Genomic DNA, 228,079 nt, shown 5'->3' with positions numbered 1-228,079 from the left:
CCCGGAAGGCAGTCACAAACTGTCAGGCCTGCCGCAGTTGCTCAGCGCCCGTGACTACGACGATGTTTACGTCTACAACGGCGATTTCGCCTGGGACAACCAGTCGGGCTTTTTCAGCAACCAGGGCATGACCAACTTCATCGGGCGTAACGACTTCGTTAATCCGGTGTTCTCCGACCCGACCTGGGGTGTGTCCGACCAGGACATGTTCAACCGTGGCCTGGAAGAGTTGAAAGCGCGTGATGGCAAGGACAAGAAACCGTTCTATGCCTTGTTGCAAACCCTGTCCAACCACACGCCATATGCCTTGCCAACGCCGTTGCCGGTCGAGCGCGTCACTGATCGTGGCACCCTTAACGAGCACCTGACCGCCATGCGCTACTCCGACTGGGCGCTGGGACAGTTCTTCGAGAAGGCGCGCAAAGAACCGTACTTCAATGAGACGCTGTTCGTGATCGTCGGCGACCACGGTTTCGGCAACGAGCAGCAGATCACCGAAATGGACCTGGGGCGCTTCAACGTTCCGATGCTGATGATCGCGCCGGGTATTCAGGACAAATTCGGTAAGGTCGACCACACCGTGGGCACTCAGATCGATATCGTGCCGACCATCATGGGCCGTGTCGGTGGCGACGTGATCCATCAATGCTGGGGTCGTGACTTGCTGAACCTGCCGGAAGGCGACAAGGGTTTTGGCGTGATCAAACCTTCGGGCAGCGATCAAACCGTAGCGTTGCTCACAGCGGATCGTATACTGGTCCTGCCTAAAGACATGCCGCCGAAGTTGTATCAATACGAGCTGGGCGCCAATCCTAAAGGTGACGTGATTCCCGAGTCGGCCGATGAAGCAGCCCTCAAGCAGAAACTTGAAGCGTTCTTGCAGACCGCGACCAAGAGCCTGCTCGACAACACCGCCGGTGTGGTAGACGGCAAGCCGGATTAAATTTTCGGCAATAAAAAAGAGGCCCTTTTTCAAGGGCCTCTTTTTTTGCCTGTCAGATCGTTAGATCTTGCCGAGTAACAGCAGAATCAACAGCACTACCAACACCACGCCGATGATACCCGACGGGCCATAACCCCAACTTCTGGAGTGTGGGAAGACCGGCAAACCACCTACCAGTAGAAGAATCAGAATAACGATAAGAATTGTGCCCATGTCTATTTCCTTGTTGGAAGTGTTTCGAAGTGACCTAGCTTTAAACTGTCAGCTGGAAAGCATTTAATTCAAGCTGCTTATAACGTCCGACTGGCGCGCGGGTCAGAAAATTCCAAGTTTTTTTAATGTTTTTTGAAGATAGGCTTATTTCGTTTTTGCAACGTTAATTGATGCAGGCTTGCCGTGGTTTGCTCGGGCCATTCAGCAATCTGATGGAGCGTGGGTCGGGCAATGTCCTTCGCTACACTCAGCGCATCTTTCCCGGAACGACAAGGCTGTTTGCTATGCAAAATCGCATGATGATCACTGGCGCAGGCTCAGGCCTGGGTCGCGAAATCGCGCTGCGCTGGGCGCGTGAAGGCTGGCAGCTGGCCTTGTCGGATGTCAGCGAGCCTGGCCTGCAAGAGACCCTCAAACTGGTCCGGGAAGCCGGCGGTGACGGTTTTATCCAGCGTTGCGATGTGCGCGATTACAGCCAGCTGACGGCGTTCGCCCAAGCGTGCGAAGAGAAACTGGGCGGCATCGATGTCATCGTCAACAACGCGGGCGTTGCCTCGGGCGGTTTCTTCAGTGAGCTGTCACTTGAAGATTGGGATTGGCAGATCGCGATCAACCTGATGGGCGTGGTCAAGGGCTGCAAGGCTTTCCTGCCGCTGCTGGAAAAAAGCAAAGGCAAGATCATCAACATTGCTTCGATGGCCGCCCTGATGCAAGGTCCGGCCATGAGCAACTACAACGTGGCCAAAGCCGGCGTCGTGGCATTGTCCGAAAGCTTGCTGATCGAACTGGCACAGCAGGAAGTGGGCGTGCATGTGGTCTGTCCTTCGTTCTTCCAGACCAACCTGCTCGACTCCTTCCGTGGCCCGACCCCGGCCATGAAAGCCCAGGTCGGCAAATTGCTGGAAAGTTCGCCGATCACCGCGACCGACATTGCCGATTACATCTACGAGCACGTTGCCGCTGGCGAATTCATGATCCTGCCCCACGAACAGGGCCGCATGGCGTGGGCGCTCAAGCAGAAGAATCCGCAACTGCTCTACAACGAAATGACCGTCATGGCCGACAAAATGCGCGCCAAGGCCAAACAAAGCGCGGGCTGAACTTGCCCCTGCGCAATACCCTCGTTAGGGTGGCCGCAATCGGCCATCCTCGCGAGACGTTTGCATGCTCAATTACTTGTGGTTTTTCCTCGCGGCGCTGTTTGAAATCGCCGGTTGCTTCGCGTTCTGGATGTGGCTTCGTCAAGGCAAAAGTGCCTTGTGGGTCGTGCCGGCGCTGCTCAGCCTGACCTTGTTTGCGGTGTTGTTGACCCGGGTCGAAGCGACTTACGCTGGCCGCGCCTATGCCGCTTACGGGGGCATCTACATTGTCGCGTCGATCGGCTGGCTGGCGGTGGTCGAGCGGATTCGTCCCTTGGGCTCGGACTGGCTGGGTGTGGCGTTGTGCGTGATCGGCGCCAGCATCATTTTGTTCGGGCCGCGATTCTCTGCCTCCTGATGCTGCATTGAGCCGATTTGTCAGACCTTTCCGTCGGGGGGAATCGTCGTGTGCTGTAGGGCAGGACTGATTTGCCTTCACTGCATTGAAGACCTGCGGTGCGACGGGCATCTTCAAGGGCCGGTAACCCTGAAGGATGAATGCCATGCTTGTACTCAGCCGCGTTGTGGGCGAGATGATTTCCATCGGTGACAACATTTCCGTGCGCATTCTTGCCGTCAACGGAGGCAGCGTGCGTTTCGGCGTCGAAGCCCCCCAGAGCGTCAATGTGCATCGCGCCGAAGTCTATGAGCGCATCCAGATCAAACTGGCCAAAAACAAGGGGCGTTGAAGGGCTCAGTCGAACAGGTGCTTGGGCACATCATGCTTGAGCATCAACTGGCATTGCTCGCTCTCCGGATCGAAGACAATCAGTGCCTGACCCTTGGTCAGCGCCTGGCGAACGCGTAATACGCGGGTTTCCAGCGGCGTGTCATCGCCGTTGTCCGTACCGTCACGGGTCACGAAATCCTCGATCAGGCGGGTCAGGGTGTCGACTTCTAGTTGGTCGTAGGGAATCAGCATAGGCACCTCGGTTTGACAATGGCGCGATGCTACGGCGAATGATGGGTGGCGGCTAGCCTAAGCCCATTCATTGCCCGACCTGCCGCCTTCGCGAGCAAGCCCGCTCCCACAGTTGATCGCATTCCATTGTGGGAGCGGGCTTGCTCGCGAAGGCGATATTCCTCGCGCCCATAATCGCAAGTCGGACTCAACTCTCTGAGCGCTGCCCAACGAGGCTATCCACCGACGGCACCCGCGTGTCGCTTTCCATCTGCGCGTCGTGCTCGATCTGATGACTGAACCGGTCCAGCGATCCCTTCGCCGGCTGAGCATCACTGGCAAATACCGGCGGACTCAGAATATAGGCACCCAGCAACCGGCTGAGCGCAGCCAGGCTGTCGATGTGCGTACGTTCATAGCCGTGAGTGGCGTCACAGCCGAAGGCGAGCAGGGCGGTGCGAATGTCGTGGCCGGCCGTCACTGCCGAATGCGCGTCGCTGAAGTAATAACGGAACAGGTCGCGACGCACCGGCAGCTCGTTTTCACTGGCTAATCGAAGCAGGTGGCGCGACAGGTGATAGTCATAGGGGCCGCCGGAATCCTGCATGGCGACGCTCACCGCGTGCTCGCTGGAATGCTGGCCGGGGGCGACCGGCGCGATGTCGATGCCGACGAATTCGCTGACGTCCCAGGGCAATGCCGCCGCGGCGCCGCTGCCGGTTTCTTCGGTGATGGTGAACAGGGGATGGCAGTCGATCATCAACTCTGCGCCGCTGTCGACGATCGCTTTCATCGCCGCCAGCAGTGCCGCAACGCCGGCCTTGTCGTCCAGGTGGCGAGCACTGATGTGGCCGCTTTCGGTGAATTCGGGCAGCGGGTCGAAGGCGACAAAATCGCCCACGCTGATGCCCAGTGAGTCGCAATCGGCACGGGTCGCGCAATAAGCGTCCAGGCGCAATTCGATGTGATCCCAGCTGATCGGCATCTCATCCACCGCCGTGTTGAACGCGTGCCCGGAGGCCATCAACGGCAATACGCTGCCACGGATCACGCCGTTGTCAGTGAACAGACTGACGCGGCTGCCCTCGGCAAACCGGCTGGACCAGCAACCGACCGGCGCCAGGGTGAGTCGGCCATTGTCTTTCACGGCACGCACTGCCGCACCGATGGTGTCGAGGTGGGCGGAAACCGCGCGGTCAGGGCTGTTCTTCTTGCCCTTGAGCGTTGCGCGGATCGTACCGCGCCGGGTCATTTCGAACGGAATGCCCAGTTCTTCAAGGCGCTCGGCGACGTAACGCACAATGGTGTCAGTGAACCCGGTCGGGCTGGGAATGGCGAGCATTTCGAGCAAGACTTTTTGCAGATAGTTGAGATCCGGTTCGGGGATTTTGCTGGTCATGGAAACTCCTGATGAGTAACGAACATCGATGGTTTCGATGAAGGGGATGAATTCGTGTTTCCTGCCAAGGCCCCATCGCGAGCAAGCTCGCTCCCACAGGGAAACGCGGTCAACTGTGGGAGCGGGCTTGCTCGCGAAGGCGCCAGTCCAGGCACTGAATCATTAAGAAACCGCCGGCTGACTGTGCGGAAACAACAAATCCACGAACCGCTCAGCCGTCGGCTGCGGTTCATGATTGGCCAGTCCGGCGCGCTCGTTGGCTTCGATGAATACGTATTCCGGCTGATCCGCCGCAGGCACCAACAGGTCGAGCCCGACCATTGGAATGTCCAGCGCCCGCGCGGCACGCACGGCGGCATCGACCAGGGTCGGATGCAGGATCGCCGTGACGTCCTCAAGGACGCCACCGGTGTGAAGATTCGCCGTACGCCGTACGAAGAGATGCTCGCCGGCCGGCAGAATGCTGTTGTAGTCGTAACCCGCCGCCTGCAGGGTGCGCTGGGTCTCGTGGTCCAGAGGGATTTTGCTTTCACCGCTGGTAGCGGCCTGCCGACGACGACTCTGGGCCTCGATCAGCGCACCGATCGAATGCTGGCCATCGCCGACCACTTCGGCCGGTCGACGAATGGCCGCCGCGACCACTTCAAAACCAATCACCAGAATCCGCAGATCAAGGCCTTCGTGGAAGCTTTCCAATAACACACGGCTGTCGAACTGGCGGGCCGCTTCGACGGCTTGCTGAATGTCCTCGATGGTCTGCAGGTCCACGGCAACGCCTTGACCCTGTTCACCATCCAGAGGTTTGACCACCACCCGTTCGTGCTCATCGAGAAAGGCCAGGTTGTCATCGGCATTGCCCGCCAGTTGCTGGGACGGCAGGTTCAGCCCGGCGGCATTGAGCACTTTATGCGTCAGGCTTTTGTCCTGGCACAGGCTCATGCTGATGGCGCTGGTCAGGTCGCTCAACGATTCGCGACAACGCACGCGACGTCCGCCATGACTGAGGGTGAACATGCCGGCATTGGCATCATCGACCTGTACATCGATGCCACGGCGATGGGCTTCCTCGACGATGATTCGTGCATACGGATTGAATTCCGCTTCCGGACCCGGACCGAGGAACAACGGCTGGTTGATGCCATTCTTGCGCTTGATGGCAAAGGTCGGGAGGTTGCGGAAACCGAGCTTGGCATAAAGACTCTTGGCCTGACGATTGTCGTGCAGCACCGACAGGTCGAGGTAGCTCAGGCCGCGGCTCATGAAGTGTTCGATCAGGTGGCGCACCAGCACTTCACCGACGCCGGGCCGCGAGCAGTGCGGATCCACCGCCAGGCACCAGAGGCTGCTGCCGTTTTCCGGGTCGTTGAAGGCCTTGTGATGATTGAGGCCCATGACACTGCCAATGATTGCGCCGCTGTCCTCATCTTCAGCCAGCCAATACACCGGGCCACCTTGATGGCGCGGCGTCAGCAGATGGGCATCGATGGGCAACATGCCGCGTGCGTGGTACAGCTGATTGATCGCCTGCCAGTCTGTTTCGCTCTGGGCGCGGCGAATCCGGAAACCACGAAACACGCGCGTTGACTGACGGTAATCGCTGAACCACAGACGCAAGGTGTCGGACGGGTCGAGGAACAATTGAGCCGGCTCCAGCCCCAGCACTTGTTGAGGGGCGGCGACGTACAGCGCAATGTCTCGCTCGCCCGGCTGCTCATTGAGCAGCTCCTGGGCGAGGCTCGCCGGATCAGGAAAGGTGTGGCCGATCAGCAACCGGCCCCAACCGCAATGCACTGCAATGGGCGCGGTGCCCAGTTCACTGCCATCCTCGGCCAGGCGCGCCTGCAAGCGTTCATAAGTGGGCGACTGACCGCGCAACAAGCGTTGGCTATACGCCGTAGCGTTAGGTTTCATCGATCAGATTCCTTGTTCACTGAGCCACAGGTTGAGGGCCGCCAACTGCCACAGCTTGGAGCCGCGCAACGGGGTCAACTGGCCTTGCGGATCGGTCAGCAGGCGGTCAAGCATGGCCGGGTTGAACAGGCCGCGATCCTGACTCGGATCCAGCAGCAGTTCACGGACCCAGTCCAGCGTGTCGCCTTGCAAGTGCTTGAGGCCCGGCACCGGAAAGTAACCTTTCTTGCGATCAATCACTTCGCTCGGAATGACCAGTCGCGCCGCTTCCTTCAATACCTGTTTGCCACCGTCCGGCAGTTTGAATTTGCCCGGCACGCGGGCCGACAATTCCACCAGTCGATAGTCCAGAAACGGCGTGCGCGCTTCCAGGCCCCACGCCATGGTCATGTTGTCGACGCGTTTGACCGGGTCATCCACCAGCATGATCGTGCTGTCCAGGCGCAAGGCCTTGTCGACGGCGGCATCGGCACCGGGCTGTGCGAAATGTTCCTTCACGAAGTCGCCTGCGGCGTCATTTGCCGTCAGCCATTTCGGCTGCACCGTGGCGGCGTAGTCTTCATAGCTGCGGTCGAAAAACGCATCGCGGTAGGCGGCATACGGATCGGCGGCACCGTCGACTTGCGGATACCAGTGATAACCGGCAAACAGCTCATCCGCACCCTGGCCGCTCTGTACCACTTTGCAATGCTTGGCCACTTCCCGGGACAGCAGGTAGAAGGCGATGCAGTCATGGCTGACCATCGGCTCGCTCATGGCGCGGAACGCTGCGGGCAGTTGCTCGATGATCTCTTTTTCGTCGATGCGCAGTTGATGGTGTTGCGTGTTGTAGTGCTTGGCGATCAGGTCCGAATATTGGAATTCGTCGCCGCGCTCGCCGCCGGCATCCTGGAAACCGATGGAGAACGTCGACAGGTTTTCGACGCCGACTTCGCGCAACAGGCCGACCAGCATGCTCGAATCGACGCCGCCGGAAAGCAGGACGCCGACGTCGACCGCTGCCCGTTGACGGATCGCCACGGCATCACGGGTGCTGTCGAGGACACGGTCACGCCAGTCTTCGAGCGTCAGGTTCATCTCGTCGGCGTGCGGGCCGTAGGGCAGGGTCCACCAGGTTTTCTGTTCGGTACGACCGTCCGCCTCGATGCGCATCCAGGTCGCGGGCGGCAGTTTTTCAATGCCGGCCAGCAAGGTGCGCGGCGCCGGGACCACCGCATGAAAGTTCAGGTAGTGATTGAGCGCCACCGGATCAAGGACCGGATTGATATCGCCGCCCTTGAGCAGTGCCGGCAAAGCGGAAGCAAAACGCAGGCGCTGGCCGGTACGCGACAGGTACAGCGGCTTCACGCCGAGACGGTCGCGGGCGATGAACAGGCGTTGGGCGTCACGTTCCCAGATAGCGAACGCGAACATGCCGTTGAGTTTGGGCAGCAGCGCTTCACCCCAGGCGTGATAGCCCTTGAGCAGCACTTCGGTGTCGCCACCGGAATAGAAGGCATAGCCGAGGCTTTCGAGCTCGGTGCGCAGTTCCGGGAAGTTATAGATCGCGCCGTTGAAGGCCAGGGACAGGCCCAGTTGGTTGTCGATCATTGGCTGCGCCGAGCCGTCCGACAGGTCCATGATTTTCAGGCGACGATGGCCCAGGGCAATCGGCCCTTGGGCATGAAAACCCCATGCGTCAGGGCCACGTGGGGCCAGGTGATGGGTGATCCGTTCAACGGCCGCGAGGTCCGCAGGTTGATGATCGAAGCGTAACTCGCCAGCTAATCCGCACATAAATTCCTTACCGGTTATTCCGTTGGGGAGGGTCAATCGATAGTCGGCCAAAGTGCCGGGTACTCAGAAACTGACCCGGTGAAATCCTGTGAGTTTTAGATCGATAAGTAATAAGGGTTGGAGCTCAAGGGGCTGCTTTTAGCTCAAAATGCGCAGTCGCGTGCGGTACATAGTTAGGTTATGCATGGACAATGTTGCTGGTTAAGTGGCTGAAACACCTTGGTTTTTGCGTTATTCATTGGCCGATGAATTCGCTACGGTAGGGGCTCTTTTGTATGCAATAAGGAACATTGCGTATGCCCGTGAAGGACCCCATTGTTGCGGCGATCAAGCCGTTCACGACCACAGACCGGCTCGCCGCCTTGATGCTGATGACCGGCGATCTGGAAACCGCCGAGTCTCTGCAAAAGACCCTTCCTGTGTGGCTCGCTGATGCAACGCCGGAAAAAATCGTGGCGTTTGCAACCGCCCTGCATGAACTTCAAGCCTGTCAGCTCAAAGTCCAGCCGGCGCTTGATCGGCTCAAGCCACTGGACGAATTCTGTCGCGTTGAACTGACCGAAGCGCTGACGCGGCAATACGGCGTTGTATTCGATGTCGAGCATGATGGTGTCGAGCTGCCGGGTTTTGACTGTGGTTGCGCCGGATCCACCTCGCCCGATGATGCTGAAAAACTGAATGTGATCGCCAAGCGCAGCCTGTTGCAGGCGGCGATGCATAACTTCACCGAGGATGAAACCGAGGACGATGGCTTTCCTGCCGGCTCGATCGTGCGTGTGGCTTCTACCCCCAGGGGCGTGCCACGGCTGACGCCCGAGGCCTTTGCCAAGGTCTGCCGCGACCTTGATCTGGGGCAGCGATATCAGCGTCATTTCGATGCGACGTTCACGGCAGGCACGCTCGACGCTGATATCCGCCAGCTCAAATGGAGTGCCCTGAAAGTCGATGCGCACGCTGCGTACTTGAAAGGGCATATCGGCGAATCGGCTTTTCAGATGTTTGAAGGCCTGGCATTGACCGGTGGCACCGGCACGGCGCCGGGTATTACCCCGATTCTTTACGAGACCGTACCGGTTCAATTGCAAGGGCTGGAGATGTTCGGCATGTGCCTGTGGGGCGTGGTGATCTTTTCAAAGCGCTCGCTCAAGGACCATCCCGTGGACGCGTGCGTCGTGTATATGCCCAACGAGCCAACTCGGCCGATTTACGAATACACCACGTTCGCGCTGTTCCAGTGGTATTTGGGTCAGCAACTGAAGGTCAGTGCCTATGCCGATTTTTTTGCCGGCTACATTGATGAAAGCAACAGGACCGATTTTTTTACCTCCCTCGCCAACACCGAGCCTTGGGCGCTCGACACGCCAGCCATCCCTTCGACGCTGTTGAGTTTCCTCTGTCAAAGCCATGTCACGAAGATGAAAAGTGATGCCCTGGTATTGGCCGTACCGACTGCGCAGGTAGACGCCGAAGTCCGTCAGAAACGGCTGCTGGATTACGAAGAAGCAGGCTTGTTGATCGCCAACATCGCCGGACTGTTTGTCCCGGTGCTGGGGCAGTTGATGATGGGTGTCGCCGTCGGACAACTGCTGGGTGAGGTTTACGACGGCATTGAAGACTGGCGCCATGAGGACAAGGTTGGCGCGGTGGGGCATTTGCTCAATGTGGCCGAAAATATTGCGATGATGGCGGCGTTTGCGGCCGGCACCAAGGCCATCGGTTCGTTGATCAAGCGGACCGTTGCGGCGCATCCGGATTTTTTCAGTCGCTTTATCGCCGTCGAAAACACGGCAGGGAAACCGCGACTCTGGAAGCCGGACATGGAACCGTACCAGCAGGCAACGACTGTCGGGGTGAACGCCGACGCCGAAGGGTTCTATCGGGTCAACGCGCGGCGTTTTGTCAGGATTGATGGTTGCACTTATGAAGTTGCTTTCGATTCATCCGAGGGCAAGTGGCGCGTCAGGCATCCTGTGCGTAGCGATGCTTTTTCGCCCATCGTCGAGCACAACAGCGAGGGTGGCTGGCGTTTTGCGCATGAACAGCCGCAAACGTGGAGCAGCGGCGCCTATGCGCTGAAACGTATCGACCCGCGCCTGGCGGTACTCGACGAAGAGCGGCTGGAAACCATCCGCAAAATCACCGATAACCCGGTCACCCGGTTGAATCACCTGTGTGAAGAAAACCAAAGGCTGCCCGCCCGATTGAAAAATTGCATCGAACGGTTTCGGATCGAGCAGTATTTGAGTGATTTCATTGCCGACATGCAGGCCGCAGACGTGGCAAATGCCGGTCATGCTCAGGCACAACTGCACACCTTGCCGTCTCTGCCCGATTGGCCTGCGGAGCGCTACATCGAAGTGCTCGATGACAAGGGCAAGGTCACCGCGATGTACCCGCCTTCAACTCTTGTGGCTGATGAGGAGTTGAGTGTTGAAGTGACCCAGGCGCAGTTGAACAAGGGTGAACTGCTTGAGACGGTCGTTGCGGGTCTGTACCCGCGTGAAGTCGATGCGTTGCTGGGCGCAGGCGTCGTCAAGGGTAACGAAAGTAAAGCGTTGGCGAAAAAACTCGGGGCTGCGATCAAGTCCGATCGCCAGTCTGTGTTCAGGCACCTCTATCAACGCTACGAACAGAACGGCATCGGCGATGTGCAAAAGATACGCGGTGTATTCCCTGAACTTTCCGTTGGCCTGGCGCAGGAGTTGATCGAGGGGGCAACCAGCACCGAACGTTTGCACCTGCGAACCACTGGACGGGTACCAATGGGCCTGGCGCAAAAGGTTCGCCGAGCAGTGGCCGACGTGCGACTGGACCGTGCGTTGTCTGGGCTCTATTTGCCCGATATCGCAGAGATCGATTCCCAAAAGCTGGCGATTCAACTGCTGCCGCGATTGAGCGGCTGGAGCAACACGCTGCGCCTGGAACTGCGTCAAGGATCGTTGACCGGTTCGTTGTCGGCCAGTGCCGGTAAAGTGGACGCGACGCTCAAACGGATCATCGTTCGCAGTGCGACCGGTTATGAAGCGTTCACCGCAGAGGGTCAATCGCTGGGCGTTGCTGCCAGCGGATCAAGCGGTTTTTACCAGTCGATTCTGCGCGCCATACCTCAGGGCCAGCGTACTGCCATGGGCATCGTAAATCTTGAAGAGAGCGAAGGCGTGCGCCTGCGTCGTGATTTGCTGAGCAAGGGCCTTGATGATCGACCCGTCACCGAGCGTGTATTTACTGGTGCGGCCCTTGATGAGCCGATCTCGCCGGCGTCGTGCATGCCGGCCGATGCGCCGGTGCCGGGTTCGACCCACCCTCGAGCGCTGGTGCGCAAAGTCCAGAAACTGTATCCGCTATTTTCCGACAGTCAGGCTCATACGTTTCTGGACGGGTTGGGCAGCGATCATCTGACGCGGGCGAAAGAGGTCAAAACTCTACAGCAGGCATTGAAAACATTGCGGCGGTCGCTTGAAGTCTGGAGCGGCGATGAGAGTGAGATGAACTCGACAGCGGAAAAGGTTGAACGACGCCATAGCCGTCGACAGGTATCTGACATTATCGAACACTGTTGGCGACGCCTGAGTTTTCTGCGCAATGAAAAAGGTTTGTCGGTGCAAGGTTTCAAGCTCGACGGGATGCGCGTGGGCAAGCTGCCGATATTGCCACCACAGCTGAATTTCGATCACGTGGAATCGCTGTCACTCTAGAATATGGAGCTGGACAACGACGTCGCCTATTTCATCAAGGCATTCAGAAAGATCGAGTCGCTGGATCTCAAGGACAACAAGCTTACCCAGTTACCCGAAGTGCTTTCGGTAATGCCGAACCTCAAGCAACTGAGTTTGGCCAACAATGACCTGCAATTGACCGAGCAGACCCTGAAGAAGCTGTCCGGGATGCGTACGCTTGAAAACCTCAACCTGAGCGCTAACCGAAGGCTTGGTGCCACGCTCGACGTGAGCAAGCAGTTCGACTTGCGGTACCTGTCGTTGCGCGATACCCATGCCACTGAGCTGCCGAAAAACCTGTCGCGCCTACCCAATCTGGAGCGAGTGGATTTGCGCGATAACGAGATCAAAATGCTGCCGGACTGGTTGTTCAACACCCCCCGACAGTTCAGTGAGGCGCTCAACGTGCGACACAACCCGCTTTCCGGCGCCAGTCGTTCCCAGCTCCAGCGTTACCGTGACCGGATCGGAATCGGCATGGGTTATCTCGAAGACGATATTGAACGCTTGAATGAACAGCGAGCCCGGGAACTCTGGTTACCGCAAGAGTGGGCATCACCTGCGCGCACCTCAACCTGGACGGCGATCAAAGACGATCCCGCCGCGGATGGTCTGTTTCGATTGCTGGCCGAGCTGGGCGATACCGCCGATACCGAACATGTGCGCGAGGACATGACCCATCGAGTCTGGAGCGTGCTGGAGGCTGCCGAGGCGGACACGCCAATACGCGAGCAGGTGTTTGAGTTGGCGGCCAATCCAATCAACTGCACGGATTCAGCGGCGTTGAACTTCAGTCACCTGGAAGTCGCGGTGGAAGTGGACAGGGTGATTAAGTCGGCCACTGCCGCGCACTCGGCGGCGGCACAGTTGTTGAAGCTGGGACGCGGCCTGTTTCGACTCGATCAATTGGATCAGATTGCCCAGAAGCACATTGCGCAGGATCCCAAGGCAGACCCGCTTGAAGTCAGCCTTGCCTTTCGTACCGGGCTGGCACAGACCTTCGAGCTGCCGGGGCAACCGAAGCATATGCGCTATGCAACGTTGAGTGGTGTGTCGCAAGCCATGCTCGATAATGCGGAGCGAACCATCAAAAACGCTGAACTGTCGCCGGCCTTCATGCGGTTCCTGATACGCCAGCCGTTCTGGACCGATTACCTTGGTCGCCATTACCCGCGAAGCTTAGCGGCGCTCAACGTGACTTACCCGGCGAAGATGCAGGCGGTGTTCGAGAAGGCGGACACCCTCTCGACGGCCGACTATCTGCTCCAGGTGTCGGTGATCAAGGCTGAAAAGGAAGCCGCGCAGAACGCCGTGTTCGAGCAGTTGACCCAGGCCGCGTTGAGAATTGACGACCTGGGCATCTGTGCGCTGCCGGGCAGTTGAGGTTTATTGGCCCCGGATCAGTCGCCGCAGGGCAAAGCGGTTCGGATGACAGGCCTCGGCCACGGCTCTGGGCAGTGGCAATGGTTCGTCGTCAAGCCAGGCCGCCAGCAACTCCCCTGACAAGGGCGCGGTGATCAGCCCACGCGACCCGTGGCCGCTGTTGATGTATACGCCCTGCAGCCATGGGCACGGGATGTCCGGGGTTTGCCGGGCATCCTTGCCCAGGGAGGCGTAGGCGTCGGCGAAGGCCTCACGGTCTGCCAGAGGGCCGACAATCGGCAGGTAGTCGGGGCTGGTACAGCGAAACGCTGCGCGACCTTCCAGCGTCTCGGGTTGTAAGGTGTCGGCGCCAAGTCGAGCCACCAGATCCATCGAGATTTCTTCGAGCATGTGCAGATTGCCGGCATGCTCGGCGGCTGTTGGCGTCAGGTCGTCGTTGTTGAAATCAAAACTCGCGCCAAGTGTGTGCTCGCCCAAGCGAGCCGGCGCGACATAGCCTTCGGCGCACACGACGGTGCTCAGGCCTTGGCTTTCTGGTGTCTGGCGCAGTCGGGTGATTTGGCCGCGAATACGTTTGAGAGGTAAATCGCTACTGAAGTCGAAACGCTTGATGTCGGCCGCACCGGCCAGTACCACCGTTGGCGCGCTGGCCAGCAAACGCTCGCCGTCCCATGCTTGCCAATGTCCCTGCTCACGACGCAGTTGCAGCACATCGTGGTGCGTCAGGATCCGGATACCCGGATGCGCTGCTTGCCATGTGCAAAGTGCGGGCGGGTGCACCCAACCGCCTTCGGGATAGAACAGGCCGCCCCATTGCAGGTCGACACCCGCGCGAATCCGTGCGTGTTGCTGATCGAGCGTGTGCAATAAATCTTCGGGAAAGGCTTGCGCCAATTGCGCCTGGCGTTGCGCTTCCTTGGCGTTGAACGCCAGTTGCAATACGCCGCAATCGTCCCAGTCAACGCCGCGCTGCAGATGCTCGAGCAGACGTCGGGTGTAACCGAAACCACTGACAATCAACTGCGACAACGCCGTACCGTGGGCCGAAAGCTTGAGGTACAAAACGCCTTGGGGATTGCCCGAGGCTTCCTGTGCCAGTGCGTCATGTCGCTCCAGCAGACTCACTTGCCAACCCCGCGCAGCGAGGCTGGCGGCCGTCGCGCAACCGGCCAGGCCGGCGCCGATCACCAGCGCATGACGTTCACCGTACGCTGGCGTCGGGCGTGCGAACCAGGGCTTGGCGGCAACGGGCGCTGCAGTTTCTTCAGGCCAGCCGAGGAACACTCCGCGCAGGATTTCCCACTTATGGCCAATGCCCGGCGTGCGCTTCATCTTGAACCCTGCTGCATTCAGCAGGCGGCGTACCCAACCCGTACTGGTGAAGGTGCTGATGGTCGATCCTGGCGCGGCCAGACGCGCCAGTTCGGCAAACAGTTCGGCGGTCCACATGTCGGGGTTTTTCGCCGGGGCGAAACCGTCGAGAAACCAGGCATCGATCCGTGCATCCAGCTGCGGCAGCTGTTCCAGTGCATCGCCGATCAACAAGGTCAGGGTCACGCGGCCATTGTCCAGAACCAGTCGCTGGAAGCCTTGATGGATCGCCACGTAGTGCGCCAGCAATTGATCGGCAAACGGCTTGAGTTCCGGCCATAACGCCAGTGCCCGTTGCAGGTCCGGGGCGCTCAACGGGTATTTTTCGACGCTGACAAAATGCAGGCGCGCACCGGCCACTGCCTGCTGCTCGAACAACTGCCAGGCACACAGAAAGTTAAGCCCGGTGCCGAAGCCCGTTTCGCCAATGACCAGTCGACCGCCGGCTGGCAACGCCGCAAAGCGTTCACGCAATCCGTTCTGTTCAAGGAATACGTAACGGGTTTCTTCAAGGCCTGACTGGTTGGAAAAATACACATCGTCAAAGACTCGCGAACGCGGAAGTCCCTGGTCGTCCCAGTCAAGTTGGGCGTTAGGCAATACAGGTTTCATGGCAGGCTCTGCAACGGCAAGGTGGCCATTCTAGCCGATCGCCGCGGCGACGCTTGATCCATGGCAGCTGCGCACCTCATAACCTTGCCCAAGGGAATTTTCTCTACGGACTGACGGCCCAATCCGCTAGTCTTGCTCAATACGGGAAAGGGAGCTGTCCATGTTCGAATCTGCTGAAATCGGTCACGCCATCGACAAAGAAACCTATGACGCCGAAGTGCCGGCGCTGCGTGAGGCCTTGCTTGAAGCGCAGTTCGACCTCCAGCAGCAAAAACGCTTTGCGGTGATTATTTTGATCAACGGCATCGAAGGCGCCGGCAAGGGTGAAACGGTCAAGTTGCTCAACGAGTGGATGGACCCACGCTTGATCGAGGTCCGCACGTTCGATCAACAGACCGACGAAGAACTGGCGCGACCACCGGCCTGGCGCTATTGGCGGATGCTGCCGGCCAGCGGGCGCATGGGGGTGTTCTTTGGCAACTGGTACAGCCAGATGCTGCAAGGTCGGGTGCATGGCTTGTTCAAGGATGCGGTACTGGATCAGGCGATCAACCAGTCCGAACGCTTTGAAAAAATGTTGTGCGATGAAGGCACGCTGATCTTCAAGTTCTGGTTTCACCTCTCCAAGAAACAAATGAAGGCACGGCTCAAGGCGCTCGCCGACGATCCGCTGCACAGTTGGCGCATCAGCCCGCTGGACTGGCAGCAATCGGCAACTTACGACAAGTTCGTTAAATACGGCGAACGCGTGTTGCGCCGCACCAGCCGTGACTACGCGCCCTGGCATGTGATTGAAGGGATGGATGCGCATTATCGCAGCCTGACGGTGGGCAAGATCCTGCTCGAAGGTTTGCAAAATGCCCTGCAACGTACCCAGGTGCACGCGGACAAGGTCAACGCGGCGCCGCTGCCGATCCATGTCGACCAGTTGAACCTGCTCGATAGCCTGGACCTGACCCTCAATCTGGATAAGGACGATTACGAAGAGCAACTGATTACCGAACAGGCGCGATTCTCGGGCTTGATGCGCGACAAACGCATGCGCCGACACGCCTTGGTGGCAGTGTTCGAAGGCAATGATGCAGCGGGCAAGGGCGGAGCGATTCGTCGGGTCGCCGCCGCGCTCGACCCCCGTCAATACAACATCGTGCCGATTGCCGCACCCACCGAAGAGGAACGGGCGCAGCCCTATCTGTGGCGGTTCTGGCGGCACATTCCGGCCAAGGGCAAATTCACGGTGTTCGATCGATCGTGGTACGGCCGGGTCTTGGTCGAGCGCGTTGAAGGCTTCTGTCCACCCGCCGACTGGCTGCGGGCTTACAGCGAGATCAATGATTTCGAAGAGCAGATTTCCGATTCGGGCGTTATCGTGGTCAAGTTCTGGCTGGCCATCGACAAGGCGACGCAACTGGAGCGATTCCAAGCGCGCGAAAATATTCCCTTCAAGCGTTTCAAGATCACCGAAGACGACTGGCGCAACCGTGAACGATGGGACGCTTATCGTGAGGCGGTGGGCGACATGGTTGACCGCACCAGCACCGAAATTTCGCCGTGGACGCTGGTGGAGGCCAATGACAAGCGCTGGGCTCGGGTCAAAGTCCTGCGCACCATCAACCATGCGCTGGAAGAAGCGTTCAATAAATCAGACAAGCAGGCTAGGAAGGCGAAAAAACACAAGCAGTGAGGCGATGGTTACGCATACGCGGGGTGAATGATTGTCGCGGTCGGTTATGCGGTGGACTTATGCTCGGTCCACTCTCAACCGACAACAACAATGAGGTATGCCATGCGTGAAGTGGTGATCGTCGACAGCGTGCGGACCGGCCTGGCCAAATCCTTTCGCGGCAAGTTCAACCAGACCCGTCCGGACGACATGGCGGCGCATTGTGTCAACGCGCTGCTGGAGCGCTCGGGCATTGACCCTGCCAGCGTCGAGGATTGCATCGTCGGTGCGGGCTCCAACGAAGGCGCGCAGGGCTTCAACATCGGGCGCAATGTCGCGGTGTTGTCGCGGTTGGGCATCGGCACCGCCGGCATGACCCTCAACCGTTTCTGCTCCTCGGGCTTGCAAGCCATTGCCATTGCCGCCAACCAGATCGCTTCGGGTTGCAGCGACATCATTGTTGCCGGTGGTGTGGAGTCCATCAGCCTGACCATGAAAAGCGTTAACACCGACAACCTCATCAACCCGCTGCTGAAAGAGCAGGTGCCGGGCATTTATTTCCCGATGGGGCAGACTGCCGAAATCGTCGCGCGCCGCTACCACGTCAGCCGTGAAGAGCAGGATCTGTACGCCCTGCAAAGCCAGCAACGAACCGCGCAAGCGCAGGCCGCTGGATTGTTCGACGATGAAATCGTGCCAATGGCGGTGAAGTATCGGGTTGAAGACAAGGCCACCGGCCAGATTCAAATCCTCGACGGTATCGTCGATCACGACGACTGCAATCGCCCGGACACCACGCTGCAAAGCCTGGCCGGGTTGAAGCCGGTGTTTGCTGAAGACGGCTCGGTGACGGCGGGCAACTCTTCGCAATTGTCCGATGGCGCGTCGATGACGCTGGTGATGAGCCTGGATAAAGCGCTGGAACTGGGTCTGAAGCCTAAAGCGTTTTTCCGTGGCTTCGCGGTCGCTGGCTGCGAGCCGGACGAGATGGGCATCGGCCCGGTGTTCTCGGTGCCCAAACTTCTCAAGGCCAAGGGTTTGCAGGTGGCGGACATAGACCTCTGGGAGCTCAACGAAGCCTTCGCTTCACAGTGCCTGTACAGCCGCAATCGCCTGGAAATCGACAACGACAAGTACAACGTCAATGGCGGCTCGATTTCCATTGGCCACCCGTTTGGCATGACCGGATCGCGTCAGGTCGGGCATATCGTGCGTGAGTTGCAACGGCGCAATTTGCGCTACGGCGTGGTCACCATGTGCGTGGGTGGCGGGATGGGGGCGACCGGGTTGTTTGAGGCGGTGCGTTAAAAATTTCAAGATTTGTAGCGATTGTTAAATAGCTATCGCGGGCAGGCCGGCTCCCACAGTGGATTGAATTCCAATGTGGGAGCCGGCTTGCCCGCGATGCACTCGCCTCGGTCTACAGGCTCATACTCAAAAGCAGCTTGCGCTCGATGTAAGTCTGGATCTCCCGCATCGCCTTCTCCTGGTTTTCAAACGGCCCCTCGAGGGTGTTTTCCCGGGTAACGAAAAACAATTGCCCATTCACACGGCACAAACGCTCACTGCGAAAGTACGTGGCGGGAGCTGGGTCCTTGGCGCGCATGCCGTACATGGCTGTCTCCTGGTGGATGTTCTTGTTGGCGGACCCAATGAGCTTATGCATGAACCACTTGCGGCGCCTGTCCATCTGATCGACGGCACTTCGTCAGATTTTTGATGCGACCTGCACAGTTTCATTCGCGGCCTGCCAGTAACTGTGCCTGTGTCGCCCTCCGGTCTGAGCCTAGAATGGTCTCTCTTGCCATCTGGCTTTTTCGGGGTTCGCATGCACATTTCATCCGGTCGCTGGGTTTACGGTCTCTTCCTGGCCTTGCTGACCGCGTTGTTGTGGGGAATCCTGCCGATCAAACTCAAGCAAGTGCTGCTGGTGATGGACCCGGTGACCGTCACCTGGTTTCGCCTGATCGTGTCTGGCGGTTGCCTGTTCGTTTACCTGGCCGCGACCAGGCGTTTGCCCAGCCGTAAAGCCCTCGGCCCGCGCGGTGGCTGGCTGGTGGTGATGGCGGTGCTCGGTCTGGTCGGCAACTACGTGCTGTACCTGATGGGCTTGAACCTGCTCAGCCCTGGCACCGCGCAACTGGTGGTGCAGATGGGCCCGATCATGCTGCTGATCGCCAGTCTGTTTGTGTTCAAGGAGCGGTTCAGCGTGGGGCAGGGGATAGGCCTGCTGGTGCTGCTGATCGGCTTCGGTCTGTTTTTCAACCAGCGTCTGGTCGAGTTGTTGACGTCGCTGAGTGATTACACCGCGGGTGTGTTGCTGGTGTTGTTGGCCTCAACCGTCTGGACCTTTTACGCACTGGGGCAGAAGCAATTGCTGACGGTGTGGAATTCATTGCAGGTGATGATGGTGATCTACCTGTTCTGTGCTCTGTTGCTAACGCCATGGGTGCATCCGCTGGAAGCGCTGCAACTCAGTCCGCTGCAAGGCTGGCTGCTGCTGGCGTGCTGCATGAACACGCTGATTGCCTACGGCGCATTTGCCGAAGCGCTGGCGCATTGGGAAGCTTCACGGGTCAGTGCGACGTTGGCAATTACACCGTTGGTGACGTTCGCTGCTGTCGCCGTGGCGGCGTGGTTATGGCCGGAGTATGTGCACGCCGAGACGATCAATGGTCTGGGGTATGGAGGAGCGGTGCTGGTGGTGCTGGGATCGGCGCTGGTGGCATTGGGGCCTTCGTTGATGGCGGGGCTTCGGGCCCGACGCGTTCGGATGTCCGTAAGCTGAACCGTGTCATCGTTCATCGCGAGCAGGCTCGCTCCCACATTTAACCGAGTCCTATCAGAAGAACGCGGCCACCTGTGGGAGCGAGCTTGCTCGCGATGACGGACTAACAATCACTACAAGATTCAGCCCTTGGCCCCGGCCTCCAGCATATTCTCCGGCCGCACCCACGCATCAAACTGTTCGTCGGTCAGATAGCCCAACTGCAACGCCGCTTCCCGCAGAGTCAGCCCTTCGGCGTACGCCTTCTTGGCAATCTCCGCCGACTTGTCATAACCGATATGCGGGTTCAGCGCCGTCACCAGCATCAATCCGCGTTCCAGGTGCTCGGCCATTTTCGCCGCATCCGGCTCAAGGCCGGCGATGCAGTGCTGCTGGAAGTTGCTGCAGCCATCGCCCAGCAGGCGGATCGATTGCAGCAGGTTGTGGATGATTACCGGTTTGAACACGTTCAATTGCAAGTGGCCCTGACTCGCCGCAAAACCGATGGCGACGTCATTGCCCAAGACCTGACACGCAAGCATCGACAGCGCTTCACACTGCGTCGGGTTGACCTTGCCCGGCATGATCGAGCTGCCCGGTTCGTTGGCCGGCAGCTTCACTTCAGCGAACCCGGCGCGCGGCCCGGAACCCAGCAGACGCAGGTCGTTGGCGATTTTCATCAGGGTCACGGCAAGGGTTTTCAGCGCTCCGGACAAGGTAGTCAGCGGCTCATGTCCAGCCAGCGCGGCGAACTTGTTCGGTGCGGTGACGAACGGCAGGCCGGAGAGGGCGGCCAATTCGGCAGCGATCGCCTCGCCAAAACCATGCGGCGAGTTCAGCCCGGTGCCGACGGCGGTGCCGCCCTGTGCCAACTCGCATACCGCTGGCAGCGCGCTGCGGATCGCCCGTTCGGCGTAATCCAGTTGTGCGATGAATGCCGAGAGTTCCTGGCCGAAGGTGATCGGCGTGGCATCCATCATGTGGGTCCGGCCGGTCTTGACCAGTTTCATGTGCCGCGCCGACAGCTCAGCCAAGCCGCCAGACAGCTCGCTGATGGCCGGCAGCAAATGCTGCTGGACCGCCTGAACGGTGGCGATGTGCATGGCCGTCGGGAAGCAGTCGTTGGAGCTCTGGGAGCGATTGACGTGATCGTTGGGATGCACCGGCGACTTGCCGCCGCGCGGGTTGCCGGCCAATTCGTTGGCACGTCCGGCAATCACTTCGTTGACGTTCATGTTGCTCTGGGTGCCGCTGCCGGTCTGCCAGACCACCAGCGGGAACTGGTCGTCGTGGCTGCCGTCGAGCACTTCGTCGGCGGCCTGTTCGATCAGCCGGGCAATGTCGGCGGGCAGATCACCGTTGCGGTCATTGACTCGCGCCGCGGCTTTCTTGATCAGCGCCAGTGCATGCAGCACAGCCAGTGGCATGCGTTCGTTGCCGATGGCGAAGTTAATCAGCGAGCGTTGCGTCTGAGCGCCCCAGTAGGCCTCATCCGGGACTTCCACCTGGCCAAGGCTGTCGGTTTCGATACGGCTCATCTTGCACACTCCTGTAGGTCGATAGCGCAGTTTAGGCCGTGATCGCCGGCCGTGGTTCCATCAGTCTGTTTTTTGACCGTTCAACCCCTCTAAATCAGACCCGACAAGGCTTGGGGTTGAGCGACACACTTTTTTAGGCGCAGAATGGACGCCCTTGGGGTTTTACCTCGCCTGCTAGAAAAGGAAACTCGATGACTCGTCTTCGTGCCATCTGTACCGCGGTTGCACTGGTTTGCGCCAGCGGCCCTGTTTTTGCCGATACCGCCAGCCATAACGCCAGTGCCGAAGCTTTCCTGACCCTGGCGCACGCTGACAAATTGGGCACTCCGGTGTACATGCAAGTGCAGCAAATGTTCGCTCAGCGCTTTGAACAGACCAAAGCCCCCGAGTCGAAAAAAGCCTTGTTGGAAACTTACCAGGCCAAAGCCAACGCAGCGCTGGACCAAGCCATTGGCTGGAACAAGCTGAAGCCGGACATGGTCAAGCTCTACACCACCAACTTCAGCGAATCCGAGCTCAAGGACCTGGTTGCTTTCTACCAGTCGCCTCTGGGCAAGAAAGTCCTGGAAAAAATGCCGCAGCTGACTCAGCAATCGGCCCAGATGACTCAAGCCAAGCTGGAAAGCGCAGTGCCTGTGGTCAACAAACTGCTGGCTGACATGACGGCCGAGCTGGAGCCTAAAGGCGCCGCTGCTCCTGCCAAGAAAAAGCCATAAGCGGAGTTCGGTATGACCATGCAACAACGCATCGAATCGACGCTGGGCCTGTTACAGCCCGAGCACCTGCAAGTGCTGGATGAGAGCCACATGCACAGCCGTGGGTTGCAGACCCATTACAAGGCCGTGGTGGTCAGCCAGCAGTTCGAGGGGCTCAACCGCGTCAAGCGTCACCAGAAAGTCTACGGCACGCTCGGCGAGCTGATGGGCGAGTTCCATGCGTTGGCGCTGCATACCTACACGCCAGAAGAATGGGCACAGATCGATGCGGCTCCGGCCTCGCCAACCTGTGCCGGCGGCAGCAAGCATTAACCCTAGGTTTTTTGCTAGAATCCGCAACGCGCCGCTTACCCGGCGCGTTTTTTTTCGCATCCGGTTCACCCTTTGCGAGGGTAGCCACCTGGAGAATCACCCATGACACAAAAGATTGTCGTGGCGGCACTGTATAAGTTCGTCACCCTGGAAGATTACGTCGCCCTGCGCGAGCCATTGCTGCAAGCCATGGTCGACAACGGCATCAAAGGCACGCTGCTGATCGCCGAAGAAGGCATCAATGGCACCGTGTCCGGCAGCCGTGAAGGCATCGACGGGCTGATGGCCTGGCTCAAGAACGACCCGCGCATGGACGACATCGACCACAAAGAGTCGTACTGCGACGACCAGCCGTTCTACCGCACCAAGGTCAAGCTCAAGAAAGAAATCGTCACCCTCGGCGTCGACGGCGTGGACCCGAACAAAAAGGTCGGCACCTACGTCGATCCGCAGAACTGGAATGCGTTGATCAGCGATCCTGAAGTGCTGTTGATCGACACCCGCAACGATTACGAGGTCTCGATCGGCACCTTCGAAGGCGCCATCGATCCGAAAACCACCAGTTTTCGTGAATTCCCTGACTACATCAAAGCCAATTTCGACCCGGCCGTACATAAGAAAGTCGCGATGTTCTGCACCGGCGGCATTCGTTGCGAGAAGGCGTCGAGCTACATGCTCAGCCAGGGCTTCGATGAGGTTTACCATCTCAAGGGTGGCATCCTGAAGTACCTCGAAGAGGTGCCGCAGGAAGAAACCAAATGGCAGGGCGACTGCTTTGTGTTCGACAACCGCGTGACCGTGCGTCACGACCTCAGCGAAGGCGACTACGATCAGTGTCATGCCTGTCGTACGCCGGTGAGCGTCGAAGACCGCGCCTCAGAGCACTACGTGGCCGGCATCAGCTGCCCGCATTGCTGGAACACGCTGAGCGAGAAGACCCGCCGCAGTGCCATTGATCGGCAGAAGCAGATCGAACTGGCCAAAGCGCGCAACTTGCCTCACCCGATCGGCTACAACTACAAGCAAACTCCTTCCGAGGCTTGAACCATGTCTGCACGCCGCCTGCTCTATGTGATGGACCCGATGTGTTCCTGGTGCTGGGGCTTTGCGCCCGTCGCCAATGCGCTGGTCGAGCAGGCGCGCGCGGCAGGCGTGGAGGTGCATTTGGTGGTCGGTGGTTTACGCACCGGCAGTGGCTCGGCGTTGGAGCCGACCACCCGGCGCTACATTCTTGAGCACTGGCAGGCGGTCCACAAGGCCACCGGCCAGCCGTTCAAAATCGAAGGCGCATTGCCAGACGGGTTTGTCTACGACACCGAGCCTGCCTGCCGGGCACTGGTGACCGCGCGCAGCCTGGCGCCGGATTGCGCGTGGAAACTGCTCGGCCTGATTCAGCACGCGTTCTACGCCGAAGGTCGCGACGTTACGCACGCCAGTGTGCTGGTGGAACTGGCTGAGAAAGCCGGTCTGCCGCGCATCGAATTTGCTGCCGCCTTCGATCGTGCCGATCAGCACGCTGCGACTGCTGCCGACTTTACTTGGGTCCAGGACCTGGGCATTGCCGGCTTCCCGACATTGCTGGCTGAACGCAATGGTCAACTGGCTCTGCTGACCAATGGTTACCAACCTTTAAGTGAGCTTTCGCCGTTGCTTGGCCGTTGGCTGGAGCGCGCCGCCTGTGCATGACCTGCCCGATGGCGCGCCCGCTCCCAAGCGTGTCGATCGGCTGAGTTGGGCCGAAATCCGTCGTTTGGCCCTGCACCATAAAAAATCCCTGTGGATCGCCAACGGCGTCGCGGTGCTGGCTACTTTGTGCAGCGTGCCGATTCCGTTGCTGTTGCCATTGCTGGTCGACGAAGTGTTGCTGGGGCATGGCGACGCCGCCCTGAAGATCATGAATCACGCACTGCCCCAAGGCTGGCAGAAAGCGGCAGGCTACATCGGCCTGATGCTGCTGGTGACCTTGTTGCTGCGCTGTGGCGCCCTGTTGTTCAACGTGGTGCAGGCGAAGTTGTTTGCGGCGTTGGCCAAGGACATCGTCTATCGCATTCGTGTGCGGCTGATTGAGCGGCTCAAGTGCATTTCCCTGGGCGAATACGAAAGCCTGGGCAGCGGCACGGTGACCACGCACCTGGTCACCGACCTGGACACGCTGGATAAATTCGTCGGCGAAACCCTCAGCCGTTTTCTAGTCGCCATGCTGACGTTGGTGGGCACCGCATCGATCCTGATGTGGATGCACTGGAAGCTGGCGCTGCTGATCTTGCTGTTCAACCCGTTGGTGATTTACGCGACGGTGCAGTTGGGCAAGCGGGTCAAGCACCTCAAGAAACTCGAGAACGACAGCACTTCGCGCTTCACCCAGGCGCTGACCGAAACACTCGATGCCATTCAGGAAGTGCGCGCCGGCAACCGTCAGGGGTTTTTCCTCGGGCGCCTGGGACAACGAGCCCGGGAAGTGCGCGATTATGCCGTGAACTCGCAGTGGAAAACCGATGCCTCCAACCGTGCCAGCGGTTTGCTGTTCCAGTTCGGAATCGATATTTTCCGCGCGGCAGCGATGCTCACCGTGCTGTTTTCCGACCTGTCCATCGGCGAGATGCTGGCGGTGTTCAGCTACCTGTGGTTCATGATCGGTCCGGTGGAGCAACTGCTCAATTTGCAGTACGCCTATTACGCCGCCAGCGGTGCATTGTCGCGGATCAACGAACTGCTGGCCCGCGCCGATGAGCCGCAATACCCCGGTGGGGTCGATCCGTTCCAGGGGCGTGACACCGTGGGCATTGAAGTCCGGGGGCTGAGTTTCGGCTATAGCGACGAGCTGGTATTGAACAAGATGGACCTGTCCATCGCGCCCGGTGAAAAAGTCGCCATCGTCGGTGCCAGTGGCGGCGGCAAAAGCACCCTTGTGCAATTGCTGCTGGGGCTGTACACGCCGCTTGCCGGGACCATTCGCTTCGGTGGCTCGACTCAGCAGGAGATAGGTCTGGAAGTCGTGCGGGAAAACGTTGCCGTGGTCTTGCAGCACCCTGCGCTGTTCAACGACACCATCCGTGCCAACCTGACGATGGGCCGTCTGCGTAGCGACGAGGCCTGCTGGCAGGCGCTGGAAATTGCGCAGTTGCACCAGACCGTCCGAGCGTTGCCCGATGGTCTGGACAGCATTGTCGGACGTTCCGGAGTGCGTCTGTCCGGGGGGCAGCGTCAACGACTGGCCATTGCGCGGATGGTGCTGGCCGAACCCAAGGTCGTGATTCTCGATGAGGCGACCTCGGCGCTGGACGCGGCCACCGAATACAACCTGCACCAGGCGTTGGCGCGGTTTCTGAGCCACCGCACCACGCTGATCATTGCGCATCGGTTGTCGGCGGTGAAGCAGGCCGATCGGGTGCTGGTGTTCGACGGCGGACAAATTGCCGAGGATGGCGACCATCAGCAACTGATTGCCGAAGGTGGTTTGTACGCCAAGCTTTATGGGCATTTGCAGCAACATTGAGTGAAGTGTGTCGCACTTCAGCATCATTGTGCGTCGGTTTTTGGAACTGTGAAGGCTGTTACCCGGTCTGCCAATTAACTGATTTTGCACAGTAATGCTGTCAGCCTGTTCGTCGTCGCAAGGCGCGCGTTGATGTTTCATTGAAGCGAATTGTCTGTACGCAGGTTGTGCCAGGTTGTCGGATTCGGCGCCTGTAGATGCGCTAGTATGTGGCCGACGGAAGGGAGACCCCGTTTCAGCCCGAACGAATAAAAAAACGCGGTACAAGTCCACGGCTCGACGGCAAAGCGCTGATCGGTCCCAGGCACGTGTATGCGCAAAATATGGGCGCTGGCTTGCCGGGATCGATTACGCACCCTAGTCTAGCTTTAGCGATCACGTGGAATGATGATCTGGCAGTGCTAAAACAAGGGACCTCATGAAGCAAAAGCGGACTCTCGGAACGCCAAGGTTGTTGGGCATCGTCTGGCCATTTATCGCGGTAGTGCTGTTTCAGGCGCTATTGGGTGGGGTCAGTCTGTATGTGCTTTCGGCGGTTCGCGGCTATGTCGCCGGGGAAAGCCTCTGGTCCAAGGGCCAGAAGGATGCCATCTATTACCTTAATCTCTACGCGGACAGTCGTGACGGGGCGATTTTTCTCAAGTACCAGAACGCCATTGCCGTACCTCAGGGGGGGCACGAGTTGCGGTTGGCGCTGGACCACCAGCCGCCGAATATCGAAGCGGCGCGCGTAGCCATTCTCAAAGGTGGCAACCACCCTGATGACGTCTCCAGCCTGATCTGGCTTTACCTCAATTTCAGGCATTTCAGTTACCTGGAAAAGGCCATCGATCGTTGGACGGTGGGTGATTCCTATCTGGTCCAGCTCGATGACGTCGCCCAGGACATGCATCAGCGTATTACCGGAGGTCAGGCTTCGGACGCCGACATCAAGCGCTGGAAGGCACAGATTTTTGCGATCAACGACGGTGTGACGCCTGCCGCCAAAGCGTTCAGTGATGCCTTGGGCGAGGGCTCGCGTCTGATTTTGCGCCTGCTGCTGGTGACGAACCTCGCCACGGCCCTGGGCTTGATTGCATTGGCCCTGATGCGCACGCACAAACTGCTCAAGCAGCGCCATGCTTTCGCCGAGGCCTTGCAGTTGGAGAAAGACCGGGCGCAGATCACGTTGCAATCCATTGGCGACGGGGTGATTACCACAGATGTCGAGGGGGCGATCGCCTACATGAACCCGGCGGCCGAGGCACTGACCCACTGGAAAGGCGAGCAAGCCATCGGCTTGCCGCTGGCAGCCTTGTTCAATCTGCTGGATGAAAACGCTCAGGCCGAAGGGTTCACGCTGATTGAACACATCCTGAGCGGTCAGCTCAGCGGCGGCAGCGAACATTCCAAACTGATCCAGCGTCTGGATGGCAGCACTGTGTCTGTCACCCTGGTCGGCGCGCCGATCCGTAATGCCGGCAAGGTCAGTGGCACGGTGCTGGTCTTGCATGACATGACCCAGGAGCGCCAGTACATCGCCAATCTGTCCTGGCAGGCGACCCATGACGCCTTGACCGGGCTGGCCAACCGCCGGGAGTTCGAGTATCGCCTGGAGCAGGTCATGCACAACCTGACGCGGCACTCCGGTCGCCACGCCTTGATGTTTCTCGACCTGGATCAATTCAAGCTGGTCAACGACACCTGCGGTCACGCGGCGGGCGATGAACTGTTGCGGCATATCTGCGCGTTGCTGCAATCGGGCTTGCGCGAAGGTGACACCCTGGCACGGCTGGGCGGCGACGAGTTCGGTATCTTGCTGGAAAACTGTCCGCCGGAAGCGGCCGAGAAAATTGCCGAGAACCTGCGTCAGACCGTCCAGAATCTGCACTTTGTCTGGAAAGGCCGGCCTTTCGTGACGACAGTCAGCATCGGGCTGGTTCATGTCGCGCAAACGCCGACAACTCTTGAAGCCTCGTTGCGCGCCGCGGATATGGCCTGTTACATGGCCAAGGAAAAGGGGCGTAATCGTGTGCAGGTCTATCATGCCGATGATTCGGAGTTGTCCCTGCGATTCGGTGAAATGGCGTGGGTGCAGCGCTTGCACATGGCGCTCGAAGAAGACCGCTTTTGCCTCTACTCCCAGGAAATCGCGCCGCTTGGACACACTCAACAGGGCGGCGGGCATATAGAAATCCTGCTGCGTCTGCATGACGAAGCCGGGCGCATGATATTGCCCGACAGTTTCATTCCGGCGGCAGAGCGTTATGGGCTGATGACTGCGCTGGACCGCTGGGTGGTGGAGAACGTTTTCAAGATCATTGCCCAATGTATTGCAGAAGAGCGCAAAGGTCCTTTGGCCATGTGTGCGATCAATCTGTCAGGCACGACTATCGGAGATGACGCGTTCCTGGACTTCTTGCGCGAACAGTTTGTTGTGTGGTCCATTCCTCCTGAAATGATTTGTTTTGAAATTACAGAAACCAGCGCAATTTCAAATTTGGGAAGCGCGATCAGATTTATTAACGAACTCAAAGGTTTAGGTTGCCATTTTTCATTGGATGACTTCTGCGCCGGGATGTCCTCATTCGCCTACTTGAAACATTTACCTGTAGACTTCTTGAAGATCGATGGAAGTTTCGTAAAGGATATGCTGGACGACCCGATTAACCGCGCCATGGTAGAAGTGATCAATCACATCGGCCATGTCATGGGTAAGCGCACGATTGCCGAGTTTGTAGAGACGCCCCAGATCGAGCAGGCACTGCTGGAGATCGGGGTCGATTTCGCTCAAGGGTATGTCATTGAACGCCCGCATCTGTTTACCTGCGATAGTTTGCAAAGTCGCCCCGCCAGGCCCCAACCTTTGTTGTTCAAGGCGCCTGGCACGTTCCGTTGAAATCTCTAGCTGATCCTAACAATCACAATCAAAAGGAGCCCGACAGTGATCGACACATTCAACCGAACCGGACCACTCATGGAAGCTGCAAGTTATCCAGCCTGGGCGCAACAGCTCATCAAGGATTGCAGCGAGAGTAAGCGCCGGGTTGTCGAGCACGAACTGTATCAGCGCATGCGAGATAACAAACTCAGCGCAAAAACCATGCGTCAGTACCTCATTGGTGGCTGGCCGGTGGTTGAACAGTTCGCGTTATACATGGCACAGAACCTGACCAAGACCCGCTTTGCCCGCCACCCCGGCGAGGACATGGCGCGTCGTTGGCTGATGCGCAACATTCGTGTCGAATTGAACCATGCCGATTACTGGGTGAACTGGAGTCGGGCACATGGCGTCAGCCTGGAAGATCTGCAGGCGCAACACGTTGCCCCGGAACTTCACGCGTTGAGCCACTGGTGCTGGCACACCAGCTCGGCAGATTCTCTGATCGTCGCCATCGCCGCCACCAACTATGCGATCGAAGGCGCCACCGGGGAGTGGTCGGCGCTGGTCTGTTCCAGCGGCGTGTATGCGGCAGCCTTCCCTGAGGAGGATCGCAAGCGGGCCATGAAGTGGTTGAAGATGCACGCCCAGTACGACGATGCCCATCCATGGGAAGCGCTGGAAATCATCTGCACGCTGGCCGGCATGAATCCGAGCAAATCACTGCAAGTGGAATTGCGTCAGGCCGTCTGCAAGAGCTATGACTACATGCACCTGTTTCTGGAGCGGTGCATGCAGCTGGAGCATTCGGAAAAGGCTCCCGTGGCACGTGAGCGCATGGCGCTCGCCGAAAGCTGATCCATCGGTAACACACACAAAATGAGGGAGCGAGTTTACTCGCTCCCTCATTTTTTTATGGTGTCGCTGATGTTCTCAGCCCGCCATCTGCAACCGGTTACGCCCCTCGCGCTTGGCGACATACAGCGCGCTGTCGGCCCGTCGCAACAAGCTTTCGGCAGACTCTCCGGGCAGCAGGGTCGAACAACCCAGGCTGACCGTCAGTTCGACCAGGTTGCCGTCGGCCTTGTAGTGCTCGGCCTGCGCTGCAAACCGCAATCGTTCGCCAACCATGGCCGCTGCTTCCCGATTGGTATTGGAAAGCAGGATCAGGAATTCTTCGCCCCCAAAGCGAAACACCATGTCCACGTTGCGCAACTGATTCTTGATCGAGGCTGCGACAGCCTTGAGCACGTCATCGCCTGCGCTGTGTCCGTAGTTGTCATTTACATTTTTGAAATGATCGATATCCAGCATCAGTAGCGACAACGGCATCAAGTGCCTTCGCGACATCTCGATTTCACGCTGCAGCGTCTGATCCATCGCGATGCGATTACCAGTACCGGTCAGTGGATCGCGCAATGCGCTTTGAGTCGCGGCCCGATAGAGCAGGGCGTTGCGGATCGGAAACAGCAAAGTGGGCAGCAACGATTCCAGCGAGGCCTGTTCGTATTCGCTGAACCGCTGGTTGCGGCGGAAAATCAGTTCACCCAGGTTCTCATCTTCATGAACGAGGCTATAGGTGACCGAATGATGGCCGCGCTGCCCGAGCTCCAGGCGCAAGTCGCTGGCGGGGTGCTTATAAGTCAGCGCATCCAGTGGCACGACACGCTGAATCTCGCGGAAGAAAAGTCCGAGAATGCGTTGTGGCTCAAGGCTGGTCTGCAGCTGCTGGCCAAGTTGCTGACGCAATTGTGCGAGGCTGAATGGCCGCTCCAGAACGGGAGGCTTTTGACCAAAGCCCAGGCGCTGCAATTTGGCGTTATCGAAGTCAATTGCGCTGGTCTGGGATGGTGATTTCATATGGCGTGAGCCCCTAAGCAGTAAGGCTGTCTTACAGGCTGGGTGAGAGCGGCTTTGGGCTGCGCGTCATACTGGTCCATCAGTCCCGTAGGACATTTGGCGCAAGTTTAGTCCGCTTTGTCGAATATAAGTAACCTTCGACTGAGGCGTCCGCCCGATAGCTTTCACACGGCGTGTCTGAGCAAAATTAGAGCGAAAGTCATGCCAATGAGTTCCTTCAGATAAAAATCCTTTTTAATCAATGCCTTGAGGGATGTGATGGAGTAATTTGCACAATAAGTGACGTCGAATTGACAGAAACCGTGTGATTAAGGCGTCCTTTAAGTGCCGCGCCGAGATGTCGACGCGACACAAAAAAGCGACGTGTGGCTTTTACTGAGCGTTGAAAGCCTGGCCATTGATGCCGGTGCTGTCCGGACCCATCAGATACAGGTACACCGGCATGATTTCTTCCGGCGTTGGGTTATTCAGCGGATTTTCTCCCGGATAAGCCTGGGCACGCATGCTGGTGCGGGTGGCGCCGGGGTTGATGCTGTTGGAGCGCACGGGGGCGACGGTATCGACTTCGTCAGCCAGGGTTTGCATCAAGCCTTCGGTTGCAAACTTGGACACGCCGTAAGCGCCCCAGTACGCGCGACCCTTGCGGCCCACGCTGCTGGAGGTGAATACCACCGAGGCGTCCTGGGACAGCTTGAGCAGTGGCAGCAGGGTGCTGGTAAGCATGAACATGGCGTTGACGTTGATGTGCATGACGCGCATGAAGTTCTCGCCGGACAACTGCTCGATCGGCGTGCGCGGACCGATGATCGAGGCGTTATGCAGCAAGCCGTCAAGGTGGCCGAACTCTGTTTCGATCATCGCGGCCAGCTCATCGTATTGATGGGGCAGGGCGGTTTCCAGATTGAACGGGATCACCACCGGCTGAGGATGCCCGGCGGCCTCGATGTCGTCATAGACCTGCGTCAGATTGGCTTCGGTCTTGCCCAGCAGCAATACGGTGGCGCCATGGGCGGCATAGGTTTTCGCCGCTGCCGCGCCGATGCCGCGGCCCGCGCCGGTGACCAGGATGACCCGGTCCTTGAGCAGTTCAGGACGTGCGGAATAATCAAACATAAGAAACCTCAACAAAAATTCTTCAGGTCAAGCGCGATCCTGTGGGAGTGAGCCTGCTCGCGATAGTGGCGGCTCAGTCAACAGGGTTGTTGAATGTGATGACGCCATCGCGAGCAGGCTCGCTCCCACATTAGTAGTGCTCAAACCCCTTGGAAACCATGCCGCTACGAAAGCGGCTCAGCAGCCACACAGGGCGCTATCGAGCACCTTGCGCAACTCCAATGGATGATCCACCACCACGTCTGCTCCCCAGTGCCGAGGGTTGTCTTCCGGGTGAATGTAGCCGTAGGTCACGGCCGCCGTTTTGGTGCCGGCATCACGCCCCGATTCGATATCGCGCAAGTCGTCACCCACGAACAGCACGCTGGCCGGGTCCAGGTCGAGCATCTTGCACGCCAGGATCAGCGGCTCAGGGTCTGGTTTGCTGTTCTTCACGTGATCCGGGCAGATCAACAAGGCCGAGCGTTCGGCCAGCCCAAGTTGCTGCATGATCGGCTCGGCGAAGCGCAGTGGCTTGTTGGTCACCACGCCCCAGATCAGGTTGGCCTTCTCGATGTCGGCCAGCAGTGCGCCCATGCCGTCGAACAGCTTGCTGTGCACCGCGCAGCCGACCAGGTAGCGCTCAAGGAACTCCAGGCGAAGCTCCTCGAAGCCTGGCGATTCCGGGTCCATGGAGAAGGTCACCGCGACCATCGCCTTGGCGCCGCCGGAAATCTCGTCGCGAATATGTTTGTCGTTCATCAGCGGCAAACCGCGATCAGCGCGCATTGCCTGACAAATGGCAATGAAGTCCGGCGCGGTGTCGAGCAGGGTGCCGTCCATGTCGAAAAGGACTGCTCTGATACGCATCGGCTTACTCCTCGCGCAGGGTCTGGATCATGTAGTTGACGTCCACGTCGGCCGCCAGTTTGTAGTGCTTGGTCAGCGGGTTGTACGTCAGCCCGATGATGTCCTTGACGGTCAGGCCGGCCATGCGGCTCCAGGCGCCCAGTTCGGAAGGACGGATGAATTTCTTGAAGTCGTGAGTGCCGCGCGGCAGCAGCTTCATGATGTATTCGGCGCCGACGATGGCGAACAGGTACGCCTTCGGATTGCGGTTGATGGTGGAGAAGAACACCTGGCCGCCGGGCTTGACCATGCGGAAGCAGGCGCGGATCACCGAGGACGGGTCCGGCACGTGTTCAAGCATTTCCAGGCACGTGACCACATCAAACTGCTCGGGCATTTCTTCTGCCAGCGCTTCGGCGGTGATCTGCCGGTATTCGACGCTCACGCCCGATTCCAGTTGATGCAGTTGCGCGACTGCCAGTGGCGCTTCGCCCATGTCGATGCCCATGACGGTGGCGCCACGCTGGGCCATGGCTTCACTGAGGATGCCGCCGCCGCAACCGACGTCGAGGACTTTCTTGCCGGCCAGATTGACCCGCTCGTCAATCCAGTTGACCCGCAGCGGGTTGATGTCGTGCAGCGGTTTGAACTCGCTTTCGCGGTCCCACCAGCGATGCGCCAGGGCTTCGAATTTGGCGATTTCGGCGTAGTCGACGTTGCTCATGGTTCAGTCCTCTAAAACTTGAAAAATCCTGTTGCCCCGGGGATGAGTCCGGAGTGCTTGCTATTCGGTGCGGCCGCTGATGCGCTGGCCCCAGGCCTTGGCCGTGGCGCAAAGTTGTTCTTCGTCCAGGCGGGTCAGGCGGCGGTCGTCGAGCAGTTGCTTGCCGGCGACCCACAGGTGCTTCACGCAGTCCCGGCCGGTGGCGTAAATCAGTTGTGAAACCGGATCGTAGACAGGTTGCTGCGCCAGCCCCGACAGATCGAATGCGACGATGTCCGCTGCCTTGCCGATTTCCAGCGAGCCGACCTCAGTCTCGATTCCCAGTGCGCGGGCACCGTTGAGGGTGGCCATGCGCAATGCGCGGTGGGCGTCCAGCGCGGTGGCCGAGCCGGCGACAGCCTTGGCCAGCAGCGCGGCAGTGCGGGTCTCGCCAAGCAAATCGAGGTCATTGTTGCTGGCTGCGCCATCGGTGCCGACCGCGACATTGACGCCCGCTTGCCACAGTCGCTCGACCGGGCAGAAGCCGCTGGCGAGCTTAAGGTTGGATTCCGGGCAATGAATCACATTGGTGTTGCTTTCTACCAGCAATGCCAGGTCTTCCTCGCTGATCTGGGTCATGTGCACGGCCTGGAAGCGCGGGCCGAGCAGGCCAAGGCGACCAAGTCTGGCCAGTGGGCGTTCGCCGCGCTGTTCGACCGATTGCTGAACCTCGAAGGCGGTTTCGTGGACGTGCATATGAATGGAGGCGTCCAGTTCTTCGGCAATCACCCGGATTTTCTCCAGGTTTTCATCGCCCACGGTGTACGGGGCATGGGGGCCGAAGGTGACTTTGATGCGCTCATGGTGCTTGAGATCGCCGAACAGTTCGACGCCCTGACGAATGGCTTCGTCGGCCGTGCTGGCGCCCGGGATCGGGAAGTCGAGGATCGGAATTGCGATTTGTGCACGAATTCCGCTGTTGTGGACACGCTCGCTGGCAACCTTCGGGAAGAAATACATGTCAGAGAAGCAAGTGATGCCGCCTTTTATCTGCTCGGCGATCGCAAGGTCGGTGCCGTCGCGTACAAAGGCCTCGTCGACCCACTTGGCTTCAGCAGGCCAAATGTGGTTTTCCAGCCAGGTCATCAACGGCAGATCGTCGGCCAAGCCGCGGAACAGCGTCATCGCCGCATGCCCGTGAGCATTGATCAGGCCGGGACAGAGCAGCACGTCCGGCAGCTCGCGCACTTCGGTTGCGTTAAGCTTCAGCGCAGCGGACCGCGGGCCGATGAACACAATGCGCCCGTCGCGGATGCCCAGGCCGTGCTCTTTGAGGACAACGCCGGCGGGTTCGACGGGTACCAGCCAGGTCGGCAGCAATAACAGGTCGAGCGCAGCGGCAGTGTTCGGCATCGAGGATCGGTTCCAGTGCTTTTGTAAAGGATGGCGAAGTATACCCGAGCGTCTTCGCGGGGGGATCGCTATAATCGGCGGCTTTTGTTCATGAGTGCGGGGTGTGGGATGCGCGATCGACTGTTGGCTGCGGAGAAGGTAAAGGCCATCGATTGGCGTGATGGCGCCCTGTACCTGCTGGATCAGCGTGTTTTGCCGTTCGAAGAAACGTGGATCGCCTACACCAGTGCAGCGGGTGTCGCCGAGGCGATTCGCTCGATGGTGGTGCGTGGTGCGCCGGCCATCGGCATCAGTGCGGCCTATGGCGTGGTACTGGCGGCACGTAGCCGATTTGCCGAGGGGGGCGACTGGCAGGCGGCGCTGGAAGAGGATTTCGCTCTGCTTGCCGATTCCCGTCCTACCGCTGTCAACCTGTTCTGGGCCCTGGGCCGCATGCGTGAACGGCTTGAACGTCTGAAGCATCACGCCGATCCGCTGGCGGTGCTCGAGGCAGAGGCCATCGCCATTCATGAAAGTGATCGCGAAGCCAACCTGACCATGGCGCAGCTGGGAGTGGACTTGATCCGCAAACACCAGGGCAATGCGCAGGCAATCCTGACCCACTGCAACACTGGCGCCTTGGCCACTGGTGGTTTCGGCACGGCGCTGGGGGTGATTCGCGGCGCCTATATCGAGGGCATGGTCGAGCGTGTTTACGCCGATGAAACCCGTCCTTGGCTGCAAGGTTCGCGGTTGACTGCCTGGGAGCTGGCCAATGAAGGCATTCCGGTCACGGTCAATGCCGACTCTGCCGCCGCGCACATCATGAAAACCAAAGGTGTGACCTGGGTGATCGTGGGTGCCGACCGGATTACCGCCAATGGCGACGTGGCGAACAAGATCGGCACTTATCAACTGGCGGTGAGCGCCATGCACCACGGCGTGCGCTTCATGGTGGTGGCGCCGAGTTCGACCATCGACATGAACCTGGCCAGCGGCGATGAAATTCCTATTGAAGAGCGCGATGGTCGCGAATTGCTGGAAGTCGGCGGCAAGCGGGTCGGGGCGGATGTTGATGCCTTCAACCCGGTGTTCGACGTGACGCCTGCGGACCTGATCGATGCGATCGTCACCGAAAAAGGCATCGTCGAGCGCCCGGATACGGCGAAAATGGCCCAGTTGATGTGCCGCAAGCGTCTGCATTGAGAGCGTCCGGCGCCTTGTAAATCGACATCGCCAGCAGGCTGGCTCCCACAGGTTTTGTGGTCGACACCGATCCTGTGGGAGCCAGCCTGCTGGCGATGAGGTCCTAAAAGTCAATAAACATCCTAATTCAGCTGCCAATTTTGCATTTGGAACGGCTCTAAGCCTCTCTCGTCCCCTTTCAGCCTGTCACCGGTCAACTAACTATGCTCCATGCGCATCTGGGGGATAGGTGCGTGGCGGCTCTTGTGATAACATCCGGCGTTTTCCGAGGCAGTCCCACGGGGTTGTCTTTACTGCGCAAATCCATGGTTCAACTTGTTGATTTGTCGTAAGTCGGTGCATGGCACTCAGCCTGCAGCGGCGAGCTTCGTTCGTCCCATATGGATGTGACGAAGTTTCACCAGAAAAAGGAATCGAGCTTCTCATGGGCGAACTGGCCAAAGAAATCCTCCCGGTCAATATCGAAGACGAGCTGAAGCAGTCCTACCTCGACTACGCGATGAGCGTAATTGTCGGGCGGGCCCTGCCGGATGCGCGCGATGGCTTGAAGCCCGTGCACCGGCGCGTGCTGTTCGCGATGAGCGAGCTGGGCAACGACTTCAACAAGCCGTACAAGAAATCTGCCCGTGTTGTCGGTGACGTAATCGGTAAGTACCACCCGCACGGTGATACCGCGGTGTACGACACCATCGTCCGCATGGCGCAGCCATTTTCGCTGCGCTATCTGCTGGTAGACGGTCAGGGCAACTTCGGTTCCGTGGACGGCGACAACGCTGCAGCCATGCGATACACCGAAGTGCGCATGACCAAGCTGGCGCACGAGCTGCTGGCCGACCTGCACAAAGAAACCGTGGACTGGGTGCCGAACTACGACGGCACCGAAATGATCCCGGCGGTCATGCCGACCCGTATTCCCAACCTGCTCGTCAACGGCTCCAGCGGTATCGCCGTGGGCATGGCGACCAACATCCCGCCGCACAACCTTGGTGAAGTCATCGACGGTTGCCTGGCGCTCATCGACAACCCCGAGTTGACCATCGATGAGCTGATGCAATACATCCCCGGTCCGGACTTCCCGACCGCCGCGATCATCAACGGTCGTGCCGGCATCATCGAAGCCTACCGCACCGGTCGCGGGCGCATTTACATGCGTGCCCGCTCGATCATCGAGGACATCGACAAGGTCGGTGGCCGTCAACAGATCGTCATCACCGAACTCCCTTACCAGCTGAACAAGGCCCGTCTGATCGAGAAGATCGCCGAGCTGGTGAAAGAGAAGAAGCTTGAAGGCATCACCGAGCTGCGTGACGAGTCCGACAAGGACGGTATGCGCGTCGTGATCGAACTGCGTCGTGGCGAAGTGCCTGAGGTGATCCTCAACAACCTCTACGCCCAGACCCAGCTGCAAGCCGTATTCGGTATCAACATCGTTGCGCTGATCGACGGCCGTCCGCGGATCCTGAACCTCAAGGACCTGCTGGAAGCCTTCGTGCGTCACCGTCGCGAAGTCGTCACCCGCCGTACCGTGTTCGAGCTGCGTAAAGCCCGCGAACGTGGCCACATTCTGGAAGGTCAAGCGGTTGCCCTGTCGAACATCGACCCGGTCATCGCCCTGATCAAGGCCTCGCCAACCCCGTCGGAAGCCAAGGAAGCGCTGATCAGCACTGCCTGGGAATCCTCCGCGGTCGTTGCGATGGTTGAACGTGCCGGTGCCGACTCGTGCCGTCCGGAGACCCTGGACCCGCAATACGGTCTGCGCGACGGCAAGTACTTCCTGTCGCCGGAACAGGCGCAAGCCATTCTGGAACTGCGTCTGCACCGTCTGACCGGTCTGGAACACGAGAAGCTGCTGGCCGAGTATCAAGAGATCCTCAACCAGATCGGCGAACTGATCCGCATCCTCAGCAGCGCCACGCGCCTGATGGAAGTGATCCGCGAAGAACTGGAAGTGATCCGCGCCGAATACGGCGACGTGCGTCGCACCGAAATTCTCGATGCCCGTCTCGACCTGACACTGGGTGACATGATCCCGGAAGAAGAGCGCGTCGTGACCATCTCCCACGGTGGCTACGCCAAGACCCAGCCATTGGCTGCGTACCAGGCTCAGCGTCGTGGCGGTAAAGGCAAATCGGCGACTGGCGTCAAGGATGAGGACTACATCGCTCACCTGCTGGTCGCCAACAGTCACACCACGCTGCTGCTGTTCTCCAGCAAAGGCAAAGTGTACTGGCTGAAAACCTATGAAATCCCGGAAGCGTCCCGTGCGGCCCGTGGTCGTCCACTGGTCAACCTGCTGCCGCTGGACAGTGATGAATACATCACCACCATGCTGCCGGTCGAGGAATACACCGAAGGTCACTTCATCTTCATGGCTACCGCCAAAGGCACCGTGAAGAAGACCCCGCTGGAATCCTTCAGCCGTCAACGCAGCGTCGGCCTGATCGCGCTGGAGCTGGACGAAGGTGATGTACTGATTTCCGCCGCCATTACCGATGGCGAGCGTGAAGTCATGCTGTTCTCCGACGGCGGCAAGGTCACCCGCTTCAAGGAAACCGACGTTCGCGCCATGGGCCGTACCGCTCGTGGTGTGCGCGGCATGCGTCTGCCGGAAGGCCAGAAGCTGATTTCCATGCTGATCCCGGAAGAAGGCAGCCAGATCCTCACCGCTTCGGCCCGTGGTTTCGGTAAGCGCACGGCGATCACCGAGTTCCCTGAGTACAAGCGTGGCGGTCAAGGAGTTATCGCCATGGTCAGCAACGATCGTAACGGCCGTCTGGTCGGCGCAGTCCAGGTGCTCGACGGCGAGGAGATCATGCTGATTTCCGACCAGGGCACCCTGGTTCGTACTCGTGTCGACGAAGTCTCCAGCCTGGGTCGTAATACCCAGGGCGTAACCCTGATCAAACTGGCCAGCGATGAAACGCTGGTAGGTCTGGAGCGGGTTCAGGAGCCGTCGGAAGTCGAAGGCGAAGAGCTGGAAGGCGAAGAGGGCGAAGAGGGTGCGGTGTTCGACGGTGAGGTCGTGATTGACGACGTCGTCGAAGATCAGCAGCTCGACGCCGCAGCCGACGAAGAACCGCAGGAATAAGCGGGCAAACAGGGGGCGGATGAAAATTCGCCCCCTTGTTGTTTGTCCCAGTTGAAAATATCGACACCCACGAAGATCCTGTGTGCAAGGGCTTTTGTGGGAGCCGGGCTTGCCCGCGATGCAGGCACCGCGGTGTGTCTTGCGTACTGCGGTGATGCAATCGCAGGCAAGCCAGCTCCCACAAAAGCTTGCTCCAGCAGGGTCTGTATTGACTGATATCGTGATTTTTATTGCGTGATACCACCAAATCAGAGCGAGATTGGATGTGAGCAAGAGAGCCTATAACTTCTGTGCCGGTCCTGCGGCACTTCCCGAAGCTGTCCTGCAGCGCGCCCAGGGTGAACTCCTTGATTGGCACGGCAAGGGCCTCTCGGTCATGGAAATGAGCCATCGCAGTGATGAGTTCGTGTCCATCGCCACCAAGGCCGAGCAGGATCTGCGTGATCTGCTGAATATCCCTTCGAACTATAAAGTGCTGTTTCTGCAAGGTGGCGCCAGCCAGCAATTTGCCCAGATTCCGCTGAACCTGTTGCCGGAAAACGGCACGGCCGACTATATCGACACCGGTATCTGGTCGCAGAAAGCCATCGAAGAAGCCTCGCGCTACGGCCGCGTCAACGTTGCCGCTACCGCCAAGCCTTACGACTATTTTGCTATCCCGGGTCAGAATGAATGGAGCCTGTCCAAGGATGCGGCCTACGTTCACTACGCGCCGAACGAAACCATCGGCGGCCTGGAATTCCAGTGGATTCCCGAAACCGGTGACGTACCGCTGGTGGCTGACATGTCCTCGGACATTCTGTCGCGTCCAGTCGATGTTTCGCGCTTTGGCATGATCTACGCCGGTGCCCAGAAAAACATCGGCCCGAGCGGCATCGTCGTCAACATCGTTCGCGAAGACCTGCTGGGTCACGCCCGTTCCATCTGCCCGACCATGCTCAACTACAAGGTCGCGGCCGACAACGGCTCGATGTACAACACCCCGCCGACCCTGGCCTGGTACTTGTCTGGCCTGGTATTCGAGTGGCTTAAAGAGCAGGGCGGTGTTGAAGCCATCGGCAAGCTCAATGAAGTGAAGCAGCGCACGCTGTACGACTTCATCGACGCCAGCGGCTTGTACAGCAACCCGATCAACAAGTCGGATCGCTCGTGGATGAACGTGCCGTTCCGTCTGGCTGACGATCGTCTGGACAAGCCATTCCTGGCCGGTGCCGACGAGCGTGGCCTGCTGAATCTCAAGGGGCATCGCTCCGTGGGTGGCATGCGCGCCTCCATCTATAACGCCGTCGACATCGTTGCGGTCAACGCACTGGTTTCGTACATGGCAGAGTTCGAGAAGGAACACGGCTAATGTCTGAGCAAGAACTCAAGGCACTGCGCCTGCGCATTGATGCCCTGGACGAGAAAGTCCTGGAGCTGATCAGTGAGCGCGCACGTTGCGCCCAGGAAGTTGCGCGAGTAAAGATGGCCTCGCTGGCCGAAGGCGAAGTGCCGGTGTTCTATCGTCCTGAGCGTGAAGCCCAGGTGCTCAAGCGCGTGATGGAACGCAATCAGGGGCCGTTGGGCAACGAAGAGATGGCGCGGTTGTTTCGCGAAATCATGTCCTCGTGCCTGGCGCTCGAGCAGCCACTGAAAGTGGCTTACCTCGGCCCTGAAGGCACCTTCACCCAGGCGGCGGCCATGAAGCATTTCGGCCACGCCGTGATCAGCAAGCCAATGGCGGCGATCGACGAAGTGTTCCGTGAAGTGGCGGCCGGTGCGGTGAACTTTGGCGTGGTCCCGGTGGAAAACTCCACCGAAGGCGCGGTCAACCACACCCTCGACAGCTTCCTCGAACACGACATGGTCATCTGTGGCGAAGTCGAGTTGCGAATTCACCATCACTTGCTGGTGGGTGAAAACACCAAGACCGACAGCATCAGCCGCATCTATTCCCACGCCCAGTCCCTGGCCCAGTGCCGCAAATGGCTGGACGCCCATTACCCGAATGTCGAGCGCGTGGCGGTGTCGAGCAACGCCGAAGCGGCCAAGCGGGTCAAGGGTGAGTGGAACTCGGCGGCGATTGCCGGCGACATGGCCGCAGGCCTGTACGGGCTGACCCGTCTGGCCGAGAAGATCGAGGATCGCCCGGACAACTCCACGCGATTCCTGATGATCGGCAGCCAGGAAGTGCCGCCGACGGGCGACGACAAGACTTCGATCATCGTCTCCATGAGCAACAAGCCCGGCGCGCTTCACGAGTTGCTGGTGCCGTTCCACGACAATGGCATCGACCTGACGAGGATCGAAACCCGTCCGTCGCGCAGCGGCAAATGGACCTACGTGTTCTTCATCGACTTCGTCGGCCACCATCGCGACCCGCTGGTCAAAGGTGTGCTGGAAAAGATCAGTCAGGAAGCAGTGGCACTCAAAGTGCTGGGTTCCTACCCGAAAGCAGTTCTCTAAGGGGTAGCAAATGAGTGGTGACTTCCTCGCTCTGGCACAGCCGGGCGTGCAACAACTTTCGCCGTACGTCCCGGGCAAACCCGTGGACGAACTGGCGCGTGAGCTGGACCTCGATCCAGCCAGCATCGTCAAACTGGCCAGCAACGAAAACCCGCTGGGCGCCAGTCCGAAGGCTTTGGCGGCCATTCGCGACGCGCTGGCCGAACTGACCCGTTATCCGGATGGCAACGGTTTTGCGCTCAAGACCCTGTTGGCGCAGCAGTGCCGTGTCGAGCTCAATCAGGTGACGCTGGGCAATGGCTCCAACGACATTCTCGAGCTGGTAGCCCGCGCCTATCTGGCGCCGGGCCTGAACGCGGTGTTCAGTGAGCATGCGTTTGCGGTCTACCCTATCGTGACCCAGGCCGTGGGTGCCGAGGCCAAAGTGATTCCGGCCAAAGACTGGGGTCATGATCTGTCGGCCATGCTGGCGGCAATCGACGCCAATACCCGCGTGGTCTTTATTGCCAACCCGAACAACCCGACCGGGACCTGGTTCGATGCCGAGGCGCTGGACGAATTCCTCCAGGATGTACCGGCACACGTGCTGGTGGTGCTGGACGAGGCCTACATCGAATATGCCGAAGGCAGCGATTTACCGGACGGTCTGGATTATCTGGCGGCTTATCCGAACCTGCTTGTTTCGCGCACCTTCTCCAAGGCTTACGGCTTGGCTGCGCTGCGGGTTGGTTATGGTCTGTCCACCGCTGTGGTCGCGGACGTGCTGAACCGTGTGCGTCAGCCGTTCAACGTCAACAGCCTGGCCTTGGCCGCGGCGTGCGCTGCCTTGCAAGACACCGATTACCTGGCCGAAAGCCGCCGCTTGAACGAATCCGGCATGCAGCAACTGGAAGCGGGTTTCCGCCTGTTGGGGCTGAGCTGGATCCCGTCCAAGGGCAACTTCATTTGCGTCGATGTCGGTCGTGTTGCGGCGCCGGTGTTCCAGGGGCTGCTGCGCGAAGGCGTGATCGTGCGTCCGGTGGCCAATTACGGCTTGCCGAACCACCTGCGTATCACCATCGGTTTGCCGGCTGAAAACAGTCGCTTCCTTGAGGCGCTGACCAAGGTTCTGGCTCGTGGGTGATGTCACTGCTCTGCAATCTGCTGAACCTATGATCGGTCGCCTGGTGGTGGTCGGTCTGGGGTTGATTGGCGGTTCGTTTGCCAAGGGGCTGCGTGAAAGTGGCCTGTGCCGTGAAGTGGTCGGGGTCGATCTCGACCCGCAGTCACGCAAGCTGGCGGTTGAGTTGGGCGTAGTGGATCGCTGCGAAGACGACCTGGCAGTTGCGTGCCAGGGCGCTGACGTGATTCAGCTGGCCGTGCCGATTCTGGCGATGGAGAAAATGCTCGGCCGATTGGCTGGCATGGACCTTGGGCAAGCGATTCTGACCGACGTCGGAAGCGCCAAAGGCAATGTCGTTCGGGCGGCCTCCGAGGCGTTTGGCGGTATGCCCGCGCGTTTCGTGCCTGGGCACCCGATTGCCGGTTCCGAGCAGAGCGGGGTGGAAGCTTCTAACTCAGACCTGTTCCGTCGCCATAAAGTGATTCTGACGCCGCTGGACCAAACCGATCCGGCCGCGCTGGCGGTGGTCGACCGTTTGTGGCGCGAATTGGGCGCCGACGTCGAGCACATGCAGGTCGAGCGTCATGACGAAGTGTTGGCGGCAACCAGCCATTTGCCGCACTTGCTGGCGTTCGGTTTGGTCGATTCACTGGCCAAGCGCAATGAAAATCTTGAGATCTTCCGTTACGCTGCCGGCGGTTTCCGCGATTTCACAAGAATCGCGGGGAGCGACCCGGTCATGTGGCACGACATCTTCCTCGCCAACCGCGAAGCTGTCCTGCGCACACTCGATACATTTCGCAGCGACCTCGACGCCTTGCGCGACGCGGTCGATGCAGGGGATGGGCACCAATTGTTGGGCGTATTCACTCGCGCCCGGGTTGCCCGCGAACATTTCAGTAAAATCCTGGCCCGCCGGGCTTATGTGGACGCTATGAATTCCAACGACCTGATTTTCCTGGCACAACCTGGTGGCCGCCTGACTGGGCGGATTCGTGTACCGGGCGATAAATCGATTTCCCACCGTTCGATCATGCTGGGCTCCCTGGCCGAAGGCGTCACCGAAGTCGAAGGCTTCCTCGAGGGCGAAGACGCCCTGGCGACCCTGCAGGCTTTCCGTGACATGGGTGTCGTGATCGAAGGTCCGCACCACGGTCGCGTAACCATTCACGGCGTCGGCCTGCACGGCCTGAAGCCTGCGCCGGGCCCGATCTATCTGGGCAACTCCGGCACTTCGATGCGTCTGCTGTCCGGCCTGCTGGCTGCGCAGAGCTTCGACAGCACCCTGACTGGTGATGCCTCGCTGTCCAAGCGTCCGATGAATCGCGTGGCCAATCCGCTGCGTGAAATGGGCGCCGTGATCGAGACCGCCGCTGATGGCCGTCCACCGATGACCATACGTGGCGGCAATAAGCTCAAAGGCCTGACTTACACCATGCCGATGGCCAGCGCCCAGGTTAAATCCTGCCTGTTGCTGGCGGGTCTGTACGCCGAAGGCAAGACCACTGTCACTGAGCCGGCTCCGACGCGCGACCACACCGAGCGCATGCTGCGTGGTTTCGGCTATCCGGTGAGCGTCAACGGCGCGACTGCGTCGGTCGAGTCCGGCCACAAGCTGACCGCGACCCATATTGAAGTGCCGGGTGATATCTCATCGTCGGCGTTCTTCCTGGTGGCGGCGTCGATCGCTGAAGGTTCGGAGCTGGTGCTTGAGCACGTCGGCATCAACCCGACCCGTACCGGCGTGATCGATATTCTGCGTCTGATGGGCGCTGACATCACCCTGGAAAACCAGCGTGAAGTCGGCGGTGAACCCGTGGCGGATTTGCGCGTACGGGCAGCTAAACTCAAAGGTATAGAGATTCCGGAAGCGCTGGTGCCGCTGGCTATCGACGAATTCCCGGTGCTGTTCGTGGCGGCGGCCTGTGCTGAAGGGCGCACCGTTCTGCGTGGCGCCGAAGAATTGCGCGTCAAGGAATCGGACCGCATTCAGGTCATGGCTGATGGCTTGCTGGCCTTGGGCGTGAAATGCGAACCGACCCCGGACGGCATCATCATCGACGGCGGCCAGATCGGCGGCGGCGAAGTGCATGGTCACGGCGATCACCGGATTGCCATGGCTTTCAGTGTGGCTTCGCTGCGCGCCACTGCGCCGATCCGTATTCATGATTGTGCCAACGTCGCGACGTCGTTCCCGAACTTCCTCGCGTTGTGCGCGCAAGTCGGTATCCGTGTAGCACAAGAGGCGCAGTCGTGATTATCAAGCCACCGGTCATCACCATCGACGGGCCCAGCGGTTCGGGCAAGGGCACGATTGCCGGTATTCTGGCAAAGCGTCTGGGCTGGTGCCTGCTGGATTCCGGTGCGTTGTACCGTTTGCTGGCGTTCGCGGCACGCAACCACGGTGTTGATCTGACCAATGAAGAGTCGCTGAAACTGCTGGCCGCTCATCTGGACGTGCAGTTCGTCGGAGCGACCGAAGGGCATCCGCAGCGGATCATTCTTGAAGGTGACGATGTCACTGACGATTTGCGCAACGAGCAAGTGGGCGCCTGGGCTTCCCAGGTCGCTGCGTTGCCAGCCGTTCGCGACGCTCTGCTTCAGCGCCAACGGGCGTTTCAGGAGCCTCCCGGATTGGTCGCCGATGGCCGCGACATGGGCACGGTGGTTTTCCCGGATGCGCCGCTGAAGATATTCCTCACTGCCAGTGCCGAGGAGCGTGCGCGCCGTCGATACTTGCAGTTGAAGGGAAAAGTCGATGGTGTTAGTCTGTCGAGTCTGCTAGATGAGATACGTGTTCGCGATGAGCGTGACACCCAGCGAGCGGTAGCCCCGCTCAAGCCGGCGGCTGACGCCATACAGCTGGATTCCACGGAATTATCCATCGAGCAGGTGCTTGAACGCATCATGAGCGAGATCGCCATTCGCGATATCGCCGGGTGACCAAGAAGCTTTGCAGGGGACCAGTCATAGTCTTGCAAGGCTTCTTTAAATGAACATAACCCACGTCGTCTGGGATGTGGAGATGGGCGTATCCTTCGCCCTTATTCAACAGGAATTAAAATGAGCGAAAGCTTTGCGGAACTCTTTGAAGAAAGCCTAAAAACCCTGAACCTTCAGGCAGGCTCCATCATCACCGGTGTTATCGTTGATATCGATTACCAAGCTCGCTGGGTAACCGTTCACGCTGGCCTGAAGTCTGAAGCACTCATCCCGCTTGAGCAGTTCTACAACGATGCTGGCGAACTGACTATCAACGTCGGTGACGAAGTTCACGTTGCTCTGGACTCGGTTGAAGACGGCTTTGGTGAAACCAAGCTGTCCCGTGAAAAAGCCAAGCGCGCTGAATGCTGGATTGTTCTGGAAGCAGCCTTCGCAGCCGAAGAAGTGGTCAAGGGCGTTATCAACGGTAAGGTTAAAGGCGGCTTCACTGTCGACGTTAACGGCATCCGTGCGTTCCTGCCAGGTTCTCTGGTTGACGTCCGTCCTGTGCGCGACACCACGCACCTGGAAGGCAAAGAGCTGGAATTCAAGGTCATCAAGCTCGACCAGAAGCGCAACAACGTTGTCGTTTCCCGTCGTAGCGTCCTCGAAGCCGAGAACTCCGCTGAGCGTGAAGCTCTGCTGGAATCCCTGCAGGAAGGCCAACAAGTCAAAGGTATCGTCAAGAACCTCACCGATTACGGCGCATTCGTCGATCTGGGTGGCGTCGATGGCCTGCTGCACATTACCGACATGGCTTGGAAGCGTATCAAGCATCCTTCCGAAATCGTCAACGTTGGCGACGAGATCGATGTCAAGGTTCTGAAGTACGATCGCGAACGCAATCGTGTTTCCCTGGGCCTCAAGCAACTGGGCGAAGATCCATGGGTTGCTATCAAAGCCCGTTACCCAGAAGGCACTCGTGTTACCGCTCGCGTAACCAACCTGACCGACTACGGCTGCTTCGCTGAGCTGGAAGAAGGCGTTGAAGGCCTGGTACACGTTTCCGAAATGGACTGGACCAACAAGAACATCCACCCTTCGAAAGTCGTACAAGTCGGCGACGAAGTGGAAGTTATGGTTCTGGACATCGACGAAGAGCGTCGTCGTATCTCCCTGGGCATCAAGCAGTGCAAATCTAACCCATGGGAAGATTTCTCTGGCCAGTTCAACAAGGGCGATAAAATCTCCGGCACCATCAAGTCGATCACCGATTTCGGTATCTTCATTGGTCTGGACGGCGGCATCGACGGTCTGGTTCACCTGTCCGACATCTCCTGGAACGAAGTGGGCGAAGAAGCCGTTCGCCGCTTCAAGAAGGGCGACGAGCTGGACACCGTTATCCTGTCGGTTGACCCAGAGCGCGAGCGCATCTCCCTGGGTATCAAGCAACTGGAAAGCGATCCGTTCTCCGAATACGTTCAAGAGAACGATAAAGGCGCCATCGTTAAAGGCATCGTGAAAGAAGTTGACGCTAAAGGCGCCATCATCACTCTGGCCGACGATATCGAAGCGACTCTGAAAGCCTCCGAAATCAGCCGTGATCGCGTTGAAGACGCGCGCAACGTTCTGAAAGAAGGCCAGGAAGTAGAAGCCAAGATCATCAGCGTTGATCGTAAGAGCCGCGTAATTCAGCTGTCGATCAAATCGAAAGACGATGCTGAAGAGAAAGAAGCCATCCAGAGCCTGAAAACTGCTCCGGAAGGTGAAGCTGCAGCTGACACCACCATGGCGGCACTGCTGCGCCAGGCAATGGCCAAACAGAACTAAGTTCTGTAGGACCATAGAAAAAGGGCGACTTCGGTCGCCCTTTTTTGTGCCCGGAATTTGACGAATTTGCCAGGCATGGCTAACCCATGTGGGGACGGTGTGAAACCAATAAGGTCAACAAGTTGTCCGATTCTTTAATCGGATCAATCGTTTATTAACAGCTAACCTTTAGTCTGTAGAGAACGACAGTCGGGCGGATCGTCCGGCGTAAGGAAGTGAATGAACAAGCTCATTGTCGTAATAGCAGTACTGACATTGGCGGGCTGTACAACAAATGCCAAGACTCACGTCGTGCGCGGGGTCAGTGGTATCGAGATTGATTGTTCGGGGTTGGGGTCCGGGTGGGAGAAATGTATCAAGCGCGCGAACAAGGAGTGTAAGGCGTCGGGGTACAAGGTCGTGGCGCGGTCTGATGATGCCAAAGAAGAAGATGAGTTTCCGTTTGGCTTCAATCCTGCTGGCTATCTGACGCGCACCATGCTGGTTATTTGTAGATAAACGATGACGAGCGGTATGGTGGGTGTTTTGAAGCCTTGGTGTCTGGTGCTCCAGTACTGGCAAATATATGTAGAAAGCCGGGCTGTTCAAATTCATCCGGGCGTGCTAAAACCTTTGAAGCGCTGATCTAGCTGCTTGAAAAAGAAGGGAAAAATATGACGAAGTCGGAGTTGATCGAACGAATTGTCACCCATCAAGGGCTGCTCTCATCAAAAGATGTGGAGCTGGCCATCAAGACCATGCTCGAGCAAATGTCCCAATGTCTGGCCACGGGTGATCGTATCGAGATCCGTGGGTTTGGCAGCTTCTCCCTGCACTACCGCGCCCCGCGCGTAGGCCGTAATCCGAAAACCGGTCAGTCGGTTAGTCTGGATGGCAAATTCGTTCCGCATTTCAAGCCTGGTAAAGAGCTGCGCGATCGTGTGAATGAGGATGAGGAGGAGGGGCTTTGACGGCTGTCGTAATTCAAGGAGCCGCTCATGCGTAATCTCAAGCGCGTACTTTTCGCCATATTGGTTTTGTTGCTGGTTTTAGCGACTCTTGCATTTGTTCTTGAAAATCAGCAATCGGTTTCCTTGCTGTTTCTAGGGTGGGAAGGGCCGCGGTTGCCAGTATCTCTGATCATGGTTCTTTCGCTGCTGATCGGCATGGTGATCGGACCAATTCTTGGTTGGTTCCTGGGACGTACGTCCAAGGCGTCGCGCAAGCGTTTGGTCTGACGGCGACAATCGCATGACACACGTCGAATTTGCGTCACTGCTTGTCTATATCCATTAGTAAAACCTTCATTTAGCTGTAAAATGCTGCGGTTGTCCGATAGTGGCATATTCCCACGTCGGTTCAGACTGACTCTGTCAGAAGCCTCAGCGAACTTGATGGCTTTTGCATTCATGGATTCGACAGTGCTCGGTTGGCGGCCCTGTCAGCAACTCAAGGGTATGGTTTCGCGTGAAAATTCTAGTTACCGGCGGCGCCGGGTTTATTGGCTCGGCGGTTATCCGTCATATCATTTCCAACACCACTGACGCTGTCGTTAACGTCGATAAGCTGACTTATGCCGGCAATCTTGAGTCCTTGGCCGAAGTCAGCGAAGACCCGCGCTATGCGTTCGAACGCGTCGATATCTGTGATCGCGATCAAATTGACCGTGTCCTGCGTGAACACCAACCGGATGCCATCATGCATCTGGCCGCAGAGTCCCACGTTGATCGCTCGATCTCCGGGCCGTCCGAATTCATCCAGACCAATATTATTGGCACTTACACCTTGCTTGAAGCTGCGCGCCACTACTGGGCGGCGCTGGATGATGCGCGTAAAGCCAGCTTCCGCTTCCACCACATTTCGACTGACGAAGTTTACGGAGACCTTGAAGGTCCGGAAGACCTCTTCACCGAAACAACACCGTATCAGCCAAGTTCGCCTTACTCCGCGAGCAAGGCCAGTTCCGATCACCTGGTTCGCGCCTGGAGCCGCACTTATGGCTTGCCGACCCTGGTCACCAACTGCTCGAACAACTATGGCCCATGCCACTTCCCTGAGAAGCTGATCCCGCTGATCATTCTCAATGCGCTGGAAGGCAAGCCGCTGCCGGTCTACGGCAAGGGTAATCAGGTCCGTGACTGGCTGTACGTCGAAGACCACGCTCGTGCACTGTACAAAGTCGTGACCGAAGGCGTTATCGGCGAGACGTACAACATTGGTGGCCATAACGAAAAACAAAACATCGAAGTCGTAAACACCTTGTGTGCACTGCTCGACGAATTGCGTCCGGATTCGGCCTATCGGCCACATGCCAGCCTGATTACCTACGTTCAGGATCGTCCTGGTCACGACCAGCGTTATGCCATCGACGCCAGCAAAATCCAGCGCGAGCTGGGTTGGACGCCAGAAGAGACTTTTGAAACCGGCATCCGCAAGACTGTCGAGTGGTACCTCAGTAATACCGAGTGGGTTGCTCACGTGAAGAGCGGCAGCTATCAGCAGTGGATTGACCAGAACTATAGTGATCGTTCGAGCAAGGCATGAAGATCCTCCTGCTCGGAAAAAACGGACAGGTGGGGTGGGAGCTGCAGCGCTCCCTGGCGCCGCTTGGCGAGTTGATTGCCCTGGATCGTCATGCGGTTGATGGCTTGTTTGGCGACCTGGCTGACGTCGATGCATTGCGTGCGACGATCCGCAAGGTCAAGCCCGACGTTATCGTCAATGCCGCGGCTTACACTGCCGTCGATAAAGCTGAGTCCGATACTGACTTGGCCGACCGCGTGAACGCTCAGGCAAGTGGGGTCATGGCCGAAGAGGCTGCGACCCTGGGCGCTTGGTTGATTCATTACTCGACTGATTATGTGTTCAGTGGGCAGGGTTCAAAGGCTTGGCAAGAAACCGATCCAGTGGCCCCGGTGAATCACTACGGCGCCAGCAAGCTGGCTGGCGAACAGGCGATTACCGCTTCTGGCTGCAAGCATTTGATCTTTCGCACCAGTTGGGTCTATGGCGCTCGCGGTAACAACTTCGCCAAAACCATGCTGCGTTTGGCCAAGGATCGCGAAACCTTAAGCGTTATTGCCGACCAGATTGGAGCTCCAACGGGTGCAGACCTGATTGCCGACGTAACAGCGTTGACCATTCAGCAGATTCTGAACCGTCCCGAGCTATCGGGTTTGTACCACTTGGCTGCCAGTGGTGAAGTTTCCTGGCACGGTTATGCCAGCCACGTGATCGAATTCGCCAAAGCCAACGGTGAACAGCTCGCCGTCATGGCGATTAACCCGATTGAAACGACCGCTTATCCAACACCCGCACGTCGCCCCCTGAATTCGCGTTTGAATACTCAGAAGCTGCGTGACAATTTTTCTCTACACTTGCCGGATTGGCAAAGTGGTGTAACCCGAATGCTTAGGGAAGTTCTGAACAAATGACCACGACAAATCGTAAAGGCATCATCCTCGCTGGCGGCTCGGGCACTCGTCTGCATCCGTTGACCCTTGGTGTTTCCAAACAGATGCTGCCGATCTACGACAAGCCGATGATCTTTTATCCGCTGTCGGTGCTGATGCTTGCGGGCATGCGCGAAATCCTGATTATCTCAACGCCTGAAGACTTGCCATGTTTCCGCAAATTGCTGGGTGACGGCAGCCTTTACGGCATCAAGCTGACCTATGCCGAGCAACCTAGCCCGGATGGTCTGGCACAAGCCTTCATCATTGGCGAAGAGTTCATCGGCGAAGATCCTTGCTGCCTGATCCTGGGCGACAACATCTTTTACGGTCAGCATTTCTCGGACAACCTGCGCTCCGCCAGCACTCAACAACATGGCGCTACCGTGTTTGGCTACCACGTCTCCGACCCCGAGCGCTTTGGTGTAGTCGAGTTCGACAAAACCGGTCGCGCTCTTAGCATTGAAGAGAAACCGCTGAAGCCAAAATCCAACTATGCAGTGACCGGCCTTTACTTCTACGACAACGATGTTGTCGAGATCGCCAAGAACATTAAGCCGTCCGAGCGTGGCGAGTTGGAAATCACCGACGTTAACCGCGCCTACCTTGAGCGGAACACCCTCAATGTAGAAATGCTCGGACGCGGTTTTGCCTGGCTGGACACGGGGACTCATGACTCGTTGCTCGAGGCCAGTCACTTCGTGCATACGATCGAGCAGCGTCAAGGCTTGAAAGTGGCCTGCCTGGAGGAGATCGCCTACAACAACGGTTGGATTACCGCTGAACAGTTGGGCGCTCAGGCCGACAAGCTGAAGAAGACTGGATATGGTCAGTACCTGCAAAAACTGCTGGATTTGGGTTCCCTCTGAGTCGAGAGGGTTTACTTTCAAACCTAGCGTTTAATCCGTGCAAGCAGGAAGAGCATGCCAGTAAAACATCCCAAGGTTGCAGTTTTGCTGGCTGCGTACAACGGAATGCAGTGGATAGAGGAGCAACTGGTTTCGATTCTCGGCCAGTTATCGGTCGACGTTACCCTGCACATTAGCATCGACCCCTCTACTGACGGCACCGAGGCGTGGTGTAGAGCTTATGCGGCTGAGCATCCAGCAGTTGTAGTGCTTCCGGATGCCAACCGCTTCGGCGGAGCATCGCGCAACTTCTTTCGGTTGATCCGGGACGTTGACCTCGATGGCTACGACTTCGTCGCCTTTGCCGACCAGGACGACATCTGGTATCCCGACAAGCTGCTCAGAGCAACCCAAACGCTGCAGGCACGAGGAGTAGATGCCTACTCCAGTAACGTGACGGCGTTCTGGCCAAACGGCAGAACCCTGCTGCTGGACAAGGCGCAGCCTCAGGTCACTTGGGATTTTCTTTTCGAGGCAGCCGGGCCTGGCTGTACCTATGTCTTTGGAAAAAGCCTGGCAGAAGCCTTGAAAGGCTCGATGCTCGCCAACTGGCAGCAACTGCAAGGTGTAACTCTGCATGACTGGTATTGCTACGCCTTTGCGCGCAGTCATGGTTACCGTTGGTATATCGACCCGATACCCGGGATGGATTACCGGCAGCACGAGCGTAATCAGGTCGGTGCGAACACAGGCCTGAGTCCGTTGATCGCTCGTTACAAAACCATTCATGACGGTTGGTGGTTCGGTCAGGTTGACCTGATTGCAGATCTGGTGGGGCAGGGGACGAAGCCCTTTGAAGGCGCCTTGCTGCAATTGCGGCGCACGGAACTGATGAAACTGTCCTTCAGTGCCTGGCAATGCAGGCGTCGGGTGCGGGACAAGATTTTCTTCTTTTTTATCTGTTGGTTCACCGCGTTGATAGGAAACAAAGCTCAATGACAGCCCCAAAGGTATTGATCACAGGGGCGGGCGGTTTCGTGGGTGAAGCGCTGGTTTTCAGGATGTTGGTCGACAAGCAGTTCGCTCCGATCGCAGCCGCTCGCAGTCCTACCCGGTTACAGGGTTTGTGTCCGGTTGTACCCTTTGATCTGAATGATCCTGAAGCCTTGCCAGAGTTGAAGGATGTAAGTGCGGTCGTCCATGCGGCGGCCAGAGTTCATGTGATGAACGAAGTCGCTTCTGATGCCTTGGCCGAGTTTCGCAAGGTCAATGTGGAGGGCACTCTCCGGTTGGCAAGGCGCGCCGCTGAATCGGGGGTCAAACGCTTCATCTTCATCAGTTCGATCAAGGTCAATGGCGAAAACACCCTGCCAGGCAAGCCGTTCAAGGCTGACGATACTCCGGCCCCGGTGGATCCTTATGGCGTGTCCAAGCACGAGGCTGAACAAGGCCTGAGGCAACTCGCTCGTGAAACCGGCATGGAAGTGGTGATCATTCGCCCGCCATTGATCTATGGGGCGGGTGTTAAAGCCAATTTTCTGAGTATGCTGCGCTGGCTCAACAAAGGTATTCCGCTACCGTTGGGAGCGGTCCGGAATCAGCGTAGCCTTGTGTCGATCGGAAACCTGGTGGACCTTGTAATCACCTGTATCGATCATCCTGGCGCAGCGAACCAGACCTTTCTGGTCAGTGACGGCCAGGACGTGTCCACAACTGAAATGCTACGTCGCCTGGGCAAAGCGCTCGGGAAGAAGGCCTGGCTATTGCCATTGCCAGAGTGGTTGCTGGTAGGGGTGGCTTCGGCATTGGGAAAGCAATCCGTTGCCCAACGGATCTGCGGGTCATTGCAGGTCGACATCAGCAAAAATCGTGAATTATTGGGGTGGACACCCCCCATCAACATGGATGAAGCCATGCGCCAAACCGCAGGTCACTATCTGGACGCGCAGACAAAATGACTTTTTTGTGGCTGCTACTAGCAGTATTCGTTGTTTCCTGGGGGCTGACGTTTGTTTTACGTCGTTATGCCTTGGCCAATAGCTTGATGGATACACCAAACGAGCGCAGCTCTCACTCTGTGCCTACTCCTCGGGGTGGAGGTGTAGCTATTGTTGTTTCCTTTCTGTTGGCGCTTCTGATCCTTCGCGGTCTTGATTTGATGAGCTTGGCGACGCTCGTTGGTTTGTTGGGGAGCGGCTTGTTGGTCGCGCTTATCGGTTTTGCCGATGATCACGGGCATATCGCCGCAAGGTGGCGCCTATTAGGCCATTTTGCAGCCTCGATATGGGCGTTATATTGGCTGGGAGGCTCTCCTGGCGTCACGCTCTTTGGCCTCACTCTTGATCCAGGTTGGATTGGGAATATTTTGTTTGTGCTGTATTTGGTCTGGATGCTGAATCTTTATAACTTCATGGATGGCATTGACGGCCTCGCCAGTGCTGAAGCGATCAGCGTCTGCCTCGGAATGTTGCTGGTCTATTGGTTTAGTGCAAACCTCGAACTGGCATGGGGGCCTCTGGCTCTGGTGGCAGCGGTCGGGGGGTTTCTCTGTTGGAACTATCCGCCGGCAAAAATTTTCATGGGAGACGCAGGCAGCGGTTTTTTGGGGATTGTATTGGCAGGGATGTCGATTGAGGCAGCCTCCAAGTCGCCCGAGTTGCTCTGGAGCTGGTTGATCATGCTTGGCGTTTTCATTGTTGATGCGACGTGGACCCTGATGCGCAGGCTTTTGCGAGGTGAAAAAGTGTATGAAGCCCACCGCAGTCATGGTTACCAATATGCCTCTCGCAAGCACCGTAGCCATAAAACAGTAACGCTGGCATCGATCGCTATCAATTTTGTATGGCTCATGCCGTTGTCGATTGCTGTAGCAAGTGGCTGGATTCCCGGATTTTTTGGTATGGTCATAGCTTATGCGCCACTGCTGTTTATCGCACGCACCTACAAAGCAGGAGAGTCGGAGCAAGTAGTGTAATTAAAAAGCGTCAAAAACACATATCAACACGGGTTTGCATGGTCGCCTCTCTTGTAGAGCATCTAGGGATGTACCTGCCGCTGATGTTGTGATATTTGCAGGTCGCTAAGTTGCATTGGTTAGGGAGTTCGATTTAATGAGTGGTTTATTCAGTATGGTTGCTTCAAAAATCTGGCGAGTCGTAACGCGTTTTTCTCGAGGGCTGCGCTCTTTTTTGGCAAAGTCTAAAGCGTTTATTCGGCCTTTTTACCAAAAGTTTCCTTTCCTTGTGTGGATTCGTGTTCGTATACATTTGTTTTTCAAGCGTTTGCGCGAAAACATTATGTTAGTGATTAATTCGCGGAATAATACCAAGGCTATCCAGGCTATATTGAATCGCCGTTTCTCACCGTTTCAGAACCCATCGATTGTCCAGGCGCAGCCCGTTATTGATGTGTCGGTGGTGACGTACAATAGTGGCAAGTGGATTGATGGTTTTTTTGAGTCGTTAAAGGCGCAAAGTTACCCGCTCAGCAAATTGAATATGTTCTTTGTTGATAACGGATCTTCCGACAACACCATCGAAGCATTGCAACGTTGGCGGGCATTGCTTGGTCAGGATGTGGCGGGTTTCGACATTCTGGAAGGCGGCAATGTCGGCTTTGGTGCCGGGCATGAAAAGGCAATCAATAAAGGGCACTCTGAATATTTTCTTGTCAGTAATGTGGATATCGTTTTTGCCAAAGACTCAATAACCAGAGTGGTAGCCGCTGCTTTGGCTGATGCCAAGGCTGAGGTGGCGTCCTGGGAGTTGAGGCAGGCACCCTATGAGCACCCTAAATATTACGATCCGGTAACATTGGAAACCAACTGGTCGTCCCATGCCTGCGTACTCGTAAGAAGGTCGGCTTACGTTCAAGTCGGTGGATACGAGCGCGAGATCTTCATGTATGGCGAAGACGTCGAGCTTTCCTATCGCTTCAGGTCCTATGGATACCAACTCAAGTATTGCCCGTCTGCCGTCGTTTATCATTACACCTATGAGCATGAGCATCATGTAAAGCCTATTCAGTATACCGGCAGCACGCTGGCCAATGCTTATATCAGGCTGCGCTACGGGAATTTGAGCGATAGAGTGGGCGGCTTTATCTTGCAATGCCTGCTTTTACTCCGTCCAGAGCCCTATGCTGGCGCCCGTCGCGATGTGTTCCGAAACTTCGGTGTGATATTCAAGAAGGCTCGGTATTTCATGCGGGGCAAAGGCCCGAGTGAGAACTGCTATTTTCCTTTCAGGGGCTTTGATTATGAAATGATCAGGGATGGGGCGTTCTGGGAGGTGGGTGAGCCATTGGTCGATTACCCCCTGGTTACTGTGGTGACTCGAACTTACAAGAATCGAGGAGAATTTCTCAGGCAGTCCATGATGTCTGTGTGTAATCAGACGTACCCGAATATCGAGTTGATAGTCGTTGAGGATGGCGGTTCTACGATGAGCTCGGTTGTGGCTGATTTTGAATTTCCGGAGGGAATGAGTGTAAGTTACTACTCCCTCGATAAAGTCGGTCGTTCGGTGACCGGTAATTATGGTTTGGAAAAGGCAGCCGGAAAATATTGCATGTTTCTCGATGATGATGATTTGCTTTTCGCGGATCACGTCGAGGTACTTGTTGGTGCGTTGGCGAAAAATACTGATGCGGTAGGGGCCTACTCATTGGCGCTGGAGGTCGGTACTGTTGCCAGTGGCGTGGAAGGGCAATATTTTGAGGTTAGTCATGCGGTGCCTCCGATTCTCAAGCAAGAATATGACTATGAAGTTCTGCTGGATCACAACTATATAGCGATCCAGTCTCTCCTTTTCCAAAAGGATCTGTTCTTGCAACGAGGCGGATTTCAAACCGATATGAGCAGTCTCGAAGACTGGAATCTTTGGTTGCGGTATGGTTATGGCAATAAATTTGTTTATGTGCCAAAAACCACGTCTTTGTTTAGAACTCCTGGTGACCCTACTGTACGTGTGGAGCGGCATATGCAGTTGCATGACGCATATTATATTGCCAAGAATCACGCAGTGAAAATGTGTAAGAGTTATACCTGAGATCGTGCTTTAGCGGGTTTTGGTATCGAGTTTTGTGAATTGAGTCATTCCGTGTGAGTGACTCTTATTGGTTTTAGCTCCTCAATATCCAGGCTTTTTTTCAGATGGACGGCGGCAGCCCTTTAAAGTAAGCAAATCTGGCTGTCTCGGGAGGGGCCATGCCTGGGCCGGGATGGTTTCGAGCGGTGCCCGTCCTGTTCCCCGTCAACGATTCAGTCCGACGTGTGCCTGCCTGGGTTTGAGGTGTTTTTCGCTCTTGGCGGTAGGGGTTGAGCCTTTTTTGTTGGGTGCTGCAGCTAGACCATAGGTAAGGAACCCCGGTATTTCGGAGCTATTTTGAATGTTAAGACCAAAAAATGTTATAAATCAGTTTTGGTTGGTTTCGCGCTTGTTTGCTCCGGGTCAGTGACCGCGTTTGAGGTTCGCTCGGCCCAAGGGGGCTAACGTCGTCGACGTAAAGTCGTCGCTGGAACCAAGGAGTGGTCATTTGCAAGTGTTACCCTTTTATGTAGGGCTACGGTTGTAGCCGTCTTACAGGGTGTTCGTATTAGTGCAGATAATTTACTCGATTGGAAGTGCGTTGCTGAGAGTCAGCATGCCCATAGGATTTTTTGACGCATATGCTAAATATTAGTGATTTGTCATCAGTGGACAAACAAAAAGTCTTCGACTATCTCAAGTGGAACAGTTTCCGTTCCGAGAAGTACAAGGTTTTATACGTTAGTACCCCCAAGGTTGCGAGTACTACCCTGAAGTGGTGGTTTGCGTCACTGGAAGGTTGTTCACAAGCCTTGCGTGGCGTCGGCGAGGCTGCGGGAAGCAATTCTGATCAAGTTGTTCACGAGTTTCACAAGGTTGCGCCCCATGTCAGCGGGCTGGAAATAGACGACCTTTTGGAACCTCTGCTTGCTGATACATATTTTCGATTTGCCGCCGTACGAAACCCTTATAAGCGCATCTTCTCTGCATGGCAGTCGAAAATACTGTTACAAGATCCGGAGCAGATCGCATCGTATCCAAAGTTTGAGTTATTACAGCAGCCGGTAAAAAGCATAGCGGATGTTGCTGCGGCTTTTGAGGCGTTTCTGGAGTATCTCGCAAGCAATAGCGCATCTTCACCTGAAAAAGATTTTTGGGCGCCTCAAGCCACGCTATTGCGTCCGGATTTGATCAATTATTCCTTGTTGGTCAAAATTGAAAACTCCTCTGAACTGCATAAAGCATTATCGGAGCACTTCGGTGAGCAGGCCACCGATCCTTTTGCAGAGCCTTCGCAAAGTGAAAATGTCATTCCCTTCCTTCCTGCTTTTATAACGGAACGAAGTGCGAGTTTGATTAAAGAGTTGTATGCCGAAGATTTTGATGTCTTCGAATACGACAGGCAAGTACCAGAGCGTACAGAAGCGTTTTCGGTAGAGCAGTTGGATCTCGCGTTTGACGCGGCCCGGCTGATTCGGGAAAGTCGTCATCAGATCGGTGCGCGCTCCCTTCAAATCCAGGACTTGACCCAACAGATCGAGGATTTGAATCAGCGAATTGCGTCATTGAATCCGACTCTCTTTGAACGTGAATCGCAGTTAAAAGAGCTCATGGGTTCTTTGGTTAAGCGTGACCGGCATATCGCCAGTCTTGAGCAATCTGTGGGTGTGCTCAACAGGCAGTTAGTCGATCTCAAAGCTGTTTTGGTTGATCACGAAAAAGAGAATGTCAGTCTGAAGGCTGATCTGCTCAAGACGCAGCAGGAGCTCCAGGCATTACTCTCTTCGCATTCCTGGCGTTTAATGTCGTCTGTGCGCATGGTTTCAGGGTTTGTGCGAGAGTCCGTCCATAACGTCAGAACGCTGACATGGAGTAAATTTGTCGACTCGTTAAGGCGTCGTCGAGAGCTTTATAACGAAAACACTCTGCGTGAGATTCAGGAAAGCGGGTTGTTTGATCCGGATTATTACCTGGCCAATAACGCAGATGTGCGTGCAAAAGGCACTGATCCACTCAAGCACTACATGCTCAAGGGCTGGATAGAAAATCGCAATCCTTGCGCCGCTTTCAGTCCTTCGGATTATCTGTTGGCCAACGCTGATGTTGCCGAGGCTCAGGTTCATCCGCTGCTTCACTACATTCAATGCGGACAGCTCGAAGGTCGTCCAATCAGATTGCCAGTTCGCACTTGCGAAATGACAGCGGTCAAGCGCCGTCCCGTCGGGCGCAATGCGGTTTTCAATCCGTATGGTGAATATACACCGATACCGGTCCTCAAGGCTGTGCTCGAGGCACAGATCGAAGCCGTCAAAAAGTCAGGATTGTTCGACGAGAAGTACTACCTTGCAATGTACAGCGATGTACCGGAGGTCGCGGTAGATCCGCTCAGGCACTACTGTGAACAGGGCTGGCGCGAAGGTAAAAATCCTTCCATGGACTTTGATACGCGCGCCTACCTCGCAATGTACAAAGACATTCAGCACATTGGTCTCAACCCGCTTTGGCATTACATTGTCACTGGCGCGGCGGAGCATAGAATAGCGGTACCGGATGCACTCATTAATCACGAAAACGACATCCGTTTTGGTGAAGTCAACAGCGACATCAAGTTGCTTGCGTTCTATGTATCGCCTGACTGGGAGGCGTTGCGTAGTGCCAGATTCGCTGCCAAAGGCAATTCACAGCGACCACGTCCAGACAAGATGCTTGGGTTGTATGATCCGTTGGATGGGCGTGTGCTCGCCCAGCAAGTACTCAGTGCCAAGAGCCATGGCTTTTTTGGCTTTTGCTTCAAGCTGAGCGCAGATTCGGTTGTGCAAGCGTCGCCACAGCCTCTGGACATTTTTCTTGCCAACACGGAAATCGACTTTAATTTCTGCGTACAGATAGATTTGCATCAGGAAGGCCTGGCGAACAACTTGATTACGCCTGTTGTTGCTGTTCTAGCTGATAAGCGATGTGTGCAGGTTGATGAGCGCCCCGTCATCGTGGTTAAGATCAATGAGTACGACGAAGACATCGTTGATTCAATTCGCAAGCTACGTGAGCGTTTGAATGAACTGTGTGACGGCGTGTACCTGATTGCTCAGTTCGGTTTTGCGGGTTCGGAAGAGTTGGCGCAGGACCTGGATGGTTTGTGTGACGCCGCGCTTGATCTTTCTGCAGATCCTGTGCCTGGCGAAACTGGCGTATTTACACCGCAAAACAAGAATGGAATAGATACCGTTCCGTATAACCTTGTTGCTTCGCAAGGGATCGTACGAGCGCAGAAAACACATCTTCGTGCTACTCCGGTTTTCCACGCTATTTCATTGGGGCGTGATGAAACTGCGCTTAAGCAATATTCTCCTTTGGTGTATTCGCGCTTTCACATTCGTGACTATGGCCGTTGGCTTGACGCGGCGATCAGAGGCGCGAGAAAGGCTCTCCCCGAGGATCGCCGTCTACTGTTCGTGAATGCCTGGAACAATTGGCAGGAAGGGCTTTTCCTTGAGCCGGACAGTATCACCGGTTTTGGTCGATTGAACGAAACAACACGCGCTTTGCTGGATATTGATTCCAGTACGATTATGCCAAAAGTTTCGGTAATTGTTCCAAACTATAATCATGAAAGCTACCTTGCTCGTCGGCTGGATAGTATTTATGGCCAGACTTACAAGAACATAGAAGTTATCCTGATGGATGACTGTTCGACTGATGATAGCCGTTCGGTGTTAACAGGTTATGCGGAAAAATACCCTGATGTAACGCGGTTGTTGTTCAATGAGACGAATTCGGGTGGCGTTTTCCATCAATGGGCTAAGGGCATCAAGGCGGCCACAGGTGATCTGGTATGGGTCGCTGAAAGCGATGACTACTGTGATGAGCGTTTCCTGGAGGCGCTTGTTAGTTGTTTTGATGACGAAGCGGTGATGCTTGCGTACTCGAAATGTGAGTTCGTTACCACCGACGAAGTTGTTATGCCGGACCAGTTCCTTAACTATGTAAGTGATCTGGAGTGTGCGAATAAATGGGCCGGCTCCTATGTAAACACGGCGCATAACGAAGTGCGCTCGGCGTTGGGTATTAAAAATACAATACCTAATGCCAGTGGCGTGCTTTTCAAGCGCCCCGTTGATATGCCGCTGCTGGATGATCAGTCGTGGTTGTCAATGAAAGTGGCCGGTGACTGGGTCTTCTATTTGCATATCCTGCGCGGCGGAAAAATTGCTTACTCCACTGAGGGTACAAACTTCTTCCGTCGACATTATGCAAGTACTGCCAACACCACTTATCGCAAAGAGGTCTTTTATCGCGAGCTCGGGGTGGCGAACAGAACGGTTCAGTCCCTCTACAATGTTCCGATGTCGGTGCTTGAGGCTTGCGAGGAATCCAGCAAGAAGCTGTATGACCACTATGTCGGGGGCTCCGCAGAAGAGTTTCTACGCTGGTACGACCATGATTCGATTGTTCGTGCTAGGGCTGATCGACTGCCGAACGTGATGGTTTCCACCATCGGCTTCTATCCGGGCGGTGCCGAAATTCTTCCGATTCGACTGGCAAACGAGTTTAAGCGCCAGGGTATTTCCGTTTCCTTGTTTAGCGCCGGGATACCAAAACGCGAAGACGGTGTTCGCAAGATGCTGAGAAACGACGTGCCGGTGATCGAGACGTCGAATATCGAATCGGTGAAAGAGATCATTCATGATTTCGGAATTGAAGCACTCAATAGCCACCAGTGGTACGTTCAGAAGTATCCGGTCGATGTCCCGGATGTTTTTTCCGAGCTTGGCGCCCACGTCGCTGCTCTGCACGGGATGATTGAACATGGCAATGGAGTGACTGATGAACAGTTGCGCATTGCTGACAAAGGTGTCAGTACATGGGTCTATACCGCTGAGAAGAATCTTGTTCCCTTCTCGGACATCTCACTGTACGACAAGTCTTCGCCCCGTTTCGTCAAGGTTCCTAACGGGTTGCAGCCGCCGGAGATCGTTCCAATCTCGCGCGTGCAGATGGGTATACCGGAAGATGCTTTTGTATTGTGTTGTGTCAGTCGGGCAATTCCGGATAAAGGCTGGGGCGAAGCGATCCAGGCGGTAGAACTTGCGCGATCAATTTCCGGTCGGGACATCCGTATTATATTGGTCGGTAATGGCCTGGTGTACGACGAGTACTGTCAAGCAGGTGCGCCGGACTTCGTTTACCTGGCTGGTTTTAGTGATAACTCTGTAGGCCATTATGCTGCCGCGGACATGGGCATCATGTTATCGACCTTCAGGTCCGAAAGTTTCCCTCTGACCATTGTTGATTGTCTGTTTGCCGGCAAGCCATACATTGCCACGGACGTAGGCGACATCAAAAACATGCTGACGATAGAGACCGGCGTTGCCGGGGAGATCATCGAGTTGGAAGATTGGGTCGTCCCAATCGAGCGCGCGGGCCGCGCAATTGCAGCGTTCGCGACAGATGAACGGAAATACAAGGAAGCCGTCGGTCTGGTGAAAGACGTTTCCAGTCGATATCGAATTGACGCCGTTGCTTCTCAATATCTTCGGTTGTTCGAGCGTGACATTCAGCAGAGCAGGGCGCAGTCGTCGAAGGCCGAAGGCGCTGGCATGACTGTCCAGGAGCTGTAGCCGGACTTGCTGTAAGCAGGACAGCTAGCGTTTAGGGGAGGGCTCACAGGGCCGGTCCGGCTGATTGCCAGGCCGGCACTGAGAGCGAGACGGGATCTCCGGCAATTTGGTAAGCCGCCTCTCTTGACGTATCATTAGCCGTCACAGTGTGTTCCGTTAAATAATAAGTGTAGGTCGTTGCAATGGTTGCCAAGGATGGGGCAGGTCAAGCCCGCCTTGTCTGCTGCTGCACAAGGCGGCAGTTTCAACCATATCAAGCGCTGGAGGGCAACGTTGAATAATTCCGAGAACACTTCCCCTGATCCCGTTAAGCGGTCCCTGGTTTTGGGGGGGCGTGGTTTCATAGGCACCCACTTGATAGACGCATTGCTCGAACAGGGGCATTTTGTGCGCTGTTTCGATCGTCCCAATGTGGCGCCGTTGGGTGAGTCCCACTTCAGTCATCCTAATTTCGAGCTTTGCGAAGGAGACTTCACCAGTGAGGCCGAAGTCGCCAAGGCATTGGAAGGTTGCGATGTTTGCTATCACCTGGTGTCTACGACCCTCCCCAAGTCTTCGAATGCCGATCCCGTCTTCGATGTGGAGAGCAATGTCGTTGCGACCATCCGCCTGCTAAACCTCGCGGTGAAGTCCGGCCTGAGGAAGATTATTTTTATCTCCTCCGGTGGCACGGTGTATGGAGACCCTACGCAAGTACCTATTCCAGAAACCCATGCTACTGACCCGGCCTGTTCCTATGGAATTTCCAAGTTAGCGATCGAGAAATATTTGGCGCTTTTCCATCGCTTACACGGCCTTGATTATACTGTTCTACGTCTTGCAAACCCTTTTGGTGAGGGGCAGCGCACCTATGCCAGCCAAGGCGCGGTTGCCGTATTCCTTGGCAAAGTCCTGCGTGGCGAGACGGTTGAGATTTGGGGCGATGGCACAGTTGTACGCGACTACATTCATGTCTCTGATGTGGTGAGAGCGTTGTTGGCATCGTCAGCGCAATCCGGTGAAGAACATGTGTTCAATATCGGTTCAGGGCGCGGACATAGTCTCAATGAGGTTCTCGACGCGATCGAGAGGGTCACGGGGCGAAATGCCAATCGTGAATACTTGTCGGGTCGCGGATTTGATGTGCCTGTCAGTGTCCTGGATATCGAACGCGCCAAACAGTCTTTGGGTTTGGGGTGGGTCCCTTTCGTGAGCTTCGATCATGGATTGGAGCGCTTTGCTGCTTGGTTATTGGAAAATCCGGAATAAGCACATTGAGTTAATGATGTAAGCACCCCCATAAGCCTGCTTCTTGGAAGGTGAGCTTATGGGGCGGTTACGATCTTTGGGAAGGCTTCAAAAGCGGGGGTATGAGGCGTCAAATCGAGCTGTAGAGGGTCACCATCCGGCCAGTTTGTGTTTGTGTCTAAAAGCCCTTCCAGAATATTACGTATAAGAACGCCGATTTGTTGGATATTTTTGCACCCGCGAACATCATCCATCAAATCGGCGTTCTTGTTTCTGTATCTCCTGTCATCCGTGAAAGACCATTTACCCACCTGTATCTGATTTGTCGGTGATCGGCAGGTGCGTCTTGTTCGGTCAAGTCAGGCTAATTGTTTCTCTTTCAATAGTTTCCGTGTGATTGAATTGACCTGCTTAACCCACCAGTCATCAAAACGAGAGAGTGGTACTGCTAATGCAATTGAAGTGGTAGCGGTGACAATAAACACGATAATTAAGCTTTGTGTGTTGCTGATTCCGTGATTTGCAAGTTTGATATATACGTAGCTTGATAGCGAGCAGATCACAAGGGTGTGGACAAGATAGAGCGGAAAACTGATTTTTCCAATGCCTCTTAAAAGTTTGCCGTCCAGGCTCTTAAACACCCTTTGATTGCCCATGGTTGCGAATATTATGCAAGCGGAACCCAGTGTGTGGAGCAAGGTTTGGGTGTGCACTTTCATAATGTCTGGGATGGCTGATGCCCATGAGTATGATTTTTCCGGGATCATATATCCCAGCATGTATAGCCCGAAAATAATGAGTGCTATGGAGGTAAGGAAGGGGATTTCACGTTTGTTTTTGGCCAGGTAAACTGAAAGAAATGTACCGGCAACAAAGGGGAATATGAAGTCGTTATAGAATAGTGCAGATATTGAAATAATTATGAAGGCGTAAATAAGGTAGCGGTATTCGAGTATTACTGAAATAAAGCATGCAAGCATAAAGACAATCATGCTGCCGTAAAATTCGGGTTTCATAGTCCAAAGGTTTGTATTGTAGCTAGCTAGTCCTGTAAAAAAAGTTGTCATTCCTTGCGTTAGGGCTCCCCAAAAGCTCGGTTCAAACCCTGGCGTCCATCCGTAAGCAAATGTCGCAAGCCATGGGCTCAAGCTAAGTTGTGAAGCGTCGTGGAAATAGTAAAAGCCAAGCTTGAATAAGCAGTAACTTGCGACGGTTGTAATCGTTACCGTGGCGGCCAGTCTCGGAAATCTTTTAAGAAATGCCAGGAGCAGTTTTTGCGGGTTTTCATGATTAAAATAGGACCAGCACAAAACAAACCCGGAAAGGGTGAAGAAAAAACCGACAGCTGCTGTGCCGTTAAAAAGAGCGAAATATGGCTGCCCTATTAAGCTGTCTTTGTTTCGTGCGTCCCCTAATAATCCAGTTGTATATGGGGAAAACCCTAAAAAAAAATGGTGAACAAGTACAATAAATGCAGCTATTCCCCTATAGGCTTCAAGAGGGAATAGTCTATTGTTTCCGGATTCCAATTTTTCTGACATGTCAGGCCTTGAATATTTATAGTTTGATCTATAAGCGCGGGATGATAGGCATATTTATTTGCTTTGGCTAGCCTTGGCCGATAGCTCTGCGGGGAGATTTGCCGAGCGGTGGTCTCGTCTCTCTCCGCGCTGCGGAAATTTTCACACGGTCGTCGAATTTGTTGACGGGCTCGTCAGCGCAGGCAGGTGAATAGCGTCACCATCATGACCCGTTCAATCGGGGTTGCGAGGCTATCGATTTTTTTCAGCGATTGGATGCAGATAAATATTTTCGGCTTTGCGTCGACTTGCATCATTAGGTGTAGCTGACAAGAGGCTTTGTTGCTTCGGCTTCTACGCCGCAATAGCTACGCGGCTACTTTCATAAAAAACCAATGTTTATCTTAACTTGATAAAGTGGTTTTTTATGAGTTCACCGTTTTATTAGCTTATTAAGGATTACTGGTGCGCACGAAAATACTAGTGGCCAAAATAAGCTTTGGTAACTGTTTCGGGGTCCGAGTCCATTTTTATTTTGCCGTGCTCCAGCCAAATGACCCGATTGCATGTATGCAGCACCAGGTCGCGGGAGTGGCTGGCTATCACCAAAATGCTGGTGGCTTGGACCAGTTCGTTCATCCGGGCTTCTGCTTTGTGCTTGAAGCCTTCGTCCCCTACCGACAGCCATTCGTCCATGATCAATATTTCAGGTCTGATGGTCGTCGACACCGCAAAGGCCAGGCGCAAGTGCATACCGGAAGAGTACGTGCGTACCGGCATGTCAATGAAGTCACCCAGTTCTGAAAACTCAATAATTTCTTCGAGTTTTTCTGCAATATCACTTTTTGTCATCCCGAGCAGGATGCCACGCATGAAGATGTTTTCCCTGCCGGATGCCTCCGGGTCAATCCCTAATGAAATATCAATGAGGGAAGCAACTTCGCCGCTGATACTGGCGGTACCGGCGGAGGGGGCGTATACGCCGCTCAGCAGTCTGAGTAATGTGCTTTTGCCAGCGCCGTTATGACCGAGCAATCCAACCCGGTCTCCGTCATTGAGGGAAAAAGTAAGGTCTTCCAGCGCTCTGACGATCACTCTGCCTTGCTCGTTGGCACTGAGTTTGCCGCCTGTAGCGACTTGAATCAGTCGCTTTTTCAGAGAGCGAGCACTTGCGTTATAGATAGGGAAATCAACGCATGCGTTATGAAATTCAATAAAAGCCATAATAGTTTTCTTCTTAGAGCCAATAAGCAATGCGACGTTTATAGAGGCCATAGATGATGATCGCTATGCACCAGCCAAACAGAGCCATGCCCCCGGCCACGCACCAGCTAACAGTGCTCACATCCTGTCCGAGCAAGGGAGCCCTGACGATTTGTATGAGGTGATAGATGGGGTTCATATCCAGTAAATAGGTGCCGGCTCGGCCAGGTAGCAGGCTTGGAAGCCACATGATTGGCGTCAAGTAAAAGGCAATTTGCAAGACGCTCGCAATGATCTGCGGGAGGTCGCGATATCGAGCGCATAAAAGGCTCAGTATCAAGCAAATCCATGCCAGATTGAGAACAAGCAGTGCAAAGCCCGGGATGCTCAACAGCGCGCCAAGACCCAATGGTTTCTGAACAGCCAGCAGCACAAGCGGGAAAATGACGATGTTGTGCGCGAGGATCAAAGTGTTGCGCCATATTGTGCGTAAAATATGCACAAATAACGGGATTGGGAGTTGTTTGATAATGCTTTCCGCGGCGATGAGGCTAGTGCAGCCCTCTAACACGCAGGTAGAAATAAAACTCCAGAGAATCATACCTGCTGCGAGAAATGGCAGGAATTCTTTCATGGGGGAGTTAAATATTTGGCCAAATACGAGGCCAATGGTACCAATCATAACGCCCATGCTGATGGTGAGCCAAAACGGTCCAACAGCAGAGCGCCTATACCGTTGACGTACATCCTGCCATCCGAGCATGCCTACCAGAGAATAGCGCTTTACAGCCGTCGCTATATCTGCCATGGCGGCGGTAATTGAGTTGTTTAGCATTCGAAACACCGGGTTGTCAAAACAGTCAATGATTGTAATCTTGTAGGAGGGGTGAGTGTCACTTTTTCCATCCCGTCTAGTTTCCAGTTTTTTACGATCGCGGGATGTACTCCGCGCAGAATGCCTCTCTGTTGCAAGGAGGCAGCATAAAGTCTGCAGCTATTTCGTATGACGCGCGCCCTATCATCACAAGAGCTTTTTATTAAAAAAGCAGTGCTTGTGTTGGGCGAATAAAGTGTGCTAGCAATACGAGATAGCGTTTCTGCCTGATGACTTGCACTTTTTCTATCATCCCATGGCCAGAGGCGAACTCCCAAGAAATTTCCCTCACCCCCAGAAGCGCATTTTGGGTTAAGTCGTAGCGTCTGATCGTCAGTGCTCCCTATAAATCGCCTGCTCGAGAGCGGGCAGAGCGATTAGCTTATGGTTATCGACGAGCAGTTTGGCGGCAGCAACGATCCGTGGTTTCAAGCGAGTTTCGCGTCCGTGCATTGTCTGTCCGGCAGGCCGTTCAGAGGGGCGAATTATAGCGGGGCTTTCAGCTAAATGCTCCTTCCTGGACCTGCCGCGTGCAAGTATTGGGCGATCTCGTCCTCAAGAGGTTACAATGCCGATCGACGACCGCGCAAAAGGAGGGGGCTACGGGCTCGAACGCTTGAATGGATAAAATACGCAGAGTGTTGCTGGGTTTGCCTCGCAGGCAAAAAAGACTGATACAGGTTGCCACCGATGTGGTTTTGGTGTGGGTTGCTTTGTGGCTGGCCTTTATTGTTCGCCTCGGTATCGACGACGTATACAATCCGCTAAAAGCCCATTTCTGGCTCTTCGTCAGCGCCTCGATTATCGCCATTCCCCTTTTCATACGCTTTGGCATGTACCGCGCTGTCATGCGCTACTTTGGTAATGATGCACTGATTGCCATCGTCAAGGCAGTCAGTCTGTCCTCGCTCATCCTCGCTGTGGTGGTCTACTGGTACAGCAATCACGAAGTCGTGGTGCCGCGCTCCATCATCTTCAATTATTGGTGGCTAAGCCTGGTGATCATTGGCGGCCTGCGTCTGTGCATGCGTCAGTATTTCATGGGCGATTGGTTCACCGCTGCCAAGCATGTACCGTTTGTCAATCGAGACGATGGTTTGACCAAAGTCGCCATTTACGGGGCTGGCGTCGCGGGGAACCAGTTGGTTGCAGCGTTGCGCATGGGCCGCGTGATGCGTCCTGTGGCCTTTGTCGATGACGATTCCTCTATCGCGGATCGTTCAATTGCCGGGTTGCAGGTCTTCAAGCCCAAGCATATTCAGCAGATGATCGACGTCACGGGTGCTCAGGAAATCCTTCTCGCGTTGCCGTCTTCGACTCGTGCGCGGCGTAGGGAGATTCTCAATTTTCTGGAGGACTTCCCGCTCCATGTGCGCAGTGTTCCGAATTTCACTGATCTGGCCAGCGGTCGGGTCAAGGTGGACGACATTCAGGAGGTCGACATTGCTGACCTTTTGGGCCGGGATTCCGTGCCGGCGCAGCCTGATTTGTTGGCTCGATGCGTCAAGGGCAAGACCGTTTTGGTGACGGGGGCGGGCGGTTCGATCGGTTCCGAACTCTGTCGTCAGATTTTCTCCCTGGGGCCAACCACGCTGTTGTTGTTCGATCATAGCGAATTCAATCTCTACAGCATTTTATCCGAGCTCGAGCATCGCATTGTTCGTGAGTCGTTGCCTGTCCGGTTGTTGCCGATACTGGGGTCGATTCGTCATCCCCATAAACTTCTGGATGTGATGAAGACCTGGAAAGTGGATACGGTTTACCACGCGGCGGCCTATAAGCACGTGCCGATGGTTGAACACAACATTGCCGAAGGTGTGCTGAACAATGTGATCGGGACGCTCAATACCGCTCAGGCTGCATTGGAGGCAGGTGTTGCAAACTTTGTGTTGATCTCGACCGATAAGGCTGTGCGCCCGACCAATGTCATGGGCAGCACCAAGCGCTTGGCCGAATTGACCTTGCAGGCCCTCAGTCGTGAGCTGGCGCCGGTGTTATTCGGGGACAGGTCTAATGTGTCCCGGGTCAACAAGACCCGTTTCACCATGGTGCGGTTCGGTAATGTGTTGGGCTCATCGGGATCGGTTATTCCGCTTTTCCACAGCCAGATCAAGTCGGGCGGCCCTTTGACGGTTACCCACCCGAAGATTACCCGTTACTTCATGACCATTCCCGAGGCGGCACAGCTCGTAATCCAGGCCGGCTCCATGGGGCAGGGCGGGGATGTGTTCGTGCTGGATATGGGCGAGCCGGTCAAGATAGTCGAGTTGGCGGAGAAGATGATTCACCTGTCTGGCCTGAGCATTCGCTCGGAGAAAAACCCGCACGGCGATATTTCCATTGAGTTCACTGGGCTGCGTCCCGGGGAAAAACTTTACGAAGAGTTGCTGATCGGCGACAACGTATCCGCTACCCGGCACCCGATGATCATGAGCGCCAAGGAAGATCATTTACCTTGGGAAGTGCTCAAAGGCAAATTGATGGAGTTGCTGTCTGCCGTTGAGGGGGATGATTATTCGCGGGTTCGTCAACTTCTGCGTGACACTGTCAGTGGTTACGCCCCGGATGGTGAAATCGTCGACTTGATTTACCAGCAGCGTCGCCTCGAGCCCTGATCGTTACCCACTCTGTAACGGACACATTTTTGACAGAATTGCCCCATGACCAAGTTTGGGAGACTGCTTCGGAAAAGCTGTTCTTCCTTGCCAAGGTCATGGAACGTCACTTATGCGTACGCATCTTAGGATGCGAAGTCATGCCGACGATTTTGCGAATAACATGTGTCGATTTTATCGAGGCAAAGCAACTGAACGTTACTTATCAAGTATCACGTCAGCGATCTTTCTGATCTTTCCTTTCAACGATCTTGGAGCACTCTCATTCTGTCTTTGAGTCATGACGGACGCTTCCAACGCAAGCTTCTCCTGTGTCAGTTGTTCAATCACCGCTTGTTGCCTCGCGATCGTCTCAGAATGCTCTTTATACATCGAATGAACGTACTCCCATTCTTGGAATATTCTATTTTTTTCAGATATCAAATGCCCGATTTCTTGCACTCTCTGGCGTTTTATATCCAGATGATTCTGCAGCTGGTTTCTGTGATACACATGCAATGGCGGAACAAGGGCAGCACTGTCCAGCCCGCTGGCAAAAGCTTTCAAAAAAGCGTCTTGCGAGTAGTACCGCTCAAAATGCTGCAATGCGGATTCGGAGTGCCGCTCCAACATCGGCTGGTCCCACTGCTTGAAAACCCGACCGAGCTCTTCATATTGGCTCCACGTATAGCTGTCAGGATAAGCAAGATCGGAGCCGGAGTGATAACGGGAGCGATATGATTCGTGGGTAACGACAGGCACCCCGACCGACATCGCTTCGATTAACGATTTGCCGCCTCCAAGCGGGAAAGAAGAAACATATACATCCACCGCGTTTTCGATGAGCGCCTGAGAGAGTGAAGCGACCCACGGTATGTGAATGAACCGGTCATGGCTTACGTTCTCAGCATCGAGTTCCTCGTGGATTTTCTGCAGAAATGCATCGGACAAATCCCCGATATGCACATGGTATCCGCGCGAGGCTTTTAGGATGCAGGCCACTGCACGTTCATAGCGAAGCGCGTACGATCCCGATTCGAACTTGGACATACGACCGCATGAGCAGGTCGTCAAGACCCCTCGGTCGAGGAATCGGGTTTTGATTTGGGATTTACCGACAGCGCTGATCGGCCAATAAAGCTGTTGCGCGACTCCAATCTCGTTTTTGCACAACTCATATGACATGTTGTGCAAGTCGACATGCTGAAACGCTTCGCAAGTCACACCAAGAGACAGATGGTGATCGCCATGGTGAATGTAATAGCGGTTCCTGATGCCAGGGGCGTGGGCCGCCACGATGCACACGATGTCCTGATTGTGACCGAGGGTCAAAACGGTGGAAGGATTCCATTCGCCAAGCCGTGCAGTCAGGGCGTCAAGTTTGCCATCGAGTCCGGTTTCGGTCATAACGAAGACTTCGCAGCCGAGCAGAGACTCCCACTCGTTAATCGAGGCCTGATCGTTACGATTGAACAGATCGGTCAAGGCGACACGAACCGGGCTCTCGAGCAGTCCGAGAGCCAGATAGTCCTTGATCAGTTCAACATGCCCTCCGGCCCTGACCAGTTCGGACGCCAGAATGACGGTGCCCCGGCCTTCCTTCTCGGGCACATGGCGATGATCGGCATAGTAGGCGTCGGCTAGCATTAGGCACAGCGCATCGAGCTCGCGGCTCGCGAACACAACACCAATCGACGCCGGATCGTTGATGACTTGCTCGGCAAACGACTTGATGCACGCCATCGCATCGCCGTAGTGCGACTGGGAAATATATTCCACAACCGTTGCTTGCAAGCGCTCGAGATCGAAATCATCCATTACTGAAAACTCGCAATAGTTTCACAAACGTAAGCCGCTTGCTCGAGGGTCATGTGCGGACCGATCGGCAGGCTGAGCTCAGTTTCGGCCAGTGACTCTGCAATGGGGAAAGCGCCCTTTTCGAAACCAAGGAACTGGTAAGCCTGCTGCATATGAGGAGGAATCGGGTAATGAATCAGCGTTTCGATACCGGCCTCCTTCAACCTCGCTTGCAAAGCATCACGCCGCTGCGAAAAAACGGGGAACAGATGCCACGACGATGTGCAATCCGATTGCGGAGTCGGCACCCTCACACAGGTATCTTGCAAGTGCTTCTGGTAATAGGCTGCAATCTCCCCGCGACGCGCGTTCCATTCATCGAGGAACGGCAACTTGACGGCCAGTGCTGCGGCGTGGATCGGATCGAGGCGGCTGTTTAGGCCACAAACCTCATTGACGTATTTAACTTTAGAACCGTAGTTTGCAATCGTCCGAATTCGCTCTGCGAGTTCGGCGTCGTTGGTAGTGACACCGCCCCCGTCACCGAACGCGCCGAGATTTTTGCCGGGATAGAAGCTCCACGCCACGGCATCTCCGTGCCCGCCGATGCGCGTACCACGGTAACGTGCGCCGTGTGCCTGTGCGCCATCCTCGAGGACCTGAACCCCCTTGTGTCGGGCCAGTTCGAGGATCGGTCCCATTGCTGCAGGCTGCCCGTACAGATGAACGGGCAGAATGACCTTGGTCTTACTGGTCATGGCCTGCTCAATGCGCTGCGGATCGATATTGAGGGTGTCGACGTCGGGCTCGACAGGCACGGGTCGTGCTCCGCACTGTGTCACCGCGAGCCAGGTAGCAATATAGGTGTTGGACGGCACGATGACTTCGTCCCCTTCCGACACGCCCATCGCCATCAAGGTGATACGCAAGGCGTCGAGCCCGTTGCCGAGGCCGATCGCAAAGCGGGTGCCCGCATAGTCGGCAAAAGATTTTTCGAATTGGGCAACTTCTTCCCCGAAGATATACCACCCAGAATCGAGAGCCCGCGCGACCGCCTGATCGAGTTCTGGCTTGAGCTCTAGATAGGCGTTGCGGACATCAAGAAATGGCACTTTCACAATCATGCTCCTAACTCTCGAATGGAATTACATTGGTCGCACATTCGTAGCGCCAGACGATAATTGGCGATGCGCGAACACATACTGGACGCCCCCCCGAACGACACATCCGTCGTATCGGCGAGGTGTCCCTGCGCACGCGGTCGAGACCGTTCCGGCGCAGCGGTTGAAGGTATGGCGATCGAGGCGGCCAGGTCTTGCAGAAACTCAACGAGACCGGACGGCGGCGATAAACTCGTCGTAGTCCCGATAATAATCGGACTCGTCGAATTCCATGGACACAAGGACCAGGCAGACTGATCCGGGATCGAAATTGAGCTCGGCCGCCCAGATCATGGGGGGAATATGCAAACCTTGCCACGGACGATTGAGGTGAATCGTCGACTTCTCCACCCCGTCATCAAGCGTGACATCGAAACTGCCGGACAGGCAGATCAACAGTTGGTGCAGTTCCTTGTGCGCGTGCGCGCCACGGCCTTCCCCGGTCGGGATATCGTACAGGTAAAATACACGTCGGATATCGAAGGGAATGTGTCGTCCACTTTCGAGGAAAGTCAGGTTTCCCCGCGGATCGGTGATCTTGGGTAAATTGATGATTTTGCAATCAGACACAGACATGCTGAACACCTAGTAGATCAATATCATAATATTCGTGCACAGCGCCTCCGCCTCCGTATTCATGCTTGTACTGGTAGAGGCCTTCATTGAGAACCGTGCCCTCACACTCGTTGCTCGTACCGAAGTCGAAATACCGAACCCCGGCTGAAAGGGCCTCGGCCGTGGCGTGATCGAACACTGCATCGAGTGCGGAAACCGAATAGGCCACCTCACTCGCCGCAATGTATTGCGCATGCCATGCGGTGCGCGCTTTGAACACCACGACCCCTGCTTCGACTTGCCCATCGATCCTGGCGCAGAACAACTCGATTCCCCCAGGGAAAAGAGTGATCAACTGCTCCATCTCTTCCACGCTGTGTACGGGAGCCGCGCCGTGCTTGCGCTCCAGATTATCGTTCAGTACCTGCCACAATGCCCGCACCTGCTCGGTCCCCGTCACCACTGACACCGATTTAAGCGCCTTTTTCAGCCCGCGTCGGCGGCGCTCGGAAGGTTTTGCGCGATCGGCCAGGTCAATTGTGCACGACAAGTCGCAGCGCGATCGGCGGGCGCCGAGCCGGAACAAGGCATAAAGATCGTCCTGCGACGGCCGAGATTGATAAATATGGGGGACGGGCTTATATCGAAGACGGTCGTATCCGCTCCCGCGGTAGTGTTCGCACAACCGCTCCAGCGCTTCGATCATCCTGGCACCGCACAGGTAGCCATCGTGGACAATGCCACCATAGGTGATACCAGGATGGCTGACGACCAAGGAGCGATCTGCGGGGGACTGCGCCGCAGGGAAAACGCCGACTATGCTGCCGGCGTGCATGAGCACGACCGATATATCAAGAAACCGGTCGCCATGGTATTCGAGAAAACGGCGCGAGTGCAGGAACGTGGCGTTTACCGCATTCGCGCAGAATGCATTCCACGCATCACTCAGTTCTGGTTGATAGCGCACGATCTCGATGGTCACTGGATCAGCTCCGCGACGCAGAAACCCTGCTCACCAAAATTATTGCCGTTATAGAAGCAATACGTTTTGGCCCCAACCGATAAGACGGCGGAATACATGATCGCCTCCGAATCTACGCCCGTCGGCGAGACATCGAGCCCCATTTCTTCATCTCGACGTACCCATTGAACCCCATCGCTGGACTCGGCATAGCCGAGACGATAGGCGGCAAAGGAACAGCGTCTGATCGAATAGAACATCTGATAATCATCGCTGCCGCGTTTGACGATCCACGGGCGGCCGAAACCGTGCTCGTCGTCACCGGTGAGCGCCATGGACAAGATACCGCGATCCGACCACGTTACTCCGTCGGCCGATTCCTGATACCTCAAGTCGTACACAGGCATCAGTTTTCCCCGTAGGTCGGTCCAGTCGCTGCCTGCGATGTACCACATCTTGAACACGTCACCTTCCTTGACGACAAAACTCCCACAACGAAACATTCGCTCGCTATCGCTACGATCCAGGATCGGGACTTTGCTATAGCGCTCGAACGTCTCACCGCCATCGTGACTGATAGCCAGTCCCGTAAAGATCCGGTATCGCGCGTTCACGCAGAGCTCGAATCCCGCGTAGTACATATACACAGTTCGCGCATCGACAGTGACGAGACTCAGGGCCATCAGACCATTATCATCAAACGTCCCGGGTTCGCCGATATCGAGCAATGGCGTTGTCGCGACCTTCAACACCCGGGTCGGGTCCGAGCTTGATACGTCGATATAACCCGGGCGACCGCGCCCCTTGTCGTCCAGGCATGTCAGATAGACACGGATGACATCTTCGTTGAGTCGGTAAGGTATCGGGCCCATCGCATGTGTTCTGGCCCAATCGAGAGTTCCATCAGGCTTCCAGACAACGCCCAGCTTATGCCACTTCATGTTCTTGCCTTGAAAAAACGCCGTGCGGATACTTTGGCTGGCTCCGGCTGCTCGCTTTTGAAAATACAATCAGGATCCGTGTTCTTGAGGATATTGACCCCAACACCCAACCAATTATCGGCACCGATGACGACGTTATTGGCAATCGCCGAATTAACGCCAATGAAGGTATTTTTTCCGACCGTGCAGAATCCGGAAATAACAGCGTGAGAGGAGATAAAGCAATTGTCCTCGATCACCGAATGATGGCCAACGTGGTTTCCGCTCCAAAGCACGACGTTATTGCCAATTTTTACGAATGGCTGGATCGTATTATCTTCAAAGATAAAGCAGTGTTCGCCCAAAATCGCATTAGGCCATACAAACGCCCGGCTACTGATGTAACTCGCTGGCCGATAGCCCTTCGACTTCGCCTCCTCATAAAACCGCGTCCTCAGACGGTTGAGCTGGGAGTAAACAAGCGCCGCGTAGAATTCGACCTGTTCGGGATCGAAGAAGCGCTCTATCTCCTCGAGCGGCACGACAGGCAAACCAAACAACTCATTGCGTTCAAGAAATGCAGAGTTGACAGAGAAGCCAACGACTTCGTATTCGGAGTCCCGAGTAAAGCATTCGTAAGCGACCTCGGCGAAGGCACTGTCACCCAGGATGACAACCTTTTTCGTTTTTATCATTTCCTGGCTCTCAAGGTCTGATGATGAGGATATCTTCGCGCCGGTTCGCCATCGGAAGTGCCTGGTTCTGCGGTAACAGATAGGCATCGAATCCTTGGAGCCGTGCCCGCTGGATGATCGACATCACGACGCAATCGTCAATCTGATCGTGTTCGATCTGGTTGAACTCGACGACAGGCGCATCATCCGTCTTCATATAGTCTTTATGAAAACGCACACCGGTTTCACTGGAAAAAAAGCGCTTACGCTTGGAAATATTGGGTATGTCGCCTATCAACATCTGTCCGCCTGGCGCCAACAAGGAGAGCGAAACATCGAGGAATCGAAAAAAACCCACATCGATAAAGACATATTGCAGCACGCTATAGCATAGGATCGCGTCGACCTTTCCTGCGTTTCCAGCAACCCAGTCCGGGCATTGCGGATACATTGCTGGCACCTTTTCGATGAAGGGAGCGCTCTCAAGCAGATCCAGCATTTCCTGGCTGTCGATCAGCGTCAAGGCATTGCCATTCGATGCGCACTGGCCTATCAACATCTTGGGCAGATCGCTACAGCCCGGACCGATATCGACCACTTGCTGGCCAGCTTTCTTCAGGTTGGTCAGCTTTGCGCAGATATCTTCGAAGATAACTGCTTCATAACCCTGACGATATGAGTCGGGAAACCCGATGCGCTCATATTTGGACAGCGACTCATCCTGTGCCAAGCGTCGGAAATCATCGAAGCCAACATGCTCAATTCGGTTAGGTGGCGCCATGTTCAATCCTCTAGAACAACACTTTCCCTTTACGCCGCAACGTTCGGGCCCATCTCTTTAATGTCGAAAGCGACAACCTGTGTCGGATCTCAGAAAAACTGATCCTGGCCTCCCGCCAATTCAGGGGGGAGTCCATCACTTCAGGGAGCGCAGAATCCCATCATCCCAGAAAAGACGAAACAATCCGAGGCGGCCCACAGAAAAATGTCATCCGCCCCACCTGGACGGAAACCGCCTGAGTATTTATCGGATACCAGACGAGTCGATCCATAAAACGTTTGGCCTCGACACGAGAGGCAATAATGCCTCGGTCGATCGCTTTCGATCATCCATTGATCGGTGACTTCGAAAAGGAAATTCGGGTTTTCTGCCGGTTGTAAGTCAGTAAAGCGAATGCGCCAATAGACTTTGCCCTGGGCGATGTGGCTGACCGTGTTCCGTTCGGTGTCCGGGAACACCTCGAAAATGATAATTGCACTTTCGGCCACCAGGTCGCGCATGAATGCGTCCAGGCCATCAGTCACATCCTCGGCGTAGGCCTTGGTGATCGAGCGGTCAACGGCCCACTTGTGGCCGGCCTGCACCGCGTCCATGAGGATGAACAATGTTCGAACGCGGGTGACGAACGCCCATTTCCGATAACTCGACAACGAACGGCGGCCCCACAAGCAATAACCATCGTCGGGGATGATATTCGCGTTGTTCAGCAGGTTGCCCCGGCACGTCTCGTCGCCATCCAGGTACTCGACAGCTCGGGTCGTACCGGTAATAGCGGTGAACTCCTTGTCCGACGGCTACGCCCAAAAGCCATAAGTGACATCGGTCCAAGCGAACATGGCGGCTGGCTTCTGAAAGAGATCGGGAACACAGCATCAGGCTTCAAATCGCGGCTTTGAATGTGGGGTTCGTGGAGCGGCTACGTCAGTATTGAGTCGTTCATGATAATAGCCCCCCAAAAAAACACCCTGCGAAAGCTTGGCCTTCGCAGGGTATGGGGCCATATAACTATTTTTTTTGCTCTAGTCTAAGCAAGACCTGGTTTGTATCGACCACATTGTTGTTGTCTAAAACGATACGGTAATTTCCATCCATGGTTAATGGGAGGCTGATGGTGCTAGGTGCTCCGGATCTAATAACCTGCCGTTCTGAAATAACTTCATTTTGGTGGTAAACCGTCACTCCGGCAACTGCGCCGCCCCGCGCAACCACATTTTCAGGCACATATGGAGATATAGAGGTAGTCAAGATAAAAGATGTAACTCCCCACTTTTTAAATTCATTGGGATCTAATTCAAATGAAGTGGGCTGTGTTTCGCCTGGGTGAGCGAAGATGGTGTCTGGTTTGTCATAGGCGCTCAAAACTCCGTATTTGTCACCGAGTATCGGATTAGTAATAAGATCGATAAAAGGTGTATGGATAGAAGTGCAGCTATTGCTGTCAGGGCACGCATTGAGTGTATGGTCTATATCGGTAACTTGGGAAAGCACATCATTTCTGATGTGAACGCCAAATGGATAACTAACGCCAACCCTTATTGCTTTGTTGAAGGTTTTTACGAGTGTGTAGTTGTCTCCAATTTTCTTTGTGTCGCTTACAATGATCTCGGGAGAATAAGTTTTTATTAAGTCATTGCTCTCGTAATGGCGATTCAGAAAAGAGCTGTCAATCGTGTGTCGGTGGGCAAAAAAAGCGGGGCTTCCCCAGCAAACCATTAGGGTGAAGTCTTTCGGCGTATTTCTGCTTACCCATTTGCCGGTGTTGGTTCGGTCTTTTTCAAGTTCTAAGTAATTCTGAATGCTCGCCGTCGACATCTTGCCAATCACGTACGACTGCGTGGCTATGTAGCTGAGCAACACAACGAGAAGCAGTTTTATGATGTAAGTATATTTAGTGCTAATATCCCAAATGGCTTGGGCGCCCAAGGATCCCAAAATGAATAAGCTGTATAAGGCTGGCATTGCATACCAGTTGTAAGGCTCTAGCGGGAACTTTAAGGTGTAAGCTATTAGATGTGTAGCTGTCAGCCCGGCCAGGAAAATAATAAGAGGTATAGAATCTTTGTTGGGCTTCAGCAACTTTGGCAGTGCGAGGATTGCTATCCAGTAATGATTGTTTTCAATAAGTACGTATTTTCCGAACCACTGCCAGGTGATGCCGCTCTGTTGGTTTTGGAAGAAAGTTTTCGTTATAAATGAGTTCGGTACGGGTAGTCCGAAGTAAATCCATGCGAATCCGTACCAAGTGATAGCGATAGCTGCTGCCAGGGCTATTGTTTTTACAGGAATAGAGCGTGTCAAAACGCTCCAGGCACATAATAGAAAAAATGCAGCAGGGATTAAGTCAAGTTTTTGTATTGCGAGTAAGCCCGCTGCAACACCTACGTGAACCCAGCTATTGCTCTTCAGAAGTGCCCAGAAGCCGTATGTCAACACAGCAATTGTTAAAGGGGATTCAAGACCGGCAGTCCCGGCAAACCACATAAAGAATCCATCGAAAGAGGTGGCTGCCACAAAAAATATGCCGGCAACGTAGCCAAATCTTTGCACTAACATCCAGCTTGTCAAGGTGAGTGCCAAACACCCTAGCAAGGCGCCGCCACCGACTAAGGCTACGATAGGGGAGGCTCCCAATTTTATCAGAAGTGCCAGATAAAGCGGGTAAAAGGGGGCCGATGCTCCCCAAATTGGTGCTTCTCCTAGATTCCAGATCCAGAATTGCCCTTGAGTCATGTTCTCCGCATACCGCAGGAAGAACGATCCATCATCGGCGGTTGCACCTCCCCAACCAGATTTCATGCCGTATACGTAAACTAAAAAGGCTATCACGGCGAAATATATGTGACCTTTAAATCGCGCAAAATTTTCCGCGGGATCAACATTGGTCTGATTTTTTTTACTTCCAAGGGTTAGCATTTGTACCTCGTTGTTGTATATGCTGTTTCGGCATTGCTAAAATTCGTGTGGCTGATTGAATTAAAAGACTTCACTTTGGAAGTGTAATAGTCGGGTTTGATTCGGTTTTTGCGAGGCTTAAACAAATTGAACCAATGGATACCGCAAACCAAAGTGTCGCGAGCCTTAATAGCACAGTCGCAGCAACGGCATCTGCGTTGTGCATGCCATTCCATATTAATAGCGTAACCATTACAGCCTCGGTTCCACCAAGGCCTCCAGGCATAAAACTTATCGCGCCTGCTAACATCGCCAGAGCGTATACGAACATTGCGAATTGCAGGGTGATGTCCGCGCCCATCCAAGTGAGTATCCAATAAAACGCGACAGCCTCAGCCCCCCAGGAAATTATAGCTAGTAGTGTGGTGAGAAGTAATATCTCAACTTTGTGGCAGTGCTGGGCTTCTTTAATTATGTCAATCAAATGCCTGCTTAGTTGTGCGAGCTTACTATTTCTTTCCTGGATTATTCGCTCTATCCACTCAAGGCTTTTTTGTTGAGACAGTATGACTATCATTATCCCTACGCAGATCGCGCCAAAAATAATAACTGGCCGCGCGTCGGGGTAAAGCGTCAGGCCCAAAAAAGTCAGCAGGACTATGCCAATAAGATCCGATAGTCGCTCACTGAAAAATGCGGCAAAACTTTTTCGATATGGCATTCCCCAAGGTTTTAGTAAAACACCTCTCAGTGCCTCTCCGGCCTTTCCAGGTGTTGTGGTTAGAGCGAACCCAGCGAGATAAATCTTCAGGCTGGGTTTCCACGGGATGGCATGTCCGAGTACTTTGAGGTAGATCTGCCATCTCACGAATCTTAATAGGTAATTGAAGGAGGACATCAGTAGAGTGATAGCTACCCCCAATATGCCAACTTCCTTGACTGATTTTGCTACAGCTTCCCAGCCGCCCCACAGTGAAAAGCTGAGATAGCCAATGGCGGATACTACGACGGAGAGGATGAGTGCGCGGTACTTCCAACCAGACAAGTAAGTCTGTCCAGTCATAAGCTAAGCCTCTTGAAGATCGTCTGCGGAATGTATCGAATGATAAGCATGATCAACGCCCAAAAAACCGGTGTGTATAGGATCGTGGCGTTGCGTTCAATGCCCTCAACGATACGGCGGGCAACCTTTTCTGGCTTGGCCAATAGAAGTGAGGGTAATTGGAGGCCTTGAGTCATGGGGGTGTCAACAAAGCCGGGTTTAATGGTGATGACATTCACGCCAACCTTGTAGAGTCGGGCACGTAGACCTTCACAAAAGGTGGACACGGCTGCTTTGGCGGTACCGTATAGATAGTTGGAGGGACGACCACGATCGCCGGCCACCGATGAAATGACTGCCAGGCTGCCGCAGCGTTGTTTTTCAAACTGGTTGGACAGATGGGTCAGCAAGGCAATGACTGAAGTGCCGTTAATGGCAAACTCTCGCAGGGCCACATCAACATCTTGCTCACAGGCTTTTTGGTCGGGCAGGGTGCCATGGGCAATCAAGGCAATATCTATCTGCTGCAAAACACTTAGGCAACTGCTGAGCATCGCCGGATGCGAGGCGAGGTCGGTAGCATCCATGGAGTGGAGGGTTACAGCCTTGGCGCCATGTGCCCGAAGATCAGCGGCAGTTTGCTCCAATTTTTCGTGGTCGCGTGCAACCAGGAAGAACGTATTGCCTTGCTCGGCCCAGAGGCGGGCACAGGCTGTGGCGATGGCCGAGGTAGCTCCAATGATCAAAACTCGTTTCATGCAGTCACTCGTTTCCAGAAGTGGGACATCAGTGTTGGGTCACGCAGCGCTTCCAGTTTTTCCCAGTCAGGATAGGCCTTACGGAAGTCATTGCCACTCATGTGTGCGTCTTTGGCCGGATACAGGCGCCCACCAGCTTCACTCACTATCGTGTCCAGGCGCTTGAACAGCGGTAAGAGACCAGCTTTCTGCGGGAAGTCCAGGGCGAGCGAAGTGCCTGCCATAGGGAAGGACAGCAAGCCCGGTGAGGCGATATCGCCGCAGCGTTTGAGTACGGCGAGGAAGGAGCCTTGGCCGGAGTCCGCAATTGCTCCCAGCAGTTCGCGCATGGCCATCTCGGCTGCGGCGTCGGGAATAACGCATTGGTATTGTTGGAAGCCTCGGCGCCCATAGATACGGTTCCAATGCAGGATACGATCCAGTGGGTAGAAAAATGGCTCGTAGCTGACGCGTTTTCGCGTGCGCTGGGCCGGATGTAAACGCCAGTAGGCTTCATTGAAGGCGTGTAGGGACAGGTTGTTGATTAGTGAGAACGGTGGGGCAAGCGGCATTCGCCGCTTCGGACGTTCGCATACCTCCAGAGCTCCATAGTGGGCGTGGTCGCCAACTATAAATACACCACGTCCAGTCTTGCCGCCTTTGGCTAGGCAATCAATCCACGCCACACTGTATTCATGTTGATGATCCAGTTCGGCAGACAGGGAGAAAAACTCGCTCAGGTTATCGAAGCGCACCAACGTGCTGTCAATCTGGCTGGATATGATTGGCATCAACTGGATCTCCGCCCAGGTGATCACACCAGTCAGGCCCAGCCCTCCAATGGTGGCAGCGTATAACTCGGGGTTTTCAGTGGCGGAACAGGTTAGCAGCTCCTGACCGTGGCGCAGCAGGCCGAAGCGTCGCACATGGTTGCCAAAAGTGCCCCGTAGATGATGGTTCTTTCCATGAACGTCGTTGGCTATCGCTCCGCCGAGGGTCGCGAACTGGGTGCCCGGCGTGACAGGCAGGAACCAGTTCTGTGGGATGGTAATTGCCAGTATCTCACCCAAGGTGACACCTACCTCCGCGAGTACGGTGCCCTCCTGCCAGTCGACCTGGATAAAGCGATCCAGCGAGCGCATGTTCAGTACCTGATCACTGGCCGCTAGGCAGCTGTCGCCATAACTGCGTCCGTTGCCATACGCAAGGGTGCTGCCGTGGACTGCAACTATCTGTTCCAGTTGGGTAGGTATTTCGCTACGCCAGCCACAGGTATTACCTGTCTGAGGTCTATTAGGGTAGAGCCCCCAAGAATAAAGGAGGGCACTCATGCGGCCATCCAGAATATCAGGCCGAACAAGACACCGACCACTAGACTGGCACGGTCGCGGATGGCGAACACAACAGGGTCATCGTGCATTTCTCCCCGATGCGTGAGCATCCACACTCGGGTGATCCAGAACAGCAGAAGTGGACAGGCGAGCCAGATTACTTGTGGGTAGGTATAGAGGCCTGTAGTGGCTTGGTCGTGGATGTACAGGGCAAGGACCATCACCGCCAGATAGCCGGAAGAGGCACCCAGTGAGGAGATCATTTCCAGGTCGGTGGGATAGTAACCACGGCCACGGGTTTTCTCAGTCTTGCCCTTGCTGCGGGCTTCATATAGTTCGGCATAACGCTTCACCAGAGCCAGGCTGAGGAACATGAACATCGAGAACGCCAAAATCCAAAAGGTCAGTGTTAGGTTAAACGCAGCCGTACCGGCAATGATGCGCACGGTGTAGAGCAGGGCCAGTGCAATAACGTCGACCGCCATTTGCCGTTTCAAGGATAGTGAATAGGCCAGCGTCAATATGTAGTAAGCCAACAGCACTGCGGAAAATTGCCAGGGCAGTAATAGCATGGCGCCGGCAAACGCCCCTATCAGCAAGATCGGGAACACGATCAAGCCGGACTTGATAGGCAATCGGCCCGCCGCGAAAGGACGCTTGCACTTACTTTTATGATGACGGTCATCCTCCAGATCGAGGAGGTCGTTGAGCACGTAGACGCTGGAGGCGCATAACCCGAATAGTAGAAAAGCCAGAGTCCCCTGCAAAAGCAACAGGGGATTAGTCAACTGATGCGCAGCCAGCAGCGGTACGAAGATCAACGCATTCTTCATCCATTGGTGCAATCGTAGCGCCTTCATCCAGTCCTTGAGCTCGGACTGATTGGAGTTAATGAGATGTTGCACGTTACCCTGTGCCCGTGCGCGTCGCTCCACACCGGAGTCAGGATTGACCACGTAGGCGTGTCGGGCTGCCGCCCACACTGGAATGTCGTCATGGGAGTTGCCCGCATAATCGAAGCCATCTTTGCCATAGTGTTCGACCAACAGATCGCGTTTCCGATGAGCTGACAGGTTGCGCTTGGCATCTGAGGCCATCACTTGGTCAAATAGTTGGAGATGCTCAGCAATGCGTTCGGCCAAGGTGTAATGGCTTGCTGTCGCCAGCACTATTTTTCGTCCTTTACGTCGCTCGGCTTCGATCAACTCAATGACCGCTGGGTCATAGGGTAGAGCGCTGACATCGATCTGGGTTGCATTAGCAAACCCCTCCTTTAACGCAGCCTTGCCCTTTACCAGCCAGCAAAAGGGTTTGAATATCTGCAGAGGCTGGTTGCGGACGAAGGCCATGCCAGTTTCCAGCAGTAGATCGGAGCGCAGCAGGGTGCCGTCGAGATCGATGACAAGTGGGAGGGTTGTCACTATAACTCTTCCCTGAAAAAAGGAGGCCAGACTATTTCTGACTTAGGTGAAAGCTACAACTCGAACGTTCTTCGTTTACTCTCGTAGCCAGAATAAAGCGCTCGTAGTCAGTATATTAAGTTAATAGAGCTTGAAATCTCGTCCCTAGGCATCGTACCGATGCATCCGTTTCGAGGAGTAAAGCCGGGGTTGCTAGTATAGGAAGCCTGAGGTTTTATTGGCTTGTTTCACTCTAGGATATTTGCCTGAAATCGCCGTGTAATACTGCCCCAGGGACATGGACCTACCTGTAGTATTTATTTCAGGCGAGAAGGTTACGGCGGCTGTGACGATGCTGCAAGTACAAGTTCATTTGCCACGCCCTTGGAGCATCGTTTGTTTGAGCATCACGCAAACCGCCCCGGCGCCGCGGTGAAGAGGCTGATACGGGGTAAAACAGAGCGCTTGCGGGTGCTGGTGCAGTCAGGTGTTGATGTGGCTCTTTATCATAGGCCTCTTGTCGTCCAGACGCGCGGCTTTGAAGCCCGTCGCCCGGATCAAGGCGACCGTGCCATCGCCGGTAGCGGCATCCGGATCTGCCACTGCTACCTTCAAGCCCCTCCCCAGCGGCAAAACCCAAGGCCGTGGCGCGGCCAATGCCTGCCGCAGCACCCTTGCTGCCGTGGAACTGCTCGCCAGAGATGCCACGGTAAACATAAAGCCCACTTCTTAGAAGGTGGGGTTTATGGATCGATTACAATGAGCTTGTGGGGATCAAGAAAATCCGGGGCGATTCAGTCTTTCCCAGTGCCCGCTCCTCGAAGCGTAGCCGCTCCATAAACCCCGCTTTTTGGAAGGTGGGGTTTATGGAGCATTTACTTTTTTATTTAGCGGTGCCCTGCACTTGTATTAATAGGTGATGCCCGGAACCACGGTGGTGCTGATGTGTTTGCCATCGTTGCGGCAGGCTTGAACCAACAGACGGGCAAGGATCCGTTCCTGCTCCGCTGCGGTAAGCTTCAGGCTTTTCAACGTCGACTTCCAACCGTCAGCATTCGCGAGCAACGTGTTCAAAATTGTCGGTGCCCCCCAGAATGATCCATTTACCGGGTACGGAAGTTGGTATGAAGCGGGCGCGTTGAATCCAAGAGACTGACAAAGGCTTGAAATGATGACCGCATCGGCGGTAGCGTCATGAATGTTAGGGTCTTCAGGGAAAACCAGCCCCAGACCCATATCGGATGAATCGCCGCTCAGGCGACCCGCGATGACTCCCAATGCATCGTACTTGCCGCCTATCATGTTTTCGATCAGGTACTGCTGATAGGTTTTCCGGTCGCTGAAATCGATGTCGATCGGGTCGTTGCCCAGGTTGATATGTGCGATCGCTGTGTAATCCAGATAAGGAACGCTCGCCAAGTGTTTGAGGATGGCAAGTAATGGCTGATCTTCACACACCAGGATATTCAGTACAGAGTATTGCTCTTTCTGAAGACATTGATTGATGGTAAGGGCCGCCAGCTCGTCGGGAACAAGAATGACGACATCAATCTCGGCTGACTTTTTCACGAGAAGCTTGACGATTTGCTCGATAGGGTCGGCAGAGCGCAGGCTGATAAATATCAGCGACTTGCTATCGGTGGATGTGGTGGAATGATCTTTCCAAGAAAGGTTCTTCCAGTTCCATGGTCCCTCGGGGCGGCCGGCGCTCAGAAAGTGCGCCAATGGATCCTGAGCTCCGATCATCGAGGCATTCATATCCTGGTAAACGAGGGGGTCAAAGCCCGGGAATAACTTGCGTCGCAACACGCCGCGCGTCCACGACCGTACGTATCGACGAATGGTTTCAGTAGCCCCTGAAAGCTGCACACTTGCCGGTGGGTAGTAGTCTAAATCAACAACCTCCGCTTGTTGTATCGTGGCTGCGTCAACATGCTCCTGACGTGACAGGGCTGCATTACTCTCTGTAAAGGCGAGTAATTGTTTGACATAACGGGGCATATTGAATTCGCGTGTAGCGAGATTTCGGGCCTGCTCTCCAACCTTATCCCGGGCTTCTTTCGACGAGGCCAGTCGAATGATTTTGTCGGCTATGTTATGGGTGTCTAGATAAGGTGAGACGCACTCTTCCTGGAGGCCATTGCGCTTAAGAATGTCTGCAATTCCCGTTGTCTTGTCGAAACACAGAACCGGCAGGCCCTGCACCATGGCGTCAATGGCAACGTTTGGCAATGGGTCCAAACGGGCGGTCAACAGCATCATGTCGCTCAGGGCGTAGACATGCTCAATGGCGGCTGTTTCGGAAATTATCTTGAATCGCTCCGAGATTCCGGCACGCTGGATCTGATCCTGAAGGTAAAGAGAGTACTGAGTATCCTGCTCCGGATTGTAGTTATTACCGATCCAGACAAAACGGCACTTGTGACCTATAGGTGAATTGAGTACACGGGTCGCGCACTCGATAAACAAGTCTACACCCTTGCGAATTTGTACCCAGCCGGCCCCTAATATAACGATCGTGTCATCCTCAGGTCCATCTGGGCGCATAATCTTCTGCAACATCGCCTTCTCTGCTTCGATATGAGCCGGATCATGCGCCTCACCAGGGACGATGCTTTTGCCTTGCGCCAAGACAGGAAGTTGACACGAACTTAGTTCTGGCAGTACCTGTATTGCGCTGTCGAGTGTAATGTCAGCAGAAAAAACTGTTTGACTTGCCCACAACAATGCATTTTGGATGGCCGTGCGCGGTCGAATATATACAGCGAACTCGTGGATTAAACTGATTGTCGGGATGTAGCGATCAGCCAAGGGCTTGAGTGCGATATAGGATCCCAAACTATTCGCAATCGAAAATTGAAATGAATGTGTGTCTAGGAACTTGCCTATTACCCAATCGGCGAATACCTCTTTATGGTAAAGATCCACGGGGCCGGCAACTATCGCTCCAGCGTCGATAAAAGACTCTACCAGCGGACCACCACCCAGCAGCAGTGTCACTACATTGTATTGCGAGGTGAGTTGCTGGACGATATTCAGGCTAAGAATAGGGGCGCCAGTTCTCGAAGCTTCATGACTGATTAGCAGAATGGTCGGCTTGTCAGCAGGTAGCGATTCGATAGGGCGACTCAAATTGATAGAGGGAACACGGCCATGCAGGCCTTCGGCCTGCCCGTGATCCAAAAAGTGTCGTTCCGGATCAGCGAGCGAGGCGAGAACTGGATACATCGCCCGGTAGAAGTCGGCGTTGAAGGGCTCCGTCGGTTCATAGAGCAGTCCGCCAGCGAGAACCGGCTTTTCGTCTGTGATGATGCGAGGGACATGCGGTATTGATTTTGGAGAACCTAGGCGGCCTTCTTGGATGCCGTGGCACAGATAGTGTACGACTGCGGGGATGCCAGTCGCCTTAACATCAGGATAAGTTTCGAGGTAGTAGCTTTCGTCAAAAGCTGCTCCATTGGGAAGAATAGTTGATGGGAGCCTTTTTTGGATGTCTAGTAAACTCATTAGACGCCAGAGTCGTGAATTAAAGAAGCGTTCCCATGAGTTGGACAATGTTTGAATATGTTCTTGTTTTAGCCCGATTTCGCGTTGTGTCTGCTCTTCAAGAGAGCGATACTTTTGCAAGTCAGCTTCGGCTGCTGCTTCGCACTCTGCTAAAGAGTCCTCCAGTTTTCCGAGATAACTCGCGAAACGGGCTTCAGAGGTTTTCCATTCTTCCAGATTCGTTTCCAGTTTTTTGTGCTGGGAGCTGAGATCCGCCAGTTCAGATTTGAGACGGGCATTTTCATCGGAAAGCTTAACGATGACGGATTGTTCCTGATCTACTTGTTCGTTATTTTTCATAATCGTCTTCGACGGTCAGTTGCTGTGGATGTTGTGGCAGCGTGTGCCACTTCAGTCTCGGTATTTAGCGCTTTGATCTGCGTTTTTAAGAAATGCTTTCCAGGTTGGCATTGGCGAGTATTTTTGGTTCAGTCTGGCTGTTGAGCCGTACGCTTTCGAGGTGCTGAGCGTGACGCGAGCCAGGGGCTGCATACTCATTGATGTATTTCGATATCTCATCTTCGGTCGGCGCTGGTAGGTCAAGCGCCGAGGCAGAATCTAGCCGGCTTAACAGCTTGTTATTGACAGCAGTGACGTCTCTGTCTTCGCAAAAACTGGCCGTAGGGTCCATATCTATCGGGTGGAGGGGGTCACCAAGCTCAACGCCCATGGTACTGAGTGCACGCGCAAGTGCGATGGTTCCGCTGCGATGCATGCTCAGAACTATGATTGTTTTCTTGGCAGTCAAATGGCTATCGTCCTTGGAAAAAATTCAGCGCTGGTAAACAGGGCGAATGCAGGAACTGAGTGCAACACGGTCATTGAATGGATGTAGGCGGCATTATGCTGCATGGCATGACGCCTTGCATCACCTCGCCATGACCTGAGCGGCATTTGAAGTCGAAGAGTTTGAGTGGCCCCCTCCTTTATTGCTAGGCAATGTCGTCCGTGTCTCCCGGTTGCGAACCGAGAAGTGCGTGCCTTTGGGCCGGTACTGGAGGATTAGAGCGTTGATACTACCATCGACTTTTGCGATACATGGAAAGCCTATGGCCTATCTCCGTCTCGTCCTAAATCATTGATTTATAAAAGTAAAATTGTATCGTAGTAGCTCTCGAAAAGTACGGGCTTGCAATGCCCCGATCGATGGCAGCTATGTCAAAGCCCGCCACCACAGTGCAGGAGCTGCAAGCGGTCTGAAGATGTTGATACGAACGTATTGCCCGAAGGCAGGCGGTGGTCGCAAACCCTATCCGTTGGAGAGCATGCTGCGCATTCATCTGTTGCATAACGGGTTCTCGATCAGCGAGCTACGCGGTCTCGTGGGGCGTCAAGCGCTACCTCTAAAGCCCCATAGCCCAATTCACATTAAAATTACCCGCTTATGCGCATGCATTATTGAAGGTGCCATGGGCGCCGCCCAAGGCGGCTAATTGCCGAAGCCCGGGCCGTGTGCCCCGGGCTCCTCTGCGCGCGATTTCAGCGAAATGACCAGCGCTTGTGGCCGAAGTAGCTGGTAAACACCGGCACAGCCACGCCGAATGCGTGCGCTATTTCATGCTTGAAGGACTCCATGCCCATTGCAGGCAGAATGTACGATGCCAGGCCAATACTGATGATCCATGTCTGTACGACCGCAACCAGGTTGACCAGTACAAAGAACATTGCAGAGTGATGGATGGGCTGTTGGCTTTCGGTAAAGACAAACATTCGTGCCAGTACAAAGGCGGTGATCATGCCGGTCAGGTAGGCGAGCCCGATCGAGACTGAAAAGCTCAGCCATTGGTTGTAAAGAATCCTCGAGAAGAAGTTGACAGCAGCTGCACTACCCCCCGTCACCAGAAAGGTAAGGAACTGTCGATTAAGCAGCTGTTTCACTTAACTGCATCCCTTGCCATGTTTCTACCGAAATCGATGCTCTCGGAAATACCGCGATCCTCGGGATAGTAGTAGGAGGTATCGGCTACCCACAAGCCTTGCACTGGCAGCGAAACCGGCGGCAGCCGGTCCAGATAGCCCGGGTCGCAAATGGGCTGCGCATGCCGATAGCGGCTGGCGCGGATATCGATGAAGTCCTCATCGTTCAGCGTCGGGTTGATCTTCTTTAAGTATCGACGCACCTTGTCGAGGAAAGCCTGGTCCGGTTCGGCGAACTTAGGATGTTCACCAGGCATGTAGAACGGCACATAGACAATGTGTTCGTTCATTGGGCGCAGGTTGGTGTATTCCACAAGTCCGGGGATATCCATCTCGGGGTCGTTGGTATTGAGCCAGAAGTTCTCGGTCAGAGGCTTGCGCAGCTTGGCGATCACGCAGACCACCGCAACGTTCTTGAGGGCTGCGAAGCGCGCGAGAATATCCTGTGGCAGGTCCGGCATCAGGGAGGGCACATAGGGCAGGGGCACGGTGCTGATGACCTTGTCGAAGCGCTGGATTTCTTCCCCGCAGACCACACCCTGAACCTTGCCGTGTTCGATGATCACGCGGTTGACCGGCGACTTCAGGCAAATGATTCCGCCGTGTTTTTCGATGTCGGCCTTCAGCGCTTGCAGCAGGGTGTCAGAACCGCCATCCAGGTAGCCGAGTTTTTCGCGGAACAGGCTATAGCGCGAGCGGCCGATGCGGCGGATGCGGCTCCAGATCCAGGCTGCCGACAAGTTATCGGTGTAATGGTAAAACTTGTAGTCGAACAGGCGCTTCCATAGCACTTCCCAGGCCTCGGCCCCGACCCAGCGCTTGATCCAGCCCGTGGCTTCGACGTTGTCCAGAGGCTTCCAGTCATTTCTCTTGGTGGACAGGAATGCGTGCAGGCCATAACGGACTTTGGCTGTCAGGCTCAGGCCCTTGAACTTGAGCAGAGCAATGGGGTTACCCCAAGGTTGCAAGCGGTTTTGATACCAATAACCCATTTTGGTTTCGACCCAGCGCATTTTCGAGGCCAAGCCCAACTCGTCCAGTACCTTCAGGAAGGCGTGGTCAGAAATGCAGTGGAAGTGGTAGTAGCGCTCGATGGTGGTGCCCGAGAAATCGAACGCCGCGGTCATTCCACCCACACGGTCATCCGCCTCGAATACCACGGGTTTATGCCCGTCCCTGGCCAACTGGTAGGCCACTGCCAGGCCCATGGGGCCAGCGCCCAGCACGGCAACTCTTTGTCCCATCGTCAAAACTCCAGAACCACTTTGCTGTAAGTGGGGTCGTTGAAGGTTTCCTGTATCGCCTTGGCAAACGGCGTGTAGGTCACGCCGAAGGTGCCGGGCCAGTCGTTGACCTCGAATTCGTCCTTGGCGCTGAGTGCAGCCAGCTGTTGGGTGGTGAAGGGTGGGTTCTTGTCGAACAGGCTCCACGTCCAGATCAGGCTGTAGAACAGGCCGTAGGGGATGCATGCGATCACGGCCTTGGCGCCGGTGGCACGCTTGATTTCGCGAATGATATCGATGTAGTCGACTTTTTCGTGCCCCGATACGTTATAGATGCCGTCGCGCACACGGTTTTGTATGCAGCTGATGATGACATTGCAAAAATCGCCCACGTACAACGGCTGGCGCATGTAGCGGCCATGACCAGGAATAGGGAAGACCGGAACCTTCTTCATGAAGCGCGACAGCCAGCCCAGGTGTTTGCGGTCAAACCAGCCAAACATGAGCGTCGGGCGCAGCACCGGGCAGGGGATGCCACTTTCCAGCACCATCTTTTCCTGGTCTATTTTGCTTTTTGTGTAGAAGTCGTCGGCCACCGATTCGACCACCGAAGAGCTGATGTGCACCAGATAGTCGATGCTGTGCAGTTTGATCTGTTCAAGAATCAGGTGGGTGGCATCAACGTTGTTCTTGACGAATTCCTGATAGTCAATACCACCGATCTGTGCCTGCAGCATGACGACCACATTGGCACCGGCGAAGGCCTGTTGCCATTCGCCGGGCATGGACAGGTCACCAAAAATGGTGGTCACGTCAGGCTGTACGCGCTTGAGGATCTCCAGGTTTTCGCGGTGCTTGTCGATGACCACGATATTGCTGTAGCCCTTGGCCTTGAGGCGAGCTACCAGATTCTGTCCGACCAGCCCGGCACCGCCGGGCAGGATGATACGTTCATCAAGATTAATAGCGGTCATTGCGGGTCAACCTGGATGTCTTTGCGAAATTGGCACAACTGCAGTTCCTTGCCTACCACGCGGGCCACGCCAACGGCATAGCTGCCCTTGAGGTCGCGGGTGTCTATAACGCGGCCGAAGCCGGCGTTGCCGAGGTCGGATTTTTTGAAGAAGTCGTTTACATCAGGGCGTGCGTACTGGGTCGCATCATAGTAACGCACGTTCTGGTGGGCATCGGTGAGGGTGATGTAGACCTGTGACGGCAGCTGGTTGCGGGCCGCATCCACGACGGTCCAGCCCTTGGCTTCAATGGCGCCTGCGAGCTTCTGCGTGGTCGGGTTCGCGAAGTCGAGGCTGCCAATGCATTGAGCTGGGGTCTTCGGCAGGTCCAGGCCTACGTTCGTCTGTGGCAGGCTGATGTAGCAGCCTGATACTTCGGCGACTTTCCACTGACCGTCTTTGTGTTGCTGGTTAACCAATTGGCCAAGGCTGGGCTTCTCAACCGGAGGGCACGCGACTACCGCGCCCAGGGGCGCGCCACCCAGAAAGGTCTCGGGGGATTCGATGGTCTTGTCCAGATCCTTGAAGCTGTTGGCAATGCTGAATGATTTGTGTTGTGCGTAGTAGACGATCGACGAACTCCAGTCGTTGCCGTACAGGGTAAACGCCTCGCCGTCCTTCATGTTGTGCTTCAGCGTGTCAGCCACTAGAAGATCTCTGGAGTTGCTCAGGTCAATCTTCTGTCGCAGGTTTTCGCCATACCCTTGTGCAAAGGTGCTGTAGTTGTTGGCCAGCAAGGCAACGAACAGCCCCAATATCCAAAGGCGAGACTGCGGATGAGCGAGGCCTTCGGACAGCGCCACGGCCAGTGCGAAGATGATGAAAATGACGCTGGCCGACTGGTAGTAGCTATGGACTAGATGAAGATTGGTGAATATGAACAGGGGCAGCAATGCCAGGACGCAGCTCGTCAGCACCACTAGGCGAGTTCTGGTGTCGCGAGCCATCAACAGGGCGCAAAGGATGATTGCGATACCGAAGACGCCCGACAGGTTGCCCTTGACGATGCGTGACCAGATGACCTCGCCATACAACAGCTTGGAAAAGCGTTGAGGCAAAGTACCCCAGTTCCATGTCGAGAGTGCGCTGGACGTCAGGGCACTGCCGAATTCATTCTGGTTCTTGAGCACGTCAGTGTAGTGGGTCCAGGCAACCCCGAGCACGATGGGCAGCGCGAACAGCAGGATGCCCAAGGTGATGTTACGTGCGCTGATGGCTTTGAACATGCCCCCATTACGCTGGGTTTCGTGGACCAGGAATACCAGTGCCATTACCGCCAGCACCGGCAGGCCGGTGGTGGCTTTTTGCAGGATCGAAAGCGAAATCAGAGTGGTGAAATAAATCACGTCCCGGTGGCGACCTGCGGCCAGGAAATCGAGGAAATACTTAATCGCGGCAACGGCGAAGAACACCGCCACCGTCTCGATCATGAAGGTGCGACCCCAGAACAGGTAAAGAGGGCTGGAGAACAGCAGACCGGCGAAAATATAGAAGCTGCGCGGGGCTAGCTTCAACGACAGGCAGATGGAGCGAGCCGGCAGCAGGCATAGCACCAAGAACACGAAAGAAACGATCCTGCCGACCTTGTCTAGGTCGATGCTGGTGACCTTGCTGATCACCGCCACCAGCGCCTGATAGAACGGGAATTCGAACGGGATTGACCAAGGGGCGCCGGAGACGGGTGTTTCGTAGGCGAACTTGAAGCCCTCCTTGATGAACCAGAAGGAGGTCAGCGCTGTCTGGGTCTGGCGAAAGCCGAACAATTCGAGCAATGGCTGCCCAGAAAAGCGAAACGCCAAATAGGTCGCGTAAAGCACCGTCAATACGGCAATACATTTGATACTGCGCTCGATCAGCAGCTCATTATCTGCCAACTTGAATAGCTTCAAGGATCCACCCCAGACCGTCTAAAAGTTCGAATATCAGACATCTATTTTTTTTTTTTTTTTTTTTTGAATATGAATTGCGGTAACTTCCGGATGACCATCATGATCAATGACTAGAAGCACGGTACATTGTTATTGCGCCAACAATTTGCGCCTGCAGCATAACTACAACATTCGCACTGTCCACCCGTCTGGAAGTAAGTGGTTTTACATATTCATTCTTTTGAAAATTACGCCGGGAATTAACTTAATTATCATCATGATTAATACCCAGAATCCCGGGGCGTAGAGGACGTCAACTTTGCGATCAGTACCTTTTACAATGCGTAAGGCCACCTGCTCAGGCTTGGCCAGCAGTGCAGCAGGTAATGGTAAGCCTTGAGTCATCGGTGTATCGACAAAGCCCGGCCTGATGTCAATGACATGTACACCAACCTTGAACAGACGTGCTCGTAGACCTTCACAAAAGGTGGAAACTGCAGCCTTGGCGGTACCGTATAAGTAGTTGGACGGACGACCGCGGTCACCAGCTACCGAGGTAATCACAGCCAAGGTGCCACAACGCTGGGTTTCAAATTGGTTGGCCAGCAGCGTTAGCAGGGCGATCACCGACGTACCATTGTTGGCAAATTCCTGGAGCGCTACGCCAACGTCCTGCTCGCAGACTTTCTGATTGGGCAATGTGCCGTGCGCAATGAGCGCAATATCGATTTGCTGTAAGGTCGCTAGGCAACTGTCGAGCATTGCGCCGTGTGCTACAAAATCGGTGGCATCCATGCAGTGAAGTGTTACTGATTTGGCGCCTCGACCTTTCAGGTCGGCTGCGGTTTGTTCTAGTTTTTCGAGGTTACGGGCCACGAGAAAAAACTCGCTGCCTTGTTCGGCCCATAGACGTGCGCAGGCAGCCGCAATGGCCGATGTTGCACCAATAATTAGAATTCGTTTCATGCAGTAACTCGTTTCCAGAAGTGGGAATTCAGAGAGGGATCACGCAGTGCTTCCAGTCGTTCCCATGCGGGGTATGCTTTGCGGAAATCGCCGCCCGTCATGTGGGCATCCTTGGCCGGATACAGGCGACCACCACTCTCGCGAACGATGGCATCCAGCCTTGCAAACAGCCGCACCAAGTCAGCCTTCTGCGGAAAGTCCAAGGCTAAAGAGGTGCCGGGGAGAGGGAAGGACAGCAGGCCTGGCGAGGCGATGTTGCCACAGCGTTTGAGCACGGCGAGAAACGAGCCTTGGCCAGAGTCTGCAATGGCTTCCAGCAACTCGTGCATGACTACCTCGGCCACTGCGTCGGGTATCACGCACTGGTATTGCTGGAAACCTCGGCGCCCGTAGATCCGGTTCCAATGCAGTATGCGATCCAGCGGATAAAAGAAGGGCTCGTAGTCACCGCGTTTGCGTGTGCTCTGGGCAGGATGCACCCTCCAATACATATCATTGAAGGCTCGCAATGACAGGTTGTTGATTAGAGACACTGGCGGTGTCAGCGGCATGCTCAATTTCGCTCGCTCGTCCACTTCCAGTGAACCATAACGTGCGTGGTCACCCACGATGAATACGCCCCGCCCGGTCTGAGTGCCTTTTGCCAGGCAGTCGATCCAGGCGACACTGTATTCATGCTGGTGATCGAGTTCGGCGGACAGGCTGAAGAATTCGCCCAGATTGCCGAAACGCACTACGGTACTGTCGATCTGGCTGGTGCGAATGGGGATAAGCTGAATTTCTGCCCACGCGATAATCCCAGTCAGACCTAAACCTCCAATAGTAGAGGTGTAAAATTCGGGATGCTCGGTAGGAGAGCAGGTCAGCACTCCTTCATTATGGCGTAATAAACCAAAGCGCCGCACATGGTTGCCAAAGGTGCCGCGCAGGTGATGGTTCTTGCCATGGACATCGTTGGCGATGGCCCCGCCGAGGGTGGCAAACTGGGTGCCAGGTGTGACTGACAGGAACCAGCCCTGCGGGATGGAAATTGCCAGGATCTCGGCGAGGGTTACACCGGCCTCTGCTTGTACGGTTCCCTGCTGCCAATCAACCTGAATGAAGCGATTCAGGGCTCCCATGTGCAACACTTGATCGCTCGCGGCTAGGCAGCTGTCTCCATAACTACGTCCGTTGCCATACGGCAGGGTGCTTCCGTGCGTAGCTACCACAGCATCGCGCAGAGCCTCGACTTCGCTACGCCAGCTACAAGCGTGTGCAGTCTGCGGGGCATAGGGATAGCATCCCCAAGAGTGCAGGGGACGAGTCATGCTGCTACCCAGAACACCAGCCCAAACAAAGCGCCAACGACCAGACTGCTGCGGTCGCGGATGGCGAACACTACAGGGTCATCATGCATTTGCCCGCGATGAGTGAGCATCCACACTCGAGTGATCCAGAACAAGAGCAGCGGGCAGGCTAGCCAGATCACTTGTGGGTGGGCATAAAGCCCGGTTGTAGCCTGATCATGTATGTATAGAGCCAAGACCATTACGGCTAGATAACCGGAAGACGCGCCCAGCGAGGAAATCATTTCCAGATCGGCGGGATAGTAGCCTCGTCCACGGGTTTTCCCGGTATCGCCCTTGCGCCTTGCTTCTCGCAGTTCTGCGTAGCGCTTGACTAGTGCGAGGCTCAGGAACATGAACATCGAAAACGCCAAAATCCAGTATGTCAGTTCCAAACCGAATGCTGCCGCGCCAGCTATGATGCGCAGGGTATAAAGCGCAGCCAGGGCGATCACATCGATAGCCATCTGTCGTTTCAATGACAGCGAATAGGCGAGAGTTAATATGTAGTATGCAATGAGGGTTCCGGAAAACTCCCAAGGCAGAAGCCATGCAGCCCCTGAAAAAGCGCCAACCAATAATATGGGAAAGAGCTGTAGCCCGGACTTGATCGACAATCGTCCAGCGGCAAATGGACGATGCCGTTTGGAGTGATGATGTCGGTCATCGGCGAGATCCAGCAAGTCATTAAGTAGATAGACGCTAGAGGCACATAGTCCAAAAAACAGAAAGGCCAATACTCCCTGCCATAGGAGCATGGGGTTGGTCAGTTGATGCGCCGCCATTAGAGGTACGAAAATCAGCGCATTTTTCATCCACTGGTGCAGCCGTAACGCCTTCAACCAGTCCTTCGGTCTGGAAGGATTGGAGTGGATCACCTGTTCGACATTGCCTTGTGCCTGAGCGCCACGCTCAACACCGGACTCCGGATTGACCACATAAGCCTTCCGGGCAACCGCCCAAACTGGGACGTCGTCATGAGAGTTACCCACATAATCAAAGCCCTGCTCACCATAGTGCTCGACCAACAGATCGCGTTTACGATGGGCCGACAGGTTTCGCTTGCTGTCAGAGGCCAGCACTTGGTCAAACAATTGAAGATGTTCAGCAATGCGTTCGGCCAGGCTGTAATGGCTGGCTGTCGCCAGCACTATGGTCCGACCGTTATTCCGCTCGACTTCAATTAGTTCAATGACCGCAGGATCGTAAGGCAGGACACTGACATCAATATGAGTTGCACGGGCGAGGCCTTCCTTTAAAGCCACCTTGCCTTTGGTCAACCAAATAAAGGGTTTGAACAGGCTCAATGGCTTATGCCGAACAAAAGCCATCCCTGTTTCCAGCAGCAGATCGGAGCGCAGCAGGGTACCGTCTAGATCGACAATAAGCGGAATAGTGGGTGGTGTAATATAGACAGTCACAAGAGCTCTTCCCTGAATATTGGCTACTCAAACAAAAACAAAATAAGATCAGGAAAACAACGGAGATCTTAGCAAATGCTACTAAAAGGCCATCAGGCTTTAATTTGCGCGAAATGGTACCACGGTTGACACATGGATTCACGGGAAGTGGCTAATAAATTGACTGGCAGGGCATGCGGTGATGAGGGTGATCACAGAGTCGTCACGCAGCCGATCCCTGACCTGGTCAACTTGATTCGATCCCCGCACAAAGAGTGAGGCGCGTCACTAACCCCCGAGAATCATCCATTTTTCACCGTTCTCTCCGTAGACCACTCCGCTCGCCTTGGAGTCGATTCCGGGCACCGATCCGCTTCTCGCAATTGCTGAATTTGATCTTTGCGCCCCGCCGCGCAAGGTCAGTGGCATTCGCTCGCAACTCCGGTTTACGACAGGAAGGCAAACGCTCGGCGCGGTTGGACGATTACACCCGCGCTAGACAGGCCCTACGCGAAGCCGTCAGGGGCTACACCCCCGATGGCGATATCGTTGACTGGATCTACCAGCAACGTCGACTCGAGCCCTGATTGTTTCACATCCTGTAACGGACATATTTTTGACAGGTATTTGACCCCGTACTTTTCGTCTTTCTGAATCGCTCTCGTAATCTAGTGAAAATCCTTTATTGGGAGCGCAACGGGTTTTGCCTTTGGCTTAAGCGCCTGGAGTCTGAACGGTTCAAAACCTGGAATTTTCGGCGTGTAGTTCCGCGGCAGCAAGGCCTCGAAGTCTTTGTCACGGTAAACGGGAAGCACATCTGGCGGTAGGTGTACTTCGTGGATTGCATACGAATAAACGCCGGCGTCTCTCAGCAGCGCCGGGCGCGACCTGTGCCACGATAGTGTGAGCCCCTCGAAACTCGCAATACCGAGACTTGCCGGATCCGAAACAACAGGCGACGAGCGATCCAAGGCTCAGGAACTCCTGCGCTCCTGACCTCCCCGACATGCTTTATCGCAACGACGTCTTGGCAGAGCAGCACAAGCGCCTTCAAAAGCGGCGCGCTCCAGTTCGCAGCTGGAAGGTGCAAAGGCTAATTGAGCTGCAAGAGGACCAAGTAGCGTTGTATCATCCTCACCGCGTCATCAATGATGGCACGGGAATACGTGTGATCCAGTCCTCCAGCGAAGACATTTGCCCAGGCCTGACGAAGCGCCGGGCTATCACCCTGCGCGACCAATGAGCTGTTGCAAGAATAGAAATTTCTTATCATCTGTAATTAAAATCAGGGCGGAAATACATGCTGCACAAGGATAATAACTTGAACTTGTTACGGTTGGTTGCCGCGCTGATGGTTCTATATGCTCATTCATTCGATATTTACGGTAATACTCCGGAGATTTTTATCGGTATTGATTCCTATGGTGGGCTCGGGATCGCGATATTTTTTATCATTAGTGGTTATTTGATTTCAAAAAGCTGGAGTTTTGATCCTTCGGTCATTAGCTTTTTAGTTAAACGATCGCTGCGAATATTTCCTGCCCTGATTGTTGTTGTGGTGCTAACTTCGTTTCTGCTTGGTCCAGTTTTTTCGACGTTGACAGTCAGGCAGTATTTTTCGGATCTGGCATACATTATGTATTTGAAGAACATAATTTTAAGTCCGGTATTTTATTTGCCGGGCGTGCTGGAGCACTCCAGAGTTGCCAGTGTGATCAATGGTCCTCTATGGAGTTTACCTATTGAATTTTTCATGTATTTGGTCGTGGTGGCGCTTGGGCTTCTATTCAAAGGCGGTCGTCTTGCATACACAGTTACCGCAGCATTGTTTGCGCTGATTGTAGTTTTTTGGTGCTGGCGAGATGCGCCTTTGCTGGTGGTTCACGGTAGTGATGTAAGAAACATTCCGTTAATAGGCATCTATTTCATGATTGGGGCATGTTATGCGAAGTGGGGGCTCGAACGGTGGTTCAGTCTCTCCGGCGTAACTGTCATGGTGATGATTACCCTTCTTCTGGCACCGTATTTATCGTTTTCGAAAGCCCTGTTATGGCTTACGTTACCGTATGTCGTTTTGGCATATGGACTTTCCAGAAGTTGGTTGGGGAGCTTGGTTAATAAAGTAGGTGACTGCTCTTACGGTGTTTATATCTATGCTTTTCCGGTTCAGCAGTTTGTTTTGCTAAAATTCCCTGATATTGCCTATTCAACCTATCTTGTTGTTACAGTGGTCATTACTCTGATTTTGGGATACAGCTCTTGGCATTTGGTAGAGAAAAGGGTTCTCAAATTCAAGCCAAAAAATAAAGCCAGGTCTGTATCGAATGGTGTTGATGTCTATTCGGCGTTCAATCCTGTTGTGGGTGAAAAGCTCAATTCAGGGGCTTGAGCAAGTGTATGTATTTATGATGTAACAGTCACTCAGGTCACCTATGAAGTGCTACAGGGGCTGCCGCGACAGCGCAGGGTTTACCTTGGCATTTCCGGTGAGCAGTTTCACGGCAACAACGCTTCGTAGTCTTCTACCGTGGATGCATGCGGCAACCGCTCAAGTACGTGGCGCTGCCACGTATAGGGCTCTTGGCCGTTGACCTTGGCGGTCTCGACCAAGCTGTAAATCTGAGCACTGGCGGTGGCGCCTTTGGGCGTATCGCTGAACCGCCATGCCTTGCGCCCTATGACAAACAGTTTTATTGCGCGCTCGGCTCTGTTGTAGTCGATCGGTAAAAAAACAGCCTCCACGTAACGCTCCAGCCGGCTCCAGTTGCAGGCCAGATAATTAACGTCCATGCCCAGTGCGCTTTGCGAAGTGACCTGCCAATCCCATTGGTCCTGCGCCTAATACGGCGATTCGCTGTCCCATCATTAAAATTCCAACCCAATATTGCTATAAGTTGGATTATTAAATGTTTCGTCTATGGCGATGGCAAAGGGGGTGTAGGGAACCCCGAAGATTGAAGGCCAGTCGATGACTTCAAACTCATCTTTTGTACTCAGGGCCGCTAACTGTTGCGTTGTAAAGGGCGGGTTTTTGTCAACGAGTGCCCACATCCAAAGCAAGGCATAAAAAAGTGTATAGGGTATTTTCACGATTTTTGTTTTCGAGTGAGTCACTCGTTTTATTTCGCGGATGATATCAATGTAATCAATTTTTTCATGTCCGGAAATATTGAAAATACCTTGTTTTTCTTGCTGCTCGATACAATTGATAATGATGTTGGAGAAATCACCGGCGTAAAGAGGCTGGCGCATAAACTTACCGTCGCCGGGGATTGGGTATACTGGCGTTTTTTTCATGAAGCGGGCAAGCCAGCCGAGGTGCTTGCGGTCAAACCAGCCATACATAAGGGTGGGTCGAAGAATCGGGCATGAAATATTGCTGGCTAATACCAACTCCTCTTGTTCACGCTTTGTTTGCGTATAGAAGTCGTCGGCTTTAGATTCCAGTACAGACGAGCTAATGTGAACAAGGTGCATGTTCGGATTGGCTTTTATCAAGTCCAATATTAGGCGTGTTGAAATCACATTGTTTTGTACGAATTCTTGATAGATATTGCCACCGATTTGAGCTTGTAGCATGACGACCACTGCCGAGCCAACAAAGTGTTCGCTCCAACTACCCTTTTTTGAAAGGTCCGCATACTCAATAGTCAGTTCTGGGTGAACAGACTTTAATATGGCGAGGTTCGTTCGGTGTTTGTCGAGCACCACGATGTCAGTGTATCCGCGGCTTTTTAAACGTGCCACCAAATTTTGCCCGACCAAACCTGCTCCGCCTGGAAGAATTATTTTCATTTTGGCTCTCCATTTAAGCCCAGCATGCTTAAGTTGGATCTTTGTGTCAGGCAGTAATTGATGCAGCTAGAAAAGCCAAAACTGAGAAAGATACTTACTATGGGCAACAGTGCAAGCATTTCCTTGGATCGAACAGTCAGTAGCATCAACGAAGAACTAACCAGTAATGCTGTAGACAATACTAACAAGCTTGCCTGAAAGGCTTTTCTGATGTTTTGTGTTTTAGATATAGCGATACATGAGACGAACGCCAGCAAGGCATAGACCCAAGGTGGCGGAGTCAGGAAATTCATCCAACCAAAAAACACCATGCCTTGGTGTTGTGCTTTCTCGGCAGGATTCCAGTACGGCATGTGTTGAGGTATAGCGTCCGGAGGAGGGGTCATTTTAACGCTGCCATCCGCTTGAATATTGTCGCCAATAATCAGATACAAGCTATTTGATTTTAAAGGTGTGAGTTGGAACGGTTTTTCGATGAAAAAAGCTAACCAACCCTTGATCAATTTCGCGATGTAGGCCGCGGGTATCGCCAGCACCGATTCTTTATACACGGCTATACCTAGGGCGTCCGTTTGCGGAAGCCCGATATAGTAATAGCCGGGAATGGCCGAAACATGAATATTAAATGTTTCAGGCAGGGGATGCTTGGTCGTGAAATCAATCAACTCCGAGCGCGATGCGTTCATCAGATAATTATATTGTGCGAGGTAGGGCGCTCTTACTTCTTTTGGTGCGCCCCAATTAACATCTTGATAGGCTGCAGCCCTGAAATATTCCGGTGGTAAAATTGCGCCAAGGGCCCGCCACCTCAAACTGTTGATTCCCAGCTTGTTTGGTTCCTGAGTGATGTAGTCGTTTGGTATTGCGTCAATTAGAACCCAAGCATGATCGTAACTCAGTTGCCGTGAATTGGTCGTCGGGTAGTGAAAGGTTTCGACAAATACAAATATAATTATGGTGCTCGCCGATAGGCTGACGATGGCTGTCGCGATTTTCCAAGTCCAGTCCTTGCTGTCAAAAATTACTAACATCGCAATGACAGGGGCGATTACCAAGGAGTTGAACTTTACAAGGTAGGCAACCGTAAGAATAACTGCGGACAGTATATACAAAATTATTTTTGCATTATTTTTTACATCGAACGCCCAAAGAGCGGTCAGCAGTGCGATGGCAAGAAAGTCTCCTTGTAGCCAGTCCGGTCCGATGGAATTGACCCCGCCCATGAAAAACAGACTGCCACCCCACGCTAGGCACATAAGTGTGGCTGAGATTTTACCAAATACTTTATTGCACATGAATGTGCTAATTGCGATGGCGAACACGTGGAAGTAAAAATGAATGTGCTGTAAGTGTCGCAGCCATTTAACATTATAGATGTCTACTCCGTTGGGTACGCCAGCAAAATCGAGTGCTAAGCGTGAGGCAAAAGTATATCCACTGGCGTGGATAAGATTGGATACACTGGAGAAAATCATCTGAGCATAATTTGGATAGTCAAAGGCAGCAACATTGATAGGGTACGTCTTCAGGTAGTACAGGTTCAACAGAATGACAATGACTAGGGCAATTAGTAATAAATGCCTTTGAAGCAGATTTCCTAGGGTGTTTAAAGCTGACATTGAAGAGCCCTGTTGTCGATGAAGCTGGATGTGAATGTGGAAACGGCAGCTTTTGCTGTGCCGTATAAACAGTTGGAGGGTCTGCCCCTGTCGCCAGCTACCGAAGAAATGACCGCCAATGAGCCATGTCTTTGAATTTCAAATTGATTGCCCAGCAACGTGAGTAACGCGACGACAGAAATAGCGTTGTAAGGTAAAACATTAACATCTATATCGGTTGCAGAAGCCAGTTGCGACTCAAGCACAGTTTTACCTTGCGCCAGCCAACCTACCGCTTTATAGAGCTGAAATGGATGGCGACGGATAAATGCCATGCCGGTTTCTACTAATAGGTCCGAACGCAACAACGTTCCGTCGAGGTCAACCACGAGGGGGAGGGGCACAAGAACTGTCCTTGAATGCTTGACTAACAAATCAGTTTGTTAGGTCGATGGAAGCCGCAGGAGGCGATATAGTTGCTCCTGTGATGGCTAGCCAACCATCCACACTAAGTTTTGCGGGGCACGTTACCATAGAGAGGGCTTGTCGTCATGGATCCAGTGCCAATGAAACGCACCCGGATAGACCTTATGGCATAACCATAGACGGTGAGTATTTTTCATTGCGGAGTCCTTTATTCCGCTCAATAGTCTTTAACTACTGGTGTTAAGCCTCGTCATCATCGGCGGTCTGCGCCTGTGCATGCGTCAATATTTCATTGGAGACTGGTTCACCGCCGCGCAGCATGTACCGTTCGCCAACCGGGATGATGGCCTCACCAAAGTCGCCATCTACGGTGCAGGCGTAGCCGGCAATCAGCTGGTTGCAGCACTTCGCATGGGCCGAGTCTTGCGTCCCGTGGCTTTTATCGATGATGATCCGAGCATCGCGGAACAACGTGGCAGCGACCCTCGCGTCCGCCAGATCCTGCGCGAAACCGTCAGCGGCGACGCCCCTGATGGCGATCTCGTTAACCGAATCCACCAGCAACGCCGCCTCGATCCCTGATTATTTCACATCCCGTAACTGACACATTTTTGACAGGCTCCAGACATCGCCTAAGTTTGGGAGGCAGCTTCGGAAAAGCTGCTTTCTCAATCGATGTCATGGAGCTTCATTTATGCGTACTGGCTATTTCTACTCCCTGGTTTTTGCCCTGCTCACCAGCGCCTCTATTGCTGCAATAGCCGCGCCTGCGGTGAAGCCTGAGACAGGCAACGCACCTTTGGTGCTGGAAGTTTCTCCTCAAGCGCAAACAGGAAAAGTCGATCTTAATGGCGCTGATGCACCCACCCTGCAGCGTGAGCTGTCCGGTATCGGGGAAGCCAAGGCCAAGGCTATTGTTGCTTATCGTGACAGTAATGGTCCGTTTTCGTCCGTAGACGAATTGCTGGAAGTGAAAGGCATCGGTAAAGCGATCCTGGATAAGAATCGCGAGAAGCTGGAAGTGAACTAAGCTTTAACATCAACGCCGAGAGGCCGGTCATTGACCGGCCTTTTTGCATTGTGGCGTAAAGCGAGGTGGCGTGCCTTTCATCGGAGTCAAAAAAATTACGGCTATCATATTGCCTTGAGATTATGCCTATAATAATTCTCCTATTTACCGATGCGTCCAGGCGCTCATCTCTCTATCGCATCCTCAGGAGCTCGCTCATGAACACTGTCCAGACTCAAGGTACAGCCCTCGTCACCGGAGCATCCTCCGGTATCGGTGCAATTTACGCTGAGCGTTTGGCGGCTCGTGGTTTTGATTTGTTGCTGGTTGCTCGTGACGAGCAGCGGCTGGAAGCTGCGGCGAGCACGTTGCGCGCCGAGCATGGCATTAAGGTGGAAGTGCTCAAGGCGGATCTCACACAAAAAGATGATGTGCTGAAGGTTGAGCAACGGCTTCGCAGTGATTCGAGTATCAGCCTGTTGCTCAACAACGCAGGGGTAGCTGCCGATGGTTTGTTGGCAAACGCCGACATGGAGCAACTCGAGCGGTTGATCCAGCTGAACGTTACGACTGTCACGCGCCTGGCATCGGCAGCCGCCGCCAGTTTTGCCAAGGCTGGTCGCGGCTCGATCATCAATATTGCCTCGGTGGTGGCGTTGTTCCCCGAGCGGTTCAACGCGACTTACAGCGCCAGCAAGGCTTACGTGTTGAGCCTGACCCAGTCGTTGAACGCGGAACTGGAAGGCACCGGGGTCAAAGTCCAGGCGGTGTTGCCAGGCGTAACACGCACCGAGATCTGGGAGCGTTCCGGTATCGATGCAACACAGATTCCAGCGGATATGGTCATGGAGGCGGGGGAAATGGTGGACGCTGCGTTGTCCGGCCTGGACCAGGGTGAGCTGATCACCATTCCCTCGCTGCCGAACGCCTCCGACTGGGACAACTTTGTAAAAGCCCGCCTGGTCATGGCGCCTAATCTTTCCAAAAGTACGGCCGCCGCGCGCTATAAGTAAGGCGCCTTCAATCGGTTTGAGGTAATTGCGGTATGAGTGATCGTCGAGTAGTGGTAACAGGCATGGGGCTGGTTTCTCCGCTGGGTAGCGGCGTTGAGGCCGTGTGGGAGCGTCTGTTGGCGGGGCGCTCCGGGTTGCGTCAGTTGCCTGACGAGGTGGTGGCAGATCTGCCGGCCAAGGTCGGTGGCGCAGTGCAGACGTTGGCGGAGGATCCCGAGGCGGGTTTCGACCCGGATCGTGCGACGCCGCCCAAAGAGCAGAAGAAGATGGACCGCTTCATCCTGTTTGCCATGGAAGCTGCGCGCCAGGCGTTGGAGCAAGCCGGCTGGCAAGTTCAGGATGCCAATGACCAGGAGCGCACGGCCACGATCATCGGCTCGGGCGTTGGTGGTTTCGGTGCGATTGCCGATGCGGTTCGGACCACCGACAGCCGCGGCCCGCGACGTTTGTCGCCGTTCACCATTCCTTCATTTCTGGTCAACCTGGCGGCCGGCCATGTGTCGATCCAGCATGGATTCAAGGGGCCGTTGGGTGCTCCGGTGACAGCGTGTGCGGCCGGGGTCCAGGCGATTGGCGACGCGGCGCGGCTGATCCGGTGTGGTGAGGCGGACATCGCCGTGTGTGGTGGCGCGGAGGCCGCGATCGATCGCGTCAGTCTTGCCGGGTTCGCCGCGGCTCGCGCGTTGTCCAGCGGTTACAACGACACCCCGGAGCGCGCCTCAAGGCCATTCGACAGTGGCCGTGATGGCTTTGTGATGGGCGAGGGCTCAGGCCTTCTGGTGATCGAATCACTGGAACATGCGCTGGCTCGCGGTGCTCAACCCTTGGCCGAACTGGTCGGTTACGGCACCACTGCGGACGCCTTTCACCTGACCGCTGGCCCTGAAGACGGCAGCGGTGCGCGTCGGGCAATGTCGTTGGCGTTGGCCCAGGCAGGCATTTCGGCTGCACAGGTTCAGCATCTCAACGCTCATGCCACCTCAACCCCGGTGGGAGACCTTGGAGAGTTGGCGGCGATCAAGTCGTTGTTTGGTTCGGACAACAAGATTGCGGTGACCTCGACCAAGTCGGCGACCGGGCATTTGCTTGGCGCAGCAGGCGGGATCGAGGCGATCTTCACCCTGTTGGCGATCCGCGATCAGATCGTTCCACCGACCCTCAACTTCGAAAACCCGGACCCGGCAGCGCAAGGCGTGGACATCGTCCACGGTCAGGCACGGCCGATGGCTATCGAGTATGCATTGTCCAACGGTTTCGGCTTTGGCGGTGTGAACGCCAGCGTGCTGTTCAAGCGCTGGGAGGGTTAAGCCAGAGGCTGTTTGAGAAACGCGCCGGTCACGTCGAGAATCCGCTGGGCCAGTTCCGGGTTCTCGACACTGCGCGACAGCAGCAACGCCCCGACCAGGGCGGACATGATGACGATGCTGCGATCAGCGGCGTCTTCGCCTTCAAGCGTGCCTTGTACTTGTTCAAGCCTTGCGTGGAGCACCGCGTCGGAAGTCGGGCTGGGTTGTCCGCGCAGCCCCAGTTCCGATGACATGGTCGGCAGCGGGCAACCTTCATGGGGTGAAGTCTGGTGCCATTGTGACAAGTAGGTGTCGATGAACGCCTCCAGCGGGCGTTCCTGAGCGAACAGCTCGGCGCAGACGGCATCGCACTGTTCACCCGCGGCCTGCAGGGCTTTTTCCACCAACTCGTCCTTGGACTTGAAATGCGAGTAAAAGCCGCCGTGGGTCAATCCCAATGCTTTCATCAGCGGTTGCAGGCCGGTCGCGCCAATACCATCACGGCGAAATCGTTCTGAAGCTTCTTTGATTATGCGTTGGTGTGTCTGGGCTTTATGGTCCTGCGAGTAACGCATCGTGTATCTCCGCAACAATGCGCCATCTTAACCAATGGAAATGGGATGGTGACTGTACTTCTACTTCTAAAAAGCATGCAGATGCGTCGATCTTGGTCGAAGGGCATTTTCGATGGTGGCACGAATAGTGATTACTCATTAGCTGACGATTGTTGAACAATCCTGAGGCGATGAATATGAACAGTGGTATGTCGCTGGCCGACCACATCACGTTGGAGTTGCGCGCCGACATTATTGGCGGCCGTTTACTGCCTGGCATGGCGTTGGTGGAGAATGATCTGGTGTCCTCTTACAACGCGTCTCGCAATACGATTCGCGAGGCATTGCATCGCTTGGGGCAGGAAGGCCTGACCCGTTACGTGCGCAACAAGGGCGTTATGGTTCGCAGGCTGGGTGTCGACGACGTGCGGGACTTGTTCAACGTGCGTCGCACCCTCGAACTGCAAGCCATCAATGCCAGTCTGCCGCTGCGCAGCTATCAGTCCGATCGCATGCTCCAGGCCCTGGAAGCCACCGAGCTTGCCCGCGAGCGTGAGGATTGGCGCGCCGTCGGCACCCACAGCCTGGCCTTTCATCAACACATCGTCGGGTTGCTGCGCAGTCCGTTGTTCGATGAGTTTTTCACCAACATCGTTGCGCAACTGCGCCTGGTGTTTTGCTCCGCGCCGGATGAATCACGGTTTCAGGCGCCCTGGCTGGCTCGAGACCGGCAGATCCATGACTTGCTGGCCGAGGGCGAAAAGCTCGCGGCGCAAGACGCCATGAGCCTTTATCTCGACGACTCCGAACACCTCCTGTTGCAAATGCTTGCTCCTTCCCATCACTGATCGAGGATTCGTGCCATGTACAAAGACTATCCGGCGGCCTATCAAGTCAGCAAAGGCTCGGCCTTGCAGGTGGACACCGCCTTCTACGAGCGGATCCGCGATGCGAAGGAGGGGCGCACGTTGATCGAGCAGTTCGAAGTACCGATCCGTACTGGTCGAGCCTGGAAAGTGCCGGCCGGGCATGTGTTTCGGGTGACCACGCCGGTCGGTCCGCAGGTGGGCGACTTCAATGTCTGGAATGCCAATGATCCGCGCGAGCGCCTGTGGGCGGCGCGGACCCGGCAGTTGCAAGGCGCGCATGTCAGCACCCATGACCGGCTCTGGTCGAACCTGCCGTTCTTACGGCCGCTGGTGACGATTACCGACGACAGCCTGGCCGGTTACGGCATCGATGAACATGGCGGTCGTTTGCACGATTTGCTCGGCACGCGCTGCGACCCCTATGTGAATAAAATGCTCACCGGCGAGGACTTCCATCATCACTGCCATTCCAACCTGACTCGCGCCGTATTGCCCCATGGCTTGACCGAATTCGATGTGCATGACGTGCTGAATATTTTCCAGTGCACGGGCCTGAACCACGACGACATGTACTTCATGAAAGCCTGTCCGGCGCAGAAGGGTGATTACCTGGAGTTCTTTGCGGAGATCGATTTGCTGTGCGCGCTTTCAACCTGCCCGGGCGGTGACCTGTCGCTGGCCATGTGGGGGCCCGATGCGCAGGATCCGCTGAGCGTTTGTCGCCCGCTGGGGGTGGAGATTTATCGGTTGGAGGAATCTTTGCTCAAGGGCTGGAGTCAGCCCGAGCGTGCGGCCTACAAAGGCATGCACGGCTTGCACATTGCCAAGGCGGATTGGGAAAAGTAGCCACGCAAAACCCTGTCGTTCATTAAGAGCGACAGGGTTTTTGTTCAGCGGTCCTGCGCATCCTTGGCGTCCGCTTGTGCGTTTCGTTCCGCGACACGTTTACGTTGCTCTTCGGTCAGATCGACCTTGGTGGCGGTGTCGCGCAACATCATCAAACCGCCAACGATCGAGCCGATTGCAACGACCAGAATCAACCAGGCATACCAGGGCATAGGGCTCTCCTTGAGGGCAGGACAGTGGGCGGATTTCGCCAACCGATCGTGCATACCACTTTGAGCGATGGGCAATCGCAGTGGTTCCATTCTATGCCTGATATGAGTGCAGCCTGTGAGCTGTTTATAGCCCGGTCAGCATGGCGTCCGCTGGCGCATCGGCGCGCAGTTGTGCGGTGAGCATGAAGTACACGAAACCCACCGCCATGAAACCGAGGAAAATCACCCCGATCAGTGCGTTGAACCACGCCATCGCCACCAGGCACACCACGGCCAGTACCAGCGCAATCATCGGCACCAACGGATAGCACGGCGCGCGGAAAGTGCGTTCCAGGTTCGGTTCGGTTTTACGCAACTTGAACAGGCTGAGCATGCTCATGATGTACATCACGATCGCGCCGAACACGGCCATGGTGATCATTGCCGCCGTCAGGGTCATGCCGCCGAGGTTGATCAAACCGTCGCTGTAGATCGCCGCAATACCAATCAGACCGCCCGCGATGATCGCCCGGTGGGGCGTCTGGAATCGCGAGAGTTTGGCCAGGGATTTGGGCAGATAACCGGCTCGGGCGAGGGCGAAGAACTGCCGCGAGTAGCCCAGGATGATCCCGTGGAAACTTGCCACCAGACCGAACAGGCCGATCCATACCAGCATGTGCAACCAGCCCGAACTTTCGCCGACCACGGTTTTCATCGCTTGTGGCAGCGGGTCGTTGATGTTCGACAGGGTGCGCCAGTCACCGACGCCACCGGCAAAGAACATCACGCCCATCGCCAGCAACACCAAGGTCAGAATGCCGCTGATGTAGGCCTTGGGAATCGTGCGCTTGGGGTCCTTGGCTTCTTCGGCGGCCATTGCTGCGCCTTCGATCGCCAGGAAGAACCAGATGGCAAACGGAATCGCCGCGAACATCCCGGCAATCGCCGGCGCCCCGAACACATCGGAACCGGCCCAGCCATTGAGCGCGAAGTTACTGAAGCTGAACGCCGGGGCGACCACGCCCATGAACACCAGCAACTCGGCGACAGCCAGTACGCAGACCACCAGTTCGAAGGTTGCTGCCAGTTTCACCCCGAGAATGTTCAGCCCCATGAACACGATGTATGCGCCGACCGCTGCGTGTTTCGGGTCGAGGGCCGGGAATTGCACGTTGAGATAAGCGCCGATGGCCAAGGCAATCGCCGGCGGCGCGAAGACGAATTCGATCAGGGTCGCCAGCCCGGCTATCAATCCGCCTTTTTCGCCAAAGGCGCGGCGGCTGTAGGCAAAGGGACCGCCCGCGTGAGGAATCGCAGTGGTCAATTCGGTGAAGCTGAAGATGAAGCAGGTGTACATCGTGGCGACCATAAACGAGGTCACCAGAAAACCCAGCGTCCCGGCCACGCCCCAGCCATAACTCCAACCGAAGTATTCACCGGAAATCACCAGCCCGACGGCGATGCCCCATAAGTGCAACGTGCCGAGTGTGGGTTTGAGTTGTGTGTTCATGCGTTTGCTCCCTGAACGGTTTGGAAAGCGTAGGGGGAGAGTGTTTGCAGTGGACGTGCCAGTCTTCCGATAGCGGTCGTAAAGCGCAAAAACGTGTCGTATCGGGGATGTTCGGCGCTGGATGTGCGCATTTTGGTGCGCCAGCTGAGGGCAGGGTTTTCAGTTGTGCCGCCATCGCGAGCAAGCTCGCTCCCACAGTGGTATGCGTACACCGTTCACCTGTGGGAGCCAGCTTGCTCGCGATGAGGCCCGCCCAAACAACGCTGTAATGAAGGCATAAACCCACTCTTTACGCTTTCTTTATGCCCAGCCAACCCCCTCGGTCTCGTTCCTTTACAGCCTCTCTGCCGACAATGAGTCCACACGCGGCAATACGCCGTAACACGGAGAACTTCCATGAGCGTTCTGGACGGGGTGTCACTGCTGTTGGCAGTGGGGCTGTTCATTTATCTGTTGGTTGCGCTGTTGCGCGCGGACCGGAACTAGGAGCGGCTATGCACAGTTATGACTATTGGCTGATCCTCGCCTTCTTCGCCCTGGTGCTGATCCCGGCACCGTTTCTGGGGCGGTTCTACTACAAGGTCATGGAAGGTCAGCGCACTTGGCTGTCGCCCATCCTGGGACCTGTCGAGCGCGGTTGTTATCGGGTGGCCGGCGTCGATCCGCAGGCCGAACAGAGCTGGCAGAAGTACACGCTGGCCTTGCTCGCCTTCAACCTCGCAGGCTTCTTGCTGTTGTTCGCGATTCTGCTGTTTCAGGATCACCTGCCACTGAACCCGCAAAATCTGCCGGGCCAGGAGTGGACACTGGCGTTCAACACCGCCGTCAGCTTCATGACCAACACCAACTGGCAGTCCTACAGCGGTGAAGCGTCGCTGAGCTACCTGAGCCAGATGGTCGGCCTCACCGTGCAGAACTTCGTCAGCGCCGCGACCGGCCTGGCGGTATTGGTTGCGCTTTGTCGCGGTATCGGTCGCAAGTCGACTAAAACCCTGGGCAACTTTTGGGTCGACATGACCCGCGCCACCCTCTACGGCTTGCTGCCGCTGTGCCTGCTGCTGGCGTTGTACCTGGTCTGGCAGGGCGTACCGCAAACCTTCGCGCAGTACGTGAATGCCTTGACGATGCAAGGTGTCGATCAGGTGATCCCGCTCGGCCCGGCCGCCAGCCAGATTGCGATCAAGCAACTGGGCACCAACGGAGGTGGCTTCTTCGGCGTCAACTCGGCGCACCCGTTCGAGAACCCGACGGCGTGGAGCAACCTGTTCGAACTGGCCTCGATCATCCTGATCCCGGTGGCTCTGGTGTTCACCTTCGGCCATTACGTGAAAGACCTGCGTCAGAGCCGCGCGATCATCGCCTGCATGCTGGCGCTGTTCCTGATTGGCGGTGCGACGTCGCTGTGGGCTGAATATCAGCCGAACCCGAGCCTGAACAACGTCGCCGTTGAACAGACCGCGCCACTTGAAGGCAAGGAAGCGCGCTTCGGCACCACCGCCACCGTGCTGTGGTCGGTGACTACCACGGCGGCGTCCAACGGTTCGGTCAACGGCATGCACGACAGCCTCAACCCGCTGAGCGGCATGGTCGCGATGGTCAACATGATGGTCGGCGAAGTGATCTTCGGCGGCGTCGGTGCCGGGCTCTACGGCATGTTGCTCAACGTGCTGATCGCCGTGTTCCTCGCCGGCCTGATGATCGGCCGCACTCCGGAGTACCTCGGCAAGAAACTCCAGGCCAGAGAAGTGCAACTGTTGGTGGTGACCCTGCTGGTAATGCCGGTCGGCGTTCTGGTGCTTGGCGCGATCGCGGCGAGCCTGCCTGGTCCGGTCGCGGCGGTGAGTAACCCCGGCGCCCACGGTTTCAGCCAATTGCTCTATGCCTACACCTCGGCCAGCGCCAACAACGGCTCTGCGTTCGGCGGCTTTGGTGCCAACACCGCGTTCCACAACCTGATGCTGGGGCTGGGCATGTTGATCGGTCGCTTCGGTTACATCCTCCCGGTTCTGGCGTTGGCCGGCAGCCTGGCGATGAAGAAAACCGCACCGATCGGCCAGAACAGCTTCCCGACCCATGGCCCGTTGTTCGTGACGTTGCTGACCGTGACCATTTTGCTGGTGGGTGGCCTGACCTTCTTGCCGACGCTGGCGCTGGGCCCGATTGCCGAACATCTGAGTATGGGCTTCTAAGGAATCCATCATGAATATGCCTGTAAGCAAAACCGTCGCCGTCAAGACGCCGGAACAACCGAAAACCGCAATCTCGGCCCTGTGGCGTCCGGCGTTGGTGCAAGCCTTCGTCAAGCTTGACCCTCGGCAGTTGCAGCGTGCGCCGGTGATGCTGGTGGTCGAACTGACCGCTATCCTGACCACCGTGCTGTGCTTCATTCCCGACAGCAGCGTGCCGACCTTCGTCGCCGCGCAAATCGCCCTGTGGTTGTGGTTCACCGTGCTCTTTGCCAACTTCGCCGAAGCCTTGGCCGAAGGTCGTGGCAAGGCCCGCGCCGACAGCCTCAAGGCCGGCAGCGAAGGCTTGAGCGCGCGCCGCAAAACCAACAACGGCAGCTTCCAAGTAGTGCCGGCCACCAGCCTGCGCAAAGGCGATGTGGTACGTGTCGAAGCGGGGGAAATGATCCCCGGTGACGGTGAGGTGATCGAGGGGATCGCGGCGGTCAACGAAGCGGCGATTACCGGTGAATCCGCGCCGGTGATCCGCGAATCCGGCGGCGACCGTTCCGCCGTTACCGGCAACACCCGGCTGGTGTCCGACTGGCTGCTGGTGCGCATCACCGCCAACCCCGGCGAGTCGACACTGGACCGCATGATTGCGTTGGTCGAAGGTGCCAAACGGCAGAAAACCCCGAACGAAGTTGCGCTCGACATCCTGCTGATCGGCCTGACCCTGATCTTCCTGTTGGTGGTCGTGACCCTGCAACCGTTCGCCCACTTTGCCAACGGCAACCTGCCGCTGGTGTTCCTGGTGGCGTTATTGGTCACGCTGATTCCAACCACGATTGGCGGTTTGCTGTCGGCCATCGGGATCGCCGGGATGGACCGTCTGGTGCGCCTGAACGTGATCGCCAAATCCGGTCGCGCGGTGGAAGCGGCGGGGGACGTACACGTCCTGCTCCTGGACAAGACCGGCACCATCACCTTCGGTAACCGCCGTTGCACAGCGGTTCATCCGGCGCCGGGCGTCACCGCCAAGGAACTGGCCGAAGGTGGGTTATTTGCCTCGTTGGCCGATGACACCGCCGAAGGCAAGTCCATCGTCGAATATCTGCGTGGGATTCACCCGCAACCTGAGCCAGCCGCTGATGTGTTGACCGCTGTGCCGTTCAGCGCGGAAACCCGCCTCTCTGGCGTCGACTATCAGGGCCGCGTGTATCGCAAGGGCGCGGTGGATTCGCTGCTGGCGTTCGTCGGCCTGAAACGCGCTGACATGGCGCCAGCCCTGTCGCGGGAAATCGACAAGATCGCCCAGAGCGGCGGCACGCCGTTGCTGGTCTGCGCCGAGGGCAAATTGCTCGGCGCGATCCACCTCAAGGACGTGGTCAAACCCGGCATTCGCGACCGTTTTGCCGAGCTGCGCAAACTGGGGATTCGCACGGTCATGGTCACCGGCGACAACCCGCTGACCGCCGCGGCGATTGCTGCCGAAGCAGGCGTCGATGACGTGCTGGCCGAAGCCACGCCGGAGAAAAAACTGGCGCGCATTCGTCACGAGCAGAACGACGGTCGCCTGGTCGCCATGTGCGGCGACGGCGCCAACGACGCCCCGGCCCTGGCCCAGGCGGACGTGGGCATGGCGATGAACGACGGGACCCAGGCGGCGCGCGAGGCGGCGAACATGGTCGACCTCGACAGCGATCCGACCAAGCTGCTGGACGTGGTGCAGATCGGCAAGGAATTGCTGGTGACCCGTGGCGCGCTGACGACCTTTTCCATCGCCAACGACGTGGCCAAATACTTCGCGATCCTGCCGGCGCTGTTCGCCTCGATCTACCCGCAACTGGGCGTGTTGAACGTCATGCACCTGACCAGTCCGCAGAGCGCGATCCTGTCGGCCATCGTGTTCAACGCCTTGATCATTGTGGTTTTGATTCCACTGGCGCTGCGCGGCGTGCGGGTGCAGGCGGCCAGTGCGGCGGCGCTGTTGCGACGCAACCTGCTGATCTATGGCCTGGGCGGGATTCTGGTGCCGTTCGTGGGCATCAAGGCTATCGACATGTTGTTGACGGCGTTGCATCTGGTTTGACCCTGAGCGGGGTGCCAGGCACGCCGCCTTCGCGAGCAAGCCCGCTCCCACAGGGGAGCATTTCAAATGTGGGAGCGGGCTTGCTCGCGAAGGACTCGACACGGTCCACCAGAATGAACGCGGTACTTGTTTTTTGAATTCGAGGATTTTGAAATGTCCACAATGATACGTCCGGCCCTGAGCCTGCTGGTCCTGATGACCCTGATTACCGGCGTCGCCTACCCATTGGTCGTCACCGGTGTCGCCCAGGTCGCCTTCCCGGATCAGGCCAATGGCAGCCTGGTGCGCGACGCCGACGGCAAAGTCCGCGGCTCGTCACTGATCGCCCAGGATTTCGCCGGTGACGCCTGGTTCCACCCTCGGCCATCGGCCGGTGCCTTTGCCACCGTGTCGAGCAGCGCGAGCAACCTCTCGCCGAGCAACCCGGCTCTGGCTACTCGGGTGATCGACGATGCCAATAAATTGCTGGTGCCTGGCCAGGGACCGGTGCCATTGGCAATGCTGACCACCTCCGGCAGTGGCCTCGATCCCCACTTGCCTCCGGCGGCGATTGCCTATCAACTGGCGCGTGTCGCGGCGGCGCGTAATCTTCCAGTGACGACGCTTCAGCAATTGCTGGATGCACACATCGAGCAGCGGCTCGTTGGTCCGCCCGTGGTGAATGTGTTGGCGTTGAACATGGCGCTGGAAAAACTGTAAATCTGTGGTGCCGCCAATCGCGGGCAAGCCCGCTCCCACAGGAGGTAAGGGTGGATACAAGATGAGTGACTACCCTAGTCCCTGTGGGAGCGGGTTTGCCCGCGAAGAGGCCCTGACAGTCACTGCATCTACATCAGAATGAGAGAGAGCTTCAAGCATGAGTGACTCCGGCCGCGCCGATGCGTTGTTAGCAGATCTGCCCCGCGATGGTCGTGGCCGGCTCAAGGTTTTCCTCGGCGCCGCGCCCGGCGTTGGCAAGACCTACGCCATGCTGCAAGCGGCTCATGCGCAAATGCGCCAGGGCGTAAAAGTCATTGCCGGCGTGGTCGAAACCCACGGTCGCGCCGAGACCGAGGCGCTGCTCGGCGGCTTGCCGCAACAGCCCTTGGTGCGCTCGGAATACCGTGGCGTGATGCTCGAAGAAATGGACCTCGACGGCCTGCTCGCGGCCAAGCCGAAACTGGTGCTGGTCGACGAACTGGCCCACACCAATGCTCCCGGCAGCCGTCACACCAAACGCTGGCAAGACATCCAGGAACTGCTCGCTGCCGGCATCGACGTGTTCACCACGGTCAACGTCCAGCACCTGGAGAGCCTCAACGATCAAGTGCGCGGCATCACCGGCGTGCAGGTTCGTGAAACCCTGCCGGACTGGGTGCTGCAGGAAGCTTACGAACTGCTGCTGATCGACCTGCCGCCGCGCGAGCTGCTCGAGCGTCTGCGCGACGGTAAAGTCTACGTGCCGGAGCAGGCGCGGGCAGCCATCGATGCCTTCTTCACCCAGACCAACCTCACCGCCCTGCGCGAACTGGCGATGCAAACCGCTGCCGCCCAGGTCGACGATGACCTGGCCCAGGGTTATCGCCAGCTTGGTCAGGACGCGCCGGCGGTGCGCGGTCGCTTGTTGGTGGGCGTCGATGGCGATGCCCAGGCCGAGCGCCTGGTGCGTCACGCCAGCCGGGTAGCCCAGCGTCGACACCTGCCGTGGAGCCTGGTGCATGTGGACAACGGCCGCGTGCGTGACGAGCAATCGCGCTTGCGCCTGCAAAGTGCCCAGCAGTTGGCCGAGCGCCTGGGGGGCGAAGTGGTGTTGCTGCGCGCTGGCGAAGTCGCGAAGACGCTGATCCAGCACGCCGCCGAACGCCGCGCCAGTCTGGTGTTGGTCGGCCAATCCCGCCCGCGGCTGCGCCGTCGTTTGTTCGGCGGCGGGTTGGCGTCACGCTTGCTGCGTGACGCGCGCGGGTTGGAAATCAACGTGCTCGACAGTGATCACGAACCGCATCAGCCGCGTCAGCGTGCGTCGCAGTCGCTGGTCTGGTTCGACTACGTGCTGGCGGTGGTGGCGACGGTGTTGGCCAGTGGTTTGGCCTGGGCCGTGGCGAGTGTCCTGCCGTTGCCGAATATCTCGCTGGTGTTCCTCGCCGCGGTGTTGCTGGTCGCGGTGCGCAGCAGTCTCGGCCCGGCACTGGCCTGTGCGGCGCTGTCGTTTCTGACCTACGACTTTTTGTTCATCCCGCCGAATTTTTCCTTCCGCATCCAGCGCGAAGAAGATGTGCTGACCTTGCTGTTCTTTCTGCTGATGGCGGCGCTCACCGGTAACCTGGCGGCACGTCAGCGACGGCAATTGCAGGCGTTGCGCGACACTCAGGAAGAGACCACCGAACTGCTCGACCTGTCGCGCAAACTGACCGCCGCCACCGACCGCCAGGCTGTGGTCAGTGCCGCTGCCCAGCACCTGAATGGCTGGAGTGATCTGAAATTGTGCCTGCTCAATCGGGACGGCCAGGGCGGCTGGAAAGTCGAAACCGGTGGCCCGCTGGAGTTCTCCGAAGCCGAACGCGCCGCTGCCGATTGGGCTTGGCAACATGACCAGCCGGCGGGGGCGGGCACCGGCACGCTGCCGTTCGGACGTTGGTGGTGGTGGCCGCTGTCGGTGGAAGATGGGCCGCTGGCGCTGCTCGGCGTGTGCGCCAAAGAGGGCCAGACCCTGAGCGGGCAACGGCGGCGCTTGTTGACCGCGTTGAGCCAGCCGCTGGCTCAGGCCCTGGCCCGCGCGCAACTGGCTGAAGACCTGGAAGCGGCGCGGCTGCATGGCGAAACCGAACAGCTACGCAGTGCGCTGCTGGCGTCGGTGTCCCACGATTTACGCACGCCGCTGACCTCCATGCGCGGCAGCATCGACAGCTTGCTGGCTCTCGGCGAAGCGATTCCGCTGGAGGATCGTCGTGAACTGCTCGAAGGCACCCGCGATGAGGCTGAACGTCTCGATCGCTACATTCAAAACCTGCTGGACATGACGCGCCTCGGCCACGGCGCCCTGAAGCTGGCGCGGGACTGGGTATCGCCGGCCGACATTGTCGGCAGTTCGCTCAATCGCCTGCGTGCGGTGCTGGCGCCGTTGCAGGTCAGCACCGAAGTGCCGCCCGAATTGCCGCTGCTCTTTGTGCATGCCGCGCTCATTGAGCAGGCGTTGGTCAACGTACTGGAAAACGCTGCGCGATTTTCCCCGCCTCATGGGCGTGTGCAATTGCGTGCCGGGGTCGATGACAACGAGCTGTTTTTCTCGGTGAGCGATGAAGGTCCGGGGATTCCGCAAGAGGAACGGGCCAAGATTTTCGACATGTTCTACACCGCCGCCCGAGGTGATCGGGGCGGGCAGGGCACCGGGCTGGGGCTGGCGATCTGTCAGGGGATGGTCGGGGCGCATGGCGGGCGGATCAGCGTCGCCGATGGCATCGAAGGGCGAGGCACCTGCATCACCTTGCACCTGCCTTTGCAGGATCAGCCAGACGCTGAAATTGAGCGTTGAAAGTGAAGCCTGATACCCTTTGGACATCTTTATGCTGCGATCCGAAACCATGAGCCAGACCGCGACCATTTTGGTCATCGATGACGAACCGCAGATCCGCAAATTCCTGCGCATCAGCCTCGCTTCCCAGGGCTACAAAGTCCTGGAGGCCGGCACCGGCAGCGAAGGCCTGGCGCAGGCAGCGTTGAACAAACCCGACTTGCTGGTGCTCGACCTCGGCCTGCCGGACATGGACGGCCAGCAAGTACTGCGCGAGTTTCGCGAATGGTCGACGGTGCCGGTGCTGGTGCTCTCGGTGCGTGCCAGCGAAGGGCAGAAAGTCCAGGCACTGGATGGCGGCGCCAATGACTACGTGACCAAACCGTTTGGCATCCAGGAATTCCTCGCCCGGGTGCGCGCCTTGTTGCGCCAGGCCCCGAACGGCGAGGTTCAACAAGCGGCGCTGACGTTCGGCCCATTGACCGTGGACCTGGCGTATCGCCGGGTACTGCTCGACGGCAGCGAGGTCGCGCTGACCCGCAAGGAATACGCGGTGCTGGCGCAACTGGCGCGGCATCCGGGAAGGGTGATCACGCAGCAGCAATTACTGAAGGATATCTGGGGGCCGACCCATACCGACGACAGTCATTATCTGCGGATTGTGGTGGGGCATTTGCGGCAGAAACTGGCGGACGATCCGACCCAGCCGCGGTTTATCGTGACCGAGGCGGGGGTTGGGTATCGGCTGCTTGATACGTGATCGTTCCCACGCTCTGCGTGGGAATGCAGCCCGGGACGCTCCGCGTCCCAGAAGCGGACGCAGAGCGTCCATTGAGGCATTCCCACGCAGAGCGTGGGAACGATCATTCACTCGAGAACCTCAGGAATCGCGCTCGTTCTCATACCGGTCCAGCGTGTCCCGCGCGATTTCCCGCCCCAGCGCGATCAGCTCCGGCGCCTTGTAAAACTCGAAAAACCGGCACACCCGCTTCGGCACGTTGATCAGGATGTCCGGTGGATAACCGGCAATCTTGTATTGCGCCAACGACGTTTGCATTACCTCGAAACTCTGGTTGATCAAGTCCAGCAAGGAGGCCGGTCCGACGTTGTCGATGATGAACGAGCCGGTGGCGGACTTCGGCGCGCCGTCGCGCTCCGGGGCGGCGGCCGGTTGTTGGGCTTCGGGTTCGGCGGATTCGATCCAGGGGTTGATCTCGGCCGCTTCCGCCATTAGCGCTTCCTTTTCCAGCAGCAGCAATTGTTCCGCCTGTTTGCGTCGGAACGGCAATTTTGACCCCAGTGAATTGATCAGGCTGTCGAAACGGGTCTTGAAGGCGGCGGGGCGCTGGATCACCGGCAGTTGATAGTGGCGCTGGTTGGTGGAGTTGAGGTTGACGGCGATGATCAGATCGCAATGGCTCGACACCACGGGCACGATCGGCAAAGGGTTGAGAATGCCACCGTCCACCAGCATCCGGTTGCCTTGCATCACGGGTGTAAACAGGCTGGGAATCGCCGCCGAGGCGCGCATGGCCTGGTGCAGGCAACCTTCCTGGAACCAGATTTCCTGCTGGTTGGTCAGGTCGGTGGCCACCGCCGTGTAGGGAATGCGCAGGTCTTCGATATTGATTTCACCGACGATCTTGCGGATCTGCCCGAAGACCTTTTCCCCACGAATCGCCCCCAGACGAAAACTGACGTCCACCAGACGCAGGACATCGAGGTAGTCCAGGCTCTCGATCCAGTTGCGATAATCGTCGAGTTTGCCGGCCGCGTAGATTCCGCCGACCACCGCGCCCATCGAACAACCGGCGATGCAGGCGATGTCATAACCACGCCGTTCGATCTCTTCGATGACCCCGATATGGGCATAACCCCGTGCTCCACCCGAGCCCAATACCAGCGCGACACGCTTTTTCATGAATCGCCCTCGTCTGACAAGGTTCAACAATGCACCCATCGAGGGGCGCGCTTCAATCGCCAAGGTCGCTCGATCGGCCGAGGGTGTCGTTTTTTCGACACTGCGAGCCGGCACATGGGTATTCTCCGGAGCGCTATAGTTTCCCCTGGCGATCAAAGGCACTTTTCACGCGCCAGACCGTCTTACCTGCACGACTGTTCCCCTGACATGAGGTGTTATTGATGAAAGCCTGGATATGTGTGCCCTTGATCGCTCTGGCGCTGGCTGGTTGCGCGGGCAAAACGGCGTACCGCGACACCTGCGGTAGTCAGATCGATGCCGCCTGGCATGAACTGGACCTGGCCAAGGCCGAAGGTTTCGCAGGTACTGTCAGTTACTCCAAAGCCTTGTCGCTGCTGACCGGTGCAAAGACCCAGCAGCAGTTTGAAGCCTATGAAGGTTGCGCCAGCAAAGCCGAGAAGGCTCGTTTCTACATTCGCGAGTCGCGCGCCGGTCGTTGAGGCATGATGTAGGCGTCTGCGCCCATTCGATTTCAAGGAGCTAGCGATGTCCGCGATGGTTGACAGATTGGTTGCACAGGTACTGGGGCTGGAAGTTCGCGTGCTGGCCTGTCAGGCGCGCTTGAGTGCCCGTACCGACCCTGAAGCATTGCACGATCTGCGCACCACGGTCCGCCGCCTACGCAGCCTGTTGCGGCCGTTGCGCGGTCTTCCCGGCGTCGAGCAAGTGGAAGCGGCGGCGTCCCGCGTGGGCGACCTGACCACGCCGTTACGCGATCGCGAAGTGCTGGCGGCTTACCTGCTCCAGCACGATCAACCCGAGGCCGCGCAACGGCGCATGGTGCAGATGGAGCAGGCCTACCCGGCGGTGGCGAGCAGTCGCGAGTTGGCGCACTTGTTGATGATCCTTGATGCGTTCCCTCGTTTTTTGCGGGCTTCACAGCGCCAGGGCTTACTCAAGAAGTTGCGCAAACGCATCGAAAAGCGCTTGGCCAAGCAGTGGAAAAAACTCGATGTCGCACTGCACGATCCCGCGCATGACCGCCATCGCCTGCGACTTCTGATCAAACGCGTGCGCTATGGCATCGATGCCTATCCCGAACTGGATCGTCTGCCGAAGGCGGCGATGCCGCGCCTGAAGTCGGCGCAGGGGGCATTGGGTGATTGGCATGATTGCTTCCAATGGCTGGCCAGGGCCGAGCAGGAAGCCGATCTGCAGCCCTGTGTCCCGGTCTGGAAAACCACCATGACCAACGCCGAAGAGCGTGCCGACCGCGTTCTCGACAAACTCAGCGCCCGCTGCTTCAAATCCTGAAACCCGCAACCCCTGTAGGAGCTGTCGAGTGAAACGAGGCTGCGATCTCTTGATCTTTAGCGCCATTACCGACGCCGAAGATCAAAAGATCGCAGCCTCGTTTCACTCGACAGCTCCTACAGTGGGCGGATGTATCCGGCCTATCTGTCAGTCTATTTGGCCGGAATAAGCGCTGTGCCGGCCCCGCCGGGTGGTTAAGATCCCACATCCTTTTCCACTCTCCGAGGTCCCCATGCGTTTTTCCGATCTGCTCGACGCGGTCCGCAGTCAGCCGCTGGAACTGTCTATTCCGGCCGAATGGGCGCAGGGCCGTGCCAGTTTCGGAGGCCTTGTCGCCGCGTTGCAATACGAAGCCATGCGCGCAAAGGTCCCGGCGGACCGGCCCGTGCGTTCGCTGGCGATCACCTTTGTCGGCCCGGTCGAACCCGAAGTGCCGGTCAGCTTTGAAGTCGAGGTGTTGCGCGAGGGCAAAGCCGTCAGCCAGGTGCTGGGTCGTGCGCTGCAAAAGGGCCAGGTGGTGACGTTGATCCAGGGCAGCTTCGGTGCTTCGCGTCCTTCCGAAGTCATGGTCGAGGCTGAGCCTGCGCCTGAGATGAAACACTGGGACGAGTGTCAGGAGCTGCCATACATCAAGGGCGTGACTCCAGAGTTCATGCGGCATCTGGCGATGCGCTGGGCCGTGGGCGGCATGCCGTTCACCGGCAACAAATCCCGCGAGATGGGCGGTTGGGTGCGATTGCGTGGGGATGTGAAGGAAGAGGCGGTCAGCGAGTCGCATATCCTGGCATTGGTAGACGCCTGGCCACCGGCGCTGTTGCCGCACCTGAACAAACCCGCGATGGGCAGCACGCTGACCTGGACCATCGAATTCGTCCAGCCGTTGCTGGCGTTGAGCACGCTGGACTGGTGCAAATACTTGGTTGAAATCGAGTATGCCGTTGACGGCTACGGGCATGCGGCGGCAAAGCTGTGGAGCGCAGACGGTCAGCTGATCGCCATGAGCCGGCAGACCGTGACGATTTTCGCCTGATCAGTGACGACGGTGGCGCTCACGCCAGGCGCGCCACCAGCCACCGCTCAGGAAGAACCGTGGAAAGGTCAGGAACTGCTCGACCAGCAAACGCGATATTGCATCTTTGCGATCACTGAACGGCTCGGAGGCTTGCGCCTCCAGGCTGTGGCCGTGACGCTGTAAACCCAGCGCCGCGAGCAGACCGATCACGCCAATCGCGATGTTGACGAAGCTCAGACTGAATACCCCGGAAACAATCAGCAGAAAGGCCACGATGAACAGCGGCACGGCAATCAGGTGCAGGACCAGGTTGGTCGGGTGCTGGTGATTGCCCGGGTATGCGCGCCATTGCCAGGCGGGAAGGTTGGGGTGACGTTTGCCCATGATGCTAATCCTCGATCCATGTTGAACACATGATTTAAGAATAGGCGGGGCGGTGGAGCGGGGCGAATCGAGGTTGGCTATCGGTGTGATAGGGGGCATGGTCGAGATTAATATTGACTGAGCTGACGCCTTCGCGGGCAAGCCCGCTCCCACCAGTGATCTTGTGCACAACACACATTCACTGTGGGAGCGGGCTTGCCCGCGAAGAGGCCCTTACAGCTTGAGCTGCCCGATGGCCTTGCTCAATTCTCCCGCCAACGCCGCCAACTCATTGCTGGTGGTCGCCGAGTCGACGGTCTGCTGCACCGTGTTTTCGGTCACATCGCGAATACTCACCACCGCCCGATTCATCTCTTCCGCGACCTGACTTTGCTGCTCGGCCGCCACGGCAATCTGCGTATTGCTTTCGCGCATCTGCGCCACCGCACTGGTGATTTGCCCCAACGCTACACCGGCTTCCTGAGCCTGCTGGACGCAATCGTCGGCCTTGAATGAGCTTTCCTGCATGAAGTCCACAGCATCCCGCGTCCCGGCTTGCAATGCAGAAACCATCAACGTGATCTCATCGGTGGACGCCTGCACACGCTTGGCCAGGTTGCGCACTTCATCGGCGACAACGGCAAAGCCTCGGCCCATTTCACCGGCCCGGGCGGCTTCAATCGCGGCATTGAGCGCCAGCAGATTGGTCTGCTCGGCAATGCTGTGAATCACGCTGACCACGCCGTTGATTTTTTGACTGTCCTCGGCGAGGCGCTGGATCATCTCAGCGGTTTGCTGCACCCCGCTGGACAACCCGGCAATCGATTTCTGCACCCGACTGACCACTTCCTGGCCGCTGCCGGCCAAGGTGTCAGCGCTCTGTGAGAGGTCGCGGGTGGCGCCGGCGTGCTGGGCGATGTGGTAGACGGTGGCGGTCATTTCGTTGATCGCCGTGGCGGCCTGATCGGTTTCGCTTTGCTGGCCGAGCATGCCGTGGCGCACCTCGTTCATGCTCGACGCCAGTCGTGCGGCACCAACATCCAGTTGCCGGGCGGTGCTGGCGACGGTATTGACCACGCGCTGGTAACCGGCCTGCATCGCGTTGAACGCGTTGGCCATCTGCCCGACTTCATCCTTGCCCGCCAGCGGCACGCGTGCCGACAGGTCGCCGGTTTTCTCGACATGGAGCATGACGTCTTTCAAGGTATTGAGCTGGCTGAGCAGGAAGCGGATCAACAGCTGCGAGGCGCCAAGCATGGCCAACATCAGGATGAACACCGCTGCCGCGTAGTTGGAAAAGCGCTCGGCAAACACCTGGCTCAGGCTCGGGCCATAGGCGATTACCGCGACGCGCTGGCCATCGTTGCGGGTCAATACCTCGGCACCGCTCAACGGGTTGTCACCGAACAGCGGCATTGAATTGATCTCGACCCAGCCATTGGCATCGGCCAGTTCCAGCAGCGGTTGCCCGTTCAGTAACGGCGCCTGGTTGCGACTGAAGGTCAGCAGATGATCGGCCTTGGGCAGCGGTTGTCCCGCAGGCCAGGCATTGAGCAAGCGCGCCTGAGCCTGGGCCGACGCTTGAGCGGCGTGGCTACGCGCCTGTTGTTCGAGCTGTACGGCGTACAGCACCAGCAACAGGGTGGTGAAGAAGGCGACGGCATTGACCGCCCAGAATTTGTATTTCAGCGAGATATTGCTAAGCCAGGCACCCATGGAGGTCTTCTCTGATAGCGGAAACAGCATTGGCAAGGTGCCAGCATTGTGCCGCTATGCAGGGATTCAGAACTTGATGTGGATCAAGGGTTACCACCAATCAAAATGTGGGAGCGAGCCTGCTCGCGATAGCGGTGTATCAGTCGATATCAGCATTGACTGTCTCACCGCTATCGCAAGCAGGCTCGCTCCCACAGGGATTTGCGGTTACTGGGGGATTGAGGGCAGGCCGTAGAACGCCCGTGCGCAGGCAGTGGTGTGAGCCGCCAGGTCTTCTTCCGTTTCCCCACGATGCAACGCCACCTCGCGCAGCACCTCGGTCAGGTACGCCGGTTCATTGCGACCGTTCTTCGGCTTGGGGCGCAAGCTGCGTGGCAGCAGATAGGGCGCATCGCTCTCGAGCATCAGGCGTCCGCGCTTGATCTCCTTCACCAGTGGATGCAGGTGCGTGCCGCGGCGTTCATCACAGATCCAGCCAGTGATGCCGATGTGCAAATCCAGATCCAGGTAACTGAACAGCGCTTTCTTTTCGCCGGTGAAGCAATGCACCACCGCTGCCGGCAACTGATCACGGTAATCGCGCAGGATTTCCAGCAAGCGCTGACTGGCGTCGCGCTCGTGGAGAAATACCGGCAATTGCAAATCGACCGCCATCGCCAGGTGCTCTTCCAGCACCTTTTCCTGCTGCGGGCGCGGTGAGAAATCGCGATTGAAATCCAGCCCGCATTCACCCACGGCGACCATGTTGGTTTCCTTGAGCAAACTGCGCAGACGCTGAGCGCTGTCGGCATTCCAGTCGCTGGCTGAATGAGGGTGAATGCCTGCGGTGGCGAACAGTCGTTGCGCGGTTTCATCCTGTTGCCGGCATAGCTCCAGCGCCTGTTCACTGCCCTCGACACTGGTGCCGGTCAGTACCAATTGGCAGACCCCGGCGGCATACGCGCGCTCGAGTACGGCCTGGTGCTTGTCGTCGAAACTGGGGTTGGTCAGGTTGACGCCGATATCGATGAGTTGCATGGTGCTACCTCGGACCAAAGGCCGGAAAGCATATCAGAGCTGTAGATTTATAAGAAAAGCCAAGAACTACAAAGAGTTAAAGCTGTCTGTTGATGCCGCGAGGCAGACGTGATGGTCAATATGCCATCACTGTGCCAGTCTTTCGCGTCTTGCCAGCGCTCAAAGCGCTCTGTTTCTGTCGTTCGGTTTCAAGAAAATTCTTGGGATCGGCCCAGTATTCTTTCCGGAGAGTGGATGACACGTCCCTCGATTTTGCTGTTGCTGTGCTGTTCGTTGCTGCTGCCGTTGCCGGCGGTTGCACGCTTGGCTGGGCCGTTGCAAGCCGTGCCGGCGGCCAAGGTTCGCGACCTGGCAGACATCCGCAGCAGCCGAGTGTTGCGAGTGCTGGTCAACCAGAGCCGCAACAGCTCCGGCGAAGTCCAGGGACAAGCCATCGGCGTCGAATATCACCGCTTGCGTGCGTTCGAGCAATACCTCAACGGGCACGCCCGTGACGGTCAGGAAATCACCCTCAAGATCATCCCCAAGTCCAAGGATCAACTGCTCGGCGCGTTGCAGCGTGGGGAAGGGGATCTGGTCGCCCCGGGAGAACTGCTCGATTTGCAACCGGGCCATGCTGTCAGCAGCAGCGAACCGATTGCCAGCAACATCCCGTTGGTACTGGTGGGAATCAAGGGCGAGCGCCGCTACACCCGGGTCGAACAACTCTCGGGAAAAACCCTGGCATTGCCCACTGGCAGTGCGGCGGGGGACGCGGTCAGTCAGATCAATTCAAAGCTTGCGCTGCACAAACTGGCACCGGTGAAAGTCGAGTGGGTCGATCCCAGTCTTGCCGTCGAAGATGTGCTGGAGATGGTCCAGGGCGGGATCTTTCACCTGACGATTGTCGAGCAACCGATAGCCGAGCGCTGGGGCAAGATCCTGCCCAAACTGCGAGTGGACAAACAGGTGTCGATCAGCGCCCCCGGCGAAGAGTTCTGGTTTGTCCGCCGCGACGCCTCGATGCTTCGGGCGAGCATCGACCGCTTCCTGACCACCTACAAAACTCCGTCGGACCAGGACGCAGCGTTCCTGCGAATCTATCGACGCCTGTATCAAGTGCACTATCCATTGGCCAAGGCTGATCGGCAGCGCCTGGAAAAACTTCGCCCGGTGCTGCAAAAGCACGCTGACGCACAAGGCATGGACTGGCTGAACCTCGCGGCGCTGGCCTTCAAGGAATCGGCGTTGCAACCCGGCAACCGCGGTGGCGGCGGCCCCACCGGGCTGATGCAGATCACTCCGACCGCGGCCCAGCGTGTGGGCGTCAACAACATTCAGGACCTGGATGCCAATGTGCAGGCCGGGGCCAAGTACCTGGCGATGATTCGCCGCAAGTTCTTCGCCAGTCCCAAGCTCAATGAGCGCGAGCGCATGGCATTTGTGCTGGCGGCCTACAACATAGGGCCCGAACGGGTCCAGGGCATGCGCGCCGAAGCCCGGCGCCGCGGCTTGAATCCCAATCAGTGGTTCTTCCAGGTCGAACGAATTGCCATGGAGCAGGTGGGGATGGGCCCCGTCAGCTATGTTAATAGCGTGAACAAGTATTTCCTGGCGTTCGAGCGTGAGCGGGAGTCGTTGGAGCCCCAGGGGCAGAAACTTGCCTTACGGAAATGATCGACTAAATTGATTGTTATGTCGCAATTATTGCGCTTTTAACATTGTATTTATTGATTAATATAGCGGCCAACCACACACACTCACAATGAATGGATGACACAGCATGAGCTCACTGATCAACAAGGTAATGTTTACTCGCGCCAGCTACGGCCTGACCGTTTTGCGCGTCTTCGTCGGCATTATCTTCGCCGCTCACGGTTCACAAAAACTGTTTGGCATGTTCGGTGGCTACGGCATCGCCGGTACCGCGCAGTACATGGAAAGCCTTGGTCTGGCACCGGGGCACCTGATGGCGATTCTGTCGGGTGGCACCGAGTTCTTCGGCGGCCTGGCACTGATCATCGGTCTGCTGGTGCGTCCGGCAGCACTGGGGCTGACCTTCCTCTCGCTGGTCGCGATTTTCACCGTGCACATCAGCCACGGTCTGTTCATGGCCAACAACGGTTATGAATTCGCCCTGGCGCTGCTCGGCGGCAGCATCGCCGTACTGATCGAAGGCGCCGGCAAGCTGTCGGTCGACCGTGCCATCGCAGGCTGACCGCTCTGCCTCAACGAAAAGGCCCGCATTGTGCGGGCCTTTTTTGTTGCGCGTCATTCTTGACACTGTCCGGTCAGCTTCTCTAGGATGCTGCTCATGCGCCGATTTAAACAGCTACTTGCGGGGCGCCAGGTGACTCATACAGTTGCCGATAGAAGCCTGGAACAGGCTTCGAAATACCGCTAAAGCGCTGGTTCGGTGTTGCCTCTCACCTGCCATGCAGACTTTTGAGGCAGAGATACGACACGATGAATGCACTAAGCCCCGTTGTACGCCCCGCGCCGATTACGGCACACCTGACCCAGCGCAATCCAAAAATCCTGCTTGGCGGCAAACATCAGCCGACGCTGTTGCGTTATCTCGATGGCTGGCCACGTCGCACCGGCGGACCCGCCGCGTTCCTGATCCAGTTTGTCGAAGACGGCGAATCACTGGCTCGATTTGCCAGCGACAGTTTCGATCTGGCGGTGATTCAATCGCCCAACGCCGAGGATGCCTTCGAAGTGATCAAGCAACTGACACGCGTCGCTCGACAAGGTCTGATTACCCGCCGCTAAGCGTCGGGGCGCAGTGGCTCACAAGTATTCGATCGCCACGATATACACACATTGCTCACCAGTCGGTGTCTGGACCCGAACTTCGGCGTCCAGCGCCTTGCCGATCAAGGCGCGTGCCAGCGGCGAGTCGATGCTGATCAAGCCCAGTTTCAGGTCCAGCTCGTCGGGGCCGACGATGCGGTAGCGCGACTCTTTGCCGTCTTCGTCTTCGATAGTGACCCAGGCGCCGAAGTAGACCTTGTTCGGATCGCTGGGCTTCTCGCTGACCACCTTCAACGCTTCAAGCCGCTTGGTGAGAAAGCGCACGCGACTGTCGATCTCGCGCAGCATTTTTTTGCCGTAGGTGTATTCAGCGTTCTCGGAGCGATCGCCTTGTGCAGCAGCCTCGCTGACCGATTGCGTGACCTGAGGCCGCCGTACATGCCAGAGTTCATGAAACTCGGCGCGCATCCGCGCTTCACCTTCGGGGGTGATCAGCGCGGTGCCGGCGGTGCGGGGAGGGCGATAACGGCTCATGGCACATTCTTTTGATTGAGAGTGTTTGAGTCTATCAACCCTCGCGCAAGACTGTCAGGGGGCTGGCGTTCAGTGCACGTCGGGTGCCGAATACGCCGGCACCTCCGATCAGTACCGCACCGATCAGTGGTAGCACCAATAACCACGGATGCGGGTGCCACGGCAGGTCGAAGGCGTAACGGTAAAGCACCAGGCTCACCAGTTCCGATCCCAGGGCCGCCAGCAAACCGCTGACCGCACCCAACAAGCCGAATTCGATCCGCCGCGCCTTGACCAGTAATTGTCGTTCGGCCCCCAGCGCTCTGAGCAGCGCGCCTTGACGGATGCGCTCATCGAGCGTCGCCTGCAAGCCGGAGAACAGCACCGCCATCCCCGCCGCCAACACAAACAACAGCACATACTCCACCGCCAGGGTGACCTGGGCGAGGATGCTGCGCAGCTGTTCCAGCAGGGCCTCGACTTGCAGGATAGTCACCGCCGGAAAGCTGCGTGACAGGTCGACAATCTGTTGATCGTGACCCGCTGCCAGATAGAAACTGGTCAGGTAAGTCGCAGGCAAGTCCTTCAACGTGCCGGGCTGGAAGATCATGAAGAAGTTGGGCTGGAAGTTGTCCCAGTTGATATCCCGCAGACTGGTGACCTTCGCTTCGCGATTGACCCCGCCGACACTGAACACCAGGTGATCGCCGAGCTTGAGTTTCAGGCTTTCGGCGACCTTGCCTTCCACCGACACTCCGGGAATATCATCGGCAGGCTGCTCGCTCCACCAGTTGCCTGCGGTCAATTTGTTGCCGGCTGGCAGGTCCGCCGCCCAGGTCAGGCTCAGGTCGCGCTGGATCGCCCGGTCACCGGCCGAATCCTTGCTGACGATTTGCTGCACCGGTTCGCCATTGATGCTGATCAGGCGTCCTGGCACCACCGGGTACATCGGCGCCGATTGGGCCGAGAGCTGGATCAGGCGATCGGTGAAGGCTTGTTTGTCGGCAGGCAGAATATTCAGCGCAAAATAATTCGGCGCGTTTTTCGGCAGTTGGTTTTGCCAGGTGTCCAGCAGTTCACCGCGCAACAACGCAATCAACGTCATCGACAACAGGATCAAGCCGAAGGCAAGGGCTTGTCCGGCGGCCGCCAGCGGATGACGCAGCAACTGGCCCAGCCCCAGGCGCCAAGGCAGTGAGGCGCGCGCCAGCATCCGGCGCAGGCTTTGGAGCAATAGCAATAACAGGCCACCGAGCAGCAGCGCGGCAATCACGCCACCTCCGAGCAGGGCGAAGGTCAGCAGCAGATCAAGGCTCAGGCGCCACATGATCAGGCCTAGGGCAGCCAGTGCCGCGCCATAGACCATCCAGGTGCTTGAAGGAATCGGCAGCATGTCTCGACGCAACACGCGCAATGGCGGTACCCGGCCAAGCGCCGCCAGTGGAGGCAGGGCGAAACCGGCTAACGCGACCAGCCCGGTGCCGATCCCGGCAATGGCCGGAAACAACCCACCCGGTGCCACGTCGGTCGGCAACAGGTCATGCAGCAACGCAAACAATCCAAGCTGGGCCAGCCAGCCGAGGAGGGCGCCGCTGATGCTGGCGAGCAGACCGAGTATCGTCAGCTGCAAACTGAACAGCACCATGGTGTCCCGACGGGACAAACCCAGGCAACGCAGCAACGCGCTGGCATCGAATCGGCGTGTGGCGAAGCGCGTCGCCGACAGCGCCACGGCCACACCGGACAGCAGCACCGCGACCAGACTGGCCATGTTCAAATAACGCTCGGCCTTGCCCAAGGCGCCGCCGATTTGTCGGTTGCCGTCGCGGGCATCCTGAATGCGCTGGTTGGCGGCCAGTCCGGGTTTGATCAGTTGACGATACGTTTCAAGCGCTTCGGGTGTGCCGCGCCAGAGTTCGCGGTAACTGACCCGGCTTCCGGGTTGCACCACGCCGGTGGCGGCGAGGTCGCTGAGGTTGATCAGCACGCGAGGGGTCAGGCTGTAGAAGTTGCCGGCGCGGTCGGGCTCGTAAGTGAGGACGCGCGTCAGTTTCAGCGTCCGCATCCCGACATCGATGCTGTCACCGATCTTCAGATTCAACGCCGTCAGCAGACGCGCTTCGACCCAGGCTTCGCCGGGTTTTGGTCTGCCGCCGGGTTCTTCCGGGGCAAAGGGGGCCGGGGCACTTTTCAGTTCGCCGCGCAGTGGATAAACGTCATCGGCCGCCTTGATGCTGGACAGCTGAATGCCGTTGTCAGTGGCGATGACGCTGGAGAACTCCACCACTTGAGCATGCTCAAGTCCCAGTTCCATGCCGCTTTTGATCTGTTCGGGGCGAGCGGGAGAGCTGCCCTCAAGGAGCAAGTCCGCGCCGAGGAATTCGGTGGCGCGCAACATCATGGCGCCATTCAAGCGGGCGCCAAAGTAACCGATGGCGGTGCTCGCCGCCACGGCGACCACCAGGGCGAAGAACAACACGCGCAACTCTCCGGCGCGGGCATCGCGCAGGAGTTGGCGGATGGCAAGGCTGAACAGGCGCAGTAGCGGCAGACGTGCCATCAAGGCTCCAGAGGGGCGACCAGCAGGCCGGCTTCAAGGCGAATCAGACGCCGGCAGCGATGTGCCAGGCGTTCGTCGTGGGTCACCAGCACCAGGGTCGTGCCCCGTTCCTGGTTGAGTTCGAATAACAAATCGCTGATGCGCTCGCCGGTGTGGCTGTCGAGGTTGCCGGTGGGCTCATCGGCGAACAGCACATCGGGTTCGGCAGCAAACGCTCGGGCAATCGCCACACGTTGCTGTTCGCCGCCGGAGAGCTGGCGCGGTGAATGGGTCAGGCGTTGCCCCAGGCCGACTCGCTGCAGCAGTTCGGTGGCGCGCTCACGGGCATCTTTGCGGCCGTCGAGTTCGAGCGGCAGCATGACGTTTTCCAACGCGTTGAGACTGTCCAGCAACTGAAACGACTGAAACACAAAACCCACGTGCTCGGCGCGGATGCGCGCACGCTGGTCTTCATCGAGATTGCTCAGGCCTTGGCCGGCGAGGGTGACTTCGCCGCTGCTCGGCAGGTCGAGGCCGGCGAGCAGGCCGAGCAGGGTCGATTTGCCGGAACCGGAGGCGCCAACGATGGCCAGGCTGTCGCCCTTGTTCAGTTCCAGACTGAGTTCGTGCAGGATAGTCAGTTCACCTTCCGCGCTGGGAACCACTTTGCTGAGGTTCTTCGCGGTGAGAATGCTTGCGCCCATGGAGAATCCGATGCGTGTGTGGTTTTTGAGTGCTGGCCTGGCCTTGATGTGCATGGCCCAGAACGCAGCGGCGGGTACTGTCCTGATCGTTGGCGATAGTATCAGCGCCGGTTTCGGACTGGATACCCGCTTGGGGTGGGTCTCGTTGCTCGAGCAACGGCTCAAGCGCGAAGGTTTTGACGACAAAGTGGTCAATGCCTCCATCAGCGGCGACACCAGTGCCGGAGGCCAGGCGCGCCTGCCTGCGCTGCTTGCAGAGCATAAACCGGAGCTGGTAATCCTTGAGTTGGGGGGCAACGACGGGCTGCGCGGAATGCCTCCGGCTAATTTGCAACAAAACCTTGCATCAATGATCGACAGCTCCAAAGCGAGCGGTGCGAAGGTGTTGCTGCTGGGCATGCAGTTGCCACCCAACTATGGCAAGCGTTATACCGAGGCATTTGCCGAGGTCTACGGCAAACTGGCCGAGGAAAAAAAGATCCCGCTGGTGCCCTTTTTTCTCGACGGTGTGGGCGGCCATCCAGACCTGATGCAGGCCGACGGATTGCACCCGGCTGCCGGGGCTCAGGACAAGTTGCTGGAAAATGTCTGGCCGACACTGAAACCGCTGCTTTGACGCTTTTCTAGCGGCGGTGTTTCGGCTAAGGTGGCGCCCCCGATTTGGAGCCCCCGATGCCGCGTCCCGCCTGGTCCCTTTTTGCCTACCAACTGATCGAGCCTGACGAACAGCTGGATCTGTTCGCCTGCCAGGAAGTGCGGGTACATCTGGTGACCCGTCAGCTGGAGCTGGGCGGCTCGGCCGATCGAACCTTGTGCGGCAGCCTGCTGCCCGCGCAACCACGCTGGTCGAGTGTTGACCGGCGCGTGTTCCAGGACCAGCGCCTGTGCTCGCTGTGCCGGGCCATCCTGGAATCGCAAAAACGCGGCACCTCGCCGATCTGGCCAGAGCTGCGGTTCGAGCTGTAAAGCAACAAAGATAGCGTGCTATCGGCCAACTCCCCGAAGTTCCGGATGCCGGTGTACAATCGCGTTTTTATACCCTTGTCGATCATGCGAAGGACTTTCCGGATGTTGCCGCGTTTTCCTGCCGTCACCCGCTGCCTGTCTCTTGCCGCCCTTTGTGTGGCGGGTCCCGTAGCCGCATTGGAGCTGCCCCTGCCACCACCTGGTGAAGACATCATCGGTCAGGTGCAGGTCATCAAGGCCAAGTACGAAGACACCTTCGCCGACCTTGGCACCACCTACGATCTGGGTTATCTGGAAATGGTCGCGGCCAACCCGGGCGTCGATCCGTGGTTGCCGGGCGCCGGCACTGAAGTCATCCTGCCAACGCGCTTCATCCTGCCGCCGGGCCCGCGTGAAGGCATCGTCATCAACCTGGCTGAATACCGTCTCTACTACTACCCGAAAGGCCGGAACGTGGTGTACACCTTCCCGCTGGGTATCGGTCGTGAAGGCTGGGGCTCGCCGATCGCCCACACCACCATCACCGCGAAAACGCCGAACCCGACCTGGACCCCTCCAGCGTCGATCAAGGCCGAGCACGCCGCCGACGGTGACCCGTTGCCGAATGTGGTGCCGGCCGGCCCGGACAACCCGCTGGGGCCGTTCAAGTTCAGCCTGGGCACTCCGGGCTACCTGATTCACGGCTCGAACAAAAAGTTCGGCATCGGCATGCGCACCAGCCACGGCTGCTTCCGTATGTTCAACAACAACGTGCTTGAAATGGCGAGCATGGTGCCGGTCGGTACGTCGGTGCGGATCATCAATGACCCGTACAAGTTCGGCGTCAGCGGTGGCAAGGTTTACCTGGAAGCGCACACGCCACTGGACGACAAGGGCAACCCGTCGGTGGTCGACAAGCACACCGCCGTGATCAACGCGATGCTCAAGCGCGAAGACATCACCAACAACCTGCGCATGAACTGGGACGTGGTGCGTGATGTGGTTGCCGCTGAAGATGGCCTGCCGGTGGAGATCGCCGTGCCGAACACTTCCGCACCGCTGGTGACGAGCGCGCCGCTCGATCCGCTGCAGTAAGGCTTGTACAGAACCCGCCGATGCAGGCTGCATCGGCGGGTTTTTTATGGCCGGTGCAAAACCACAGGCAATAAAAAAGCCGACCCAAAAATGGGTCGGCTTGATAACAATCCCGAAGGACTATTACTTGCGGCTAGCTTTGTCCAGCATGCGCAGAGCACGCTCGTTAGCTTCGTCAGCAGTCTGTTGTGCTTTTTGAGCAGCAGCCAGAGCTTCATCAGCTTTACGGTAGGCTTCGTCTGCACGAGCCTGGGAGCGAGCTGCTGCGTCTTCAGTAGCGGTCAGACGTGCTTCGGTTTCTTTCGATACGCTGCTGCAACCGGTAGCCAGAACTGCGGCCAGAGCCAGAGCAGAGAATTTCAGAACGTTGTTCATCGTGTTCCCCTTCAAGGACTTTCAATTAAGTAGCTGTCTCCTCAGAGTGAGGAAATGGCCGGCGTACATACTACCCATTACTTCTAGTAAGTAAACTGACGTGTAGCAAGAAGCATAAAAAATTGTAGGCGTTGATTCTTTTTCGAGCAACTTTTAACTGCATTGTTTAAAAAATATCCAGCCAGGAAGCCCGATCCTGAGCGAGCCGCCGAGAAAAAGTTTCCAGCACTCGTCGCTGTTTTTCTCAATCTTGGCTAAAGTCTGTCTACATGGATTCGTCCATACTTGTGCGCGGATTTTGTGCAGTGGCTCTCATAATCTTTATCCATCTTGGTGGTGACTTTAAGAGGGCGGGTTCGTCTTAAGTCTCAACATCCGGCAATGTTCAGGCTATCGACCCGGGATACCTTTGGTCGAGCCTTCTCTGCGTGACCCGGAGCAGCACCCGTTAACCTGAGCGCGATGACGAGCGTACCTTGAGCATTTCTGCCAATGGTGCCTACTATTTGATACGTGCTCGGTTGCGCGAGATTGGTGCAGCTCTTCTCAGTGTCCATTCAGGCACGAGGTGGCGTAGATGTTCCTTCGCCGGAAAAACATCGGTAAGGTAGGGGTCAGAATTCAAGACCCGCGAGGAGTAGTGATGAGCGAGGCGTTGTCCATCCACCATGACCAGGCTGGTCATCAGTTCGAGACCAATGTGGACGGTCATCGTGCCTACCTGACCTATATGGATCTGGGGAAACAGACCCTGGATATCTATCGTACCTTCGTGCCAAACGCACTGCGGGGGCGTGGCATTGCCGCGGCGTTGACCGAGCAGGCGCTGCAGTACGCTGAGGAAATGGGCTACACCGTCATTCCGTCGTGCTCTTACGTCGAGCGCTACATGGAACGTCACCAGCGCCATGCCGCCAAACTGAGTCAGTGATTTTCAGTAAAACGAACGCATAAAAAAACGCCGGGTAAAGCCCGGCGTTTTTGTGTGCGGCGAAAGGCGATCAGGTGCGATCGCGTTTGGGCAGCACATCCTTGAGCTTGGCGTGCATGCTGCGCAAGGTGGTTTCAGTGGCGGACCAATCGATGCAGGCATCGGTGATCGACACGCCGTATTGCAAGTCGGCGAGGTCTTTGGGAATGGCTTGGCAGCCCCAGTTCAGATGGCTTTCGACCATCAGGCCGATGATCGACTTGTTGCCTTCGAGGATCTGGTTGGCAACGTTTTCCATCACCAGCGGTTGCAGGGCCGGGTCCTTGTTGGAGTTGGCGTGGCTGCAATCGACCATGATGTTCGGCTTGATCTTCGCCTTGTTCAGCGCTTGCTCGCAGAGCGCGACGCTGACCGAATCGTAGTTCGGCTTGCCGTTGCCGCCGCGCAATACAACGTGACCATAGGCATTGCCTTTGGTGGTGACGATCGACACGCCACCTTCCTGGTTGATGCCCAGGAAGCGGTGCGGGCTCGACACTGACTGCAGGGCGTTGATCGCCACGGTCAGGCCGCCATCGGTGCCGTTCTTGAAGCCGACGGCCGAGGACAGGCCGGAAGCCATTTCACGGTGCGTCTGGGATTCGGTGGTGCGCGCGCCGATGGCCGACCAGCTGATCAGGTCCTGCAAGTACTGCGGGGAGATCGGATCGAGGGCTTCAGTCGCCGTTGGCAGGCCCATTTCGGCCAGGTCCAGCAGCAATTGGCGACCGATGTGCAGACCGTCCTGAATCTTGAACGAGTCGTCCAGGTATGGATCGTTGATCAAGCCTTTCCAGCCGACGGTGGTGCGTGGCTTCTCGAAATACACGCGCATGACCAGATACAACGTATCGGACACTTCGGCGGCAAGCGCCTTCAGACGCTCGGCGTATTCGTGGGCCGCCTTGATGTCGTGGATCGAGCAAGGCCCGATGACGACGAACAGGCGGTGGTCGGTGCCATCAAGAATGTTGCGAATGACTTCGCGGCCCTTGGTGACGGTGCGCAGGGCAGCGTCGCTCAGAGGGATATCACGCTTGAGCTGATCGGGAGTGATCAGCGTCTCGTTGGAGGCGACGTTTAGGTCGTTGATCGGTAAATCAGCCATCGTTTACTCGTCAGGTCACGGGTGCCGGCCGCCAGCGAACCCGCGCGGCGGAGCACAGCAAATTAAGCGCGTCGGGGAGCCGAACCTTAGCGCGTTAAGCGCCTGCTCGACAATGGGCAGACGCCGGTTTAGGGGGCATTCTCACGAATTGAGAACCCCACCTAATCCAGCACAGCCTGGGCAAAGGCCTTGCGAACCGTGTCGTGAGAGAACTCGTCGGCATGCTGCTGGACCCATTCGAGGGCCAGGGCCTGGGTTTCCTGCAGGTCATTATGCGAGTCATGCTGGCGACAGTAACGTTCTATCTGACACACCTGCTCGCCCATCCGGGCGCTGAACATCATCTGCTCGTCAACGAAGGCGATGCCCACCAGATAGCCGCGCTTTCGGCGCAAGCACCAGGCCACATAGCCCAGAAAACGCAAATCGGGATTGAGGGTCGGCATGCGAACTTCAAGCGCCGTACCGTGGCGCCACGCGCGGTGGTAATTGCAAGCCATGCCGCCCAGGCTGATAGTGTGCAGCTGTTGTCGTGAAATACACTCAGGTTTGAGTAACGTTAATTCAACAGGCACATCGTCAGGATGAGGAATAAAACGTCCCATGAGCACGGACTCCATGTGTCGGCCATCTGACATTGTTCTCCCCAGTATAGTGGTCGAATGGGCGCTGACTGATTTCGATGCCGACCAACGGCTGCTGGCATCAAGCGGTGTTTCGCTGGTGATTTTCACCAGTGTCGGCTGCGCCTCCTGCCGGTTTGCACGAGAGCAATTGCCAAGACTTGCTCTGGCGATCGACCGGCTGTGCTGGATCGATGCCGGGGACAATGGCGGGTTGGTCGAGCGTTATCAGGTTTTTCATTTGCCGGCGCTGTTTTTGGTGCGCGACGGCGAGTTCTTCGGGCCAGTACAGTCGCGCCTGACCGGCCTCGAGCTCAACGAGGCCGTGGGGCAGGCGCTCAATCGAATTGCAGAGGAGTTGCCATGATGGGGGCAGTTGCCAAACCGACAATCGGTATTATCGGAACCGGCGCGATCGGCGGGTTCTACGGGGTGATGCTGGCGCGTGCCGGTTTTGAGGTGCACTTCCTGTTGCGCAGTGAATTCGCCGCGGTGGCCGAGCGCGGTCTGCAACTCAACAGTGCCGTGCATGGTGCGCTGACGCTGAATCCGGTCCAGGCCTACTCGTCGGCTGAAGACATGCCCGCCTGCGACTGGTTGCTGGTTGGCGCAAAAACCACCAGCAACGCGGACCTGGCGCCCGCCATCATTCAGGCTGCGGCCCCGAATGCCAAGGTCCTGCTGCTGCAAAATGGCCTGGACGTCGAAGACAGCTTGCGCGAGTTGCTCCCTGATTCGCTGCACTTGCTGGGCGGCCTGTGCCTGATCTGCGTCCATCGCGAAGCCCCGGGCGTGATCACCCATCAGGCGCTCGGCGCGGTCAACATCGGCTATCACAGTGGTCCGGCTATCGACGATCAGGCGCGCATGGCGATTGTCGAGGAGGGCGCAGGGTTGTTTCGTGCAGCCGGCATCGACTCCCAGGCCATGCCGAACCTGCACCAGGCGCGCTGGCAGAAACTGGTCTGGAATATCCCCTACAACGGTTTGTCGGTATTGCTCGGGGCGAGTACCGCGCCGTTGATGGCCGATATCGATAGCCGGGAACTGATCAAGGCACTGATGGCCGAAGTGGTGCAGGGGGCAAAGGCCTGCGGGCACGATATGCCGGCCGGTTATGCTGATTACCTGTTCATGATGACTGAAAAAATGCCCGACTATCGGCCGAGCATGCACCACGATTTTCTGCACAAGCGGCCACTGGAACTGCAAGCGATCTACGCAAGGCCGCTGGCGGTCGCCCAAGCGGCGGGGTGCGAGTTGCCTAGAATCGAAGCTTTGTATCGCAGTTTGAGTTTTATCGATCGACGCAACAGGTGAGTCGATCAACCTGAGGGGGAAGGGCATGGCAAAGACTATCGACGACAAACTGGTGCTGGCGATTTCTTCACGAGCACTGTTCGACCTGAGTGAAAGTCACAAGGTCTATCTGTCGAGTGGCGTCGAGGCCTACCGGCAATATCAGATTGAACACGAAGACGAAATCCTCGAACCCGGCGATGCCTTCCCGCTGGTGGAAAAACTCCTGAGCCTGAACACCCGCCTCGGTCGTGCCCGGGTCGAGGTGATCCTGGTGTCGCGCAACAGCGCCGACACCGGCCTGCGGGTGTTCAACTCGATTCATCACTATGGCCTGGCGATTTCCCGCGCGGCGTTTGTCGGTGGACGCAGCCCTTATCCATACCTCAAGGCTTTTGGCTGCGACCTCTTTTTGTCGACCCATGCCGAAGATGTGCGCAGTGCTCTGGACGCCGGCTTTGCCGCCGCGACGATTTTGTCGGGCGGAGCCAGCCGCGCGGCCAGCGATGAACTGCGCATTGCCTTTGACGGTGACGCGGTGCTGTTTTCCGACGAGTCGGAACGGGTCTATCAGTCCGGCGGGCTGGAAGCGTTTCAGGCCAGCGAGCGCGAATCGGCTCGTGAACCGTTGCGGGGTGGCCCGTTCAAAGGCTTCCTCGCCGCCCTCAATCTGTTGCAGCGCGAGTTCCCCGATGACGCTTGTCCGATCCGCACCGCCCTGGTGACGGCACGGTCGGCACCGGCCCATGAACGGGTGATCCGCACCTTGCGCGAGTGGGATATTCGTCTGGACGAGTCGTTGTTTCTTGGCGGCCTGACCAAGTCGGCATTCCTCGAAGCCTTTGCCGCCGACGTGTTTTTCGACGACCAGGCGGGTCACTGCGAACTGGCCCGCGAAGTGGTTGCCACCGGTCACGTGCCCCATGGCATAAGCAATGAGCAAAAAGTTTAAGCCCACGGTTCAATGTGTTACGTCAGACGTCGTACTCGCCACGGCGCTGCTAAGCTGAATCAAATCTCCGCCATTTTGGCACGCGAGGAGGTCATATGATTCGTTCGATGCTGTATGCCACTGACCTCGGTCTGTACGCACCGTTGGTGATGCAGCATGCATTGGCACTGGCGCAAACCTTCAATGCCGACCTGTATGTGGTGCATGCGGTTGAGCCGATGGGGTTGTTTGCCGAATCAGTACTTCAGAGTTACCTCGATGAGCAGGCCTTGAACGAGTTTCACAGTCAGGGCCTGAACACGGTAATTGCCAATATCGAGAAGCGGGTACTCGACAGCTTTCGCGAAGAACTGGGAGATGAAGGAGAGCTGGACCTGGCGCGGATTCAAGCGGTGCGGGTGCTGCAGGGCGATCCGTCGCAGGTGATTCTCGACCAGGCGCAGAAACTCTCCGTGGATTTGTTGATCGTAGGTAGTCATAGCCATGGTGCTGGCGCGGAAACGCCTCTGGGCAGGACCGCTGCGCGGGTGTTGCAACTGTCTCGGGTGCCGGTGTACCTGGTGCCGCTGGTAGAGCGTCGCCGCAAAGGGGATCGCTAAAGCACGAATAGTGGCAGTTTGATGAAAAAGTTCTAGATTTATTCTTCAAACCATTAATATAGTTATATACCGTCGCTGATGCCCGTGGCGTCTACCTGCTTTGAGGGATTCATATGAAGCTTCAACAACTGCGCTACATCTGGGAAGTGGCGCACCACGACCTCAACGTTTCCGCTACCGCCCAAAGCCTTTACACCTCGCAACCGGGCATCAGTAAACAGATCCGTCTGCTGGAAGACGAACTCGGCGTTGAAGTGTTTGCCCGCAGCGGCAAGCACCTGACCCGCGTCACCCCGGCCGGCGAGCGCATCATCACCACCGCCGGCGAGATCCTGCGCAAGGTAGAAAGCATCAAGCAGATTGCCCAGGAATTCTCCAACGAGAAGAAAGGCACCCTGTCGATCGCCACCACGCACACCCAGGCGCGTTACGCGTTGCCGCCGGTGATCAGCAATTTCATCAAGCAATACCCGGACGTTGCCCTGCACATGCACCAGGGTTCGCCGATGCAGATCGCTGAAATGGCGGCTGACGGTACGGTGGATTTTGCCATCGCCACCGAAGCGCTGGAGTTGTTCGGTGACCTGGTGATGATGCCGTGCTATCGCTGGAACCGCTGCGTGGTCGTGCCTCAAGGCCATCCGCTGACCAAGCTGTCGAAGCTGACCCTCGAAGCCCTGGCCGAATACCCGATCGTGACCTACGTGTTCGGTTTCACCGGGCGTTCGAAACTCGACGAAGCGTTCAGCCACCGCGGCCTGACGCCGAAAGTGGTGTTCACCGCCGCCGACGCCGACGTCATCAAGACTTACGTGCGCCTGGGTCTGGGCGTGGGTATCGTGGCGAAGATGGCGGTCGATGCAAAACTCGACAGCGACCTGGTGATGCTCGATGCCAGCGATCTGTTCGAATCCAGCATCACCAAAATCGGTTTCCGTCGCGGCACTTTCCTGCGTGGTTTCATGTGCGACTTCATCGAGAAGTTTGCGCCGCACCTGACTCGCGAAGTCATGGCCAAGGCCATTCAGTGCCACAACAAGCAGGAACTGGAAGAGCTGTTCGACGGCGTCGAACTGCCGGTCCATTAATTCTGCTTAAATGACCTCGGTAACAGCAAACTGTTGCCGAGCGCCCGCCACCAGAATCTCCACCTCGTCCCCTTCGAACTTGCCCAGCAGGCTTTTGCCCAGCGGTGAGCGAGGGGTGATGACGGTAATCATCTGCCCCACAAGATCGACCTTCAAACCTGCCGCATCGGGGGCCAGGAACAACCATTGTTCACGACCCTTTTCGTCTTCCAGACCCAGCAGGGTGCCCACTTCGATCCCGCGTTGTTCGTCATACGGACGCAAGGTCAGGTTCTGGCAAAGCGCGAGCGACTGCCTGATTTCTTCCACCCGTTTAGCCTGGCCAGCTGCCAGATATGAGGCTTCCAGGCCGAGGGTGTCATACTTGTTTTCGGCGATGTTTTCTTCGTGGGTCGCGGTTTCGTACGCGGTTTGCGCGGCACGCTCGGCGATGTCGAGATCGACGCGCAGCTTGGCCAGAATCAGTTGGTGGACAGAGTGTTTATTCATGATCAGTCGCAGAATTGCAGGACGTTGGCGCGGCTTTTTTCGCTCGGCGCGGTCTGGTCCTGTTGCAGCCAGAACTGGCATTTCGGATTGGACAGATTGCGGCTGCTGCTGCGGGCCTGATCCATGCGTTGCTGCTGCTCGTTCTTGCGCAGGTTCTCTTCGTATTGTTGAAATATCGGGCTTTGCGGCGGGATGTCCGGCATCGGGCGCGCTGCTTCCGGCGGTTTTGCCAATTGCTCCACCACGGCGGCCACCGGCGCGAGTTGCTCGCTGAACAGCAGGCGCGAGGCGAGCCAGCAGGTCAACGCGATGGCGATGAAGCCCAGCCACAAACCGAGGGCAATGCTGCCGCTGAGTTGCAGCGCATTGAGCTGGACCGGCAACGGGCGGCGCGGGTTGGGACGGTAGGGCATGGCTGCCTCCTGGCGGGTGTTCGCGGGGGAATGGCGATTGTCGCACGAAGATTAATCGCCGTCGGCTCTTCTGCACGAGGTAATTTATGCGGACAATCGGCGCCTTTGCCAACGGGAGCCTGGAATGCCTGAAATGCCTCAAGTGAAAAACCGCTGGCGCTGGGATATTTTTTGCACCGTGGTCGACAACTTTGGCGACATCGGCGTGACCTGGCGCCTGGCCCGACAACTGGTGGCCGAGCACTCGGTCGCGGTACGTTTGTGGGTCGATGATCTGCGCGCCTTCGAACAGATCTGTCCAGAAATCGACAGAGAAGCTTCGCAGCAGTGGCAGCAGGGAGTGGAAGTGCGTCATTGGCCATCCGAATGGCTACCCACCGAAGCGGCGGATGTGGTGATCGCCGCGTTCGCCTGCCAATTGCCAAGCGCTTACATGGATGCGATGGCTGCGCGGGAAAAGCCGCCGCTGTGGATGAACCTCGATTACCTGAGCGCCGAGGACTGGGTGATCGGCTGCCACGGTTTGCCGTCGGTGAAGTACAAAAGCGTGCAGAAGTACTTCTTCTTCCCCGGCTTTCAAAAAGGCACCGGGGGGTTGCTGCGTGAAAGCGGTCTGCTTGAACGACGTAGGCAATTTCAGCAAAACCCCGAAGCTCAGCGTGAATTCCTGCAAGGCCTGGGAATTGATCGTGCGCCGAATGCCCAACTGATCTCGCTGTTCGCCTATGAGAACGCCGGGCTGGCCAGTTGGCTCGATACGATGGCCGCTGATTCAACGCCCACGCATCTGCTGGTGCCTGAAGGCCGGATCCTGGGGGATGTCGAACGCTGGCTTGGCGTTGACGGGTTAGCAGCGGGCGCGGTGCACGTTCGCGAAGCCTTGACCGTCCAGGTGTTGCCGTTCGTCCGGCAGGATCAATATGACCACCTGTTGTGGTGCTGCGATTTCAACGCCGTGCGCGGTGAAGATTCCTTTGTGCGCGCGCAATGGGCCGGGCGGCCGCTGCTCTGGCACATCTATCGGCAGGACGAAGACATCCACCTGGACAAGCTCGATGCCTTCCTCGCGCTGTACGTCAAGGGCCTTTCCGAGCCTGCCAGCGAGGCGATCAGCGGTCTTTGGCGAACGTGGAATGCAGGTCATGATATGTCTGACCACTGGCTAGCGACCCGTAAACACTGGCCCGAGCTACAAAAACATGCCGAGGTGTGGTGTCTGGAACAGGCCTTGCAGGCCGATCTTGCCGCAGCGCTGGTACAGTTTTATGTAAATTGGATATGATACGCGGCCTAGATTTTTGTAAATCCCATCCAAATTCGGATATTCGCAATGAAAACTGGTAAAGAACTGAAACCCGGTACCGTGATCCGTCTCGAAAACGATCCTTGGCTGGTTCAGAAAGCTGAATTCACCAAATCCGGTCGTAACAGCGCGATCATGAAGACCAAGCTGAAAAACCTGCTGACCGGTTACAAGACCGAAATCGTTTACAGCGCCGACGACAAACTGGACGACGTAATCCTCGACCGCAAAGAAGCGACCCTGTCCTTCATCAGCGGCGACACCTACACGTTCATGGACACCACCGACTACACCATGTACGAGCTGAACGCTGAAGACATCGAAGCCGTTCTGCCTTTCGTTGAAGAAGGCATGACCGATGTTTGCGAAGCGATCTTCTTCGAAGAGCGTCTGGTTTCCGTAGAACTGCCGACCACTATCGTGCGTCAGGTTGACTACACCGAAGGTTCCGCTCGCGGTGACACTTCCGGCAAGGTAATGAAGCCTGCCAAACTGAAGAACGGTACCGAGCTGTCGGTTGCTGACTTCATCGAAATCGGCGACATGATCGAGATCGATACCCGCGAAGGCGGTTCCTACAAAGGCCGTGCTAAATAAGCACTGCTTCAGGAATGAAAAAGCCCGACCATTGAGTCGGGCTTTTTTGTGCCTGCCAGAAACACACAGGCCTCTGCGGGAGCGCTAATTCTTCAGGTGTTGCTTGAGCTCTTCGCAGACTGGCTAACCACTTCAGCGCTTAGACAGTCACGTGCAGGCGCACGTCGACGTTGCCACGGGTGGCGTTCGAGTACGGGCAGACCTGGTGGGCGGCGTCGACCAGGCTTTGCGCGTCGGCTTGTTCGAGACCCGGCAGGCTGATGTGCAAATCGATGTCCAGACCGAAGCCGCCAGGGATCTGGCCGATGCCGACATGGGCGGTGATCGATGCGTCGTTGGGGATGCTGCGCTTGGTCTGGCTGGCGACAAATTTCAGTGCGCCGATGAAGCAGGCAGAGTAACCGGCGGCGAACAGTTGTTCAGGGTTGGTTGCTGCGCCGCCGGCACCGCCGAGCTCTTTTGGCGTGGCGAGTTTGACGTCGAGGATGTTGTCGCTGGAAACCGCACGACCGTCACGGCCGCCAGTGGAGGTTGCGATTGCGGTGTAGAGAGTTTGCATGATGTGAGCCTCGTTCGGGTTTGAGTGTTCTGCGCTAAATGTTTGCGCGCTAAGTAAGTGCGAGGTGAATGTATCGCGCTAATATTTAGCGCGCAAGATAAATTTTAAAAAAAGTTTTGGTTTTCAGGCGGGTGTTGGTTGGGAGTACTGAGATAGAGCTGTCGCAGCCAGATTTTCGGCGAGAGTTTTTTAAAGCGGGGCTGGGTCAGGCAGGGCACCGCCAACCAAATGTGGGAGCGAGCCTGCTCGCGATTAGCGGTGTGTCAGTCAACATCAATGCTGAATGACACACCGCTAATCGCGAGCAGGCTCGCTCCCACAGGGAGGTAGTGGAATCAGAGGCTGTCTTGCAGATTACTGCGCAGGTCTTGAAGCTCCGCTTGCAGCTTCTGCAGATGCTCCAGCGTCTGTCCGCTGGCAGCGAGGATGCACTGGGGAATGCTGCGTGCCTTGTCGCGCAATGCGCGTCCCTGTTCGGTGAGTTCGACAATCACCACCCGTTCGTCTTCGCGACTGCGGGTACGGGTCAGCAGGCCTTCGACTTCCAGGCGTTTGAGCAGAGGCGTCAGTGAGCCGGGATCGGTCAGCAGCTGCGAGCTGATTTCACCGACGGTCAATCCGTCTTTCTGCCACAACACCATCATCGCCAGGTATTGCGGATAAGTCAGGCCCAGCGCCTGCAATAGCGGCTTGTAGACCTTGGTCATCAGCAGCGAAGTGGAATGCAGGGCGAAGCAGATCTGGTTATCCAGCAGCAGTTGTTCGTAGGTGTCAGGAGTGTTGCGCTCGGTGTCCATTTCAAAACCTTGATCAGTGATCGTCATGAATCTAGCGGGCGAATCTTTAATGCGCCAGATAATTCTGGACTAGTGGCGATCCAGGTTGTTCTGTAATGGCAAACTCCAAGGAGGATGGGGTCGAAGCTGGTCTTCAGGTATTCGAGGGTTTCCACAGCTGTTGTGCGTTGCTTTGCGTTTCGCCGCCGGCGTCGACTGCGTAGGATGGGCGGCCTGACAAAAGGAAAATCGCTTGTGATTGATATCTTCATGTACCTGGCCTTCGGCGCAGCGTTGGGAACCCTGGGCGGCATCTTCGGCATTGGCGGCGGCTTGATCGCGATACCGTTGCTCGGTGTGTTGTGCGGTATGGATCAACAGATCGCCCAAGGCACCGCGCTGGTGATGGTGGTGCCCAATGTGATGCTGGCGCTGTGGCGTTATCACCAGCGCAATCGCATCGAAATGCGTCATGCGCTGCCGTTGGCCGCGATGGGGTTCTGCTTTGCCTGGCTTGGTTCGATCTGGGCCGTCGGGATCGACGCACAAACCATGCGAATCGGCTTCGTCGCCTTCCTGATTGTCCTGTCGGCTTACAACCTGGTGCGCATGTTTACCGCCAACGCACCGGCCTCTGCGCACATGCGCTATTCCTGGCCATGGTTGGGGGTATTGGGTGCGGCATCCGGCACCATGGGCGGATTGTTCGGGGTTGGCGGTGCAGTGGTGGCAACGCCGGTGTTGACCAGCGTGTTCGGCACCACCCAGGTGGTGGCTCAGGGGTTATCGCTGGCATTGGCGCTGCCCAGCACCGGCGTCACCCTGGTGACTTATGCGGTGCACCATCAAGTGGACTGGCTGGTCGGTCTGCCCTTGGCGGTCGGTGGTTTGATGAGCATCAGTTGGGGCGTGAGGATTGCCCACGCCATGCCGGAGCGACTGCTGCGCGGGTTGTTCTGCGGATTTCTGGTGCTGTGCGCGGTGATGCTCGCGTTTAAAGTTTGAAGCCTTCGACGATATGCTCGGCCAGGCACTCGGTGATCGGTGACGGGTTGTGCAGGTTGCGCACCAGCATGATGCAGGCTTCCGGCAACAGCGGCAGCTCTTCGGCGGCACCGAGGATACGCATGTCCGGCGTGATCAGGCTTTCCAGTTGCGCGGTGACGGCCAGACCGGCGCTGACCACGGCCATCAGCGCCGACAGACTCGAACTGTTATAGGCGATGCGGTAATCGCGCCCCATCGCGTCCAGCGCGTTACACGCCCACAGCCTGCAGAAACAATCACTGTTGAACATCGCCAGCGGCAGCGGCGTCTGCTCATGGGCGCTGAAGCATTGCGCTTCGGCCCAGACAAAGCGCTCCTTGCGCAGTAACTGGCCAATTTCGGTGCCCGGCTCCCGAGTGATGATCGACAGATCGAGGTCCTGACGCTGCAGCAACTGCTTGGTTGATTCGCAGTGAACTTCGATCTGGATCAGCGGATAGATCTTGGCAAAGCGCGACAAAATCCCAGGCAGGAAGCGCATCACGTAATCATCCGGTGTACCGATGCGCACCGTGCCGACCATGTGCGGCTCGCGCAGGGTATTGAAGACTTCGCTATGGAGTTTGAGGATGCGCCGCGCATAACCCAGCAGCACCTGGCCTTCCGCCGTCAGCTTGACCTGACGTCCGTCGCGCTCGAACAACTGGCGCTGCAATACATCTTCTTCCAGGCGCTTCATCTGCATGCTGACCGCGGACTGCGTGCGGTTGACCAGTTCACCGGCACGGGTAAAACCGCCTTGGTCGGCGATGGCGACAAAGGTGCGCAGTACATCGGTATCGATACTGGGGTACGCCGACATCCATCAATCTCCGAGATGGTTACCATCAGAAACATTCGTTGGATTGATCTTAGCGCCGGGGCGAGACTTGAGCCATCCCCAACGGAGGACATCAAGATGAAAGGTCATAACGAACATGTAACGGAAGAAAAATTCTCAATCCACGCGGTATCCGATCTGCTGCACAAGTTTAGTCGCTGGTACGAACTTCATCGTGAGCGTGAACTGCTGGCGAGCTTGAGCGACGAGGCACTGAAAGACATCGGCGTGAGTCGTGCGGATGTAGAGCATGAATCGGTCAGACCGTTCTGGGACGATCCGATGCATAAATGATGAGCCCATCGCTACTCAAACCCCTTCCCGGTGAGGTAGGTTGCGAGCAGACAAGGAGATGCTCATGCCCGCAACAGTGTCCTTTACCCTCAAACAGGCTCGACGTCTGGCGCTGGCCGCCCAAGGGTTCAACGGGCGGCAACCGCCAGCGGCGATCAAACCGGTTCAACTCAACCGGCTGATCGAACGACTGGGCATTGTGCAGATCGATTCGGTCAATGCGTTGGTGCGCTCGCACTACCTTCCGCTGTTTTCCCGCCTTGGTAATTACTCTCCCGATTTGCTCGACCAGGCTGCCTGGAGTCAGGGCCGTCGACGCACGTTGTTCGAGTATTGGGGCCACGAAGCCTCATTGCTGCCCTTGTCGATGTATCCCCTGATGCGCTGGCGCATGCAGCGTGCAACCCGCGGCGAAGACATCTATCAGCAACTGGCGCGATTCGGACGTGAGCAGCAAGACACAATTCGTCGGGTCCTGGCTTCGGTCGAGGAACTCGGTGCCTTGGGCGCAGGAAGCCTGTCGACCCGTCAAGAGCGGGCAGGGCCGTGGTGGGATTGGAGCGCCGAGAAGCATGCGCTGGAATGGTTATTCGCCACCGGTGAAGTCACCGTCGCCGGCCGGCGTGGTTTCGAGCGCCTCTATGACCTGCCTGAGCGGGTGATTCCTTCGGCAATACTGCAACAGCCACTGCTCAATGAGGCCGAGGCCCAGCGCGGGCTGTTGTTACACGCCGCGATGGCGTTGGGTGTCGGGACGGAAAAGGACCTGCGCGATTATTTTCGCCTGAACCCGGCGGACAGTCGGCCGCGGCTGGCGGAACTGGTGGAAGCGGGTGAGTTGCAGACTTGTGAGGTTCAGGGCTGGCGCCAGCCGGCCTATTGCCTGCCAGAGCCGAAAGTGCCGCGCAAAGTCGAGGCCAGCGCGTTGCTGTCACCTTTTGATTCGCTGATCTGGGAGCGCAGTCGAACCGAGCGTTTGTTCGATTTTCGTTACCGGCTGGAGATCTATACGCCGCAGGACAAGCGGGTCTATGGCTATTACGTATTGCCGTTTTTGCACAATGAACGGATCGCCGCACGGGTTGACCTGCGCGCTGAGCGAGCGTTGAGCCGATTGGCAGTGCATGCCGTGCATGAGGAGGAGCCGGGGCTGGATGAGGCCGGGATGCTGGCATTGGCGACCAATCTGCGGCAGATGGCGGATTGGTTGGGGCTTGAGCGGATTCAGTTGAATTGTCAGCGCGAGAGTGCGGCGCGGTTGCGGGTGGCATTGGCTCGGATTGGCGGTGACTGACCTCGTCCCATCGTCGGAATGCCGGCATTCCGACGATGGGAGCGATGCGGTTTAGCGTCGAACCTGCTTCAAGGTCTCGGCAATAAGAAACGCCAACTCCAGCGACTGATCGGCATTCATCCGCGGATCACAATGAGTGTGATACCGGTCCGACAACCCGTCTTCAGTAATCGGCCGCGCGCCACCAATGCATTCGGTCACGTTCTGCCCGGTCATCTCGATGTGGATACCGCCGGCATAACTGCCTTCCGCTTGATGAACCTGGAAGAACTGTTTCACCTCGCCGAGGATCTGCGCGAAGTCGCGGGTCTTGTAGCCGCTGCTGGCCTTGATGGTATTGCCGTGCATCGGGTCCGAACTCCAAAGCACCTGCTTGCCTTCACGCTGTACGGCGCGGATCAGTTGCGGCAAGTGATCGCCAACCTTGTTCGCACCCATCCGCGCGATCAGGTTCAAGCGACCTGGATCGTTGTCCGGGTTGAGCACGTCGATCAGGCGAATCAGGTCATCAGGGTTCATGCTCGGGCCGACCTTGACCCCGATCGGGTTGTTCACCCCACGCAGGAATTCGACGTGGGCACCGTCGAGCTGGCGAGTGCGGTCGCCGATCCACAGCATGTGCGCCGAGCAATCGTAATAATCGTTGGTCAGGCTGTCGCGGCGCACGAAGGCTTCTTCGTAGTTCAGCAGCAAGGCTTCGTGGGCAGTGAAGAAACTGGTCTCGCGCAATTGTGGCGAACTGTCCATGCCGCAAGCGCGCATGAAGGCCAGGGTTTCATCGATGCGATCGGCCAGGTGGCTGTATTTTTCAGCCAGGGCCGAGTTGGCGATGAAGTCCAGGTTCCACTTGTGCACCTGATGCAGATCGGCAAACCCGCCCTGGGCGAAAGCGCGCAGCAGGTTCAGGGTCGCGGTGGACTGGTGATAAGACTGCAGCAGACGTTCCGGGTCCGGCACGCGGCTCTTTTCGTCGAAACCGATGCCGTTGACGATGTCGCCACGGTAGGCGGGCAGGGTGACGCCATCGATGGTTTCGTCGTTGGACGAACGCGGCTTGGCGAACTGACCGGCCATGCGCCCGACCTTGACCACCGGACAACCGGCGGCGAAGGTCATGACGATCGCCATTTGCAGCAGCACTTTGAAGGTGTCGCGAATTTTCGCGGCGGAAAACTCGGCGAAGCTCTCGGCGCAGTCGCCACCTTGCAGCAGAAACGCGCGGCCTTGGGTCACTTCGGCAAACTGACGGCGCAACTCCCGAGCCTCACCGGCAAACACCAGCGGCGGATAACTGGCCAGGGTTTGCTCGACCTGCTGCAGATGTGCGGCGTCAGGGTAGTGGGGTTGTTGCTGGATCGGCAGGGCGCGCCAGCTGTCAGGACTCCAGGGTTGGCTCATCATGTTCTCTAGGTTTTTCCGCTCGGACCTCCATGTTATCAGCAAATTAGTGCGTGACCTGTTCCGGTCGCTTCGCGGACAATCGCGCCTTTGCCGCTTCATGTTGCGGTTTATCGCGTTGCCGGGCCGGTAACGATCAGGAGACGAAATGACTGAGGAGCGCGTCGAGCATCTGCTCGCCGAGGTACAGGATGAGTTCGGCGTGATTCGCGTGCTGGAAGTGGCCGATTACCGGTTTCTGGAGTTCGGTGATGCCATCGAGCAGAGCTGCGTATTCACCGCCGATCCAAGCTGGCTCGAATACGATTACACGCGGGCAATGCTGATTGGCGCGCTGTGTCATGAACACCCGGAAAGTGCTTTGTTTCTGGGGCTCGGGGCCGGCACGCTGACTCAGGCGTGCCTCAAGTTTCTGCCGCTCGAAGACGTTGAAGCCATCGAGTTGCGCCCGGATGTGCCGCGTCTGGCCATCGAATACCTTGGGCTGGATGACGATCCGCGTCTTTACATTCGCGTCGGCGATGCGCTGGAGCTGCTGGAGACGGCAGAGCCGGCGGACCTGATCTTTGTCGACCTTTACACCGATGTCGGCCCGGGTGTCGGGCATCTGGCGTGGGGTTTTCTGGAAAACTGTCAGAAACGCCTGAATCCGGGTGGCTGGCTGGTGATCAATCAATGGGCCACGGATGACGGCAAACCGTTAGGCGCGGCGCTGTTGCGCGGGCTCTATCACCGCCATTACTGGGAGTTGCCGGTGAAGGAGGGCAACGTGATTCTGCTGGTGCCTTCGGAGCTGGACCAGGAGCTGGACATGAATGGGCTGATTGCCCGGGCTGAAGGGTTGGCGCCGCGGTTGGGCTATTCGTTGCAGTCGTTGATCAAGGCGATTCGCCCGGCGACATGATTGGGTGTCTGTGAAGGCCCTTCGCGGGCAAGCCCGCTCCCACAGTTATTTGCATCGATTACAAAACCTGTGGGAGCGGGCTTGCCCGCGAAGGGGGCCTCATAGCCAACACATCCCTCAAATCCCTTTAAAGACCCCGGGCCGTTTTTCGATCATCGACCGCACACCTTCCTTGGCATCCTCGCTCGCCAACAGCTTCTTCACCAGCGGCGGTAACGCCTGTGCCGCCACGGTTTCCCCTTCATAACGAGCCTGGCGCGCAGACATCAACGTCGCCTGGACCCCCAGCGGCGCCTGCCGGGCAATGCGTTCAGCCAATTCAATCGCCCGCGGCAGCAGATCCTCGCTGGCCATGACTTCCTGCACCAACCCCAGGTGCAGCGCGTCATGGGCGTCGAATTCATCGCCGGTCAGCAGCCAGCGCATGGCATTGCCCCAGCCGGCGACTTGATGCAAGCGCAAGGTGGCACCGCCAAAGGGAAAGATCCCGCGCTGCACTTCTTTCTGGGCAAAACGGGTGTTACTGGCGCAGAGATTGATATCGGCGGCCAGCATCAGCTCGATACCGATGGTCAGGCAGTAGCCTTGGGCGGCGACAATCACCGGTTTGCTGACCCTGGGCCCGGCAAACACGCCCCATGGATCGCAACCTCCGGGCGGCGCCTGCCAGCCTTCGGCCAGGGCCGCGCTGGCGCTGACCAGGTCGAGCCCGGCGGTGAAATGCTCGCCATGACCGAATACCACGGCCACACGCGCCTCACTGTCGGCCTCGAACTCGCCATAGGCCAGGCTCAGTTCATTAAGCAGGTCGAGGTCGAACGCATTGCGCTTGGCCACCCGATCCAGGCCGATCATCAGGACATGACCGTGTCGCTCGCGGGTTACACGGCTGGAGCCGGACTGATTCATGAAGCTTTTCCTCGGGGCGCAAAGGAGAGGTCAGACCGAAGGTCTGCATCGCAAGGGTGAACCGTTTTAGCGTCATCGTCAGCGGGGCCGGGCCTTTGAAAAATAGACCGTTGCACAAATATCTGCAAAGCCTGTGACACAACGGTGAATCCGTCAGTTTTCCGACAAATAATGCTCCCTTTTTGGGCGAATTCCGGTATAGTGCGCGCCGGCCTTTAACCGGGCCGCGTTTAGGTAGCGCAATTCCCCGAAGTCAGCTTCGGCTGCACGTCCGCACAGCGGACTCTCCCTTAACGAATCTTTTTCATTCATTCGTTTTCGCAAATCCCCGCCGACAAAGCAGCCAGGGCGACTCTTGAGTCTTACACGGCATGCGCAGCTTTGGAGCATGGGTCTTTGCGGATGCACTTAGAGGCAGACCCATGACCCAGGAAACCGGCGGCTTCGCCGCTTTTAATCTTAATCCGAATATCCTTGCAGCCGTCATCGCGACCGGCTACGAAGAGCCTTCGGCTATTCAGCAGCAATCGATCCCGATCATCATGGCCGGTCACGACATGATTGGTCAGGCGCAAACCGGTACGGGTAAAACCGCCGCGTTCGCCCTGCCGATCCTGCATCGCATCGATCCTGCAAAGCGCGAGCCGCAAGCCCTGATCCTGGCGCCAACCCGTGAGTTGGCGCTGCAAGTAGCAACCGCTTTCGAAACCTACGCCAAGCAAATGCCGGGCGTTACCGTTGTGGCCGTTTACGGCGGCGCCCCGATGGGCCCACAACTGAAAGCAATCCGTAATGGCGCACAGATCGTTGTCGCCACTCCGGGCCGTCTGTGCGACCACCTGCGTCGCGACGAAAAAGTCCTGTCGACCGTGAACCACCTGGTTCTGGACGAAGCGGACGAAATGCTCAAACTGGGTTTCATGGACGACCTCGAAGTCATCTTCAAGGCTCTGCCTCCAACCCGTCAGACCGTATTGTTCTCGGCCACCTTGCCGCAGTCTATCCGTGCCATTGCCGAACGCCATCTGCGCGATCCGCAACACGTGAAGATCCAGACCAAGACTCAGACCGTTACCGCGATCGAACAGGCTCACCTGTTGGTTCACGCTGACCAGAAGACCTCGGCTGTATTGAGCCTGCTGGAAGTGGAAGACTTCGACGCCCTGATCATGTTCGTGCGCACCAAGCAAGCGACCCTGGACCTGGCCAGTGCCCTGGAAGCCAAAGGCTACAAAGCCGCTGCGCTGAACGGTGACATTGCCCAGAACCAACGTGAGCGCGTAATCGAATCCCTCAAGGATGGCCGTCTGGACATCGTTGTGGCGACCGACGTTGCTGCTCGTGGCCTGGACGTTCCGCGTATCACTCACGTGTTCAACGTGGATATGCCTTACGACCCGGAATCCTACGTTCACCGTATCGGCCGTACTGGCCGTGCCGGTCGCGAAGGTCGTGCGCTGTTGCTGGTGACTCCACGTGAGCGCCGCATGCTGCAAGTGATCGAGCGTGTAACCGGTCAAAAGGTTGCCGAAGTTCGCCTGCCGGATGCCCAGGCTGTTCTCGATGCTCGCATCAAGAAGTTGACCAACAGCCTGTCGCCACTAGTCGCTGATGCCGAATCGACTCACGGTGAACTGCTGGATCGCCTGACTGCCGACATCGGTTGCACCCCGCGTGCACTGGCCGCTGCTCTGTTGCGCAAGGCAACCAACGCTCAGGCGTTGACCCTGGCTGCAATCGAGAAAGAACGTCCACTGGTGCCAAACAACGCACCGCGTGGCGATCGTCCAGAGCGTACCGGTGATCGTCCGGACCGTGGTGATCGTGAGCGTCGTGCTCCGGTTCCATTGGCCGAAGGTCGTGCTCGTTGCCGTACCGCGCTGGGTGCGCGTGATGGTATCGCCGCCAAGAACCTGCTGGGCGCTATCCTCAACGAGGGTGGCCTGGCGCGTGAAGCGATCGGTCGCATCCAGGTGCGTGACAGCTTCAGCCTCGTCGAGCTGCCTGAAGATGGTCTGGAGCGTCTGCTGACCAAGCTGAAGGACACTCGCGTTGCTGGTAAGCAGTTGAAGCTGCGTCGCTATCGCGAAGATTGATCCGCTCTCGGGCTGATTGATCGCACATAAAAAATCCCCGACTGGTTCGGGGATTTTTTTTGCCTGCGATTTATGCCTGCTCGTGTAGGGCGTGAATCGGTTTACAGGTTATCCAAACCGGTAAATGTCCATGCCCAACGCTCCCATGGTGAATCCTTGATGGGCAATTTTGAACGCTCCGCCGGCACCCCGGGCAAAGTACAACGGCAGTAAATGCTCATCGCTGGGATGATTGCGCGCCGCGTTCGGTGCCTGCTGACGATAATCGTGCAGCGCGGCATCATCGTTGGCCGCGAGTTTTTCAATCATCCAGTCACGAAAGGACTTCGCCCAAGGCTCCACGCTTTCCGGGCCGGCATGCCAGTCCAGTTCGCGCAGGTTATGGGTGATGCTGCCGGAGCCGATCAATAGCACGCCGTGTTCGCGCAGGCTTGCCAGCGCATGACCGACACGGGTTTGCAGGGCCGGACCGCCACGGGTTGGCAGCGACACTTGCACCACCGGAATGTCGGCCTGCGGGTACATCAATGACAGCGGCACCCAGACGCCGTGATCGAACGGCCGCTTGGCGTCGATGCGCGCCGGCAATTCAGCGGCCTTCAATAACTCGACAACCTCTGCCGCCAGTTGCGGATCACCGGGCGCGGGGTATTGCACCTCGAACAAGGCCTTGGGGAAACCACCGAAGTCATGCCAGGTGTCGGGCTGCGGGTTACCGCCGACCAGCAGCTCGTTGCTTTCCCAGTGCGCGGATACAATCACGATGGCCCTGGGCTTGGGCATTTGTGCAGCCAGACGCGCGAGAGCCGGGCCGCTGGCACCCGGTTCCAGTGCCAACATCGGCGAGCCATGGGATATGTACAGGCTGGGGAACATGAAAGAGCTCCTGAGGGGTAAGATGGCACCATCTTCAGTCAGATCATTGATCTAAATCTAATATAAGTTTTAGAGTCTTTTGATCGAATTTTCGGGATTAATTATGCAGCCGGAGTTTTGGCACAAGCGGTGGACGTCGAATCAGATCGGCTTTCACCTGCCGCAAGTGAATCCATATCTGCAACGGTACTGGCCGCAGCTGGACCTGGAAGAGGGCTCGCGCGTACTGGTGCCTTTGTGTGGCAAAAGCCTGGACCTGCTGTGGCTGGCGAAATGCGGTCACGAGGTGCTGGGGGTCGAGTTGTCGGAAAAAGCGGTGGAAGACTTTTTCCACGAGCATCAATTTGACCCGGATGTCAGCGACCAAGGCCCTTTCACGGTCTATCGCGCAGGCTCGATCGAAATCTGGTGTGGTGATTTCTTCGCGCTGACGGCTGGCGATGTTGCCGATTGCAGCGCGCTGTACGACCGCGCTGCGCTGATCGCCTTGCCGCCGAAGATGCGTGAGCAATACGCCGAACATCTGAAGCGGATCGTGCCGAAGGACTCCCTGGGTCTGTTGATTACCCTGGATTACGACCAGGCACAAATGGAAGGGCCGCCATTTGCCGTGCTGGATAACGAAGTGCAGCGGCTGTTCGGCTCATCGTGGACGTTGAAGATTCTCGAGGATCAGGACGTGTTGAGCGAGAACGGGAAGTTCATCGAGAACGGCCTGACGCGGCTGGAAGAACGGGTGTATCGGGTTGCCAGCTGATAGGTTGTAGCCCCTTCGCTCGCAAGCCCCATTAGACCGTGCCCGTTTAAACGACTCGGTCAACTGTGGGAGCGGGCTTGCTCGCGAAGGCGCCCAGAAGAGCACCACACTCATCAGCAGACAAAAAAAGGCCCGCATCGCTGCGGGCCTTTTCTATTGGTGCGGAACCGATCAGCCCCGACGACGCAACGCGTCAATACGCTCTTCCAGCGGCGGGTGGCTCATGAACATGCGGGCGAACCCTTGCTTGATGCCACCATTGATGCCAAAGGCGTTCAAGGTGTCCGGCATGTGCACCGGCAGACCTTGTTCGGCCCGCAGGCGCTGCAGGGCGCCGATCATTGCGCCGGTACCGGCCAGCCGTGCGCCGGCTTCGTCAGCACGGAATTCACGTTTGCGCGAGAACCACATGACGATCGAGCTGGCCAGAATGCCCAGGACCAGTTCGGCGAAGATGGTCGCCACGTAATAAGCGATGCCCTGGCCTTCTTCGTTCTTGAAGATCACCTTGTCGACGAAGTTGCCGATGATCCGGGCGAAGAACATCACGAAGGTGTTCACCACGCCCTGGATCAATGCCAGGGTCACCATGTCGCCATTGGCCACGTGGCCGATTTCGTGGGCCAGAACCGCCTTCACTTCATCCGGCGAGAATCGCTCGAGCAAGCCCTGGCTGACCGCGACCAGTGCGTCGTTCTTGTTCCAGCCCGTGGCGAACGCGTTCGCCTCGTACGCCGGGAAAATCCCGACTTCGGGCATCTTGATCCCGGCTTCGCGGGACAGTTGCTCGACGGTCTGCAGCAGCCATTGTTCATGACGGGTGCGTGGCTGGCTGATGATTTGGGTGCTGGTGCTCATCTTCGCCATCCACTTGGAGATGAACAGCGAGAACAACGAGCCTGCGAAACCAAAGACCGCACAGAAAATCAGCAGCTGATTGAGGTTGAGATCAACCCCGTTGGCCGCCATGAACCCGTTGAAGCCGAAAAGGCTCAGGGTGATGCTGGCAATCAGCACGACCGCCAGGTTAGTGGCCAAAAACAGCAGGATGCGCATCATGGTTGTAGAAATCTCCTCATGCTAAAGATGTAGCGTACTGCGGGGTATATAAGGTGCTGCACCGGGCTATTCAACCGGGTGACTATTTCAAACTGTGTCCTACGGCAACAGTCTAGCTGCATGCAGGGCATTTCCGAGGTTGATGCGCGATGTGTTTGTCAGCCGATTCGCGTCCCGGCCCCCGTCGTTGTTAGGCGCGGCCACGCAACGTGGCAAGAGCCAGCGTTGGCGGCGGTGATGTCAGGCGGGACGCAGAGATATGTTGCTGAATCAATCACCGTGCGACATTCGTAGGCGCCGCACGGTAACAGTCCGCTTACTGGCGATAGGTTTTGAGGAAGTTGCCGATCCGGCCGATGGCCATGTCCAGATCATCGACCCGCGGCAGGGTCACGACGCGGAAGTGGTCCGGCCAAGGCCAGTTGAACGCCGTGCCTTGTACCACCAGCAGCTTCTCGGAGAGCAGCAGGTCGAGCACGAATTTTTCATCGTTGTGGATCGGGCAGACTTTCGGGTCGATCCGCGGGAACGCATACAACGCACCCATCGGCTTGACGCAGCTCACGCCCGGAATATCGTTGAGCAGTTCCCAGGTACGATTGCGTTGTTCCAGCAGGCGACCTTGCGGCAGCACCAGGTCGTTGATGCTTTGGTAACCGCCCAGGGCGGTCTGGATCGCGTGTTGGCTCGGCACGTTGGCACACAGGCGCATGTTGGCCAGCATGTCGATGCCCTCAATGTAGCTCTGGGCGTGGTGTTTCGGACCGGAAATGGCGATCCAGCCGGAACGGAATCCGGCGACGCGATAGGACTTGGACAGGCCGTTGAAGGTCAGGCACAACAGGTCCGGCGCCAGGGACGCGGTGCAGATGTGCACGGCGTCGTCGTACAGGATCTTGTCGTAGATTTCGTCGGAAAAAACCACCAGGTTGTGCTGGCGCGCCAGTTCGAGCATGCCCAGCAGGACTTCCCTGGAGTACACCGCGCCGGTCGGGTTGTTCGGGTTGATGATCACCAGCGCCTTGGTGTTCGGGGTGATTTTGGCCTTGATGTCAGCCAGGTCCGGCCACCAGTTGGCCTGCTCGTCGCACAGGTAATGCACCGGGTTGCCGCCGGACAGGCTGACAGCGGCGGTCCACAGCGGGTAGTCCGGGGCCGGCACGAGTACTTCGTCGCCATTGTTCAGCAATGCCTGCATCGACATCACGATCAGCTCGGAAACGCCGTTGCCCAGGTAGATGTCTTCAATGCCGACACCTTCGACCTGTTTTTGCTGGTAATACTGCATGACGGCTTTGCGCGCGCTGAACAGGCCCTTCGAATCGCTGTAGCCCTGGGCGGTCGGCAGATTGCGGATCACGTCCTGAAGGATTTCATCCGGCGCTTCGAAACCAAAAGGCGCCGGGTTGCCGATGTTCAGCTTGAGGATGCGATGGCCTTCCTCTTCCAGGCGTTTGGCGTGCTTGAGCACTGGGCCGCGAATGTCGTAGCAGACGTTGGCGAGCTTGTTCGATTTGCTGACCTGCATGGCGATGTGTTCCCGAAAATGAACGATCCAGGCGTCGTATGAACGACCGTGCTGGGAATCCTGCGTCTTCACACAGGTCTGACGCCTTGAGTCGCGGCATTCATAATCCGTTTGAATGCGCGTGGCGTGGCTGCCAGACTGGCGTTTGACGAGGCGCAATCATACGTGCCGCCTGATCCGTGGAAAAGATACAGATCGGGCTTTTTCAGCTGCTGAGGTGTGACGATGGAAAAGTTGGATAAAACCCTGGAAGAATGGAAGGCAATGCTCGATCCGGAGCAATACAACGTTTGCCGCCTCAAGGGCACCGAACGTCCGTTCTCCGGTAAATACAACGACACCAAGACCGACGGTGTGTACCACTGCATCTGCTGCAATGAGCCGTTGTTCGACTCCAAGACGAAGTTCGACTCCGGCTGCGGCTGGCCGAGCTTTTACGCGCCGATCGGTGACAGTGCGATGGTCGAGATCCGTGACGTCAGCCACGGCATGATCCGCACGGAAGTGGTCTGCGCCAAATGTGATGCACACCTGGGCCACGTGTTTCCGGACGGCCCGCCGCCGACCGGCCTGCGTTATTGCATCAACTCGGTGTGCCTGGACCTGGTGCCGCGCGAGTAAGAATTCGGGAGCGATCCATTGATCGCTCATCGGATTATTAAATTGCACACAATTCAATTGCTCGCTATGTTTAGCCCATCTTCCCTCATTCAGAGTCCGGACCATGAGCGACAATCTGCTGAGCATCCCTTGCACCACTATCACGGGTGAGCAAAAGACCCTGGCCGATTACGCCGGCAAGGCCGTGCTGGTGGTCAACACCGCCAGCAAATGCGGATTCACCCCGCAGTACAAAGGCCTTGAAGAGTTGTGGCAGACCTATAAGGATCAAGGTCTGGTGGTCCTAGGCTTTCCGTGCAATCAGTTCGGCAAGCAGGAGCCGGGCAATGAAGGGGCGATCTCCGAGTTCTGCGAGCTGAATTTCGGTGTCAGTTTCCCGTTGTTCAAAAAGATCGAAGTCAACGGCGCCGGGGCTCACCCGCTTTTTGTGCAGCTGAAAAAGCGCGCCCCGGGCGTACTCGGTTCCCAGGGCATCAAGTGGAACTTCACCAAGTTCCTGATCGGCAAGGACGGTCAGCTGGTCAAGCGCTTCGCTCCCGCGACCAAGCCGCAGGACCTGAGCCGCGAGATCGAAGCCCTGCTCAAATGAACACGTTGTCAGTCGATTCGCTCAAGCTCGACAGTCAGCTGTGTTTCAAGCTGTACGCCGCGTCGCGGGCGGTGATCCGTGCCTACAAGCCGATGCTCGATCAACTCGGCCTGACCTACCCGCAGTACCTGGCGATGCTGGTGTTGTGGGAATGGCAGGAAGCGGCTCCAGAACAGCCGACGGTCAAGGCGCTGGGTGAGCGTCTGGCGCTGGACTCCGGCACCCTGACGCCGCTGCTCAAGCGCCTTGAGCAGCTGCAACTGGTGCAGCGCCAGCGTTCGGCGCGCGATGAGCGCGAAGTGCACTTGAGCCTGTCACCAGCCGGCAAGGCATTGCGCGATCAGGTCGGGCCGCTCAAGGCTCGCCTGTTGTGTGACAGCGGCGTGGATCTGGATCGCCTGAGCGATTTGCGCGAGGGCCTGGATCACCTGTTGGGGCAAATCAAAGCACTGTCGTAGTCGGTATCCACAAGTCGAGCAGGGTGGCCAACTCTTCCCGGCGGAAGGGCTTGGCCAGGTAGTCGCTCATGCCCGCTGCGCGGCAGCGTTCGCGTTCCTCGGACATGGCGTTGGCAGTCAGGGCGACAATGGGTAATTCTGGCCAGCGCCCGCTGCGACGGATCTGCCGACTGGCTTCATAGCCGTCCATTACCGGCATGTTGCAGTCCATCAACACCAGGTCGAATTCACTTTGCTCGAGCTGATCCAGCGCTTCAGCGCCATGAGCGGCGACGACCACCTCGCAACCGAGCTTTCCAAGCATGCCCTTCGCCACCAGTTGATTGACCGGGTTGTCTTCTACCAACAGGACGCGCCCGCGTTTCAGGGCGGTGAGTGCTGCGACCCGGGCGCCGTTGATCAGGTTGGTTTCCGGCTGCAAAATTCGCCGCAATGTCTGGTAAAGCGCATTGCGCGCCAGAGGGCGCGCCTGCTGTTGCAAGGGCGCCAGGGCGCTCGCTTGTTCGCTCGGCATGAAATTGCCGTAGGCGGTCACCAGCAGAATCGGGGCATCCAGAGTAGGGCGCAGGCGGAACAGGCATTCGGGGCAGTCAGTAATCAGTACGTCGCAGTTCAGACCGATCAACGAGTCATCAATGGAACGCTGTTGATAGTCGAGTCCCCAGCCGGGCAACAGTTTTTTCAACAGTTCGGCCAAGCCGCTGCTGGCGGCAGTGATCGCGATAACCTTGCCGGGCAAAGGTACCGGCGGCATGGCCCGGGTGTGTGAGGGCAATGGCAGGTCGGCGCAGAACTGGCTGCCGAAGCCCGCTTCAGAGCTGATGGTCAGACGCCCCTGCATGGCTTCGCAGAGGTTGTAGGTCAGCGCCAGACCCAGACCGGTGCCGCCGAACTGACGGGTGATGCCAGCACCTGCCTGCGTAAAGGGCTGGAAAATCTTGACCTGGGCATCCTGGGCGATCCCGATCCCGGTGTCGCAGACTTCAATGCGTACGCCGTCCTCGAACGTGGAAAGACGCACGTCGACGCGACCGAAGCGGGTGAACTTGAGGGCGTTGGACAACAGGTTGCTGACGATCTGCCGGACCCGGGTCGGATCCCCCATAACCAGCGCCGGAAAAAACGGATCGATCAGGCATGTCAGTTCGACGCTGGGCGCGGCGTTCTGCGACAACAGGTTGGCGGTGTCTTCGATCAGCGAGCCGAGATCGAAGGGGATGTGTTCGAGTTCGAGCTGGCCGGCATCGAACTTCGACAGGTCGAGGATATCGTTGAGCAGTTCCACCAGCACTTTGCCCGAGTCATGGGCGATGGACAGCTGTTGCTGTTGCTCGGCATTGAGCGGGCCGTCCAGCGAGAGTGCGATCATACCCAGCAAGCCGTTGAGCGGCGTGCGGATTTCATGGCTCATGTTCGCCAGGAACGCCGCACGCGCCTCGGCCATGTCCAGCGCGGTGCTGCGGGCGACTTCCAGTTCCTCATTGGATTGACTGAGCCTGGCGTTGATCGCCTTGAGTTCGGCGGTGCGGGCCGAGACGATGTTTTCCAGTTGCCCTAAATAATCGGTGAGGCGATTTTCCGCGTTGCGTCGTTGCTGAATCTCGGTGGCAATGTTTTCGAACTGTTGATTGGCCACACTGACCAGGACGCCAATTTCATCGTTGGAGTGCCCGGCCGGGCATTCCAGTGAAGTAGGCTCCGCGCTGCGCGGATCGCGACCACTGAGTTCACGGATGACCCGCACCAGTGGCTTGGTCAGCATGACGTAGAACAATGCGAGCAAAATGCCGGTCAGGATCAGGCTGCGGGCGAAACCGTTGAGCAATGTCACTTCGGCGCGGCGCAGGAAGCGGCTGCCAAAGGCGTATGTATCGACTTGCAGCTGCAAGGTGCCCAATGATTCGTTCGGCAAGTGGTCGAGGTAAAGGCGGTCTTCAAATTGGCGGTTGGCGCCGAACAGGAAGTCGCTGATCATCCGGTAATTGTTTTGCATGGCCGGGCGTTTGACGCTGGCCAGCACTGTATTGTTGTTGTCGGTCAGTTTCGCGTTGATGATCGCCGGCGAGCGCAGCAGGCCCATGGTCAGTTCCTGGGCGAGTTCAGCGTCGATGTTGTAAGCGATACGCGATGCCGGGTTATGGCTGATTTCCAGCAAAGACAGTATTTCGCGGTTGATGGAAGCGTCTTCACTGGCATAATCGATGCCAATTTGCAGCAGGCTGAGCAGCGTGCCCAGAATGAATCCGACAAGCACAGTAAGCCTGGCTTGCTTGTATGACAGCCGCTGGGTGAACTTGATATCCATGGGGTGTTGAACCACTTCCGTTTCCCTTCGCTGCTCAAGCATAGTCGATCATGCATCGATACCGATGTTCTCGCGAGCCCTTGCATAACAAGGGATGCGCCGGAGACCGAACGCTGTGTTTCTTCGTTGTAATGCCATCATCACTGTGAACGTGCCCGAGGAGAAGACGTGGATTCCCGATTGAATGCTTTTCTTGAACGCGCCGATGCCGTTCTGGCCCGTATCGAGCCACTGCTGCCTGCGCCTCGGCAAGCCATCGACTGGACGCATTGCCTGGCTGCACGCTGGCAGCGTGAGGGGCGCAGCGGTTTTCTGTTGCCACTGCAAGTAAGCCTCGACACGCGCTTGTCCGACCTGATCGGTGTCGACCGCCAAGTGGAACAATTGGGGCGCAATACCCAGCAATTCCTCGACGGCATGCCCGCCAACCACGCCTTGCTGTGGGGCTCGCGCGGCACCGGTAAATCGTCGCTGGTGCGCGCCTTGCTGGCCGAGCACGCTCACGCCGGCTTGCGATTGATCGAGATCGAGCGCGATCACCTGGCGGATCTGCCGCGAGTGGTCGAACAGATTGCCAGGTTGCCCCAGCGTTTTGTGTTGTTTTGCGATGACCTGTCGTTCGAGTCGGGCGAGGGCGACTATCGCGTACTCAAGAGCGTGCTCGACGGCTCGCTTGAACAGGCGCCGGATAACGTTTTGCTGTACGCCACCTCCAACCGTCGCCACCTGGTGCCGGAAAAGGAAAGCGATAACGAAAACTGGAAAAGGGTCGACGGCGAATTGCATCCCAGCGAGGCGGTTGAAGACAAGATCGCGCTGTCGGACCGTTTTGGATTGTGGCTGTCGTTCTATCCATTTACTCAAGAGCATTTCCTCAACGTCGTCGAACACTGGATCGGGCAATTGGCCGATAAAGCGGGCCTGGCGTGGCAGCGTGACGAACAACTGGACATCCTCGCGGTGCGCTGGGCTACGGGCCGAGGCAATCGCAACGGACGTTGCGCGTATCAATTTGCCCGCTATTGGGTCGGGCTGAAGTTGTTGGAGCAAAAAGCATGATCGATTTACAGAAGAGCGGCCAAGGCCTGGATGGTTACGGCATGTTGTGGGCGCAGTTGGAGTCGTTGCTGGCCGATGAGCGTGATTTTATCGCCAACGCAGCGCAGTTCTCGGCATTTCTGTTCAACCAGCTCGACGACCTGAACTGGGCCGGTTTCTACCTCAATCGCAACGATGAGCTGGTGCTGGGACCGTTTCAGGGGCAGATCGCTTGTGTACGGATTCCGTTCGGTCGCGGCGTATGCGGAACCGCTGCATCCACCTTGCAGACCCAGCGTGTCGAAGACGTGCACGCATTTGCCGGGCACATCGCGTGCGACAGCGCCTCCAATAGCGAACTCGTCGTGCCGCTGGTCAAGGACGGTCGCCTGATCGGTGTGCTGGACCTGGACAGCCCGAAGCTGGCGCGTTTTACCGTTGAAGATCAGGCCGGTATCGAGCAGCTGGCGGCGATTTTTCTGCGTCTGACCGATTGTTGATCATCCTTTCAAGCCTGCCTTTAGCAGCAGGCTTGAAGGGTCGACCGTGTCGATTTGCTGCGGGTCGAGGAAGCGCTCGGCGTACTGCTTATAGATGCCGGCGTTGATGAACAATCCAAACAACTCCGGATCGATATGGGCGTCACGGCACATGGTGGCCATGATGCCCAGCGCTTCGCTCAGGGTCTTGGCCTTCTTGTAGGGCCGATCGGCGGCGGTCAGTGCCTCGAAAATATCGGCAATCGCCATCATCCGCGCCGGCAGGCTCATTTCTTCACGCTTCAACTGTTTGGGATAACCGGTGCCGTCCATTTTCTCGTGGTGGCCGCCGGCTATTTCCGCGACATTCTGGAGGTGGCCAGGGAAGGGCAGGTGGCTGAGCATCAGGATCGTCTGCACCATGTGGTGGTTGATGATGTAGCGCTCCTCGCGGGTCAGCGTGCCTCGGGTGATGCTCAGGTTATAGAGCTCGCCCCGGTTGTATTTGTAACGCGGTACATCCAGTTTGAAACCCCATGGGTTGTCCGGCGGAATCAGTTCGCTTTCGGCGCGTTCGAACAGGTGCTCGGGTTTGTCCGCCAACAAGGGCTCACTGACAGGCAAGGTCGGCGCCGGGGTTCGTGCCTGGCGACGATTTTCTTCCCAGGACACACCCAGGCGGTTATCCAGGGTTCGGGTCCAGGTCCGTTGGGCAATGCTGCGCAGGCGTAGCAGATCAGCTTCGGCCATGGCCTCGCCGCCCAGATTGCAACGGGCGACAAAGGCGAAATCATCATCGAGCGCCGCCAGTGTGGCATTGCGCAATTCAGCCAGAGCCTGCTCGTCACCGCCAGAAGCGATGGCCTGCCAATAGGCGATCCAGGCATCGCGCTTGAGCACTTCGAAACGGGTACGAACCTCGTGAATGCGGTCGTTCAGGGTTTCCAGTTTGGTGGCCTTGTCCACCACGTACTCTGGTGTGGTGACCTTGCCGCAGTCGTGCAGCCAGGCTGCAATGTGCAGCGCCTCCCATTCGTCTTCGGTGGGTCGATAGCCGCTGAAGGCCGGTTCCTGGCTGTCAGCGGCAGCCTGGGCGAGCATCAGCGTCAGTGCCGGGACTCGCTGGCAATGACCGCCGGTGTAAGGGCTTTTGGCATCGATCGCGCCAGCGAGCAATTGAATGAATGAATCCAACAGCTGTTTCTGTTTGGCTTGCAGACGCTGACTCTCAATGCTCACGGCCGCCGCGCCGGAAACAGCCTGGAGAAACGCAATGCGATCCGGGCGGAGTTTGTCCAGGTCACTTGGCGTGCCGCTGTCGGCTAACAGCAGAATCAGCAAGCCCACGGTTTCGTTGTGTCGATTGTGCAAACGGATGCCGATCAGGTGAACCCGGGGACATTCCAGCGCGAGCAAGACTTTTTGCAGATCCCCCGCCTGTTCGAAACCCAGGCTGGTCACGACATTGTCGGCATTCGACAGCGACTGCATCCACTGAGGGCTCCGCGGGTCGTGAAGGTCGTGACCTTCAACAGCGAACGACGGCAATGCCTGTGACGTGTCGTTGATGACCAGGCCATGGGGCTCCATGCGATCGCTATCACGCTCGCGCAGGTAAATGAGACCCGCCTGGGCTTGCCCGATCTTCACGGTTTCAAATAGCACCCGTTGCAGCAAGGGCTCGAAACGGGTCTCGGCGCTCAGGCTGTCGGTAATCTGGAAAAAACTCCCCAGGGTGTCCTTCATCCGCGCCATCGAAACGCTCAGTTGGTCGACCTCGAGCACCGGCGAGCGATGGCCGACGGGAAAATTGAAATTGAAACTGCGCACAGCATCGGCTTCCTGCACCAGCGCACGCAGTGGCTTGACCAGGATTCTTGAGATCAGCCATCCCACCGGCAGGCACAACAGCAACGTCGTCAGGGTAATCAGCGCACCTTGCCAGCGCATGCGGTAGGCATCGACGAGCAATTCGTCCTCGGGCACCAGCAGCGCCAGTTGCAGTCCCTGGGGGCCGCCTTCCTGCATGCTGCTACGCGCCACGATCCATTGACGGCCTGCGGCGTGCAGGCGCTTGCCGGTCGATGGGTGGGCGAGCAGGGCACTGAGACCGGGGCTCAGGTCGGCTGCCTTGATCAGGCGGGCGGTCTGGTCGTCGACGATCAGTTTGCTGCTGTCGGGGTAGGCAATCGCGTTGCCTTGGGCATCGAACAGTACGATTTCGGTATGGGGGGTGACCACATGCTTGGCCAGGGTTGCCGATAATTCGGCCAGCGTCAGGTCGGCACCGATCACTGCGTCTTCGCCACTGCGCCGGGCCAGGGTGGTGCCGATGTTGTGGGTGGAGAAAAAAATGTAGGGTTCGGTGGTGATCTGGCCTTCGTCGCCGCGCGCGCTGGAAAACCAGGCCCGAGTGCGCGGATCGAAGGTTTCGTCGGGATTGTCCTGGCGGCCGAGCAGGTTCAGGGATTGATCAAAAAACAACGATTGAGAACGGGGTTGACCACCGTTAACGTCGTGTTCGATGCTCCAGACTTGATACGCCGCTGTATCCGGCGCCTTCAAGGCTGTCTTCAGGGCCGTGGTTCGCAGGGGCCGAACCATGAAAAAGTCGCCGTTGCTGTAGCCCAGATACAACGATGCCAGATTGGGATTGTCTTTGAGCGATTGGCTGAACGGCTTGAGCAATGCCAGGCGCTGCTCCAGATCCGGGGCCTGAGTCACCGGGTAGTCCACCAGCAGGCTTAGCAAATGGCGAATGGGTTCATAGGTGCCTTGCAGGTCCAGGCGGACATCCTGCTCGATGCGGTTGAAGAGCTTTTCGCTGCTGGAAAGAATGATCTGAGTGGTCTGCCCGTAGTGGAAAATGCCCAGCACCACACCGGTCAGCAACAGCAGGAAGGTGAACATCACACTGATGTGAACGTGCAGGGGAAACCGACGTTCGGGGCGCAGTGGGCTGGGCATTGCGGTCTCTCCATGATGTTTAACACACTGCTCAGCGTCCAAGCATAGTTAAGGCTCCGTCGTTCTGCCTTTGTCGTTTTGCGCTATTTGCTGTTGCAAGGCATGCTCCAGTTCGTGCATGGCACGCTCCATGGCTTTGACGCAGTGAGCCACTTCATCGTGGTGGAACGCCGTGTGGCAGGCGGTTTCGAGCGCCTCGCAGCTGTCGATCAATCGGCAGGCCTGGACGATGCGCGCGGCACCCTTGATTTTATGGGCAACGTCGATGAATGACTGTCGGCCTTGTGAAGGGGCCAAGGCTTGCAACTCTTGCCGGTCCAGGCGGTTGCTGTTCAGTAGCTCGGACAACAAGCGCTGGTCCAGGATCGGATTGCCCCCCGTCAACAGGTGCAGACCTTCCAGGCTGAAGGCTGGATCGCGGACCGTCGGTGCCTGACCTTCGACCCATTGACTCAAAGCGGTCAGACTAAGTGGTTTAAACAGGCAGTCGTCCATCCCGGCGTGTTTGCAGCGCTGAATTTCCTCCAGCTGTGCGTTGGCGGTGAACCCCAGAATGGTGCATGGTCTGGCCCGGGTTTGTTGTTCGTGTTGGCGAATGGCGCGAGCCAGTTCGTATCCATTCATGAGGGGCATGTTGCAGTCGGCAATCACCAGGTCAAAAGCCCCATCCTTCCACGCCTGCAGTCCCGCCTCGCCATCCGGTGCGGCGCTGAAGCGATGCCCCAGGAACTCCAGTTGCTGGCACATGAGCAAGCGATTGGCCGGATGATCATCGACCACCAGGACGTTCAACGCAGCCTGGGTGGTGTGGATCTGCGGGGCAGCGGTTTCGGGCGCCTGTCTGGGCGGTAGCGTTGCAAGGTGCAACGAGACCTGGACCTGAGTGCCAACACCGCTCTGGCTGCTCAATTGCAGGCTGCCGCCCATCATTTCGCACAGGTTGCGACTGATCACCAGGCCCAGACCTGCACCACCTCTGGCCGATTGCTCCGAATGATCAGCCTGGGCGAAAGGCTCGAACAGACGCTGTTGATCCTGTTCGCTGATCCCCATCCCGCTGTCCTGAACCTGTAACTGCAGCAGGACCCTGTCGGCGTCATCGGTGGGATGCAACTCGACCACGATCCTGACCTGACCCTGCTCGGTAAACTTGATGGCGTTGCTCACCAGGTTGGACAGCACCTGCTTGAAGCGCATCGGGTCCAGCAGGACGTCGCAGGGCGGGTTGCCAGGATCGAAGTCCAGCAGCAGGACCAGATTTTTCTGGCGCGCCAGACCGTCGAAAATACGAACGACCGATATCACCGTTTCACTCAGGTTGACGCGTTCCGGGCTCAGGCTCAAACGTCCGGATTCGATTCGCGCAATGTCCAGAATGTCCCCGATCAGCTCCAGTAACTCTTTGGCCGAGTGATAGGCCACCTCAATGCCCGGACGATCGCAATGGTTGTGATCGATGCGTTTGAGGGTGAGCTCAAGCATGCCGATAATCGCGTTCATCGGCGTGCGGATCTCATGACTCATGGTGGCCAGAAAGGTACTTTTGGCGCGGCTGGCCTCATCTGCACGCTCTTTGGCAGCCCGCAGGTCATCGAACAGTTGTCGTCGATCGCTGATATCGATCCAGCCGCCGATAACGCCTTGAACCTCGCCGGTAGAGTCCCGGTAGGGAAGAATCCAATGATAAATCGTCAGCATGCGGTCACCGATGTGCAGTGGCCGGTCGAGAATCAGCGGCCTGCCTTCGGCCACGACGCGCTGGTAATCCGCTTGATACGCTCGCGCTTCGCAGGTGTTGTTCATGCTGTCCTGCGTGACATTCTTGCCCATCACGTCTTCGCGTTTCACGCCAAACGTTTCCAGGTAACTGTCGTTGCAGCTTTGCAGCAGGCCTTGGCGATCACGCACGTAGATCGGATGAGGCGTGCCATTGACCAGCGATCGCATGAATTCGAGTTGATCGTTCAGCGCCAGTTCGGCGGCTTGGCGCTGACGGATCTGGCGACGCATGTAAGCATTCCAGGTGACGGAAATCAGTAGCAGCACGCCGACGCCGATAACGATCTGATAGAACACCCGATGATAGTTGCGCCAGGTTTGCGAGACCGACGAGTAGCCTCGCCAACGGCTGTTGATAATGCCCAGTTCTTCCGGCGTGATGCTCAGCAGCGCCTTGTCGAGGATCGAGTTCAACTCGTTGTCGTCGTGCCTGGTCGCCAGGGAGAACGCGGCTTGCTGGGTGCCAATGGTGGTGCTGATCTGGAGGGTGTTTTCGAAGATTCTGGAGGAGATGAAATAGTTGGCGATCACCAGCGAGTTCACGGCACCTTCAGCCTGACCCTCGGCGAGCATTTCCACGGCACTGAAGGCGTCCGGGGTTTCTATCAGGTGGATACCGGGGAAGTCGCGACGAAGGTAATTCACCAGTGGATTGCCTTGGGCAATCGCCAGGCGCTTGCCTGACAGCTGTATCAACGTGGTGGGGCTGCCGGCCGCCTTGCGAGTCAGCAGGACAACCGAGTTTTGCAGATAGGGGCGGCTGAAGTTCAACTCCGTTTCCCGTTGCGTGCTTGGCAGCAGGGCGGCGATGAGGTCGGCCCGATGGCTGCTGACCTGCTCGATCATCTCGTCATCGTTGCGGCTGCGATGAATCTCGAAGCGCAAACCGGTGCGCAACCTGATCAGTTCGAGCAAGTCTGCGGTAACGCCTCGAAAGTTGGCGTCGCTGTCGAAAAAGGTCAGCGGTGCGTATGCCTCGTTGACCACGACGCGCACCACAGGATGTTGCGCCAGCCAGCGCTCTTCGCGGTGGGTGAGCTGCAACTTCTGATCGGTGAGCAGGATGTCACTGCCGGCACTCCAGCGTTTGGCGATGTTTTCCCGTTCATTGGCAGGGATGGCTTTGAGTATCGCGTTGATGATTTCAAGCAGTTGCGGGTTGTCTTTGTGCACGGCAAAGCTGAATCCATGGGCCTCGTGTTTACCGAAGTTGGCCATTCGGATGTTGTTCAGATAACCCTTGTTGATCATGTAGTGGGTTGAAATCGTATCGCCGAGAAACACATCGGCCTGGCCGAAAGCCACCGCATTGATTGCATTCTGGTAGGAGGGGTAGGCGGTGATGATCGCCTTGGGATACAAGGCTTTGACTTCTTCCAGCGGTAGATAGTGATACACCATGCTCAGGCGCAGCCCGGCCAGGCCATCGCTCAGGGATCGGGTCTCTCCTTCGCGTGTCACCAGAACCGGTTGATCCACGGCATAGGGTGTGGACAGCACAATATCGGCATTGCGAGCCTCAAAACCGTTGGCGCTACCGAGCAGGTCGACCTCGCCTTTTTCCAGTGCCTGGATCGCATCTCCCCGGGACGCGTAACGTTGAACCTTGACGGGTAACCCGGTGGTCTGGCCCAGGATGCCCGCGTAGTCGGCGGTAAAACCTTCATAGTCGCAGCCACTGACGGTCAGGTCGAAAGGAGGGTAATCGGGGGCAGACGTGCCCAGAATCAATTCACGCTTATTGTTAACCCATTGCTGTTGGGAATTATCCAGTTGGACTTCCATGTTCCCGATCATTGAACGACTGAGCAAGGTGAAGGCCTTGCTGGCGGTCGGTGCGGCTGGCGCTGAGGTGCTCAGGCATAAACCCACCGTCATCAATAGTAAATAATCCTTTAAACGACTGGGCATCCGGTCTCTCACACTAATGCGTTGCGTTTTGCCATATCAATAAGTTCAACGAGCGACTTGGCTTTGAGTTTTTGCATGAGGCGTTTTTTGTAGGTGCTGACGGTCTTGTTGCTCAGGAACATGCCCTTGGCAATTTCCTTGTTGGTGCGGCCTTGGGCAAAAAGTTGCAATACCATTAATTCCCGGTCGTTGACTGATTTGAATAACTCAAGGTCGGCGTATCGAATGTCATCACTTCGAACCGGGTTCAAGGCCTGGCTGGGGAAATAGTTGTAACCTGATAGTACCGCTTTGATTGCACTCACCAGTTCACTGAGATCCTCTTGTTTGCAAACATACCCTGACGCGCCGGATTGCATGCAGCGAATACCGAAAAGCGTCGGGCATTGTGCCGTTAACACTAGTGTTTTAAGGGGGGTACTCATGGCGTTGAATCGGGAGAGAACTTCCAGCCCATCCAGCTTGGGAATGCTGATGTCGAGAATGACCAGGTCGGGCATGCATTCACGCACCATCTGCATGGCGTCGACCCCGTTGTCCGTTTCGCCGACAACTTTGTAACCTTCGTGTTCGAGCAACATTCGGACTGCAAGACGGATGACGGGGTGATCGTCGACAATAAAAACGGAGTTCATAATCAGATCCCATACGAGCTCAAATAAAGCGCGCACCTTAGCTCAGATAGTTGAGGGGGCGCATGAACTGACTGGGCGATAGCAGCAATATAGGACAAATCCTACAAAGGAAGAAGAATCAGACTACGTATCAACTAGGTTCTGCATGAGGACTAGTGAAAGAGTTGCAGAAGTGTCTGCGTCGCTGGAGAACTGAGTTAGTCGTCTTGTTATTGCCGGATATAGTCTATGTTTGTTGGCGAGATTTTACAGTGAGGCCAAGGTCAACAAGTTTCTAAAGTCTGATTGTTTCAATGGTTTTATCAAGTAGCCCAATAACGGTAGTCTGTGTTCGCAGGCCACTCTTTCAAGTTCGTCCAGTTCAATGGATGTCAGGCTGCTCAGCAGTATCGCTTGCCTGATCATTCCCCTCTGGCTCGCCAGTTCGATCAACTCCAGGCCGGGAAGGTCGGGCAGGCATTGATCGCACAGGAGAATGTCGAAGGGGTGCGATGCATCGAACATCTGCTGCAAGGCGGATTCGGCGCTGTCAGTGGCGGTGAGTTGGGTGAAGCCGTAACTCTCAAGCAGATATTGGGTCGCCCTGAGCTGGAAGGGATGGTCTTCCACCAGCAGGATGCGCCAATCGTTTTTGAACTCAGGATTTTTCATACTTCATCTGTCGGGCAGAGAGGGCGCCCATTATTTCGCGATTCGATCGTGCAATCGATCAGTCCGCTCTGTACAGGGTGTAGGGCAATTCGTTTGACGTTGAAGTGCGTGTGACTGCCGATCAGCCGTCGCCAGTCGTGACGGCTGATCGAAAGGTTTTCACCCGTGGCTGGCGCGACCGGTCATTTCCAGTGCCATTTCACTGGCATAGCTGTCGGTCATGCCGGCAATGAAGTCGATCATTCTCAGGAACGAGTTGTGTAAAGGACCATGAGGATCAGGCGCATTGTTGCCCAGCAGGTCCAGGATGCGGCGGCTCTTGAAGGACGGCGTCCGGCCGTTGTGTTGTTCCAGTGCCGCACCACAGAACGCGTTGAGCAGGATTTCCAGCGTGGTGTAAGCGCCGATTTCATGCAGCGTCTTGCGCTTGTCCTGGAAGATTTTCTTGCGCGCCATGTCTTTGGCATTCAAGACGCAGCGTTTGGCCGGCCCGTGCATGTGTTCCACCAGGTCGCCGGTCAGCGTGCCAGCCAGCAGCGCGTCCTGTTGCTCGACGAAAGCCCGGGCTGCGGCATTGGTCAGGTGCTCGATGGCTTTGCCCCGCAGGATTGCCAATTTGCGACGACGCGAATCCAGTGGCCCCAATTGGCGATAGGTTTGCGGAAGATCGTCGCCCACCAGGTCAAGGAGCAGCGACTCGACCTCGGCGTACTCAAGCAGATCCATCTCCAGACCGTCTTCCAGATCGATCAGCGCGTAACAGATGTCATCGGCAGCTTCCATCAAGTACACCAGCGGATGTCGCGCCCAGCGCTGTTCCTCCAGTTGGGGAAGACCGAGTTTCTGAGCAATCTGCTCCAACAGTCCAAGCTCGCTCTGGTAGCAGCCGAACTTGTGTTTTTTGTAGCCCAGTGAGTCGGCGTGTTTTGCCGTCCATGGGTACTTCAGGTAAGTGCCCAGGGTGGCATAGGTCAGTCGGGTGCCGCCGTCGAACTGGTGGTATTCCAGTTGGGTGAGCACCCGAAAACCTTGAGCGTTGCCTTCGAAATTAAGGAAGTCGTCACGTTCGACCTCGCTCATGGCGTCCAGCCAGCCCCGGCCTGCGGCTTGCTGGAACCAGTGACGAATCGCGTCTTCGCCGGAATGACCGAAGGGCGGATTGCCGATGTCGTGGGCAAGACAGGCCGATTGCACCACCATCCCCAGATCGCTCGGTTCGCACCAGTCAGGCAAGGCGCCGCGTATGGTTTCACCGACTCGCATGCCCAGGGATCGACCCACACAACTGACTTCCAGCGAGTGAGTCAGGCGTGTGTGGATATGATCGTTGCTGGAGACTGGATGAACCTGGGTCTTGCGCCCGAGGCGGCGAAAAGCCCCCGAGAAAATAATGCGGTCGTGGTCTTTGTGGAAAGGGCTGCGGCCGAGTTCTTCAGGGCTGTGCAGCGGCTTTCCGAGGCGTTCGCGGGTAAGCAGTGTTTGCCAATCCAAGGCTGGGCTCTCCGTCAGGTGACTGATGCTCTAGCTTCGGGGTTCCCGCCTGTGCCCGCAAGTGGAACTAGAGCCCGGCAGCGTCGATGTCGATGAGCAGCAGTCGCTCGCCGTTGTCAAAAAATTGCCCGGCGGTAAGGCAGTACTGATTGCTGGTGGCATCGCGGTAGGTGCTTGAGAGTGTCAGGCGCCGCTCTTCCCAGCCTTCGGCCAGCAAGTGATAAAAGTAAGGACGCCATGACCAGTTGTGACCCAGGTAGCGGTTATCGGCCTCCCAGCCGTTGTTGCGCCATTCCAGATTGGGCGTCAGCTGCGTGCCATGGCGGTCGCATTGATAGAAGCGCAACAGCCAGGGAAATGCGTCCAGTTGTGGCAAGGCGCTCAGCGGTGCACGGGCCTGGGCCCAGACTTGCAGAATGGCCATCAACTCGCAGAGTTGCTGGCGCATGGTATTCAGTCGGCTGCGTTCGTCCAGCTTCTGTTGAACATAGCGTTGGCGCAGTTGTGCGAAATGCTCGACGAAGGCATTGGAAGCGAAAAAGTCCGCTTGCGCCCGGGCAAACAGAAAACCCTGCACATAGCGTGAGCCGCATTCGAGGGCAAAATTCAGTTGGGCTTCGGTTTCCACGCCTTCGGCGATGATCCAGCAACCGGTTTTCTCGGCCATTTGCGCCAGTGCCTTCACCACGTCACTGCTGGGACCGCCCAATGCCGCAGCCTGGAACAGCCGCATGTCGAGCTTGAGAATGTCCGGCTGCAGGGCCAATACGCGATCGAGCTGAGAGTAGCCGGCACCGAAGTCATCGATGGCGATCCGTGCGCCGGCCTGCCGGTAGCGGGCCACGACGTCGGCCAGACGCTGAATGTCGCCCCCAAGCTCGGTGATTTCGAAGACGATGCGTTGTGGGTCGACATTGTGCCTGACCAATTGCTTGAGGCTCGGTAGCGCCTGATTCGGCCGCAAGCGGTTGATCCATCGGGGGGAAATGTTCAGGCTCAGAAACCAGTCCGCAGGCGCTTCATGCAGGCGGCTCAGGGCGTTGTCGCGAATCTGGCGATCAAGACGACGCAGGGCAACGGCGGGCGTTCGCGGGTCCGCGAATAGCGGTCCCACCGAGGCAAGTTGGCCGTCGGGTTGTCGAAGTCGACCCAGCGCTTCCACACCCGCGATACGGCCAGTGGCGGTATCGATGAACGGCTGAAAGCAGGCGAGCGGTTGCCCGTCGATCACGAGGCCTCCTTAGTAAGGTCTTGTTTTTGGATAAACCCGCTCACCGGATAGGCACACAGGATTGAACCTCTCGATAAAGAGGTTAATCCCGGTGGTATTGCAAGAATGCAGCCAGATAAAGACTGTTCAGTCTTTGCGCGGAGAGTTTTGCAGGACGAGCTTGATCAATGGCCCAAGCGAGGTGCCCAGGCGAACCAGTCGAGTCAGGCTGCTGACACCACCGCTCTTGGCACCTTTGCCGGTCAGAAACCCGAGCAATGTCACGGCCGCCATGCCCCACAGCGGGGCGTGCTTGATGCCGAAGCCATCCTGCAGGTTTTGCGTCATCCCGCGTACTCGCTGCAAGGGCAGCAGCAGTTGCGCCGATTCGTGGCGAATTTCCTGGCGATGCATTTCCATGCGCAGACGGATCAACGCCTTGCGCATTTCGGTGCGGGAGCTGTTATGGGGAAGTTCAGGCAGGCTCATGGCAGCAGGCGCTCCCGATCGTTGGCCAATTCTTCCAGGGTGCCGTGGAAGGGTGAGGACTCATCGAAAATGGCTGCCTTCAGGCGCATGGCACAGAAGATCGCCGCGAGCGTATAGAACACGCAGAGCCCGATGATCGCCGGCAAGCGGTAAGTGTCCCAGAACAGGATCAGCACCAGCGTCGACAACCCCACCAGCAACAGCAAGGCAAAGACCAGCGCCAGGCCTGCGAACAGCAGCAGGCTTACGGTGCGCGCTTTTTGTTCCTGCAACTCGATGCCGAACAGTTCGACATGGCTGTGCAACAGTCCAAGGAAAGCGGCACCCAAGCGCCGCGATGAAGCGCTTGTGCCCGTCGCGGACGAGCTGGATTCACCGATAGCCATAATTAGCGCCGAGTAGCCAGCAGGCCAATCAGGAAGCCGACGCCCGCTGCGATCCCGACCGATTGCCATGGATTGGTTTGAACATAGTCTTCGGCAGCGGTGACGGCTGCCTGGCCGCGTTCGCGCAGGGAATCTTCGGTCAGCTTCAGGGTTTCGCGGGCGCGCAGCAGGCTGTCGTGAATCTGGCTGCGCAACTCATCGGCCTGATCGCCAGCCAGCGTAGCGGTGTGCTCCAGCAACCGTTCGGTGTCGCTGACCAGTGTCTGAAAATCGTTCATCAGGATTTCTTGAGCAGTCTTTGCTTTGATGCTGGCCATTGATGATCTCCGTAAGTGGCTTCTGAAACGTTCGAGTATGAGCCCAGTGTGAAGGTTCAGTACAAATGAGTGGTACAACTTTTGCTATGTGATGGTGCGTTAACCCGTGCCACTGCGCTGTTGCCGGGCATGATTTCAGCAAAACCCTAACTCAAACAAACAAAACTCGCGTGAAGGTGACGACCTTGTGCGCCAAAGCGGTTCATCGCGACCACGCGTTGATCATGGTGAGCCGCAACTTGGTGCACGAACGACTCTGCGCGAACCGCTTTGGTGCTTTTTTAGCCTTCAGGTCTGCCAACTCCATGGAAAATCTGCAAAGCGCTGTGGACAGTCTGGTCCATAGCTCCAATACGTTGTTCATTCTCATCGGCGCGGTCATGGTGCTGGCCATGCACGCCGGTTTTGCCTTTCTTGAAGTCGGCACGGTTCGACAGAAAAACCAGGTCAATGCCTTGTCGAAGATCCTCAGCGACTTCGCCATTTCGACCCTGGCCTACTTCTTTATAGGCTATTGGATTTCCTATGGGGTCACCTTCCTGCAGCCGGCGGCGGTCATTAACGCCGATCATGGCTACGCACTGGTGAAGTTTTTCTTTCTGCTGACCTTTGCCGCCGCCATTCCCGCGATTATTTCCGGGGGCATTGCCGAGCGCGCCATGTTCGTCCCGCAGCTGTGTGCCACGGCGCTGATCGTGGCATTCATCTATCCGTTCTTCGAGGGCATGGTGTGGAATGGCAATTTCGGCTTGCAAGCCTGGTTGCTGGCGCGTTTTGGCGCCAGCTTCCATGATTTCGCAGGTTCTGTAGTCGTTCATGCCATGGGCGGCTGGCTGGCGCTCGCGGCCGTGTTGTTGCTCGGGCCACGGCAAGGGCGTTATCGCGAAGGGCGGCTGGTGGCGTTTGCTCCCTCGAGCATTCCCTTTCTCGCGCTGGGCTCGTGGATTCTGATTGTCGGCTGGTTCGGCTTCAACGTCATGAGTGCGCAGACACTGCAAGGCGTCAGCGGTTTGGTAGCGGTCAATTCGTTGATGGCCATGGTCGGCGGCACGATGGCGGCGTTGATCGTCGGGCGCAATGACCCAGGGTTTTTGCACAATGGTCCATTGGCCGGGTTGGTGGCGATCTGTGCCGGTTCGGACCTGATGCACCCGGTCGGCGCACTGGTGACGGGTATCATCGCAGGCGCGTTGTTTGTCTGGTGCTTCACCGCGGCTCAAGTCAAATGGCGTATCGATGATGTGCTGGGTGTCTGGCCGTTGCATGGATTGTGCGGTGTCTGGGGCGGGATCGCTTGCGGCATTTTTGGCCAGAGCGCATTGGGTGGCTTGGGAGGCGTTAGCCTGATCAGCCAGTTGATTGGCACCGCTCTGGGGATCGTCGTGGCGTTGGCCGGCGGCTTTACGGTGTATGGCGTGATCAAGGCGTTCCATGGTCTGCGCCTTAGCCAGGAAGAGGAGTATTACGGCGCGGACTTGTCGGTGCACAAGATCGGTGCCGTAAGCCAGGACTGACTCACTGTTCTTCATCGTCGTCGGCTCCAGGATAAAAGCCATGCAGCAGGCGATAACGATCATGGCGTATCTGGTCAGCCCGTTCCTGGACCTGGTGGGCGGGCAACCCCAGCATGATCAGTGCGTGGGAGGCCAGCATCAGGCTCGACTCCAGCAACTCAGGGACGACTTCACTGGCGCCGGCCGCTTTCAACTCGGTCAGCTGACTGTCGTCCCGGGTGCGTACCAGGATAGGAATCGTCGAGTTCAAGCGGCGAGCCTCCTTGAGAATCAGCAGCGCTATGTCGCTCTGGTCCACGGCGATCACCAGCAGTTTTGCGCGCGCCAGGCCTACCGCGAGCAGCAGTTCACCGCGGCGTGAATCGCCGTAATGCACGCAGCTTTCATTGACTGCGGCCTCCTGGACACGCACCGGATCGGTGTCCAGCGCAACGTAGGGTTGTTTGGCGTTGCGTAGGGCTCGGCCGATCGACTGACCGACGCGACCATAGCCACAAATCACCACATGGTTGTGCAAGTCGGCAGTGAGCGCGCTGATTTGCGCCAGTTTTACTTCTTCGTTCGGTTTGCGATGCAGGCGTGTCGCGAGGTGGGGCGCGGCGCGCAGCAATAATGGAGTGACCAGCATCGAGCAGAATGTCGCAGCCAGCAAAAGACCGCCGAAATCGGCGGGCATCATTTTGTTTTGCTGCATCTGTGCCATCAGCGCAAAGCAGAACTCGCCGCCCTGAGCCAATGCCAGACCACTGCGCCAAGCGGTTTCTCCATCGCTGCCGCGCCATTTGACCAGCAACGCAACGACCGTGCCCTTGATCGCCAGCAACCCAAGCGTCAGTCCAAGGATCGCCAGGCCGTGACTGGCAAACAACTTCAAGTCGATCAACATGCCGATACTGACGAAAAACACCCCGAGGAGAATGTCGCGGAATGGCCGGATATCGGCCTCGATCTGATGCCGATAATGGCTTTCCCCCAGCAGCATGCCGGCCAGAAATGCGCCCAGGGCCGGGGAGAGACCGAGCAAGTGAGTCAGCCAGGCAGTAAGCAAAACGATGACCAGCGCCAGCAGCACGAAAAGTTCGGGTGAGCGGGCGGCGGCGACTTCATGAAACAGGCGGGGCAGCAGCCAGCGGCTGGCCAGCAGCAGGCCGATAAACAGCACAATCGTCTTGCCCAGTGTCAGGGGCAAAGCCCAGTACCAGGCCAGGTCGCTGTTGCCGGCGAACACCGGCACCAGGGTCAGCAGCAACACTGCGACCACATCCTGGAACAGCAGCACGGCGATGGCATTCTGGCCGTGACTGCTGAAAATCTCGCCGAGGCTGCTCAGCTCCTTGCTGACAATCGCCGTTGAGGACAGCGAAAGGCCAGCGCCCAGTAACAGAGCTGGGGTGGTCGGCATGCCAAGCGACATCAGCAAGGCACCCAGTACCACCCCGGTACCGAGCACTTGCAGGCTGCCCAGACCAAACACAACTCGGCGCAGCGCGATCATTTTCGACAGGGAAAACTCCAGCCCGAGGGAGAACAACAGGAACACCACACCCAGTTCGGCAAGGTCTGGCAGCTCTTCGCTTTCATTCACCCAGTTGAACGCCGTCGGCCCGATCATCAACCCCACGCACAGATAGCCGAGCACCGGTGGCAATCGCAGGCGCTGGAACAGTGCAATCACCACCAGTGAGGAGGCGAAGATGATCAACAGGTTGGCGAACACAAAAAACTCCGGTGCTGGGTTCTGGCTATTCAAGCGTAGAACTAAAAGAAACCTGAGCATCGCGTAAATGACATTTATGGCGACTGATATGAATCAGGGTTTTGCCGGTGTCATGGTGATTTGTGCGCCAAGGCCAGAAGATTCAATGGCTCGACGGCTTTTGGGGGCAGGCCTAGAATAGTCATTTAATCTCTTAGGTTGAGCGCTCATGCCTCCTGAATGTCAGCTGTTCGGTACTCTTGGGTGCCATCTCTGTGAAGTCGCCGAAGCCGAGCTGATGCCGTTTGTCGAACATGGTCTGCTGGTTGAATTGGTGGATATCGCTGACAGCGAAAGCTGGTTTGAAGCCTACAGCCTGCGTATTCCGGTGTTGCGTCGGATCGATACCGGGGCTGAGCTGGGCTGGCCATTCAGTGCCGATGAGGTGGCAGCGTTCCTGAGTTAAGTGGTTTTTTCGACCTCACTTACCCGTCTGTCGAACTTTGCGATGGATCCCCTTGGCTTAATCGGTCCTCTTCGGATACTGTATGCGCATACAGCTATTCGTTTGTCTGACGGCGACTCCTGATTTTCTGGAGGGAGAGTCGGTTCGGGGCATGAGAGGGATTAATCGTGGTCAATGTCGAGCAATTGAAAAACAGCGTGAACAAGATGTCGGTCGATGTTGTACGCGAGGCTGTCCTCGAGTTGCGTCTGGACGGTCTGGTCACGGAAGGAAAAACTCCGTTCAACAAGCTGCATTTCAATACCTGTTTCGCCGAAATCGAGGCGTTGTTCCAGCGTGCGGGTTATCACCGGCAGCTGGATGTCGTGGGTTATCAGGGGTTGTTGTATGCGCTTTATGACCCTGGTCGCTGGGAAGCGGTTGATGTGCTGCGCTGGCTCAAGGAGTTCACTGAGGCCGCAGCGCGTACGCAGATACCGGCGTGAGGATTCTCTTCTAGGTGTGATCGGGCCAGTGCGGGATAATGCCGTCCTGCATTAAGGGTCAGAGCTTTCGTATGTCCACTTCATCTTTTTCTGCTGCACACCACCAGGCCAGCACGCTTTATTTGCCGCCGGGGCCGTGGCAGACCGTCCTCGATTGTTTGTGCGAACATTTCAGTGCAATCGGTCGTGAACAATGGCTGGCCCGAATTGCACGCGGCCGTGTGCTTGACGCGCAAGGGATGCCGATCACACTTGATCTGCGTTACAAGGAAGGACTGCGGATTCACTATTTTCGTGAGGTCCCGGACGAAAAAGAGATTCCGGTGGTCGAGTCGATCCTGTACGCCGACGAACACCTGGTGGTGGCGGACAAACCGCATTTTCTGCCTGTGACTCCGGCTGGCGAGTATGTAGAGCAGACATTGTTGCGGCGGCTGATCCGTCGACTGGATAACCCGCATCTGGTGCCCTTGCACCGCATCGACCGGCATACCGCAGGGTTGGTGCTGTTTTCAGCGAACCCTCAGAGCCGTTCGGCTTACCAGTCATTGTTTCCTACACGACAAATCGAAAAACGCTACGAAGCAATCGCCCCGGCATTACCTGAGCTTTCGTTTCCACTGGTTCATAAAAGCCGGATGATCGATGGCGAGCCGTTCTTTCGCATGCAGGAAGGTCCGGGCGTCAGCAACACCGAGACAGCCGTCGAGGTCAGGGAGAGGAACGGTGACCTCTGGCGCTATGGGCTTTATCCCGTGACCGGCAAGAAACATCAGTTGCGGGTGCACATGACCGCGCTGGGCGCCAGTATCTGCAACGATCCGTTCTATCCGCAGGTACTCAAGGATATTGAGGACGACTACGCCAATCCCTTGAAATTGCTGGCGCAGGGTTTACGGTTTTTGGACCCGGTCACCGGGCTTGAGCGTGAATTCGAAAGCACCATCACCCTACAATGGTGATAGCAGTCCTCCAGGCACGAAAAAGCCCGCATCAAGCGGGCTTTTTCGTATCCGGTAATGCCGTAAAGATTACAACTCTTTGACGGTACGGACCTGATCCTTGTTGATGCGAGTGCGTTTGCCATCGAGTTGTTCGAACTCATAGAAACCTGACTTCTCATCGTATTTTGGCGCGTCGACGGCCTGGATTTCGCGACCATCATTCAAGGTGATCACTGTAGGCGATGCGCAACCGGCGAGGGTCGCAAGGCCCAAGGCGAGCATGAAAGAGGCGAGGGTCCGTTGAGTCATGAGTGTGTCTCCGAATATGAATTCTTTTGGTTACTGAGCTTGAGACGTATGCATCGTGCGCAAGTTCCTTCTTGCGTCAGTCTGACACAGTGTTGTGTGAGCTTAATAGCTCCGGTGTATTGAGGTTGGCCAGGCGAGGGTCATTTTCGGGGCATTGCAGGGCAGTAGCGCCCAGGTTGCGCATGATCCGCCCCGGACTGCGCTCACCCTCATTCCACGCCTTTTCGAAATCCACCAGGAGTGCCGTCGGGATAATGCAAAGCAAGGGTTCCCAGTGCTCGCCATGCCGCAGCATCAACGGTTTATCCGGATGCTGGCGGGCGGTTTCGCGCATGTCATGGAGCAGGGCGGCATCAATGCGTGGCACGTCGCAGGGCAACACCAGTAAAAAACCATGACGGGCAGCCTTGAGGCCGGCGCGGATACCCGCCAGCGGCCCCGGGAAATCACCTTCGTCGTCATGGACCAACTGGTCGGCGTAAGGCGCGTATTTTTCCATGTTTCTGTTGCAGGAGATGATCAGGTCATCGCTCAACTCACGGGTTTTGCGATGCAGATGCGCGATCAGCGGCTCGCCATGCCATTGCAGAAGTCCCTTGTCCTGACCACCCATGCGTTGGCCTCGTCCCCCCGCCAGGAGCAGAATGGAGCAGGGCGGTAAATCTGTATTCGGGGTCATGGCAAGTCTCCATGGGGGCGTCGAAAAAATGAGGCGCTGTGATATAACACCGGGCTGTTTATCCTACAACTGGACGAGCCTATGAAAGCCAAGGCTGATGTACCTTTCGCGCCGCTCAATATCGCGGTGTTGACGGTCAGCGATACCCGTACCCTGGAAACCGATACGTCAGGACAGGTCTTTGTCGACCGCTTGAGCGCTGCCGGGCATAACCTGGCCGCTCGGGTTTTGCTTAAAGATGACCTCTACAAAATTCGTGCACAAGTCGCCAACTGGATTGCCGACGATGTCGTGCAAGTGGTGTTGATCACCGGTGGTACCGGGTTTACCGGTCGCGACAGCACCCCGGAAGCGGTGAGTTGCCTTCTGGACAAGCAGGTCGATGGTTTCGGCGAGTTGTTCCGGCAGATTTCCGTCGCAGACATCGGCACTTCGACAGTTCAGTCTCGAGCTTTGGCGGGGTTGGCCAATGGCACGCTGGTCTGCTGTTTGCCCGGCTCGACCAACGCGGTGCGCACCGGTTGGGACGGCATTCTTGCCGAGCAGCTGGATTCGCGGCACCGCCCATGCAATTTCGTGGCTCATCTGAAACAGGCGGCACCCTGTGAATCCCGCGGGTAAGCCCGGCAAAACCGGCAGCCTCATGCCCGTTGAGGTAGCGTTGGCGCGTCTGTTGGAAATGGCGGAGTCGTCAAAAATACTTGAGCGTGTACGCCTGCCGTTGGCGCAGGCCGAAGGGCGCGTATTGGCCGAAGACCTGATCTCGACGCTCGATCTGCCCCCTTGGCCGAACAGTGCCATGGACGGCTATGCCTTGCGCATCGCTGACTGGACAGGAGAACCGCTGCCGGTCAGCCAGAAGATTTTTGCCGGTCAGGCACCTGAGCCGTTGAAGCCAGGAACCTGTGCCCGGATCTTCACTGGCGCACCGGTGCCTGAAGGGGCCGATTGCGTCGAGATGCAAGAGAACGCCGAGGTTCAGGCGGATGAGCGAGTCCGATTCATCGAGACCCTGAGTATCGGTCAAAATATTCGGCCGCAAGGCCAGGAAACGACTGTTGGCGAACTTGTAATGCCCGCAGGTACGCGCTTGGGTCCAATCGAACTGGGCCTGGCGGCGTCGTTGGGACGTGCTGAGCTGGAGGTGGTGCGCAAGGTTCGGGTTGCAGTCCTGTCTACCGGAGACGAATTGGTAGAGCCGGGGCAGGCGCTTGGGCCGGGACAGATTTACAACAGCAATCGCGTGCTGCTGTGCAGCTGGTTGTGGCGCCTGGGTTGTGAAGTGATCGATGCCGGCATCCTTCCCGATGATTTATCAACCACCCGTGCTCGCCTGGAAGAGTTGAAGGATGTCGACCTGATCCTTTCTACCGGCGGAGTGTCTGTGGGTGAGGCGGATTTCCTGGGCATCGCCTTACGCGAAGAAGGTGAGTTGTCCTTGTGGAAACTCGCCATCAAACCTGGCAAACCGCTGACAGTCGGACATTTTCACGGCGTGCCGGTGATCGGTTTGCCCGGTAATCCGGCGTCGACCCTGGTCACCTTTGCCTTGTTGACCAGGCCCTATCTCTTGCGCCGACAAGGAGTGAAGGAGGTTGAGCCGTTAAAATTTCAGGTGCCCGCGGGATTCGACTGGCCCAAGGCTGGAAATCGCCGAGAGTACCTGCGTGGACGCCTGGAAAATGGTCGGGCAATCATCTACAAGAACCAGAGTTCTGGCGTACTTCGCAGTGCCGCCTGGGCTGATGGTCTGGTCGAGGTGCTGGAAGATCGCACGCTGGTTGCCGGTGAATATGTGAGCTTCATTGCGCTGAGCGAGTTGCTGGTCTGATCCCTGTCATTGTGTAGTCGCGCAAACCCGGTTGCATCTACCGGGCCTTGCGTGATGTCTGAGGGTCAACGGGCCAGGAGTGTCACGACCTGTTCAAAGCGGCTGTTGGCGACCCAGCCCAGCAACCCAAGGATCACGGCTGTTCCGCCTGCCGAGTAGGCCAGTCGGTGTTTGATGGATTTAACGTCGTTACGTATTTCGTCCATGTTCCTGCGGATGTATTTGAGGTGTGTCTCCAGTTCAATGACGCGAGGTTCCATTTCAACTCCTCCAGTGGGCTTTGCACTGTTGTCAGATTCAGCTTGATGATTGATGCGACTTTCTGCGAACGGCGGTACCGCACCGATCGGCAACCTGAAGTCATGGCTTTGCATGGGCTGAAACGCTCCTTGCGTTGAAATCACTGGAGCGGCCGATACCGTTGTCGATTGTGCTATTCAGGGCTTTTGCAGCGGGGTTGTTCATTGCATGCACGTCCTTGTGGGGTTGCTAATGATGATTGAGAACCACAGACACCAAGGTCTACTAATCACCCTGGCTGGTCAATTGAGCCGATTCCTCACGTTTCGTAAGAAAAATCCCAGGCCTGTAGGACGCCAACGCACTGGCGCTGAAATAATTCAATTTCTACCGACTTTTTTCGGCACCCCTGAGGTCAACATCTCTCATAGGGATTTCAATCATGGGGGCGACAACAATGGGTGAGCGCAAGGCGCTGTTGATTCTGCACGGCAAGCAGGCACTCAACGAGGAGGTCCGCGCGGCCGTCGAAGGCAAACGCCAGCAGGGCTGGGAACTGGCCGTCCGATTGACCTGGGAGGCGGGTGACGCGCAGCGACTGGTAGGAGAGGCGCTGAGTGCAGGGTATACGCACCTGATTGCTGGCGGCGGTGATGGCACCCTGCGTGATATCGCCGAGGCCATGGCGGTGCAATCGACCCAGGCCAGTCTGGTACTGATGCCTCTGGGGACCGCGAACGATTTTGCCCGCGCCGCCGGCGTGCCGCTGGAGCCTGCGCCAGCCCTGGACCTGCTGGAGGCTGCGCCTCACGCCATCGATCTGGGGGAAGTTGGAGGGCAGATGTTTCTGAACATGGCCACTGGTGGATTCGGTAGCCGGGTCACGGCGAACACTTCCGAAGACTTGAAAAAGGTACTCGGTGGGGCCGCCTATCTGTTCACCGGTTTGTCGCGTTTCAGCGAGTTGCATGTCGCATATGGTGAGTTACAGGGACCGGACTTTCACTGGAGTGGCGAGTTATTGGCCTTGGGCATCGGCAATGGCCGGCAAGCTGGCGGCGGTCATGTGCTGTGCCCGCAAGCGCTGGCGGACGATGGTCTGCTGGATATCAGCATCTTGCCCGCGCCGCAGGAGGTGGTGAGTACGTTGAAGACCTTGCTGGCCGACGGATTCGGCATCGACAACATGTTTGTGCGAGCCCGCTTGCCATGGGTCGAGATCAAGGTTTCCGAAGGTCTGCACATTAATCTGGATGGCGAGCCCCTGGAGGGTGACAGCCTGCGCTTCAGTGCGCGCCCGGCAGCGTTACGCGTGCATTTGCCTGAAGACTCGCCACTGCTCGGTAACTCGAAAAATGGCTAGTCGTCCAGGCTGATGATTTGCTCGCGTACGGCAAACAGGACCAGGCCTGCCACGTCGTAGATCTGCAAGCGCTTCATGATCTGCGAGCGATGGGTTTCAACGGTCTTGATGCTGAGGCCCAGGCCATTGGCGATTTCCCGGGTGGATTTTCCGCGGACAATCAGTCGCAGGATTTCCAGTTGCCGCGCGGTCAGGTTGTGCGAGTCCGTTACCTGCGGCTGCTGTTTCTGGTTGCGGATCAGTGCCTGGTTGATCACCGTGTGAGCGATGGCCGGGCTCAGATAACGTTCGTTGTTACGTAAGGCGTCCAGGGCATGTTCCAGCTCGGTCGCCGTGGTGTCCTTGAGCAAATATCCGTGAGCTCCCGATTCCAGCGCTTGCATGATGAGCGCAGGATCTGTGTGCATCGACAGGATCAGCACCTTGCTTTGCGGGCGCACCCGCTTGAGCCGTTGCAAGGCTTCAAGGCCACCGGTCTCCCTCATGGAGATATCCAGCAGAACGATGTCGGGGGACAGTTTCTCGACCATTTCCAGTAGTTGCGAGCCGTCGTTGGCCTCGCCGATTACCGCGTAGCCAGGAATGTCCAGCACCAGAGCGCGCACGCCGGCCCTGATAAGCGAGTGGTCATCCACCAGAAGTAAGTTACAAGTCAATGCATAACCTTATTCGAACTGGCCCGTTCAAGCGCTCGGGGCGCCCAGGGAAAAAGTGCTTCGATTTGAGTGCCTTTGCCCGGCTCGCTGGTCACGGCCAGGGTACCGCCCAGTTGCTCGATCCGTTCCAGCATCCCGGCCATCCCGCGTTGTCCCTCTCTGCCGGGGTCGGCTGCTGGCGCGAAACCCAGGCCGTCGTCGCTGATCAACAGCGTCAGGCCCTGGGGCAAACGTTGCAAGCGGACCAACAGATTTTTCGCTTCGGCGTGACGCAGAATATTGGTCACCGCTTCCTGGGTGATTCGAAAGGCGGCCACCGACATTTCCTCCGGTATTCCGGTCAGGCGCTGATGGCATTCCAGGCTCCAGTGTATGGAGGTATTGGCCAGGGTCTTGAGCAGATGTGCACGCAGGCTGGCTTCCAGGCCGAGACTGGTCAATTGTCTGGGGTTGAGGATGGCCGAGACATCGCGAACCTTGGCCAGGGTTTCGTCCAGTGTGTCGATGAGCGTTGAGCACTGGCCCTGCATTTCTTCCGGCATCCGGCGTTTGAGCCATTCACTTTGGAGTTTTGCAGCGGTCAGCAACTGGCCGATGTCGTCATGTAATTCGCGACTGAGTCGGTGGCGTTCGTTTTCCTGGACTTGCAGCAGGCGGTCCGCCAGTTCTTGCGGCTGAAATTTTATCGACTTGCGCGAGAAATGACCTTGCCCCCACACAACCGCCAGCACCACAAGGTTGAGGACCATCAGACTCGCCGGCAGCGGTGCGGAAGTGCCGAAAATCAGCACACTGCCAAACGCAGAGCACAGGCACAGCAAAAGCGTGAGCCGTCGCGCATTTTTTGCGGAGGGTGGCCATGGCGTGAGTGATTTGAGGCTGGCGTACATAGCGGATGGAGCCAATGAATGTTCGCTGCGGGCAGCTCCGCCATGGTCGTTGACGGGACTGTATTTGGAAATCTGTAGTGACTCGCTTCAAGCAAGGTGCGGTCCCGTGATTAAGAAAGCTTCGAGCTTCCATGGGCGCTGTTTCTTGCTCTGGCGTCACTTCGCCATTAATTGGCGTCAACTAATGGTCGGCATAATAACACTTAAGATACCGTCGGTCGCGTTTGGTATATATGCCCATATGGTCAGGAAAATCGCTATTGGACGATAGTTCCACAATGGAAAAAGTATGCGGGAATGGGGAGTTTTTATTGATGTCGAACTGTCGTTGACAGGTATGAAATATTCAATTGCGACATGAGCGTACTCAAGTTACCGAGCGGCCTCATGGCAATAAGAATAGGTGACACGGCAGGGTCTCAGGCGAATTAGGCCTGGCGTTCCGAATAAGAAACGAGCGTGAACGGTTTGGAATTAACCGATGGCTGAAATTGACGGTGTCCGACCTGAAACGCAAAGGCTTCGATCAGGGAAGTCTGTTCACTGTCATCCAGGCTGAGCTGGCCTGTGGTCTGATCGATAAGTTCGAGTTGCCAGGCCATCAACGTGAAGCAGTCCTTCAAGGCATCCAGCGCCTGTTCGTGCAGGTCCATGTGGTTTTGGGCGTGATTCAATAAACCATGAATATGCAGCGAAAATTCAGACACGGCTTCCAGTGCGAGGGCATCGGCCCTGCTCGCCAGCTTGAGCAGGCTGCTGAGGATGCAATCGATTGCGTCTTTGTCATTGCTGATGAGTTGCAGATGGCTGAGGCACTCCTCCGACTTGGCCAGGAGCGTTTCAGCTTCGACAAGGAACTCGGGTAGCCGCTGGGCCCACTGCTTGGGTTGGTTTGGCATGCTTATCTCCACAACGTCATGTCAAATGAGGGGATGTCGCGTGTGTCGACGCGGGCGTCCAGCGCCCTGACACTGCCATGCCGGCGTGAGATCGCGCTCCGGCAAGCCTGGACGCAGGCTGGGGAACTCGAGAGGGTGGATGGCCACTTACCTGCGATCGCACACAAAAGCCTGACTCCGTTCATGCAATGAGAATGGCGTCACATTAATGGCTATTGGATATTGCGAACATCAGGTTGGGCCTGATTGTTACTAGGGGAATCCCTTACACGCGGGAACCGAACGGGCAAACCGAGGTCGCGCCGCAGGGAATGTAGCAGATGAAATCACGTAGTCAGTAAAGCATGATGTTAATGTGACATCAATGTTCGTTCGTGGCATTTTGTCTTGGGGTCAAGATCCGGCAATAACAGCCGATAACTCCCTTTAGTGAATTCATCAGAACAAGCCCAGGAGTCATTGATGGCCGGCATTCTCGACACGGTAGACCAACGCACACAACTAGTGGGTGAGAATCGCCTGGAAATTCTCATGTTCCGGTTGGCCGGCCGGCAATTGTTCGCAATTAACGTCTTTAAAGTGCAGGAAGTGTTGCAACTGCCAAAACTGACGTTGATGCCGCAGCGCCATCCCTTTGTCTGTGGCGTGGTCAATCTGCGTGGCCAGACGTTGCCGGTGATCGACCTGTCCCAGGCCATCGGCATGCGTCCGCTGGTGCCAAGCCCGACCAGCACGATTATCGTCACCGAATACAACCGCTCGGTGCAGGCGTTCCTGGTGGGGGGCGTGGATCGCATCGTCAACATGAACTGGGAAGCGATCCTGCCGCCTCCGACCAGTGCCGGCCGCCAGCATTACCTGACGGCCATCAGTAAAGTCGACGACCAGTTGGTGGAAATCATCGACGTCGAAAAAGTGCTGGCTGAAATCGTGCCTTACAACGCCAAGGTCTCCCGTGAAAAACTCGAAGACCCGGTGCTGGAACGCGCCCGTGGTCGTGAAGTGCTGTTGGTGGACGACTCCAATGTGGCCCTGTCGCAATTGCGCGACACGCTGGGTCAGTTGGGCGTGAAGATGCACATCGCCAGTGACGGCTTGAAGGCGCTGAACATGCTCAAGGCATGGGCCGATACGGGCGTGTCGATGACCGACAAATTGTTGATGGTGTTCACCGACGCAGAAATGCCGGAAATGGACGGCTATCGCCTAACCACTGAAATCCGCAACGACCCGCGCCTGCGTGGGCTTTACGTTGTGCTGCACACGTCGTTGTCGGGCAGCTTCAACGACTCGATGGTCAAGAAGGTCGGCTGTGACAATTTCCTCTCCAAGTTCCAGCCGGACAAACTTGTCGACGTGGTGCGTCAGCGCTTGATGCTCGACGAAGTCCCGGCCTGATGACAGCCCGACAGGCTGGCGCTGATGCCAGCCTTTGATTCGGCGATCAAGCTCGTATAGGGTGGCGTTTTTTGTCCACCAGGGAGCTGGCCATGCTGCGTCTGAGCGCGCTTTACCGTTATCCATTGAAATCCGGCAAGGGCGAGAGCCTGCAATCGATCGGCCTCGACAAACTGGGGTTGGACGGTGATCGACGCTGGATGCTGGTGGACGAGGCCAGCGGGCGCTTTCTGACCCAGCGTGCGGTGGCACAGATGAGTCAGTTGTCGGCGTTGTGGAACGCCGATGGCGGCTTGACCCTCAGCGCTGCAGGCCGCACACCCATCGACATCGCTTTGCCCGCCAGCGACGCGGAACTGCGTGGCGTGACGATCTGGCGCGACACCTTGCGTGTGCCGGATGCCGGCGTTGAGGCGGCGGCCTGGGTCAGTGATTTCATCGGTAAACCGACGCGGCTGGTGCAAGTGCCGCTTGATCGCGCGCGAACCACCCAATCGGGTTACGGCAAGGACGATGATCAGGTCGCGTTCGCCGATGGCTTCCCGCTGTTGCTGATCGGCCAGGCGTCCCTGGAGGACTTGTCGCAAAAGGTCGGACGCCCGCTGGAAATGCTGCGCTTTCGGCCCAATCTGGTAATCGAGGGCAGCGAGGCGTATGCCGAGGATGGCTGGAAGCGCCTGCGCATTGGCGATGTCGAGTTCCGTGTGGTCAAGTCCTGTGCGCGCTGCATTCTGACCACTATCGACCCGCAAACCGGTGAGCGCAGTGAAGATCGCGAACCCTTGGCCACCTTGCAGAAATACCGTTCCGAGGCCGATGGCGCGATGTTCGGCCAGAATCTGGTCAACGACAGCACCGGCCAACTTGAAGTCGGTATGCCGGTGACGATCCTGGAGTAAAACGCCCTGAACGAAAAATGCCCGCGTCCCAAAAGGACGCGGGCATTTTTTGTCGCGGTGAAAACCCGGGGTTTTAGCCGCGGTATTCGCACAGGTAAGCGGTGTCGACGGCCACTTTCAGCTGGAACTTGCTGTTGGCGGGCACGTTGAACTGGCTGCCGGCGGCGAAGGTTTCCCAATCGGTGCTGTCAGGCAGTTTGACGGTCAGGGCGCCGGTCACCACGTGCATGATTTCACGCTGGCTGGTGCCGAATTCGTATTCGCCCGGAGCCATGACGCCGATGGTCGCAGGACCTTCAGCGGTGCCAAAGGCGATCGACTTGACGGTGCCGTCGAAGTACTCGTTGACTTTAAACATGGGCGATTCCTCGAAAAGGGCTAAAAAGGGCTGGCCAGTATGCACAAGGCCTCGAACGCCGTCACCTTTCGAGGGGGAGAACCTGTGGCAACAAACGCGCTGTATTACGCGCATCTTCCAGCGCCCGATGCTGTTGACCGTTGAACTGCATGCCCGCCAGTTGCAGTGCGGCATTGAGTCCCAGCGGGCGCTCCAGGCGTCGGGCCTTGGCAAAGCGCTGTTTGAGATTCATGTGCGGCACGCTGCCAAGGGCGCTGTCCAGTTGCAGACGCTGCCACTCCTGCAGCAGTTGCTTGCGATCGTAGTCGCCCCAACTGGCCCAGCCCTCCAGAACCGACTGATGTTGCCCCAGCCACTGCTCGAACGACGGCCAGACCTCGCTCAGCGTCTGCGCGGCGTCGACGTTGGCCTGAGTGATATGGGTCAGCTCCCGGCAAAACGGCGTCAGCAGCGGTCGTTTCAAGGGTCGAACGAAGCACTGGAAAAAATCCACTTCGCGCCCTTTACGGTCCACCAGAGTGGCACCGATTTCGATTATTTCCATTTCTGTAACAGGCCAGCCACCGTCATCGGTGGTGGCTTCCAGATCGATTACCAGCCAATGAGGCATCGCAGGGTTCCTGGTATCCGCGTCCTGATAGGACTTGAGCGTAGCCAAACCCGACGGATCCGCCTAGCGGCTTATTCAACCTCCAACAAAATCTGACGATTTTTAACCTGATCGCCGACCCGGACCTGCAAGCGCTTGAGCACTCCGTCGATGCCGGACTTGAGTGGATGCTCCATTTTCATCGCTTCGAGCACCACCAGCAGTTGGCCCTTGCTGACCGGGCTGCCCTCACTGACCAATACATCGACGATCGCCCCGTCCATCGGTGCCTTCAGGGTGCCGCTACTGACGCTGGCCTGAGAGCTGATCAGCGCTTGGGTCCGATCGATCAGCCGCAGGCTGCCGGGACGGGTGGACAGCCACAGTTGGCCAGCGTCGAGACGGTAGGCATAGCGCTGACGAATGCCATCGAGATCCAGCGTCGCCCAGCGCCCGTCGCACTGGATGACCTTCAAGTGCAAGGTTCGGGCGCCGACCGTCAACCGGTAAGGTTGGTCAGGCAGTGCGTTCAGTTCCACCTGCCAGTCCTGGTCCTCCACGCCGATGCGATAGTGCAGGGGCACACTGGCGTTGTTGCGCCAGCCGGCCAGTGGGGCGAGGTAGGCCTGGGCCGAGGCGTGATAGAACAACGCCGCAGCGATGGCCAATTCTTCAGCGACTGGAACGTGCGGATGCAGGCAAGGATGGTCGGCGAAACAGCTCGGGATGAACCCGGTACTGAACTCGCCACTGATGAACTGCGGGTGTTGCAGCAAACTGGCGAGTAAACGCTGATTGCTTTGCACCCCCAGCAACACACTGTCCTGTACGGCCCGCAGCAACTTGCGCCGGGCCTCTTCGCGGGTAGCGCCATGGGCGATGATTTTACCAAGCATCGGGTCATAGAACGGGCTGATGGCCTGGCCTTCGATCAAGCCATGATCGATGCGCACACCGTCCTGCAACGTAAGCTCCCAGGCCTCTATCCGACCGGTTTGCGGTACAAAACCCTGCGCCGGATCTTCGGCGTACAAGCGCACTTCCATGGCGTGCCCGTTGAGTGGCACCTGCTCCTGTTGCAACGGCAGCGGCAAGCCTTCGGCGACCTGCAGCTGCCAAGCCACGAGGTCGAGGCCGGTGATCAATTCGGTGACCGGGTGTTCCACTTGCAGCCGGGTGTTCATTTCCAGGAAATAAAACTGTCCGCGCGCATCGAGCAGGAATTCCACGGTGCCGGCTCCGACGTAATTCACCGCGCGCCCAGCCTTGAGCGCCGCGTCGCCCATGGCCTGACGCAACTCGGTGGTCATGACCGGGCAGGGCGCTTCTTCGATGATTTTCTGATGGCGACGCTGGATCGAGCAGTCGCGCTCGCCGAGGTGGATCAAGTGGCCGTGTTGGTCACCGAACACTTGCACTTCGACATGCCGTGGATCGATCAGCGCTTGTTCGAGGATCAACTCGTCGCTGCCAAACCCGTGCAGGGCTTCAGAACGCGCGGTTCGCAATTGTTCGAGCAACTCCCCGGCGCTGTGCACCAGGCGCATGCCGCGTCCGCCACCCCCGGCGCTGGCCTTGATCATCAGCGGGTAACCGATGCGCTCGGCTTCGCGGCTCAGGGTCGCATCGTCCTGTTCAGGCCCTTGATAGCCGTCGATGCAGGGCACGCCGGCCGCGAGCATGGCGAGCTTCGACAGGCGCTTGCTACCCATCAGCTCAATGGCTTCCGGGCTCGGACCGATGAAGGTGATGCCGGCGTGTTGGCAGGCGCGGGCGAATTCGGCGTTTTCGGAAAGGAAACCGTAGCCTGGGTGAATCGCGTCGGCACCGCTGCGGCGAGCGGCGTCGAGGATGGCCGGGATGTTCAGGTAGGACTGCTGCACCGGGGCCGGGCCGATGTTGACGGCCTGGTCGGCCATTTGTACGTGCAGGGCGTCGGCGTCGGCATCGCTGAAGACACCGACGGTGCGGTAGCCCAGGGCTTGGGCCGTGCGCTGGATGCGGCAAGCGATTTCACCACGGTTGGCGATCAGGATTTTTTTAAGGGCGGGCATTGGGTCTTCTCTTAAGGTATGCGGTGACAGTGATGGCCTCTTCGCGAGCAAGCCCGCTCCTACATGGGTTCTGTGTCGTTCCAAAAAACCTGTGGGAGCAGGCTTGCCTGCGATGCTTTTAAGAAGCCCACCCCGGTTTGCGCTTTTGCACGAACGCCATCGTCCCCTCGACTCCTTCCGCGCCAGTCACCGCTTCGCTGAACCACTGCGCCGCCTCATCCAGCAACGCATCGGATGGCTGGCCGGCGCTCGCCAGCAACAGTTTTTTCGTCGTCGCATTTGCCCCTGGCGCGCAGCACAACACATGGGCGAGCACTTCATCGAGGCGCTCGGCCAAGGCTTGCGCGTCATGCTCGACGAAATGCACCAGCCCCATACGCCGCGCCTGGATGCCATCGAACCGCGCCGCTGTCAGCGCCAGTCGACGGGCCTGGGTCAAGCCGATGCGCTGGACCACGAACGGCGCAATCTGCGCTGGCAGCAGACCCAGGCTGGTTTCCGGCAGGCCGAATTGCGCGTTGTGATCGGCCAGCGCGACGTCGCTGACGCACGCCAGGCCCAATCCACCGCCGAGGACCGCGCCTTGCAGCACGGTGATGACCACTTGCGGCGCGTGTTGCACCGCTTGCAGCAGCGCACCGAAGGCTCTGTTCAAGTCGCGATAGGCGCTTGCCCCATGCGTGCGGGCGTTGGCCATGTCCTTGATGTCGCCACCGGCGCAAAAATGCCCGCCGGCACCACCAATCACCAGTGCTCGAACCGTTCGATCATCGCGCACCGTCGCCAGCACCGCGCGCAGTTCATCGACCATCTGCAAGCTCATGGCGTTGCGGCTGTCCGGGCGATTGAGGGTGATGTGCAGCACGCCGTTGTGTGATTCCAGCAGCAGGGTCTGGCAAGCAGGCAGGGCACTCATTTCTTTTTCCCCGGCAGGATGCCCATGAGTTTGCAGATGATCCCCAGCATGATTTCGTCGGCGCCGCCGCCGATCGATACCAGTCGCACGTCACGGTAGGCGCGGGCCACCGGGTTGTCCCACATGAAACCCATGCCGCCCCAATATTGCAGGCAGCTGTCGCTGACCTCGCGACCCAGGCGTCCGGCCTTGAGTTTGGCCATCGACGCCAGGCGTGTGACGTCCTGGCCTTTGATGTATTGCTCGGTGGCCTGATAGACCAGTGCGCGCAAGCATTCGATTTCGGTTTGCAGTTCGGCGAGGCGGAAGTGAATGACCTGGTTATCGATCAACGCGCTGCCGAACGTCTTGCGTTCCTTGCAGTACTCGATGGTGCTGTCGACGCAGTATTCCAGGCCCTTGATCATGTTCGCCGCGCCGAACAGGCGTTCTTCCTGGAACTGCAGCATCTGCATCATGAAGCCTGCACCTTCGTGGCCGATGCGATTGCGCTGCGGTACGCGCACGTTGTCGAAAAACACCTGCGCGGTTTCCGAACTGCGCATGCCGAGTTTGTCCAGGTGCGAGCTGAGGCTGATGCCCGGGGTGTTCATCGGCACCATGATCAGCGACTTGTTGACGTGCGGTTTGTCGTCCGAGGTGTTTGCCAGCAAACAGATGAAGTCGGCGCTCGGAGAGTTGGTGATCCACATTTTGCTGCCGTTGATCACGTAATCGTCGCCGTCCTTGCGGGCGGTGGTTTTCAACCCGGCCACGTCGGAACCGGCGCCGACTTCGGAGACGCCGATGCAGCCAACCTGTTCGCCGGTAATTGCCGGGCGCAGGAATTCTTCGCGCAATTCATCGGAGCCAAAGCGGGCGAGGGCCGGCGTGCACATGTCGGTCTGCACGCCGATGGACATCGGAATGCCGCCGCAGTGGATGGTGCCGAACTCTTCGGCAGCGACGATCGAATAGCTGTAGTCGAGGCCCATGCCGCCAAACTTTTCCGGTTTGGAAATCCCCAGCAACCCGAGGTCACCGGCCTTGCGGAAGATCTCGTGAATCGGGAAGCGCCCGGCCTTTTCCCATTCCTCGACGTGCGGGTTGATCTCGTGATCGACGAACTGGCGGACGGTGCGACGCAGTGCTTCGTGTTCCTGGGTGAAGATCATTCTTATTGTTCTCCTGTGACCTGCGATCAGAATCTCGCGACGCCAAAACTGTTGGTTTGCAGCGGCCGTACGTCAGCCTCATGACAAATGTCCAGCAGATACCCGAGCAACGTGCGGGTATCGCGCGGGTCGATCAGACCGTCGTCCCACAGATTGGCGCTGCCATAAAGCGCCGTGGATTGGCTGTCGAGTTTTTGTGCGGTGACCTGCTCCAGCATGTCGAGCATTTTCGGGTCGGGCACCAGACCGTCCTTGAGCTGCTTGGCCTCGGTGACGATGCGCAGCACTTTGCCGGCCTGGGCACCGCCCATCACCGCTGTGCGGCTGTTGGGCCAGGCGAAGATGAAGCGCGGGTCGAGGCCTCGGCCGCACATCGCATAGTTGCCGGCGCCATAGGAACCGCCGACGACGATGGTCAGCTTGGGCACTCGGGCGTTGGCCACCGCTTGAATCATCTTCGCGCCGTGCTTGATCACACCTTGCTGTTCCGATTCGGTGCCGACCATGAACCCGGTGGTGTTGTGGAAAAACAGCAGCGGTGTCTGGCTCTGGTCACAGAGCTGGATGAATTGCGCCGCCTTGCTCGCCCCCTTGGGCGTGATCGGGCCGTTGTTGCCGATGAATCCGCAGGCACGTCCCTGAATGTGCAAATGGCCGCAAAGGGTTTGCTGATCGAACTCGCTCTTGAATTCGAGGAAGCTCGAACCGTCGGCAATCCGCGCGATGATTTCGCGCACGTCATAGGGCTTTTTCGGGTCGTCGGGAATCAGCCCGAGCAGCTCGTCGATAGGGTAGAGCGGGTCTTCCCAATACCGGGCGGGCGCGGCGGGCAAGCGTTCGTTCCACGACAGCAGGCTGACGATTTCGCGGACCTGGCGCACGCCATCGGCGTCGTTCTCGGCCAGGTATTCGGCAGTGCCGGCGGTTTGCGCGTGCATCTCGGCACCACCTAGTTCTTCGTCGGTCGCAACTTCGCCAGTGGCGGCCTTTAGCAGCGGCGGGCCGGCCAGAAACAGCTTGGCTTTGCCCCGCACCACCACCACGTAGTCCGAGAGCCCCGGCTGGTAAGCACCGCCCGCCGTGGCCGAGCCGTGGACCACGGTGATCTGCGGCAAGCCCATGGCTGACATCCGCGCCTGATTGGCAAAGGTGCGCGCGCCTTCGACGAAAATCTCTGCCGCGTAATTGAGGTTGGCGCCGCCGCTCTCGGCGAGGGTGATCACCGGCAGTTTGTTTTCCATGGCGATCTGTTGCAGGCGCAGGGACTTTTTCAAACCGCTGGGGGATATGGTTCCGCCCCTGATCGCGCTGTTGTTCGCCACCACCAGCACCCGCGCGCCGGAGACATAACCGATGCCGGCAATCAGCCCGCCACCGGCCGAGCTGCCGTCCTTGTCGTCGTGCAATTTATAGCCGGCCAGGCTCGCCAGTTCGAGGAACGGCGCGCCAGGGTCAAGCAGCAGGTTGAGGCGTTCGCGGGGCAGCAACTGGCCGCGCTTGTCGAACTTGTCCTTGGCTTCGGCCGCTTTGTTCAGCAGATTGTGTTCGAGCTGGCGCACCTGCTCGATGCCGGCCAGCATCGCGGCACGGTTGCGGGCGAACTGTTCGCTGAGCGGGTCGACTTGAGACTGGATGACCGGCATGGCTTATTCCTTGTCCTTAAGCACTTCGGGTAAGTAGGCGCGGTGGAAACCGTTGTACGACACACTGTTGGTGGCCTTGTGAATCGGCCACGCCCGGCCGCCCAGGCTCGCCGCGCCGTCGATCCGCAAGGTGCTGCCGCTGATGAACGCGGCGGCCGGGCTCAGCAGGAAAACAATCGCCGCGCTGACTTCCGATTCCGTGCCGATGCGTTTGAGCGGCACGTGTTCGCGCAGGGTCGGAATCACTGCTTTGAACGCGCCTTCGTAAGTGTCCATGCCGCTGGAGGCGATCCAGCCCGGCGCCACGGCGTTGACCCGCACCCCGGCGTAACCCCATTCGAATGCGGCAGTCTTGGTCAGGTTGTCCATGCCCGAACGCGCTGCGCCCGAATGGCCCATGCCGGGCATGCCGCCCCACATGTCGGCGAGCATGTTGACGATGGCGCCGCCGTGCTTGCTCATGGATTGATTGAACACTTCCCGGGCCATCAGGAAACCGCCCACCAGGTTGGTGCGCATCACGGTTTCGAAGCCCTTCTGATTGATCGAAGCCAGCGGTGAGGGGTATTGCCCGCCGGCATTGTTGACCAATCCATGAATTGGCCCGTGCTTGCGAATCAACTCGCTGACCAGGTGCGTGACCGCGTCTTCCTCGCGAATGTCGCAGGTGGCCCAGTCCGCTGTGCCGCCGTCTTCGGCTATCTCGGCAGCGACGCTTTTCAACTTGTCTACCTTGCGCCCGATCAACAACACATGTGCGCCGAGGGCCGCCAGTTCGTGGGCGGTGCAACGGCCGATGCCACTGCCGCCGCCGGTGACGATGATGGTTTGGCCGGCAAACAGATCGGCTCTGAAAATCGAATCGTAAACCATGGCGACAGTCCTCTAGTTGACCTGGTCGGCGATGCTCTGGGGCACCGGAATCTGGATCTCCAACAGCTGCTGGGCGAACGCCTTGCCTTGCGGATCGATGCGCAGGCTGGCCACGCCACCGCCGCCGAGCGCGTTCTCCAGAAGAAAATTGAAGCTGTGGGTGCCGGGCAGATACCAGCGTTCGACACGTCCGTGAATCGGGTCGAGGACGTGGCTCATCCAGTCGACCATGACTTCGGGTGTCAGGGCTTCGGCGATCCACGGCAGATACTCGGGCTCGCGGGCCATGACGCCGATGTTGCTGTGATTGCCTTTGTCACCCGAGCGGGCCACGGCGAGTTTGATCAGCGCCACGCTGGCATCGGCGCGGCCAGTGGGTTGTGGCGGATCGAACGGCACGGGCAAGTCAGCCGGGTCGAGCACATCGACGGCGGGCAGGGCGCACGGGTGGCGTTGCCCCTTGAGATCAATCTCCAACGTGCAGGTGGTTTTGTCGATGAGGAACGAGAACAGCCGGATCAGCGGATACACCGTCGGGCGGCCTCCGACAATGCCGGTCAACCCCGGCGCCATGCCCGTCGCGGCCTGGGCTATTTCCCTGGAGAACACAATCAAGGCTTGTTTGCTCGGATGGCGCACGGCGAGTTTGATCACCACTTCGCGACTGTCCTGGCGCTGGCCGTGCGGGCCGTAGGTGGCCTCGCTGCCGAGCAGTTCGATGTTCACTTCGCTGTAGGGCGCCCAGCCGCGTTGGCTGAAGATTTCCGAGGTCTTGTTGATGATCGCCTCGCTGACTCGACGGGCCTTGTCGACCGCGTCGATCCCTGCGATCAGGCAACTGGCGGTGCAGCGGAACCCGTCCGGGTACGTGGCGCTGACCTTGTACTGATCGGTGGGCGGCAGGCCTTTTGCGCCGTGCACCTGAACCGCGTTTACGCCTTGTTGCACCAGTTTCACTTCAGTGAAATCGCAGACCACGTCCGGCAAAAGATAGGCCTGCGGGTTGCCGATTTCATACAGCATCTGCTCGCCGACGGTCAGCGGCGTGACCAGTCCGCCCGAGCCTTCTGGTTTGCTGACGATAAATTGGCTGTCGGCGCTGACCTCGACGATGGGGAAACCGATGTGTTCGTAGTCGGGCACGTCACGCCAGTCGGTGAAATTGCCGCCAGTGCATTGGGCGCCGCATTCGATGATGTGCCCGGCCAGGGCGGCCTGGGCCAACTTGTCGTAGTCGCGCCAGGACCAGCCGAATTCATGCACCAGCGCGGCGCTGACCACCGCGCTGTCGACCACGCGCCCAGTGATGACGATGTCGGCGCCTGATCGCAGGGCTTCGACGATGCCCGGGGCGCCGAGGTAGGCGTTGGTCGAGACGCACATCGGTGGCAAGGGCGCGCCGCTGAACATCTCCTGGACGCCAAGGCTGCTCAGCTGTTTGAACTGCGGTTGCAAATCATCGCCCAACAGCACGGCGATTTTCAGCGCCACGCCGGCTTTGTCGCACGCGGCTTGCAGGGCGGCGGCGCAGGCTTGCGGGTTGATCCCGCCGGCATTACTGATAACTCGGATCCGTTGTTCGGCGAGTTGCCCCAACAGCGGGCTGAGGACTTCGATGAAGTCCCCCGCATAGCCTGCCTGCGGGTCTTTCATCCGTGCGCCGGCCATGATCGACATTGTTATCTCGGCTAAATAGTCGAAGACCAGATAGTCCAGACGCCCACCTTCCACCAGTTGCGCGGCAGCGGTCGAGGTGTCGCCCCAGAACGCGCTGGCGCAGCCGATACGGATCGTTTTAGGCGCAGTCAATTCCATAACCCCCTCCGACAGAAGTGTATCGAGACTACCAAGCAAGCGCTTGGTTTGTAAACGGCTGAAATATCTTCTCCCCGAGCGCTTGCTTGGTAGCCGTTGCCAGCTTAAATTGCCCGCGCATCCCGCTGTTTTCGCGGCGAGCGGCGCATCTGATTGATCGACTGTAGGAGAGAACGGGTGGACGAGCAAAAAGCCCTGAGGGTCATGCGCGAATTGGTCGACAGCGGCCAATTGACCGACCCGGACAGCGCCCGTGGCAAATTGCTGCAAGTGGCGGCTCACCTGTTTCGCAACAAAGGTTTTGAACGCACCACCGTGCGCGATCTGGCCGGCGCCGTGGGCATTCAGTCGGGCAGCATTTTTCATCACTTCAAAAGCAAGGACGAAATCCTCCGGGCGGTGATGGAGGAGACCATTCGCTACAACACCGCGTTGATGCGCGCAGCCCTGGCTGAGGCCGGCAATGTACGCGAACGGGTATTGGCGCTGATTCGCTGCGAATTGCAGTCGATCATGGGCGGCAGTGGCGAGGCGATGGCGGTGTTGGTGTATGAATGGCGTTCGCTCTCCGAAGAAGGGCAAGCGCAAGTGCTGGCCTTGCGTGACATCTATGAAGCGCTTTGGCTGCAGGTGCTGGGTGAAGCCAAGGACGCCGGTTTCATTCGCGGCGATGTGTTCATTACGCGTCGCTTCCTGACCGGTGCATTGTCCTGGACCACCACCTGGTTTCGTGCCGATGGCAGCATGAGCCTCGATCAATTGGCCGATGAAGCATTGATTCTTGTACTCGAAGAAAAACATTAAGCTTGTTCTAAGGTCGCAGGAAACTGGCTAAGTGGCCGAAACCGCCTAGCTTGAATGCATTGATGCGTATTTTTGGGGAGTGGGTTGTTTTGATGTCTTCGCCAATCAGGATGGCCTCGCGGCTTTTGCTGGCATCGCTTGCAGCGTTATGCGTATTGCCGTCCCAGGCTGCGCAATTGGTGCGGATCGGTGCCGCACATTTTCCACCCTATACCGTGCGCCCCGAATCCGGTGCCGACACGGGCCTTCTGCCGCAATTGGCGGAAGCCTTGAACCGGTTGCAGAGCGACTATCAGTTCGTCCTGGTGCCCACGTCGATTCCCCGGCGATTCGGTGATTTCAAGCAAGGCCGGGTCGACATGGCGATTTTCGAGAACCCGGATTGGGGTTGGAAGGACATTCCCCACGTCAGTGTCGATATGGGGCTTGAAGACGCCGAAATTTTTGTCGCGCAACGCGAGCCCGATCGCCAGCAAAACTATTTTGCCGATCTCACCGGCAAACGTCTGGCGCTGTTCAGCGGTTATCACTACGAGTTCGCCAACTTCAACGCCGAACCGAAATTTCTCGCGCAAAACTACAACGCCACGCTGACCTACTCTCACGACAGCAACCTGCTGATGGTGCTGCGCGGGCGAGCGGACATTGCCTTGGTGACGCGCTCCTACCTGAGCGATTACCTGCTGCGCAACGAAAAGGTCGCTGATCAGTTGCTGGTGTCCCAGCGCATCGATCAGGTGTATCACCACTACGCCATCCTCCGCCCGGCCGCCCCCATCAGTGGCGAAGCGTTCGGCAAATTGCTGCAACGGTTGCGGGACAATGGCGAGATGCTGAAGATTTTCGATCCGTACAAAATCGCTGTGGTGCCGGTTCCAGGAAGCTGAAGCCGCGTCACAGGTCGCCCGGCTGCCGCCACGGATCTGTGTTCGCAGGATTCAAGTGGGAGCGAGCCTGTTCGCGATGTGGGCGGCGCAAGCACCACAAGGTTGACTGCGGATCGCTGGCGGCACAGTCTTCCCGCTCCAGTTTTCAAAGAGGAGAGAGTCAATGCCTTTCGCCACGGTTGACGGACAACCCCTTCACTACATCGATCAAGGCAACGGTCCGGCCGTTCTGCTGGCCGGCAGTTACCTGTGGGACCAGGCCATGTGGGCGCCGCAGATTGCGGCCTTGTCGCAGCACTATCGGGTGATTGCCCTGGACCTGTGGGGTCACGGTGAATCCGGTCCTCTTCCCGAAGGCACGAAGTCACTGGATGACATAGCCCGTCAGGCCTTGGTCTTGCTCGATCATCTGAACCTCGAGCGTGTCACCCTGATCGGTCTGTCGGTCGGTGGCATGTGGGGCGTGCGTCTGGCGCTCTCGGCGCCACAGCGAATCAACGGCCTGGTGCTGATGGACACCTATGTCGGTGTCGAACCGGAACCGACTCGCCAATACTACTTCTCGCTGTTCAAACAGATCGAAGACACCGGCGTGATTGCCCCGCAACTGCTGGATATCGTGGTACCGATTTTCTTCCGTCCGGGGATCGATCCACAGTCGGCGCTGTATCAGGAGTTTCGCGCGAAGCTGGCGGCGTTACCGCCGGAGCGGCTAAGTAGAAGCATCGTGCCGATGGGGCGGATAACGTTTGGACGCGATGATCTGTTGCCGCGTCTGGGCGAGCTGAATGCCGAGAACACGCTGGTGATGTGCGGTGATCAGGACAAACCGCGGCCACCGAGTGAAACGAAGGAAATGGCCGAGTTGATCGGTTGCCCTTATGAGCTGGTGCCGGAGGCGGGGCATATCTCCAATCTGGAGAATCCGCAGTTTGTGACTGAGGCGCTGCTGAAGTTTCTGTCTGAAAGAAATTAGTCGAGCTTGCTGGCCCATCGCAGGCTTGCCAGCGATGGGCCAGTGAATTCACTTCGGCCCGAGAATCTTCGCCAGTTTGTCCGGCGACGGCGCACCTTGCTGTTGTTGCAGCTCGCCTTTGTCATCCATATAGAAAATCGCCGGAGTGGCCTGTAGCTCCAGGTCTTCCATCAACTGCATGTTGGCCGCGAGCTTGGCCTGAATCGCTGGCGGTACATCTTTCAGGGCTTTGAGCGAACTGCCCTTGCCAGACTTCTCGTGCTCTTCCAGTGCCTTGCTCGGGTCCTTGGCGGCGAGCAACGCGGCGGACTTGCCCGGGCTGTCTTCGCGAATGATCCCGACCATGATATGGCGCAGTTGCACCTTGCCGGCCTTGACCCACGGTCGCGCCTGTTCCCAGAACATGTTGCAGTAAGGGCAGTTCGGATCGCTGAACAGGTAGACGACACGCGGTGCATCCTTGGCGCCGTCACCGATCCAGTTGCTGGCTTCCATTTTTCCCCAGACTTCCTTGGCCATTGGCGCGTAGACCAGCTTCTGCAACGGGGCGTTGCTCAGGTCATTGCCCTCGGCGTCGTACAAACTTCCCAGCAGCACGTGTTTGCCATCCGGGGTCAGGTACAGCGCCATGCCACGGTTCTGGTATTGCGCCGCGTAACCGCGCAGGCCATCGGGCGCATCGAACTGACCGACGATTTTGGCGCCCTTGGCTTCGATTTTCTTGATCGCGTCAGGCAATTCTTCGGCGGCCTGCACCGACGGCAGGTGCAGAAGCGCTGCACCGAGGGTCAGTGTCAGCAGGTGGCGGAGGCGGGGCATGGCAGTTTCCTTGAAGGGGTGGCCGAGGCGGCAGGAAGAGGGGAGTCGAAGTTTTCCAGGGCACGGGCCAGGCTGGCCTGCGAGAGTTCGCCCAAATGGCTGCCCAGCAGTCGACCGTCCGGGCTATAGAACAGCGTTGTCGGCAATGCCATGGAGCCCACGGCCTGGCCCAATCGACCGCTGCCATCGAACAGGACGTTGGCCAGGCTCAGGCCCTGGGTCTCCAGGAACGTGCTGACGCTTTGCATGCTTTCGGCCTGATTGACGAACAGGAAGGTCAGGTCCGGGCGCTGTTGCTGGGCATTTTCCAGCACCGGCATTTCCCGACGGCAGGGTGGACACCAAGTGGCCCACAGGTTGATGACCAACGGGCCGCCCTTATAGTCCGCCAGTTGCACGGTTTCACCAGCGGCATTGCGCAGGGTGATTTCCGGCAGGCGGGTGCCTTGTTCATAAATGCTCAGGGAGAAGGTCGCCAGCAGCCAGAACGCCAGGCCGCTGGCCACGCCAAAGCCCAGCGGACGGCGCAGGCCCGGACGTCGCCAGCCGCGATACAACGCCGCAAGCAACAGCACCAAGACCCCGGGCCAGGCAAGGAAACCACCGTCACGCAGATCGATGATCTGCCACGGATTGTTGCGATATTGTGCCCAATAGGCGACCACGAAACAGAACCTGGCTGCCAGCAGGCCGAGTAAAAACAGGCTGAACAGCGCCGACTCCGGATTTTCGCCGCCGCGCTTGGCCACTCGCCAGCCGACAAAAGTCGCCAGCGCCAGCGCACTGATCAGCAGCAAATGGTTAAGCGCGATGGCAAAAGTGCCGAGGGTAAAAGTCAGCATTAACGAGCGTCTCGGGTGGTGGTCCAGCGTTGCAGGAATGTGTCGGCATCCACCTCACCGGTGATGCGCTGGCTGCGGCGCTCTTCACCGTCGGCGCCGATCCACACGAAACTCGGTGGCCCCGGCACTTTATAACGGCCGAGCAGTTCGCGGCTGGCCGCATTGTCGGCCGTCACGTCCAGCCGTAGCAAGCGCACATCGCTCAAGGCTTGCATCACGTTGGCCTTGCCGAAGACCGTTTTTTCCATGACCTTGCACGACACGCACCAGTCAGCGTAGTAGTCCAGCAGCACCCATTGGCCCTGGGCCTTGGCGGCGTCCAGTTCCTGTTGCAGCGCTTGTGGACTGTTTATTGTGGTGAACGCCTCATGACCGCCTGGGCGGGTGGTATTGCCGGAAGCTGCGGCGCTGTAGATCTGCAACGGTTTGAGCAGATCACCACTGCCTCCGGCGGCACCGATTAGCAGCAGACTGCCCCAGATCCCGAGCAACAGTGAGCTTGCGCCGAACAGATGGGCGATGCGGCCAAACCCTTGCGACTGTTTCCAGGCACTGAACGCGGCGATCAGCAGCAACGCACCGCACAGGCCGATCCACAACGACTCATCCAGCACCGGGCGCAACATCAGCAGAGCCGTCGCCAGGAACAGGAAACCGAACACGCCTTTGAGCAGGTTCATCCAGGCGCCGGGTTTGGGCAGGAAGCGATTGCCCACCGTCACCAGCAACAGCAGCGGCACACCGATGCCGATGCCCATGGCAAACAGAATCAGCCCGCCATGCAACGCGTTGCCGCTTTGCGCGATATAGAGCAGGGCGCCGGCCAATGGCGCGGTCATGCACGGGCCGACCAGCAAACCGGACAAGGCCCCCAGCACGCCAGCACCGATCAGGCTGCCCCCACGCTGATTGCGCGAGACGTTTTCCAGTCGATCGCGCACGGCCACCGGCAGTTGCAACTCGAAGAAGCCGAACATCGGCAATGCCAACAGCACAAACACCGCTGCGAAGCTGCCCAGCAGCCACGGGTTCTGCAACAGCGCCTGAAGGTTCGCACCGAGCATCGCGGCCAACACGCCCATCGCGGCATACACCAGCGCCATGCTGACGACGTAGCTGCCCGCCAGGGCAAACCCGCGTTTGGGCGCGGCACCACTGCCGACGATCAAGCCAGCCAGGATCGGCAGCATCGGCAACGAGCAAGGGGTAAACGCCAGCAGCAGCCCCAAGCCAAAGAACACCAGCAAGCTCCAGCCCAGCGCACGTTGTTGCAGGTCACTGGCCAGGGCTTGATCCGGCGCCTCGCCGGTCGCAGCAATGGCCGATGTTGCGCCCAGATTCACAACCTGGGTTTGCGGTGGATAACATAAGCCAGCATCGGCGCAGCCCTGGAAGCCGACCTTGATCTGTCCGGTCACGCCTGCTGGAATCTTCAGTTCAAGACCCTGACGATAGACCTCTTGTTCGCCAAAGAACTCGTCACTGTGGGATTCGCCTTCCGGTAAAACCGGATGGTGCTCAGTGGGCAATCCATCAAACTTCAGGCGTTTCTGGTAAAGGTAATAGCCGTCCGTAATTTGCCAATAAAGCTGTGTTTCACCTGATTCGAGGCGCTCGGTGGTAAAGACAAACGCCTTTTCCACCGGCAAAAATTCAGGTTTGGTTTCGAACGGATTGGTCCCTGCCTGGGCCACACCCGAGATCAAGAGAACAAAAAGTAAAAACAGTCGACGCATGGGTAAGCCTTATCCCTGTGCAAGTGAGGTGCACAATGGGCAGCGGCGATTAACCGATGATTAACCGCAACGGCCTTGTGGCTGTGGTTCGGGGCATAATGTCGGCTTAATCGGCCAACGGCTTAATCAGCTTTTTTCTACGGGGCTCACCATGCATGTACTTGTCTGCGAAGACGATGAGCTAATCGCCAGCGGCATTGTCGCGGGGCTCACCGCCCAAGGTCTGACCGTGGAGCATGTCGCCACTGCCTCCGCTGCCAGGGCCATGCTCAAGGTCGCCGAGTTCGACGTAATGGTGCTCGACCTCGGCCTGCCCGATGAGGACGGCCTGAAGCTGTTGCAGCAGTTGCGACAGCATGGCCTGGAAATTCCGGTGCTGATCCTGACCGCGCGGGACTCGGTCACCGACCGTGTCGATGGCCTGCAAGCCGGGGCCGATGATTACCTGCTCAAGCCATTTGACCTGCGCGAACTGGCAGCGCGCCTGCACACGCTGTTGCGGCGAGTGGCGGGACGCAGCGTCAATCTGATCGAACACGGCCGTTTGACCTACGACCCGAGCAGCCGGGAAACCATGCTGGGCGGTCAGCCGGTGGACCTGTCACGTCGCGAGCAGTCGCTGTTGCAGGCCTTGCTTCACAACCGCGGGCGGGTGCTGTCCACCGAACAACTCAAGGACAGCGTCTACGGTTTTAACGACGAGCTGGAGAGCAACGCCCTCAACGTGCATATCCATCACCTGCGGCGCAAACTCGGCAACGGCATCGTCGAGACAGTTCGCGGCCTGGGCTATCGCCTGGGGCCGGCCGATGGCGCAGAGGAATTGAAAAAGTGATGAGCCTGCGTTTGCGCCTGAGCCTGACGCTCGGCGCCGCCTTTGCGTTGATCTGGGCCCTGGCGGCGGCCTGGATGCTCAGCGACTTGCGCAATCAGATGATGTTTTCCCTCGACCAGCGGCTGGTGGCGTCGGCGCGTATGGTCGCCGGCCTGATGGAGCAATTGCCGCCGTTATCGACCAAGGGCGAGGGTACGCATTTCAGCGCCGAACAATTGAACATCCCCGGCGGCATGGCCTGTCAGGTCAGTTCCTTGCGTGGCGAAATCCTCGCCCGCAGTCACAGCGAGCCGCAACAAACACTGGAAGCCGAGAAACTGGGCTTCCACGATCAGATGATCGATGGTGCGCCTTGGCGCAGTTTCACCCTGTCGCGCGGGGATCTACGCATCACCACCGCCGATCGGCAGATCGAGCGTGAAGCCCTGAACATGTCGATCCTGCTGGCCGCATCGGTGCCGGTGGGCGTCGCGTTGCTCGGTTGCCTGTGCCTGCTCTGGCTCGGCATCGGCCAAGGGCTGGCGCCGCTCAACCGGATGCGTGATGCGCTGATGCGGCGTAGCGCCGACTCCCTCGAGCCATTGCAAATCCAGCCGCTGCCCAGTGAGCTGCAACCGCTTTTGGACACCCAGAATCAACTGTTCCAGCGCATCGGCAAGACGATCGAACGCGAGCGCCGCCTGACCGGCGACGCGGCGCATGAACTGCGCAGCCCGCTAACCGCGATCAAGACCCACCTGCAGGTGGCGCGCATGACCGACGGCGCCGCGCGGGATCAGTCTCTGGCCCGGGCCGAAGAGGGCGCCGACCGCATGCACCGGACCCTGGAACAATTGCTGTTGCTGGCGCGCGTCGAAGGCAGCCTGTCGTTCGATGACGGTGTGCAATGCAGCGCCGAGCAAGTGGCGAAACTGGCGATTCAGGATGCGGCCAGTGGCGATCGTCAGCGAATCAAGTTCCAGACGCCTGCGAAGTTCTCCGCTGCACCGGTGCAGATGCCGGCCGTGTTGTCGATTGCGGCATTGCGCAACCTGCTGGACAACGCCCTGCGCCATACCCCGGGTGATGGGCCGGTGGAGCTGACCCTGGAAACCACCGGCAATCGGGCACGCTTTCTGGTCCGCGATCACGGCCCGGGCATTGCCGAAGACGACCTGCAACACCTGACCCAACGCTTCTGGCGCAACGGCCAGAGCACCGGCTGCGGACTGGGCCTGGCCATTGTCCAGGCGATCGTCCAGCGCTGTGGCTGCACATTGCATTTCGACAGCCGGCCGGACGGGTTGCGCGTCGAACTGACCATGCCGTTGCAAACCCTCTAGCCAACACCCCAATCCCCTGTGGGAGCGAGCTTGCTCGCGATAGCGGCGGCACATCCAAATTGATGTGACTGACATACCGCCATCGCGAGCAAGCTCGCTCCCACAGGGGGCTATGTTGCACATCAAAAGTAACGTCTCTCCATTAGTCGCGGGGCTCGAACGGCGCTATCGTCCCCGGCAGCTTTTTCTCAATGGATTGAGGTACAGCGCCATGGATGCACCCCTGCATATCTGTCAGGCCACCCCCGCCGACGCCGGCATTATCAGCCGGATCGTCGAGCGTTCCATTCGCGTCGGCTGCGCGCTCGACCACCGTAACGACCCACGAACCGTTGCCGCCTGGACCCACAACAAAACCACCGAACACATACGGCCCTGGCTGACCGATCAACGGTTTTACCTGAACATCGCCCTGTTGCAGGACAAACCGGTGGGTGTCGCCATGGCGGCGATCAACGGCAAGGTTGCGTTCTGCTACGTGCAGCCTGAATGGTTTCGTCGCGGTGCCGGAGCGGCGCTGGTGCACGACCTTGAAGGCTGGCTGATCGAGCGGGGCGCACATCAGGCTCGACTCAACAGCACCCGCACCAGCGAGGCCTTTTACCGCCATTTGGGTTACCGGCCCTGCGCCGACACCTTCGCCGTGGCAGGTCTTCATGCCATCCCCATGCACAAGACGTTGGTGCCCCGTTTAGATACCCCACCCCAAAACTTTCTTGAGTGAACAGCATGACCTGTGGGAGAGGGCTTTCATTCGATATGGATGTTGGCTGGCCCACCGCAATCGCGGGCAAGCCCGCTCCCATAAAGAACCAGTGTTCAGTTCAGGTTGGGATATTCCTCGATCCAACACGAAACATGGTTCACGGGATCACTGTCCGGCCATTGATGGGCAGGTCCGACTGCCTAAGATGGAGCGCAGACGCCTGAACCCCGCGAGCCCGAGCGAGCCTCTACATGACTTCAGCAAGAACCCTTTACGACAAACACATCGATTCCCACACGGTGTGCCGCCTCGATGACCAGGGTCACGTCCTGTTGTACATCGATCGCCAGGTCATCAACGAATACACCAGCCCCCAGGCATTCAGCGGTCTGCGCGAGGCCGGGCGCGGGGTCTGGCGTGCCGGCACCGCGTTGGCGGTGGTCGATCACGTCAACCCCACCGCACCGCTGCGCATTGCCGCCATGCCCGACCCCGGGGGCGCGCGGCAGGTGTCGTACCTGGCGGAAAACTGCCGGGATTTCGGCATCGAATTGATCGACATCCTCAACAAACGCCAAGGCATCGAACACGTGATTGCGCCTGAGCAGGGTTTCATCCTGCCCGGCATGGTGATCGCTGCCGGCGACAGCCACACCACCACCTATGGCGCCCTCGGCGCGTTCGGTTTCGGCATCGGCACCTCCGAGATCGAGCACCTGCTGGCGTCCCAGACCCTGGTCTACAAACGCCTGAAAAGCATGCGCGTGACGGTGGACGGCGATCTGGCGCCGGGGTTGACCTCCAAGGACGTGATCATGGCGCTGATCGGCCAGATCGGCGCATCCGGGGCCACGGGTTATGCCATTGAATTTTGCGGCTCGACCATCAATGCCTTGAGCGTCGAAGCGCGCATGACCATTTGCAACATGGCGGTAGAGGCTGGCGCCCGAGGTGCCTTCATGGCGCCGGACGAAAAAGTCTTCGCCTACCTCAAGGACAAACCCCGCGCTCCTAAAGGTGAATTGTGGGAGCGCGCCGTCGAGAAATGGCGGGGCTTGTACAGCGACCCGGATGCGCAGTTCGACCGCGAAGTGACAGTGGACGCCAGCGCCCTGGAGCCGATGGTCACCTGGGGCACCAGCCCGGACCAGGCCTCGCCCATCGGCGCCCGCGTGCCTGATCCGCAAGATGTCAGCGACTTGATCCTGCGCCAGGACATGCGCCGCGCGCTGAAGTACATGGGGCTGGAAGCCGGCATGCCGCTCAGCGACATCGTCATCAGCCATGCCTTCATCGGCTCGTGCACCAATGCGCGCATCGAAGACCTGCGCGATGCTGCCAGCGTGGTTCGCGGCAAACACGTCGCCGACCATGTACGGGCGATGATCGTGCCCGGCTCCACCGAAGTGCGCGATCAGGCCGAAGCCGAAGGGCTGGCGGCGATCTTTATCGAGGCCGGTTTCGAATGGCGCCAGTCCGGTTGCTCGATGTGCCTGGCGATGAACGACGACGTGCTTGCCCCCGGCGACCGCTGCGCCTCCAGCACCAACCGCAATTTCGAAGGCCGTCAGGGCGCCGGCGCCCGCACGCACCTGATGAGCCCGGCCATGGTTGCGGCTGCCGCCATCACCGGTCGCTTGACCGACATCCGTCACTTTGGAGCCCGCGCATGAGCCTGCAACCATTCACTCAAGTCACCGGCAAGGCGGCCCCGATGCTCGCGGCCAATATCGACACCGACGTGATCATGCCCAAGCAGTTTCTCAAGGGCATCGACCGCGCCGGGCTGGATCGGGGTTTGTTTTTTGATCTGCGGTTTTTGCCGGACGGTTCGCCAAATCCCGAGTTCGTGTTGAATAAGCCCGCATGGCAGGGCGCGAGCTTCATGGTGGTCGGGCCGAATTTCGGCTGTGGGTCGAGCCGCGAGCATGCGGTCTGGGGCTTGAAACAGATGGGGATTCGGGCGCTGATCGGCAGCAGCTTTGCCGGGATTTTCTATGACAACTGCCAGCGTAACGGGGTGTTGTTGATTACCCTCGAAGAAGCAGTGTTACAGCGGCTCGGGCAAGTGGTCAGCGAGCCGGACAGTGCGTTGATCAATGTCGTTCTGGACGCTCAGGAGATTCGCCTTCACGGGGGGCAGGTCATCCCGTTTGAAATCGACACCTTGCGCAAAACCGCGTTACTTCTTGGCCTCGACGCCATCGGCAGCACCTTGCAGCGCAGCGAGCAAATCAAGGCCTTCGAGCGTAATCACCTGGCGGCCAACCCCTGGCTAAACTGAAACACACATCCAACTGTGGGAGCGGGCTTGCTCGCGAAAGCGGTGTCTCAGTCAATGCTGATGCTGACTGACACACCGCTTTCGCGAGCAAGCCCGCTCCCACATTTTTGAGTTGTGTTTCCCAGGCTAAACCGACAACCCCTTGAAGTGCTCCTGCAGAAACTCCACACACGCGCGCAATTTCCCGGAATACGCCAACCGCGTCGGGTACACCGCCCAGACGTTGGCGCTCTGGGTGTATTCAGGCAGTACCTGGACCAGCCGCCCTTGTTCCAGCAACGGTTTCACATCCCACAATGAGCGCAGCAACACCCCGCGGCCATCCAATGCCCACTGCAAGACAATCTCCCCATTGTTGGACGACAGCGGCCCGCTGACCCGCACGCTGTCCTGAACCCCGTCGCGTTCCAGGTTCCAGATGCCGAACGCGTTGTCGCGCTCCTTGATCACCAGGCAATGCTGCTGTTCCAGATCCGCCAGCGTCTGCGGCGTACCGTGGCGTTCCAGGTAAGCGGGGGCGGCGCACAACACCCGCCGGTTGCTCACCAGGCGCCGGCCAATGTGCTGGCCGGGAATGTCGTCGCCGACACGGATCTCCAGATCAAAGCCTTCGTTCACGATGTCCACCACTCGATCGAACAGGTCCAGGCGAATCTCCAGTTCCGGATAACGCTCGGCCAGCAACGAGAGAGCCGGCGCCACATGGTTACGGCCGAAACCGAAAGTGCTGCATAAATGCAGGCGCCCGCGAGGGCTGTCGTGGGCGTCGGAAAGTTCGTCGTGCAGTTGCTGGAAGTCATCGAGAATGCGCAGCGCCCAACGCTGAACCCGCTCACCGTCCTCGGTCAGGGCGATGCGCCGGCTGGTGCGATGCAGCAGGCGCGTGCCGAGGGTGGTTTCGAGAATCTGGATGCGCTTGCTGACGTAGGCGGGCGACAGGCCCAGTTCATCGGCAGCGGCGGCGAAACCGCTTTTGCGGATGACGGTGAGTAAAACACGCAAGTCTTCGGGTAAGGGCACGGTGTCTTTCTTGAGGGTCATGACAGAACGGGCACTGGCGGCATGAACCGCCAGCATAACATCGCGGGGAGAGGTTCTTATTCAGCGGATAGCTTGGCTGCGGCCCGGGCATGGCGCCCACGCTTGAGGGCAATCGGCGCCATTTTGCTGCGGTCCAGTTCACCTTCCCACGCCGCTACCACCAACGCAGCCACCGCGTTGCCGATGATGTTGGTCAGGGATCGGCATTCAGCCATGAACCGGTCCACGCCGAGGATCAAGACCATCGCCGCCACCGGCACCGTTGGCACCACCGCCAGGCTCGCCGCCAACGCCACGAACCCCGCGCCAACCACCGCGCCCGCGCCTTTTGAGGTGAGCATCGCCACCGTCAGCAAGGTCAATTGCTGCTCCAGCGTCAGGTCGATATTGGTGGCCTGGGCCAGAAACAACACCGCCAGGGTCATATAGATATTCGTACCGTCGAGGTTGAACGTGTAGCCGGTCGGCACCACGATACCGACCACGCCCTTCGACGCGCCGAGGCTTTCGAGTTTCTGGATTAACTGCGGCAGCGCCGATTCCGAGGAGCTGGTGCCGAGCACGATCAACAACTCAGCTTTTATGTATCCCAGCAGTTTGAAAATGTTGAACCCGGCATAGCGGGCGATGCTGCCCAGCACACAGGCGACGAAGATGAACGCGGTGAGGTAGAACGTGCCGATCAGTTTCAGCAGCGGCAATAACGAGCCGAGGCCGTACTTGCCGATGGTGAAGGCAATCGCGCCGAAAGCACCAATCGGCGCCACGCGACTGATGATGCCGACGATGCGGAAAAACACCTCGCTGGCCTGGTTGATGATGCCAACCAAGGGCCGACCCTTTTCGCCCACCATCACCAGCGCAATGCCGAACAACACCGAAACGAACAGCACCGGCAAGATTTCGCCCTGGGAGAACGCCTCGAAAAACGTCGTCGGAATTACGTGCAACAGGAAGCCGGTCACGCCTTCGCCGTGTTGCGCCCGGCCGACAAAACCGGCGATGGCGGAGGTGTCTAGGGTCTTCACATCAATGTTGAAACCGGCGCCCGGATGCAACGCATGGGCGGCCAGCAGGCCAATCAACAGCGCGATGCTCGAGACCACTTCGAAATACAGCAGCGCCTTGCCGCCGACCCGACCCACCTGTTTCACGTCGTGCATACTGGTGATCCCGGAGACCACGGTGCAGAAGATAATCGGGCCGATGATCAGCTTGATGAAACCGTCGCCCAACGGCTTGAGATCGATGCCGACTTGCGGCCAGTAATGCCCGATAGCGATGCCCAGCGCGATGGCGATAAGCACCTGCACATAGAGGGTTCCCAGCAGTTTTCTGATTGTCATTTTTATTATCTCCAGACGTTTTTTGGGCGTGACGATCCCGCGCAGGCCAGTGACGGCCCGCGGAGGGAGTGGACTCAGGTCAGTGAGGCGCGGCGATCAGCGCAGGAAGCCGAGGACTTCGGCGAGCAGCAGTTCGGGGGCTTCTTCGGCGATGTAATGGCCGGCGGGCAGGGCTTTGCCGCGCACGTCGGTGGCGACGAGTTGCCATTCCTTGAGCGGTTCGAAACAACGTCCGACCGTGCCTTCGGCGCCCCACAGGATCAGCAATGGCAGGTGCAAGGACTGGCCGGCCGCGATGCTGGCGCGGTCATGGTCCAGATCGATGCTGGCGCTGGCGCGATAATCCTCGCAGATCCCGCGCGCGGTGCCCGGCAGTTTCAGGCAGCGCAGGTATTCGGCGAAGGCTTCAGGCGTGAACGGTTTGAGCCCGGCGCTGCGGCTGCCCATGACGCTGCGCAAGTAGGCTTCAGGATCGGCTTCGATCAGGGTTTCCGGCAGCGGCGCCGGGCGAATCAGGAAAAACCAGTGCCAATAAGCACGGGCGAAGGCTTCGTTGGTTTGTTCATACATCGACAAGGTCGGAGCGATGTCCAGCAGCACCATGCGTTGCACGCTATCGGGATGGTCCAGCGCCAGGCGATGGGCCACCCGGGCACCACGGTCGTGGGCCAGCACTGAGAAGTGCTCGAAGCCCAGGGACTGCATCAACTCGACGCCATCCTTGGCCATTTCGCGTTTGCAATAGTTGGTGTGGTGATCATTGGCGGGTGGTTTAGCGCTGTCGCCGTAACCGCGCAGGTCGGCGGCAACCACAGTGAAATGCTCGGCCAGTTGCTCGGCGACCTTGTGCCAGATGACGTGGGTTTGCGGGTGACCGTGCAGCAACAGCAAGCCCGGCCCGGTGCCGCCGATACGGTAGGCGATGTCCACGCCGTTGACGTGGCGCTGGTCTTTCAGGAATCCGGCGAACATGGGGAATGACTCCTTGTTGTAGTTGCCTGCATCCTGGAAGTGTTGTGCGGTTAGGGCAAGGCGCAAAGCGTGTAGGGCTTGTTCATGAAGTGTGTTCAAGGAAGGCAAGATCGTTCCCACGCTCTGCGTGGGAATGCCTCAATGGACGCTCTGCGTCTGCTTTTGGGACGCGGAGCGTCCCGGGCTGCATTCCCACGCAGAGCGTGGGAACGATCAGCCGCATGGGAACGATCAGTGGGCTCAGCCCTGCTGAAACATCTCTTTGGCCCGCTGCTCAATCTGCGCCTGGGTCAAATCCTCCTTGCGCGTGGCCAGAAACCACAGATGCCCATAGGGATCTTTCAAGGTCCCCGAGCGATCGCCATAAAACTGATCCTTGACCTCGGACACCACCGTGCCGCCGGCCGCAATCGCCTGTTTATAGGACTTGTCCACATCGTTCACATACAGATGCAGGCCCACAGACGGCGACTTGTCCGGGTTGCTCAACGGCCCCTGATCACACGGCGTGCCCAGCATGATCGGACAATCGCCAATCCTCAGCTCGGCATGCCCGATGCCACCATCCGGCATGGTCAGGCGCATGACTTCGGTGGCACCAAAGGCTTTCTTGTAGAACTCGATGGCTTCGGCCGCTTTCTGAATGCCCAGATAAGGCGTGATGCTGTGATAGCCCTCTGGAATGGGTTTGACGCTCATGACGGTTCTCCCTTGTTGTTGTGAATTGAAGGTGTTCCTTCGCCGATTTCCGGTCGGATAACTATAGGTCAGCCCCTTTTGCGTCACCGAGTGCCCGACGAGCAGCACCGCTGTTCAGCGATCAGTAAACCTTCAAAATAAAGGTCAACGGCAGCGTTCACAAAGCCCGTGTGGGATCGGGCTTGCTCGCTAGGGGGCTCAATTCGTCCACGGACCAGCCTTCGATTCCAGCAACTGCGCCCCCGGCCCTTGCTCCCCGAGCACATCACCGAAGTTACGCAATGGACACGCCTCCATCGACAAACACCCGCACCCGATGCAGCCATTGAGCTTGTCCCGCAGCAACGTCAATTGATTGATTCGCTCATCCAGATCCCGGCTCCACTGCGCCGACATTACCTTCCAGTCCGCCGCCGTGGGCGCGCGGTTATCCGGCAAGGCTTGCAATGCCTCGCCAATCTCCGCCAACGGAATCCCCAAGCGCTGGGCCACCTTGATCAACGCCACCCGCCGCAACACTTCCCGTGGATAACGCCGCTGGTTGCCCTGGTTGCGATTACTCTTGATCAGTCCCTTGGACTCATAAAAGTGCAGCGCCGTGACCGCTACGCCACTTCGCGCGGCCAGTTGGCCGACGGTGAGTTCCTTGTGCAGGTTTTGCGCGGTGATCATTTAGAAAATGCCCTTGACCTCTAGTTAGGTCGAGGTTTTACCCTGCAGGCCTTCGGATCGCAAGCTCCGGCATTCACGTAACTGGGGATTTTCATGCAGACGCCAGAGAAAAATCGCAGCTTTACCCAACTGATCGAATTCGAGATCGAACCCCATCAGCAACCCGCGCTCGTATCGGCCTTATCGAGACAGACTGAACGTCTGGCCCAGTGCAACAGCGGTTTTCTCAACGCCAGTATCCAGGCCAGCGAGGATGGCAGGCGTGTGCTCAACTACCTGCAATGGCAATCTCGCGAGGCGGGGGAGGCCGCGTTCCATAGCTTTGAAAGCGGCGAGCAGGATTTCTGGCAGTTGATTCGCGCGCACCGGGCGAAAACCGTAACGTTCGGCTCGTTCCAGGTGTTGCACAGCCTGGAACGCAGCCACGACGACGCACTGCACTGCACTCTGGTGCGTCAGGGGATAGGGGTCTAAATCGACAACTGCATCAAGCGCTCACCCTGCACGTTTTCCGTAGGCCTGCGCTTGTTCACCGCCAGCTCGCCGATCTTGATCAGGCGCGTGCGCGTGACGTTGCGGCTCAAGCCGAGCAGGGCGGCGGTATGCACCTGGTTGTAATGGCTGAAGCGATAGGCGGCCCGCAACAAGGCGTCTTCGACTTTCTCGTGCAGCGCACCGGCCTGTTCCTCGAAGAGCTTTTGAAAGGCCCGGTCGAGCAAGGCTTCCGGTGAGTCGTCGACATTGGTGTGGTAATCGTCCTGACGCTCGATACGCATGTTCGACAAGCGCAGGTCATCGCGTTCGATCACACCGTTGCGGCAGATCAGCAGGGTGTGGTGAATGACGTTTTCCAGTTCGCGGATGTTGCCTGGCCAACTGTAGCTGCGCAGTTTCAGTTCGGCTTCTTTGCTGATGGTAACGGTGCCGTAGCCAAGGCGCTGGCTGTAAGCTTCGACGAAATGTCGGGTCAGCGGCAGGATGTCGCCGGGGCGGTCGCGCAACGGGCTCAGCTCCAGGCTGACGACGTCGAGGCGGTAGTACAGGTCCTCGCGGAAATGCCCGGCGTTGATGGCTTTTTCCAGCTGTACGTTGGTCGCCGCCAGCACCCGCACATCGATGGGGATACTTTTGCGCGAACCCAGGCGCACCACTTCGCGCTCCTGCAACACCCGCAGCAATTTGACCTGGATCGCCATCGGAAGATCGCCGATTTCGTCGAGGAACAAGGTGCCGCCGTCGGCCTCTTCGAACCAGCCGGCCTTGGCGCTCAGCGCGCCGGTGAACGCACCTTTCTCATGGCCGAACAGCTCCGCTTCCACCAGCGATTCGGAGAACGCACCGCAGTTCACCGCCACGAACGGTCGGTTGCGGCGGGCGCTGAGGTTGTGGATATGCCGCGCGACCAACTCCTTGCCGGTGCCGGTTTCGCCGATGATCAGCACGCTGGCTTCACTCGGCGCGACTTGTTGAATGTGGGCCAGCAAGGCTTGTGATTTGGGGTCTTCGAACACCTGTGCGGTAGCGCGGATCGAAGTGGCCAGAGCGGGCGAGGGTGGTAGGGTCAGAAGTTGCATTGGGCAGGCTCCAGCAATGGAAGGCTATGAATAAAAAGTCGGGATAGGCAGCGATTGATTCAACGCCCAATCGCCCAGTTCATGGAGTTTGTAATCCACCGGATCGTGCAGGGTTTGCGTGCGCAGGTTGCGCCAGTGACGGTCCAGTCGCAGGGAGGCGTGAGTCGAGCGTGCGCCGGTGACTTCGAACAATCGGCTACAGATGTCCAGGCCGTTGCGCGTTGCCGCGACTTTGGCAGTGGCAATGGCGGTGGCCAGGTGTCCGCGCTCTTCGGCGCTCAGGTTCGGGCCTCTTGCCCACGCCTTGTCGAGCAAATCGGCAGCGCGTTCCACCAGCAAGCGAACGCCTTCGAGGGCGACCCAGAATTCGCCGTAGTGACCGAGCACATAAGGATCCTGACGCACATCCTGTGCGCTGGATTTGTGCCATGGCCGGGTTTCGGTCAGCGTGTATTGCCGCGCCTCTTCGAAGGCACCTTCGGCGATGCCGAGGAACATATGGGTAAACGTCAGCTGGGCAATCAACGGTCGCAGGCAGGCAAACGGTGTACTCAGGGGACCAGGGTCGAGGAGCAATTCCGATTCTTCGACCCGGACCCGTTCGAACGTCGCGCTGCCGCTGTCGGTCTGGCGCTGGCCCATGTTGTTCCAGTCGTTGTGCAAGGTAATGCCGCTGCGCCCGCTGGGAATCGCGGCGATCAACAGTTTGCCGCCGGCGCTTTCATCCACCGCCGAGGCGATCAGCATTTCTGAATCGCTGGCGCCGGAGCAGAAACTTTTCTTGCCGGAAAACTCACGCCAGCCGCCAAGGTTTTTCACCACGGTGCGGGTGTCCAACGGGTTGAGGGCGTTGCCCCAGAACCAGTTTTTGCGCGCCGTCTGCTCGAACCAGGGTTGCCACTGTTCGGGCTTGGCGAACAGGCGCACGGTGGCGAGCATCAAGTGATGAAAACCGAAGACATGGGCAATCGAGCTGTCGACCTTGGCGAACTCGCGCACGATGCTCAGGGTGTCACTCCAGCTGGCGCCGAGGCCGCCGTACTGGGTCGGAATGCTTAACGCGAGCAGCCCGCTGTGGCGCAACGCGTCACGCTCGGCCTTGGGCGTGCCGCCACGCTCGTCGCGCTCGACGGCGGTCAGGGCAAATCCGGCGGCCAGTTGGCGGGCGGTCTGCAAGGGTGATAACAGGGCGCTTTGCGGCTTGGCAGTCACGCGGGGTTCCTCATTACTGACGACATACGCTGATCGTTCCCACGCTCCGCGTGGGAATGCAGCCCGTGACGCTCCGCGTCACTGGACGCGGAGCGTCCCTAGAGGCATTCCCACGCCGAGCGTGGGAACGATCAGCAGGAGAGGTTTTCAAGCCGTGGCTTTGGTGGGCAGTACGTCATTGGCGATCATTTCGCCAAACGGCCCGGTGAGGTTGGTGACGCCACGTCCTGCCAGGCTCGCGTACGGCTCAGGCAGTAGCGGGAACACCAACTCGGCAAAGCGATACGCCTCTTCGAGGTGCGGGTAACCGGAGAAGATAAAACTCTCGATGCCCAGGTCCGCGTATTCCTTGATGCGCGCCGCCACTTGCTGCGGATCACCCACCAGCGCAGTCCCGGCACCGCCACGCACCAGGCCGACACCGGCCCACAGGTTGGGCGCGATTTCCAGGTTGTCACGACGTCCGTCATGCAGCGCCGCCATGCGCCGTTGGCCTTCGGAGTCGAATCGCGAAAAGGACTTCTGCGCAGCGGCGATGGTCTCGTCGCTGATGTGCTCGATCAGTTTGTCGGCGGCTTTCCAGGCTTCCTCGGCCGTCTCGCGAACGATCACGTGCAAGCGGATACCGAATTTCACCGTGCGACCGTTTCGGGTCGCCCGCTCACGCACATCGGCGATTTTTTCCGCCACCGCGGTCGGCGGCTCGCCCCAAGTGAGGTAGACGTCGACCTGCTCGGCGGCGAGTTCATGGGCCGCCTCCGAAGAGCCGCCGAAGTACAGCGGCGGATACGGTTTTTGCACTGGCGGATACAGTGCCTTGGCGTTCTGCACTTGCAGATGTTTGCCTTCGAAATCCACCGATTCGCCTTGCAGCACGCGGCGCCAGATCTGCAGGAACTCGTCGGTGACTTCATAGCGCTCGCTGTGATCGAGGAAGATCCCGTCACCGCGGTTTTCATCAGGATCGCCGCCGGTCACCACGTTGATCAGCAAACGTCCGTTGGACAGTCGATCCAGCGTGGCGGCCATGCGCGCCGAAACCGTTGGCGAGATGATCCCCGGACGTATCGCCACCAGATAACGGAGGCGTTCAGTCAGCGGCACCAACGCCGAGGCAATCACCCACGAATCCTCGCAGGAGCGCCCGGTCGGAATCAGTACGCCGTGGTAACCGAGGCTGTCAGCGGCCTGTGCCACTTGTTTGAGGTAATTGAGAGTGACCGGGCGGGCGCCTTGGGTTGTGCCCAGATAATGACCGTCGCCGTGGGTCGGCAGAAACCAGAAAACATCCATGAAGAAATCCTTAAGCGATTTTCAGCAGATTTTTGGGGGACACGCCAAACAGAGGCGCGGCGCGTTCTGCAGCAAGGCGAATGCGGGCCTTCAAGGGCTCACTGGTTATTTGGTAATTGGAAAAATCGGCTTCGGTGGCGTAGACGCCAATCGGCAAGGTCAAGGCCTGGAAGAAACTGAACAGCGGCCGCAACTGATGATCAAGCATCAGCGCATGACGCTCGCTGCCACCGGTGGCGGCCAGCAGCACGGGGGTGTCGATCAGCGCGTTGAGATCGATCAGGTCAAAGAGGTGCTTGAGCAGGCCAGGGTAGGAACCGCGATACACCGGCGCGGCCACGATCAGCAGGTCGGCGTTTTCGATGGCTTGCAGCTCGGCCTCGATCTCGGCGCTCAGTTCCTGGCGTGACAGGGCGGCGCCCAGTGGCCGGGCGATGTCGCCCAGTTCGATCAACGTGCTCTCGATCGGCAAATGTTCAGCCAGCTCGGCCAACAGTGCCTGAGTCAGCACCAGGGTGCGGGACGGACGCCAGGTTCCGCCGGAGAGGGCTACGACTTTCAATGGGCGCGACATGATCAGTTCCTTTTTAAACAGTTGCTCAGCGAGCAGTGAGTAGTCACTGGGCTTGAGCAAGAGCTGTACCAATCCTTCAAAGCCCCGTTTTCCGGGGCTTTCAGCGTGTTGAGCCACAGGCACTGTTCAATTGGCGAGGCTGTTTGTTGAAACGCTGTTGCCTGACAAACAGTTGCGTGGACAACAGTTGCGTTGGCACTGACGTTGTTTATAAAGGCTGATCGTTATTCCGCAAAAGACCTTAAATTAATATTTATAGATCGTTTTAATATATTAAGTGCTGGAGCTGACTGGCATTAGTCGTAGTCGATAGCGACTATCGAGAGCGTTGATTTCTGCCCGTCGAGGAGGCCGGGTAGCCTGTGTTCATTGACCCGAACCCAGATGCCAGGACGCCCGACATGAAACCTCTGATCGCCACTTTCTTGATGCTCGCAGTCTCCGTTCTCGCCGGATGCGCCAGCCATGTTTCGCCGGAATTGCGGCCGTACACCGCGGAAGAAACCAAAGAATTGGCATTGGAAGACTTGAACCGTCGCGGTCTGTCCTTCGAGGAATACCACGCGAAAAAAGCTCAATTGCTCGGTCAGCCGCAAAAGTCGTTCAGTTTCGACAAACAAGGCGAGATGAACGCCGGGCGTGCTGTACAGCTTCACGGTCGCTCAAGCTGATCGAAAACTGTACCGCTCGAAGTTTTACCTAACTGTCCGTGGGTTTCCGTCGGGGCGTGCGATAGGGTCAATCTCTGACTGACCCTGATGGACTGCCGCTCATGACCCTCTCATTCGATCTGCTGCTGGGTTTCGCCCTGTTTGCACTTGTCACCTCGATTACGCCTGGCCCCAACAACACCATGTTGCTGGCATCCGGTGTGAACTTCGGCTTTAACCGCACCATTCCGCACATGCTTGGCATTACCTGCGGTTTCTTCGTGCTCGTCGTGGCGGTCGGCTTTGGCCTGGGTGCAGTTTTTCAAACCTATCCAATGCTCTATACGGTTCTGCGTTACGTCGGTGCCGCGTATTTGCTGTACCTGGCATGGAAGATCGCCCATTCCGGGCCGGTCTCGGAGAGTGAAAAGGGCGAGAGCCAGCCGATCAGCTATCTGGGCGCGGCGGCATTTCAGTGGGTCAATCCCAAGGCCTGGATCATGGCCATCGGTGCCATCAGCACCTACACACCAATGCAGGGCTATTTCACCAACGTGATCGTGATTGCTGCGGTGTTCGCCTTGATCAACTTGCCGAGTGTCAGTGTCTGGGCCGGGTGTGGCACGCTGTTGCGCAACGTGTTGAAGGATCGCCGCTGGTTGCGGCTGTTCAATTGGGGCATGGCCTTGCTGTTGGTGGCTTCGCTGTATCCGTTGTTGATTGAAGGCTTTAGCTGACGCATTGCTTCAACCGGTCGCCCGATGCCTGTTAAGCTCGACTTCAGGAGCGTTCCTACGCACTTTTAAATGAAGTTGTTCTTCTTTAACGGCCTCCGATCAGGTATTTCTAACGCTCTGAAATATCAGCGCAGCTCACAAGGCTGCGCTTTGCCGTTTCAGTGACGAGCTTCCTGATCCCGGAACACGCTCTGCGAGTCTTATATGAATAAACGTCCTCTGTATTTCGACTACGCCGCCACCACGCCGGTGGATGAGCGGGTCATCAAGGTCATGGTCGAGTGTCTGGGTTTCAACGGCAATTTCGGCAACCCGGCGTCCAGCTCCCATGCATTCGGCCAACAGGCCCGGCAAACGGTCGAGCACGCGCGGCTCCAGGTCGCCGAACTGGTAGGCGCCCAGGCTGAGCAGATCGTCTGGACTTCCGGTGCGACCGAATCCAACAACCTTGCACTCAAGGGCGTGTCCCAGGCGCGCGGCGTGTCCGGCGGCCACATCATCACCAGCCAGATTGAACACAAGGCGATTCTCGACACGGCGAAACAGCTACAAGACACGGGCGTCGCCGTGACCTATCTGGTGCCGGACGCCGAAGGGTTGATTACCCCGCAAGCGGTCAGCGAAGCGATGCGCGAAGACACCTTTCTGGTGTCGCTGATGCTGGTCAACAACGAGTTGGGCACGGTCAACGACATCGCCGCCATCGGCCAGGTGGTGCGTGATCGCGATGCGTTGTTTCATGTCGATGCAGCCCAGGGCGCGGGTAAAGTGGCGATCGATCTGGCTCGGTTGCCGGTCGACCTGATGTCTTTTTCGGCACACAAGCTCTATGGCCCCAAAGGCATCGGCGCGCTGTATGTCGGCCCTCGCGCGCAGCAGCGCTTGCAGGCGCAGATTCACGGTGGCGGTCACGAGGGCGGTTTGCGTTCCGGCACCCTGGCGACTCACCAGATCGCCGCAATGGGCGTTGCATTCGCGTTGGCGGGCGCCTCGTTCGAAGATGAACAGGCCAAGATCGTGCGGCTGCGCGAACGCTTGCTTGATCAACTGCTGAGCATTCCCGGCGTTCGTCTGAATGGCAGCCCGACCCAGCGCATTCCCCATACCCTGAGCCTGACCTTCAACGAAGGCGAGTTCAATTCCGCGGTGTTAAGCCAATCGATCGCGTTTTCCGCGACCTCGGCCTGCAACTCGGCCAGTAATGCTCCGTCCCATGTGCTGCTGGCGCTGGGGCATGATGCCCGCGCGGCAGGTCGCACCATTCGCTTGAGTCTCGGCCGGTTCACCTCAGACCAGGACGTCGACCAGGCGGCACAACTGATTAAAGCGGCCTGCGCCAGTGCTCCGGCATTTTGGCAGTAGGGCCTGAAAGTGCCGGCGTTTGATCGGCACTCAACAATAATGATGCAGTGATGAGCAGGAGACATGATGAGTACGCAGCCTTCGATCAATGGATCGGTGCCCGAACGCCTGGCGCAAACCCGCGAACTGATGAGCCGGGAGGGTATACATGCCCTGCTGGTGCCGTCGGCCGATCCGCACTTGTCGGAATACCTGCCCGGCTATTGGCAAGGACGGCAGTGGCTGTCGGGCTTTCATGGCTCGGTCGGCACACTGATCGTGACGCCGGATTTTGCCGGTGTCTGGGCCGACAGCCGTTACTGGGAGCAAGCGACCAAGGAGCTCAAGGGCAGCGGCATCGAGCTGGTCAAGCTGCAGCCGGGCCAGCCCGGCCCGCTGGACTGGCTGGCCGAACAAACCCCTGAAGGTGGCGTGGTCGCGGTGGATGGTGCGGTGATGGCCGTGGCCTCGGCGCTTACGCTGGGTGGCAAGCTCGAAGAGCGCGGCGCTCGCCTGCGTACCGACATCGACCTGTTGAGCGAAGTCTGGCGCGACCGTCCGACACTACCGAACGAGCCGATTTATCAACACTTGCCACCTCAGGCGACTGTCAGCCGTGGTGAAAAGCTCGCGAAATTGCGTGAGGTCCTGAAAGATCGCGGTGCCGACTGGCACTTCATCGCCACCCTCGACGACATCGCCTGGTTGTTCAACCTGCGTGGTGGCGACGTGTCGTTCAACCCGGTGTTCGTTTCCTTCGCCTTGATCAGCCAGGACCAGGCCACCCTGTTCGTGGCCCTGAGCAAGGTCAATGCCGAACTGCGTGCGGTCCTCGAGCAGGACGGCGTGACACTGCGCGACTACAGCGAAGTGGCAGCTGCCTTGAGTGCCGTGCCGAGCGGCGCGAGCCTGCAAGTCGATCCGGCGCGGGTAACTGCCGGTTTGCTGGATAACCTGAACAGCGGCGTGAAACTGGTCGAAGGCCTGAACCCGACCACCCTGGCCAAGTCGCAGAAAAGCCTGGCCGATGCCGAGCACATTCGCCAGGCCATGGAGCAGGACGGCGCAGCGCTGTGCGAATTCTTCGCCTGGCTGGACACGGCGTTGGGGCGTGAGCGCATCACCGAGTTGACCATCGATGAACACCTGACGGCCGCGCGTACCCGCCGTCCGGGATATGTGTCACTGAGTTTCAACACCATTGCCGCGTTCAACGCCAACGGCGCGATGCCGCACTACCACGCCACCGAGGAAGAACATGCGGTGATCGAGGGTGACGGCTTGTTGCTGATCGACTCCGGCGGTCAATACCTGGGTGGCACCACTGATATCACGCGGATGGTGCCGGTCGGTACGCCGACCGCCGAACAGAAACGCGACTGCACCCGGGTACTCAAAGGCGTGATTGCGCTGTCCCGCGCGCAATTTCCGCGGGGCATTCTCTCGCCGTTGCTCGATTCGATCGCCCGTGCGCCGATCTGGGCTGAAAGCGTTGATTACGGTCACGGCACCGGTCATGGCGTCGGCTATTTCCTTAACGTGCACGAAGGTCCGCAAGTCATCGCCTATCAGGCCGCTGCAGCACCGCAAACCGCGATGCAACCGGGCATGATCACCTCCATCGAGCCAGGCACTTACCGCCCGGGTCGCTGGGGTGTGCGGATCGAGAACCTGGTGTTGAATCGCGAAGCCGGCAAAAGCGAATTCGGCGAGTTTCTGAAGTTCGAAACCCTGACCCTGTGCCCGATCGACACTCGCTGCCTGGAGCCTTCGCTGCTGACGCCAGACGAAAAGCAGTGGTTCAACGCCTACCATGCCGAGGTGCGCGAGCGCTTGAGCCCGTTGCTTGATGGCGCGGCCCTTGAGTGGTTGAACACCCGTACCGCGGCTATTTGACCGGAGCCGTTCAGGCGCCCTTTCGCGGGCGCCTGATTATCGGGATTTAACTCAGGGCTTCAAGGATGAATTCCAGCCGATCCTGACCGAAGAACATCTGGTCACCGACAAACATGCTCGGTGCGCCAAACACGCCTCGCTGGACCGCTTTCTCGGTATTGTCCTTTAGAGCCGCTTTGACTTCCTCATCGGTGGTGAGCGCCAACACCTGGTTTGGGTCGAAGCCGTTTTGCGTTAGCACTGCCGCGACAGTCGCCGGATCATTGAGATTTCGCCCCTCAACCCACAGCGCATTGAACAGGCAATCGATAAACGCCAGGAAGCGCTCGGGATGGCGCAACTGCATGCCCATGACGGCGCGCATGAGCATCAGGGTATTGATGGGAAAATCAGCGGTGAACTTCAAAGGCACGCCGTAGCGTTTGGCGTAACGGTCCAGGTCCTCAAACATGTAGCGACCCTTGGCCGGAATGGTTGCCGGTGAGGCGTTGCCGGTGGCTTTGAACACACCTCCCAGCAGCATCGGTGTGTAGATCAGCTGACTGTCGGTCTGCGCGCAGATTTTCGGCAGTTGGGTGTAGGCCAGGTAGGTGGCGGGGCTACCCAGATCGAAAAAGAACTCCACGGTTTTGCTCATGGTCGGTGCGCTCTGCTTATTGTTGTAGGGGAGGGCTTACCAGCGTTCATTCCAGGGGCGCAGATCCAGCTCGAACGTCCAGGCGTCCCGAGGCTGGCTGTGCAGATACCAATAATTCTCGGCGATGTGCTCGGGGTTGAGGATGCCATCCTCGTCCTTGGTCGCGTACTTCTCCGGAAAACTCTCGCGGATGAAGTCCGTATCGATGGCGCCGTCGACTACGACGTGAGCAACATGGATGTTCATCGGTCCCAGTTCGCGGGCCATGCTTTGGGCCAGTGCGCGAATGCCATGCTTGGCGCCGGCAAAAGCGGCAAAGCCGGCGGCGCCGCGCATCCCGGCGGTGGCACCGGTGAACAGAATCGTACCTCGTTGCCGTTTGGCCATTCGCTTGGCGACTTCACGTGCATTGAGGAAACCTGAGAAGCAGGCCATTTCCCAGATCTTGAAATACTTGCGAGCGGTTTCTTCGAGGATGCTGCACGGCACGTTCGCGCCGATATTGAAAACGAATGCTTCAATGGGACCAATGCGGGTTTCGATCTCCTCGACCAGCGCAATCACATCCTCTTCCTTGCGTGCATCGCAGGCGAACCCGTGCGCATCGCCGCCATTAGCCTTGATCGCATCGACCAACGGCTGGAGTTTGTCCGCGCTGCGGCGCGTGACACAGGCAATGTAACCTTCCTGCGCAAAACGCTTGGCAATGGCGCCACCAGTAGCGTCACCCGCGCCGACAACCAGTACGACCTTCTTGTTATTCATGGGTTGATCCCTTTGATGAACGATCGTTAACTGAACGAACGTTATGCTAGGATTTGGCAGGCGTCAAGGCGATCAATCCTGAGGGCAAGGCAATGCGTTACTCGGCCAATCACAAGCTGGAAACCAAAGAAAAGCTGTTGCAGAGCAGCGCGGTGTCGGCGAAGAAGGCCGGTTTTTCGACCGTGGGCGTGGATGGCTTGATGAAGGCCATTGGCTTGAGTGGGGCGGCTTTCTATAGCCACTTTACGTCCAAGGACCAGTTGTTCGCGTCCATCGTCGAGCGTGAGCTGAGTCAGAGTCTCGAGCGATTAGGCGCTGATCAGGACTGCGACAAGCTCGAACGTTGCTTGAAGCAATACCTGAGCATGGCCCATGTCGAGCATCCTGAGTCCGGTTGCGCGTTACCGACATTGGGGGCCGAGATCGCCCGATCAGATGTTCTTGTGCGCGAGGAGGCGCAGGTCTGGATTTGTCGTTTGCAGGAGAGTTGGGCGAAGATCCTGCAAAGCGACAGTCTTGCCTGGGCCATTCTGTCGCAATGCGTCGGTGCGCTGGTCGTGGCGCGAATGCTGGCCTCGACGGATATTCAACGTACGGTGCTGCAATCCAGTCACGATGAGATTGGCCGCCAGATTGCCGGGCGGCATCAACCTATTTGCAAATGACGATCATGCTACGGCTGGTATAACCGGCAGGGTTGAGGCCGAACGGATAATCGCCAGGTTCTTCCACAGCATCCCCGGACTTGGCAATGACCTTGTAGCCCTTGGGCGCACACGAGTTGGCGGCGCTGGTGTAACACTTGTCCCAGGACGAGGATAGTCCGGAACAGTTGATATGTAGCCCTTTCTTGCCATGCTTGACTTGGGTTTTCGATGTCGCCGCACAGCCCGCAACTGCGAGTACGGCGATCAGTAGCAAAATTCGTTTCATTGCTGTCCTTATAGCGTTCCCGGATCTTGTGTCCGGGTCTGGCTGCATTCGCTTTCACTTTAAGCGTTCTGATATCCCTATCCTGAAAAATCCATGCCTGGCACTGGGTTGCGGGCCTAAACATGGCCTAATTGAGCGGTAAATACCAGACCTGCGTGAAATCCGGTATCAATCGGCGGCGACCGCAGTCTTGGCGGCGCTGCCCATGGTCATGGTCGCACCGACAGACGCCAGAATGATGCATATGATGGCCATCCACTGTGACAGTGAGAGGTATTCATGGAGGAACAGCAGGCCTGAGAGGGCGCCAAACGCAGGTTCGATGCTCATCAGGGTGCCGAAAGTCCGGGCTGGCATTCGGGTCAGCGCGACCATCTCCAGTGTGTAGGGCAGGGCGGTCGACAGAATGGCCACGCCGATGGCCACGGGGATCAGTGATGGAGTCAACAGGGCTGCGCCGGCATGGACGATACCGATAGGGGCGACGAACAACGCGGCGATCATCACGCCCAACGCAGCGGTCTGCACGCCGTTGTCCGCTCCGGCTTTCTGGCCGAACAGAATGTAAAGCGCCCAGCAGGCGCCTGCTCCCAAGGCATAAGCGGCGCCCATGAGATCAATTCCCGCGGTCGTTGCACCTGTCGGTATCAACAGCAGCAAGCCGACGGCTGCCAGGGCTATCCATAAGAAGTCGATCGCACGGCGTGAGGCATAGATTGCCACCGCCAACGGTCCGGTGAATTCAAGTGCGACGGCGATACCCAGGGGGACGGTGCGTAAGGACATATAGAAGAGGAAGTTCATGCCGCCCAATGCCATCCCGTAGACGATGACAGTGCGCAGGGATCTTGCGGTGAGCTTTGCCCGCCACGGGCGCAGCAAGACAAGCATGATCAGGCTGGCGAAGATCAGTCGCAGGGTCGTAGTCCCTTGGGCGCCGATGATCGGGAACATGCTCTTGGCCAGCGAGGCTCCGGACTGGATGGATGCCATGGCTATTAATAGCAGCCCGACCGAGAACAGGGTCGAAGCAAAGCTGCGAGGCTGGTCATTCATTGCGTGGCATCGTCCGAAGGAGTGAGGAAGTAATGTGCGTTGGGCAATATACTGCGCATTCGCGACGGGCGCGTCTATATATAAGCAATGATTTCGACGATCCTGATAGAAAAGCAAAATCAGGGGTTGACGGCAGATTCCAGAAGTCTATAATTCGCCCCACTTCCGGCGCAGTCGAAACGGAAAACTCCTTGGTAAACAAAGAGTTACGCAGTTTTCGACAGCGAGTTGCTTCAGGTCATCGAAGCCCAGAAGGAGTCGGTAAGGCAGGTGGGTTTGGCCTTATGGACGTTTCGATCTTCTCGGTCGAAAGCGGAGAAAAAGAGGTGTTGACAGCAGCGAGTAACGCTGTAGAATTCGCCTCCCGCTAACGAGAGATCGGAAGCGCAAGTGGTTGAAGTTGCAAAGGAAACTTTGAAAACTTCTGAAAATAACCGCTTGACAGCAACAGAGGCTGCTGTAGAATGCGCGCCTCGGTTGAGACGAAAGATCTTAACCAACCGCTCTTTAACAACTGAATCAAGCAATTCGTGTGGGTGCTTGTGGAGTCAGACTGATAGTCAACA

Annotated in this window: 203 protein-coding genes and 7 pseudogenes (1 of these 210 cut by a window edge); 103 read left to right on the top strand and 107 right to left on the bottom strand. The window is 57.6% G+C overall.

All coding sequences use genetic code 11. The features are described from left to right. Positions 1-943 carry the final stretch of an LTA synthase family protein gene (locus HNR03_RS08620; RefSeq protein WP_259152615.1) on the top strand. The gene continues 1,151 nt to the left of window position 1, outside the view, so only the last 943 of its 2,094 coding nucleotides appear in the window; its start codon lies off the left edge, out of view; it ends in the stop codon at positions 941-943. A 60-nt stretch (positions 944-1,003) separates the two neighbouring features. Here HNR03_RS08620 and HNR03_RS08615 read toward each other — a convergent pair whose 3' ends face one another. Next, complete coding sequence (locus tag HNR03_RS08615) at positions 1,004-1,162, bottom strand: DUF3309 family protein (RefSeq protein WP_169858239.1); 159 nt, start codon at positions 1,160-1,162, stop codon at positions 1,004-1,006. 278 nt (positions 1,163-1,440) lie between these two features. Here HNR03_RS08615 and HNR03_RS08610 point away from each other — a divergent pair, with 278 nt between their 5' ends. From HNR03_RS08610 to csrA, 3 genes are all read left to right on the top strand, one after another. Next, positions 1,441-2,256, top strand: coding sequence for an SDR family oxidoreductase (locus HNR03_RS08610; RefSeq protein WP_259152614.1), 816 nt, complete (start codon positions 1,441-1,443; stop codon positions 2,254-2,256). Positions 2,257-2,320: 64 nt separating this feature from the next. After that, positions 2,321-2,653 carry a YnfA family protein gene (locus HNR03_RS08605; RefSeq protein ID WP_222587954.1) on the top strand — a complete coding sequence of 111 codons (333 nt, stop codon included), beginning with the start codon at positions 2,321-2,323 and terminating at the stop codon, positions 2,651-2,653. Positions 2,654-2,798: 145 nt separating this feature from the next. After that, the gene (gene csrA / locus HNR03_RS08600) at positions 2,799-2,984 is read left to right on the top strand and encodes a carbon storage regulator CsrA (protein WP_222587953.1); all 186 of its coding nucleotides are present in this window, start codon (positions 2,799-2,801) and stop codon (positions 2,982-2,984) included. Between the two features lie 5 nt (positions 2,985-2,989). On the opposite strand, the gene HNR03_RS08595 is transcribed toward csrA, so the two are convergent. From HNR03_RS08595 to HNR03_RS08580, 4 genes are all read right to left on the bottom strand, one after another. Next, positions 2,990-3,217: a YheU family protein gene (locus tag HNR03_RS08595; protein ID WP_007945785.1), complete on the bottom strand. Its 228-nt coding sequence runs from the start codon at positions 3,215-3,217 to the stop codon at positions 2,990-2,992. A gap of 187 nt (positions 3,218-3,404) precedes the next feature. Then, complete coding sequence (locus tag HNR03_RS08590) at positions 3,405-4,595, bottom strand: osmoprotectant NAGGN system M42 family peptidase (protein WP_090186641.1); 1,191 nt, start codon at positions 4,593-4,595, stop codon at positions 3,405-3,407. 162 nt (positions 4,596-4,757) lie between these two features. After that, a complete protein-coding gene (gene ngg / locus HNR03_RS08585) occupies positions 4,758-6,506 on the bottom strand; it encodes an N-acetylglutaminylglutamine synthetase (RefSeq protein WP_259152610.1) in 1,749 nt (582 codons plus the stop codon). Between the two features lie 3 nt (positions 6,507-6,509). After that, positions 6,510-8,282, bottom strand: a complete 1,773-nt coding sequence (locus HNR03_RS08580; protein WP_259152609.1) for an N-acetylglutaminylglutamine amidotransferase — start codon at positions 8,280-8,282, stop codon at positions 6,510-6,512. A 296-nt stretch (positions 8,283-8,578) separates the two neighbouring features. On the opposite strand from HNR03_RS08580, the gene HNR03_RS08575 reads away from it, so the two are divergent. Then, complete coding sequence (locus HNR03_RS08575) at positions 8,579-11,977, top strand: dermonecrotic toxin domain-containing protein (RefSeq protein WP_259152607.1); 3,399 nt, start codon at positions 8,579-8,581, stop codon at positions 11,975-11,977. Between the two features lie 3 nt (positions 11,978-11,980). After that, positions 11,981-13,381: an NEL-type E3 ubiquitin ligase domain-containing protein gene (locus tag HNR03_RS08570; protein WP_259152606.1), complete on the top strand. Its 1,401-nt coding sequence runs from the start codon at positions 11,981-11,983 to the stop codon at positions 13,379-13,381. Positions 13,382-13,384: 3 nt separating this feature from the next. Here the strand turns inward: HNR03_RS08570 and mnmC are convergent, their stop codons facing one another. Continuing rightward, complete coding sequence (mnmC, locus tag HNR03_RS08565; protein WP_259152605.1) at positions 13,385-15,364, bottom strand: bifunctional tRNA (5-methylaminomethyl-2-thiouridine)(34)-methyltransferase MnmD/FAD-dependent 5-carboxymethylaminomethyl-2-thiouridine(34) oxidoreductase MnmC; 1,980 nt, start codon at positions 15,362-15,364, stop codon at positions 13,385-13,387. A 160-nt stretch (positions 15,365-15,524) separates the two neighbouring features. Between mnmC and pap the strand changes: the two genes are divergently transcribed. Continuing rightward, positions 15,525-17,048, top strand: coding sequence for a polyphosphate:AMP phosphotransferase (gene pap, locus HNR03_RS08560; protein WP_222587948.1), 1,524 nt, complete (start codon positions 15,525-15,527; stop codon positions 17,046-17,048). Positions 17,049-17,150: 102 nt separating this feature from the next. Next, positions 17,151-18,335, top strand: coding sequence for a thiolase family protein (locus HNR03_RS08555; protein ID WP_259152604.1), 1,185 nt, complete (start codon positions 17,151-17,153; stop codon positions 18,333-18,335). 112 nt (positions 18,336-18,447) lie between these two features. Here HNR03_RS08555 and HNR03_RS08550 read toward each other — a convergent pair whose 3' ends face one another. Then, positions 18,448-18,642, bottom strand: a complete 195-nt coding sequence (locus tag HNR03_RS08550) for a DUF6316 family protein (RefSeq protein ID WP_222587946.1) — start codon at positions 18,640-18,642, stop codon at positions 18,448-18,450. 213 nt (positions 18,643-18,855) lie between these two features. Between HNR03_RS08550 and HNR03_RS08545 the strand changes: the two genes are divergently transcribed. Further along, positions 18,856-19,815, top strand: coding sequence for a DMT family transporter (locus HNR03_RS08545; RefSeq protein ID WP_222587945.1), 960 nt, complete (start codon positions 18,856-18,858; stop codon positions 19,813-19,815). A 122-nt stretch (positions 19,816-19,937) separates the two neighbouring features. Here the strand turns inward: HNR03_RS08545 and HNR03_RS08540 are convergent, their stop codons facing one another. After that, positions 19,938-21,332 carry a class II fumarate hydratase gene (locus HNR03_RS08540; protein ID WP_222587944.1) on the bottom strand — a complete coding sequence of 465 codons (1,395 nt, stop codon included), beginning with the start codon at positions 21,330-21,332 and terminating at the stop codon, positions 19,938-19,940. 191 nt (positions 21,333-21,523) lie between these two features. Here HNR03_RS08540 and HNR03_RS08535 point away from each other — a divergent pair, with 191 nt between their 5' ends. The 7 genes from HNR03_RS08535 to HNR03_RS08505 all read left to right on the top strand — a co-directional run bounded on the left by HNR03_RS08535 (position 21,524) and on the right by HNR03_RS08505 (position 29,574). After that, the gene (locus HNR03_RS08535; protein WP_033055281.1) at positions 21,524-22,048 is read left to right on the top strand and encodes a DUF2059 domain-containing protein; all 525 of its coding nucleotides are present in this window, start codon (positions 21,524-21,526) and stop codon (positions 22,046-22,048) included. Between the two features lie 12 nt (positions 22,049-22,060). After that, positions 22,061-22,360 (top strand): BolA family transcriptional regulator, encoded by a 300-nt coding sequence (locus tag HNR03_RS08530; RefSeq protein ID WP_017340055.1) that lies wholly within the window; start codon positions 22,061-22,063, stop codon positions 22,358-22,360. Positions 22,361-22,462: 102 nt separating this feature from the next. Beyond that, positions 22,463-23,404 (top strand): rhodanese-related sulfurtransferase, encoded by a 942-nt coding sequence (locus HNR03_RS08525; protein WP_222587943.1) that lies wholly within the window; start codon positions 22,463-22,465, stop codon positions 23,402-23,404. Positions 23,405-23,443: 39 nt separating this feature from the next. After that, positions 23,444-24,046: a DsbA family protein gene (locus tag HNR03_RS08520; protein WP_222590258.1), complete on the top strand. Its 603-nt coding sequence runs from the start codon at positions 23,444-23,446 to the stop codon at positions 24,044-24,046. After that, positions 24,039-25,856, top strand: coding sequence for an ABC transporter ATP-binding protein (locus HNR03_RS08515; protein WP_259152603.1), 1,818 nt, complete (start codon positions 24,039-24,041; stop codon positions 25,854-25,856). Before HNR03_RS08520 ends, HNR03_RS08515 begins: the two co-directional genes overlap by 8 nt. A 418-nt stretch (positions 25,857-26,274) precedes the next feature. Beyond that, a complete protein-coding gene (locus HNR03_RS08510; protein ID WP_259152602.1) occupies positions 26,275-28,734 on the top strand; it encodes an EAL domain-containing protein in 2,460 nt (819 codons plus the stop codon). A gap of 78 nt (positions 28,735-28,812) precedes the next feature. After that, positions 28,813-29,574 (top strand): TenA family transcriptional regulator, encoded by a 762-nt coding sequence (locus HNR03_RS08505; RefSeq protein WP_405046048.1) that lies wholly within the window; start codon positions 28,813-28,815, stop codon positions 29,572-29,574. Between the two features lie 75 nt (positions 29,575-29,649). Here HNR03_RS08505 and HNR03_RS08500 read toward each other — a convergent pair whose 3' ends face one another. The 5 genes from HNR03_RS08500 to HNR03_RS08480 form a co-directional block, all read right to left on the bottom strand. Next, positions 29,650-30,576 (bottom strand): GGDEF domain-containing protein, encoded by a 927-nt coding sequence (locus tag HNR03_RS08500; protein ID WP_222587939.1) that lies wholly within the window; start codon positions 30,574-30,576, stop codon positions 29,650-29,652. Between the two features lie 372 nt (positions 30,577-30,948). Beyond that, on the bottom strand, positions 30,949-31,689 hold the full coding sequence (locus tag HNR03_RS08495) for a YciK family oxidoreductase (RefSeq protein ID WP_222587938.1): 741 nt from the start codon (positions 31,687-31,689) through the stop codon (positions 30,949-30,951). A gap of 177 nt (positions 31,690-31,866) precedes the next feature. Then, positions 31,867-32,538, bottom strand: coding sequence for an N-acetylmuramic acid 6-phosphate phosphatase MupP (gene mupP, locus HNR03_RS08490; RefSeq protein WP_222587937.1), 672 nt, complete (start codon positions 32,536-32,538; stop codon positions 31,867-31,869). Between the two features lie 4 nt (positions 32,539-32,542). Beyond that, on the bottom strand, positions 32,543-33,241 hold the full coding sequence (ubiG, locus tag HNR03_RS08485; RefSeq protein ID WP_046042598.1) for a bifunctional 2-polyprenyl-6-hydroxyphenol methylase/3-demethylubiquinol 3-O-methyltransferase UbiG: 699 nt from the start codon (positions 33,239-33,241) through the stop codon (positions 32,543-32,545). Positions 33,242-33,301: 60 nt separating this feature from the next. Beyond that, entirely contained in the window at positions 33,302-34,633 is a 1,332-nt protein-coding gene (locus HNR03_RS08480) for a TRZ/ATZ family hydrolase (RefSeq protein WP_259152591.1), read from the bottom strand. 108 nt (positions 34,634-34,741) lie between these two features. Between HNR03_RS08480 and mtnA the strand changes: the two genes are divergently transcribed. From mtnA to HNR03_RS08380, 20 genes are all read left to right on the top strand, one after another. Beyond that, positions 34,742-35,818 carry an S-methyl-5-thioribose-1-phosphate isomerase gene (gene mtnA, locus HNR03_RS08475; RefSeq protein WP_090186594.1) on the top strand — a complete coding sequence of 359 codons (1,077 nt, stop codon included), beginning with the start codon at positions 34,742-34,744 and terminating at the stop codon, positions 35,816-35,818. 424 nt (positions 35,819-36,242) lie between these two features. Continuing rightward, positions 36,243-38,906: a DNA gyrase subunit A gene (gene gyrA / locus HNR03_RS08470; protein WP_222587934.1), complete on the top strand. Its 2,664-nt coding sequence runs from the start codon at positions 36,243-36,245 to the stop codon at positions 38,904-38,906. Between the two features lie 265 nt (positions 38,907-39,171). Next, positions 39,172-40,257, top strand: a complete 1,086-nt coding sequence (gene serC / locus HNR03_RS08465) for a 3-phosphoserine/phosphohydroxythreonine transaminase (RefSeq protein WP_259152588.1) — start codon at positions 39,172-39,174, stop codon at positions 40,255-40,257. Further along, a complete protein-coding gene (pheA, locus tag HNR03_RS08460) occupies positions 40,257-41,351 on the top strand; it encodes a prephenate dehydratase (protein WP_007899727.1) in 1,095 nt (364 codons plus the stop codon). Before serC ends, pheA begins: the two co-directional genes overlap by 1 nt. Before the next feature lie 10 nt (positions 41,352-41,361). Further along, positions 41,362-42,474, top strand: a complete 1,113-nt coding sequence (gene hisC / locus HNR03_RS08455; protein ID WP_259152579.1) for a histidinol-phosphate transaminase — start codon at positions 41,362-41,364, stop codon at positions 42,472-42,474. Positions 42,475-42,502: 28 nt separating this feature from the next. Beyond that, on the top strand, positions 42,503-44,710 hold the full coding sequence (locus HNR03_RS08450; protein ID WP_259153408.1) for a bifunctional prephenate dehydrogenase/3-phosphoshikimate 1-carboxyvinyltransferase: 2,208 nt from the start codon (positions 42,503-42,505) through the stop codon (positions 44,708-44,710). Next, positions 44,707-45,396, top strand: coding sequence for a (d)CMP kinase (gene cmk, locus HNR03_RS08445; protein ID WP_090186583.1), 690 nt, complete (start codon positions 44,707-44,709; stop codon positions 45,394-45,396). The genes HNR03_RS08450 and cmk overlap by 4 nt, the downstream gene beginning before the upstream one ends. Positions 45,397-45,516: 120 nt before the next feature. After that, complete coding sequence (rpsA, locus tag HNR03_RS08440; protein WP_208669354.1) at positions 45,517-47,205, top strand: 30S ribosomal protein S1; 1,689 nt, start codon at positions 45,517-45,519, stop codon at positions 47,203-47,205. 219 nt (positions 47,206-47,424) lie between these two features. Beyond that, entirely contained in the window at positions 47,425-47,703 is a 279-nt protein-coding gene (locus HNR03_RS08435) for a hypothetical protein (RefSeq protein ID WP_222587930.1), read from the top strand. 155 nt (positions 47,704-47,858) lie between these two features. Then, entirely contained in the window at positions 47,859-48,155 is a 297-nt protein-coding gene (gene ihfB, locus HNR03_RS08430; RefSeq protein ID WP_003369729.1) for an integration host factor subunit beta, read from the top strand. Between the two features lie 27 nt (positions 48,156-48,182). Beyond that, a complete protein-coding gene (locus tag HNR03_RS08425) occupies positions 48,183-48,422 on the top strand; it encodes a LapA family protein (RefSeq protein ID WP_222587929.1) in 240 nt (79 codons plus the stop codon). Positions 48,423-48,651: 229 nt separating this feature from the next. Beyond that, the gene (gene rfbB, locus HNR03_RS08420) at positions 48,652-49,728 is read left to right on the top strand and encodes a dTDP-glucose 4,6-dehydratase (RefSeq protein ID WP_259152570.1); all 1,077 of its coding nucleotides are present in this window, start codon (positions 48,652-48,654) and stop codon (positions 49,726-49,728) included. Next, positions 49,725-50,618 (top strand): dTDP-4-dehydrorhamnose reductase, encoded by an 894-nt coding sequence (gene rfbD / locus HNR03_RS08415; RefSeq protein ID WP_259152568.1) that lies wholly within the window; start codon positions 49,725-49,727, stop codon positions 50,616-50,618. Before rfbB ends, rfbD begins: the two co-directional genes overlap by 4 nt. After that, entirely contained in the window at positions 50,615-51,505 is an 891-nt protein-coding gene (rfbA, locus tag HNR03_RS08410; RefSeq protein ID WP_259152566.1) for a glucose-1-phosphate thymidylyltransferase RfbA, read from the top strand. The genes rfbD and rfbA overlap by 4 nt, the downstream gene beginning before the upstream one ends. A 54-nt stretch (positions 51,506-51,559) precedes the next feature. Continuing rightward, positions 51,560-52,483: a glycosyltransferase gene (locus tag HNR03_RS08405; protein ID WP_259152559.1), complete on the top strand. Its 924-nt coding sequence runs from the start codon at positions 51,560-51,562 to the stop codon at positions 52,481-52,483. After that, entirely contained in the window at positions 52,480-53,442 is a 963-nt protein-coding gene (locus tag HNR03_RS08400; RefSeq protein WP_259153407.1) for an SDR family oxidoreductase, read from the top strand. Before HNR03_RS08405 ends, HNR03_RS08400 begins: the two co-directional genes overlap by 4 nt. Continuing rightward, positions 53,439-54,458, top strand: a complete 1,020-nt coding sequence (locus tag HNR03_RS08395; RefSeq protein WP_259152554.1) for a glycosyltransferase family 4 protein — start codon at positions 53,439-53,441, stop codon at positions 54,456-54,458. The genes HNR03_RS08400 and HNR03_RS08395 overlap by 4 nt, the downstream gene beginning before the upstream one ends. A gap of 136 nt (positions 54,459-54,594) precedes the next feature. Beyond that, positions 54,595-56,532 carry a glycosyltransferase family 2 protein gene (locus HNR03_RS08390; RefSeq protein WP_259152553.1) on the top strand — a complete coding sequence of 646 codons (1,938 nt, stop codon included), beginning with the start codon at positions 54,595-54,597 and terminating at the stop codon, positions 56,530-56,532. Between the two features lie 620 nt (positions 56,533-57,152). Then, positions 57,153-62,129, top strand: a complete 4,977-nt coding sequence (locus tag HNR03_RS08385; RefSeq protein ID WP_259152551.1) for a glycosyltransferase — start codon at positions 57,153-57,155, stop codon at positions 62,127-62,129. A 195-nt stretch (positions 62,130-62,324) separates the two neighbouring features. Further along, on the top strand, positions 62,325-63,377 hold the full coding sequence (locus HNR03_RS08380) for an NAD-dependent epimerase/dehydratase family protein (protein WP_259152550.1): 1,053 nt from the start codon (positions 62,325-62,327) through the stop codon (positions 63,375-63,377). Positions 63,378-63,715: 338 nt separating this feature from the next. On the opposite strand, the gene HNR03_RS08375 is transcribed toward HNR03_RS08380, so the two are convergent. The 3 genes from HNR03_RS08375 to HNR03_RS08365 all read right to left on the bottom strand — a co-directional run bounded on the left by HNR03_RS08375 (position 63,716) and on the right by HNR03_RS08365 (position 66,914). Continuing rightward, a complete protein-coding gene (locus tag HNR03_RS08375) occupies positions 63,716-64,897 on the bottom strand; it encodes an acyltransferase (protein WP_259152548.1) in 1,182 nt (393 codons plus the stop codon). A gap of 459 nt (positions 64,898-65,356) precedes the next feature. Then, positions 65,357-66,100 (bottom strand): ABC transporter ATP-binding protein, encoded by a 744-nt coding sequence (locus HNR03_RS08370; RefSeq protein ID WP_222587919.1) that lies wholly within the window; start codon positions 66,098-66,100, stop codon positions 65,357-65,359. A 13-nt stretch (positions 66,101-66,113) separates the two neighbouring features. Next, on the bottom strand, positions 66,114-66,914 hold the full coding sequence (locus HNR03_RS08365; RefSeq protein ID WP_259152546.1) for an ABC transporter permease: 801 nt from the start codon (positions 66,912-66,914) through the stop codon (positions 66,114-66,116). A 659-nt stretch (positions 66,915-67,573) separates the two neighbouring features. Here HNR03_RS08365 and HNR03_RS08360 point away from each other — a divergent pair. Further along, positions 67,574-69,568 (top strand): nucleoside-diphosphate sugar epimerase/dehydratase, encoded by a 1,995-nt coding sequence (locus tag HNR03_RS08360; protein WP_259152544.1) that lies wholly within the window; start codon positions 67,574-67,576, stop codon positions 69,566-69,568. A gap of 198 nt (positions 69,569-69,766) precedes the next feature. Here HNR03_RS08360 and HNR03_RS08355 read toward each other — a convergent pair whose 3' ends face one another. From HNR03_RS08355 to HNR03_RS08280, 16 genes and pseudogenes are all read right to left on the bottom strand, one after another. Then, a complete protein-coding gene (locus HNR03_RS08355; RefSeq protein ID WP_259152542.1) occupies positions 69,767-71,365 on the bottom strand; it encodes a glycosyltransferase family 4 protein in 1,599 nt (532 codons plus the stop codon). Then, positions 71,365-72,468: a DegT/DnrJ/EryC1/StrS aminotransferase family protein gene (locus HNR03_RS08350; protein ID WP_259152541.1), complete on the bottom strand. Its 1,104-nt coding sequence runs from the start codon at positions 72,466-72,468 to the stop codon at positions 71,365-71,367. Before HNR03_RS08350 ends, HNR03_RS08355 begins: the two co-directional genes overlap by 1 nt. A gap of 201 nt (positions 72,469-72,669) precedes the next feature. After that, complete coding sequence (locus HNR03_RS08345; RefSeq protein WP_259152540.1) at positions 72,670-73,080, bottom strand: FdtA/QdtA family cupin domain-containing protein; 411 nt, start codon at positions 73,078-73,080, stop codon at positions 72,670-72,672. Next, positions 73,067-74,041: a GNAT family N-acetyltransferase gene (locus HNR03_RS08340; RefSeq protein WP_259152539.1), complete on the bottom strand. Its 975-nt coding sequence runs from the start codon at positions 74,039-74,041 to the stop codon at positions 73,067-73,069. The genes HNR03_RS08345 and HNR03_RS08340 overlap by 14 nt, the downstream gene beginning before the upstream one ends. Continuing rightward, positions 74,038-74,961 (bottom strand): hypothetical protein, encoded by a 924-nt coding sequence (locus tag HNR03_RS08335; protein ID WP_259152538.1) that lies wholly within the window; start codon positions 74,959-74,961, stop codon positions 74,038-74,040. The genes HNR03_RS08340 and HNR03_RS08335 overlap by 4 nt, the downstream gene beginning before the upstream one ends. After that, a complete protein-coding gene (locus HNR03_RS08330; RefSeq protein WP_259152537.1) occupies positions 74,958-75,635 on the bottom strand; it encodes an acetyltransferase in 678 nt (225 codons plus the stop codon). Before HNR03_RS08330 ends, HNR03_RS08335 begins: the two co-directional genes overlap by 4 nt. A 10-nt stretch (positions 75,636-75,645) precedes the next feature. After that, positions 75,646-76,395, bottom strand: a complete 750-nt coding sequence (locus HNR03_RS08325) for a hypothetical protein (protein ID WP_259152536.1) — start codon at positions 76,393-76,395, stop codon at positions 75,646-75,648. 320 nt (positions 76,396-76,715) lie between these two features. Then, positions 76,716-77,237: pseudogene (locus tag HNR03_RS08320) on the bottom strand (phage tail sheath C-terminal domain-containing protein); the annotation flags it as partial. 163 nt (positions 77,238-77,400) lie between these two features. Continuing rightward, the gene (locus HNR03_RS08315) at positions 77,401-79,308 is read right to left on the bottom strand and encodes a hypothetical protein (RefSeq protein WP_259152535.1); all 1,908 of its coding nucleotides are present in this window, start codon (positions 79,306-79,308) and stop codon (positions 77,401-77,403) included. Between the two features lie 70 nt (positions 79,309-79,378). Further along, entirely contained in the window at positions 79,379-80,350 is a 972-nt protein-coding gene (locus tag HNR03_RS08310) for a lysylphosphatidylglycerol synthase transmembrane domain-containing protein (RefSeq protein WP_259152534.1), read from the bottom strand. Further along, positions 80,347-81,087: an SDR family oxidoreductase gene (locus HNR03_RS08305; RefSeq protein WP_259152532.1), complete on the bottom strand. Its 741-nt coding sequence runs from the start codon at positions 81,085-81,087 to the stop codon at positions 80,347-80,349. Before HNR03_RS08305 ends, HNR03_RS08310 begins: the two co-directional genes overlap by 4 nt. After that, positions 81,084-82,397 carry an FAD-binding oxidoreductase gene (locus tag HNR03_RS08300; RefSeq protein WP_259152531.1) on the bottom strand — a complete coding sequence of 438 codons (1,314 nt, stop codon included), beginning with the start codon at positions 82,395-82,397 and terminating at the stop codon, positions 81,084-81,086. Before HNR03_RS08300 ends, HNR03_RS08305 begins: the two co-directional genes overlap by 4 nt. Further along, a complete protein-coding gene (locus HNR03_RS08295; protein WP_259152530.1) occupies positions 82,394-83,818 on the bottom strand; it encodes a UbiA family prenyltransferase in 1,425 nt (474 codons plus the stop codon). The genes HNR03_RS08300 and HNR03_RS08295 overlap by 4 nt, the downstream gene beginning before the upstream one ends. A 348-nt stretch (positions 83,819-84,166) precedes the next feature. Beyond that, positions 84,167-84,346, bottom strand: a pseudogene (locus HNR03_RS08290) (DNA mismatch repair protein MutS); the annotation flags it as partial. 360 nt (positions 84,347-84,706) lie between these two features. Next, positions 84,707-87,643, bottom strand: coding sequence for a glycosyltransferase (locus HNR03_RS08285; protein ID WP_259152529.1), 2,937 nt, complete (start codon positions 87,641-87,643; stop codon positions 84,707-84,709). A gap of 85 nt (positions 87,644-87,728) precedes the next feature. Further along, positions 87,729-88,091, bottom strand: coding sequence for a hypothetical protein (locus HNR03_RS08280; RefSeq protein ID WP_259152528.1), 363 nt, complete (start codon positions 88,089-88,091; stop codon positions 87,729-87,731). Positions 88,092-88,533: 442 nt separating this feature from the next. On the opposite strand from HNR03_RS08280, the pseudogene HNR03_RS08275 reads away from it, so the two are divergent. Further along, positions 88,534-88,653 (top strand): annotated as a pseudogene (locus HNR03_RS08275) (IS5/IS1182 family transposase); the annotation flags it as partial. Positions 88,654-88,822: 169 nt separating this feature from the next. Here HNR03_RS08275 and HNR03_RS08270 read toward each other — a convergent pair. The 7 genes from HNR03_RS08270 to HNR03_RS08240 all read right to left on the bottom strand — a co-directional run bounded on the left by HNR03_RS08270 (position 88,823) and on the right by HNR03_RS08240 (position 97,079). Next, a complete protein-coding gene (locus HNR03_RS08270; RefSeq protein WP_259152527.1) occupies positions 88,823-89,221 on the bottom strand; it encodes a GtrA family protein in 399 nt (132 codons plus the stop codon). Further along, on the bottom strand, positions 89,218-90,504 hold the full coding sequence (locus tag HNR03_RS08265; RefSeq protein ID WP_111454884.1) for an NAD(P)/FAD-dependent oxidoreductase: 1,287 nt from the start codon (positions 90,502-90,504) through the stop codon (positions 89,218-89,220). The genes HNR03_RS08270 and HNR03_RS08265 overlap by 4 nt, the downstream gene beginning before the upstream one ends. A gap of 2 nt (positions 90,505-90,506) precedes the next feature. Beyond that, on the bottom strand, positions 90,507-91,457 hold the full coding sequence (locus tag HNR03_RS08260) for an NAD(P)-dependent oxidoreductase (RefSeq protein ID WP_259152526.1): 951 nt from the start codon (positions 91,455-91,457) through the stop codon (positions 90,507-90,509). After that, positions 91,454-93,385, bottom strand: a complete 1,932-nt coding sequence (locus HNR03_RS08255) for a glycosyltransferase family 39 protein (protein ID WP_259152525.1) — start codon at positions 93,383-93,385, stop codon at positions 91,454-91,456. The genes HNR03_RS08260 and HNR03_RS08255 overlap by 4 nt, the downstream gene beginning before the upstream one ends. 204 nt (positions 93,386-93,589) lie before the next feature. Further along, positions 93,590-94,330: an SDR family oxidoreductase gene (locus HNR03_RS08250; RefSeq protein ID WP_259152524.1), complete on the bottom strand. Its 741-nt coding sequence runs from the start codon at positions 94,328-94,330 to the stop codon at positions 93,590-93,592. Beyond that, positions 94,327-95,640, bottom strand: coding sequence for an FAD-binding oxidoreductase (locus HNR03_RS08245; RefSeq protein WP_259152523.1), 1,314 nt, complete (start codon positions 95,638-95,640; stop codon positions 94,327-94,329). The genes HNR03_RS08250 and HNR03_RS08245 overlap by 4 nt, the downstream gene beginning before the upstream one ends. Then, positions 95,637-97,079: a UbiA family prenyltransferase gene (locus HNR03_RS08240; RefSeq protein WP_405046047.1), complete on the bottom strand. Its 1,443-nt coding sequence runs from the start codon at positions 97,077-97,079 to the stop codon at positions 95,637-95,639. Before HNR03_RS08240 ends, HNR03_RS08245 begins: the two co-directional genes overlap by 4 nt. A gap of 614 nt (positions 97,080-97,693) precedes the next feature. Between HNR03_RS08240 and tnpB the strand changes: the two are divergent. Both tnpB and HNR03_RS08230 read left to right on the top strand, forming a co-directional pair. Beyond that, positions 97,694-97,885: pseudogene (tnpB, locus tag HNR03_RS08235) on the top strand (IS66 family insertion sequence element accessory protein TnpB); the annotation flags it as partial. A 473-nt stretch (positions 97,886-98,358) separates the two neighbouring features. Continuing rightward, entirely contained in the window at positions 98,359-99,447 is a 1,089-nt protein-coding gene (locus tag HNR03_RS08230) for an acyltransferase (RefSeq protein ID WP_259152522.1), read from the top strand. Between the two features lie 107 nt (positions 99,448-99,554). Here the strand turns inward: HNR03_RS08230 and HNR03_RS08225 are convergent. The 4 genes and pseudogenes from HNR03_RS08225 to HNR03_RS31870 all read right to left on the bottom strand — a co-directional run. Continuing rightward, positions 99,555-99,875: pseudogene (locus HNR03_RS08225) on the bottom strand (transposase domain-containing protein); the annotation flags it as partial. A gap of 48 nt (positions 99,876-99,923) precedes the next feature. Continuing rightward, on the bottom strand, positions 99,924-100,853 hold the full coding sequence (locus tag HNR03_RS08220) for an NAD(P)-dependent oxidoreductase (protein WP_259152521.1): 930 nt from the start codon (positions 100,851-100,853) through the stop codon (positions 99,924-99,926). After that, complete coding sequence (locus HNR03_RS08215) at positions 100,850-102,472, bottom strand: hypothetical protein (protein WP_259152515.1); 1,623 nt, start codon at positions 102,470-102,472, stop codon at positions 100,850-100,852. The genes HNR03_RS08220 and HNR03_RS08215 overlap by 4 nt, the downstream gene beginning before the upstream one ends. Positions 102,473-102,504: 32 nt before the next feature. Further along, positions 102,505-102,786 (bottom strand): annotated as a pseudogene (locus HNR03_RS31870) (SDR family NAD(P)-dependent oxidoreductase); the annotation flags it as partial. Positions 102,787-103,091: 305 nt separating this feature from the next. Between HNR03_RS31870 and HNR03_RS08205 the strand changes: the two are divergent. From HNR03_RS08205 to fabF, 4 genes and pseudogenes are all read left to right on the top strand, one after another. Continuing rightward, a pseudogene (locus HNR03_RS08205) lies at positions 103,092-103,348 on the top strand (nucleoside-diphosphate sugar epimerase/dehydratase); the annotation flags it as partial. Positions 103,349-103,571: 223 nt separating this feature from the next. Then, positions 103,572-103,907, top strand: coding sequence for a helix-hairpin-helix domain-containing protein (locus HNR03_RS08200; protein WP_259152514.1), 336 nt, complete (start codon positions 103,572-103,574; stop codon positions 103,905-103,907). Positions 103,908-104,104: 197 nt separating this feature from the next. Further along, positions 104,105-104,899 carry an SDR family oxidoreductase gene (locus HNR03_RS08195; protein ID WP_259152513.1) on the top strand — a complete coding sequence of 265 codons (795 nt, stop codon included), beginning with the start codon at positions 104,105-104,107 and terminating at the stop codon, positions 104,897-104,899. 32 nt (positions 104,900-104,931) lie between these two features. Continuing rightward, positions 104,932-106,206: a beta-ketoacyl-ACP synthase II gene (fabF, locus tag HNR03_RS08190; RefSeq protein ID WP_259152509.1), complete on the top strand. Its 1,275-nt coding sequence runs from the start codon at positions 104,932-104,934 to the stop codon at positions 106,204-106,206. Here the strand turns inward: fabF and HNR03_RS08185 are convergent. Then, positions 106,203-106,760 carry a TetR/AcrR family transcriptional regulator gene (locus HNR03_RS08185; RefSeq protein WP_259152500.1) on the bottom strand — a complete coding sequence of 186 codons (558 nt, stop codon included), beginning with the start codon at positions 106,758-106,760 and terminating at the stop codon, positions 106,203-106,205. The genes fabF and HNR03_RS08185 overlap by 4 nt on opposite strands. Positions 106,761-106,936: 176 nt before the next feature. Between HNR03_RS08185 and HNR03_RS08180 the strand changes: the two genes are divergently transcribed. Further along, complete coding sequence (locus HNR03_RS08180) at positions 106,937-107,587, top strand: GntR family transcriptional regulator (protein ID WP_259152499.1); 651 nt, start codon at positions 106,937-106,939, stop codon at positions 107,585-107,587. Positions 107,588-107,602: 15 nt separating this feature from the next. Next, complete coding sequence (locus tag HNR03_RS08175; RefSeq protein ID WP_259152497.1) at positions 107,603-108,454, top strand: DUF1989 domain-containing protein; 852 nt, start codon at positions 107,603-107,605, stop codon at positions 108,452-108,454. 44 nt (positions 108,455-108,498) lie between these two features. Here HNR03_RS08175 and HNR03_RS08170 read toward each other — a convergent pair whose 3' ends face one another. Next, positions 108,499-108,666, bottom strand: coding sequence for a DUF2897 family protein (locus HNR03_RS08170; protein ID WP_090186501.1), 168 nt, complete (start codon positions 108,664-108,666; stop codon positions 108,499-108,501). Between the two features lie 124 nt (positions 108,667-108,790). Further along, positions 108,791-110,155, bottom strand: coding sequence for an ethanolamine permease (eat, locus tag HNR03_RS08165; RefSeq protein ID WP_259152495.1), 1,365 nt, complete (start codon positions 110,153-110,155; stop codon positions 108,791-108,793). A gap of 396 nt (positions 110,156-110,551) precedes the next feature. Here eat and kdpF point away from each other — a divergent pair, with 396 nt between their 5' ends. From kdpF to HNR03_RS08135, 6 genes are all read left to right on the top strand, one after another. Further along, positions 110,552-110,641: a K(+)-transporting ATPase subunit F gene (kdpF, locus tag HNR03_RS08160; protein WP_007899818.1), complete on the top strand. Its 90-nt coding sequence runs from the start codon at positions 110,552-110,554 to the stop codon at positions 110,639-110,641. A gap of 8 nt (positions 110,642-110,649) precedes the next feature. After that, the gene (gene kdpA / locus HNR03_RS08155; protein ID WP_259152423.1) at positions 110,650-112,344 is read left to right on the top strand and encodes a potassium-transporting ATPase subunit KdpA; all 1,695 of its coding nucleotides are present in this window, start codon (positions 110,650-110,652) and stop codon (positions 112,342-112,344) included. 10 nt (positions 112,345-112,354) lie between these two features. Continuing rightward, positions 112,355-114,412 (top strand): potassium-transporting ATPase subunit KdpB, encoded by a 2,058-nt coding sequence (kdpB, locus tag HNR03_RS08150; protein WP_259152420.1) that lies wholly within the window; start codon positions 112,355-112,357, stop codon positions 114,410-114,412. Positions 114,413-114,565: 153 nt separating this feature from the next. After that, positions 114,566-115,111 (top strand): potassium-transporting ATPase subunit KdpC, encoded by a 546-nt coding sequence (gene kdpC / locus HNR03_RS08145; protein WP_259152414.1) that lies wholly within the window; start codon positions 114,566-114,568, stop codon positions 115,109-115,111. Positions 115,112-115,268: 157 nt separating this feature from the next. Further along, the gene (locus HNR03_RS08140) at positions 115,269-117,920 is read left to right on the top strand and encodes a sensor histidine kinase KdpD (protein ID WP_222587896.1); all 2,652 of its coding nucleotides are present in this window, start codon (positions 115,269-115,271) and stop codon (positions 117,918-117,920) included. Positions 117,921-117,969: 49 nt separating this feature from the next. Beyond that, positions 117,970-118,659, top strand: a complete 690-nt coding sequence (locus tag HNR03_RS08135) for a response regulator (RefSeq protein ID WP_259153405.1) — start codon at positions 117,970-117,972, stop codon at positions 118,657-118,659. Positions 118,660-118,779: 120 nt separating this feature from the next. Here HNR03_RS08135 and HNR03_RS08130 read toward each other — a convergent pair whose 3' ends face one another. Next, a complete protein-coding gene (locus HNR03_RS08130; protein WP_259152413.1) occupies positions 118,780-119,820 on the bottom strand; it encodes a patatin-like phospholipase family protein in 1,041 nt (346 codons plus the stop codon). 221 nt (positions 119,821-120,041) lie between these two features. Between HNR03_RS08130 and HNR03_RS08125 the strand changes: the two genes are divergently transcribed. The 3 genes from HNR03_RS08125 to HNR03_RS08115 all read left to right on the top strand — a co-directional run bounded on the left by HNR03_RS08125 (position 120,042) and on the right by HNR03_RS08115 (position 122,164). Next, positions 120,042-120,320, top strand: a complete 279-nt coding sequence (locus HNR03_RS08125) for a hypothetical protein (RefSeq protein ID WP_090186485.1) — start codon at positions 120,042-120,044, stop codon at positions 120,318-120,320. Between the two features lie 46 nt (positions 120,321-120,366). Next, positions 120,367-121,134: a CHAD domain-containing protein gene (locus HNR03_RS08120; RefSeq protein ID WP_259152410.1), complete on the top strand. Its 768-nt coding sequence runs from the start codon at positions 120,367-120,369 to the stop codon at positions 121,132-121,134. 232 nt (positions 121,135-121,366) lie between these two features. After that, the gene (locus HNR03_RS08115; RefSeq protein WP_259152404.1) at positions 121,367-122,164 is read left to right on the top strand and encodes an acyl-CoA thioesterase II; all 798 of its coding nucleotides are present in this window, start codon (positions 121,367-121,369) and stop codon (positions 122,162-122,164) included. On the opposite strand, the gene HNR03_RS08110 is transcribed toward HNR03_RS08115, so the two are convergent. From HNR03_RS08110 to HNR03_RS08100, 3 genes are all read right to left on the bottom strand, one after another. Further along, the gene (locus tag HNR03_RS08110; RefSeq protein WP_222587892.1) at positions 122,165-122,530 is read right to left on the bottom strand and encodes a terminase; all 366 of its coding nucleotides are present in this window, start codon (positions 122,528-122,530) and stop codon (positions 122,165-122,167) included. 213 nt (positions 122,531-122,743) lie between these two features. After that, entirely contained in the window at positions 122,744-124,225 is a 1,482-nt protein-coding gene (locus HNR03_RS08105; RefSeq protein WP_222587891.1) for a methyl-accepting chemotaxis protein, read from the bottom strand. 207 nt (positions 124,226-124,432) lie between these two features. Next, positions 124,433-125,242: a TatD family hydrolase gene (locus HNR03_RS08100; protein WP_222587890.1), complete on the bottom strand. Its 810-nt coding sequence runs from the start codon at positions 125,240-125,242 to the stop codon at positions 124,433-124,435. Between the two features lie 234 nt (positions 125,243-125,476). Here HNR03_RS08100 and HNR03_RS08095 point away from each other — a divergent pair, with 234 nt between their 5' ends. The 3 genes from HNR03_RS08095 to HNR03_RS08085 all read left to right on the top strand — a co-directional run bounded on the left by HNR03_RS08095 (position 125,477) and on the right by HNR03_RS08085 (position 127,996). Further along, entirely contained in the window at positions 125,477-126,898 is a 1,422-nt protein-coding gene (locus tag HNR03_RS08095; protein WP_259152400.1) for a transglycosylase SLT domain-containing protein, read from the top strand. A 106-nt stretch (positions 126,899-127,004) separates the two neighbouring features. After that, complete coding sequence (locus tag HNR03_RS08090) at positions 127,005-127,439, top strand: DoxX family protein (RefSeq protein WP_222587888.1); 435 nt, start codon at positions 127,005-127,007, stop codon at positions 127,437-127,439. A gap of 248 nt (positions 127,440-127,687) precedes the next feature. Continuing rightward, a complete protein-coding gene (locus HNR03_RS08085; RefSeq protein ID WP_222587887.1) occupies positions 127,688-127,996 on the top strand; it encodes a class I SAM-dependent methyltransferase in 309 nt (102 codons plus the stop codon). Positions 127,997-128,014: 18 nt separating this feature from the next. Here HNR03_RS08085 and greB read toward each other — a convergent pair whose 3' ends face one another. The 3 genes from greB to HNR03_RS08070 are packed head-to-tail and all read right to left on the bottom strand — an operon-like array spanning position 128,015 to position 131,734. After that, positions 128,015-128,512: a transcription elongation factor GreB gene (gene greB, locus HNR03_RS08080; RefSeq protein ID WP_033057207.1), complete on the bottom strand. Its 498-nt coding sequence runs from the start codon at positions 128,510-128,512 to the stop codon at positions 128,015-128,017. Between the two features lie 34 nt (positions 128,513-128,546). Then, a complete protein-coding gene (locus tag HNR03_RS08075; RefSeq protein WP_259152397.1) occupies positions 128,547-131,051 on the bottom strand; it encodes an ABC transporter permease in 2,505 nt (834 codons plus the stop codon). Further along, positions 131,051-131,734, bottom strand: coding sequence for an ABC transporter ATP-binding protein (locus HNR03_RS08070; protein ID WP_201117894.1), 684 nt, complete (start codon positions 131,732-131,734; stop codon positions 131,051-131,053). Before HNR03_RS08070 ends, HNR03_RS08075 begins: the two co-directional genes overlap by 1 nt. A 10-nt stretch (positions 131,735-131,744) precedes the next feature. Between HNR03_RS08070 and HNR03_RS08065 the strand changes: the two genes are divergently transcribed. The 3 genes from HNR03_RS08065 to HNR03_RS08055 all read left to right on the top strand — a co-directional run bounded on the left by HNR03_RS08065 (position 131,745) and on the right by HNR03_RS08055 (position 133,774). After that, complete coding sequence (locus HNR03_RS08065; protein ID WP_222587875.1) at positions 131,745-132,350, top strand: arylesterase; 606 nt, start codon at positions 131,745-131,747, stop codon at positions 132,348-132,350. Positions 132,351-132,406: 56 nt separating this feature from the next. Beyond that, positions 132,407-132,700, top strand: a complete 294-nt coding sequence (locus HNR03_RS08060) for a hypothetical protein (RefSeq protein WP_003226812.1) — start codon at positions 132,407-132,409, stop codon at positions 132,698-132,700. A 102-nt stretch (positions 132,701-132,802) separates the two neighbouring features. Beyond that, the gene (locus HNR03_RS08055) at positions 132,803-133,774 is read left to right on the top strand and encodes a L,D-transpeptidase family protein (protein WP_222587874.1); all 972 of its coding nucleotides are present in this window, start codon (positions 132,803-132,805) and stop codon (positions 133,772-133,774) included. Between the two features lie 123 nt (positions 133,775-133,897). Here the strand turns inward: HNR03_RS08055 and oprI are convergent, their stop codons facing one another. Beyond that, positions 133,898-134,149, bottom strand: coding sequence for an outer membrane lipoprotei OprI (oprI, locus tag HNR03_RS08050; RefSeq protein ID WP_002553018.1), 252 nt, complete (start codon positions 134,147-134,149; stop codon positions 133,898-133,900). Positions 134,150-134,792: 643 nt separating this feature from the next. Between oprI and HNR03_RS08045 the strand changes: the two genes are divergently transcribed. After that, positions 134,793-135,080 carry a GNAT family N-acetyltransferase gene (locus HNR03_RS08045; RefSeq protein WP_020800382.1) on the top strand — a complete coding sequence of 96 codons (288 nt, stop codon included), beginning with the start codon at positions 134,793-134,795 and terminating at the stop codon, positions 135,078-135,080. A 70-nt stretch (positions 135,081-135,150) separates the two neighbouring features. Here the strand turns inward: HNR03_RS08045 and HNR03_RS08040 are convergent, their stop codons facing one another. Both HNR03_RS08040 and HNR03_RS08035 read right to left on the bottom strand, forming a co-directional pair. After that, positions 135,151-136,227, bottom strand: coding sequence for a 3-deoxy-7-phosphoheptulonate synthase (locus tag HNR03_RS08040; protein ID WP_090186452.1), 1,077 nt, complete (start codon positions 136,225-136,227; stop codon positions 135,151-135,153). Positions 136,228-136,388: 161 nt separating this feature from the next. Further along, positions 136,389-136,832, bottom strand: a complete 444-nt coding sequence (locus tag HNR03_RS08035) for a PilZ domain-containing protein (protein WP_259152357.1) — start codon at positions 136,830-136,832, stop codon at positions 136,389-136,391. Between HNR03_RS08035 and HNR03_RS08030 the strand changes: the two genes are divergently transcribed. The 5 genes from HNR03_RS08030 to cysB all read left to right on the top strand — a co-directional run bounded on the left by HNR03_RS08030 (position 136,831) and on the right by cysB (position 140,788). Beyond that, positions 136,831-137,217, top strand: a complete 387-nt coding sequence (locus HNR03_RS08030; protein ID WP_259152355.1) for a co-chaperone YbbN — start codon at positions 136,831-136,833, stop codon at positions 137,215-137,217. The genes HNR03_RS08035 and HNR03_RS08030 overlap by 2 nt on opposite strands. Then, positions 137,214-138,170, top strand: a complete 957-nt coding sequence (locus HNR03_RS08025; RefSeq protein ID WP_259152352.1) for a putative 2-dehydropantoate 2-reductase — start codon at positions 137,214-137,216, stop codon at positions 138,168-138,170. Before HNR03_RS08030 ends, HNR03_RS08025 begins: the two co-directional genes overlap by 4 nt. A 25-nt stretch (positions 138,171-138,195) precedes the next feature. Beyond that, positions 138,196-139,101 carry a 5'-nucleotidase gene (locus HNR03_RS08020; RefSeq protein ID WP_222587871.1) on the top strand — a complete coding sequence of 302 codons (906 nt, stop codon included), beginning with the start codon at positions 138,196-138,198 and terminating at the stop codon, positions 139,099-139,101. A 95-nt stretch (positions 139,102-139,196) separates the two neighbouring features. Further along, positions 139,197-139,700, top strand: coding sequence for a universal stress protein (locus HNR03_RS08015; protein ID WP_222587870.1), 504 nt, complete (start codon positions 139,197-139,199; stop codon positions 139,698-139,700). A gap of 113 nt (positions 139,701-139,813) precedes the next feature. Then, positions 139,814-140,788: an HTH-type transcriptional regulator CysB gene (gene cysB, locus HNR03_RS08010; protein WP_008148549.1), complete on the top strand. Its 975-nt coding sequence runs from the start codon at positions 139,814-139,816 to the stop codon at positions 140,786-140,788. Positions 140,789-140,794: 6 nt separating this feature from the next. On the opposite strand, the gene HNR03_RS08005 is transcribed toward cysB, so the two are convergent. Further along, positions 140,795-141,277, bottom strand: coding sequence for a transcription elongation factor GreAB (locus HNR03_RS08005; RefSeq protein WP_259152321.1), 483 nt, complete (start codon positions 141,275-141,277; stop codon positions 140,795-140,797). A gap of 2 nt (positions 141,278-141,279) precedes the next feature. After that, positions 141,280-141,690, bottom strand: coding sequence for a hypothetical protein (locus HNR03_RS08000; protein ID WP_259152319.1), 411 nt, complete (start codon positions 141,688-141,690; stop codon positions 141,280-141,282). 124 nt (positions 141,691-141,814) lie between these two features. On the opposite strand from HNR03_RS08000, the gene earP reads away from it, so the two are divergent. Together earP and HNR03_RS07990 are read left to right on the top strand one after the other, a co-directional pair. Beyond that, entirely contained in the window at positions 141,815-142,972 is a 1,158-nt protein-coding gene (gene earP, locus HNR03_RS07995) for an elongation factor P maturation arginine rhamnosyltransferase EarP (protein ID WP_405046046.1), read from the top strand. Positions 142,973-143,020: 48 nt separating this feature from the next. Then, entirely contained in the window at positions 143,021-143,590 is a 570-nt protein-coding gene (locus tag HNR03_RS07990; protein ID WP_007943632.1) for an elongation factor P, read from the top strand. A 139-nt stretch (positions 143,591-143,729) separates the two neighbouring features. Here HNR03_RS07990 and HNR03_RS07985 read toward each other — a convergent pair whose 3' ends face one another. Further along, entirely contained in the window at positions 143,730-144,149 is a 420-nt protein-coding gene (locus HNR03_RS07985; RefSeq protein ID WP_047527178.1) for an organic hydroperoxide resistance protein, read from the bottom strand. A 335-nt stretch (positions 144,150-144,484) separates the two neighbouring features. Further along, positions 144,485-144,946 carry a MarR family winged helix-turn-helix transcriptional regulator gene (locus HNR03_RS07980; protein WP_222590497.1) on the bottom strand — a complete coding sequence of 154 codons (462 nt, stop codon included), beginning with the start codon at positions 144,944-144,946 and terminating at the stop codon, positions 144,485-144,487. A 249-nt stretch (positions 144,947-145,195) separates the two neighbouring features. On the opposite strand from HNR03_RS07980, the gene HNR03_RS07975 reads away from it, so the two are divergent. Then, complete coding sequence (locus tag HNR03_RS07975) at positions 145,196-145,930, top strand: sulfite exporter TauE/SafE family protein (protein ID WP_405046050.1); 735 nt, start codon at positions 145,196-145,198, stop codon at positions 145,928-145,930. On the opposite strand, the gene HNR03_RS07970 is transcribed toward HNR03_RS07975, so the two are convergent. Then, positions 145,920-146,774, bottom strand: coding sequence for a LysR family transcriptional regulator (locus tag HNR03_RS07970; protein WP_208669309.1), 855 nt, complete (start codon positions 146,772-146,774; stop codon positions 145,920-145,922). The genes HNR03_RS07975 and HNR03_RS07970 overlap by 11 nt on opposite strands. Before the next feature lie 96 nt (positions 146,775-146,870). Here HNR03_RS07970 and HNR03_RS07965 point away from each other — a divergent pair, with 96 nt between their 5' ends. Both HNR03_RS07965 and HNR03_RS07960 read left to right on the top strand, forming a co-directional pair. Beyond that, positions 146,871-147,086 (top strand): DUF1127 domain-containing protein, encoded by a 216-nt coding sequence (locus HNR03_RS07965; protein WP_010461302.1) that lies wholly within the window; start codon positions 146,871-146,873, stop codon positions 147,084-147,086. Between the two features lie 64 nt (positions 147,087-147,150). Next, complete coding sequence (locus HNR03_RS07960; RefSeq protein WP_259152263.1) at positions 147,151-148,380, top strand: winged helix-turn-helix domain-containing protein; 1,230 nt, start codon at positions 147,151-147,153, stop codon at positions 148,378-148,380. Between the two features lie 51 nt (positions 148,381-148,431). Here HNR03_RS07960 and HNR03_RS07955 read toward each other — a convergent pair whose 3' ends face one another. Next, the gene (locus tag HNR03_RS07955; protein ID WP_222587864.1) at positions 148,432-149,778 is read right to left on the bottom strand and encodes a class II 3-deoxy-7-phosphoheptulonate synthase; all 1,347 of its coding nucleotides are present in this window, start codon (positions 149,776-149,778) and stop codon (positions 148,432-148,434) included. A gap of 148 nt (positions 149,779-149,926) precedes the next feature. Here HNR03_RS07955 and HNR03_RS07950 point away from each other — a divergent pair, with 148 nt between their 5' ends. Continuing rightward, a complete protein-coding gene (locus tag HNR03_RS07950; RefSeq protein ID WP_259152254.1) occupies positions 149,927-150,682 on the top strand; it encodes a spermidine synthase in 756 nt (251 codons plus the stop codon). Between the two features lie 117 nt (positions 150,683-150,799). Here HNR03_RS07950 and HNR03_RS07945 read toward each other — a convergent pair whose 3' ends face one another. Further along, complete coding sequence (locus HNR03_RS07945) at positions 150,800-151,591, bottom strand: crotonase/enoyl-CoA hydratase family protein (protein WP_259152253.1); 792 nt, start codon at positions 151,589-151,591, stop codon at positions 150,800-150,802. A 422-nt stretch (positions 151,592-152,013) separates the two neighbouring features. Here HNR03_RS07945 and HNR03_RS07940 point away from each other — a divergent pair, with 422 nt between their 5' ends. Then, on the top strand, positions 152,014-153,687 hold the full coding sequence (locus HNR03_RS07940; RefSeq protein ID WP_059403638.1) for a DEAD/DEAH box helicase: 1,674 nt from the start codon (positions 152,014-152,016) through the stop codon (positions 153,685-153,687). Positions 153,688-153,795: 108 nt separating this feature from the next. On the opposite strand, the gene HNR03_RS07935 is transcribed toward HNR03_RS07940, so the two are convergent. Next, a complete protein-coding gene (locus HNR03_RS07935; RefSeq protein ID WP_259152247.1) occupies positions 153,796-154,563 on the bottom strand; it encodes a class III extradiol ring-cleavage dioxygenase in 768 nt (255 codons plus the stop codon). A gap of 103 nt (positions 154,564-154,666) precedes the next feature. On the opposite strand from HNR03_RS07935, the gene HNR03_RS07930 reads away from it, so the two are divergent. Continuing rightward, positions 154,667-155,320 (top strand): thiopurine S-methyltransferase, encoded by a 654-nt coding sequence (locus HNR03_RS07930; protein ID WP_259152245.1) that lies wholly within the window; start codon positions 154,667-154,669, stop codon positions 155,318-155,320. A gap of 171 nt (positions 155,321-155,491) precedes the next feature. Here the strand turns inward: HNR03_RS07930 and htpX are convergent, their stop codons facing one another. Further along, positions 155,492-156,379 (bottom strand): protease HtpX, encoded by an 888-nt coding sequence (htpX, locus tag HNR03_RS07925; protein ID WP_123409452.1) that lies wholly within the window; start codon positions 156,377-156,379, stop codon positions 155,492-155,494. A 316-nt stretch (positions 156,380-156,695) separates the two neighbouring features. Further along, positions 156,696-157,907, bottom strand: coding sequence for a pyridoxal phosphate-dependent aminotransferase (locus tag HNR03_RS07920; protein ID WP_222590496.1), 1,212 nt, complete (start codon positions 157,905-157,907; stop codon positions 156,696-156,698). A 225-nt stretch (positions 157,908-158,132) separates the two neighbouring features. Between HNR03_RS07920 and msrB the strand changes: the two genes are divergently transcribed. From msrB to HNR03_RS07905, 3 genes are all read left to right on the top strand, one after another. After that, positions 158,133-158,528 carry a peptide-methionine (R)-S-oxide reductase MsrB gene (msrB, locus tag HNR03_RS07915; RefSeq protein ID WP_010461282.1) on the top strand — a complete coding sequence of 132 codons (396 nt, stop codon included), beginning with the start codon at positions 158,133-158,135 and terminating at the stop codon, positions 158,526-158,528. A 103-nt stretch (positions 158,529-158,631) separates the two neighbouring features. Further along, entirely contained in the window at positions 158,632-159,117 is a 486-nt protein-coding gene (locus HNR03_RS07910; protein WP_090186405.1) for a glutathione peroxidase, read from the top strand. After that, positions 159,114-159,575, top strand: coding sequence for a MarR family winged helix-turn-helix transcriptional regulator (locus HNR03_RS07905; RefSeq protein ID WP_222587858.1), 462 nt, complete (start codon positions 159,114-159,116; stop codon positions 159,573-159,575). The genes HNR03_RS07910 and HNR03_RS07905 overlap by 4 nt, the downstream gene beginning before the upstream one ends. On the opposite strand, the gene HNR03_RS07900 is transcribed toward HNR03_RS07905, so the two are convergent. Continuing rightward, complete coding sequence (locus HNR03_RS07900) at positions 159,559-161,880, bottom strand: response regulator (protein WP_259152217.1); 2,322 nt, start codon at positions 161,878-161,880, stop codon at positions 159,559-159,561. The two genes, HNR03_RS07905 and HNR03_RS07900, sit on opposite strands and share 17 nt — an antisense overlap. Positions 161,881-162,048: 168 nt before the next feature. On the opposite strand from HNR03_RS07900, the gene HNR03_RS07895 reads away from it, so the two are divergent. Together HNR03_RS07895 and HNR03_RS07890 are read left to right on the top strand one after the other, a co-directional pair. After that, positions 162,049-162,939, top strand: coding sequence for an ATP-binding protein (locus tag HNR03_RS07895; RefSeq protein ID WP_222587856.1), 891 nt, complete (start codon positions 162,049-162,051; stop codon positions 162,937-162,939). Beyond that, on the top strand, positions 162,936-163,418 hold the full coding sequence (locus HNR03_RS07890) for a GAF domain-containing protein (RefSeq protein ID WP_090186394.1): 483 nt from the start codon (positions 162,936-162,938) through the stop codon (positions 163,416-163,418). Before HNR03_RS07895 ends, HNR03_RS07890 begins: the two co-directional genes overlap by 4 nt. Here the strand turns inward: HNR03_RS07890 and HNR03_RS07885 are convergent, their stop codons facing one another. The 9 genes from HNR03_RS07885 to HNR03_RS07845 form a co-directional block, all read right to left on the bottom strand. After that, positions 163,419-166,364: an HD domain-containing phosphohydrolase gene (locus tag HNR03_RS07885; RefSeq protein WP_259152205.1), complete on the bottom strand. Its 2,946-nt coding sequence runs from the start codon at positions 166,362-166,364 to the stop codon at positions 163,419-163,421. A gap of 48 nt (positions 166,365-166,412) precedes the next feature. Then, positions 166,413-170,054, bottom strand: coding sequence for a transporter substrate-binding domain-containing protein (locus tag HNR03_RS07880; RefSeq protein ID WP_259152201.1), 3,642 nt, complete (start codon positions 170,052-170,054; stop codon positions 166,413-166,415). A gap of 8 nt (positions 170,055-170,062) precedes the next feature. After that, positions 170,063-170,689 carry a response regulator transcription factor gene (locus tag HNR03_RS07875; protein WP_090186388.1) on the bottom strand — a complete coding sequence of 209 codons (627 nt, stop codon included), beginning with the start codon at positions 170,687-170,689 and terminating at the stop codon, positions 170,063-170,065. Positions 170,690-170,935: 246 nt separating this feature from the next. Continuing rightward, positions 170,936-171,340 carry a response regulator gene (locus tag HNR03_RS07870; RefSeq protein WP_222587853.1) on the bottom strand — a complete coding sequence of 135 codons (405 nt, stop codon included), beginning with the start codon at positions 171,338-171,340 and terminating at the stop codon, positions 170,936-170,938. 159 nt (positions 171,341-171,499) lie between these two features. Further along, positions 171,500-172,831 carry a deoxyguanosinetriphosphate triphosphohydrolase gene (locus tag HNR03_RS07865; protein ID WP_222587852.1) on the bottom strand — a complete coding sequence of 444 codons (1,332 nt, stop codon included), beginning with the start codon at positions 172,829-172,831 and terminating at the stop codon, positions 171,500-171,502. A 67-nt stretch (positions 172,832-172,898) separates the two neighbouring features. Beyond that, positions 172,899-174,062 carry an EAL domain-containing protein gene (locus HNR03_RS07860; RefSeq protein ID WP_259152197.1) on the bottom strand — a complete coding sequence of 388 codons (1,164 nt, stop codon included), beginning with the start codon at positions 174,060-174,062 and terminating at the stop codon, positions 172,899-172,901. A 126-nt stretch (positions 174,063-174,188) separates the two neighbouring features. Further along, positions 174,189-174,530, bottom strand: coding sequence for a hypothetical protein (locus HNR03_RS07855; protein WP_222587850.1), 342 nt, complete (start codon positions 174,528-174,530; stop codon positions 174,189-174,191). After that, the gene (locus tag HNR03_RS07850) at positions 174,527-174,916 is read right to left on the bottom strand and encodes a phage holin family protein (RefSeq protein WP_222587849.1); all 390 of its coding nucleotides are present in this window, start codon (positions 174,914-174,916) and stop codon (positions 174,527-174,529) included. Before HNR03_RS07850 ends, HNR03_RS07855 begins: the two co-directional genes overlap by 4 nt. A 2-nt stretch (positions 174,917-174,918) precedes the next feature. Beyond that, the gene (locus HNR03_RS07845) at positions 174,919-175,233 is read right to left on the bottom strand and encodes a YqjD family protein (RefSeq protein WP_109633587.1); all 315 of its coding nucleotides are present in this window, start codon (positions 175,231-175,233) and stop codon (positions 174,919-174,921) included. A 305-nt stretch (positions 175,234-175,538) separates the two neighbouring features. Here HNR03_RS07845 and HNR03_RS07840 point away from each other — a divergent pair, with 305 nt between their 5' ends. Further along, entirely contained in the window at positions 175,539-176,747 is a 1,209-nt protein-coding gene (locus tag HNR03_RS07840) for an ammonium transporter (RefSeq protein WP_259152190.1), read from the top strand. 1 nt (position 176,748) lies between these two features. Here the strand turns inward: HNR03_RS07840 and HNR03_RS07835 are convergent, their stop codons facing one another. Beyond that, entirely contained in the window at positions 176,749-178,464 is a 1,716-nt protein-coding gene (locus tag HNR03_RS07835) for a monovalent cation:proton antiporter-2 (CPA2) family protein (protein WP_259152188.1), read from the bottom strand. Positions 178,465-178,672: 208 nt separating this feature from the next. On the opposite strand from HNR03_RS07835, the gene HNR03_RS07830 reads away from it, so the two are divergent. From HNR03_RS07830 to HNR03_RS07820, 3 genes are all read left to right on the top strand, one after another. Continuing rightward, a complete protein-coding gene (locus HNR03_RS07830; RefSeq protein ID WP_259152186.1) occupies positions 178,673-178,909 on the top strand; it encodes a glutaredoxin family protein in 237 nt (78 codons plus the stop codon). A 167-nt stretch (positions 178,910-179,076) separates the two neighbouring features. After that, positions 179,077-179,394, top strand: coding sequence for a transcriptional regulator (locus HNR03_RS07825; protein ID WP_208669291.1), 318 nt, complete (start codon positions 179,077-179,079; stop codon positions 179,392-179,394). Between the two features lie 71 nt (positions 179,395-179,465). Next, on the top strand, positions 179,466-180,356 hold the full coding sequence (locus tag HNR03_RS07820; protein WP_259152185.1) for a pseudouridine synthase: 891 nt from the start codon (positions 179,466-179,468) through the stop codon (positions 180,354-180,356). Positions 180,357-180,425: 69 nt separating this feature from the next. Here the strand turns inward: HNR03_RS07820 and HNR03_RS07815 are convergent, their stop codons facing one another. Both HNR03_RS07815 and mobA read right to left on the bottom strand, forming a co-directional pair. Further along, on the bottom strand, positions 180,426-180,647 hold the full coding sequence (locus HNR03_RS07815) for a YgdI/YgdR family lipoprotein (RefSeq protein ID WP_222587844.1): 222 nt from the start codon (positions 180,645-180,647) through the stop codon (positions 180,426-180,428). Positions 180,648-180,723: 76 nt separating this feature from the next. Continuing rightward, a complete protein-coding gene (gene mobA / locus HNR03_RS07810) occupies positions 180,724-181,326 on the bottom strand; it encodes a molybdenum cofactor guanylyltransferase MobA (RefSeq protein ID WP_259152184.1) in 603 nt (200 codons plus the stop codon). Between the two features lie 81 nt (positions 181,327-181,407). Here mobA and moaB point away from each other — a divergent pair, with 81 nt between their 5' ends. Further along, positions 181,408-181,947 (top strand): molybdenum cofactor biosynthesis protein B, encoded by a 540-nt coding sequence (gene moaB, locus HNR03_RS07805; protein WP_090186349.1) that lies wholly within the window; start codon positions 181,408-181,410, stop codon positions 181,945-181,947. A gap of 22 nt (positions 181,948-181,969) precedes the next feature. Then, a complete protein-coding gene (gene glp, locus HNR03_RS07800; RefSeq protein ID WP_259152181.1) occupies positions 181,970-183,157 on the top strand; it encodes a gephyrin-like molybdotransferase Glp in 1,188 nt (395 codons plus the stop codon). Positions 183,158-183,222: 65 nt separating this feature from the next. Here glp and HNR03_RS07795 read toward each other — a convergent pair whose 3' ends face one another. Continuing rightward, positions 183,223-183,531, bottom strand: coding sequence for a hypothetical protein (locus HNR03_RS07795; RefSeq protein WP_259152179.1), 309 nt, complete (start codon positions 183,529-183,531; stop codon positions 183,223-183,225). A gap of 323 nt (positions 183,532-183,854) precedes the next feature. On the opposite strand from HNR03_RS07795, the gene yegS reads away from it, so the two are divergent. Further along, positions 183,855-184,760, top strand: a complete 906-nt coding sequence (gene yegS / locus HNR03_RS07790; RefSeq protein WP_259153403.1) for a lipid kinase YegS — start codon at positions 183,855-183,857, stop codon at positions 184,758-184,760. On the opposite strand, the gene HNR03_RS07785 is transcribed toward yegS, so the two are convergent. The 3 genes from HNR03_RS07785 to HNR03_RS07775 form a co-directional block, all read right to left on the bottom strand. Further along, positions 184,757-185,416, bottom strand: a complete 660-nt coding sequence (locus tag HNR03_RS07785; protein WP_222587840.1) for a response regulator transcription factor — start codon at positions 185,414-185,416, stop codon at positions 184,757-184,759. The two genes, yegS and HNR03_RS07785, sit on opposite strands and share 4 nt — an antisense overlap. After that, positions 185,413-186,306: a sensor histidine kinase gene (locus HNR03_RS07780; protein WP_259153402.1), complete on the bottom strand. Its 894-nt coding sequence runs from the start codon at positions 186,304-186,306 to the stop codon at positions 185,413-185,415. Before HNR03_RS07780 ends, HNR03_RS07785 begins: the two co-directional genes overlap by 4 nt. A 428-nt stretch (positions 186,307-186,734) precedes the next feature. Next, positions 186,735-187,205 (bottom strand): hypothetical protein, encoded by a 471-nt coding sequence (locus HNR03_RS07775; protein ID WP_259152176.1) that lies wholly within the window; start codon positions 187,203-187,205, stop codon positions 186,735-186,737. Between the two features lie 462 nt (positions 187,206-187,667). Here HNR03_RS07775 and HNR03_RS07770 point away from each other — a divergent pair, with 462 nt between their 5' ends. Beyond that, positions 187,668-188,603 (top strand): chemotaxis protein CheV, encoded by a 936-nt coding sequence (locus HNR03_RS07770; RefSeq protein WP_046032376.1) that lies wholly within the window; start codon positions 187,668-187,670, stop codon positions 188,601-188,603. Between the two features lie 92 nt (positions 188,604-188,695). Continuing rightward, entirely contained in the window at positions 188,696-189,502 is an 807-nt protein-coding gene (locus tag HNR03_RS07765) for an MOSC domain-containing protein (RefSeq protein ID WP_259152173.1), read from the top strand. A gap of 73 nt (positions 189,503-189,575) precedes the next feature. Here HNR03_RS07765 and HNR03_RS07760 read toward each other — a convergent pair whose 3' ends face one another. The 8 genes from HNR03_RS07760 to HNR03_RS07725 form a co-directional block, all read right to left on the bottom strand. Next, positions 189,576-189,860, bottom strand: coding sequence for a pyrimidine/purine nucleoside phosphorylase (locus HNR03_RS07760; RefSeq protein WP_010461229.1), 285 nt, complete (start codon positions 189,858-189,860; stop codon positions 189,576-189,578). Positions 189,861-189,921: 61 nt separating this feature from the next. Further along, positions 189,922-190,470, bottom strand: coding sequence for an exonuclease domain-containing protein (locus HNR03_RS07755; RefSeq protein WP_259152171.1), 549 nt, complete (start codon positions 190,468-190,470; stop codon positions 189,922-189,924). A 71-nt stretch (positions 190,471-190,541) separates the two neighbouring features. Beyond that, a complete protein-coding gene (locus HNR03_RS07750; protein WP_259152169.1) occupies positions 190,542-192,503 on the bottom strand; it encodes an acetyl/propionyl/methylcrotonyl-CoA carboxylase subunit alpha in 1,962 nt (653 codons plus the stop codon). 118 nt (positions 192,504-192,621) lie between these two features. Then, complete coding sequence (locus tag HNR03_RS07745; protein WP_259152168.1) at positions 192,622-193,419, bottom strand: enoyl-CoA hydratase/isomerase family protein; 798 nt, start codon at positions 193,417-193,419, stop codon at positions 192,622-192,624. After that, positions 193,416-194,573, bottom strand: coding sequence for a citronellyl-CoA dehydrogenase (atuD, locus tag HNR03_RS07740; protein ID WP_222587834.1), 1,158 nt, complete (start codon positions 194,571-194,573; stop codon positions 193,416-193,418). Before atuD ends, HNR03_RS07745 begins: the two co-directional genes overlap by 4 nt. 26 nt (positions 194,574-194,599) lie before the next feature. Beyond that, positions 194,600-196,216, bottom strand: a complete 1,617-nt coding sequence (gene atuC, locus HNR03_RS07735) for a geranyl-CoA carboxylase subunit beta (protein ID WP_259152166.1) — start codon at positions 196,214-196,216, stop codon at positions 194,600-194,602. A gap of 3 nt (positions 196,217-196,219) precedes the next feature. Continuing rightward, the gene (locus HNR03_RS07730; protein WP_259152160.1) at positions 196,220-197,089 is read right to left on the bottom strand and encodes an SDR family oxidoreductase; all 870 of its coding nucleotides are present in this window, start codon (positions 197,087-197,089) and stop codon (positions 196,220-196,222) included. A gap of 12 nt (positions 197,090-197,101) precedes the next feature. Beyond that, complete coding sequence (locus HNR03_RS07725; RefSeq protein ID WP_259152152.1) at positions 197,102-198,904, bottom strand: acyclic terpene utilization AtuA family protein; 1,803 nt, start codon at positions 198,902-198,904, stop codon at positions 197,102-197,104. Positions 198,905-199,081: 177 nt separating this feature from the next. On the opposite strand from HNR03_RS07725, the gene HNR03_RS07720 reads away from it, so the two are divergent. From HNR03_RS07720 to HNR03_RS07710, 3 genes are all read left to right on the top strand, one after another. After that, on the top strand, positions 199,082-199,708 hold the full coding sequence (locus HNR03_RS07720) for a TetR/AcrR family transcriptional regulator (RefSeq protein ID WP_259152147.1): 627 nt from the start codon (positions 199,082-199,084) through the stop codon (positions 199,706-199,708). Between the two features lie 92 nt (positions 199,709-199,800). Then, complete coding sequence (locus tag HNR03_RS07715) at positions 199,801-200,595, top strand: ABC transporter substrate-binding protein (RefSeq protein WP_222587829.1); 795 nt, start codon at positions 199,801-199,803, stop codon at positions 200,593-200,595. Positions 200,596-200,758: 163 nt separating this feature from the next. Then, a complete protein-coding gene (locus HNR03_RS07710) occupies positions 200,759-201,571 on the top strand; it encodes an alpha/beta fold hydrolase (RefSeq protein WP_259152144.1) in 813 nt (270 codons plus the stop codon). A 48-nt stretch (positions 201,572-201,619) separates the two neighbouring features. Here the strand turns inward: HNR03_RS07710 and dsbG are convergent, their stop codons facing one another. The 3 genes from dsbG to dsbD are packed head-to-tail and all read right to left on the bottom strand — an operon-like array spanning position 201,620 to position 204,968. Continuing rightward, positions 201,620-202,390, bottom strand: a complete 771-nt coding sequence (dsbG, locus tag HNR03_RS07705) for a thiol:disulfide interchange protein DsbG (RefSeq protein ID WP_222587827.1) — start codon at positions 202,388-202,390, stop codon at positions 201,620-201,622. Beyond that, positions 202,366-203,232 (bottom strand): TlpA disulfide reductase family protein, encoded by an 867-nt coding sequence (locus tag HNR03_RS07700; RefSeq protein ID WP_222587826.1) that lies wholly within the window; start codon positions 203,230-203,232, stop codon positions 202,366-202,368. The genes dsbG and HNR03_RS07700 overlap by 25 nt, the downstream gene beginning before the upstream one ends. After that, positions 203,232-204,968, bottom strand: a complete 1,737-nt coding sequence (dsbD, locus tag HNR03_RS07695; RefSeq protein WP_259152139.1) for a protein-disulfide reductase DsbD — start codon at positions 204,966-204,968, stop codon at positions 203,232-203,234. The genes HNR03_RS07700 and dsbD overlap by 1 nt, the downstream gene beginning before the upstream one ends. 151 nt (positions 204,969-205,119) lie before the next feature. Here dsbD and HNR03_RS07690 point away from each other — a divergent pair, with 151 nt between their 5' ends. The 5 genes from HNR03_RS07690 (at position 205,120) to leuD (ending at position 210,115) form a co-directional block, all read left to right on the top strand. Continuing rightward, positions 205,120-205,803 carry a response regulator gene (locus HNR03_RS07690; protein WP_259152128.1) on the top strand — a complete coding sequence of 228 codons (684 nt, stop codon included), beginning with the start codon at positions 205,120-205,122 and terminating at the stop codon, positions 205,801-205,803. Next, positions 205,800-207,125 carry an ATP-binding protein gene (locus HNR03_RS07685; protein WP_259152126.1) on the top strand — a complete coding sequence of 442 codons (1,326 nt, stop codon included), beginning with the start codon at positions 205,800-205,802 and terminating at the stop codon, positions 207,123-207,125. Before HNR03_RS07690 ends, HNR03_RS07685 begins: the two co-directional genes overlap by 4 nt. A 211-nt stretch (positions 207,126-207,336) precedes the next feature. Then, positions 207,337-207,849 carry a GNAT family N-acetyltransferase gene (locus HNR03_RS07680; RefSeq protein ID WP_259152125.1) on the top strand — a complete coding sequence of 171 codons (513 nt, stop codon included), beginning with the start codon at positions 207,337-207,339 and terminating at the stop codon, positions 207,847-207,849. Positions 207,850-208,082: 233 nt separating this feature from the next. Further along, positions 208,083-209,504, top strand: coding sequence for a 3-isopropylmalate dehydratase large subunit (gene leuC / locus HNR03_RS07675; RefSeq protein WP_259152124.1), 1,422 nt, complete (start codon positions 208,083-208,085; stop codon positions 209,502-209,504). Further along, positions 209,501-210,115 carry a 3-isopropylmalate dehydratase small subunit gene (leuD, locus tag HNR03_RS07670; RefSeq protein WP_259152123.1) on the top strand — a complete coding sequence of 205 codons (615 nt, stop codon included), beginning with the start codon at positions 209,501-209,503 and terminating at the stop codon, positions 210,113-210,115. The genes leuC and leuD overlap by 4 nt, the downstream gene beginning before the upstream one ends. A 126-nt stretch (positions 210,116-210,241) precedes the next feature. On the opposite strand, the gene HNR03_RS07665 is transcribed toward leuD, so the two are convergent. From HNR03_RS07665 to soxR, 5 genes are all read right to left on the bottom strand, one after another. Then, positions 210,242-211,192, bottom strand: a complete 951-nt coding sequence (locus tag HNR03_RS07665) for a LysR substrate-binding domain-containing protein (protein WP_259152119.1) — start codon at positions 211,190-211,192, stop codon at positions 210,242-210,244. 20 nt (positions 211,193-211,212) lie between these two features. Beyond that, the gene (gene dctA, locus HNR03_RS07660; protein ID WP_259152118.1) at positions 211,213-212,502 is read right to left on the bottom strand and encodes a C4-dicarboxylate transporter DctA; all 1,290 of its coding nucleotides are present in this window, start codon (positions 212,500-212,502) and stop codon (positions 211,213-211,215) included. A gap of 96 nt (positions 212,503-212,598) precedes the next feature. Continuing rightward, entirely contained in the window at positions 212,599-213,474 is an 876-nt protein-coding gene (locus tag HNR03_RS07655) for an alpha/beta fold hydrolase (protein WP_259152115.1), read from the bottom strand. A 240-nt stretch (positions 213,475-213,714) separates the two neighbouring features. Further along, entirely contained in the window at positions 213,715-214,173 is a 459-nt protein-coding gene (locus HNR03_RS07650; protein WP_208669261.1) for a VOC family protein, read from the bottom strand. 198 nt (positions 214,174-214,371) lie between these two features. Beyond that, positions 214,372-214,845: a redox-sensitive transcriptional activator SoxR gene (gene soxR / locus HNR03_RS07645; RefSeq protein WP_259152114.1), complete on the bottom strand. Its 474-nt coding sequence runs from the start codon at positions 214,843-214,845 to the stop codon at positions 214,372-214,374. Positions 214,846-214,938: 93 nt separating this feature from the next. On the opposite strand from soxR, the gene HNR03_RS07640 reads away from it, so the two are divergent. Next, the gene (locus HNR03_RS07640) at positions 214,939-215,319 is read left to right on the top strand and encodes an antibiotic biosynthesis monooxygenase (RefSeq protein WP_259152113.1); all 381 of its coding nucleotides are present in this window, start codon (positions 214,939-214,941) and stop codon (positions 215,317-215,319) included. Here HNR03_RS07640 and HNR03_RS07635 read toward each other — a convergent pair. The 4 genes from HNR03_RS07635 to msuE all read right to left on the bottom strand — a co-directional run bounded on the left by HNR03_RS07635 (position 215,316) and on the right by msuE (position 219,498). Next, positions 215,316-216,419, bottom strand: coding sequence for a sigma-54-dependent Fis family transcriptional regulator (locus tag HNR03_RS07635; RefSeq protein WP_259152111.1), 1,104 nt, complete (start codon positions 216,417-216,419; stop codon positions 215,316-215,318). The genes HNR03_RS07640 and HNR03_RS07635 overlap by 4 nt on opposite strands. A gap of 24 nt (positions 216,420-216,443) precedes the next feature. After that, on the bottom strand, positions 216,444-217,631 hold the full coding sequence (locus HNR03_RS07630; RefSeq protein WP_259152110.1) for an acyl-CoA dehydrogenase family protein: 1,188 nt from the start codon (positions 217,629-217,631) through the stop codon (positions 216,444-216,446). Between the two features lie 147 nt (positions 217,632-217,778). Next, positions 217,779-218,924 carry an FMNH2-dependent alkanesulfonate monooxygenase gene (gene ssuD / locus HNR03_RS07625; protein ID WP_259152109.1) on the bottom strand — a complete coding sequence of 382 codons (1,146 nt, stop codon included), beginning with the start codon at positions 218,922-218,924 and terminating at the stop codon, positions 217,779-217,781. 10 nt (positions 218,925-218,934) lie between these two features. Then, positions 218,935-219,498 carry an FMN reductase gene (gene msuE / locus HNR03_RS07620; protein ID WP_259152108.1) on the bottom strand — a complete coding sequence of 188 codons (564 nt, stop codon included), beginning with the start codon at positions 219,496-219,498 and terminating at the stop codon, positions 218,935-218,937. 401 nt (positions 219,499-219,899) lie between these two features. Here msuE and HNR03_RS07615 point away from each other — a divergent pair, with 401 nt between their 5' ends. From HNR03_RS07615 to HNR03_RS07600, 4 genes are all read left to right on the top strand, one after another. After that, on the top strand, positions 219,900-220,169 hold the full coding sequence (locus HNR03_RS07615; RefSeq protein WP_259152107.1) for a hypothetical protein: 270 nt from the start codon (positions 219,900-219,902) through the stop codon (positions 220,167-220,169). A gap of 101 nt (positions 220,170-220,270) precedes the next feature. Beyond that, positions 220,271-220,885 carry a LysE family translocator gene (locus HNR03_RS07610; protein ID WP_222587808.1) on the top strand — a complete coding sequence of 205 codons (615 nt, stop codon included), beginning with the start codon at positions 220,271-220,273 and terminating at the stop codon, positions 220,883-220,885. Between the two features lie 204 nt (positions 220,886-221,089). Then, the gene (locus tag HNR03_RS07605) at positions 221,090-222,247 is read left to right on the top strand and encodes a cysteine desulfurase family protein (RefSeq protein ID WP_222587807.1); all 1,158 of its coding nucleotides are present in this window, start codon (positions 221,090-221,092) and stop codon (positions 222,245-222,247) included. A 66-nt stretch (positions 222,248-222,313) separates the two neighbouring features. Then, positions 222,314-224,122, top strand: coding sequence for an aminopeptidase P family protein (locus tag HNR03_RS07600; protein WP_259152105.1), 1,809 nt, complete (start codon positions 222,314-222,316; stop codon positions 224,120-224,122). Positions 224,123-224,168: 46 nt separating this feature from the next. On the opposite strand, the gene HNR03_RS07595 is transcribed toward HNR03_RS07600, so the two are convergent. Further along, entirely contained in the window at positions 224,169-224,759 is a 591-nt protein-coding gene (locus tag HNR03_RS07595) for a 2-hydroxychromene-2-carboxylate isomerase (protein WP_259152104.1), read from the bottom strand. Positions 224,760-224,795: 36 nt separating this feature from the next. Next, positions 224,796-225,524, bottom strand: coding sequence for an SDR family oxidoreductase (locus tag HNR03_RS07590; RefSeq protein ID WP_090186249.1), 729 nt, complete (start codon positions 225,522-225,524; stop codon positions 224,796-224,798). Between the two features lie 92 nt (positions 225,525-225,616). On the opposite strand from HNR03_RS07590, the gene HNR03_RS07585 reads away from it, so the two are divergent. Next, entirely contained in the window at positions 225,617-226,189 is a 573-nt protein-coding gene (locus HNR03_RS07585) for a TetR/AcrR family transcriptional regulator (RefSeq protein ID WP_259152103.1), read from the top strand. Here the strand turns inward: HNR03_RS07585 and HNR03_RS07580 are convergent. Together HNR03_RS07580 and rhtA are read right to left on the bottom strand one after the other, a co-directional pair. Then, positions 226,176-226,457, bottom strand: coding sequence for a hypothetical protein (locus HNR03_RS07580; RefSeq protein WP_222587803.1), 282 nt, complete (start codon positions 226,455-226,457; stop codon positions 226,176-226,178). The two genes, HNR03_RS07585 and HNR03_RS07580, sit on opposite strands and share 14 nt — an antisense overlap. Before the next feature lie 168 nt (positions 226,458-226,625). Beyond that, the gene (gene rhtA, locus HNR03_RS07575; RefSeq protein ID WP_222587802.1) at positions 226,626-227,513 is read right to left on the bottom strand and encodes a threonine/homoserine exporter RhtA; all 888 of its coding nucleotides are present in this window, start codon (positions 227,511-227,513) and stop codon (positions 226,626-226,628) included. Between the last annotated feature and the right edge of the window lie 566 nt (positions 227,514-228,079).

Source organism: Pseudomonas sp. JAI111 (assembly GCF_024809425.1).
Taxonomy (GTDB): Bacteria; Pseudomonadota; Gammaproteobacteria; order Pseudomonadales; family Pseudomonadaceae; genus Aquipseudomonas.
Note: the sequence above shows the minus strand (reverse complement) of the source record. Positions and strands in the feature narration are given on the sequence as shown.

Excerpts from the sequence above, each read along its gene's own strand:
- HNR03_RS08120 (WP_259152410.1), top strand. The coding sequence starts at position 120,367 with ATGTCCGCGATGGTTGACAGATTGGTTGCACAGGTACTGGGGCTGGAA.
- HNR03_RS07830 (WP_259152186.1), top strand. The coding sequence starts at position 178,673 with ATGCCTCCTGAATGTCAGCTGTTCGGTACTCTTGGGTGCCATCTCTGT.
- HNR03_RS07745 (WP_259152168.1), bottom strand. The coding sequence starts at position 193,419 with ATGAGTGCCCTGCCTGCTTGCCAGACCCTGCTGCTGGAATCACACAAC.
- HNR03_RS07970 (WP_208669309.1), bottom strand. The coding sequence starts at position 146,774 with ATGTCGGCGTACCCCAGTATCGATACCGATGTACTGCGCACCTTTGTC.
- HNR03_RS08610 (WP_259152614.1), top strand. The coding sequence starts at position 1,441 with ATGCAAAATCGCATGATGATCACTGGCGCAGGCTCAGGCCTGGGTCGC.
- HNR03_RS07770 (WP_046032376.1), top strand. The coding sequence starts at position 187,668 with ATGGCCGGCATTCTCGACACGGTAGACCAACGCACACAACTAGTGGGT.
- HNR03_RS07700 (WP_222587826.1), bottom strand. The coding sequence starts at position 203,232 with ATGCTGACTTTTACCCTCGGCACTTTTGCCATCGCGCTTAACCATTTG.
- rhtA (WP_222587802.1), bottom strand. The coding sequence starts at position 227,513 with ATGAATGACCAGCCTCGCAGCTTTGCTTCGACCCTGTTCTCGGTCGGG.
- HNR03_RS08530 (WP_017340055.1), top strand. The coding sequence starts at position 22,061 with ATGACCATGCAACAACGCATCGAATCGACGCTGGGCCTGTTACAGCCC.
- HNR03_RS08245 (WP_259152523.1), bottom strand. The coding sequence starts at position 95,640 with ATGACTCGTCCCCTGCACTCTTGGGGATGCTATCCCTATGCCCCGCAG.
- cysB (WP_008148549.1), top strand. The coding sequence starts at position 139,814 with ATGAAGCTTCAACAACTGCGCTACATCTGGGAAGTGGCGCACCACGAC.
- HNR03_RS08030 (WP_259152355.1), top strand. The coding sequence starts at position 136,831 with ATGAGCACGGACTCCATGTGTCGGCCATCTGACATTGTTCTCCCCAGT.
- msrB (WP_010461282.1), top strand. The coding sequence starts at position 158,133 with ATGGAAAAGTTGGATAAAACCCTGGAAGAATGGAAGGCAATGCTCGAT.
- dctA (WP_259152118.1), bottom strand. The coding sequence starts at position 212,502 with ATGACAATCAGAAAACTGCTGGGAACCCTCTATGTGCAGGTGCTTATC.
- HNR03_RS07935 (WP_259152247.1), bottom strand. The coding sequence starts at position 154,563 with ATGTTCCCCAGCCTGTACATATCCCATGGCTCGCCGATGTTGGCACTG.
- HNR03_RS07725 (WP_259152152.1), bottom strand. The coding sequence starts at position 198,904 with ATGGAATTGACTGCGCCTAAAACGATCCGTATCGGCTGCGCCAGCGCG.
- HNR03_RS08005 (WP_259152321.1), bottom strand. The coding sequence starts at position 141,277 with ATGAATAAACACTCTGTCCACCAACTGATTCTGGCCAAGCTGCGCGTC.
- HNR03_RS08260 (WP_259152526.1), bottom strand. The coding sequence starts at position 91,457 with ATGACCGCTATTAATCTTGATGAACGTATCATCCTGCCCGGCGGTGCC.
- HNR03_RS07905 (WP_222587858.1), top strand. The coding sequence starts at position 159,114 with ATGAACACGTTGTCAGTCGATTCGCTCAAGCTCGACAGTCAGCTGTGT.
- HNR03_RS08595 (WP_007945785.1), bottom strand. The coding sequence starts at position 3,217 with ATGCTGATTCCCTACGACCAACTAGAAGTCGACACCCTGACCCGCCTG.
- HNR03_RS08025 (WP_259152352.1), top strand. The coding sequence starts at position 137,214 with ATGATGGGGGCAGTTGCCAAACCGACAATCGGTATTATCGGAACCGGC.
- HNR03_RS07930 (WP_259152245.1), top strand. The coding sequence starts at position 154,667 with ATGCAGCCGGAGTTTTGGCACAAGCGGTGGACGTCGAATCAGATCGGC.
- HNR03_RS08000 (WP_259152319.1), bottom strand. The coding sequence starts at position 141,690 with ATGCCCTACCGTCCCAACCCGCGCCGCCCGTTGCCGGTCCAGCTCAAT.
- HNR03_RS08365 (WP_259152546.1), bottom strand. The coding sequence starts at position 66,914 with ATGCTAAACAACTCAATTACCGCCGCCATGGCAGATATAGCGACGGCT.
- glp (WP_259152181.1), top strand. The coding sequence starts at position 181,970 with ATGCCCGTTGAGGTAGCGTTGGCGCGTCTGTTGGAAATGGCGGAGTCG.
- HNR03_RS07775 (WP_259152176.1), bottom strand. The coding sequence starts at position 187,205 with ATGCCAAACCAACCCAAGCAGTGGGCCCAGCGGCTACCCGAGTTCCTT.
- HNR03_RS07855 (WP_222587850.1), bottom strand. The coding sequence starts at position 174,530 with ATGAGCCTGCCTGAACTTCCCCATAACAGCTCCCGCACCGAAATGCGC.
- HNR03_RS07610 (WP_222587808.1), top strand. The coding sequence starts at position 220,271 with ATGACCCTCTCATTCGATCTGCTGCTGGGTTTCGCCCTGTTTGCACTT.
- HNR03_RS07680 (WP_259152125.1), top strand. The coding sequence starts at position 207,337 with ATGGATGCACCCCTGCATATCTGTCAGGCCACCCCCGCCGACGCCGGC.
- HNR03_RS08575 (WP_259152607.1), top strand. The coding sequence starts at position 8,579 with ATGCCCGTGAAGGACCCCATTGTTGCGGCGATCAAGCCGTTCACGACC.
- HNR03_RS08355 (WP_259152542.1), bottom strand. The coding sequence starts at position 71,365 with ATGGATGATTTCGATCTCGAGCGCTTGCAAGCAACGGTTGTGGAATAT.
- HNR03_RS07730 (WP_259152160.1), bottom strand. The coding sequence starts at position 197,089 with ATGGTTTACGATTCGATTTTCAGAGCCGATCTGTTTGCCGGCCAAACC.
- HNR03_RS07990 (WP_007943632.1), top strand. The coding sequence starts at position 143,021 with ATGAAAACTGGTAAAGAACTGAAACCCGGTACCGTGATCCGTCTCGAA.
- HNR03_RS08180 (WP_259152499.1), top strand. The coding sequence starts at position 106,937 with ATGAACAGTGGTATGTCGCTGGCCGACCACATCACGTTGGAGTTGCGC.
- HNR03_RS07600 (WP_259152105.1), top strand. The coding sequence starts at position 222,314 with ATGAGTACGCAGCCTTCGATCAATGGATCGGTGCCCGAACGCCTGGCG.
- HNR03_RS08480 (WP_259152591.1), bottom strand. The coding sequence starts at position 34,633 with ATGCCGAACACTGCCGCTGCGCTCGACCTGTTATTGCTGCCGACCTGG.
- HNR03_RS07590 (WP_090186249.1), bottom strand. The coding sequence starts at position 225,524 with ATGAATAACAAGAAGGTCGTACTGGTTGTCGGCGCGGGTGACGCTACT.
- HNR03_RS08045 (WP_020800382.1), top strand. The coding sequence starts at position 134,793 with ATGAGCGAGGCGTTGTCCATCCACCATGACCAGGCTGGTCATCAGTTC.
- HNR03_RS08105 (WP_222587891.1), bottom strand. The coding sequence starts at position 124,225 with ATGGGTGCCTGGCTTAGCAATATCTCGCTGAAATACAAATTCTGGGCG.
- kdpF (WP_007899818.1), top strand. The coding sequence starts at position 110,552 with ATGAGCGTTCTGGACGGGGTGTCACTGCTGTTGGCAGTGGGGCTGTTC.
- HNR03_RS08135 (WP_259153405.1), top strand. The coding sequence starts at position 117,970 with ATGAGCCAGACCGCGACCATTTTGGTCATCGATGACGAACCGCAGATC.
- HNR03_RS08405 (WP_259152559.1), top strand. The coding sequence starts at position 51,560 with ATGCCAGTAAAACATCCCAAGGTTGCAGTTTTGCTGGCTGCGTACAAC.
- HNR03_RS08325 (WP_259152536.1), bottom strand. The coding sequence starts at position 76,395 with ATGGCGCCACCTAACCGAATTGAGCATGTTGGCTTCGATGATTTCCGA.
- HNR03_RS07815 (WP_222587844.1), bottom strand. The coding sequence starts at position 180,647 with ATGACTCAACGGACCCTCGCCTCTTTCATGCTCGCCTTGGGCCTTGCG.
- csrA (WP_222587953.1), top strand. The coding sequence starts at position 2,799 with ATGCTTGTACTCAGCCGCGTTGTGGGCGAGATGATTTCCATCGGTGAC.
- HNR03_RS08570 (WP_259152606.1), top strand. The coding sequence starts at position 11,981 with ATGGAGCTGGACAACGACGTCGCCTATTTCATCAAGGCATTCAGAAAG.
- ihfB (WP_003369729.1), top strand. The coding sequence starts at position 47,859 with ATGACGAAGTCGGAGTTGATCGAACGAATTGTCACCCATCAAGGGCTG.
- gyrA (WP_222587934.1), top strand. The coding sequence starts at position 36,243 with ATGGGCGAACTGGCCAAAGAAATCCTCCCGGTCAATATCGAAGACGAG.
- mnmC (WP_259152605.1), bottom strand. The coding sequence starts at position 15,364 with ATGAAACCTGTATTGCCTAACGCCCAACTTGACTGGGACGACCAGGGA.
- HNR03_RS07635 (WP_259152111.1), bottom strand. The coding sequence starts at position 216,419 with ATGCAACTTCTGACCCTACCACCCTCGCCCGCTCTGGCCACTTCGATC.
- HNR03_RS07920 (WP_222590496.1), bottom strand. The coding sequence starts at position 157,907 with ATGCAGGTCAGCAAATCGAACAAGCTCGCCAACGTCTGCTACGACATT.
- kdpA (WP_259152423.1), top strand. The coding sequence starts at position 110,650 with ATGCACAGTTATGACTATTGGCTGATCCTCGCCTTCTTCGCCCTGGTG.
- HNR03_RS08060 (WP_003226812.1), top strand. The coding sequence starts at position 132,407 with ATGCCGCGTCCCGCCTGGTCCCTTTTTGCCTACCAACTGATCGAGCCT.
- HNR03_RS07755 (WP_259152171.1), bottom strand. The coding sequence starts at position 190,470 with ATGCCTCATTGGCTGGTAATCGATCTGGAAGCCACCACCGATGACGGT.
- HNR03_RS07880 (WP_259152201.1), bottom strand. The coding sequence starts at position 170,054 with ATGCCCAGTCGTTTAAAGGATTATTTACTATTGATGACGGTGGGTTTA.
- fabF (WP_259152509.1), top strand. The coding sequence starts at position 104,932 with ATGAGTGATCGTCGAGTAGTGGTAACAGGCATGGGGCTGGTTTCTCCG.
- HNR03_RS08520 (WP_222590258.1), top strand. The coding sequence starts at position 23,444 with ATGTGTTCCTGGTGCTGGGGCTTTGCGCCCGTCGCCAATGCGCTGGTC.
- HNR03_RS08425 (WP_222587929.1), top strand. The coding sequence starts at position 48,183 with ATGCGTAATCTCAAGCGCGTACTTTTCGCCATATTGGTTTTGTTGCTG.
- HNR03_RS07605 (WP_222587807.1), top strand. The coding sequence starts at position 221,090 with ATGAATAAACGTCCTCTGTATTTCGACTACGCCGCCACCACGCCGGTG.
- HNR03_RS08215 (WP_259152515.1), bottom strand. The coding sequence starts at position 102,472 with ATGTCAGCTTTAAACACCCTAGGAAATCTGCTTCAAAGGCATTTATTA.
- HNR03_RS07640 (WP_259152113.1), top strand. The coding sequence starts at position 214,939 with ATGCAGACGCCAGAGAAAAATCGCAGCTTTACCCAACTGATCGAATTC.
- HNR03_RS08175 (WP_259152497.1), top strand. The coding sequence starts at position 107,603 with ATGTACAAAGACTATCCGGCGGCCTATCAAGTCAGCAAAGGCTCGGCC.
- atuD (WP_222587834.1), bottom strand. The coding sequence starts at position 194,573 with ATGATCTTCACCCAGGAACACGAAGCACTGCGTCGCACCGTCCGCCAG.
- HNR03_RS07950 (WP_259152254.1), top strand. The coding sequence starts at position 149,927 with ATGACTGAGGAGCGCGTCGAGCATCTGCTCGCCGAGGTACAGGATGAG.
- leuC (WP_259152124.1), top strand. The coding sequence starts at position 208,083 with ATGACTTCAGCAAGAACCCTTTACGACAAACACATCGATTCCCACACG.
- HNR03_RS08125 (WP_090186485.1), top strand. The coding sequence starts at position 120,042 with ATGAAAGCCTGGATATGTGTGCCCTTGATCGCTCTGGCGCTGGCTGGT.
- HNR03_RS08035 (WP_259152357.1), bottom strand. The coding sequence starts at position 136,832 with ATGGGACGTTTTATTCCTCATCCTGACGATGTGCCTGTTGAATTAACG.
- HNR03_RS07765 (WP_259152173.1), top strand. The coding sequence starts at position 188,696 with ATGCTGCGTCTGAGCGCGCTTTACCGTTATCCATTGAAATCCGGCAAG.
- HNR03_RS08100 (WP_222587890.1), bottom strand. The coding sequence starts at position 125,242 with ATGCAACTCATCGATATCGGCGTCAACCTGACCAACCCCAGTTTCGAC.
- HNR03_RS08230 (WP_259152522.1), top strand. The coding sequence starts at position 98,359 with ATGCTGCACAAGGATAATAACTTGAACTTGTTACGGTTGGTTGCCGCG.
- yegS (WP_259153403.1), top strand. The coding sequence starts at position 183,855 with ATGGGTGAGCGCAAGGCGCTGTTGATTCTGCACGGCAAGCAGGCACTC.
- HNR03_RS08545 (WP_222587945.1), top strand. The coding sequence starts at position 18,856 with ATGCACATTTCATCCGGTCGCTGGGTTTACGGTCTCTTCCTGGCCTTG.
- HNR03_RS08095 (WP_259152400.1), top strand. The coding sequence starts at position 125,477 with ATGACACGTCCCTCGATTTTGCTGTTGCTGTGCTGTTCGTTGCTGCTG.
- HNR03_RS08335 (WP_259152538.1), bottom strand. The coding sequence starts at position 74,961 with ATGAAGTGGCATAAGCTGGGCGTTGTCTGGAAGCCTGATGGAACTCTC.
- HNR03_RS08015 (WP_222587870.1), top strand. The coding sequence starts at position 139,197 with ATGATTCGTTCGATGCTGTATGCCACTGACCTCGGTCTGTACGCACCG.
- HNR03_RS08435 (WP_222587930.1), top strand. The coding sequence starts at position 47,425 with ATGAACAAGCTCATTGTCGTAATAGCAGTACTGACATTGGCGGGCTGT.
- HNR03_RS08505 (WP_405046048.1), top strand. The coding sequence starts at position 28,813 with ATGGAAGCTGCAAGTTATCCAGCCTGGGCGCAACAGCTCATCAAGGAT.
- pheA (WP_007899727.1), top strand. The coding sequence starts at position 40,257 with ATGTCTGAGCAAGAACTCAAGGCACTGCGCCTGCGCATTGATGCCCTG.
- HNR03_RS07795 (WP_259152179.1), bottom strand. The coding sequence starts at position 183,531 with ATGCAAAGCCATGACTTCAGGTTGCCGATCGGTGCGGTACCGCCGTTC.
- HNR03_RS08535 (WP_033055281.1), top strand. The coding sequence starts at position 21,524 with ATGACTCGTCTTCGTGCCATCTGTACCGCGGTTGCACTGGTTTGCGCC.
- HNR03_RS07690 (WP_259152128.1), top strand. The coding sequence starts at position 205,120 with ATGCATGTACTTGTCTGCGAAGACGATGAGCTAATCGCCAGCGGCATT.
- HNR03_RS08200 (WP_259152514.1), top strand. The coding sequence starts at position 103,572 with ATGCGTACTGGCTATTTCTACTCCCTGGTTTTTGCCCTGCTCACCAGC.
- rfbA (WP_259152566.1), top strand. The coding sequence starts at position 50,615 with ATGACCACGACAAATCGTAAAGGCATCATCCTCGCTGGCGGCTCGGGC.
- HNR03_RS08400 (WP_259153407.1), top strand. The coding sequence starts at position 52,480 with ATGACAGCCCCAAAGGTATTGATCACAGGGGCGGGCGGTTTCGTGGGT.
- HNR03_RS07595 (WP_259152104.1), bottom strand. The coding sequence starts at position 224,759 with ATGAGCAAAACCGTGGAGTTCTTTTTCGATCTGGGTAGCCCCGCCACC.
- HNR03_RS07985 (WP_047527178.1), bottom strand. The coding sequence starts at position 144,149 with ATGCAAACTCTCTACACCGCAATCGCAACCTCCACTGGCGGCCGTGAC.
- HNR03_RS08140 (WP_222587896.1), top strand. The coding sequence starts at position 115,269 with ATGAGTGACTCCGGCCGCGCCGATGCGTTGTTAGCAGATCTGCCCCGC.
- HNR03_RS07965 (WP_010461302.1), top strand. The coding sequence starts at position 146,871 with ATGAAAGGTCATAACGAACATGTAACGGAAGAAAAATTCTCAATCCAC.
- HNR03_RS07585 (WP_259152103.1), top strand. The coding sequence starts at position 225,617 with ATGCGTTACTCGGCCAATCACAAGCTGGAAACCAAAGAAAAGCTGTTG.
- rpsA (WP_208669354.1), top strand. The coding sequence starts at position 45,517 with ATGAGCGAAAGCTTTGCGGAACTCTTTGAAGAAAGCCTAAAAACCCTG.
- HNR03_RS08510 (WP_259152602.1), top strand. The coding sequence starts at position 26,275 with ATGAAGCAAAAGCGGACTCTCGGAACGCCAAGGTTGTTGGGCATCGTC.
- HNR03_RS07980 (WP_222590497.1), bottom strand. The coding sequence starts at position 144,946 with ATGGACACCGAGCGCAACACTCCTGACACCTACGAACAACTGCTGCTG.
- HNR03_RS08550 (WP_222587946.1), bottom strand. The coding sequence starts at position 18,642 with ATGTACGGCATGCGCGCCAAGGACCCAGCTCCCGCCACGTACTTTCGC.
- HNR03_RS08075 (WP_259152397.1), bottom strand. The coding sequence starts at position 131,051 with ATGGCACGTCTGCCGCTACTGCGCCTGTTCAGCCTTGCCATCCGCCAA.
- HNR03_RS08130 (WP_259152413.1), bottom strand. The coding sequence starts at position 119,820 with ATGAAAAAGCGTGTCGCGCTGGTATTGGGCTCGGGTGGAGCACGGGGT.
- HNR03_RS08540 (WP_222587944.1), bottom strand. The coding sequence starts at position 21,332 with ATGAGCCGTATCGAAACCGACAGCCTTGGCCAGGTGGAAGTCCCGGAT.
- HNR03_RS07910 (WP_090186405.1), top strand. The coding sequence starts at position 158,632 with ATGAGCGACAATCTGCTGAGCATCCCTTGCACCACTATCACGGGTGAG.
- HNR03_RS07875 (WP_090186388.1), bottom strand. The coding sequence starts at position 170,689 with ATGAACTCCGTTTTTATTGTCGACGATCACCCCGTCATCCGTCTTGCA.
- HNR03_RS07845 (WP_109633587.1), bottom strand. The coding sequence starts at position 175,233 with ATGGCCAGCATCAAAGCAAAGACTGCTCAAGAAATCCTGATGAACGAT.
- HNR03_RS08495 (WP_222587938.1), bottom strand. The coding sequence starts at position 31,689 with ATGTTTGATTATTCCGCACGTCCTGAACTGCTCAAGGACCGGGTCATC.
- HNR03_RS07820 (WP_259152185.1), top strand. The coding sequence starts at position 179,466 with ATGTCCACTTCATCTTTTTCTGCTGCACACCACCAGGCCAGCACGCTT.
- atuC (WP_259152166.1), bottom strand. The coding sequence starts at position 196,216 with ATGCCGGTCATCCAGTCTCAAGTCGACCCGCTCAGCGAACAGTTCGCC.
- HNR03_RS08605 (WP_222587954.1), top strand. The coding sequence starts at position 2,321 with ATGCTCAATTACTTGTGGTTTTTCCTCGCGGCGCTGTTTGAAATCGCC.
- HNR03_RS08395 (WP_259152554.1), top strand. The coding sequence starts at position 53,439 with ATGACTTTTTTGTGGCTGCTACTAGCAGTATTCGTTGTTTCCTGGGGG.
- oprI (WP_002553018.1), bottom strand. The coding sequence starts at position 134,149 with ATGAACAACGTTCTGAAATTCTCTGCTCTGGCTCTGGCCGCAGTTCTG.
- HNR03_RS08380 (WP_259152550.1), top strand. The coding sequence starts at position 62,325 with ATGGGGCAGGTCAAGCCCGCCTTGTCTGCTGCTGCACAAGGCGGCAGT.
- HNR03_RS07850 (WP_222587849.1), bottom strand. The coding sequence starts at position 174,916 with ATGGCTATCGGTGAATCCAGCTCGTCCGCGACGGGCACAAGCGCTTCA.
- HNR03_RS08090 (WP_222587888.1), top strand. The coding sequence starts at position 127,005 with ATGAGCTCACTGATCAACAAGGTAATGTTTACTCGCGCCAGCTACGGC.
- HNR03_RS08265 (WP_111454884.1), bottom strand. The coding sequence starts at position 90,504 with ATGGGACAAAGAGTTGCCGTGCTGGGCGCTGGCCCCATGGGCCTGGCA.
- HNR03_RS07955 (WP_222587864.1), bottom strand. The coding sequence starts at position 149,778 with ATGAGCCAACCCTGGAGTCCTGACAGCTGGCGCGCCCTGCCGATCCAG.
- HNR03_RS08370 (WP_222587919.1), bottom strand. The coding sequence starts at position 66,100 with ATGGCTTTTATTGAATTTCATAACGCATGCGTTGATTTCCCTATCTAT.
- HNR03_RS08590 (WP_090186641.1), bottom strand. The coding sequence starts at position 4,595 with ATGACCAGCAAAATCCCCGAACCGGATCTCAACTATCTGCAAAAAGTC.
- HNR03_RS08330 (WP_259152537.1), bottom strand. The coding sequence starts at position 75,635 with ATGATAAAAACGAAAAAGGTTGTCATCCTGGGTGACAGTGCCTTCGCC.
- HNR03_RS07780 (WP_259153402.1), bottom strand. The coding sequence starts at position 186,306 with ATGTACGCCAGCCTCAAATCACTCACGCCATGGCCACCCTCCGCAAAA.
- HNR03_RS07940 (WP_059403638.1), top strand. The coding sequence starts at position 152,014 with ATGACCCAGGAAACCGGCGGCTTCGCCGCTTTTAATCTTAATCCGAAT.
- ngg (WP_259152610.1), bottom strand. The coding sequence starts at position 6,506 with ATGAAACCTAACGCTACGGCGTATAGCCAACGCTTGTTGCGCGGTCAG.
- mobA (WP_259152184.1), bottom strand. The coding sequence starts at position 181,326 with ATGACCCCGAATACAGATTTACCGCCCTGCTCCATTCTGCTCCTGGCG.
- HNR03_RS07750 (WP_259152169.1), bottom strand. The coding sequence starts at position 192,503 with ATGCCCGCCCTTAAAAAAATCCTGATCGCCAACCGTGGTGAAATCGCT.
- hisC (WP_259152579.1), top strand. The coding sequence starts at position 41,362 with ATGAGTGGTGACTTCCTCGCTCTGGCACAGCCGGGCGTGCAACAACTT.
- HNR03_RS08525 (WP_222587943.1), top strand. The coding sequence starts at position 22,463 with ATGACACAAAAGATTGTCGTGGCGGCACTGTATAAGTTCGTCACCCTG.
- kdpB (WP_259152420.1), top strand. The coding sequence starts at position 112,355 with ATGAATATGCCTGTAAGCAAAACCGTCGCCGTCAAGACGCCGGAACAA.
- HNR03_RS08110 (WP_222587892.1), bottom strand. The coding sequence starts at position 122,530 with ATGGGCAAACGTCACCCCAACCTTCCCGCCTGGCAATGGCGCGCATAC.
- HNR03_RS07665 (WP_259152119.1), bottom strand. The coding sequence starts at position 211,192 with ATGCTGGCGGTTCATGCCGCCAGTGCCCGTTCTGTCATGACCCTCAAG.
- HNR03_RS07975 (WP_405046050.1), top strand. The coding sequence starts at position 145,196 with ATGTACCTGGCCTTCGGCGCAGCGTTGGGAACCCTGGGCGGCATCTTC.
- HNR03_RS07580 (WP_222587803.1), bottom strand. The coding sequence starts at position 226,457 with ATGAAACGAATTTTGCTACTGATCGCCGTACTCGCAGTTGCGGGCTGT.
- HNR03_RS08315 (WP_259152535.1), bottom strand. The coding sequence starts at position 79,308 with ATGCTAACCCTTGGAAGTAAAAAAAATCAGACCAATGTTGATCCCGCG.
- dsbD (WP_259152139.1), bottom strand. The coding sequence starts at position 204,968 with ATGCGTCGACTGTTTTTACTTTTTGTTCTCTTGATCTCGGGTGTGGCC.
- HNR03_RS07870 (WP_222587853.1), bottom strand. The coding sequence starts at position 171,340 with ATGAAAAATCCTGAGTTCAAAAACGATTGGCGCATCCTGCTGGTGGAA.
- HNR03_RS07615 (WP_259152107.1), top strand. The coding sequence starts at position 219,900 with ATGAAACCTCTGATCGCCACTTTCTTGATGCTCGCAGTCTCCGTTCTC.
- HNR03_RS07840 (WP_259152190.1), top strand. The coding sequence starts at position 175,539 with ATGGAAAATCTGCAAAGCGCTGTGGACAGTCTGGTCCATAGCTCCAAT.
- rfbD (WP_259152568.1), top strand. The coding sequence starts at position 49,725 with ATGAAGATCCTCCTGCTCGGAAAAAACGGACAGGTGGGGTGGGAGCTG.
- HNR03_RS08020 (WP_222587871.1), top strand. The coding sequence starts at position 138,196 with ATGGCAAAGACTATCGACGACAAACTGGTGCTGGCGATTTCTTCACGA.
- dsbG (WP_222587827.1), bottom strand. The coding sequence starts at position 202,390 with ATGCCCCGCCTCCGCCACCTGCTGACACTGACCCTCGGTGCAGCGCTT.
- HNR03_RS07945 (WP_259152253.1), bottom strand. The coding sequence starts at position 151,591 with ATGAATCAGTCCGGCTCCAGCCGTGTAACCCGCGAGCGACACGGTCAT.
- HNR03_RS08115 (WP_259152404.1), top strand. The coding sequence starts at position 121,367 with ATGCGTTTTTCCGATCTGCTCGACGCGGTCCGCAGTCAGCCGCTGGAA.
- HNR03_RS07710 (WP_259152144.1), top strand. The coding sequence starts at position 200,759 with ATGCCTTTCGCCACGGTTGACGGACAACCCCTTCACTACATCGATCAA.
- HNR03_RS08300 (WP_259152531.1), bottom strand. The coding sequence starts at position 82,397 with ATGAGTGCCCTCCTTTATTCTTGGGGGCTCTACCCTAATAGACCTCAG.
- earP (WP_405046046.1), top strand. The coding sequence starts at position 141,815 with ATGCCTGAAATGCCTCAAGTGAAAAACCGCTGGCGCTGGGATATTTTT.
- HNR03_RS07655 (WP_259152115.1), bottom strand. The coding sequence starts at position 213,474 with ATGTTCGCCGGATTCCTGAAAGACCAGCGCCACGTCAACGGCGTGGAC.
- HNR03_RS08375 (WP_259152548.1), bottom strand. The coding sequence starts at position 64,897 with ATGTCAGAAAAATTGGAATCCGGAAACAATAGACTATTCCCTCTTGAA.
- HNR03_RS08450 (WP_259153408.1), top strand. The coding sequence starts at position 42,503 with ATGATCGGTCGCCTGGTGGTGGTCGGTCTGGGGTTGATTGGCGGTTCG.
- HNR03_RS07650 (WP_208669261.1), bottom strand. The coding sequence starts at position 214,173 with ATGAGCGTCAAACCCATTCCAGAGGGCTATCACAGCATCACGCCTTAT.
- pap (WP_222587948.1), top strand. The coding sequence starts at position 15,525 with ATGTTCGAATCTGCTGAAATCGGTCACGCCATCGACAAAGAAACCTAT.
- HNR03_RS07890 (WP_090186394.1), top strand. The coding sequence starts at position 162,936 with ATGATCGATTTACAGAAGAGCGGCCAAGGCCTGGATGGTTACGGCATG.
- eat (WP_259152495.1), bottom strand. The coding sequence starts at position 110,155 with ATGAACACACAACTCAAACCCACACTCGGCACGTTGCACTTATGGGGC.
- leuD (WP_259152123.1), top strand. The coding sequence starts at position 209,501 with ATGAGCCTGCAACCATTCACTCAAGTCACCGGCAAGGCGGCCCCGATG.
- HNR03_RS08360 (WP_259152544.1), top strand. The coding sequence starts at position 67,574 with ATGGATAAAATACGCAGAGTGTTGCTGGGTTTGCCTCGCAGGCAAAAA.
- HNR03_RS08070 (WP_201117894.1), bottom strand. The coding sequence starts at position 131,734 with ATGGGCGCAAGCATTCTCACCGCGAAGAACCTCAGCAAAGTGGTTCCC.
- moaB (WP_090186349.1), top strand. The coding sequence starts at position 181,408 with ATGAAAGCCAAGGCTGATGTACCTTTCGCGCCGCTCAATATCGCGGTG.
- HNR03_RS08040 (WP_090186452.1), bottom strand. The coding sequence starts at position 136,227 with ATGGCTGATTTACCGATCAACGACCTAAACGTCGCCTCCAACGAGACG.
- kdpC (WP_259152414.1), top strand. The coding sequence starts at position 114,566 with ATGTCCACAATGATACGTCCGGCCCTGAGCCTGCTGGTCCTGATGACC.
- HNR03_RS08385 (WP_259152551.1), top strand. The coding sequence starts at position 57,153 with ATGCTAAATATTAGTGATTTGTCATCAGTGGACAAACAAAAAGTCTTC.
- HNR03_RS07715 (WP_222587829.1), top strand. The coding sequence starts at position 199,801 with ATGTCTTCGCCAATCAGGATGGCCTCGCGGCTTTTGCTGGCATCGCTT.
- msuE (WP_259152108.1), bottom strand. The coding sequence starts at position 219,498 with ATGTCGCGCCCATTGAAAGTCGTAGCCCTCTCCGGCGGAACCTGGCGT.
- ubiG (WP_046042598.1), bottom strand. The coding sequence starts at position 33,241 with ATGAGCAACGTCGACTACGCCGAAATCGCCAAATTCGAAGCCCTGGCG.
- HNR03_RS08390 (WP_259152553.1), top strand. The coding sequence starts at position 54,595 with ATGAGTGGTTTATTCAGTATGGTTGCTTCAAAAATCTGGCGAGTCGTA.
- soxR (WP_259152114.1), bottom strand. The coding sequence starts at position 214,845 with ATGATCACCGCGCAAAACCTGCACAAGGAACTCACCGTCGGCCAACTG.
- HNR03_RS07900 (WP_259152217.1), bottom strand. The coding sequence starts at position 161,880 with ATGGATATCAAGTTCACCCAGCGGCTGTCATACAAGCAAGCCAGGCTT.
- HNR03_RS08285 (WP_259152529.1), bottom strand. The coding sequence starts at position 87,643 with ATGAAAAATAACGAACAAGTAGATCAGGAACAATCCGTCATCGTTAAG.
- HNR03_RS08310 (WP_259152534.1), bottom strand. The coding sequence starts at position 80,350 with ATGACTGGACAGACTTACTTGTCTGGTTGGAAGTACCGCGCACTCATC.
- mupP (WP_222587937.1), bottom strand. The coding sequence starts at position 32,538 with ATGCGTATCAGAGCAGTCCTTTTCGACATGGACGGCACCCTGCTCGAC.
- HNR03_RS08195 (WP_259152513.1), top strand. The coding sequence starts at position 104,105 with ATGAACACTGTCCAGACTCAAGGTACAGCCCTCGTCACCGGAGCATCC.
- HNR03_RS07760 (WP_010461229.1), bottom strand. The coding sequence starts at position 189,860 with ATGTTTAAAGTCAACGAGTACTTCGACGGCACCGTCAAGTCGATCGCC.
- HNR03_RS08305 (WP_259152532.1), bottom strand. The coding sequence starts at position 81,087 with ATGAAACGAGTTTTGATCATTGGAGCTACCTCGGCCATCGCCACAGCC.
- HNR03_RS08220 (WP_259152521.1), bottom strand. The coding sequence starts at position 100,853 with ATGAAAATAATTCTTCCAGGCGGAGCAGGTTTGGTCGGGCAAAATTTG.
- HNR03_RS08170 (WP_090186501.1), bottom strand. The coding sequence starts at position 108,666 with ATGCCCTGGTATGCCTGGTTGATTCTGGTCGTTGCAATCGGCTCGATC.
- greB (WP_033057207.1), bottom strand. The coding sequence starts at position 128,512 with ATGAGCCGTTATCGCCCTCCCCGCACCGCCGGCACCGCGCTGATCACC.
- HNR03_RS08065 (WP_222587875.1), top strand. The coding sequence starts at position 131,745 with ATGCGTGTGTGGTTTTTGAGTGCTGGCCTGGCCTTGATGTGCATGGCC.
- HNR03_RS08345 (WP_259152540.1), bottom strand. The coding sequence starts at position 73,080 with ATGTCTGTGTCTGATTGCAAAATCATCAATTTACCCAAGATCACCGAT.
- HNR03_RS08500 (WP_222587939.1), bottom strand. The coding sequence starts at position 30,576 with ATGAAATCACCATCCCAGACCAGCGCAATTGACTTCGATAACGCCAAA.
- HNR03_RS08350 (WP_259152541.1), bottom strand. The coding sequence starts at position 72,468 with ATGATTGTGAAAGTGCCATTTCTTGATGTCCGCAACGCCTATCTAGAG.
- HNR03_RS08250 (WP_259152524.1), bottom strand. The coding sequence starts at position 94,330 with ATGAAACGAATTCTAATTATTGGTGCAACATCGGCCATTGCGGCTGCC.
- HNR03_RS08185 (WP_259152500.1), bottom strand. The coding sequence starts at position 106,760 with ATGCGTTACTCGCAGGACCATAAAGCCCAGACACACCAACGCATAATC.
- mtnA (WP_090186594.1), top strand. The coding sequence starts at position 34,742 with ATGCGCGATCGACTGTTGGCTGCGGAGAAGGTAAAGGCCATCGATTGG.
- HNR03_RS08555 (WP_259152604.1), top strand. The coding sequence starts at position 17,151 with ATGCGTGAAGTGGTGATCGTCGACAGCGTGCGGACCGGCCTGGCCAAA.
- HNR03_RS08580 (WP_259152609.1), bottom strand. The coding sequence starts at position 8,282 with ATGTGCGGATTAGCTGGCGAGTTACGCTTCGATCATCAACCTGCGGAC.
- HNR03_RS08055 (WP_222587874.1), top strand. The coding sequence starts at position 132,803 with ATGTTGCCGCGTTTTCCTGCCGTCACCCGCTGCCTGTCTCTTGCCGCC.
- HNR03_RS07960 (WP_259152263.1), top strand. The coding sequence starts at position 147,151 with ATGCCCGCAACAGTGTCCTTTACCCTCAAACAGGCTCGACGTCTGGCG.
- htpX (WP_123409452.1), bottom strand. The coding sequence starts at position 156,379 with ATGATGCGCATCCTGCTGTTTTTGGCCACTAACCTGGCGGTCGTGCTG.
- HNR03_RS08085 (WP_222587887.1), top strand. The coding sequence starts at position 127,688 with ATGAATGCACTAAGCCCCGTTGTACGCCCCGCGCCGATTACGGCACAC.
- ssuD (WP_259152109.1), bottom strand. The coding sequence starts at position 218,924 with ATGGATGTTTTCTGGTTTCTGCCGACCCACGGCGACGGTCATTATCTG.
- HNR03_RS07885 (WP_259152205.1), bottom strand. The coding sequence starts at position 166,364 with ATGCCCAGCCCACTGCGCCCCGAACGTCGGTTTCCCCTGCACGTTCAC.